The sequence below is a fragment of the Undibacterium sp. SXout20W genome (assembly GCF_049340285.1).
In the GTDB taxonomy this organism is placed as follows: Bacteria; Pseudomonadota; Gammaproteobacteria; order Burkholderiales; family Burkholderiaceae_D; genus Undibacterium.
Genome location: NZ_JBMPPH010000001.1, coordinates 38,844 through 269,529, shown reverse-complemented (window position 1 = coordinate 269,529; position 230,686 = coordinate 38,844). Strand labels below are relative to the sequence as shown.

Annotated in this window: 222 protein-coding genes, 7 tRNA genes, 3 pseudogenes and 3 riboswitches (1 of these 235 running past the window's edge); of the genes and pseudogenes, 146 read left to right on the top strand and 86 right to left on the bottom strand. The window is 46.9% G+C overall.

Annotation, left to right across the window (positions count from 1 at the left end; genetic code table 11):
- From ACO0K1_RS01320 to ACO0K1_RS01310, 3 genes are all read right to left on the bottom strand, one after another.
- Positions 1-287 carry the 5' end (the start) of a response regulator transcription factor gene (locus ACO0K1_RS01320; RefSeq protein ID WP_423022013.1) on the bottom strand. 355 nt of this gene lie to the left of the window's left edge, so the window shows 287 of its 642 coding nt (coding positions 1-287); its start codon is at positions 285-287; its stop codon lies off the left edge, out of view.
- A 2-nt stretch (positions 288-289) separates the two neighbouring features.
- Positions 290-1,651 carry a cache domain-containing protein gene (locus tag ACO0K1_RS01315; RefSeq protein WP_423022012.1) on the bottom strand — a complete coding sequence of 454 codons (1,362 nt, stop codon included), beginning with the start codon at positions 1,649-1,651 and terminating at the stop codon, positions 290-292.
- A gap of 164 nt (positions 1,652-1,815) precedes the next feature.
- Positions 1,816-2,019: a cold-shock protein gene (locus ACO0K1_RS01310; protein WP_110257373.1), complete on the bottom strand. Its 204-nt coding sequence runs from the start codon at positions 2,017-2,019 to the stop codon at positions 1,816-1,818.
- A gap of 398 nt (positions 2,020-2,417) precedes the next feature.
- On the opposite strand from ACO0K1_RS01310, the gene clpS reads away from it, so the two are divergent.
- The 3 genes from clpS to ACO0K1_RS01295 all read left to right on the top strand — a co-directional run bounded on the left by clpS (position 2,418) and on the right by ACO0K1_RS01295 (position 5,379).
- Complete coding sequence (gene clpS / locus ACO0K1_RS01305; RefSeq protein WP_423022011.1) at positions 2,418-2,726, top strand: ATP-dependent Clp protease adapter ClpS; 309 nt, start codon at positions 2,418-2,420, stop codon at positions 2,724-2,726.
- On the top strand, positions 2,723-5,023 hold the full coding sequence (gene clpA, locus ACO0K1_RS01300; RefSeq protein WP_423022010.1) for an ATP-dependent Clp protease ATP-binding subunit ClpA: 2,301 nt from the start codon (positions 2,723-2,725) through the stop codon (positions 5,021-5,023). Before clpS ends, clpA begins: the two co-directional genes overlap by 4 nt.
- Positions 5,024-5,100: 77 nt before the next feature.
- Positions 5,101-5,379 (top strand): hypothetical protein, encoded by a 279-nt coding sequence (locus tag ACO0K1_RS01295; RefSeq protein ID WP_423022009.1) that lies wholly within the window; start codon positions 5,101-5,103, stop codon positions 5,377-5,379.
- Between the two features lie 111 nt (positions 5,380-5,490).
- Here ACO0K1_RS01295 and ACO0K1_RS01290 read toward each other — a convergent pair whose 3' ends face one another.
- The 8 genes from ACO0K1_RS01290 to ACO0K1_RS01255 form a co-directional block, all read right to left on the bottom strand.
- On the bottom strand, positions 5,491-7,155 hold the full coding sequence (locus ACO0K1_RS01290) for a SulP family inorganic anion transporter (RefSeq protein WP_423022008.1): 1,665 nt from the start codon (positions 7,153-7,155) through the stop codon (positions 5,491-5,493).
- 342 nt (positions 7,156-7,497) lie between these two features.
- Positions 7,498-7,947: a dUTP diphosphatase gene (gene dut / locus ACO0K1_RS01285; protein ID WP_423022007.1), complete on the bottom strand. Its 450-nt coding sequence runs from the start codon at positions 7,945-7,947 to the stop codon at positions 7,498-7,500.
- Between the two features lie 60 nt (positions 7,948-8,007).
- Positions 8,008-9,210 carry a bifunctional phosphopantothenoylcysteine decarboxylase/phosphopantothenate--cysteine ligase CoaBC gene (gene coaBC / locus ACO0K1_RS01280; RefSeq protein ID WP_423022073.1) on the bottom strand — a complete coding sequence of 401 codons (1,203 nt, stop codon included), beginning with the start codon at positions 9,208-9,210 and terminating at the stop codon, positions 8,008-8,010.
- 18 nt (positions 9,211-9,228) lie between these two features.
- A complete protein-coding gene (gene lspA, locus ACO0K1_RS01275) occupies positions 9,229-9,747 on the bottom strand; it encodes a signal peptidase II (protein ID WP_423022006.1) in 519 nt (172 codons plus the stop codon).
- Between the two features lie 206 nt (positions 9,748-9,953).
- Positions 9,954-12,818 (bottom strand): isoleucine--tRNA ligase, encoded by a 2,865-nt coding sequence (ileS, locus tag ACO0K1_RS01270; protein ID WP_423022005.1) that lies wholly within the window; start codon positions 12,816-12,818, stop codon positions 9,954-9,956.
- Positions 12,819-12,867: 49 nt separating this feature from the next.
- Positions 12,868-13,848: a bifunctional riboflavin kinase/FAD synthetase gene (locus ACO0K1_RS01265; protein ID WP_423022004.1), complete on the bottom strand. Its 981-nt coding sequence runs from the start codon at positions 13,846-13,848 to the stop codon at positions 12,868-12,870.
- A gap of 290 nt (positions 13,849-14,138) precedes the next feature.
- Positions 14,139-14,351 carry a hypothetical protein gene (locus ACO0K1_RS01260; RefSeq protein WP_422993493.1) on the bottom strand — a complete coding sequence of 71 codons (213 nt, stop codon included), beginning with the start codon at positions 14,349-14,351 and terminating at the stop codon, positions 14,139-14,141.
- A gap of 178 nt (positions 14,352-14,529) precedes the next feature.
- Positions 14,530-15,666 carry a methyltransferase gene (locus ACO0K1_RS01255; protein ID WP_423022003.1) on the bottom strand — a complete coding sequence of 379 codons (1,137 nt, stop codon included), beginning with the start codon at positions 15,664-15,666 and terminating at the stop codon, positions 14,530-14,532.
- Positions 15,667-15,928: 262 nt separating this feature from the next.
- Between ACO0K1_RS01255 and ACO0K1_RS01250 the strand changes: the two genes are divergently transcribed.
- Complete coding sequence (locus ACO0K1_RS01250; RefSeq protein WP_423022002.1) at positions 15,929-17,743, top strand: DUF885 domain-containing protein; 1,815 nt, start codon at positions 15,929-15,931, stop codon at positions 17,741-17,743.
- A 521-nt stretch (positions 17,744-18,264) separates the two neighbouring features.
- On the opposite strand, the gene ACO0K1_RS01245 is transcribed toward ACO0K1_RS01250, so the two are convergent.
- The 5 genes from ACO0K1_RS01245 to ACO0K1_RS01225 form a co-directional block, all read right to left on the bottom strand.
- Complete coding sequence (locus tag ACO0K1_RS01245) at positions 18,265-19,653, bottom strand: FAD-dependent oxidoreductase (RefSeq protein WP_423022001.1); 1,389 nt, start codon at positions 19,651-19,653, stop codon at positions 18,265-18,267.
- Positions 19,654-19,699: 46 nt separating this feature from the next.
- Positions 19,700-20,293: a phosphonate degradation HD-domain oxygenase gene (locus ACO0K1_RS01240; protein ID WP_423022000.1), complete on the bottom strand. Its 594-nt coding sequence runs from the start codon at positions 20,291-20,293 to the stop codon at positions 19,700-19,702.
- Positions 20,290-21,702 (bottom strand): phosphonoacetaldehyde dehydrogenase, encoded by a 1,413-nt coding sequence (gene phnY / locus ACO0K1_RS01235; protein ID WP_423022072.1) that lies wholly within the window; start codon positions 21,700-21,702, stop codon positions 20,290-20,292. Before phnY ends, ACO0K1_RS01240 begins: the two co-directional genes overlap by 4 nt.
- A gap of 134 nt (positions 21,703-21,836) precedes the next feature.
- On the bottom strand, positions 21,837-23,069 hold the full coding sequence (phnA, locus tag ACO0K1_RS01230) for a phosphonoacetate hydrolase (RefSeq protein ID WP_423021999.1): 1,233 nt from the start codon (positions 23,067-23,069) through the stop codon (positions 21,837-21,839).
- A gap of 84 nt (positions 23,070-23,153) precedes the next feature.
- Positions 23,154-23,840 (bottom strand): phosphonate utilization associated transcriptional regulator, encoded by a 687-nt coding sequence (locus tag ACO0K1_RS01225; protein ID WP_423021998.1) that lies wholly within the window; start codon positions 23,838-23,840, stop codon positions 23,154-23,156.
- 237 nt (positions 23,841-24,077) lie between these two features.
- Between ACO0K1_RS01225 and ACO0K1_RS01220 the strand changes: the two genes are divergently transcribed.
- From ACO0K1_RS01220 to ACO0K1_RS01205, 4 genes are all read left to right on the top strand, one after another.
- Positions 24,078-25,124: a putative 2-aminoethylphosphonate ABC transporter substrate-binding protein gene (locus ACO0K1_RS01220; protein WP_423021997.1), complete on the top strand. Its 1,047-nt coding sequence runs from the start codon at positions 24,078-24,080 to the stop codon at positions 25,122-25,124.
- A gap of 201 nt (positions 25,125-25,325) precedes the next feature.
- A complete protein-coding gene (locus tag ACO0K1_RS01215) occupies positions 25,326-26,453 on the top strand; it encodes a putative 2-aminoethylphosphonate ABC transporter ATP-binding protein (protein ID WP_423021996.1) in 1,128 nt (375 codons plus the stop codon).
- Positions 26,450-28,180, top strand: a complete 1,731-nt coding sequence (locus tag ACO0K1_RS01210; protein WP_423021995.1) for a putative 2-aminoethylphosphonate ABC transporter permease subunit — start codon at positions 26,450-26,452, stop codon at positions 28,178-28,180. Before ACO0K1_RS01215 ends, ACO0K1_RS01210 begins: the two co-directional genes overlap by 4 nt.
- 57 nt (positions 28,181-28,237) lie before the next feature.
- Positions 28,238-29,341 carry a 2-aminoethylphosphonate--pyruvate transaminase gene (locus tag ACO0K1_RS01205; protein ID WP_423021994.1) on the top strand — a complete coding sequence of 368 codons (1,104 nt, stop codon included), beginning with the start codon at positions 28,238-28,240 and terminating at the stop codon, positions 29,339-29,341.
- A 196-nt stretch (positions 29,342-29,537) separates the two neighbouring features.
- Here the strand turns inward: ACO0K1_RS01205 and ACO0K1_RS01200 are convergent, their stop codons facing one another.
- The gene (locus ACO0K1_RS01200; protein WP_423021993.1) at positions 29,538-29,741 is read right to left on the bottom strand and encodes a hypothetical protein; all 204 of its coding nucleotides are present in this window, start codon (positions 29,739-29,741) and stop codon (positions 29,538-29,540) included.
- Positions 29,742-30,497: 756 nt separating this feature from the next.
- On the bottom strand, positions 30,498-31,223 hold the full coding sequence (locus tag ACO0K1_RS01195; RefSeq protein ID WP_423021992.1) for a 16S rRNA (uracil(1498)-N(3))-methyltransferase: 726 nt from the start codon (positions 31,221-31,223) through the stop codon (positions 30,498-30,500).
- A gap of 282 nt (positions 31,224-31,505) precedes the next feature.
- Here ACO0K1_RS01195 and tkt point away from each other — a divergent pair, with 282 nt between their 5' ends.
- The 5 genes from tkt to ACO0K1_RS01170 all read left to right on the top strand — a co-directional run bounded on the left by tkt (position 31,506) and on the right by ACO0K1_RS01170 (position 36,311).
- Positions 31,506-33,545, top strand: coding sequence for a transketolase (gene tkt, locus ACO0K1_RS01190; protein ID WP_423021991.1), 2,040 nt, complete (start codon positions 31,506-31,508; stop codon positions 33,543-33,545).
- A gap of 14 nt (positions 33,546-33,559) precedes the next feature.
- Positions 33,560-34,147, top strand: coding sequence for a GNAT family N-acetyltransferase (locus ACO0K1_RS01185; RefSeq protein ID WP_423021990.1), 588 nt, complete (start codon positions 33,560-33,562; stop codon positions 34,145-34,147).
- A 132-nt stretch (positions 34,148-34,279) separates the two neighbouring features.
- Positions 34,280-35,293 carry a type I glyceraldehyde-3-phosphate dehydrogenase gene (gap, locus tag ACO0K1_RS01180; RefSeq protein ID WP_423021989.1) on the top strand — a complete coding sequence of 338 codons (1,014 nt, stop codon included), beginning with the start codon at positions 34,280-34,282 and terminating at the stop codon, positions 35,291-35,293.
- Positions 35,294-35,455: 162 nt separating this feature from the next.
- Positions 35,456-36,136, top strand: coding sequence for a signal peptidase I (gene lepB / locus ACO0K1_RS01175; protein ID WP_423021988.1), 681 nt, complete (start codon positions 35,456-35,458; stop codon positions 36,134-36,136).
- Between the two features lie 40 nt (positions 36,137-36,176).
- Positions 36,177-36,311, top strand: a complete 135-nt coding sequence (locus ACO0K1_RS01170; protein WP_423021987.1) for a DUF2845 domain-containing protein — start codon at positions 36,177-36,179, stop codon at positions 36,309-36,311.
- 139 nt (positions 36,312-36,450) lie between these two features.
- On the opposite strand, the gene ACO0K1_RS01165 is transcribed toward ACO0K1_RS01170, so the two are convergent.
- Positions 36,451-37,224 (bottom strand): IclR family transcriptional regulator, encoded by a 774-nt coding sequence (locus tag ACO0K1_RS01165; RefSeq protein ID WP_423021986.1) that lies wholly within the window; start codon positions 37,222-37,224, stop codon positions 36,451-36,453.
- A 440-nt stretch (positions 37,225-37,664) separates the two neighbouring features.
- On the opposite strand from ACO0K1_RS01165, the gene ACO0K1_RS01160 reads away from it, so the two are divergent.
- The 21 genes and pseudogenes from ACO0K1_RS01160 (at position 37,665) to budA (ending at position 61,070) form a co-directional block, all read left to right on the top strand.
- Complete coding sequence (locus ACO0K1_RS01160; protein WP_423021985.1) at positions 37,665-38,063, top strand: diacylglycerol kinase; 399 nt, start codon at positions 37,665-37,667, stop codon at positions 38,061-38,063.
- Between the two features lie 30 nt (positions 38,064-38,093).
- Positions 38,094-39,128 (top strand): nicotinate-nucleotide--dimethylbenzimidazole phosphoribosyltransferase, encoded by a 1,035-nt coding sequence (gene cobT / locus ACO0K1_RS01155; RefSeq protein WP_423021984.1) that lies wholly within the window; start codon positions 38,094-38,096, stop codon positions 39,126-39,128.
- Positions 39,109-39,945 (top strand): adenosylcobinamide-GDP ribazoletransferase, encoded by an 837-nt coding sequence (locus ACO0K1_RS01150; protein ID WP_423021983.1) that lies wholly within the window; start codon positions 39,109-39,111, stop codon positions 39,943-39,945. Before cobT ends, ACO0K1_RS01150 begins: the two co-directional genes overlap by 20 nt.
- Before the next feature lie 2 nt (positions 39,946-39,947).
- Entirely contained in the window at positions 39,948-40,493 is a 546-nt protein-coding gene (locus ACO0K1_RS01145) for a histidine phosphatase family protein (protein WP_423021982.1), read from the top strand.
- 132 nt (positions 40,494-40,625) lie between these two features.
- Positions 40,626-40,979, top strand: a complete 354-nt coding sequence (locus tag ACO0K1_RS01140; RefSeq protein WP_423021981.1) for a PilZ domain-containing protein — start codon at positions 40,626-40,628, stop codon at positions 40,977-40,979.
- Positions 40,980-41,179: 200 nt separating this feature from the next.
- A riboswitch (cobalamin riboswitch) is annotated at positions 41,180-41,460 on the top strand.
- 166 nt (positions 41,461-41,626) lie between these two features.
- On the top strand, positions 41,627-43,480 hold the full coding sequence (locus ACO0K1_RS01135; RefSeq protein ID WP_423021980.1) for a TonB-dependent receptor domain-containing protein: 1,854 nt from the start codon (positions 41,627-41,629) through the stop codon (positions 43,478-43,480).
- Between the two features lie 221 nt (positions 43,481-43,701).
- Complete coding sequence (locus ACO0K1_RS01130) at positions 43,702-44,754, top strand: FecCD family ABC transporter permease (RefSeq protein ID WP_423021979.1); 1,053 nt, start codon at positions 43,702-43,704, stop codon at positions 44,752-44,754.
- Positions 44,754-45,515: an ABC transporter ATP-binding protein gene (locus ACO0K1_RS01125; protein ID WP_423021978.1), complete on the top strand. Its 762-nt coding sequence runs from the start codon at positions 44,754-44,756 to the stop codon at positions 45,513-45,515. The genes ACO0K1_RS01130 and ACO0K1_RS01125 overlap by 1 nt, the downstream gene beginning before the upstream one ends.
- 44 nt (positions 45,516-45,559) lie before the next feature.
- On the top strand, positions 45,560-46,207 hold the full coding sequence (cobO, locus tag ACO0K1_RS01120) for a cob(I)yrinic acid a,c-diamide adenosyltransferase (protein WP_423022071.1): 648 nt from the start codon (positions 45,560-45,562) through the stop codon (positions 46,205-46,207).
- A pseudogene (locus ACO0K1_RS01115) lies at positions 46,201-47,526 on the top strand (cobyrinate a,c-diamide synthase). The gene cobO and the pseudogene ACO0K1_RS01115 overlap by 7 nt, the downstream one beginning before the upstream one ends.
- A 2-nt stretch (positions 47,527-47,528) precedes the next feature.
- Positions 47,529-48,107 (top strand): bifunctional adenosylcobinamide kinase/adenosylcobinamide-phosphate guanylyltransferase, encoded by a 579-nt coding sequence (gene cobU / locus ACO0K1_RS01110; protein ID WP_423021977.1) that lies wholly within the window; start codon positions 47,529-47,531, stop codon positions 48,105-48,107.
- Positions 48,101-49,057: an adenosylcobinamide-phosphate synthase CbiB gene (gene cbiB, locus ACO0K1_RS01105; RefSeq protein WP_423021976.1), complete on the top strand. Its 957-nt coding sequence runs from the start codon at positions 48,101-48,103 to the stop codon at positions 49,055-49,057. Before cobU ends, cbiB begins: the two co-directional genes overlap by 7 nt.
- Position 49,058: 1 nt before the next feature.
- The gene (gene cobD, locus ACO0K1_RS01100; protein WP_423022070.1) at positions 49,059-50,084 is read left to right on the top strand and encodes a threonine-phosphate decarboxylase CobD; all 1,026 of its coding nucleotides are present in this window, start codon (positions 49,059-49,061) and stop codon (positions 50,082-50,084) included.
- A complete protein-coding gene (locus ACO0K1_RS01095) occupies positions 50,077-50,985 on the top strand; it encodes a cobalamin-binding protein (RefSeq protein WP_423021975.1) in 909 nt (302 codons plus the stop codon). Before cobD ends, ACO0K1_RS01095 begins: the two co-directional genes overlap by 8 nt.
- Positions 50,985-51,794 (top strand): ABC transporter substrate-binding protein, encoded by an 810-nt coding sequence (locus ACO0K1_RS01090; RefSeq protein WP_423021974.1) that lies wholly within the window; start codon positions 50,985-50,987, stop codon positions 51,792-51,794. The genes ACO0K1_RS01095 and ACO0K1_RS01090 overlap by 1 nt, the downstream gene beginning before the upstream one ends.
- The gene (locus ACO0K1_RS01085) at positions 51,778-51,921 is read left to right on the top strand and encodes a hypothetical protein (protein WP_423021973.1); all 144 of its coding nucleotides are present in this window, start codon (positions 51,778-51,780) and stop codon (positions 51,919-51,921) included. Before ACO0K1_RS01090 ends, ACO0K1_RS01085 begins: the two co-directional genes overlap by 17 nt.
- 320 nt (positions 51,922-52,241) lie before the next feature.
- The gene (locus ACO0K1_RS01080; protein ID WP_423021972.1) at positions 52,242-55,478 is read left to right on the top strand and encodes an efflux RND transporter permease subunit; all 3,237 of its coding nucleotides are present in this window, start codon (positions 52,242-52,244) and stop codon (positions 55,476-55,478) included.
- Between the two features lies 1 nt (position 55,479).
- Positions 55,480-56,736: an efflux RND transporter periplasmic adaptor subunit gene (locus ACO0K1_RS01075; RefSeq protein ID WP_423021971.1), complete on the top strand. Its 1,257-nt coding sequence runs from the start codon at positions 55,480-55,482 to the stop codon at positions 56,734-56,736.
- Positions 56,733-58,184, top strand: coding sequence for an efflux transporter outer membrane subunit (locus ACO0K1_RS01070; protein WP_423021970.1), 1,452 nt, complete (start codon positions 56,733-56,735; stop codon positions 58,182-58,184). The genes ACO0K1_RS01075 and ACO0K1_RS01070 overlap by 4 nt, the downstream gene beginning before the upstream one ends.
- A gap of 314 nt (positions 58,185-58,498) precedes the next feature.
- Complete coding sequence (locus tag ACO0K1_RS01065; RefSeq protein WP_423022069.1) at positions 58,499-59,929, top strand: cobyric acid synthase; 1,431 nt, start codon at positions 58,499-58,501, stop codon at positions 59,927-59,929.
- Between the two features lie 355 nt (positions 59,930-60,284).
- Complete coding sequence (gene budA, locus ACO0K1_RS01060; protein ID WP_423021969.1) at positions 60,285-61,070, top strand: acetolactate decarboxylase; 786 nt, start codon at positions 60,285-60,287, stop codon at positions 61,068-61,070.
- A 106-nt stretch (positions 61,071-61,176) separates the two neighbouring features.
- On the opposite strand, the gene ACO0K1_RS01055 is transcribed toward budA, so the two are convergent.
- From ACO0K1_RS01055 to ACO0K1_RS01040, 4 genes are read right to left on the bottom strand one after another with little or no spacing between them, the layout of a single operon-like run.
- The gene (locus ACO0K1_RS01055; RefSeq protein ID WP_423021968.1) at positions 61,177-62,358 is read right to left on the bottom strand and encodes an ABC transporter permease; all 1,182 of its coding nucleotides are present in this window, start codon (positions 62,356-62,358) and stop codon (positions 61,177-61,179) included.
- Positions 62,355-63,512 carry an ABC transporter permease gene (locus ACO0K1_RS01050; RefSeq protein WP_423021967.1) on the bottom strand — a complete coding sequence of 386 codons (1,158 nt, stop codon included), beginning with the start codon at positions 63,510-63,512 and terminating at the stop codon, positions 62,355-62,357. The genes ACO0K1_RS01055 and ACO0K1_RS01050 overlap by 4 nt, the downstream gene beginning before the upstream one ends.
- A 4-nt stretch (positions 63,513-63,516) precedes the next feature.
- Positions 63,517-64,245, bottom strand: coding sequence for an ABC transporter ATP-binding protein (locus ACO0K1_RS01045; RefSeq protein ID WP_423021966.1), 729 nt, complete (start codon positions 64,243-64,245; stop codon positions 63,517-63,519).
- Positions 64,242-65,456: an efflux RND transporter periplasmic adaptor subunit gene (locus tag ACO0K1_RS01040; RefSeq protein WP_423021965.1), complete on the bottom strand. Its 1,215-nt coding sequence runs from the start codon at positions 65,454-65,456 to the stop codon at positions 64,242-64,244. Before ACO0K1_RS01040 ends, ACO0K1_RS01045 begins: the two co-directional genes overlap by 4 nt.
- A gap of 469 nt (positions 65,457-65,925) precedes the next feature.
- On the opposite strand from ACO0K1_RS01040, the gene tolA reads away from it, so the two are divergent.
- From tolA to ACO0K1_RS00990, 10 genes are all read left to right on the top strand, one after another.
- Positions 65,926-66,870 (top strand): cell envelope integrity protein TolA, encoded by a 945-nt coding sequence (gene tolA, locus ACO0K1_RS01035; protein ID WP_423021964.1) that lies wholly within the window; start codon positions 65,926-65,928, stop codon positions 66,868-66,870.
- 9 nt (positions 66,871-66,879) lie between these two features.
- The gene (gene tolB, locus ACO0K1_RS01030) at positions 66,880-68,163 is read left to right on the top strand and encodes a Tol-Pal system beta propeller repeat protein TolB (protein ID WP_423022068.1); all 1,284 of its coding nucleotides are present in this window, start codon (positions 66,880-66,882) and stop codon (positions 68,161-68,163) included.
- A 28-nt stretch (positions 68,164-68,191) separates the two neighbouring features.
- Complete coding sequence (gene pal, locus ACO0K1_RS01025; protein ID WP_423021963.1) at positions 68,192-68,734, top strand: peptidoglycan-associated lipoprotein Pal; 543 nt, start codon at positions 68,192-68,194, stop codon at positions 68,732-68,734.
- Positions 68,735-68,944: 210 nt separating this feature from the next.
- Positions 68,945-69,706 (top strand): tol-pal system protein YbgF, encoded by a 762-nt coding sequence (gene ybgF / locus ACO0K1_RS01020; protein ID WP_423021962.1) that lies wholly within the window; start codon positions 68,945-68,947, stop codon positions 69,704-69,706.
- Between the two features lie 71 nt (positions 69,707-69,777).
- Positions 69,778-69,853, top strand: a tRNA-Lys gene (locus ACO0K1_RS01015).
- 55 nt (positions 69,854-69,908) lie between these two features.
- Positions 69,909-69,984: transfer RNA gene (locus tag ACO0K1_RS01010), tRNA-Lys, on the top strand.
- A gap of 457 nt (positions 69,985-70,441) precedes the next feature.
- Complete coding sequence (locus tag ACO0K1_RS01005; protein WP_423021961.1) at positions 70,442-71,437, top strand: ABC transporter substrate-binding protein; 996 nt, start codon at positions 70,442-70,444, stop codon at positions 71,435-71,437.
- A gap of 3 nt (positions 71,438-71,440) precedes the next feature.
- Positions 71,441-73,339: an ATP-binding protein gene (locus ACO0K1_RS01000; protein WP_423021960.1), complete on the top strand. Its 1,899-nt coding sequence runs from the start codon at positions 71,441-71,443 to the stop codon at positions 73,337-73,339.
- Between the two features lie 243 nt (positions 73,340-73,582).
- The gene (locus tag ACO0K1_RS00995) at positions 73,583-74,464 is read left to right on the top strand and encodes a class I SAM-dependent methyltransferase (protein ID WP_423021959.1); all 882 of its coding nucleotides are present in this window, start codon (positions 73,583-73,585) and stop codon (positions 74,462-74,464) included.
- Between the two features lie 135 nt (positions 74,465-74,599).
- Entirely contained in the window at positions 74,600-76,057 is a 1,458-nt protein-coding gene (locus ACO0K1_RS00990) for a Ppx/GppA family phosphatase (RefSeq protein ID WP_423021958.1), read from the top strand.
- 307 nt (positions 76,058-76,364) lie between these two features.
- Here ACO0K1_RS00990 and ACO0K1_RS00985 read toward each other — a convergent pair whose 3' ends face one another.
- The 12 genes from ACO0K1_RS00985 to ACO0K1_RS00930 form a co-directional block, all read right to left on the bottom strand.
- Positions 76,365-78,533 (bottom strand): TonB-dependent siderophore receptor, encoded by a 2,169-nt coding sequence (locus ACO0K1_RS00985; protein WP_423021957.1) that lies wholly within the window; start codon positions 78,531-78,533, stop codon positions 76,365-76,367.
- A 65-nt stretch (positions 78,534-78,598) separates the two neighbouring features.
- A riboswitch (TPP riboswitch) is annotated at positions 78,599-78,696 on the bottom strand.
- Between the two features lie 157 nt (positions 78,697-78,853).
- Positions 78,854-79,738 carry an EamA family transporter RarD gene (gene rarD, locus ACO0K1_RS00980; protein ID WP_423021956.1) on the bottom strand — a complete coding sequence of 295 codons (885 nt, stop codon included), beginning with the start codon at positions 79,736-79,738 and terminating at the stop codon, positions 78,854-78,856.
- A 123-nt stretch (positions 79,739-79,861) separates the two neighbouring features.
- Positions 79,862-80,740, bottom strand: a complete 879-nt coding sequence (locus ACO0K1_RS00975) for a cobalamin-binding protein (RefSeq protein WP_423021955.1) — start codon at positions 80,738-80,740, stop codon at positions 79,862-79,864.
- A 3-nt stretch (positions 80,741-80,743) separates the two neighbouring features.
- Positions 80,744-81,583, bottom strand: a complete 840-nt coding sequence (gene panC, locus ACO0K1_RS00970; RefSeq protein ID WP_423021954.1) for a pantoate--beta-alanine ligase — start codon at positions 81,581-81,583, stop codon at positions 80,744-80,746.
- 91 nt (positions 81,584-81,674) lie between these two features.
- Entirely contained in the window at positions 81,675-82,529 is an 855-nt protein-coding gene (locus ACO0K1_RS00965) for a segregation and condensation protein A (protein WP_423021953.1), read from the bottom strand.
- A gap of 21 nt (positions 82,530-82,550) precedes the next feature.
- Positions 82,551-82,760 (bottom strand): DUF3460 family protein, encoded by a 210-nt coding sequence (locus ACO0K1_RS00960; protein ID WP_423021952.1) that lies wholly within the window; start codon positions 82,758-82,760, stop codon positions 82,551-82,553.
- Positions 82,761-82,906: 146 nt separating this feature from the next.
- On the bottom strand, positions 82,907-83,488 hold the full coding sequence (locus tag ACO0K1_RS00955; protein ID WP_423021951.1) for a TIGR00730 family Rossman fold protein: 582 nt from the start codon (positions 83,486-83,488) through the stop codon (positions 82,907-82,909).
- Complete coding sequence (locus tag ACO0K1_RS00950; protein ID WP_423021950.1) at positions 83,485-84,156, bottom strand: TetR/AcrR family transcriptional regulator; 672 nt, start codon at positions 84,154-84,156, stop codon at positions 83,485-83,487. Before ACO0K1_RS00950 ends, ACO0K1_RS00955 begins: the two co-directional genes overlap by 4 nt.
- A gap of 168 nt (positions 84,157-84,324) precedes the next feature.
- Positions 84,325-84,837: an RDD family protein gene (locus ACO0K1_RS00945; protein ID WP_423021949.1), complete on the bottom strand. Its 513-nt coding sequence runs from the start codon at positions 84,835-84,837 to the stop codon at positions 84,325-84,327.
- A 4-nt stretch (positions 84,838-84,841) separates the two neighbouring features.
- Complete coding sequence (locus ACO0K1_RS00940) at positions 84,842-85,507, bottom strand: DUF3106 domain-containing protein (protein ID WP_423021948.1); 666 nt, start codon at positions 85,505-85,507, stop codon at positions 84,842-84,844.
- 2 nt (positions 85,508-85,509) lie between these two features.
- Positions 85,510-85,926: a DUF3619 family protein gene (locus tag ACO0K1_RS00935; RefSeq protein WP_423021947.1), complete on the bottom strand. Its 417-nt coding sequence runs from the start codon at positions 85,924-85,926 to the stop codon at positions 85,510-85,512.
- A complete protein-coding gene (locus tag ACO0K1_RS00930) occupies positions 85,923-86,495 on the bottom strand; it encodes an RNA polymerase sigma factor (protein WP_423021946.1) in 573 nt (190 codons plus the stop codon). Before ACO0K1_RS00930 ends, ACO0K1_RS00935 begins: the two co-directional genes overlap by 4 nt.
- A gap of 516 nt (positions 86,496-87,011) precedes the next feature.
- Between ACO0K1_RS00930 and ACO0K1_RS00925 the strand changes: the two genes are divergently transcribed.
- The 28 genes from ACO0K1_RS00925 (at position 87,012) to ACO0K1_RS00790 (ending at position 115,184) form a co-directional block, all read left to right on the top strand.
- A complete protein-coding gene (locus ACO0K1_RS00925; protein WP_423021945.1) occupies positions 87,012-88,727 on the top strand; it encodes an acetolactate synthase 3 catalytic subunit in 1,716 nt (571 codons plus the stop codon).
- Entirely contained in the window at positions 88,727-89,218 is a 492-nt protein-coding gene (gene ilvN, locus ACO0K1_RS00920; RefSeq protein WP_423021944.1) for an acetolactate synthase small subunit, read from the top strand. The genes ACO0K1_RS00925 and ilvN overlap by 1 nt, the downstream gene beginning before the upstream one ends.
- Positions 89,219-89,311: 93 nt before the next feature.
- Positions 89,312-90,328, top strand: a complete 1,017-nt coding sequence (gene ilvC / locus ACO0K1_RS00915) for a ketol-acid reductoisomerase (RefSeq protein ID WP_423021943.1) — start codon at positions 89,312-89,314, stop codon at positions 90,326-90,328.
- A gap of 219 nt (positions 90,329-90,547) precedes the next feature.
- The gene (locus tag ACO0K1_RS00910; RefSeq protein ID WP_423021942.1) at positions 90,548-91,273 is read left to right on the top strand and encodes an SIMPL domain-containing protein; all 726 of its coding nucleotides are present in this window, start codon (positions 90,548-90,550) and stop codon (positions 91,271-91,273) included.
- A gap of 124 nt (positions 91,274-91,397) precedes the next feature.
- On the top strand, positions 91,398-92,264 hold the full coding sequence (pssA, locus tag ACO0K1_RS00905; RefSeq protein ID WP_423021941.1) for a CDP-diacylglycerol--serine O-phosphatidyltransferase: 867 nt from the start codon (positions 91,398-91,400) through the stop codon (positions 92,262-92,264).
- 353 nt (positions 92,265-92,617) lie between these two features.
- Positions 92,618-94,156 carry a 2-isopropylmalate synthase gene (locus ACO0K1_RS00900; protein WP_423021940.1) on the top strand — a complete coding sequence of 513 codons (1,539 nt, stop codon included), beginning with the start codon at positions 92,618-92,620 and terminating at the stop codon, positions 94,154-94,156.
- 129 nt (positions 94,157-94,285) lie between these two features.
- On the top strand, positions 94,286-94,555 hold the full coding sequence (rpsO, locus tag ACO0K1_RS00895; protein WP_186911848.1) for a 30S ribosomal protein S15: 270 nt from the start codon (positions 94,286-94,288) through the stop codon (positions 94,553-94,555).
- 250 nt (positions 94,556-94,805) lie between these two features.
- Positions 94,806-96,947, top strand: coding sequence for a polyribonucleotide nucleotidyltransferase (pnp, locus tag ACO0K1_RS00890; RefSeq protein WP_423021939.1), 2,142 nt, complete (start codon positions 94,806-94,808; stop codon positions 96,945-96,947).
- Positions 96,948-97,111: 164 nt separating this feature from the next.
- Positions 97,112-98,092 carry an NAD(P)H-quinone oxidoreductase gene (locus ACO0K1_RS00885; RefSeq protein ID WP_423021938.1) on the top strand — a complete coding sequence of 327 codons (981 nt, stop codon included), beginning with the start codon at positions 97,112-97,114 and terminating at the stop codon, positions 98,090-98,092.
- Positions 98,093-98,215: 123 nt separating this feature from the next.
- Positions 98,216-98,965 carry a triose-phosphate isomerase gene (gene tpiA, locus ACO0K1_RS00880; RefSeq protein WP_423021937.1) on the top strand — a complete coding sequence of 250 codons (750 nt, stop codon included), beginning with the start codon at positions 98,216-98,218 and terminating at the stop codon, positions 98,963-98,965.
- 45 nt (positions 98,966-99,010) lie between these two features.
- The gene (gene secG / locus ACO0K1_RS00875) at positions 99,011-99,376 is read left to right on the top strand and encodes a preprotein translocase subunit SecG (RefSeq protein WP_423021936.1); all 366 of its coding nucleotides are present in this window, start codon (positions 99,011-99,013) and stop codon (positions 99,374-99,376) included.
- 86 nt (positions 99,377-99,462) lie between these two features.
- Positions 99,463-99,547, top strand: a tRNA-Leu gene (locus ACO0K1_RS00870).
- A gap of 114 nt (positions 99,548-99,661) precedes the next feature.
- Positions 99,662-100,021, top strand: coding sequence for an NADH-quinone oxidoreductase subunit A (locus ACO0K1_RS00865; RefSeq protein ID WP_423021935.1), 360 nt, complete (start codon positions 99,662-99,664; stop codon positions 100,019-100,021).
- Positions 100,022-100,027: 6 nt separating this feature from the next.
- Positions 100,028-100,504, top strand: coding sequence for a NuoB/complex I 20 kDa subunit family protein (locus tag ACO0K1_RS00860; RefSeq protein WP_186911854.1), 477 nt, complete (start codon positions 100,028-100,030; stop codon positions 100,502-100,504).
- A gap of 29 nt (positions 100,505-100,533) precedes the next feature.
- Entirely contained in the window at positions 100,534-101,130 is a 597-nt protein-coding gene (locus tag ACO0K1_RS00855) for an NADH-quinone oxidoreductase subunit C (RefSeq protein ID WP_423021934.1), read from the top strand.
- Positions 101,130-102,383 (top strand): NADH-quinone oxidoreductase subunit D, encoded by a 1,254-nt coding sequence (locus ACO0K1_RS00850; RefSeq protein WP_423021933.1) that lies wholly within the window; start codon positions 101,130-101,132, stop codon positions 102,381-102,383. Before ACO0K1_RS00855 ends, ACO0K1_RS00850 begins: the two co-directional genes overlap by 1 nt.
- Before the next feature lie 34 nt (positions 102,384-102,417).
- On the top strand, positions 102,418-102,906 hold the full coding sequence (gene nuoE, locus ACO0K1_RS00845) for an NADH-quinone oxidoreductase subunit NuoE (protein WP_423021932.1): 489 nt from the start codon (positions 102,418-102,420) through the stop codon (positions 102,904-102,906).
- Complete coding sequence (gene nuoF / locus ACO0K1_RS00840; protein ID WP_423021931.1) at positions 102,906-104,201, top strand: NADH-quinone oxidoreductase subunit NuoF; 1,296 nt, start codon at positions 102,906-102,908, stop codon at positions 104,199-104,201. Before nuoE ends, nuoF begins: the two co-directional genes overlap by 1 nt.
- A 32-nt stretch (positions 104,202-104,233) precedes the next feature.
- A complete protein-coding gene (nuoG, locus tag ACO0K1_RS00835) occupies positions 104,234-106,537 on the top strand; it encodes an NADH-quinone oxidoreductase subunit NuoG (protein WP_423021930.1) in 2,304 nt (767 codons plus the stop codon).
- Positions 106,537-107,601, top strand: a complete 1,065-nt coding sequence (gene nuoH / locus ACO0K1_RS00830; protein WP_423021929.1) for an NADH-quinone oxidoreductase subunit NuoH — start codon at positions 106,537-106,539, stop codon at positions 107,599-107,601. Before nuoG ends, nuoH begins: the two co-directional genes overlap by 1 nt.
- Positions 107,602-107,614: 13 nt before the next feature.
- Positions 107,615-108,103 carry an NADH-quinone oxidoreductase subunit NuoI gene (gene nuoI / locus ACO0K1_RS00825; RefSeq protein WP_423021928.1) on the top strand — a complete coding sequence of 163 codons (489 nt, stop codon included), beginning with the start codon at positions 107,615-107,617 and terminating at the stop codon, positions 108,101-108,103.
- A gap of 16 nt (positions 108,104-108,119) precedes the next feature.
- Positions 108,120-108,752 carry an NADH-quinone oxidoreductase subunit J gene (locus tag ACO0K1_RS00820; RefSeq protein WP_423021927.1) on the top strand — a complete coding sequence of 211 codons (633 nt, stop codon included), beginning with the start codon at positions 108,120-108,122 and terminating at the stop codon, positions 108,750-108,752.
- Position 108,753: 1 nt separating this feature from the next.
- On the top strand, positions 108,754-109,062 hold the full coding sequence (nuoK, locus tag ACO0K1_RS00815; RefSeq protein WP_423021926.1) for an NADH-quinone oxidoreductase subunit NuoK: 309 nt from the start codon (positions 108,754-108,756) through the stop codon (positions 109,060-109,062).
- Positions 109,063-109,143: 81 nt separating this feature from the next.
- A complete protein-coding gene (nuoL, locus tag ACO0K1_RS00810; protein WP_423021925.1) occupies positions 109,144-111,219 on the top strand; it encodes an NADH-quinone oxidoreductase subunit L in 2,076 nt (691 codons plus the stop codon).
- Positions 111,220-111,245: 26 nt separating this feature from the next.
- Positions 111,246-112,739, top strand: coding sequence for an NADH-quinone oxidoreductase subunit M (locus ACO0K1_RS00805; protein ID WP_423021924.1), 1,494 nt, complete (start codon positions 111,246-111,248; stop codon positions 112,737-112,739).
- A 78-nt stretch (positions 112,740-112,817) separates the two neighbouring features.
- Complete coding sequence (gene nuoN, locus ACO0K1_RS00800) at positions 112,818-114,302, top strand: NADH-quinone oxidoreductase subunit NuoN (RefSeq protein WP_423022067.1); 1,485 nt, start codon at positions 112,818-112,820, stop codon at positions 114,300-114,302.
- 11 nt (positions 114,303-114,313) lie between these two features.
- On the top strand, positions 114,314-114,625 hold the full coding sequence (locus ACO0K1_RS00795; protein WP_423021923.1) for a DUF2818 family protein: 312 nt from the start codon (positions 114,314-114,316) through the stop codon (positions 114,623-114,625).
- Positions 114,618-115,184, top strand: coding sequence for an NUDIX domain-containing protein (locus ACO0K1_RS00790; protein ID WP_423021922.1), 567 nt, complete (start codon positions 114,618-114,620; stop codon positions 115,182-115,184). Before ACO0K1_RS00795 ends, ACO0K1_RS00790 begins: the two co-directional genes overlap by 8 nt.
- Positions 115,185-115,261: 77 nt before the next feature.
- On the opposite strand, the gene ACO0K1_RS00785 is transcribed toward ACO0K1_RS00790, so the two are convergent.
- A complete protein-coding gene (locus ACO0K1_RS00785; protein ID WP_423022066.1) occupies positions 115,262-116,890 on the bottom strand; it encodes an electron transfer flavoprotein-ubiquinone oxidoreductase in 1,629 nt (542 codons plus the stop codon).
- 343 nt (positions 116,891-117,233) lie between these two features.
- Here ACO0K1_RS00785 and ACO0K1_RS00780 point away from each other — a divergent pair, with 343 nt between their 5' ends.
- Together ACO0K1_RS00780 and ACO0K1_RS00775 are read left to right on the top strand one after the other, a co-directional pair.
- Positions 117,234-118,010 (top strand): SDR family oxidoreductase, encoded by a 777-nt coding sequence (locus tag ACO0K1_RS00780; protein ID WP_423021921.1) that lies wholly within the window; start codon positions 117,234-117,236, stop codon positions 118,008-118,010.
- Positions 118,010-118,450: an acyl-CoA thioesterase gene (locus ACO0K1_RS00775; RefSeq protein WP_423021920.1), complete on the top strand. Its 441-nt coding sequence runs from the start codon at positions 118,010-118,012 to the stop codon at positions 118,448-118,450. Before ACO0K1_RS00780 ends, ACO0K1_RS00775 begins: the two co-directional genes overlap by 1 nt.
- 75 nt (positions 118,451-118,525) lie before the next feature.
- On the opposite strand, the gene ACO0K1_RS00770 is transcribed toward ACO0K1_RS00775, so the two are convergent.
- On the bottom strand, positions 118,526-119,086 hold the full coding sequence (locus tag ACO0K1_RS00770) for a LuxR C-terminal-related transcriptional regulator (protein WP_423021919.1): 561 nt from the start codon (positions 119,084-119,086) through the stop codon (positions 118,526-118,528).
- 210 nt (positions 119,087-119,296) lie between these two features.
- Here ACO0K1_RS00770 and ACO0K1_RS00765 point away from each other — a divergent pair, with 210 nt between their 5' ends.
- The 14 genes from ACO0K1_RS00765 (at position 119,297) to ACO0K1_RS00700 (ending at position 132,615) form a co-directional block, all read left to right on the top strand.
- Positions 119,297-119,998, top strand: a complete 702-nt coding sequence (locus tag ACO0K1_RS00765; protein ID WP_423021918.1) for a CoA transferase subunit A — start codon at positions 119,297-119,299, stop codon at positions 119,996-119,998.
- A 15-nt stretch (positions 119,999-120,013) separates the two neighbouring features.
- Entirely contained in the window at positions 120,014-120,655 is a 642-nt protein-coding gene (locus ACO0K1_RS00760) for a CoA transferase subunit B (RefSeq protein ID WP_423021917.1), read from the top strand.
- Between the two features lie 237 nt (positions 120,656-120,892).
- Positions 120,893-121,762, top strand: coding sequence for an alpha/beta fold hydrolase (locus tag ACO0K1_RS00755; RefSeq protein ID WP_423021916.1), 870 nt, complete (start codon positions 120,893-120,895; stop codon positions 121,760-121,762).
- 30 nt (positions 121,763-121,792) lie between these two features.
- Positions 121,793-122,143, top strand: coding sequence for a RidA family protein (locus ACO0K1_RS00750; protein ID WP_423021915.1), 351 nt, complete (start codon positions 121,793-121,795; stop codon positions 122,141-122,143).
- Between the two features lie 8 nt (positions 122,144-122,151).
- Positions 122,152-124,389: a RelA/SpoT family protein gene (locus ACO0K1_RS00745; protein WP_423021914.1), complete on the top strand. Its 2,238-nt coding sequence runs from the start codon at positions 122,152-122,154 to the stop codon at positions 124,387-124,389.
- Between the two features lie 114 nt (positions 124,390-124,503).
- Positions 124,504-124,580 (top strand) — tRNA-Val (locus tag ACO0K1_RS00740).
- 209 nt (positions 124,581-124,789) lie between these two features.
- Positions 124,790-126,700, top strand: a complete 1,911-nt coding sequence (gene thrS, locus ACO0K1_RS00735) for a threonine--tRNA ligase (RefSeq protein WP_423021913.1) — start codon at positions 124,790-124,792, stop codon at positions 126,698-126,700.
- A 72-nt stretch (positions 126,701-126,772) separates the two neighbouring features.
- Complete coding sequence (gene infC / locus ACO0K1_RS00730) at positions 126,773-127,294, top strand: translation initiation factor IF-3 (protein ID WP_186911918.1); 522 nt, start codon at positions 126,773-126,775, stop codon at positions 127,292-127,294.
- Between the two features lie 175 nt (positions 127,295-127,469).
- Positions 127,470-127,667 (top strand): 50S ribosomal protein L35, encoded by a 198-nt coding sequence (rpmI, locus tag ACO0K1_RS00725; RefSeq protein WP_110253942.1) that lies wholly within the window; start codon positions 127,470-127,472, stop codon positions 127,665-127,667.
- A 27-nt stretch (positions 127,668-127,694) separates the two neighbouring features.
- On the top strand, positions 127,695-128,054 hold the full coding sequence (gene rplT / locus ACO0K1_RS00720; protein ID WP_186911883.1) for a 50S ribosomal protein L20: 360 nt from the start codon (positions 127,695-127,697) through the stop codon (positions 128,052-128,054).
- 227 nt (positions 128,055-128,281) lie between these two features.
- Positions 128,282-129,298 (top strand): phenylalanine--tRNA ligase subunit alpha, encoded by a 1,017-nt coding sequence (gene pheS, locus ACO0K1_RS00715; RefSeq protein WP_423021912.1) that lies wholly within the window; start codon positions 128,282-128,284, stop codon positions 129,296-129,298.
- A gap of 49 nt (positions 129,299-129,347) precedes the next feature.
- Positions 129,348-131,774 carry a phenylalanine--tRNA ligase subunit beta gene (gene pheT, locus ACO0K1_RS00710; protein ID WP_423021911.1) on the top strand — a complete coding sequence of 809 codons (2,427 nt, stop codon included), beginning with the start codon at positions 129,348-129,350 and terminating at the stop codon, positions 131,772-131,774.
- A 44-nt stretch (positions 131,775-131,818) separates the two neighbouring features.
- Positions 131,819-132,232 carry an integration host factor subunit alpha gene (locus ACO0K1_RS00705; RefSeq protein WP_423021910.1) on the top strand — a complete coding sequence of 138 codons (414 nt, stop codon included), beginning with the start codon at positions 131,819-131,821 and terminating at the stop codon, positions 132,230-132,232.
- A gap of 8 nt (positions 132,233-132,240) precedes the next feature.
- On the top strand, positions 132,241-132,615 hold the full coding sequence (locus ACO0K1_RS00700) for a MerR family transcriptional regulator (RefSeq protein WP_423021909.1): 375 nt from the start codon (positions 132,241-132,243) through the stop codon (positions 132,613-132,615).
- Positions 132,616-132,682: 67 nt separating this feature from the next.
- Here the strand turns inward: ACO0K1_RS00700 and ACO0K1_RS00695 are convergent, their stop codons facing one another.
- The 4 genes from ACO0K1_RS00695 to ACO0K1_RS00680 form a co-directional block, all read right to left on the bottom strand.
- On the bottom strand, positions 132,683-134,683 hold the full coding sequence (locus ACO0K1_RS00695; RefSeq protein ID WP_423021908.1) for a methyl-accepting chemotaxis protein: 2,001 nt from the start codon (positions 134,681-134,683) through the stop codon (positions 132,683-132,685).
- A 496-nt stretch (positions 134,684-135,179) separates the two neighbouring features.
- Positions 135,180-135,255 (bottom strand) — tRNA-Asn (locus ACO0K1_RS00690).
- A 74-nt stretch (positions 135,256-135,329) separates the two neighbouring features.
- Positions 135,330-135,405, bottom strand: a tRNA-Asn gene (locus tag ACO0K1_RS00685).
- Between the two features lie 60 nt (positions 135,406-135,465).
- Positions 135,466-136,680 (bottom strand): aromatic amino acid transaminase, encoded by a 1,215-nt coding sequence (locus ACO0K1_RS00680; protein WP_423021907.1) that lies wholly within the window; start codon positions 136,678-136,680, stop codon positions 135,466-135,468.
- A 236-nt stretch (positions 136,681-136,916) separates the two neighbouring features.
- Between ACO0K1_RS00680 and uvrB the strand changes: the two genes are divergently transcribed.
- Entirely contained in the window at positions 136,917-139,022 is a 2,106-nt protein-coding gene (gene uvrB, locus ACO0K1_RS00675) for an excinuclease ABC subunit UvrB (protein ID WP_423021906.1), read from the top strand.
- Between the two features lie 208 nt (positions 139,023-139,230).
- Positions 139,231-142,614, top strand: a complete 3,384-nt coding sequence (locus ACO0K1_RS00670) for a S41 family peptidase (protein WP_423021905.1) — start codon at positions 139,231-139,233, stop codon at positions 142,612-142,614.
- 159 nt (positions 142,615-142,773) lie between these two features.
- Here the strand turns inward: ACO0K1_RS00670 and ACO0K1_RS00665 are convergent, their stop codons facing one another.
- Positions 142,774-144,099, bottom strand: coding sequence for a diguanylate cyclase (locus tag ACO0K1_RS00665; protein ID WP_423021904.1), 1,326 nt, complete (start codon positions 144,097-144,099; stop codon positions 142,774-142,776).
- Positions 144,100-144,535: 436 nt separating this feature from the next.
- On the opposite strand from ACO0K1_RS00665, the gene ACO0K1_RS00660 reads away from it, so the two are divergent.
- From ACO0K1_RS00660 to ACO0K1_RS00645, 4 genes are all read left to right on the top strand, one after another.
- On the top strand, positions 144,536-145,117 hold the full coding sequence (locus tag ACO0K1_RS00660; RefSeq protein WP_423021903.1) for a DJ-1/PfpI family protein: 582 nt from the start codon (positions 144,536-144,538) through the stop codon (positions 145,115-145,117).
- Positions 145,118-145,279: 162 nt separating this feature from the next.
- Positions 145,280-145,624, top strand: coding sequence for a ribbon-helix-helix domain-containing protein (locus ACO0K1_RS00655; RefSeq protein WP_423021902.1), 345 nt, complete (start codon positions 145,280-145,282; stop codon positions 145,622-145,624).
- Positions 145,625-145,880: 256 nt separating this feature from the next.
- Complete coding sequence (locus tag ACO0K1_RS00650) at positions 145,881-146,426, top strand: cysteine hydrolase family protein (RefSeq protein WP_423021901.1); 546 nt, start codon at positions 145,881-145,883, stop codon at positions 146,424-146,426.
- Between the two features lie 73 nt (positions 146,427-146,499).
- On the top strand, positions 146,500-146,946 hold the full coding sequence (locus ACO0K1_RS00645; protein WP_423021900.1) for a hypothetical protein: 447 nt from the start codon (positions 146,500-146,502) through the stop codon (positions 146,944-146,946).
- 105 nt (positions 146,947-147,051) lie between these two features.
- Here the strand turns inward: ACO0K1_RS00645 and cphA (ACO0K1_RS00640) are convergent, their stop codons facing one another.
- Positions 147,052-149,622: a cyanophycin synthetase gene (gene cphA, locus ACO0K1_RS00640; protein WP_423021899.1), complete on the bottom strand. Its 2,571-nt coding sequence runs from the start codon at positions 149,620-149,622 to the stop codon at positions 147,052-147,054.
- Positions 149,623-149,892: 270 nt separating this feature from the next.
- Entirely contained in the window at positions 149,893-152,076 is a 2,184-nt protein-coding gene (gene cphA, locus ACO0K1_RS00635; RefSeq protein WP_423021898.1) for a cyanophycin synthetase, read from the bottom strand.
- 376 nt (positions 152,077-152,452) lie between these two features.
- Here cphA (ACO0K1_RS00635) and ACO0K1_RS00630 point away from each other — a divergent pair, with 376 nt between their 5' ends.
- Both ACO0K1_RS00630 and ACO0K1_RS00625 read left to right on the top strand, forming a co-directional pair.
- Positions 152,453-154,714 carry an ABC transporter ATP-binding protein gene (locus ACO0K1_RS00630; protein ID WP_423021897.1) on the top strand — a complete coding sequence of 754 codons (2,262 nt, stop codon included), beginning with the start codon at positions 152,453-152,455 and terminating at the stop codon, positions 154,712-154,714.
- Complete coding sequence (locus ACO0K1_RS00625) at positions 154,711-155,181, top strand: DUF1854 domain-containing protein (RefSeq protein ID WP_423021896.1); 471 nt, start codon at positions 154,711-154,713, stop codon at positions 155,179-155,181. Before ACO0K1_RS00630 ends, ACO0K1_RS00625 begins: the two co-directional genes overlap by 4 nt.
- Before the next feature lie 432 nt (positions 155,182-155,613).
- On the opposite strand, the gene ACO0K1_RS00620 is transcribed toward ACO0K1_RS00625, so the two are convergent.
- Positions 155,614-156,144: a GNAT family N-acetyltransferase gene (locus ACO0K1_RS00620; RefSeq protein ID WP_423021895.1), complete on the bottom strand. Its 531-nt coding sequence runs from the start codon at positions 156,142-156,144 to the stop codon at positions 155,614-155,616.
- 255 nt (positions 156,145-156,399) lie between these two features.
- Here ACO0K1_RS00620 and ACO0K1_RS00615 point away from each other — a divergent pair, with 255 nt between their 5' ends.
- Positions 156,400-158,277 (top strand): methyl-accepting chemotaxis protein, encoded by a 1,878-nt coding sequence (locus ACO0K1_RS00615; protein WP_423021894.1) that lies wholly within the window; start codon positions 156,400-156,402, stop codon positions 158,275-158,277.
- Between the two features lie 21 nt (positions 158,278-158,298).
- Here ACO0K1_RS00615 and xth read toward each other — a convergent pair whose 3' ends face one another.
- The 13 genes from xth to ACO0K1_RS00550 form a co-directional block, all read right to left on the bottom strand.
- Positions 158,299-159,063, bottom strand: coding sequence for an exodeoxyribonuclease III (gene xth, locus ACO0K1_RS00610; RefSeq protein WP_423021893.1), 765 nt, complete (start codon positions 159,061-159,063; stop codon positions 158,299-158,301).
- A gap of 192 nt (positions 159,064-159,255) precedes the next feature.
- On the bottom strand, positions 159,256-160,260 hold the full coding sequence (locus ACO0K1_RS00605; RefSeq protein WP_423021892.1) for an RNA-directed DNA polymerase: 1,005 nt from the start codon (positions 160,258-160,260) through the stop codon (positions 159,256-159,258).
- Between the two features lie 380 nt (positions 160,261-160,640).
- On the bottom strand, positions 160,641-161,036 hold the full coding sequence (locus tag ACO0K1_RS00600) for a four helix bundle protein (protein WP_423021891.1): 396 nt from the start codon (positions 161,034-161,036) through the stop codon (positions 160,641-160,643).
- A 52-nt stretch (positions 161,037-161,088) separates the two neighbouring features.
- Positions 161,089-161,466 (bottom strand): DUF1566 domain-containing protein, encoded by a 378-nt coding sequence (locus ACO0K1_RS00595; RefSeq protein ID WP_423021890.1) that lies wholly within the window; start codon positions 161,464-161,466, stop codon positions 161,089-161,091.
- 57 nt (positions 161,467-161,523) lie between these two features.
- On the bottom strand, positions 161,524-161,952 hold the full coding sequence (locus ACO0K1_RS00590) for a DUF1566 domain-containing protein (protein ID WP_423021889.1): 429 nt from the start codon (positions 161,950-161,952) through the stop codon (positions 161,524-161,526).
- A 35-nt stretch (positions 161,953-161,987) separates the two neighbouring features.
- Positions 161,988-162,167 carry a helix-turn-helix transcriptional regulator gene (locus ACO0K1_RS00585; protein ID WP_423021888.1) on the bottom strand — a complete coding sequence of 60 codons (180 nt, stop codon included), beginning with the start codon at positions 162,165-162,167 and terminating at the stop codon, positions 161,988-161,990.
- Positions 162,164-162,769 (bottom strand): 3'-5' exonuclease, encoded by a 606-nt coding sequence (locus ACO0K1_RS00580; RefSeq protein WP_423021887.1) that lies wholly within the window; start codon positions 162,767-162,769, stop codon positions 162,164-162,166. The genes ACO0K1_RS00585 and ACO0K1_RS00580 overlap by 4 nt, the downstream gene beginning before the upstream one ends.
- On the bottom strand, positions 162,766-163,293 hold the full coding sequence (locus ACO0K1_RS00575) for a hypothetical protein (protein WP_423021886.1): 528 nt from the start codon (positions 163,291-163,293) through the stop codon (positions 162,766-162,768). The genes ACO0K1_RS00580 and ACO0K1_RS00575 overlap by 4 nt, the downstream gene beginning before the upstream one ends.
- Positions 163,290-163,838, bottom strand: a complete 549-nt coding sequence (locus ACO0K1_RS00570) for a YfbR-like 5'-deoxynucleotidase (protein WP_423021885.1) — start codon at positions 163,836-163,838, stop codon at positions 163,290-163,292. The genes ACO0K1_RS00575 and ACO0K1_RS00570 overlap by 4 nt, the downstream gene beginning before the upstream one ends.
- 239 nt (positions 163,839-164,077) lie before the next feature.
- On the bottom strand, positions 164,078-164,527 hold the full coding sequence (locus ACO0K1_RS00565) for a DUF1566 domain-containing protein (protein WP_423021884.1): 450 nt from the start codon (positions 164,525-164,527) through the stop codon (positions 164,078-164,080).
- A gap of 13 nt (positions 164,528-164,540) precedes the next feature.
- Positions 164,541-164,729 carry a hypothetical protein gene (locus ACO0K1_RS00560; RefSeq protein WP_423021883.1) on the bottom strand — a complete coding sequence of 63 codons (189 nt, stop codon included), beginning with the start codon at positions 164,727-164,729 and terminating at the stop codon, positions 164,541-164,543.
- A gap of 9 nt (positions 164,730-164,738) precedes the next feature.
- The gene (locus ACO0K1_RS00555) at positions 164,739-165,014 is read right to left on the bottom strand and encodes a hypothetical protein (RefSeq protein ID WP_423021882.1); all 276 of its coding nucleotides are present in this window, start codon (positions 165,012-165,014) and stop codon (positions 164,739-164,741) included.
- The gene (locus ACO0K1_RS00550) at positions 165,011-165,190 is read right to left on the bottom strand and encodes a hypothetical protein (RefSeq protein ID WP_423021881.1); all 180 of its coding nucleotides are present in this window, start codon (positions 165,188-165,190) and stop codon (positions 165,011-165,013) included. The genes ACO0K1_RS00555 and ACO0K1_RS00550 overlap by 4 nt, the downstream gene beginning before the upstream one ends.
- Before the next feature lie 620 nt (positions 165,191-165,810).
- Here ACO0K1_RS00550 and ACO0K1_RS00545 point away from each other — a divergent pair.
- Positions 165,811-166,023 carry a hypothetical protein gene (locus tag ACO0K1_RS00545; protein ID WP_423021880.1) on the top strand — a complete coding sequence of 71 codons (213 nt, stop codon included), beginning with the start codon at positions 165,811-165,813 and terminating at the stop codon, positions 166,021-166,023.
- Entirely contained in the window at positions 165,983-166,435 is a 453-nt protein-coding gene (locus ACO0K1_RS00540; RefSeq protein ID WP_423021879.1) for a hypothetical protein, read from the top strand. Before ACO0K1_RS00545 ends, ACO0K1_RS00540 begins: the two co-directional genes overlap by 41 nt.
- 134 nt (positions 166,436-166,569) lie before the next feature.
- Here ACO0K1_RS00540 and ACO0K1_RS00535 read toward each other — a convergent pair whose 3' ends face one another.
- Complete coding sequence (locus tag ACO0K1_RS00535) at positions 166,570-167,253, bottom strand: hypothetical protein (RefSeq protein WP_423021878.1); 684 nt, start codon at positions 167,251-167,253, stop codon at positions 166,570-166,572.
- Positions 167,254-167,778 carry a hypothetical protein gene (locus ACO0K1_RS00530; RefSeq protein ID WP_423021877.1) on the bottom strand — a complete coding sequence of 175 codons (525 nt, stop codon included), beginning with the start codon at positions 167,776-167,778 and terminating at the stop codon, positions 167,254-167,256.
- A gap of 92 nt (positions 167,779-167,870) precedes the next feature.
- On the opposite strand from ACO0K1_RS00530, the gene ACO0K1_RS00525 reads away from it, so the two are divergent.
- On the top strand, positions 167,871-168,089 hold the full coding sequence (locus ACO0K1_RS00525) for a transcriptional regulator (protein WP_423021876.1): 219 nt from the start codon (positions 167,871-167,873) through the stop codon (positions 168,087-168,089).
- A gap of 96 nt (positions 168,090-168,185) precedes the next feature.
- Here ACO0K1_RS00525 and ACO0K1_RS00520 read toward each other — a convergent pair whose 3' ends face one another.
- Positions 168,186-168,383 carry an ECs_2282 family putative zinc-binding protein gene (locus ACO0K1_RS00520; RefSeq protein WP_423021875.1) on the bottom strand — a complete coding sequence of 66 codons (198 nt, stop codon included), beginning with the start codon at positions 168,381-168,383 and terminating at the stop codon, positions 168,186-168,188.
- Positions 168,384-168,605: 222 nt separating this feature from the next.
- Here ACO0K1_RS00520 and ACO0K1_RS00515 point away from each other — a divergent pair, with 222 nt between their 5' ends.
- Entirely contained in the window at positions 168,606-169,088 is a 483-nt protein-coding gene (locus tag ACO0K1_RS00515) for a YmfL family putative regulatory protein (RefSeq protein ID WP_423021874.1), read from the top strand.
- A gap of 14 nt (positions 169,089-169,102) precedes the next feature.
- On the opposite strand, the gene ACO0K1_RS00510 is transcribed toward ACO0K1_RS00515, so the two are convergent.
- Entirely contained in the window at positions 169,103-169,591 is a 489-nt protein-coding gene (locus ACO0K1_RS00510) for a hypothetical protein (protein WP_423021873.1), read from the bottom strand.
- Positions 169,592-169,790: 199 nt separating this feature from the next.
- Here ACO0K1_RS00510 and ACO0K1_RS00505 point away from each other — a divergent pair, with 199 nt between their 5' ends.
- The 22 genes from ACO0K1_RS00505 to ACO0K1_RS00400 all read left to right on the top strand — a co-directional run bounded on the left by ACO0K1_RS00505 (position 169,791) and on the right by ACO0K1_RS00400 (position 188,010).
- Positions 169,791-170,024: a hypothetical protein gene (locus ACO0K1_RS00505; protein WP_423021872.1), complete on the top strand. Its 234-nt coding sequence runs from the start codon at positions 169,791-169,793 to the stop codon at positions 170,022-170,024.
- Positions 170,021-170,764: a helix-turn-helix domain-containing protein gene (locus ACO0K1_RS00500; RefSeq protein WP_423021871.1), complete on the top strand. Its 744-nt coding sequence runs from the start codon at positions 170,021-170,023 to the stop codon at positions 170,762-170,764. The genes ACO0K1_RS00505 and ACO0K1_RS00500 overlap by 4 nt, the downstream gene beginning before the upstream one ends.
- On the top strand, positions 170,742-171,446 hold the full coding sequence (locus tag ACO0K1_RS00495; protein ID WP_423021870.1) for a hypothetical protein: 705 nt from the start codon (positions 170,742-170,744) through the stop codon (positions 171,444-171,446). Before ACO0K1_RS00500 ends, ACO0K1_RS00495 begins: the two co-directional genes overlap by 23 nt.
- Before the next feature lie 14 nt (positions 171,447-171,460).
- Positions 171,461-171,841: a hypothetical protein gene (locus ACO0K1_RS00490; protein WP_423021869.1), complete on the top strand. Its 381-nt coding sequence runs from the start codon at positions 171,461-171,463 to the stop codon at positions 171,839-171,841.
- A gap of 171 nt (positions 171,842-172,012) precedes the next feature.
- Entirely contained in the window at positions 172,013-172,678 is a 666-nt protein-coding gene (locus tag ACO0K1_RS00485; RefSeq protein ID WP_423021868.1) for a hypothetical protein, read from the top strand.
- A gap of 116 nt (positions 172,679-172,794) precedes the next feature.
- On the top strand, positions 172,795-173,313 hold the full coding sequence (locus tag ACO0K1_RS00480) for a terminase small subunit (RefSeq protein ID WP_423021867.1): 519 nt from the start codon (positions 172,795-172,797) through the stop codon (positions 173,311-173,313).
- Positions 173,261-175,258 carry a phage terminase large subunit family protein gene (locus ACO0K1_RS00475; protein WP_423021866.1) on the top strand — a complete coding sequence of 666 codons (1,998 nt, stop codon included), beginning with the start codon at positions 173,261-173,263 and terminating at the stop codon, positions 175,256-175,258. Before ACO0K1_RS00480 ends, ACO0K1_RS00475 begins: the two co-directional genes overlap by 53 nt.
- 8 nt (positions 175,259-175,266) lie before the next feature.
- Positions 175,267-175,527 (top strand): gpW family head-tail joining protein, encoded by a 261-nt coding sequence (gene gpW / locus ACO0K1_RS00470; RefSeq protein WP_423021865.1) that lies wholly within the window; start codon positions 175,267-175,269, stop codon positions 175,525-175,527.
- The gene (locus ACO0K1_RS00465; protein WP_423021864.1) at positions 175,527-177,155 is read left to right on the top strand and encodes a phage portal protein; all 1,629 of its coding nucleotides are present in this window, start codon (positions 175,527-175,529) and stop codon (positions 177,153-177,155) included. The genes gpW and ACO0K1_RS00465 overlap by 1 nt, the downstream gene beginning before the upstream one ends.
- Positions 177,155-178,015, top strand: coding sequence for a S49 family peptidase (locus ACO0K1_RS00460; protein ID WP_423021863.1), 861 nt, complete (start codon positions 177,155-177,157; stop codon positions 178,013-178,015). The genes ACO0K1_RS00465 and ACO0K1_RS00460 overlap by 1 nt, the downstream gene beginning before the upstream one ends.
- Before the next feature lie 15 nt (positions 178,016-178,030).
- The gene (locus ACO0K1_RS00455; RefSeq protein WP_423021862.1) at positions 178,031-178,654 is read left to right on the top strand and encodes a hypothetical protein; all 624 of its coding nucleotides are present in this window, start codon (positions 178,031-178,033) and stop codon (positions 178,652-178,654) included.
- Positions 178,655-178,687: 33 nt separating this feature from the next.
- Positions 178,688-179,377: a head decoration protein gene (locus tag ACO0K1_RS00450; protein WP_423021861.1), complete on the top strand. Its 690-nt coding sequence runs from the start codon at positions 178,688-178,690 to the stop codon at positions 179,375-179,377.
- Between the two features lie 75 nt (positions 179,378-179,452).
- Entirely contained in the window at positions 179,453-180,532 is a 1,080-nt protein-coding gene (locus ACO0K1_RS00445; RefSeq protein WP_423021860.1) for a major capsid protein, read from the top strand.
- 2 nt (positions 180,533-180,534) lie between these two features.
- The gene (locus ACO0K1_RS00440) at positions 180,535-180,882 is read left to right on the top strand and encodes a hypothetical protein (protein ID WP_423021859.1); all 348 of its coding nucleotides are present in this window, start codon (positions 180,535-180,537) and stop codon (positions 180,880-180,882) included.
- Positions 180,883-180,884: 2 nt separating this feature from the next.
- A complete protein-coding gene (locus tag ACO0K1_RS00435; protein ID WP_423021858.1) occupies positions 180,885-181,211 on the top strand; it encodes a head-tail joining protein in 327 nt (108 codons plus the stop codon).
- A complete protein-coding gene (locus tag ACO0K1_RS00430; RefSeq protein ID WP_423021857.1) occupies positions 181,208-181,705 on the top strand; it encodes a hypothetical protein in 498 nt (165 codons plus the stop codon). Before ACO0K1_RS00435 ends, ACO0K1_RS00430 begins: the two co-directional genes overlap by 4 nt.
- Positions 181,706-181,727: 22 nt before the next feature.
- Complete coding sequence (locus tag ACO0K1_RS00425) at positions 181,728-181,907, top strand: DUF2635 domain-containing protein (protein ID WP_423021856.1); 180 nt, start codon at positions 181,728-181,730, stop codon at positions 181,905-181,907.
- Positions 181,907-183,388, top strand: coding sequence for a phage tail sheath subtilisin-like domain-containing protein (locus tag ACO0K1_RS00420; RefSeq protein WP_423021855.1), 1,482 nt, complete (start codon positions 181,907-181,909; stop codon positions 183,386-183,388). Before ACO0K1_RS00425 ends, ACO0K1_RS00420 begins: the two co-directional genes overlap by 1 nt.
- Before the next feature lie 73 nt (positions 183,389-183,461).
- The gene (locus ACO0K1_RS00415) at positions 183,462-183,830 is read left to right on the top strand and encodes a phage tail tube protein (protein WP_423021854.1); all 369 of its coding nucleotides are present in this window, start codon (positions 183,462-183,464) and stop codon (positions 183,828-183,830) included.
- A 2-nt stretch (positions 183,831-183,832) separates the two neighbouring features.
- Complete coding sequence (locus tag ACO0K1_RS00410) at positions 183,833-184,165, top strand: phage tail assembly protein (RefSeq protein WP_423021853.1); 333 nt, start codon at positions 183,833-183,835, stop codon at positions 184,163-184,165.
- 108 nt (positions 184,166-184,273) lie between these two features.
- Entirely contained in the window at positions 184,274-186,508 is a 2,235-nt protein-coding gene (locus tag ACO0K1_RS00405; protein WP_423021852.1) for a hypothetical protein, read from the top strand.
- On the top strand, positions 186,505-188,010 hold the full coding sequence (locus tag ACO0K1_RS00400) for a DNA circularization protein (RefSeq protein ID WP_423021851.1): 1,506 nt from the start codon (positions 186,505-186,507) through the stop codon (positions 188,008-188,010). Before ACO0K1_RS00405 ends, ACO0K1_RS00400 begins: the two co-directional genes overlap by 4 nt.
- Here the strand turns inward: ACO0K1_RS00400 and ACO0K1_RS00395 are convergent.
- Positions 188,007-188,255 carry a hypothetical protein gene (locus tag ACO0K1_RS00395; protein WP_423021850.1) on the bottom strand — a complete coding sequence of 83 codons (249 nt, stop codon included), beginning with the start codon at positions 188,253-188,255 and terminating at the stop codon, positions 188,007-188,009. The two genes, ACO0K1_RS00400 and ACO0K1_RS00395, sit on opposite strands and share 4 nt — an antisense overlap.
- Before the next feature lie 21 nt (positions 188,256-188,276).
- On the opposite strand from ACO0K1_RS00395, the gene ACO0K1_RS00390 reads away from it, so the two are divergent.
- Genes ACO0K1_RS00390 through ACO0K1_RS00340 form a run of 11 tightly spaced genes read left to right on the top strand, consistent with a single transcriptional unit; the run spans position 188,277 to position 196,808 of the window.
- Entirely contained in the window at positions 188,277-189,347 is a 1,071-nt protein-coding gene (locus tag ACO0K1_RS00390; protein WP_423021849.1) for a phage baseplate assembly protein, read from the top strand.
- Positions 189,344-189,979: a phage baseplate assembly protein V gene (locus ACO0K1_RS00385; RefSeq protein ID WP_423021848.1), complete on the top strand. Its 636-nt coding sequence runs from the start codon at positions 189,344-189,346 to the stop codon at positions 189,977-189,979. The genes ACO0K1_RS00390 and ACO0K1_RS00385 overlap by 4 nt, the downstream gene beginning before the upstream one ends.
- Positions 189,976-190,419 carry a phage GP46 family protein gene (locus ACO0K1_RS00380; protein WP_423021847.1) on the top strand — a complete coding sequence of 148 codons (444 nt, stop codon included), beginning with the start codon at positions 189,976-189,978 and terminating at the stop codon, positions 190,417-190,419. The genes ACO0K1_RS00385 and ACO0K1_RS00380 overlap by 4 nt, the downstream gene beginning before the upstream one ends.
- A 1-nt stretch (position 190,420) precedes the next feature.
- Positions 190,421-191,536 (top strand): baseplate J/gp47 family protein, encoded by a 1,116-nt coding sequence (locus ACO0K1_RS00375; RefSeq protein ID WP_423021846.1) that lies wholly within the window; start codon positions 190,421-190,423, stop codon positions 191,534-191,536.
- A gap of 4 nt (positions 191,537-191,540) precedes the next feature.
- Positions 191,541-192,134: a YmfQ family protein gene (locus tag ACO0K1_RS00370; protein ID WP_423021845.1), complete on the top strand. Its 594-nt coding sequence runs from the start codon at positions 191,541-191,543 to the stop codon at positions 192,132-192,134.
- Positions 192,135-192,152: 18 nt separating this feature from the next.
- Positions 192,153-194,624, top strand: coding sequence for a GDSL-type esterase/lipase family protein (locus ACO0K1_RS00365; RefSeq protein WP_423021844.1), 2,472 nt, complete (start codon positions 192,153-192,155; stop codon positions 194,622-194,624).
- 59 nt (positions 194,625-194,683) lie between these two features.
- Positions 194,684-195,229 (top strand): hypothetical protein, encoded by a 546-nt coding sequence (locus ACO0K1_RS00360; RefSeq protein ID WP_423021843.1) that lies wholly within the window; start codon positions 194,684-194,686, stop codon positions 195,227-195,229.
- Positions 195,229-195,561: a hypothetical protein gene (locus tag ACO0K1_RS00355; RefSeq protein ID WP_423021842.1), complete on the top strand. Its 333-nt coding sequence runs from the start codon at positions 195,229-195,231 to the stop codon at positions 195,559-195,561. The genes ACO0K1_RS00360 and ACO0K1_RS00355 overlap by 1 nt, the downstream gene beginning before the upstream one ends.
- A 56-nt stretch (positions 195,562-195,617) precedes the next feature.
- Positions 195,618-196,025, top strand: coding sequence for a lysozyme (locus ACO0K1_RS00350; RefSeq protein ID WP_423021841.1), 408 nt, complete (start codon positions 195,618-195,620; stop codon positions 196,023-196,025).
- A complete protein-coding gene (locus tag ACO0K1_RS00345) occupies positions 196,010-196,528 on the top strand; it encodes a hypothetical protein (protein ID WP_423021840.1) in 519 nt (172 codons plus the stop codon). Before ACO0K1_RS00350 ends, ACO0K1_RS00345 begins: the two co-directional genes overlap by 16 nt.
- A complete protein-coding gene (locus ACO0K1_RS00340) occupies positions 196,515-196,808 on the top strand; it encodes a hypothetical protein (protein WP_423021839.1) in 294 nt (97 codons plus the stop codon). The genes ACO0K1_RS00345 and ACO0K1_RS00340 overlap by 14 nt, the downstream gene beginning before the upstream one ends.
- Positions 196,809-196,937: 129 nt before the next feature.
- On the opposite strand, the gene ACO0K1_RS00335 is transcribed toward ACO0K1_RS00340, so the two are convergent.
- A complete protein-coding gene (locus ACO0K1_RS00335; protein WP_423021838.1) occupies positions 196,938-197,624 on the bottom strand; it encodes an SGNH/GDSL hydrolase family protein in 687 nt (228 codons plus the stop codon).
- A 151-nt stretch (positions 197,625-197,775) separates the two neighbouring features.
- Entirely contained in the window at positions 197,776-199,038 is a 1,263-nt protein-coding gene (locus ACO0K1_RS00330) for a tyrosine-type recombinase/integrase (protein WP_423021837.1), read from the bottom strand.
- 379 nt (positions 199,039-199,417) lie between these two features.
- Here ACO0K1_RS00330 and ACO0K1_RS00325 point away from each other — a divergent pair.
- A pseudogene (locus ACO0K1_RS00325) lies at positions 199,418-199,753 on the top strand (MFS transporter); the annotation flags it as partial.
- Positions 199,754-199,916: 163 nt separating this feature from the next.
- Here the strand turns inward: ACO0K1_RS00325 and ACO0K1_RS00320 are convergent.
- Positions 199,917-201,425 (bottom strand): leucyl aminopeptidase, encoded by a 1,509-nt coding sequence (locus tag ACO0K1_RS00320; protein WP_423021836.1) that lies wholly within the window; start codon positions 201,423-201,425, stop codon positions 199,917-199,919.
- Between the two features lie 50 nt (positions 201,426-201,475).
- Here ACO0K1_RS00320 and lptF point away from each other — a divergent pair, with 50 nt between their 5' ends.
- The 4 genes from lptF (at position 201,476) to ACO0K1_RS00300 (ending at position 204,985) form a co-directional block, all read left to right on the top strand.
- Complete coding sequence (gene lptF, locus ACO0K1_RS00315) at positions 201,476-202,606, top strand: LPS export ABC transporter permease LptF (protein ID WP_423021835.1); 1,131 nt, start codon at positions 201,476-201,478, stop codon at positions 202,604-202,606.
- Entirely contained in the window at positions 202,603-203,733 is a 1,131-nt protein-coding gene (gene lptG / locus ACO0K1_RS00310) for an LPS export ABC transporter permease LptG (RefSeq protein ID WP_423021834.1), read from the top strand. The genes lptF and lptG overlap by 4 nt, the downstream gene beginning before the upstream one ends.
- Positions 203,733-204,104, top strand: coding sequence for a sirohydrochlorin chelatase (locus tag ACO0K1_RS00305; RefSeq protein ID WP_423021833.1), 372 nt, complete (start codon positions 203,733-203,735; stop codon positions 204,102-204,104). The genes lptG and ACO0K1_RS00305 overlap by 1 nt, the downstream gene beginning before the upstream one ends.
- Positions 204,105-204,217: 113 nt before the next feature.
- The gene (locus tag ACO0K1_RS00300; protein ID WP_423021832.1) at positions 204,218-204,985 is read left to right on the top strand and encodes a substrate-binding periplasmic protein; all 768 of its coding nucleotides are present in this window, start codon (positions 204,218-204,220) and stop codon (positions 204,983-204,985) included.
- Here ACO0K1_RS00300 and cobA read toward each other — a convergent pair.
- The 7 genes from cobA to ACO0K1_RS00265 form a co-directional block, all read right to left on the bottom strand.
- Entirely contained in the window at positions 204,982-205,740 is a 759-nt protein-coding gene (gene cobA / locus ACO0K1_RS00295) for a uroporphyrinogen-III C-methyltransferase (RefSeq protein WP_423021831.1), read from the bottom strand. The two genes, ACO0K1_RS00300 and cobA, sit on opposite strands and share 4 nt — an antisense overlap.
- A gap of 5 nt (positions 205,741-205,745) precedes the next feature.
- Entirely contained in the window at positions 205,746-207,068 is a 1,323-nt protein-coding gene (locus tag ACO0K1_RS00290) for a sulfate adenylyltransferase subunit 1 (protein ID WP_423021830.1), read from the bottom strand.
- A complete protein-coding gene (cysD, locus tag ACO0K1_RS00285; RefSeq protein WP_423021829.1) occupies positions 207,068-208,003 on the bottom strand; it encodes a sulfate adenylyltransferase subunit CysD in 936 nt (311 codons plus the stop codon). Before cysD ends, ACO0K1_RS00290 begins: the two co-directional genes overlap by 1 nt.
- A 169-nt stretch (positions 208,004-208,172) precedes the next feature.
- Entirely contained in the window at positions 208,173-208,898 is a 726-nt protein-coding gene (locus tag ACO0K1_RS00280) for a phosphoadenylyl-sulfate reductase (RefSeq protein ID WP_423021828.1), read from the bottom strand.
- On the bottom strand, positions 208,895-209,416 hold the full coding sequence (locus tag ACO0K1_RS00275) for a DUF934 domain-containing protein (RefSeq protein WP_423021827.1): 522 nt from the start codon (positions 209,414-209,416) through the stop codon (positions 208,895-208,897). The genes ACO0K1_RS00280 and ACO0K1_RS00275 overlap by 4 nt, the downstream gene beginning before the upstream one ends.
- Before the next feature lie 27 nt (positions 209,417-209,443).
- On the bottom strand, positions 209,444-211,150 hold the full coding sequence (locus ACO0K1_RS00270) for a nitrite/sulfite reductase (RefSeq protein ID WP_423021826.1): 1,707 nt from the start codon (positions 211,148-211,150) through the stop codon (positions 209,444-209,446).
- Between the two features lie 153 nt (positions 211,151-211,303).
- A complete protein-coding gene (locus ACO0K1_RS00265) occupies positions 211,304-212,077 on the bottom strand; it encodes a sulfite exporter TauE/SafE family protein (RefSeq protein ID WP_423021825.1) in 774 nt (257 codons plus the stop codon).
- Positions 212,078-212,198: 121 nt separating this feature from the next.
- Here ACO0K1_RS00265 and ACO0K1_RS00260 point away from each other — a divergent pair, with 121 nt between their 5' ends.
- From ACO0K1_RS00260 to leuE, 6 genes are all read left to right on the top strand, one after another.
- Positions 212,199-212,405, top strand: a complete 207-nt coding sequence (locus tag ACO0K1_RS00260; protein WP_423021824.1) for a hypothetical protein — start codon at positions 212,199-212,201, stop codon at positions 212,403-212,405.
- A riboswitch (FMN riboswitch) is annotated at positions 212,365-212,527 on the top strand. Its footprint overlaps the gene before it by 41 nt.
- A 109-nt stretch (positions 212,528-212,636) precedes the next feature.
- A complete protein-coding gene (gene ribB / locus ACO0K1_RS00255) occupies positions 212,637-213,356 on the top strand; it encodes a 3,4-dihydroxy-2-butanone-4-phosphate synthase (protein ID WP_423021823.1) in 720 nt (239 codons plus the stop codon).
- Positions 213,357-213,485: 129 nt separating this feature from the next.
- On the top strand, positions 213,486-213,779 hold the full coding sequence (locus ACO0K1_RS00250) for a hypothetical protein (RefSeq protein ID WP_423021822.1): 294 nt from the start codon (positions 213,486-213,488) through the stop codon (positions 213,777-213,779).
- A gap of 208 nt (positions 213,780-213,987) precedes the next feature.
- Positions 213,988-214,911 (top strand): methyltransferase domain-containing protein, encoded by a 924-nt coding sequence (locus ACO0K1_RS00245; protein ID WP_423021821.1) that lies wholly within the window; start codon positions 213,988-213,990, stop codon positions 214,909-214,911.
- Between the two features lie 128 nt (positions 214,912-215,039).
- Complete coding sequence (locus ACO0K1_RS00240) at positions 215,040-216,032, top strand: peptidylprolyl isomerase (protein WP_423021820.1); 993 nt, start codon at positions 215,040-215,042, stop codon at positions 216,030-216,032.
- A 193-nt stretch (positions 216,033-216,225) separates the two neighbouring features.
- Positions 216,226-216,903: a leucine efflux protein LeuE gene (gene leuE, locus ACO0K1_RS00235; protein ID WP_423021819.1), complete on the top strand. Its 678-nt coding sequence runs from the start codon at positions 216,226-216,228 to the stop codon at positions 216,901-216,903.
- An 86-nt stretch (positions 216,904-216,989) separates the two neighbouring features.
- Here the strand turns inward: leuE and ACO0K1_RS00230 are convergent, their stop codons facing one another.
- The 5 genes from ACO0K1_RS00230 to ACO0K1_RS00210 form a co-directional block, all read right to left on the bottom strand.
- Complete coding sequence (locus ACO0K1_RS00230) at positions 216,990-218,036, bottom strand: aldo/keto reductase (protein WP_423021818.1); 1,047 nt, start codon at positions 218,034-218,036, stop codon at positions 216,990-216,992.
- Positions 218,037-218,063: 27 nt separating this feature from the next.
- Complete coding sequence (locus ACO0K1_RS00225; protein ID WP_423021817.1) at positions 218,064-219,110, bottom strand: quinone-dependent dihydroorotate dehydrogenase; 1,047 nt, start codon at positions 219,108-219,110, stop codon at positions 218,064-218,066.
- Between the two features lie 117 nt (positions 219,111-219,227).
- Positions 219,228-219,950 (bottom strand): arginyltransferase, encoded by a 723-nt coding sequence (locus tag ACO0K1_RS00220; RefSeq protein WP_423021816.1) that lies wholly within the window; start codon positions 219,948-219,950, stop codon positions 219,228-219,230.
- 120 nt (positions 219,951-220,070) lie between these two features.
- The gene (aat, locus tag ACO0K1_RS00215) at positions 220,071-220,799 is read right to left on the bottom strand and encodes a leucyl/phenylalanyl-tRNA--protein transferase (protein WP_423021815.1); all 729 of its coding nucleotides are present in this window, start codon (positions 220,797-220,799) and stop codon (positions 220,071-220,073) included.
- Positions 220,796-221,368 carry an NUDIX hydrolase gene (locus tag ACO0K1_RS00210; protein WP_423021814.1) on the bottom strand — a complete coding sequence of 191 codons (573 nt, stop codon included), beginning with the start codon at positions 221,366-221,368 and terminating at the stop codon, positions 220,796-220,798. Before ACO0K1_RS00210 ends, aat begins: the two co-directional genes overlap by 4 nt.
- Before the next feature lie 128 nt (positions 221,369-221,496).
- On the opposite strand from ACO0K1_RS00210, the gene ACO0K1_RS00205 reads away from it, so the two are divergent.
- Positions 221,497-221,573, top strand: a tRNA-Met gene (locus ACO0K1_RS00205).
- Positions 221,574-221,766: 193 nt separating this feature from the next.
- On the opposite strand, the gene ACO0K1_RS00200 is transcribed toward ACO0K1_RS00205, so the two are convergent.
- From ACO0K1_RS00200 to ACO0K1_RS00165, 8 genes and pseudogenes are all read right to left on the bottom strand, one after another.
- Positions 221,767-222,270: a TlpA family protein disulfide reductase gene (locus tag ACO0K1_RS00200; RefSeq protein WP_423021813.1), complete on the bottom strand. Its 504-nt coding sequence runs from the start codon at positions 222,268-222,270 to the stop codon at positions 221,767-221,769.
- Positions 222,271-222,605: 335 nt separating this feature from the next.
- The gene (gene tauC / locus ACO0K1_RS00195; protein ID WP_423021812.1) at positions 222,606-223,520 is read right to left on the bottom strand and encodes a taurine ABC transporter permease TauC; all 915 of its coding nucleotides are present in this window, start codon (positions 223,518-223,520) and stop codon (positions 222,606-222,608) included.
- The gene (locus tag ACO0K1_RS00190) at positions 223,517-224,308 is read right to left on the bottom strand and encodes a taurine ABC transporter ATP-binding protein (protein WP_423021811.1); all 792 of its coding nucleotides are present in this window, start codon (positions 224,306-224,308) and stop codon (positions 223,517-223,519) included. The genes tauC and ACO0K1_RS00190 overlap by 4 nt, the downstream gene beginning before the upstream one ends.
- 216 nt (positions 224,309-224,524) lie before the next feature.
- Positions 224,525-225,526, bottom strand: a pseudogene (gene tauA, locus ACO0K1_RS00185) (taurine ABC transporter substrate-binding protein).
- A gap of 352 nt (positions 225,527-225,878) precedes the next feature.
- Positions 225,879-227,708, bottom strand: a complete 1,830-nt coding sequence (locus ACO0K1_RS00180; protein ID WP_423021810.1) for a family 2A encapsulin nanocompartment cargo protein cysteine desulfurase — start codon at positions 227,706-227,708, stop codon at positions 225,879-225,881.
- A 4-nt stretch (positions 227,709-227,712) separates the two neighbouring features.
- A complete protein-coding gene (locus ACO0K1_RS00175; protein WP_423021809.1) occupies positions 227,713-228,642 on the bottom strand; it encodes a family 2A encapsulin nanocompartment shell protein in 930 nt (309 codons plus the stop codon).
- Between the two features lie 301 nt (positions 228,643-228,943).
- Positions 228,944-229,900: a serine O-acetyltransferase EpsC gene (epsC, locus tag ACO0K1_RS00170; protein ID WP_423021808.1), complete on the bottom strand. Its 957-nt coding sequence runs from the start codon at positions 229,898-229,900 to the stop codon at positions 228,944-228,946.
- 42 nt (positions 229,901-229,942) lie between these two features.
- The gene (locus ACO0K1_RS00165) at positions 229,943-230,407 is read right to left on the bottom strand and encodes a rhodanese-like domain-containing protein (protein WP_423021807.1); all 465 of its coding nucleotides are present in this window, start codon (positions 230,405-230,407) and stop codon (positions 229,943-229,945) included.
- Between the last annotated feature and the right edge of the window lie 279 nt (positions 230,408-230,686).

Sequence of the window (230,686 nt, the reverse complement as noted above, 5' to 3'; positions counted from 1 at the left end):
GTTACATATTCGGCTTTTTCATGCATCGATAACATGATGATCGCAATCTGCGGATATTCTTGCGAAAAACGTGCGGTCAGGTTGATACCATTGGTGTTGCCGAGATTAATATCCATTAAAACCAGGTCGGTTTGCTGCTCAGAGGCGATCTTGAGTGCGTCATGGGCGTTCCCGGCTTCCCCTGAAATATGAAAGTGCGCCACTGTTTCCAGTCTTGCTCGCAAACCGTCTCTGACAAGCGGATGATCATCAACCAGCAGTATATTAATCGTTTGCCCGGGATTCATCTTTATTCTCCATTTGGTATTTTTGCCGTAATCCGCGTACCATTATTACTTGATTGAATGTCAAGTTGCCCCTGAATACTAGCGAGGCGCTCACGCATATTACTGATCCCAATACCACGTTTTGGGTGGTTGACAATGTTTTGTAAATTGAAGCCACTGCCATCATCGCTGATAACTAAAACAATATGTTGCCCAATTGCTAGTAATTCTAACTCCACATGGCTCACATTTTGCGCATGTTTATGGATATTGGTGAGTGCTTCTTGAGCAACACGGTAGAGCACGGTATTGCTGATAGCGTTCAAGCTAAGTGGAGTGGTATGTGGTGTAAATAATACGGAAAGTCCAGTTGCATTGTGAAATTCCTCACATAGATTTTCGAATGCAGCCACCAGGCCGAGGTCATCGAGCATGGCGGGTCGCAAATTATGCGAGATTCTGCGTACTTCTGTTAATGCTTCGTTTAGTTGCTTGGTCGCTCTCTGAAATGCAATCAGCGCCTTATCTGGAGGCTCAATGAGCGAACTCAGTTTCGCTAGCCCAGATTCAACTTGTAATTTCGTTGACACCAGCAATTGGCTTAAACCGTCGTGTAAATCGCGCGATAACCGTGCTCTTTCATCCTCTTGGGAACTGACGACACTGCGTGCAAGGGCTTTGAGCTTGGCATCTGCCAATCGCGATTCGCTGATGTTTAATGCGAGTCCGGACAGGGCGATAAGAAGCGCGCAAATAATAGTAATCCCGGCGATCCAGAACATCGTGCTATGGATATTCTTAACAAACTGCGCATCAAGCTTGGTGAGCGCTGCGTCGACATCGTCCAGATAAATGCCGGTTCCTAATACCCAGCCCCATTCGGGAAGTAGAACGACATAGCCTAATTTGGGGACTATTTGATGGCTGGACGGTTTTTCCCAGAGGTAGCGCACCGAGCCGCCGCCGTTCATCGCCGTTTTGACTAATTTTTGAATGGTGAAGTTACCTTCCGGATCGCTGAGGGTCCACAAATTCTTTCCGACTAGTTCAGGCTGACGCGGATGCATAAGATTTTTGCCTTCCAGGTCGTAAATGTAAAAATACCCATCATCACCAAAGTCGAGCGACGCCAATATTTTTTTTGCTTCTTCCTGGTTCTTTGGATTGATGGCACCTTTTTGGTACACGTGCGCAATGGCAGAATTCGCTAGCGTGACGTAATGCTTTAATTCGGTTTCTTTGCTACTGATATAGGCGTCTTCGATGCTTTTATGTTGTTGCTGTGCAAGATTGGTTGCTTGAAAAAATACTGCAATAGCAATCCCAGCAAATGAAAGTAGCAAAGGGATGATGGTCAAAAGAATAAACTTATAGCGAAGTTTCATTCGGTGTGATCATAAAATGTGAATGGATGTATCACGTGAGCTTCATCAATGTCAGAAAGTACACCTTTGAATCAGGCTTCAACCACGGTGTGAGCCTATTGCGGCCAGCTAATAAAAAAAACCCCGCAAGGGCGGGGCTTTTTAAAAGAAACAGAACCCGAATATTAAGGGTTTTGAATGTTAGAAGCTTGCTTGCCTTTAGGGCCTTGCGTGACTTCGAACGACACTTTTTGACCTTCTTTCAGAGTCTTGAAGCCGTTCATTTGGATTGCGGAAAAGTGGGCGAACAAATCCTCACCACCGTCGTCCGGAGTGATAAAGCCAAAGCCTTTGGAATCATTGAACCACTTGACGGTACCTGTTGCCATAATGCATCTTTCAATTAGAAACTAATCACACGAGCCGTAAAAGCAAGAAAACTAACGACATGCCAGCTTTCCCTTAACTTGCCCCCTTCTTATTGACTAAAAACCACTAATGCTGTCAATAAATATCATTCTTGGCGGAAAAAAAACTAAAGTCAAGAAACTTTTTCTGGGGTCCGTTATATTGTTGTATTTTTAATTAAATTTCGTAAAATTGGGTCAATTTTGGTTCGAATTGCGCAACACAAAATAGACTTTGAGTTTAAAGCTTGATCTATCGTAAATGATCACCATCTGTGAAAAGTCATGAAAGAGGGTAACATCTGATGAATGACGAAATAAGGCTATTTTATTCGTTTATTATTTGCCTCTGGATTGAATCAACGTACTAGAATAGACGTATGGGAAACAAGCATGAAAACGGTACGATATTGGAGCGTCAGGCACAAAAGCTGAAGCCACCATCAATGTACCAGGTAATTTTATTAAACGATGACTATAGTCCCATGGAGTTTGTCGTTGCGATTGTCCAGGAATACTTTAACAAAGACCGTGAAACTGCAATGCAGATCATGCTTAAAGTTCACCGGGACGGCAAAGGCATTTGTGGCGTATATTCTAAAGATATTGCACTGACTAAAGTTGAACTCGTTTTGACACACGCTCGTAAGGCAGGACATCCCCTGCAATGTGTGATGGAGGAAGTATGATTGCGCAAGAATTAGAAGTCAGTTTGCACATGGCCTTTGTTGAGGCACGACAAGCTCGTTATGAATTTATTACGGTAGAGCATTTATTGCTCGCGCTGCTCGATAATCCCTCTGCAGCTGAGGTGATGCGGGCCTGCGCCGTGAATATTGATGATTTGCGCAAAACATTGGGTAATTTTATTACCGATAACACGCCTACTGTGTCGGGTACCAGCGAAGTTGATACCCAGCCCACACTAGGATTCCAACGTGTTATTCAACGCGCGATTATGCATGTACAGTCCTCTTCTAATGGTAAAAAAGAAGTGACTGGCGCCAATGTGTTGGTGGCGATCTTTGGCGAAAAAGATTCTCATGCGGTCTATTATCTCCATCAGCAAGGTGTCACGCGTCTCGATGTGGTGAATTTTATTTCGCATGGTGTGCGTAAAGATAACCTGAATGAACCGCAAAAATCACCAGAGGGTAGTGATGAGGCGCATGCGGATGCACAATCCAAAGAAAGTCCGCTCGACCAATTTACCCAAAATCTGAATAAACAAGCCGCTGAAGGCAAGATCGATCCCTTGATTGGTCGTGATAGCGAAGTGGAACGCGTGATTCAGATTTTATGTCGTCGTCGTAAAAATAATCCTTTGCTCGTCGGTGAAGCTGGCGTTGGTAAGACTGCCATCGCAGAAGGCTTGGCTTTGCGCATTACCGAAGGCGATGTTCCTGAAATTCTACAAACGGCGGTTGTTTACTCGCTGGATATGGGCGCTTTGTTGGCGGGCACGAAATATCGCGGCGATTTTGAGTTGCGCTTAAAAGGTGTGCTCAAGCAGCTCAAAGATACGCCGAATGGCATTTTGTTTATCGATGAAATCCACACCATCATCGGTGCCGGTTCTGCTTCTGGCGGCACGTTGGATGCGTCCAATTTGTTGAAGCCTGCTTTGTCCAGCGGCCAATTGAAATGCATTGGTGCGACGACTTATACTGAATACCGTGGCGTGTTCGAAAAAGATCATGCTTTGTCACGTCGCTTCCAAAAAATTGATGTGAACGAACCTACCGTCGAGCAGACTGTGCAAATTTTGCGTGGCCTAAAGGCAAAGTTTGAAGAACATCATAACGTTAAATACTCCGCTTCTGCATTGACCACTGCAGCAGAGCTGTCGGCGCGCTTTATCAATGACCGACATTTGCCAGATAAAGCCATCGATGTGATTGATGAGGCCGGTGCTGCTCAACGTATTTTGCCGAAGTCTAAGCAAAAGAAAACCATTGGCAAGGCAGATATCGAAGATATCATTTCCAAAATCGCCCGTATTCCGCCACAAACGGTTAATCAGGATGATCGCAGCAAATTACAGACCATTGATCGTGATTTGAAAAATGTCGTATTTGGTCAGGAACCTGCGATTGACGCATTGGCATCGGCTATCAAAATGGCACGTGCTGGTTTAGGTAAAACGGATAAGCCGATTGGTTCCTTCTTGTTCTCTGGTCCGACTGGCGTTGGTAAAACGGAAGTCGCTAAACAGCTCGCGTTCACTTTGGGTATCGAGTTAATTCGTTTTGACATGTCTGAATACATGGAACGCCATGCGGTGAGTCGTCTGATCGGTGCGCCACCAGGCTATGTTGGGTTTGATCAAGGTGGTTTGCTGACTGAGGCAATTACCAAGAAACCACATGCAGTCCTACTTCTGGACGAAATTGAAAAAGCCCATCCGGATGTATTCAACATCCTGTTGCAGGTGATGGATCACGGTACGTTGACTGATAACAATGGGCGTAAATCCGATTTCCGCAATGTGATCATCATTATGACGACGAATGCTGGCGCAGAAAGCCTGCAAAAACGTTCGATTGGCTTCAATGATAGTAAAGAAGCCGGTGATGAAATGGCGGATATTAAGCGTATGTTTACGCCAGAGTTCCGAAATCGCCTTGACGCCATCATCAGCTTCCGCGCCTTGGATGAAGAGATTATCTTGCGGGTTGTCGATAAATTTCTCATGCAACTCGAAGAACAATTGCATGAGAAAAAAGTCGAGGCGACATTTACCGATCATTTGCGTAAGTTCCTTGCGAAAAAAGGTTTTGATCCGTTGATGGGTGCTCGCCCTATGGCACGCCTGATTCAAGACATGATTCGCAAAGCACTGGCAGATGAGTTGCTGTTCGGTCGATTGGTGTCCGGTGGTCGTGTCATCGTTGATCTGGACCATAAAGATTTGATTAAGTTAGAGTTTTCAGAAGGTGATGCTGCGCCTCCGGAAGCGTCACAGGAAATCGTCGAAGTCGAATAATTTTGTCGCTATCAGATACGTTGCAAGACATAAAAAGACGTTACTGACCGGATGTTTTTGGAAGTAAGGGAGGAAGCATGACTGGTCTGACGATGCCGTTATATGTCCTTGAATATACCGTGAAGACGGTCAATTCATTGCTTTCTCCTGCTGCGTTAGAGGGAAAAGAAGTCGAAGTCGATGTGTACGATCGCAGAGATGTTGAAAAAAAACATACTGGGATCGGACGCAGAATTCCGGGTGATGATGACTTTTTTCGTGTTCGTGTCGCCTTAGATTCTGGCGAACATGAAGACGAATGGAATTACACCATCTTAAGAGAGTCGGCTGGACGTAGTCGTAAGACGAAGAAGTAGTGCGGAAATATACGCAACAAAAAAAACGCAGTAAAAAAAACACAGAAAAAAACGCAAAAAAAACGTAAAAAAATCCCCATTAGTTCAAATGGGGATTTTTTTCGTTAATTTTTAGCCTGCTGTGTGGGTCTTTGTGATCGCCATGGCGACAGTATCATCGACGCTGAGGCCCGACGCATACGGTGGCATTAAACCCAATGCGACACCTTTATCTAAATTATCCTGAACTTGATCTTTGAGTCGTGCAAACAAAAGCTGCCGCTGCTGGCTGGCGACCAGATTGGCTAAATCGGCAAGGGCTTGCAGACTTGAACTATCAAGGTCGTAGGATTCTTCCAGACTAATAACGAAGCTGTGGACGCTTGTATCAGCTGCATTGATGCCATTTCGAATTTCAGTTGTAATACGCTCCGCATTCGCAAAAAACATCGGTGATTCTGGCCTGAAAATAATCACACCGGTAATAGATTTAGCCTCCGGATGTTTCTGCATGCTGATGAAATCGTGACTGTTACCGAGTCGACCGAGTACTGAGACCGTGGCGCTCGCTATACGCCGTAACATCAGTGCAATACTAATGGCAATTGCAGACAGTAATCCATCGAGTACGCCAAATATAACGACGCCAGTAATGGCTACGAGCACGACAATCACGTCACTGCGCCAAACAACGTAAGGTTTAAAGGCATACAAACTTAATGAATGTGATACTGCATGAATCACGATGGCGGCAAGTACGGGCTCAGGAATAAGCTCAATTAATGGCAGTAAGTACCAGACCATGACTAATACGGTTAGCGCAGCACACCAACCAGCGAGTTTTGATTGAGCACCGGCCGCCTCATTAGCGGATGTTGCCGAGTAACCGGCTCCGACCGGCATGCCATGGAATAAGCCAGAGACAATATTGCTGACGCCGAACGCAAACAAATCCCGATTGGCAGCCGTCTGGTCCCCGTGTTTCAGTGCGTAGGTGCGAATTGAACTATACGATTCTGCATACAGGATCATTACCATCGCTAATGCTAATTCCCCAAGCCTCATCCATTCATTGTGCGCGAGGATAGGTAGGCCAGGTGTTGGTAATTGTAATTGCATGTTGCCAACCAAATGCACACCATATTGCTCCAGATGTAGATATTTACCCGCGAGAATACCTATTGCAATCGTGATCAAGCCGCCAGGGATTTTAGGAAAACGTGCCAGCGAAAATAGCAAAATCAATGCAACAATAGCAACAAAGATGCCGCTGATGTTCCAGTGAGAGTTTTGCGAAAGAATATCTGCAACGTAGTAAATAAAATTTGTTTCGACAGAATGCACTTCAACAATTTTAGCGAATTGCTTAATGGTAATCGTCAGTGCCAACGCAAACGCAAATCCGCGTAATACTGGTTTAGCGATGAATTCTGAGACGCTACCAATTTTGGCGATACTGGCAATGATGAAAAAAGTTCCGCTGAGTATGATCAGGCCGAAAGCTAATGCCATTCGGTGTTGCGGGTCGCCATTTGCCATTGAGGCCGTTGCAGCAGCCATCACCGCTGCGGAGGAAGAGGTTGCTGAGACGATGGCGAAGCGGCTACTGCCCAGCAATCCATAACACAACAAACCTGCAAACAGGGCGAGCACACCCGCTTGTGGCGGCAGGTTACCGATGCTCGAATAGGCAACGGCTTCCGGCAGCAATAAGCCAGCAATAGATAAGCCTGCAACTAAGTCTTGTGCGCTCAATTTCGGCATCTGAAACCGAAAGCCCGACCATCTGAGTTCCATAAATGTTGTCACCTTTCTGGTGTCGATGCGAGCAGATTAAAGATCTGGTGTGTCAGTAGGATGCAGCTTACGCATACTCCCCCTATGTATTTTTTAATACCTATACTTATCAATGCTTTTAAAGCTAAAGATTAAAAAAAGAAGGGGAGTATATTAAATCTGATTATTTAGGGTGGTTATTAATAAATATTGATCAATATCAACCCATATCAACCCATATCAACCCATATCAACCCATATCAACCAACTTCAACCTAATTCAACCAATTTCAACGAACAGAAATAAATTCAAATTTATTTTTATTCATGAAATCTGTAGCAACGTAATGAATTTTTGAAGGTTCAATGTTTGCCAGTGCTGCCAAAGCCACCTTCACCGCGTTCGCTATCACCAAATTCTTCGACAATATTAAAGCCAACTTGAAGTACTGGAACGATGATCAACTGAGCCAGCCGTTCCATCGGATTTAAAACGAAATCGTTTTGGCCACGATTCCAGGTCGATACCATTAATTGACCTTGATAATCAGAATCAATCAATCCAACCAAATTACCTAAAACGATACCGTGTTTATGACCCATGCCGCTGCGTGGCAAAATCATCGCCGCATACGCAGGGTCGCCAATGTGGATCGCTAATCCAGTTGGAATAAGCACGGTTTCACCAGGTTTTATTGTGATTGGCGCATCGATGCAGGCGCGCAGATCCAATCCGGCGCTGCCAGGTGTGCCGTAGGCTGGCAATTGGTCTTGCATGCGTGGATCGAGAACTTTAAGGTCAATTTTTTTCATAATAAATTCAAACAGGAGTTTGGAGAAAGAGTTGATATCGCGCTCAACAATACCGCGCTATTATTTTTTTATTCTGGATGCAATTTCTGATACTAACTTGCCAGCCAGGGTTTTCTTGTCAGCGCGTCCCAATGCCTGATGCCCATGAACATCAAATAAGATCAGCTCGTTGTCGTCTTTGCCGAAAGTTTGGTGGCCGATATTACCGACCAGGAGCGGAATGTTTTTCTTCGCGCGTTTGGCCGCGCCATATTGCAGCAAATTTTCTGACTCAGCCGCAAAACCAACGCAATACGGTGCATCAGGTAATGCCGCAACCAACGCCAGAATGTCGGGATTTTGTGCGAACTCTAACTGCGGTGTATCGCTGTCGCAGGTCTTTTTGATTTTTTGATTGCTGGCATTCGCCACGCGCCAATCAGCCACTGCTGCTACCGCAACGAAGGCGTCCTGGCTTTTCGTATTGAGTGAAGTCATCACGGCATCATACATTTGTTGTGCAGTTTGCACCTCAATACGTTGCACGCCATAGGGCTGTGCAAGTGCGGTTGGCCCAGAGATTAACGTCACCTGTGCGCCAGCTTCCCATGCTGCTTCTGCGATGGCGTAGCCCATTTTTCCAGACGATAAATTGGTGATGCCGCGAACCGGATCAATCGGTTCAAAGGTCGGGCCGGCCGTGATCAATAAACGTTTTCCGGCAAGTGATTTTGCTTGAAATGATGCAATAATTTCAGTCAGCAATTGCGCCGGCTCTAACATTCTACCCATGCCGGTTTCGCCACACGCTTGATCGCCCGCAGCGGGTCCCATGACGCGAATATTGTCTGCTTTGAGTTGTGCGACGTTACGTTGGGTCGCTGGGTTTTGCCACATTTCCACATTCATTGCGGGAGCGATCAGCAAAGGAATATGGGCTGGTCTCGCAATACATAAAGTAGAAAGCAAGTCGTCGCAAGCACCGTGCGCGAGCTTGAACATAAAATTGGTACTGCAAGGCGCAATAACGATCGCATCTGCATCGCGCGTCAGATCAATATGCGGCATGTTATTGTGTATCCGCGCATCCCATTGGTCAGTGAACACAGTATTACCAGAAATGGCTTGCATGGTCACAGGCGTAATGAATTGCGTTGCCGCTTGTGTCATTACCACTTGTACGGTCGCTCCAGCTTTGCCAAGAGACCGCGTGAGCTCAGCAATCTTATAACAGGCGACACCGCCAGTTAATCCGAGCACGATTTTTTTACCAGCCAGACGCAGACTCATGATTAACGCTCCTTATTTTTTGACGCGGCGCAATTCATCCAGGATAAACAATGCAGCACCAAGACAGATTGCGCTATCAGCCAGGTTAAAGGCGGGAAAGTGATAAACGTCCTGATAATGGAAATCCAGAAAATCAATCACGTGACCATACATCAGACGGTCAATCACATTACCCAAAGCACCGCCCATAATCAATGATAATGCCCAGCAAAACAACTTCTGGCTGCTATGGCGGCTCAAGAGATAAGTGATGTATGCCGCTGCAATCAAACCAAGTGCTGTGAATACATAACGCTGCCATCCTGACTCCGTCGCCAGAAAGCTAAACGCAGCCCCTTTGTTATAAACCAAAACCAGATTAAAGAACGACGTCACGCTCATGGATTCTGCATAGGCGAATAACTTTGTGATCGTGATTTTACTGATTTGGTCGAGCAAAATCACAATCGCTGCCAAGCCTAACCACGGTATTAATGTGGAGCGTGAAGAGCCGGAGCCTGCAGAAAAATTAGAACGTTTTTTGGTTGCCATGAGTTTTAAGTAAAAATAGATAAATCGCTAAATCTTATATGTCTAGTATGTCTAGTATGTCTAGTATGTTTCGTTTGCACCAGAAGCACTATTTGCCCTGCTAGCACTAATATCCCTAATAGCCATATTTCTGCTTCTAATAGAAAAGACCGGCTAGTATTCCGGTCTTTTCTAAGTGCAACGACAGTGTAGGTCTGCTGACCGAATTATGCAAAGCGACGTGTTTCGCCAGCACCAAACAAATTGCTGACGCAGCGACCGCACAAACCGCTATGGTCTGCGTGGCTGCCGACATCCGCACGATAATGCCAGCAACGCTCGCATTTTTCATATTTGGACGGTGTTACTACCACGGCTTCGGTTGTCTCATCAGTTACTTGTTCAACACTTGCAGCCGAGGTAATCAATGCGAACTTCAAATCATCGGCAAAGCTGTTCAATACGTCAAACTTAGCGCCACTTGCTTTGATCACTACTTCGGCTTGCAGGGATGAACCAATGCCACCAGCAACGCGTACTTCTTCCAATTGCTTGGTCACGTCGTTACGGACGGCGCGCAAGGCCGCGAATTTTTCCAGCAGTGCTGTACTTGCTTCAATCTCAGGCAACGCATAGTAAGTTTGCGTGAAAATAGTTTCATCGCTGGCGCTATATGCTTCAGCAGTGGCAAAGAATTGCCATGCTTCTTCAGCAGTGAACGACAACATTGGTGCCATCAAGCGCAACAATGCCTGAGTGATATGCCAGATCGCGGTTTGTGCGGAGCGTCGCGCAGTTGATGTGGTACCGCTGGTATACAAACGATCTTTCAGAATATCGAGGTAAAAGCCACCCAGATCTTCGGAGCAATACGATTGCAGCTTGCTGACCACGGGATGGAATTCAAACTGTTGGTAGTGAGCAAGTACTTCGCTTTGCAATACAGCCATGTTCGCAATCGCATAGCGATCAATTTCCAGCATGTCAGCGATCGCCACCGCATCTTTGTTGATATCGAAATCAGAGGTGTTCGCTAACAAGAAACGCAAAGTGTTACGGATACGACGATACGATTCCGTCACTCGTTTCAGAATTTCATCCGAGATCGACAATTCGCCGGAGTAATCCGTAGAGGCAACCCACAAGCGCAGGATGTCAGCGCCCAATGTGTCAGAAATCTTCTGTGGCGCGACGACATTGCCCTTGGATTTGGACATTTTCTTGCCTTCGCCATCGACCACAAAACCGTGCGTCAGCAACGCTTTGTAAGGCGCATGACCGTCCAACATCGATGCGGTCAGCAATGATGAATGGAACCAGCCGCGATGTTGGTCAGAACCTTCCAGATACAGATCTGCCGGGTAAGCAGATTGCGCTTTATGTGAGCCGCGCAGAACGGTTTTGTGCGTCACACCAGAATCAAACCAGACGTCCAGCGTATCGCGGTTTTTGACATACATCGGCGCTTCATCGCCTAATAAATCGGCGGCTTCGATTTTATGCCAGGCTTCGATGCCTTCGACTTCGATACGTTTGGCGATGATTTCCAGCAATTCTGGTGTGCGTGGATGTAATTGGCCGGTTTCTTTATGTAAGAAGAAGGCCATCGGTACGCCCCATTGACGCTGACGTGACAAAGTCCAGTCAGGACGATTCGCAATCATGCCGTGCAAGCGTGCTTTACCCCAGCTTGGGAAGAAGGCTGTTTCATCAATCGCTTTGAGCGCGGTTTCACGCAAGCTGGTGGCACCATCGTTAGGGATGTTGTCCATACTCGCGAACCATTGTGATGTCGCGCGATAGATAATCGGTGTTTTATGACGCCAGCAGTGCATGTAGCTGTGGTCAAACATTTTCAATGAGAACAAAGCACCCGCTTCGCGCAATTTATCGCAAATTGGCTTGGATGCTTCCCAGATCGTCATGCCGGCGAAGAATGGTAGTGTAGACGCAAACTTACCATCCCCCATCACTGGCGCGATGATGTCATCGTCTTTCATGCCATGCGCTTTGCATGATTGAAAATCTTCGATACCGTAGGCTGGTGCCGAATGAACGACGCCGGTACCGCTGTCGAGCGTCACGTAGTCGCCCATGTAGACCGGAGAAAAACGATCGTAGCCAGCATCCAATGCTGCAAAAGGATGTTTGAATTTGATTTCAGACAGAGCCGCGCCGAGGCAGGTCGCAATGACTTTGCCTTCGAGTTCATATTTCGCCAGGCTACTTTCAACCAGATCGTGCGCCATGATCAACAACAAAGGCGCACCATCACGCGTGGTTTCTACCAGCGCATAGGTGATTTCGGGATGCATGTTCAACGCCTGGTTTGACGGGATGGTCCACGGTGTCGTGGTCCAGATCACGCAGAAACCCTTGTCATGCGGCAGTTTGTCTAATTTGAACGCCGCTGCCAGCTTGTCGTGTTCAGCAAATGGAAAACCCACGTCGATCGATGGATCACGTTTGTTTTCGTATTCAACTTCCGCTTCCGCCAAGGCGGAGCCGCAGTCAAAACACCAGTTGACTGGTTTTAAACCGCGATACACATAACCTTTTTCCAGCAATTGACCGAGTGCGCGTAATTCATCCGCTTCATTGCTGAAGTTCATGGTTTTGTATGGATTGTCCCATTCACCCAATACACCCAGACGGATGAAGTCAGCTTTTTGACGGAGGATCTGTTCTTCGGCATACGCACGTGCTTTGGACTGCACTTCATTGACTGGCAGATTTTTACCGAACAGTTTTTCGATCTGGATCTCGATCGGCATACCGTGGCAATCCCAGCCTGGTACGTACGGTGCATCAAAGCCTGCCATGCTGCGGGCTTTGATGATCATGTCTTTCAGAATTTTGTTAACTGCATGGCCGATATGAATATCGCCATTGGCATACGGTGGGCCATCATGCAGAATAAATTTTGGACGGCCAGCACTGGCTTTGCGAATACGTTGGTAGATATTTTTTTCTTGCCATTCTTTGACCCATTTTGGCTCGCGTTTTGCCAGATCGCCACGCATGGGGAAAGGTGTTTCGGTCATATTGACCGGGTATTTGTTCGCAGCTTTGGCTGTTTTATTTTCAGACATGATGAATTTTCTTTAAAAATAGAGGGAGAAGAAACTGCAATGTGTCTCTTCAAATTCGGTCGGTGGCGTTGCTGGCTGGTATGCGGGCTGTTGCCGCGAAATAAGCACGCGCTTGTGCAGCATCGTTATCGATTGCTGCTGTTAAGGTCGCCAGATCGCTGTATTTTTCTTCATCGCGCAATTTCTTTAAGAACTCGATTTGCACGACTTTTCCATACGCATTGCCTTGATAGTCGAAGACATGGGTTTCCAATAACACACGTCCGCTATCATCGACCGTAGGGCGAACGCCCAGACTGGCGACCGCTGGCATTGCTTGTTCTGAAAGCCCGTGAACCTGCACGATAAAAATACCTGTCAACGCCGGGCGATGATGCGCGATACGCAGATTCAGGGTCGGGAATCCGATAGTGCGTCCTAACTTTTGACCATGGATAACGTGGCCCGAAATTTTATAGGGATGTCCGAGCAAGTCATTGGCTTCTGCAAAATCACCCGCAGCAAGCGCGGTTCGTACTGCGGAGGATGAAATTCTGACGCCTTTGTTTTGCACTGCTGGCAAAGTAACGACTTCAAAACCAAGCTGTTTGCCCGCTTCTTCCAGGGTCGCAATGCTGCCAGCGCGTTTTGCCCCGAAGCAAAAATCTTCGCCGACCATCAGCCATTTCACATGGAGGCCATCGACCAATACTTGCTGGATAAACTCTTGCGGCGTCAAAGAAGCGAAATGGGCATTGAAGTGCTCAACGATTACGCGGTCAACGCCAGCACGTTTTAGTGATGACAAATTGTCCCGTAAATTCGCGATGCGGCTAGGCGCCAGCGCCAGGTTGCCAGCCAGTTTTGCAAAAAAAGCACGTGGATGCGGCTCAAAGGTCATGACAGCTGATTCGAGCCCCAGGCGGTCTGCTGCAGCGCGTAAATGGGCGAGCAACGTCTGGTGCCCCAGATGTACACCGTCAAAATTGCCTATCGCCAGCGCACAGGGTGCACGGGAGGCTGCATTGGGGAGTCCGCGAAATACCTTCATTGTTTCCAGAAAACTGCTGCAAAGCAGTAGATTATAAATGCTTTCGCTCTGAATAGCCCCAGTCTGGCTTCAATTCTGCTTTAAAAAACGCATTCTCATCCTTGGTTTGCGCATATCTGTATTGATATCGCAGCAAATAAGGGGCAGATTTGCGATTTTATTAAGCCTGTTATCAGGGTGTTATGAACTTGTGATGCGCTTGTGACGAGCTAGTGACGACTCGATTCCAATTTTTAGTAATAAAAAGCAATGATTTATTGACGTCCTGATGATTGATTAAATTGCAATAATTAATGATGGTGCGACCACGTCACGCTGTCAGAACTCAGAAACGACTCTACTGCATCTTTATTGCCAGTAGCATGTTTCATTACTTCGCCACAGGTGCAAATGCCCTGGTACGGTTGAATATGGGAGCAGGCGGACACTTTTTGCAAAAACACTTGCACGGATTTGCTGCATTTTTTGCATTTAAAGGTCAGGATACGGGCTGGTTTGTTCATGGTAAATCAATTCAAAATAAAAATAGCTGGCGCAAAAATGATCGACTGCGCCAGTAAGTAAAGCTCAATAAGGTTCAATAAGGTTCAATAAGGTTCAATAAGGTTCAATAAGGTTCAATAAGGTTCAATAAGGTTCAATAAGGTTCAATAAGGTTCAATAAGGTTCAATTTTAAAGCATTACTTCAGCTTTAGACGCCATAGCGAAGTCAGTTCTTTGACCCGCGCTGCATGCAATGGGTCTGTGGCGTCGGTTGACTTTGGATGCTGCGGTTTAATGTCCAGTTTGCCAATCACCGTCAGTCCACCAGCATCAATCCAGCTGAAAAACTCTTCTGCAGTACGTAAGCCTAAATGTTGTGCAAAGTCCGACATGATCAGCCAGGCTTCGCCATGTGGTTCCATATGGTCAGCAACGCCAGCTAAAAAGCTTTTCAACATTTGACTATCGGGGTCATACACCGCATATTCTATCGGTGAGTTGGGACGTGCAGGCACCCATGGCGGGTTACATACGACCAATGGAGCTCGACCTGCTGGAAACAAGTCAGCTTCCTGCAAAGTAACTTGTTCGCTATAGCCGAGATTGTCTAAATTCTCTTTGGCGCAGGAAAGCGCGCGCAGGTCTTGATCTGTGGCGATAATTTTTTTGACACCACGCTTCGCCAGTACGGCTGACAAAACACCAGTACCAACGCCGATATCAAAAGCAAGCTCAGTCGAAGGCAAGGGTGCTTTTGCGAGCAAATCAATGTATTCACCACGTACCGGCGAAAACACGCCGTAATAAGGATGAATTTTTGCATCCAGTGCTTTAATCGTCACGCCATTTTTACGCCACTCATGCGCACCAATCAAACCCAACAACTCACGCAAAGACGCTACAAACGCATCTTTTGGCTCGCCATAGACTTCAGTGCAGGCGAGTTTGACGTCCGGTGCACGGCGTAAAGAAATACTGTAATCGGCTTCAAATGGAATCAATACCATCGCCAGTACGCGAGCGCGTTGTGATTGTGCTTGTCGGTGCAAGTGAAACGCCTCGCTAGCACTGGTTGGCACTTTTGCTTTCTTGTTGGAGGGTTTTTTGTCAATGCGCCGTGCCAGCGATTGCAATAATTGCTTGCCGTTATGAAAATCGCCACGCCATAGCAAGGCAGTTCCTTCACACGCCAGTTTGTAGGCGGTTTCCGTATTCATCCTGTCATCCGCGATCTGTACCCGCTTTGGAGGTGGCGCGCCGTTTTCTGCATGCCAGCGGCATGAGCGGGCTTCGTCGTTTTCTATCCAGTGCAATTGCGGGGAGGGGGAATTCATGATTTTCTTATAGTGGTCGCCGTATCTGTGTGGCGAGTTGGGTGATGTTCTTATTAAGCACGGAGTGTAACAAAGAAATCGCCGGATTTTTGCTGATATGGCAGGTCTTTGACAAAAATCTGTCCTTATTACCGAATAATAAATTGTTTATATCTAAAGGGATTTTGGGTTTTTCGCGCTTATGTTAGGCTCACTGTCCAAATATATTAGTTCCTTATTTCTACTCGTTTATTATCAGACGCCTGACAATTTCTGGAAAACTATGCAAAAACATCTCCTTCGTGCAGCCATTGCTGCTTTGATATCTTCTTCTTTCGTTGCGCCATTGAGTTTTGCTGAAAACTCCGCAAAAGCAGATACAGCAGTTTTATCTTCTGCGGCCAGCACAAAAGCGACTAAAGGCTCAAAAGCATTTGCAGACGTGAAGCAAGAATTTGTAAATGCACTGTGGAAGCAAGATCCGGATATGGCGATGGCAGCCGGCAAATACGATGACGCAGCGCAACTTACTATTCCCGATCAGGCGGGGCGCGATCAATATCTGGCGTTTGCTGATCGTTGGTTGGCTCGTCTGGAAAAAGTGGATGTGAAAGCGCTGCCCGTGAACGAACAGACTGATCTCGTTTTGATGCGCAACTATCTCGAGGGTACACGCTGGTACCTGACTCAGTTCCGCGAGTTCGAGTGGAATCCTACTCAGCACAATATTGCCGGTGGTTTTGATGCCATTCTGAATACCGATTTTGCGCCTAAATCTAAGCGCGTCAAAATTGCCATACAGCGTCTACAAGCTGTTCCTGCCTATTATGCAGCAGCGAAAGCGAGTATCCATGCGCCAACGATGGAACATACGCAATTGGCGATACGTCAAAGTGCTGGCGCGATTTCTCTGTTATCGGAATTAGAGAAGGCTGCCGCGAAAGAGAAATTGACGGCACATGAGAAACAAGCTTTGGGTTCTGGTTTAAAAAAAGCACGTGATGCAGTCAATGATTACGTCGCATTTTTAACCGATACTGCAAAAAATCTGACACCAGAAACCGCGCGTTCTTTCCGTATCGGCAAAGATTTATATGAAGGTAAATTCAAAGCCGATATCCGCTCTTCATTGACCGCAGAACAAACTTATCAACGCGCACTGGCCGCAAAAGATGAAGCCCACCGCAATATGGAGAAATTGGCCGATCAACTGTGGACTAAAACTATGGGCGATCAGCCTAAGCCAGAGGATCGTGCTAAAAAAATTGCGATGGTGATTGCGAAATTATCGGAACAACATATCAAAGGGGAAGACTTATTTCCGGCGATCCGTCAGCAATTACCAGTATTGGAAAAATGGATTAAAGATCATGATCTGTTATCGCTAGATACGAAGAAGCCGTTGATCGTTCGTGAGACTCCAGAATACGAACGCGGCGTCACCATTGCCTCGATCGAAGCACCGGGCATTTTCCGTCCGCACGACAATACCTATTTTAATGTCAGTCCATTCGATGGGCAGTCAGCGGAAAAAATAGAAAGTACGTTGCGTGAATATAACCACTGGGTATTACAGATCTTGTGTATCCATGAAGCGATTCCTGGCCACTACACACAATTGCAACACGCCAATCAATCGCCTTCTGTGATTAAAACTTTGTTTGGTAATGGCGCCATGATCGAAGGCTGGGCGGTCTATAGTGAACGCATGATGCTGGAATCTGGTTATGGTGAAAATTCACCAGAAATGTGGTTGATGTATTACAAATGGAACTTGCGTACCGTCTGCAATACCATCCTCGATTACAGCGTGCATGTGTTGGGGATGAGCGAAGCCGAAGCCAAAGATATGTTGATCAATCAGGCGTTCCAGACCCAGGCCGAAGCTGATGGTAAGTGGCAGCGCGTGCAATATTCATCGGTGCAATTGGCGAGCTATTTCAGCGGATTCAGTGAAATCCTTGATTTGCGTGAGCAGCTCAAGAAACAGCAGGGTGCTAAGTTCAAGCTGAAGCAATTCCATGAGCAGTTCTTGAGCTATGGTAGTGCTCCGGTGGGGATGATTAAAAGTATGATGTTGAGTGGGGAAGCGAAGTAATTATTTAAGTAAGCAAAGCGGCATATTGCTAGCTGTTGAATCTTTCTCCCGCTTGCGGTAGATGGGAGTATTCGGATCTTGTTTGGTAGATACTGCTATCCAAGTCAGTGCTGATGTCCTTTTTGTTTTCTCATTTTTGCGTCGTTTTTAATGTGTAATGCGATCACTCTTCGTGGCGCCAAGCCGGGGGTGGCCCGGCAGCCACTTACTTTTCTTTGCTTCGCCAAAGCAAAGTAAGCAAAAGAAAGGCGACGCTGAGACTTTGCCCTGCGGGTGCCGTCACTGCGTGTCGGCACAATTTGTGCATCACAAAAAATGGGAAAGCGTCGAAACTCGCTACGCTCAGACAGCGACGCTTTCTTTTCCATTTTCTGTGAAGCACAAATTGCTTTGTCTAAAGCGGTGACGGGCAAAAGCGATATTGCAACGATCACGAGCTATCCGTAGGACGCGCGCAACCCGACGAATCAATATGCCGTGCGAGCCGCACGGTTTCCCCCCCCTCCATAACTTCAAAAACCTCACCCCTTATCCGCTTTCCCTGCTGCATTGGCAAAGCGACTTAGTAATTTATCTATCATCCAAGGCTGGCGATTGTCGTCTTCTGCTTGCTCCTTACGTCGAATCGCATTACGTACGACGTGGGCTCCGATGTAGCGTATAGGTTCAGGTGGGAAGTGGCCCAGCGGCCCTTTGACCAATGGGCTGCGGGTCCAGAAATTGTCTTGCTCCAGCAGGAGTGAAGACAAAATCTGCCCGCCCATATAGCTGGGGCCTACACCATTACCTGAATAGCCAAAACCGTAAAAAATATTCCCGGCACCATGGAGTTTTCCAAAAAATGGAAAGCCAGTCGCGGAGCGGTCAGAGGGGCCATTCCAGCTTGCCGTCACGGGAACATCTTGTAAGACCGGAAAGAAGCGATGCAGGCTTTGTGTCAGTTGATCTTGATACACAGAAGGGCGATCAAATGCAGGAGCAATCTGATTGCGCCATGCAAAGGTATTGCCACCTTTGCCGAGCATCAAACGTCCATCGCTCGTATTGCGGTAGTAGTAGACAAAGGTTCTCGAGTCCAACACTGAAATACCATTCGTCAGGCCTATTTGTTTTAACAGCTCAGGACATTTCTCGGTAATGATCATGTCGCTCGACACCACCGCGATACTGCGCTCAAATTGCGGGAAAAAACTCGCCATCCAGGCGTTCATTGCCAGCACCATTTTTCCGGCCTGCATGACGCCGGTAGGTGTCTTGATAGTCACCGTAGAACCCGGTGTGAAGGATATCATCGGTGTGCGCTCAAAAATGGCGATACCCATATTAAGCGCCACTTTGCGCAATCCACGAACCAGTTTGCCAGGGTCCACTGTGGCGGCGTAAGGCGAAAAAACACCTTGTATATTCAATGTCGAACCGCTGCGTTTGGCGACTTCTTCTGGCGGTAAATGGCGATATGAATCTAGTCCAACGCTATTTAATGCCTGCATCACCGCATCCATGCTACCTGCTTGCGCAGCATTTGTTGCCGTGTAGAGCGTACCGTCCATGCGTAAATCTGCATTGATGCCTTGGTCACGGCAGAAATCGGCAATGTGTTGGACTGCATCTTCCGATGCTTTCACCAGGCGTACAGCTTCTGCTTCACCAAATAAGCGAAGCAATGTAAAAAATTTCGCTGACCATGTGAGCACGCAGCCGCCATTGCGGCCGCTGGCGCCTGCGCCACATAAGTCTTGCTCCAGGACGCTAATGCCGAGAGCGGGATTTTGTTGCTTGGTTTGAATGGCTGTCCACAAACCAGTAAAGCCGCCGCCGATGATGCAAATGTCGCTAGTATGCTTTCCTTGTAAGGCGGGAGCGAGTTCTCCGTCCTGCATTAAGGCTTGTTCTATCCAGAATGGTCGCATGAGATTTATTCTTCTCTTTATGTCTTTAGTTCTTTAGTTCTTTAATTTAGGCCGTTTGTCGATGTGCGTCAGATTGACGATGAATCAGTTCAGCATTTTCCATGTGCGTGGCGAAGTAGATAAAATCCGGAGTCTGCTTTGTCGCAGATTTTGCAGCATCGTCCCAGCGGCGAAGTGCGATTGCATCTGCTGCAAATGCTCGGTTGATAAACTCATCCGCTTGTTCTCGATTGAAAACGCCGCCTTGCAAAGCCAAGCTGCGCTTAGAGTCTGCAGATAAACTGTTGTAATAGGCAGGTTCGACCGCGCATAAATAACGCTTGGCGTCGACGTGCAATTTAATTGGTTCCAGAACCGCGTCACCAAACAAAAAGCGCATGTAGGGCAAGCAACGGTATTGGTGTACATCGTCCTTGCCAAAGCTGGTGGGCGTAGGGCCGATATCGTGCAATAAATGCCCAATGTCGTGTAATAAGGCAGCAACGATTAATTCATCGCTGGCGCCAGCTTCTTCTGCTAATGCCGCAGATTGCAATGCGTGCTGTAATTGCGTGACAGGTTCGCCGTCATATTGTTCGTCGCCGCGACGTTCAAATAACGCGATGATGTCGGCAATGTTGACGTTGGATGCCTGCGTCATTTTCCATCCCACGGCAAAGAGTAAGTTTTGGTATTACAGAAGCTTTTCATCGCTTCTAAAACACCTTCTTTGTAACCAAGGCCGGAATCTTTGATGCCACCAAACGGCGTCAATTCAAGGCGGTAACCTGGCACCTCACGCACATTCACGGTACCGACTTCCAACTCAGCAACAAAGCGGGTGATGTAGTCGAGCCGGTTGGTGCAAACAGCGGATGACAAACCGTATGGCGTCGAGTTAGAAATGCGGATTGCATCGTCAATATCTCTGCAACGGATCACAGGTGACACCGGGCCAAACGTTTCTTCTGCCACTAAGGTGCAATTGTAAGGTACGTGATCTAAGACCGTCGGTAAGTACAATGCGCCTTCGCGGATGTTGCCAACAATGAGTTGCGCGCCGCACTTGATCGCATCATTTACCTTTTGTTCAAAACTGATCGCTGCCGCTTCGTCAATCACCGTACCCATGTCTGTGTTGCCATCCATCGGGTTGCCGTATTTGATCGCCTTCGTTTTTTCAGTAAGCAAGCGGACAAACTCATCAGCAACCGCTTCATGCACGATCATGCGCTTGACTGCCGCGCAGCGTTGGCCGGAATTTTTATAAGAGCCCGATACCGCCAGTGTTGCCGCTTCTTCCAGATCGGCATCTTCCATCACGATTAAGGGGTCATTGCCACCTAGTTCCAGTACCTGACGTTTGTAGACGGCTTTGCCAGCGATGTATTTGCCGATTTGTACGCCACCGGTAAAGGTCACCAGATCCATATCGGCATTGGTCAACATCTCATCAGCGATTTCACGCGGGTCGCCAGTGATGACAGAAAACATCTCTGGCGGCAAACCCGCTTCATATAAGATATCTGCGAGTAAAAGCGCAGAAAATGGTGTCTTTTCAGACGGTTTTAATACCATGCGATTATTGGTTGCAATCGATGGTGCGACTTTATGCGCCACTTGATTTAATGGATGGTTGAATGGCGTAATTGCAGATATCGCGCCTAGTAAGGGCTCACGCAAAGTAAATACTTTACGTTGCTTACCATGTGGCGTCAGATCACAGGAAAACACCTGACCATCATCGACCAGCGTTTGGTTCGCCGCAAACAAGAACACATCACAGGCGCGTCCTACCTCATACATCGTATCTTTTTTGCAGAGACCGGATTCAGCAGTGATTAAATCGGAAATGACATCAGCGTTTTCACGCAGTAACTGACTGACGCGCAGCAAAATTTGATTGCGTTGATAGCGTGTCAGTGTGGATTTGTACGCTTTGGCTTGTTGAAATGCGCCTTTTACATCTTCCACTGTCGCTTTGGCGATGGACCCCAGTAAGGTATTGGTGTAGGGATTAAAAACCTCAATGCGCCGATCATTATTGACCAGTTTGCCAGCAATGCGCATAGGTTGATGTAAGGCCGATGCTGGCTGTCCATGTTGGGCTGCTACTAAGATTGCCTTAAAATCTTGAATTAACTTCACACTACTCTCCGGGAAAATGAAAACACCAGGCATGTCAGGCCTGGTGCTTTAATGTGTTATGTGTTTTCAACCAAATTCAACGCCAGATGCAATACGTCAAAATTACGTAGCCGATGACCGGCAGGCAGCGATTGCGTTTTACGGTTGAGCATCACTGGTACGGCTTGTTCTGAAATGCCGCCATGTGAGCGCAATGGTAGTTTGAGTTCCGATAAATCATGGCGGTGACTGCTGGTACCGACCACGACCAGACGTTGACTGACGACGACGACATCACCAATACGATCTGCTGGAAGTTCAAAACGCGCGCTCGCTTCTGCGCGCGTTAACACTTCCTCTAAGTCATGCATATTACGTAAGTGTTGTTGAATGCCGTCAGCTTGGTTGTGGTCGTTAATGTAGATCGTGGCATACGAACCAAGCGCGCCATGGTGAATAATGTAGGGATCAGTAATAGGCAAAATCACGCGGGTACTGCCGACGCCAAAGTGCTGATCGAGTTCATCTTGTAAATAAATGACGTTCGCATTACCGCAGGCATCTGTCTTGGCATTCATGCCATGATCGGCGGTCACTGCGATAACTGCCCCCAAATCATCGAGTTGACTTAAATAGCGGTCCATCATGGCGTAAAAAGAATTTGCTCCGGCTGTTCCAGGGGCAAATTTATGTTGAATGTAATCGGTGGTCGATAAATACATCAGATCTGGACGTTCTTTTTCTAGCAATTTGACGCCTGCGGCGAAGACGAATTCGGACAACTCGGCGCTATAGACAGACGGCAATTCCATGCCAACAAGTTCAAGCACGTTTTCTATACCATTGTCAGCAAGATTAGCTTGATTCGCTTTTTCGGCCGAGAAGCAAATGCCTTGCATTTGATGACCGAGCAAACTACGTAATTTATCTTTGGCTGTGACAACGGCCAGTTTAGCGCCTGCTTTTGAGAAGGCAGCAAGGATCGTTTCTGCGCGCAAATACTTGGCATCATTCATCATGACTTCAGTATTCGTTTCAGTATCCAGGAAATAGTTGCCGCAGATGCCGTGCACTGAAGGAGGAACCCCGGTCACGATTGACAGGTTATTCGGATTGGTAAAGCTTGGTACTACGCAATCGCCCGTCAATACGGTGCCTTGTTCACCCATTTTTTTAAAAAAAGGCGCAACCCCCGCTTGTATTGCTTGATTGATGTACTCCTGCTCGCAACCGTCTATGCACACGATCACTACAGGTTGTTGCATCCATTGGTAGCTACGACCATTGACGCTGATTTCTTTTACTGACATAAAATTCCTACAGGTTGATGCAACTGTTTTTTAATAGGCTGCTGGGCGAGGTTGCGTGATACCGACCTCATCGTCACTTCGGCGTTAGTTCACTATTTCTGAGGGCTTGTGCGCTTTATGCATACGTTGGCGACTATCGATAACGTGCTGACGCATCATGTTTCCGGCGGCATCTACATTGCCAGCGGCAATCAATTCAACGATTTCTCTGTGTTCATGGATCGATATGGGCAGGGTGCCTTGTTGCTCGAGCGCATTGCGGCGGTACAAATTAAGTTCCTTGACCAGGCGGCGATACGTGTTCAGTAATTTTTCGTTCCCTGTCATTTTTACCAGAACATCGTGGAATTCCAGATTCAGTAAAGAGTAGGAGGAAACATTTTTCTTTTCCGCCAATTTTTCCATTTTATCGACCATGCTACGCAATTCTTTGAGTTGTGTTTGCGTAATTGTCTTGGCTAATTTTCGACCGACCAACTCATCCAGCGCTTCGCGAATTTCGTAAATCTCATCCGCTTCTTCAATAGAAATTTGTCGTACATAAACGCCACAATTCTTTTCTTGTCTGACGAGACCGTTTTCCTCCAGTGAACGAAACGCTTCGCGCACAGGGCCACGTGAAACGCCCAGCATTTCTGCCAGTGAGGCCTCATTGAGTTTGGTGCCAGAGCTGATTTCTCCTGCCAGGATCATGCGTTCAATTTCAATTTGCGCAAGTGTGGAAAGAGAGGCTTGTTGAATGAGTCCGGAAGACTTTGTCGTTTTTTGCATGGCCATAGCTCGTTGTTCTGATCGATGGTTGTAATGTAAATCAAGCAGCTACGGATTGTCAACAAAATACAAAATACAATCTACAATGTAATGATCTTGTCATAAATCAAACCTACTATTCGTCCGGTGTTGTTGTAGTAACGGTGTGTTGATGGTGCAGGAAAAAGTGGTCTCTCAAGGGACATAAGTTGCCTGGAAGAGAGAATCAAAATTTTTATGACAGGAAAGAGAATCGCGATGAACCCTTCACGTAAGCTTTTTTTGAAAATGTGTTCTGCTACGCTGGTTGCAGGATCTATGTTGATGTCTGGTGCAGTGCATGCAGACAACAAAACAACTTTGTTGGTCTATACCGCTATCGAAACCGATGCGATGAAGTTGTATAAAGATGGGTTTGAAAAAGCTAATCCAAATATCGAAATTCGCTGGGTGCGTGATTCCACTGGCGTAGTGACTTCCAAGTTGCTGGCTGAAAAAAGCAATCCGCAAGCGGACGTGGTACTGGGTTTGGCTGCAACGAGCCTGGTGCTGTTGAAGCAAGAGGGCATGTTGACACCTTATCAACCAAAGGGTTTCAAAGAATTGACAGCAGCTTATTCTGATAGCGCACAACCACCATCATGGGTTGGTATGGACGTATGGGGTGCCGCAATTTGCTTCAACACAGTGGAAGCTAAAAAGCAAAACCTGCCAAAGCCAGAAAGCTGGAAAGACCTGCTTAATCCTATCTACAAAGGCAAAATCAGTATGCCGCATCCAGCATCCAGTGGCACTGGCTATCTGGACGTGAGTGCATGGTTGCAAAATATGGGTGAGGCAGCAGGTTGGAAATACATGGATGGTTTGCATGAAAACATCGCGCAGTACACGCATTCTGGTTCCAAGCCATGCAAGCAAGCTGGTTCTGGCGAATTCCCGATTGGTATTTCTTTTGAATTCCGTGCGCACCAAGTCATGCGTAGTGGCGCTCCAATTGAAATGATTTTCCCTAAAGAAGGTCTGGGTTGGGATATTGAAGCAACGGGCATCATGAAGGGTACTAAAAACCTGGAGGCAGCACAAAAATTAGCCGACTGGATGGCAAGTAAAGAATCAAACCAAATCAGTACGAACTGGTGGGCAATCGTTGCGTACCCAGGCTTGGCGAAGAAGCTTGAAGGTATTCCAGACGGCTACGAAAAAATGCTGGTCAAGAATGATTTTAGCTGGGCCGCAAAAAATCGTGAACGTATTTTGACTGAGTGGAACAATCGTTACAACAGCAAGGCAGAACCTAAGCCATAAGCCATAACTCGCTAGCGGTAGTTTTATGTGGTTAAGCATCAATAGTGGCAGGCAATATTTGCCGCTATTGATTGCCACTATTGATTGCCGCCATTGATCTCAGCATTCATTGCTTGTTTTACACCGGGTCTGGCATAGCGTTCAGAACCCGACGCATCCTAACGTAGCTGATGCATTGCATCGAACACAAAGAAAATTTTCATGGAACCACGCGCTGATTATCTCGTACTCAAAGATATTGCCAAATCTTTTGGTTACTTTAATGCTCTGAATAACATTAATTTGAATATAAAAGAAGGTGAATTTGTTTGCTTTCTAGGACCATCCGGATGCGGAAAAACCACCTTGCTACGGATCATCGCAGGGCTGGAAACCCAAAATCAGGGACAGATTATTCAGCATGGAAAAGATATTTCTTATGTTAAACCTGTTAAGCGCGACTACGGTATCGTGTTTCAATCGTACGCACTTTTTCCTAATTTAAGTATTGCCGAAAATATTGCTTATGGATTGGTGAATCGTCGCCAGTCGTCTTCGGTGATCAAGGCGCGCGTTGCAGAATTGTTGCAATTGGCAGGTTTGCCAGGGAGCGGTGATAAATATCCCGGTCAATTATCGGGTGGTCAGCAGCAACGTATCGCCTTGGCACGTGCATTAGCAATGTCTCCTGGATTGTTGCTTTTGGATGAGCCGTTGTCTGCACTGGATGCGCTAGAGCGGGTGCGCCTGAGAACAGAAATTCGTCAGTTACAGCAACGATTGGGCGTGACAACGATTATGGTGACGCATGATCAAGAAGAAGCCTTGACTATGGCGGATCGCATCGTGGTAATGAACCATGGCGTGATAGAGCAAATTGGCACACCGGAACAAATTTATCTGCAACCGCATTCGCCATTTGTCGCTTCTTTTGTCGGTAAAGTCAATGTTTTAAGTGGGTCTGCTTTGGGTGCCGGGCGCTTCCGTATCGGTGCCATGGAATTTGATTGCCCTATATGGTCGGACAAATTTACTGACGGTGAAAGTGTCAAAGTCTATTTGCGCCCGGAAGATATCATCCTTCATCGCGATCAGGCTGATTTAACTTCTGGCACTGCTAAGCCACGTGGAACGATTACAAAAATGGAGTTTTTGGGTGCATATTGCCATGTACTTATCCAGGTTGATGGCGCAGATATGCCTTTGGTGACCGCTGCCATTCCTTTTAATATTGTGCATGAGCACGAATTAAAAGTAGGTGCTAAGGTCGTCCTTGAAGTGCTGCCTGCAAAAGCCAGAATTTTTTCTACGAAGAGTAGTTCTGATGTTGTAGAAAAGGAGGCGGCATGAGTAATTCTGGAGGCCTCGCGTTACCGACAAATAGCGTGGACGGCCATCAAACGGCAGATTCTAGCCGCCGATACGCGCAAGCAACTGATCGTTGGGTACAATTTTTATTGCTGTTGATTTGTGGCGGCTTGGTGATTTTTCTATTGTTTCCTGTTGCCGTTATTTTGCTTAAAAGTTTTCAAGATAAAGACGGTGCTTTTGTCGGCTTACAACAATTTACGACCTATTTTGCAAGTAAGTCCTTGCGCTCTTCGATTTTACATACCTTGTTTGTTGCGACCGCAGTCACACTATTGGTCATTCCTACGGCATTCATGTTTGCCTACGGATTAATGCGCAGTTGTATGCCGGGTAAGGCAGTATTCCGGACAATTGCATTGATTCCAATTCTTGCTCCATCGCTGCTGGCGGGGATTTCGCTGGTACAGTGGTTTGGCAACCAAGGTATATTAAAAGAGTGGTTAGGTGGTATTTCTATCTACGGGCCGCTTGGTATTATTTTGAGCGAATTTTACGGCGTATTTCCGCATGCCTTAATGATTCTGCTAACAGCATTGAGTCTGGTTGATGGTCGTTTATATGAAGTTGCTTCGTCGTTGGGTACCAGCCGTTGGCGCCGTTTTATCACGATTACATTGCCTGGTGCAAAATATGGACTGATCAGTGCTGCATTAGTTGTTTTTACTTATACGTTTAATGATTTTGGTGTGCCTAAAGTGATCGGTGGTAATTTTAATGTCTTAGCGATTGACGTTTATCAATTAGCGATTGGGCAGCAAGATTTTAATAAAAGTGCGGTCGTCAGCTTGTTGCTCTTAACGCCAGCGTTATTTGCATTTGCGATTGATTTAAGAATTCGCAGTAAATTAAAAGCGCATATGTCCGTGCGGGCACAAACTTTTGTGCCAAAGAAGCGGTTGTTGTTTGACACAGTGATGTTTATGTATTGCAGCGTGATCGCGATCTATCTGGTAGCGGTACTTGGGATGGCAATCTATAGCTCGTTCATTAAATTATGGCCATACAACCTGACAATGAGTTTTGATCATTACAAATATGGTCTGGTGGAAGGCGGCATATTGGAAGCCTATTTCAATAGCCTGAAAATGGCGACGATGGTGGCTATTGGTGGTGTTGCGACCGTGTTCATTTCCGCTTACATTACAGAGAAAACCAAAGGATCTGAGAGCTTACGATCATTGATACGTCTGCTGGCTGTTTTGCCTATGGGGGTACCAGGTCTGGTGTTGGGTTTAGGTTATATTTTCTTTTTCAACCATCCGCAGAATCCCCTGAATATGTTGTATCACACGATGAGTATTTTGGTGATCTCAACCATTATTCATTACTACACGTCTAGCCATTTGACGGCGGTCACAGCACTAAAATCGATTGATAACGAATTTGAAGCTGTATCTGCATCCCTAAAGGTGCCACTTTATAAAACTTTCTTTCGCGTCACGGTGCCTGTGTGTTTGCCAGCAATTCTTGATATAGCACGCTATTTCTTTGTGAATGCGATGACGACCGTTTCTGCCGTTGTGTTCTTATACTCACCGGATACTAATTTGGCCGCCGTCGCCATTCTTGATCTCGAAGAGGCCGGCGATGTAGGGCCCGCCGCAGCGATGGCAAGTTTGATTGTGCTGACTTCTGTATTGGTATGTTTGCTGTATGCCTTGTTGACAAGGGTCTTGTTGAAGAGAACGCAAGCATGGCGTCATTGAATTACGGCGCCAAATCAAAAATCAAAAAGTTATAACCAGAAAATGAAGGGAACGAATATGAGCTTAGTCAGTCGCGATCCAGTGTTGTTGACGCCCGGTCCTTTGACCACCTCTTTGCAAACCAAAAGCGCGATGCTCCGTGATTGGGGATCATGGGATGCGGCATTTAATGCCGTCACCGCGAAGGTCAGACGACAATTGCTGGACGTCATACATGGTGAAGAAACCCATGTTTGCGTTCCGATGCAAGGCAGTGGCACATTTTCTGTTGAAGCTGCTATCAATACTTTAGTGCCACGTGACGGGCATGTGCTGGTCTTGATCAATGGTGCGTATGGTAAGCGTATGGCGCGTCTGACGGCAATGATGGGGCGTCGCGTCAGTGTTTTTGAAACTCCGGAAGACGTGCCGACGACCGCAGAGGATGTCGAACGCTTGCTTGCGGCTGATAGCTCTATCACACACGTGGGTTTGATCCATTGCGAAACAAGTACCGGTATTCTGAATCCCCTGGAAGAAATCGCTGCTGTTGTTGCACGCCACGGTAAGGGTTTGATTCTTGATGCAATGAGCTCTTTTGGGGCATTGGAAATAGACGCGAAAAAAATCCAATTTGATGCGGTCATTGCTGCAAGTGGAAAGTGTATTGAAGGCCCGCCGGGCATGGGTTTTGTGCTAGTCAGAAAATCCGTTTTAGAAAAATGTGCTGGCCATTCCACATCATTGTCACTCGATCTGTACGATCAATGGGTGTATATGGAAAAAACGACGCAATGGCGCTTTACTCCACCGACGCACATTTTGGTGGCATTACATACGGCATTGAATCAGTTCGAAGCCGAAGGTGGTCAAGCTGCGCGTTTGCAGCGTTATACCAATAACTATCACACCTTGATGGCAGGTCTGGAAGAATTGGGATTGGAATCTTTTTTAAAACCAGAAATTCAGGCGCCGATCATTGTGACTGTGCATGCGCCGGCGGTTGCGAAGTACGATTTCAAAACTTTCTACGAGAGTGTGCGTAGCAAAGGTTTTGTGTTGTATCCGGGTAAATTAACGCAGGCTGAGACGTTCCGGGTTGGCTGCATCGGTGCGATCGGAACGCAAGAAATGCGTTCGGCGATTCATGCGATGAAGGATGCGTTAGCGGAAATGGTATAAAAGTTTTGGGAAATTTATAGATACTGCTATCCAGGGCTCTACTAATATCGTCCCTAATGTGTCACTTTTAATATGTAAAAATATCTAAAGCGATCGCTCTTTGTAGGGGCAAGCCGGGAGTGGCCCGGCGGCCACTTACTTTTCTTTGCTACGCCAAAGTAAAGTAAGCAAAAGAAAGGCGACGCTGAAGGGGGCGCTAAGACTGTGCCCTGCGGGTGCCGTCACTGCGTGTCGGCACAATTTGAGCGTCACGTAAAACGGGAAAGTGTCGAAACTCGCTGCGCTCAGACAACGACACTTTCTGATCCGTTTTCCGTGAAGCACAAATTGCTTTGTCTAAAGCGGGTAAGGTCTGCATCAACGTCCACTTCAACGTCAACGTCAACATCAACATCGACATCTATCTCCACCTTTAGCGTTTAGGGTAGAGGTTATCCCTCAAGTCTTCGATTCTTGTTAATTTATAACGTTGTACTTCGGGCGATCATGCCGGGAGTGGCCCGGCGGCCACTTACTTTTCTTTGCTACGCCAAAGTAAAGTAAGCAAAAGAAAGGCGACGCTGAGACGTTGCCCTGCGGGTGCCGTCACTGCGTGTCGGCACAATTTGTGCGTCACGTAAAACGGGAAAGTGTCGAAACTCGCTGCGCTCAGACAACGACACTTTCTGATCCGTTTTCCGTGAAGCGCAAATTGCTTTGTCTAAAGCGGGTAAGATCTACATCAACATCAAAGTCTACTTCTGCGTCCACCGTTAGTGCTTAGCGTGGAGGCTACCTCTCAAGTCTTCGTTTCTTGTTGATTTATAGTGTTGTACTTCGGGCGACCAAGCCGGGAGTGGCCCGGCGGCCACTTACTTTTCTTTGCTACGCCAAAGTAAAGTAAGCAAAAGAAAGGCGACGCTGAGACTTTGCCCAGCGGGTGCCGTCACTGCGTGTCGGCACAATTTGTGCGTCACGTAAAACGGGAAAGTGTCGAAACTCGCTGCGCTCAGACAACGACACTTTCTGATCCGTTTTCCGTGAAGCACAAATTGCTTTGTCTAAAGCGGTGAAATGCAAAAGCGATATTGCAACGACTCCAGCACGGGCAGGTGCGATCCGTCAAATGCGCGCGAACCTAAGTCCAGCGCGGGTTGCGCCCGCCCTATAAAAATTTTTACATGCCGCCCCATGCGGCATTAATCATGGCGACTGCTGCCAATCCCGCTGTTTCTGTTCGCAAAATCCTTGGTCCCATGGAAAGTGACAATACGCCGTGGCGGCTAGCGAGTAATTCTTCATTATCGCTGAGGCCGCCTTCAGGGCCAATGAGCAGGGCTACGGCTTGCGGTGGGTGGTGTTTAGCCCAATCTGCCAACGATTGATCAGCGCGTGGTGAGAGCATAATCCGCTGATGCATGTCTTGTTGTGCGAGCCATTTGCTCAAATCTAATGGTGCTGCCAAATGAGTGAGGCGGTTGCGGCCGCATTGTTCGGCGGCGGCGCTGATGATGCCGCGCCAGTGGTCTAATTTCTTTTCTGCACGTTCTGCGGATAAACGAACGACGCAGCGTTGTGATGCCAGGGGTTGAATGGCTGTAACGCCAAGTTCTACCGCTTTTTCGACAATCCACTCCATTTTACTGCCTTCCGGCAAGGCTTGTGCCAGGCTTAAGGAGTAGGGTAATTCCAGTTCATCGGGTAAAAACAGCTTCAATTCGGCGCTTGCCCGTTTTTTTTCAATTTCGGTCAGGCTGGCAATAAAGCTGCCGCCTTCACCATTGAACACTTGTACCGTGTCGCCAATTTGCAAGCGCAAGACAAAAACGTGATGGGCCACCTCAGGCGGTAAGCTGATTGTGGTACCGAGGGTGAGTGCTTGATTGCAATAGAAGCGAGGCATGATTATTTTTGAAAAAAGTAAGAGTTACGGAGTGAATTATATAGGTCGCCTTGCTGATACGGCGGTTTTCAACGTATAACTATGCTTGATTCCAGCCAAATTCCCAGCCAAATTAGGTGTATTTATTTAACCTATTTTTCTCGACCAGCGAGGTCAGTGATGCCAATCCGCTGCTTAGAATTTGGATATCTGTATTAAGTGACCTTGTGCTCTGGTAAAATATCCGACTTTGCAGGGTCTGAACTTGATTTTTCCTCAAGGCAATATTAACGGGTTCAGACCATGACTGACCAGCTTCTCAAACTTTCTTCTAACGCCATGATTTCAACTATACAGCCAGCAACTCTTTCTAAAATGGCAAATGCGATTCGCGCTTTGTCTATGGACGCAGTACAAAAAGCCAATTCCGGTCATCCGGGAGCGCCTATGGGCATGGCTGATATTGCTGTTGCATTGTGGAAAGGCCACTATCGCCACAATCCATCCAATCCAAAATGGATTAATCGCGATCGTTTTGTGTTGTCGAATGGTCATGGTTCGATGTTGCATTACTCTTTATTGCATTTGACAGGCTACGATCTGTCGATGGATGAAATTCGCAATTTCCGCCAATTGCACTCCAAAACGGCGGGTCACCCAGAAGTTCACGTGACACCAGGCGTGGAAACAACCACTGGTCCACTGGGACAAGGTATCACTAATGCGGTGGGTATGGCTTTGGCAGAAAAACTGCTGGCGGCTGAATTCAACCAGGATGGATTGAATATCGTTGATCACAACACCTATGTGTTCATGGGTGATGGTTGCCTGATGGAAGGTATTTCCCATGAAGCCTGCTCTTTGGCAGGTACTTTGCAACTGAATAAACTGATTGCTTTCTGGGATGACAATGGTATCTCTATCGACGGTCACGTAGAAGGCTGGTTCACTGACGATACACCAAAACGTTTTGAGGCCTACGGCTGGAACGTGATCCGTGCAGTAGATGGTCATAATGCCGTTGCCGTTGATGCCGCCATTGCCGCCGCTAAAACATCGGATAAACCAACCCTGATTTGCTGCAAAACAGTGATTGGTAAAGGTTCACCGAACATGGAAGGCACTCATAACGTCCACGGCGCCGCCTTGGGTGACAAAGAAGTTGCCGCTGTACGTGCTCATATCGGTTGGGACTACGCGCCATTTGAAATGCCAGCAGACGTCTACGCAGCATGGGATGCCAAAGCCTCAGGCGCACAAGCTGAAGGTGACTGGAATGCACAATTTGCAGCCTACACCGCACAATTTCCACAAAAAGCGGCTGAACTGAGCCGTCGTATGAACGGCGACTTGCCTGCTAATTTTGATGACGTGGTGGCAAGCGCCATCGCATCCTGCGTAGAGAAAAAAGAAAACATCGCAACACGTAAAGCCAGCCAAAACGCGATTCAGGCATTTGCACCATCGTTGCCAGAATTCCTCGGCGGCTCTGCTGATTTGACTGGTTCTAATCTGACCAACTGGAAAGAATGCGTTGCCGTACGCGGAAACCAGGCTGGTAACCACATCAACTACGGTGTGCGTGAATTTGGTATGAGCGCGATGATGAATGGTATCGCTTTGCACGGCGGCTACATCCCTTTCGGCGCAACGTTCCTGACCTTCTCTGATTACAGCCGCAATGCGATCCGCATGGCTGCGTTGATGAAAATTCGCACGCTGTTCGTGTTCACGCATGACTCTATTGGTCTGGGTGAAGATGGTCCTACGCATCAATCTGTTGAGCATATCTCCAGCATGCGTCTGATCCCTAACTTGGATAACTGGCGTCCATGTGACACTGTTGAATCAGCGGCGGCATGGGCGCATGCAGTGAAACGCAATGACGGTCCATCCACATTGATTTTCTCGCGTCAGAATTTGCCTTATCAAGAGCGTAACGCGCAGCAAATCGCTGACATCCAACGTGGTGGCTATGTGTTGCAAGACGCCGCTGATGCAAAAGCAGTGTTGATCGCCACTGGTTCCGAAATCGAATTGGCAGTGAAATCCGCAGCAGCGCTGGCTGAGCAAGGTATCGCAGTACGCGTTGTTTCTATGCCATCGACAGACGTATTCGACCGTCAGGATGCCGCATACAAAGCGGCGGTGTTGGGCAAAGGCTTGCCGCGTATTGCAATCGAAGCTGGTGTGACTGACTTCTGGTACAAATATGTTGGTCTGGAAGGCGCGGTGGTTGGTATCGATACTTTCGGTGAATCCGCACCTGCTGGCGTTTTGTTTAAGCTTTTCGGCTTCACAGTAGACAACGTTGTCGCTAAAGTTAAAGCAACACTGGCTTAAGCAAGATGACGGAAATGATGAGCAGTATCAAAGAAGTCAGTCTGCGTCGTGCTACTGTAGCGGACGCAGAAGCCATCGCAGCGGTACGTGTTGAAGCCTGGCAAACCACGTATCGCGACATGATTCCGGATACTTATCTGGATCAAATGCGCGTCGAAGACAGCTTCTTGCATTGGAAACAAATTCTGCAAGCTTTGCCTGTCGCGGGTGACCGCGTTTGTGTCTACGTTGCGGAAAGCGAAGGGCACATCATCGGCTTCGCTTCCGGTATGTTGTTGCCAGAAGCGAAGTTCGGTATGCAAGCAGAGTTGACGGCAATTTATTTACGCCCCGCCTGGCAACGTTCCGGCATAGGTCGTCGTATGGTGCAAAAGGTGGCGCGCACTTTGCAGGCGCAAGGTGCTGAGAGCTTATTGGTATGGGTAATTTCTGGTAATGCAATTGCCAGAAATTTCTATGAAGAGTTGGGCGGCGTTTTGTTGCATGAACAAGCGTTCAGTTGGGATGGCATGGATCTGAAAGAAGTTGGCTACGGCTGGCGAGATTTATCTATTTTGATGGCTGCTGTGAATGCAATGCCAACTTCGTCTGCCGTGCATTAAACATTGATTGATTACTAAAACGCTGAAATAGCTGTTTTATGGCAACGTTTCTAGTGAGTACTAACAGTCTAACAGTCTAACAGTTTATTTTGTTGTTTATTTATTGTTGTATAGTCCTTTGGAGATAAAACTATGACGATTCGCGTCGCAATTAACGGCTATGGCCGTATCGGTCGCAACATCCTTCGCGCGCACTACGAAGGTGGCAAATTCAAAAACGAAATTCAAATTGTTGCTATCAACGATCTCGGCAATGCTGAATCCAACGCGCACCTGACACGCTACGACACAGCGCACGGCAAGTTCCCTGGCACAGTTAGTGTTGAAGGCGACACAATGATCGTCAATGGCGACAAAATCAAAGTGTTTGCAGAGCGTAACCCAGCGAATATTCCTTGGGGCGAATTGAACGTTGACGTTGTTCTGGAATGCACAGGCTTCTTCACAACCAAAGAAAAAGCATCTGCTCATTTGGCTGGCGGCGCTAAGAAAGTCATCATCTCCGCTCCAGGCGGTAAAGATGTCGACGCAACAGTCGTGTACGGTGTGAACCACGGTGTTCTGAAATCCACAGATACAGTGATTTCTAACGCTTCTTGCACAACAAACTGCTTAGCACCATTGGCAAAACCATTGAACGACGCGATCGGTATCGAAAGCGGTTTGATGACAACGATCCACGCATATACAAACGATCAGGTTTTGACTGATGTGATGCATGAAGACTTGCGTCGTGCACGTTCTGCGACAATGAGCATGATCCCAACTAAAACAGGTGCCGCGGCAGCAGTTGGCCTGGTATTGCCAGAATTGAACGGCAAACTGGATGGTTACGCAATGCGCGTTCCAACCATCAACGTTTCTGTGGTTGATCTGACGTTCATCGCTAAACGCGACACAACCGTTGAAGAGATCAACAAAGTCCTGAAAGAAGCATCCGAAGGCGCGTTGAAAGGTATTCTGGATTACAACACAGCACCGTTGGTGTCCGTTGACTTCAACCACAACCCAGCTTCTTCTACTTACGACGAAACATTGACTAAAGTAAATGGTCGTCTGGTGAAAGTTTCCAGCTGGTACGACAACGAATGGGGCTTCTCCAACCGTATGTTGGACACAACTGTTGCATTGATGAACGCAAAATAATTCTGTTTCTTTCAGAGTTTGAAAAATACCCCGAACTTTCGGGGTATTTTTTTGTCCAAAAAGAGATTAAACGGTCAAAAATTTAATTTTGGCTTCAATTTTGGCTTTAATTCTGCATTTACAGGTGCATTTACAGTTGCATGAGACAGAGGAGTAGCGACAATGAATATTAAAAAAATGATTGCTGAAAATAAAGGTTTTTTGGTTTTCATGATGGGGATGGTATTGGTCAGGAGCGCTGTTGCTGATTATTATTCAGTTCCATCCAGTTCAATGTACCCAACCTTGCTAGAAGGCGATCGTGTCATATGTGATCGCATTGCTTACGACCTCAAAGTCCCGTTTACTGATGTTGTCGTTAAACACTTGAATGATCCACAGCGCGGTGACGTTGTGACCTTTACCTCGCCAGAAGATGGAGTGCGACTGGTGAAGCGGCTGGTGGCTGTGCCGGGGGATGTTGTTGAAATGCGAAATGAGCATCTGTATATCAATGGACAGTCGGCAAATTACGAACCAATCTCTGCGCCAAGCACCGATCACCTGACGCCACAACGTGAATTTTCAGGTGAACAATTGGTATTTAAAGAGCGTTTAGGCAGCCTCGATCACAATATTATCGTGATGCCAGAGCGCTCCGCGATGCGGACATTTGCGCCAGTGACGGTGCCAGAAGGTCACTATATGATGCTGGGCGACAATCGCGATAACAGTAAGGATTCGCGCTACATCGGCTTGGTAAAACGTGAGTTAATCACGGGTCAGGTCAAGCACTTGATGTTTTCACTCAATGGCGATCATTATTATTTGCCAAGGATGGAACGTTTTGGCGCGAAAGTGTGACGCAAACTTTTCTCTGGTGCGTGTAAGAACTTGAAATTAAATGGCCTGGCTTGATACCCTGGTCGATGGCGCCGATTGTATGGCAGCGTCCAGCGATACCTTTCGGTGTAAAAAGGATGTGGTACGGATAGGCGAAGACAAAGCCTCTGTATCGCAGAAGTGTTGGGAACCATGAAGCTGAGATCGTTTTTGCAAACCCGTAGAACAGGCTTTAAAGGCTGCTAACTCAGCACCAGCGCAGTGTGAAAGCAGTGCACGACCGCTCGTGCGCTGCTTAACTATAATTTCAGTTCATCAGTTCTTTATACGCGTTCTTATGGCGTGTAGCCAAGGGCAATAGAAATTTGTAATGCAGTCTCGGTCAAATTGGCGCGCCAATCTTCTTGCAAGCGATCTGCGGGCGCAGAAATCGATAAGCCCGCAATCATTTTCCCGCTATCGTCTCGTATTCCTGCTGCCATGCAGCGTACGCCGAGTTCCAGCTCTTCATTATCTCGGGCAAAGCCACTAGCACGGACTTCTGCCAGTTCTTTTTCTAGCTTAGCCAAGTCGGTGATTGAATTTTTATTATGACCAGCCAGCCCGGTGCGGGTTGCATAGGCACGAATTGCTTTCGGCTCATCCAGCGACAAAAACAATTTTCCGGTTGAGGTCAGGTGCAGTGGCGCGCGTCCGCCAATCGCTCGTACCACTTGCATTCCGGAACGTTCTGAGTAAGCGCGATCAATATAGACGATCTCATCACCCTGGCGCACCGATAAATTGATGGTCTGGCTGGTTTGACGATGTAATGCGCGCATAAAGTCGAGTGCAGCTTCTCGCACATTTAAGCGGCTTTTGACGATATTTCCCAACTCCAGCAAACGCATTCCCAATTGGTAATAGCCGGTTTCAGCACGGTCAACAAAGCGGGTGGTTACGAGGTCGTTTAATATCCTGTGGGCAGTAGATGGGTGCAGTCCCGTCACGATTGCGAGTTCCTTCAGGCTCACTGGATCTTGATAGCGCGAGAGCGCATCAAGCAGAGAAACCATGCGTTCTATCACCTGAATAGAAGTTTTATCTGTAGCTGGAGCGTCGATTTTCATATTACCTGTGGTGCAATGCAATACAAATGTTATACCACAATGTGAAAAGTTAGTCATTGATTCGTGTTATAAATTGCAAATCAATTAGACAATCACACAACAATTATGTCAAAAATAATGCAATTTTGAAAATTTTTAAGAAATATTCTGCTTATTTTTATCGTAATTAGATGCGGTGCAATATGTCATGGGTAGCACATTTAACTGATTTCATTGCGTTTTCTGCAAATTTTATCTTAATCCACCTGTTGGCAAACAAATTAGCACAATAAACCCGACTAGCTAGCCAGCTTTGTCATGTAAAATTCCGCGGCAACATAAGCTCGCTGTATCCTCAGGAAGTAGGTTTATTGACCTGTATTGAAGCGAATGCCGACACGTTAAACGTGGTGAATGATTCTGTCGCGCCAGATAGAAGCCTCAAGTTTTAAGGATGAACCATGCCAGCCAAAGAGCAAGCAATTAGTGAATTTAAAAGTAAGAGCGGTCTGAAACGTATTTTTTCCGCATTTTTTTATTCTATTGATGGGTTTAAGTCTGCCTGGAAAAATGAACATGCATTCAGGCAGGAATTGGTACTCGTTATCATCGGTATATTGACGGCATTGGTTTTGCCCGTGTCGGCTTTTGAAAAATTAATGATGATCGCCGTTCTGCTGCTGATCCTTGTTGTGGAGCTGCTGAATTCTGCCATCGAGGCAGTCGTAGACAGGGTTTCCTTAGAACGTCACATCTTATCCAAAAATGCGAAAGATTTTGGCAGTGCAGCAGTCTTGCTGACATTAATAATCGCGGTTGCCACGTGGTCGGTCATTTTATTAAACCGCTTTTATTATTGAATCTTAATTACTGATATTTTACTGATATTTATGACGGCAAGAATTAGTGCAACAAAGAATGCGGCGTTAGAATCCGCGCTGGCAAATGCCATCAACAACAAGACCAAGCCTTTAGGTAGTCTCGGAAGACTGGAACAATTGGCGATGCAGATCGGTTTGATACAACAAACCGTAACACCGGTTTTGCAAACGCCGGCAATAATGGTATTTGCAGGTGACCATGGCGTGGTTGCTGAGGGTATTTCTGCTTTTCCGCAAGATGTTACGTGGCAGATGGTCGAGAATTTTTTGGCTGGTGGTGCGGCAATCAACGTATTTGCACGGCAAAATGGGATCGCGCTGCAGATCGTTGATGCAGGCGTTAATCATGCATTTGGACCGCGCGAAGGGCTTCATGATTGCAAAATCGCCTCTGGCACCCGTAATTTTGCCAAAGAGCCTGCGATGACGTTGGCGCAGTGTCAGTCTGCGCTACAACGTGGACGCGATTTGGTGGCTGCGTTGTCTGGCAATGTCCTCGGTTTTGGTGAAATGGGAATTGGAAATACGACGGCAGCAGCGGCGTTGATGCACAAGTTAGCTGACGTACCTGTGGCGGCTTGTGTTGGTGCTGGGACGGGCTTAAATACCGCAGGAATTCTGCATAAACAAGCAGTCATCGAAGCGGCGGTCGCCTTCCATTCACAGATGCACCAACCATACGATGTCTTGGCTTGTTTTGGTGGCTTTGAAATCGCCATGATGGTTGGCGCAATGCTGGCGGCAGCCGAGCGTAGAATGGTGTTGCTGATCGATGGTTTTATTGTGACGAGTGCATTGCTGGTGGCGGCCAGAATTGAGCCGGCAGTATTGGACTATTGCGTGTTTTCACACCAATCTGATGAAAGTGGCCACGCACGTATGCTCAGTGCTCTTGGGGTGAAACCCGTGTTGCAGATGGATTTGCGTTTAGGTGAGGGCACTGGTGCAGCGTTAGTCTATCCGCTCGTGCAAGCCGCTGTGAACTTTCTGAACCAGATGGCAACGTTTGGCTCCGCGCAAGTTAGTGAAAAAACTGGAGACTAAGTCAAATGGCTATGTCAAATTCATGATCGTTCAGCTACGCCAATACTGTCTGCATCAGCTGCGATTGTTTTTTATCGCGCTGCAGTTCTTTACCCGCATACCAATTCCGCAATGGGTAGGATTTGATGCCAACTGGTTGCATCAGGCGTCCCGCTATTTTCCGGTGGTGGGGTGGGTTGTTGGCGGGGTGGTGAGTGGTGTCTATGTGGCGGCGTCGCAATGGTGGCCAAACGCAGTTGCTTTGGTGATGTCGATGGCCGCAGGTATCTGGGTGACTGGCGCATTTCATGAGGATGGTTTTGCTGACGTGTGTGATGGTTTCGGAGGTGGTGTGACGCCAGAACGTGTGCTGACCATCATGAAAGATTCGCGCATTGGAGCTTATGGCGCTATTGGTATTTGCCTCATGTTATTGTTTAAATTTGTGCTGCTTGTGAGCTTGCCGATGGTCTTGGTTGTTCCGGCAATGCTGCTGGCACATGCATTGTCGCGGCTCTTATCTTGCAGCTTGATTTGGTTGCTTACTTACGTCAAAGAAGATGGTAAAGCGAAACCGCTTGCGCAGCATATGAGTTCCAATGATTTCGGCGTTGCTTGTCTGAGCGTCGTTGTACCATTAGGCGCCATTTTATTGTGGCAACCAGTGATTTTGGAGCGTCTGTTGCCCGCATTGATTCTCATGTCGTTGGCAGCATTTTGGTTTGCGCGTTTATTTGTGAAGCGCATCGGCGGCTATACCGGTGATTGTTTGGGCGCTGTACAGCAATTAACTGAAGTGGTCTTTTATCTCGGCCTGCTGGCACATGTGCCTTCCTGAGGATGAAGCTGTATTTGATTCGCCACACAGCACCTGTGATTGGCACCAGCATTTGCTACGGTCAGAGTGAAATCGCGGTGAGGGATCAGGACGTAGGCCTCTTAGCGGCGCATCTCCAAGGTCGATGGCCTGATTCTGTTCCCGTCTATAGCAGTCCCTTATCCCGTTGTTTGAAACTCGCACAGAAGCTGCATCCTCACCCCATCGTTGATGATCGTCTGATGGAATTAAATTTTGGTGATTGGGAAATGCAGGCCTGGGACCATATCCCGCGTTCGGAAATCGATTCTTGGGCGGCGGATGTCGTCAATTACGCTCCTGGTGGCAACGAGACTTTATTACAAATGGCGGCGCGTGTATTAGCCTTTGTTTCAGATTTGCAAAAAAATGCGCATGAACAATCGGTGCTCGTCTGCCATGCTGGCGTCATTAAAATCTTATTGGCCTTGCAGCCAGGAAATACTTCTGTCGACTTAGCGCAACGAGTTGCACAATTGGCGCAAAAAATTGAATTTGCTTCTTGCACTGAAATAAAAATCCTGTTGTAGTACTAATATTGTTTTTTTGTATATATTCGTCAACATCTGCGCTTCTTTGATCGGTGTTGTAAAATTCCCGCCAGATGAGTTTAACGCGTATTTTTATCGTAAATGTCGTACCTGACGACAGGTGTAAGGTCAATGATAGAGTTAAGAAGAGCACCACGAATCAACGTGACATGGCGCGCTGGCGTCAAGCTCAAGGATGGGCGTCTATTATTGTGTAAGGCCATTAATATCTCTAAAACCGGCTTGTTACTTGAATGTTCGCAAGCCTTATCCCCGGGTAAGATCTACCCCTTGCTTATAGAAGTTCCGTCACTGGTAGCGCGTTCAGAATTGGTACGTGTGAGTTGTCAATGTGAGGTTAAACACGTCGTGTTGAGTGGTGATAATTATCGGGTTGGCGTGGCATTAGCCGGCCTGCCGGGTTCGGATGCCGAGTTGATCAGTGCCTGGGTATCGATGGCAAATCAAAGAGCCACTGTTGTGTAAATAATGGTTTAAGCCCGGTAAATAAATTGATTTAGCCGCATTCAACGCTACTGGAAAAAACGCTTTCCTGTTTATTTTTGCGTATTTCTGCTTATTTCTGCTTACTAAGCGCACTACTATTCAAGCCACGAGGCGCGACGACGTCCTGCTGAACGGCGCTTCAATGCCATAACTCTTCTTGCCGCTTGCGCCTTCGACCTATAGAATGACGGGGTTTTGGTGCTCGCAGACATGTCCATGTCTGCGGTTAAACGGGAAACATGATGTACTTTATGCATGAGTTCGAGGGGTGGCTAAGTTGTTTTGGCGCCCGCGAATAGCTGTAGTAAGTTGCAAAAATGTGCTGCCCCCGCAACGGTGTACAAATTGCTAAATCTAGTGTTTAGCCAGCTATCTTGCAATACCACTGTGCTTGTTTGCATGGGAAGGTCAGATGGTGATATTTGTCAGCCCGGATACCGGCCAGAATACGTGAAGTAATACGAACGGGGATTTTCGTTGTTGGCTTATGTCTGAAGCTTGATATCTTGCGACTTTTTGATCGCTATCAGTTTCAGTTATCGGGTTCGACGTTCTCTGCCTTGTAATTGCTTTGTTCTGAGTGACCTACGGGGACGTTGGTTGCTTGACCATTTTAATTTCTTATCATGAATTTTGTATTAAAACCTCTCGCCATTACGATGGCTTTGGCTGCTGCTTTTCCGTCCGCAGTATTCGCTCAATCGATAACAGACAGTAGTGCACAAAACGTTGTTGTTACAGCTGGACGCCAAGTTCAGCTGGCAAAAGACGTCTTGGCCGACAATGTCATTATTACTTCAGAACAAATTGCAAAAGCTGGTTCCGAATCCTTAGTTGATTTATTGCAACAACAACGTGGGATTGAAATCTCCCGTAACGGTGGTGCGGGTACCACGTCTTCTGTGTTAATGCGTGGTGGCAGTAATGCGCAAAATGTGGTCTTGATTGACGGTGTACGCTACAGTTCTTCAACAGTTGGCGGTGCCAGCTGGGAAACTATCCCACTGAGCCAGATCGATCACATCGAAATTGTTTATGGCCCTCTATCGAGTTTATATGGCGCCGATGCAATGGGTGGTGTGATTCAGATTTTCACCAAAAAAGGCAATGGCCCTGCAGCAATGACCGCATCCTTTGGCGCTGGTAGTTATGGCTTGCGGAAAATGCAGGCGGGTGTTGCGGGTTCGTCTGGCAATGAATTTAATTATGCTTTGAACGTCGGTCATGAAAACAATATCGGTTTTTCTGCGACTAATCCGAATGCTGGAATATATAGCTATAACCCGGACCATGACGGCTATAAGCTCGATAGTGCTAGCGGTAGTTTTAACTGGCAACTCGCACCAGGCTATGAAGCCGGTGTGAAATTCATGCAAAGCCGCCTGAATGCCCAGTTCGATGCAGGTTCAGCCTATGATGATCACACAATCGAACAGTTACAAACGATCGCCGCGTATGGCAAAGTAAAAATCAGCGATATCTGGACAACTAACCTGCAAGTTGCTCAATCGAATACGCTTGGTTATACCGATGCGTCGTATGGGCAAAGTCAGATTGATACCCATCAGAATCTGTTCAGCTTACAAAATGATATTCGCCTCGGCAAAGACGTACTGCAGGTGATTGCTGAAAGCCGTCAGGAAAAAGTCAGGGGTTCAACTGCCGCCTTGAATCAGAATCGGACGACCAATTCAGTCGCCGCATCCTACCTATGGAAGCAAGATGCTCATCTCGCGAGTGTCAGCGTTCGTAATGATAATAGCTCCGTGTACGGCTCAACTACGACGGGTAGCCTGGCGTATGGCTATCGTCTGACTGCAGATTGGCGTGTGAATGCCAGTTACGGTTCGAGTTTCCGCGCGCCGACATTTAATGAACTTTACTATCCAGGTTATGGCATCACTGCCAACCAGCCTGAAAAGGCAAAAAATGCGGAAGTCGGTATTTACTATGAGCAAGGTAGTAGCCAATTGAGCGCGGTTTATTATCAGAATAAAGCGACAAATTTGTTAGTGAGCACGAATGTATGCCCGGTCCAGCAGGCCACCCATCCATATGGTTGCGCCTACAACGTTGATAAAGCCACTATGTCAGGCGTGACCTTGGGTGCGAATACCCATTTGGGTGATCTGGCATTACGAGGTTCTTTGGATTTTCAAAATCCGGTTGATGATACGACTGGCAAACGTTTGGCACGTCGCGCTAAGCAACACGCCAGTTTTGCTGCGGAATATACTTTGGCGCAAGCAAAGTTCGGCCTGGAAACGCAGTTCTCGGGCAATCGTTTTGATAATGTCGCCAACACTCGCACATTGAGTGGTTATGGTTTGATGAATTTGTATAGCACATATTCTTTGAGCAAAGACTTGTCTGCGGTAGCCCGTTGGAATAACGTGTTAAACAAAGACTATGCATTGGCGTATGGTTACAATACGCCGGCGTCGAATGTGTATGTAGGCTTTAATTACGGTTTCAAATAATAAAGGACATGCGAAAAATCGCTCTAGCTGCGTTGTGGCGCCTGGTCATACTGAGCTTGGCGCCATTGATCCATCTTTGAAACCGATTTTTGATGCAGTGCTTGAACGCTGGTGAGATTGTCAGCGTTTAAGCAAATTTTAAAAGTCAGAGTGATGAAGTCATCTGTCAAGATAGTTCGTTTCTTTAGCTTCCCCATTTTTATGGTTCAGGCATGACAATAATGTCTCTTTTTACTTCTCGTCAGACCTTTCAGCCGCCCGTGCCCTTGGCAGCGAAGAGCGCTACTTTGACCTTATCTGTTTTAGTTCTTATCTCACTTGCGAGTATTGTTGTTGCCTGTCTGACTGGCTCGGTAAGTCTGAGTTTGAATGAGTTGGGACGTGCCTTTATCGAACTTATGCATGGTGAACCTTCGTCACTTGCGGCCAGCTTGTTGGAGCTGCGTTTGGGGCGTGCTTTGACTGGTTTTATTACTGGTGCAAGTCTGGCACTTTCTGGTGTAATGATGCAGGCTTTATTGCGCAATCCGTTAGCCGATCCGTATGTGCTTGGCATATCCGGTGGTGCATCGGTAGGCGCATTGGCGATGATTTTATTTTATGGGGCATTCTGGATGGTCGATATGGCCGCTTTTGCTGGTGCCATTGCGGTCGCATTGTTGTTGTTTGCGTTGGCTTATCGCGATTTACGCGGTAGCGGAAGCAGTGAAGGAAGTGCGCCTATATTGTTATTGACGGGCGTGATTGTTGCCGCCGGTTGTGGTGCGCTGATTACGTTGATGTTGTCGGTTGCATCGGATAGTCGCTTGCGTGGCATGGTGTTTTGGATGATCGGAGATCTTTCAAATACGCAAACTCGTTTTTTACCGTGGGTTATTGGCGTTCTGGTACTGACGTTTGCAATGCAAAATGCGCGTGGAATTAACATTGCAGCAATGCATGCAGATAATGCAAGCACCTTGGGTGTCAATGTGGGACGCTTAAGGCAATTATTATTTCTCTGTTCGGCGCTTTTGACGGCAAGTGCAGTCAGCACGGCTGGCAGTATCGGCTTTGTTGGGTTAATTATGCCGCATGCATGCCGTTTCGCTTTGGGGCCAGATCATCGTTTATTAATTCCTTCTGCGACGTTGGCAGGGGGGAGTTTTTTGGTACTGGCTGATACGATTGCTCGCACTGCCGTTGCACCTCAACAGTTACCAGTTGGCGTGATTACTGCCATGATCGGCGTACCGATGTTCTTGCTTCAATTGCATCAACTTCGGAGGCGCTAATGGAAACCCGCGACCTGAGTTTATCCGCCGGCCCACGGCAGCTAATACAAAATCTCAATTGGAAAATTAATCTAGGTGAATGCTGGTGCATTATCGGACGCAACGGTGCTGGTAAAAGTACTTTGTTAAAGACCTTGGCCGGTGTCCGTGATGCGCAGGCTGGACAAATTTTTTTACAGGATAAATTGTTGCAAGACTGGCCCTTACTTGCGCTCGCGCGTGAACGGGCGTTTTTGCCGCAAGGAAGAGTCGATGCATTTGCCTACACGGCAATTGACACAGTTTTAAGCTCGCGCCATCCGTATCAAGGGTCACAGTTTTGGGAATCCAAGTCGGACTTGATGATTGCGATGCAGGCGTTGCGTGAACTCGATGTAGAAGATCTGGCGCAACGTGATGTGCGCAGCTTGTCTGGTGGCGAACGTCAACGGGTCGCAATCGCTGCGCTGTTGGCGCAGGACGCACAATTGATGTTGTTGGATGAACCGGCAAATGCGCTTGATCTGGCGCATCAGGTCAGCGTGATGCAATTATTTTCAACATTATGTCGCGAACAAAATAAAGCAGTCGTTATGGTCAGCCATGATTTGAATCTGGCTTACCGGATAGCAACCCACGCTTTGCTTTTAATGGGGGATGGTCGTTACTTGGCCGGCTCGGCGGATCAAATTTTAGATGCAGAACAATTGAGTTCGTGTCTCGGACATCCTATTGAACGTTTTGTTCATAACGGACAGACGCTATTTTTACCACGCGATTAACAAGGCTTACGATGAGTATCTTGAATACAGCAACCAATAATTTGATGGCAGATGTCAACGTACACACTGATGCAAACGCAGAAAAGAATACTGACAACATCAATACGCGTCATCAACGTCGTATGCAACGCAAAAAAGCGTTAATGGATGAAAAAATAGAGCAGGCTCAACGCGCCACCGGCGTGTTGTTGATACATACTGGAAATGGTAAAGGGAAAAGTTCTAGTGCTTTTGGTATGGTCATGCGGGCATTGGGGCACGGCATGAAAGTCGGTGTGGTGCAATTCATTAAAGGGGCGATGTCGACAGGTGAAGAAATTTTCTTGCGACGTTTTCCCGATGAAGTGCAATTTCATGCGATGGGTGAAGGCTATACATGGGAAACCCAAAACCGTGAACGTGACATAGAAAAAGCGACACTCGCCTGGGAGCAAGGTAAGAAATTTTTAAATGATCCTGACATTGGTCTCGTCGTGTTCGATGAACTCAATATTGCCCTCAAATATCACTATCTGGACATTCATACCGTGATTGCCGATTTGGATGCCCGTCCGGAAATGCAACATGTGGTTATAACAGGGCGGGGCGCATTACCAGAATTAATCGCAATCGCCGATACGGTGACCGAGATGCAAGTCATAAAACATGCCTTTAAAGATGGCATTGTTGCTCAGGCAGGTGTTGAATGGTAGCAGCGACGGCCAAAGTTGTTTTGATTTCCGCCATCGCTTCGGGGCAGGGTAAAACTACGACGACAGCAGCGCTGGCACGGAAATTAGTTCAGCAAGGTAAAACTGTCCGCATTTTCAAAACCGGCCCCGATTTTATCGATCCAATGATGTTGGAACACGCTTATGGTTATCCGGTGTATTCATTGGATCTTTGGATGGTTGGGCAGACAGCATCACAACATATGCTGGCGCAGGCCGCGCAGCAAGCGGATGTCATTTTAATTGAAGGGGTGATGGGTTTGTACGATGGTAATCCGTCATCCGCCGATCTGGCACGTGCATTTGGCGTGCCGGTATTAGCCGTGTTGGATGCATCAGCGATGGCGCAAACCGTCGGCGCATTGGCGCTGGGATTACGTGATTTTGGACCAGTTCACCTCGCAGGTGTGATCGCGAACCGTGTTGCGTCTGCCGTGCATGCGCAGATGGTGGCAGAGGCAATGCGCGATATCCCATTGCTGGGTAGCCTCACGCGTCAGGAATCAGCGTTACCAGAGCGGCATTTGGGACTCGTGCTGCCTGAAGAGATTCAGCACCTCGACGTCATTCTGGATCAGATGGCAGAAAATCTGACGCTTGACATGCAGGTCTGGGACGCTCTGCCTGAGACACAATTTGAAATTGATGCGACCGTCGGTGCTAAAACAACCGCATTGTTTATGCCGCTAAAAGGCAAGACCATTGCGATTGCACGCGACGCTGCATTTGCTTTTTTGTATCCTGCGAATCTGCAATGTCTGCGTGACCTGGGGGCAGACCTGATGTTTTTTTCGCCCATTGCGAACCAAGCCGTTCCCGACTGCGCAGATGCAATTTATTTACCCGGTGGTTATCCTGAATTACATGCACAAGAACTGGCACAAGCAGATCAATGGATATCATCGATCCGTACTGCCTGTGTTAAAGGCGTGCCTATCTAGGCTGAGTGTGGCGGCATGATGGCGATCACCGACGCAGTGACGGATCAGGTTGGAATTACTTGGCCGATGGCAGGTTTGTTGCCTGGCAAAGTGGTCATGCAAAAACGGCTGGCGGCACTTGGTGGGCAGGTTTTAAATGACAAACCATTGCGTAAAAATCACGTAATGAATTTGCGTGGACATACATTTCACTATTCCCGATTTGACACAGATTTACAGCCAGTCACGCATACCAGTAAGCAACGTGACGGCACTGTTGGTGAAGCAATTTATCAAATCGGGAATGTTTGCGCTTCCTATTTTCACGCTTATTTCCCGTCTGATCCCACGGCGACCGCCGGTTTATTTTTGTCGGAGTAATCATGAAACGTATGCTGGTTTTTGGTGGTGCCCGTTCAGGTAAAAGTGGATTTTCCGAGCGCATCGCGCAGCAATGGAGCGTCGAGGGAACGCAATACAAAGAGGTGATTTATATTGCGACTGCCAGTGTCAGTACTGATCCGGAAATGCAAGAGAGAATTGCACATCATCAAAGCCAGCGCCCAAAGCATTGGTTGACGATAGAAGAAAAATTTGCACTTGGTGATGCGATAGTGAAATATAGCCGTCCAGAGACTGTCTTGCTGATTGATTGCCTGACCGTATGGCTGTCAAATTGTATATTCGCTGATGCCACTGTATTTCCGGAGGTGGGGCCGATTACGCCACCCGCCATGTTTACGCAACAAAGACTAGCGTTGCTCGATGCGTTGACGCACGCTCAAGGAAAAGTGATTCTGGTCTCAAATGAAGTCGGTATGGGAATTGTGCCGATGGGCGCGATTTCACGCTGGTTTGTTGATGAAGCTGGGCGCCTCAATCAGGCGACCGCTGCTATCTGTGAGCACGTCGTTTGGGTTGCTGCAGGCTTGCCGCTGTATCTGAAGGGACAGTCATGCTGATGTTGGACAGTCAGGCGTTAGCTTGCTGCGTCTTGATGGGATTGGCGCTGGATATGTTGATCGGGGAAGTGCGTCATTGGCATCCATTGGTTGGCTTTGGGCGAATGGCTAGTTTCATTGAGCATCATCTGAATCATCCAGAGTCAAGCCGATGGATGGGAGCGTTGGCCTGGTGTGTGACCGTATTGCCTCTGGTTTTTGCGACGCAAGCCTTGTTAATGCTCGCCGCAAGAGTGAGCCTTTGGATTGCGCCCGTTTTACACGTGGTGCTCTTGTATTTTTGTGTTGGCTTACGTAGTCTACGTGACCATAATTTGCCGATACAGGATGCCCTAGAAAAAGGCGATATCGACACCGCACGTCGTTTAACGTCATATATTGTCAGTCGCGATACAGCGCATGCTGACGAAGAATATCTGGCCAAAGCCAGTGTGGAGTCCGTGTTAGAAAATGGCTGTGACGCGGTGTTTGGCACCCTTTTTTGGTTCGTTTTGCTCGGCGGTGCTGGCGCCGTCTTGTACCGCGCTTCTAATACGCTGGATGCGATGTGGGGTTATCGCAACCAACGCTTCTTACGGTTTGGTTGTGTAGCGGCGCGAGTGGACGATGTGCTCAATTGGATTCCGGCGCGATTGACGGCGTTGAGCTACGCCTTACTAGGACAAACGAGACTCGCTTTCCAATGTTGGCGTGTTCAGGCGCCCGTGTGGCCGAGTCCGAATGCTGGTCCCGTCATGTCAGCAGGCGCAGGCGCATTAGGTCTGGCATTGGGGGGAAGTGCCCGTTACGATGGGAAAGATGAAATGCGACCTCCACTGGGACTGGGCCAACCTGCAAAAGCTGCTGATATACAAGCCGCATGGCGATTAGTGCTACATGTCGCCATTTTATGGGCCGGTATCATTTTCTTATGGGCTATTTTGTTCAATGGGGCGTGGTATGCACACTAGTTTGCTGGAGCACGGTGGCAATTTGCGCGATGCAGTCAAAAATTTTAATCGCCCATTGGAACAATGGCTGGATTTATCGACAGGCATTAATCCACATTTTTATCCTGCACCAATATTGAATGCGAATGCCTGGCATCGTTTGCCAGAATATTCTGACGAATTAATCGTTGCTGCCCAAGCCTACTACGGAGCCCCTCAATTGTTAGCCGTTGCTGGTACGCAAGCGGCGATTCAGACCCTGCCAATCTTGCATCAAACGATAGCAGGTCGGTCTCGTGTCGTCGTATCTGCCCCTTCTTATGCTGAACATGCGCATCAGTGGCGGCGAGGAGGGCATGATGTGGTCGAATGTTTTTATCACGCATTAGATGCCGCGGTTGATGAAGCGGATGTCGTTATTTTGTGTAATCCGAATAATCCTACGGGTGAAGTCGTTACCCCTGAACGCTTATTAAACTGGCGTGAACGCCTCGCGCATCGTGGTGGATGGTTAATTGTCGATGAAGCCTTTGGCGATACATTGCCGATGTTAAGTGTCGGTGCGCAGACACAACAGCCGGGGTTGATCGTTTTACGTTCTGTTGGTAAATTTTTTGGCTTGGCAGGTATACGCTTGGGCTTTGTCGCTGCGCAGACAGAGTTATTGCGGCCGTTGGCGGCATTAGTGGGGCCATGGAGTGTGAGCGGTCCTGCGCAGCAAATCGCCATTGCCGCTTTAACTGATCAAACGTGGCAATCCGATACCCGGCATCATTTACAAAGCCATGGCCAGCGTCTACGAGATTTATTGAAAAATCATGGAGTGAATTCTTCTGGTACTGATCTTTTTCAATGGTGTAGTCACCGGGATTTATTCGGGAAGACCGAGATTTTTTGGGCTTTTATGGCGGAACGCGGCGTTTGGTCGCGCTGGTTTGCAGAGGCAAAATATCGACCTCATGGCGTACGTTTTGGTTTGCCAGGAACTGAAGCGGGGTGGCAATTATTAGAAAATAGTTTGACCGAGTGGGTACAGCACCATGGCTAAAATTTTGCAGATTCTTTTGTCGTCAATCTTGATGACATCAAGTGCTTATTGTGCTGCGGCCATCACAGTGACGGATGATATGGGAAGTACGGTGACCTTAAATCATCCTGCCCAACGAGTGATCAGCCTGGCACCACACGTCACTGAGTTGATTTTTGCTGCAGGTGGCGGCAGTAAAGTGATCGGCACGGTGACGTATAGTGATTATCCTGAGGCAGCAAAAAACATTCCCAGAATTGGCGATTTGCGTCAGATTGATCTCGAACGTGTGATCGCGCTCAAACCTGACTTATTGGTGGTTTGGATGCACGGGGCTTTCAATCAACAATTAGAAGTTTTACGGAAATCGGGTATCCCGCTTTACTTTAGTGACCCGCAAAAGCTTCAGCAAATTCCGGAAACACTGATCAAACTTGGTCAGATGATGGGCACGGAAGGAATTGCACAAGCCGCAGCAAATAATTTCAATCAGCAATTCAAGCAATTGAATCTGCAATATCAGAATAAATCGAAAGTCAGAACCTTTTATCAGGTATGGGGCCGACCGTTATACACCCTCAATGACAAACATATTGTGACTGATGCAATTCGTCTCTGCGGCGGTGAAAATATCTTCGCGCAACTTACCCCATCGGCACCAGTTGTGACCGTGGAGGCAGTTTTAAACGAAAATCCCGAGTTAATTATCGGTACGACCGCAATGGGCGATAGTAAGAACGATATTGATCAGTGGCGACGATTTTCCAGCTTGCTGGCAAATAAAAATCATAATTTGGTGGCAATCGATGGTGATTTGCTGAACCGCCCTGGCCCACGTATTTTGGATGGAGCCAAAGCAATTTGTGCCGTCTTAGAACAGGCACGTCAACATCGTACAACGGATAATAACAAGGGCTTGTAATGAGTCATTATCAGCGAATTGCTTGTTTGTCGACCGAGGCGGTCGAAGTAATGTATGCGCTGGGCGCTGAAGATTTGGTGGTTGGTATATCAGGTTACACTGTGCGACCTGCCAGAGCCCGTGAAGAGAAACCAAAAATCAGCGCGTTTTCATCGGGTAAAGTCGAACGTGTTTTAGCAGTAAAGCCGGATCTGGTATTGGCGTACTCGAATATGCAGGCTGATCTATGTCGGGAACTAATCAGTGCCGGTGTTGAAGTCCATGCGTTTAATCAACGTGATGTTGGCGGAATCTTCCGTATGATTCAAACGCTAGGGCTGTTGATTGAGAGGCAATCCGAAGCAAATGATTTGCTTGCACGTTTGCAGACGCTCATTGCAAGCATCCAAGGGCAATCCAAAGCAGGGCAAGTACGTCCCAGAGTTTATTTTGAAGAATGGAATGAGCCTTTGATGTCCGGTATTGGCTGGGTATCTGAACTGATTGCCATCGCTGGTGGGGACGATATTTTTGCCGATCTGGCGCAATTCCATAGCGCAAAGCAAAGAATAATTGCGGATCCTATGGAAGTGGTCAGGCGCGCACCAGACATCATTATTGGTTCCTGGTGTGGTAAAAAGTTTCGTCCAAAAAGTGTTGCCGTACGCGACGGCTGGGCACAAATACCCGCTGTGTCCAATGGGTTTGTGGTTGAAATCAAATCGGCAGATATTTTGTCACCCGGACCCGCAGCAATTGAGCATGGATTGCAACAAATGCGACATATTATTTCGTCATGGCAGCAGCAGAATCTTGTTTCCGCGAGGTGATGTCAAACTTGTTCACGTTGATACTGTCGTTGCAGCCACCGTCGATGTTGCCGTCTCTGCATTCACTGCTGTTGAAAACAATATGTTGTGGACATCGTTGTTGATTATTAACGATACAATTAAATGACAATTTTTCCGTTACAATCCCGAAGCACTGGCATCGTTACCTTCAGGATATTTTGTTTATGTACGCTAGATAAGGGTACATAAGGGTACATAAGGGTACATAAGGGTACATAAGGGTACATAAGGGTACATAAGGGTATATGAGGTCAGTCAAGTCTACAGCTGTAACGGTTTTGTTGTTATTGTGTTTACTTTATTGATATCGATATTGATATTTATATTTATATTTATATTTTGCAATATTCGTTTGGATGTTGTCGACGATATGAACAGATAACCCAGAACCGACACGCTGTCCAAATTCCGTTTCCAGGTTAAAACATGTGGATTGTTCAGATTGCACTTCGGCGCCCGTACACGTTTATCGTGATGGCACTGCTCATTTTATTGTCTACGCCGTTGGTTTTGACCAAAATGGCGACCGACATCCTGCCAGACATTAATATTCCCGTCGTTAGTATTATCTGGAACTATGGCGGTCTTTCGGCGCAGGAAATGGGGCAAAGAATTGCCGCCACCAATGAACGCAGTCTGACCACCACAGTCAATGATATTGAGCATGTTGAGTCGCAATCATTGGCTGGCATTTCGATTATTAAGATTTTCTTTCAGCCTAACGTCAATATTCAAATGGCGATTGCGCAAGTCGTGGCGGTCGAACAGGCGCAGTTGCGTCAGTTGCCGCCCGGGATTACGCCACCGTTGATTATTAAATATTCTGCTTCCAGTATTCCGGTCATTCAACTAGGTTTGTCGAGTCCGACGATGACAGAGCAAGCCTTGGGTGACACAGCGATTAACTTCTTACGACCACAATTGATTACCGTTCCGGGTGCAGCGATTCCTTACCCATACGGCGGCAAAATGCGGGTGGTATCGGTGGATTTAGATAATCAGGCTTTATTGGCCAAAGGATTAACACCGACCGACGTTGTCAATGCGGTCAATGCACAGAATCTTGCCTTACCTTCTGGTACCGCAAAAATCGGTTCAACCGAGTACAACGTCGCGATGAATGGCTCACCGAATTCGATCGAGGGTCTCAATAATATTCCCGTATTGGCAAAAAATGGTAGCACCACGTATTTGTCCGAAGTCGCCAGAGTCCGTGATGGTTTTAGCCCGCAGATCAATATTGTCAGGCAAAACGGTCAACGCGGTGCGTTGTTATCGGTGTTGAAAAACGGTGGTTCCTCAACGCTCGACATCGTCAATACACTCAAAGGCATTTTGCCCGTTGCGGCGCAAAGTTTGCCTAAAGATTTAAAGATCACCACATTATTTGATCAGTCAGTTTTTGTTAAGGCTGCTATTAGCGGCGTTATTCATGAAGCATTGATCGCCGCTTGTTTAACTGCCGCTATGATCCTGTTGTTTTTGGGGAATTGGCGTAGTACCTTGATTATTGCTGTATCGATTCCTTTATCGATTTTGTCATCGATTCTCGCACTATATGCAATGGGCGAGACCATCAATATCATGACGCTCGGCGGGTTGGCACTGGCGGTCGGTATTCTGGTGGATGATGCAACGGTGACTATTGAGAATATTGAACGTCATTTACATCAAGGTGTGGACTTACATAAAGCAATTCTTGACGGTGCGGGTGAAATTGCGATTCCGGCGTTGGTGTCGACCTTATGTATCTGCATCGTGTTCGTGCCGATGTTCTTCCTCGCAGGTGTCGCCAAGTTTTTGTTCGTTCCATTGGCGGAGGCCGTTGTATTTGCGATGCTGGCGTCTTACGTCTTGTCGCGGACACTGGTGCCAACCATGGTGATGCTGATGATGGATCACGCGCATATCGATCCGAACGCAAAACCAACACTGCTGCAGCGCGTGTATCGGCGCTTTGATGCTGGTTTTGAAAAATTTCGCGGCGGATATATCATTATTTTATCGACCTTGCTAACCCACCGCAAAACGTTTGGCGGTGCGTTTCTGGCATTTTGCATCTTGTCGTGCGGGCTCGTCTTTACGTTGGGAAGAGACTTTTTTCCTAGCGTTGATTCCGGTCAGATTCGCTTACACATGCGTGCGCCAACGGGTACTCGTCTGGAAGAAACAGCCAGAATTGCGGATGAAGTTGAAAAAGTGATTCGCACCATCGTGCCAGCCAAAGAATTGGAGACGGTGCTTGATAATATTGGTTTGCCATATAGCGGTATCAACCTCTCGTATAGCAATGCCGGAACGATAGGCACGATGGATGCCGAGATATTGATGTCCCTTTCTGCAGATCACCATCCAACCGCTAAATATATTGAGCAATTACGTAACGAGTTGCCTAAACATTTTCCGGGCGTCGAATTTTTCTTTCAGCCTGCCGATATCGTTACGCAAATTTTGAATTTTGGTTTGCCCGCTGCGTTGGATATACAAATTGCTGGTGCAGATTTGCGAGGCAATTATCAAATTGCGAGCAAATTGATGAAACAGGTCAAAACGATACCGGGTTCGGTGGATGTGCATATCCACCAAAAAAACAACTTGCCGACCTTGGCCTTGAATATGGATCGTAGCCAAATGAAACAATTGGGCTTGAATCCAGTTGATGTTGCGCAGAATCTATTGGTGTCGTTGTCGGGTAGTTTTCAGACGGCCCCGGCATTTTGGCTCAACCCTGCCAACGGCGTGGTCTACAGCGTAGCAGTGCAAACACCGCAATATCAAATCAGTGATCTTGATACTTTATTGCGTACACCAGTAAAAGCAGCAAATGCAGTTCCAAATGCAAACGGTAGTATGCCGATACAAATGCTGAGCAATCTGGTCGATGTGAAACCAGCCGAACAATTTGCCGTCGTTTCTCACTACAACATCAAACCAGTCATCGATTTGTATGTCAGTGTCGAAGGTCGTGATCTGGCCGGTGTTGCAGGGGAAACTGAAAAACTGGTCAATCAATTACGTGCAGAATTACCGCGCGGCACCACGATTACTATCCGTGGTCAGGTCGAAACGATGAAATCCTCATTCATTGGTCTGGGTATCGGTCTGGCGATGGCAATTGTCTTGGTGTACTTGCTCATTGTCGTGAATTTTCAGTCCTGGGTTGACCCATTCATTATTATTACCGCGTTACCTGCTGCATTAGCGGGCATCGTCTGGATGCTATTTTTAACGGGTACCACCTTAACCGTTCCGGCATTGACTGGCGCAATTATGACCATGGGTGTGGCTACGGCCAATAGTATTTTGATGGTGTCCTTTGCCCGCCAATGTATGAATGAGGGCTTGCCACCATTGTCCGCTGCACTCGAGGCAGGGGCGACGCGGATCCGTCCGGTATTGATGACGGCATTAGCAATGATTATCGGTATGATTCCGATGGCTATTGGTTTTGGTGAGGGGGCGGAACAAAATGCACCGCTGGGGCGCGCCGTGATTGGTGGTTTGCTCTTTGCGACGGTATCGACGTTGTTCTTTGTTCCTATCGTTTTCGCTGCGATCCATCGTCATTTGTTACATCGTCAGGAAAAAAATAATCAGCGCGGCGTCAAGGTCAATAACGCCGGCGATGCTACCGCAACAGTTGCAGAAGAAGGGAAGTCTTAACATGTCTGAACAATCTGAAAAACGTCATGCCGATTTGGGGATTCACGGTAAGCATGAAGATGATGCTTTGCATCCCCATAAGACACACCCTCACCGCGGCCCGATTTTGCAACGTGCCCGCTTAATTAGTCTCGGGGTCTTGATTTGCCTGGGATTGGGCGGGGTTGCGACGTTTGCATTACGCGCAAGTCATGCCCATGCGTTGACGCAAGCAGTTGAGGAACATGGCAAATTATATGTGACAGTCGTCACTGCTAAGCCAGCCACGGGAACGGGATCACTGACGCTGCCTGGCACCTTGCAAGGCATGATAGAGGCGCCGATTTATGCGCGTAGTAGTGGCTATGTCGTACGCTGGCATAAAGACATCGGTGCTCGCGTGGCAAAAGGCGATGTGCTGGCAGAAATCGACACGCCCGACATAGATCAGCAACTTGCGCAGGCGATTGCTGCGAGGGAACAGGCCGCATCAAGTCTGGATTTAGCAAAAACATCCGCAGAACGTTGGGAAGCTTTACGCAAAAAAGACGCTGTCACTCAACAAGAATTAAATGAGCGTAACAGTGCTTTTTCCCAGGCCAAAGCTAATCTGGCAGCAGCGGACGCTAACGTGGTTCGTTTGCAAAAGCAAACCGAGTTTAAACGCATTGTCGCGCCGTTTTCTGGTGTCGTTACGCATCGTAACGTTGAGGTGGGTGATTTGATCGATGCTGGCAATGGCGGCGCTGCCAAAGCCTTATTTAGCTTGGCACAGGTTGATACTTTGCGGGTCTATGTGTATGTGCCGCAAGCCTATGCGCAACGCATGAAAGCCGGCGATACGGTGAGCATTTCCCAAAAAGAATTACCGGGGCAAATCTTTCATGGTACCGTCGCACGCACAGCAGGCGCAATCGATGTAGCAACCCGCACTATGCAGCTAGAAATCAATTTGCAGAACAAAGACAATACCTTATTAGCGGGTGCTTATGTCGAAGTTGCCTTGCCGGTTAGCGGTAGCACTGAGCTATTGACCGTGCCATCGAATGTGATTTTATTCCGCCCGGAAGGAACCCGCGTGGCTGTTGTAAATGCGAATGGTCAAGTGCAATTACGTACCGTCACGATAGGCCATGACCTTGGCAATAAACTGGAAATTCTTGATGGTATTACCGTCAGCGATAAACTGGTGCTGAATCCAGCCGATTCCTTGGCCGATAAGGATGTTGTGATCGTGGTGCCGTCTCAACCTGAAGAACAGAAGAAGGCGGCCGCATGACACTAACAAAACGCAGTTTCGCCCTTAGCGCACTGGTTTTGTTGGGTGGCTGTGCGACTGGACCCGATTATAAGAAGCCGGATATTGCGCTGCCCGCGCATTGGAAAACTGAGGCGCCGTTCCTTGTTGCACAACCAGGTGACAATGAATTGAAGGGCAATTGGTGGGAGATGTTTCAGGATGCAGAACTCAATCTGTTAGCCACAAGTCTTCTGGCTAATAACCCAAGTTTACAGGTAGCAACCGCCCATTTCGAACAAGCCAAAGCGCAAGCTGGTGTTGCTAATGCAGGATTGTTTCCGCAATTAAGTGCTCAACTCGGTAGTTCTCGTTTGAAAATTTCTGCTGACCGACCATTAGCAGCGTACAACGCTATTAATCAATCGACAGTCCAAAATAGCGAGCAGCTGGGCTTTGCGGTGAGTTACGAAGCAGATTTGTTTGGACGTGTGCGCAAAACCGTTGAAAGTGCCCGCGCCGCTGAGGAAGCGGCAAGCGCTGATGTTGAAAATGTCCGCTTGGTGCTTATGGCTGAATTAGTCGCAGATTATTTTAATTTGCGTGAACTTGATGCAGAAATTGAGGTTGTGCGCGAAGCGATTACTTTACAGGGGAAGGCGCTACAGTTCATCACTGATCGCCATGATCTCGGTGCAGCTTCTGGTCTCGACGTCGCGCAGCAACAAGCCTTGTTGGATGCGAATCAAACGCAACTAGAATTGCTACAAAAGCAGCGCATGCAGTTTGAGCATGCGCTCGCTACCTTGACAGGAAAACCCGCCCCTGAATTTGCATTGGCACGTAAAGTGGTGAGCTTCACTCCACCAAATATCCCGGTCGCTTTGCCATCGGCGATGTTACAACGCCGTCCCGATGTTGCTTCTGCCGAGCGCGCAGTTGCCGTCGCAAATGCAAATGTTGGCGTGGCAAGGGCAGCGTATTACCCGTCCTTGATGTTACAAGCGAATGGCGGTTGGAATAGCAATGAATGGCGTAATTTGATCAGTGCACCGAGTATTTTATGGTCGCTCGGCGCATCGGCAGCACAGACCTTGTTTGATGGCGGAAAGATCGACGCAAACGTCAATTATGCGAAAGCCGCGTATACCGCCACGGTCGCAAATTATCGCCACAGCGTGTTGGTCGCGATGCAAGAAATGGAAGACGGCATGCAAGGTGCAGTTCTGTTGGCACGTGCCCGGCATCAGGCGCAAGCGAGCGTGAACAGTGCACAACGCGTCCTCGACTTAGCCAATGCGCGATACACAGGTGGTTTAGCGACCTACCTCGATGTCATTACGGCACAACAAACTTTGTTGGCTGATCAGCGTCAATTGGTGCAAATTCAAGGGCAGGAGATGTTGACCGCCGTTTATCTGGTGAAGGCGAGTGGTGGTGGCTGGCAGCAAGCACATGACATTGACGGTGTCGCAAAGAAGACTGAGTAAAGATACCGTCGCCGTTTTTTTAACGAGTTCTGTAATACGTTGAAATCATATACTCCCCCTATTTTTTAGAATTTTGTGCTAATTATCATGGAATATGATGAGGTAAAAAATAATACTGTAGAGGAGTATTATTTTTATCATTTGCTTCATCTACGTTGCGTCCCTACAATGACCCTCAATTATTTCGCAATTTAAGAATTATCGAAAAAATTACAGGCACGATCGCAAGCACGATCACAAGCACGATCGCAAGCACTATTACGAGGAATCGCTCCCTCGACGCAAAAAATAAAATCATGAAAATTTCAACCTTGATGGTGCAAGGCACCACCTCTGATGCGGGTAAAAGCACCGTCGTCGCGGCATTGTGTCGCTTGTTGTACAGGCAAGGTGTGCGCGTCGTGCCGCTGAAACCACAAAATATGGCGCTCAACAGCGCAGTGACGATTGATGGTGGTGAGATTGGCCGCGCACAAGCTTTACAAGCGCTGGCTGCTGGCTTGCCTGCGCATACGGATATGAATCCGGTGCTACTGAAACCATCGTCTGATACCGGGGCACAAGTCATTATTCATGGTCATGTACGCGCTGACATGAACGCGCGCGACTACCATCAATATAAATCCATTGCGATGAGCGCCGTGTTGGAATCGTATGCGCGTCTTCAATCTAACTATGACGCGATTATTGTGGAAGGCGCAGGTAGCCCCGCAGAAGTCAATTTGCGTGAGCGTGATATGGCCAATATGGGCTTTGCCGAAGCGGTTGATTGCCCGGTGATACTGGTGGCCGATATTGATCGTGGCGGTGTGTTCGCGCACTTTTTGGGTACCTTGGCTTGCCTCTCTGAATCCGAGCAAAAGCGTATTGTTGGCTTTGTGATTAATCGCTTTCGCGGTGATATCAGCCTGCTAGAACCGGGTTTGACATGGTTGGAAGAGAAAACCGGGAAACCTGTATTGGCGGTGTTACCGTATCTGCACGGCTTGCAACTCGATGCCGAAGATGCAATTCAGTCCAGTCAATCCAGCCAATCGGCAAATAGCAAATTCAAGATCATCGTTCCCGTCATTCCGCGTATTTCTAATCATACTGATTTTGATGCTTTACGCGCTCACCCGGACGTCGATCTGCAATTCATCAGCATCGGTACACCGATTCCTGCTGCCGATCTGATTATTCTTCCCGGAAGTAAAAATACGCGAGCTGATCTAACATTTTTGCAGGAACAAGGTTGGCAAGCTGCGATCGAAAAACACCTACGTTACGGCGGTAAGGTGATTGGTATCTGTGGGGGGTATCAAATGTTGGGGCAGATCGTCAGTGATCCGCACGGCGTGGAAGGTGCGCCAGGTGAGTCAGCAGGTCTGGGCTTACTGGATATCACGACCGAACTTACAGCCGAGAAACGTCTGGAAGAGGTTAGTGGCACCTGCGCCTTTACCGATGTGCCGGTTGCTGTCATGGGTTATGAAATCCATATGGGTATCACTTACGCCAGCAATGACACTTTACCCGCTTTTAAAATCAACGGCGACGATGAGGGCGCACGTTCCCCGGACGACTTGATCCTTGGCACTTATTTGCATGGGCTTTTCGATCATCCTGATGCCTGTCATGCTTTGCTTCAATGGGCGGGTTTGCAAAGTGAATTAAAACCCGACCTGGCGGCCTTGCGTGAAAAAAGCATCGATCGCATTGCGGATGCTTGCATCCCATTGCTGCAGGCGTTACAGGCGCTTTAAACCGCCAAATAGTCATCGTGATGGGGAGAGAGAAGGTTTGCAAGGAGGTATTAATTGATTCTCTCCTCTCACAATCACAATCACATTCACAGTCTCAATCACAGTCTCAATCACAGGCACAAACATTGCCACCAACGTCGCTGTAAGCATCGCAGTAAGCATCGCCACAAGCACAGTCCCAACAGTCATAACGATTGAAGATTGTCTAAAAGTTAAATATTAATCATAATGAAACAAATTCTCAGACGGCGCTTAGCGTATTTCTTGGTTTTTGCTTCGTATTTTGCATCGTATTTTGTCTTGCATTTTTGTCTGCTTCTGCAATTTCCTTCTACTTTTTCGATTATTTCTCTCTATGAAAACTGCCGTCAAACACATTTCTCTCGTCGCTTTATTTGCCATGACCATGGTGCCAATGGCCAAGGCAGATGAGTCGCGTTTATACCAATATTCAACTATCGATGCTTTGCTCGCTGGTGCTTACGAGGGTGACATCACCGTCTCTGAATTAGCAAAACACGGCAATTTTGGCATAGGTACTTACAATCGTGTCGACGGCGAAATGATCTTGTTAGATGGCGTTTTCTTCAAAGTGAAAGGCAGCGGCAAAGTCGAACTTGCAAATCCACAAGAGCATTCACCGCTGGCGATCGTGACCGATTTTAAAACTGACACCAGGGTAGACTTGTCCGACGCCAAAACGCTGGCAGAACTCGAGGCAAAGTTGGATGCCAGCCTGGTCAATAAAAACCTGTTTTATGCGATCCGCATCGAGGGTGAATTTGATGGCATGACAACCCGCGCCATTTATCCGCAAGATAAGCCTTACAAGCCTCTGGCAGAAGTCTCTAAAACGCAGTCAGTGTTTAAAATTGGCGCCACGAAAGGGCAATTGATCGGCTTTCGTAGTCCTGCATTTGTAAAGGGTTTTAACGTACCTGGTTACCACTGGCATTTTTTATCAGCTGACCATAACAGCGGCGGCCATGTACTTGCCTTGCAATTACTGACAGGCCACGCTCAAATAGCGACTATTTCCGCTGTCGAGCTCAAAGTGCCAACCTCAGATAGTTTTATGAATGCAGACCAGTCGAAAGATCGTTCGCAAGAATTGCACGCGGTCGAAAAAAGTAGAAATTAATTGCAAAGCTTGCCTTGAATATCACGGCTAGGTAATTTTTGTCCGTACAAGTCTATTGAATGACATCATGTCAAATAGACCTGTACGGCAATCACTTCAATCGTGCTTAAGCAGCACGCAAGCAGTCGACGATATTCATCCGCGCTGCGCGCCATGCCGGTATAAAACCACCGATAAAACCCATGAACAATGAAAATATCAAGGTTTTGATAATGATCTCGACATTCAATTTAAATTGAAATGCCAGCTCGCTAAACGTCTGAAAATTCGTCGTCGAAATATCCACTGCCTGCATCCAGGACGCGGCAAACAAACCGATACAGCCGCCCACAAATGACAGTAATAAAGATTCCAGCAAAAACGCAATGAGTACCGCACCACGTCTGAAGCCCAGCGCACGTAATGTGCCAATTTCACCCACCCGTTGTGCGACCGCGGCAAACATCGTGATCATTGCTCCGACTACCGCGCCAATGGAAAAAATAATCGATAAACTTAAGCCCAAAATACGAATGAAAGTCGCCAGGGACTCGCTTTGTTCCGCATAAAATTGAATTTCCGGTTTGACATCTAATTGCAGTCGCTGATCATCGCCAATAATGGCTTTGATTTTTTCAAATTCACTTTGATCGCCTAAGCGGAAGACGATCGTTGAATACACATTGCGTCTGAAGGCTGCCATCATCTGATCCACATCTCCCCAAATTTCGCTATCAAAGCCAGTTTTACCAGAATCAAAAATTCCGACAACAATCCAGTCACGCTGCGCGAAGTGCAAGGTTTCACCTAATTGCGTCCCTCGAAAACCTTTGGCAATGGCAGTGCCGACAATGATCTCTGATGTTCCCGGGCGGAACATACGTCCTTGCACGATCTTCATTTCAGGCCGCAACATCAGGCCAGCCAAAGAGCTGCCACGCATAGTGACGTTACTTGGCTTGCCATTACTGCGTTTGGCCAGATTATTTAAGACGACGGGCTCTTTGGTGAAGAGCACCTGGCCTTTTTCGTCCGTCGCAATGCCAGGTAAGCTCTCGATAATGGCTGCCTGGTCCCGTGTGATGGCGCTATTGATTTCGGCACCTGCGCCTTTACGCAATACCAGTGCATTATCGGCTTGTCCTGTGGCGACTAACGTGGCACGTATGCCTTCGCTCATCATCAATACGACCGCAAATACAAATACCACTAAAGCCATACCGCCCGCTGTCAGCAAGGTGGTGAAGCGGCGCACCCATAAATTTCTGGCGATGTAAGAAATAGGAATTGAAAAATGCGTCGATTTCATGCTACGTGCCTCAAACCATTCACAATATCAATACGACTCATTTTCCACGCTGGCCACGCTGCGGCGACCACACCAACGATGACGCTTGCGAGAAATTGGAACAGCATCGTAGTCTCAGAAACACGGAAAACCGGAAACAGTGTGCCTACCGATTTGGCAAATGCATTTGCAATCGGAATCGTTGCGAGCAAACCTAAGCCGCCACCCAACAGCGCGATGACCAGACTCTCGCCAAACAATAATTTGATCACAAATTCCGGTGAAAATCCCAATGCTTTCAAGGTCGCGTATTCTGCAATGCGTTCTCTCGCAGTCATCATCATGGTGTTGGCCATAACGGCCATGATAATGACGACAATCACAATGCTGACGGCATTAATCGCCACTAAAATCGCCTCACTCATTGAGACAAAGCCTAACTGAAACGCTTTTTCAGTTTCGGTTAAGGTTTCTGCTAACGAGTTTTTAAATAAAGTATCGATACGTTCAGAAATCATCGGTGCATTATTTGGTTCGTTAATCCTCACGACATAGACGCCGACATAATCCGCCGTCGATGCCTGACGTTTGCGTACTGTTTCCGCCAGATATTGCCAATGAAAAAGCAATTGTGATTCGTCTGTTTTGGCGTCAATGCCATCCCAGATGCCGCGCAGATTAAAATTCCAGGTGCCAGGAAAAATTGTGCCTCTGATGGGGATTTGATCGCCGATTTTCCATCCATATTGATTCGCCAGTTTGCGACCGACAATCGCGCCTTGGCGATCGAGTAAGAAGGCTTTCTTTTCGTCATCTTTTAAAACATATTCAGGATAGAGTGCAAGATAACTGGCAGCGTCGACCGCAAATTGCGGAAAGAAATTTCGCTCAGTGATATACACACCGCCAAACCAATTTGACCAACTAACACCCGTGACACCTTCTACTGTTTTGATGCGTTCTGCATAATTGAGTGGAAGCGGAAAGGTGAGTGATGTAGCGTTGCGAGTGATTAGACGGACGCTGGAAGTCCCTTCGACGCCAGCGTACCAGGCATCAACAATGGTGCGCAATAAGCCAAACGCACAAATCGCGACCACTAAACCTACCATGGTCAAAATGGTACGCAAGCGGTGACGAAACGCATTTTTTAACAGCAATCGTAAAATGAACATAAGCCTAGTGTGCCCCAGACGTCATGACACTATCAGGTACCAGTACACCTTTTTCCAGGTGTACTAAACGTTTGGCGCGTCCGGCTGCTTTGGGGTCATGCGTTACCATCACAATGGTTTTTCCCAAATCCGTATGTAGTTCATCCAATAAATCTAAAACTTCACCGGCGGTCACGCGATCCAGATCACCCGTCGGTTCGTCGGCGACGATCAGGGTCGGGTCGGTTACTAATGCACGTGCAATGGCGACACGTTGCTGCTGACCACCTGATAATTCGTTTGGGTAATGATCCATCCGGTCTGTTAAGCTCACCATTGCCAATGCCGCTTCAACATGCTGCTTACGTTGTCCGCGTGACAGGTGCGTGAGAAGTAAGGGCAACTCAACATTCTCAAACGCCGTCAACACTGGCATTAAATTATAAAATTGAAAAATAAACCCGACGTTTGCAGCACGCCAATCTGCCAATTCACCTTCACTTAATCGGGCGATATTCACGCCAGCAATTTCTATACTGCCTGAAGTTGGCTTATCGATTCCGGCGATTAAATTTAGCAGGGTACTTTTCCCTGAGCCGCTAGGACCCATCAGTGCAATAAATTCGCCACTTTGAACGTCCAAATTTACACCTTCCAAGACGGGAATATGTTGACCTCCCCGTTGGTAAGACTTATTCAGGTCTTTAATGCGGATCAGTATATTGTCCGTGTCCGCCCGGCTAAATTCACTCATTTTCCAACCACCACTTGAGCGCCCGCTTTCAATTTATCGGACGGGGATAGAACTAACTTGTCTCCTGATTTTAAGTTGCCAGTGACTTCAATGTTATCGCCAATTTTCCGACCAGTATTGATGACAATATCCTCTAATTTATCGTCCTTGATGAGGAAAACTTGTTTTTTTCCGTCGCGTTCAATGATCGCTTTGGGATTGATTGCCAGCAAAGGTTTTTGATCCGCTGCCGTAATCGTTTGCGACAATATCGTCACCTTGGCACTCATTTCAGGCAAAATTCTTGGGTCGAGTTTGGCAAAACGAATTTTTGTCATGACCGTTGCCTTGGCGCGATCCACAGTCGGGACGATGCTGACGATGCTGCCGAGAAAACGGGTGTCTGGCAACGCATCGAGAGTAATTTCGACTGGCTGGCCAATTTGCGCCTTGGCCAGATTACTCTCAGACACGTCCGCTTCCACTTCCAAAGTGCTCATGTCGGCCATCGTAACTACGGCTCCTTGACTACCAGCTGCGTTTGAAAATGGCGTAATGATGTCGCCAACGTTGGCATTTTTTACCAGTACCACGCCATCAAATGGGGCGCGAATTTCTGTGTAGTCCTGGTTCACCTGCTGAACTTTTAAAACAGCCTGTGCGACGCCGACACCCATTTGGGCGGATTGATAAGCGGCTTTAGCCATAGCAACACGATTTTTTGCGGTATCGATCGCTTGCGCAGAAATAAAACCCTGGCCTTGAAGGCCCAGGCTGCGTTTGAGTTCTATTTCCGCATTCATGAGTTCAACATTCGCTTGAGCGACACCGGCTTCTGCTTGCCGGATGCTTGCCTGCGCCTGGGTTTTCGCTGCCATGATATCGCTGGCATCAAGTTGGGCTAATAGATCACCTTTTTTTACCTGGCTTCCTTCGCGAACATTTAATTGCACCAAACGCCCCGTGGCTTTGCTGGCGACTGCTGCGCGAGTTTGAGCAACGACGTAACCGGAAGCGGTCAGTTGGGCATATTGCTGAGAAGCATAGGTGGTGATCACAGACGTCACTTGTACTTCGTTTTTTCCTGGCTTCAATATAAATCCAATGCCGACGATGATCACGCCGGCAAGAATGAGCCAGCGGCCTATTTTTTTCTTTTTGCCAGGGCTACCTGGGCCACGGTCAATTTTGAGTTGTTTTAAGCTTGTTGATGTCGCAGTCGTGGTGTTCATAGAATTCTTTTTTAAGTAAATGACCTAAACAAATCTTCTCCAGCGTCGCATTAGAGGCAAATTGTACAATTCGGTACTATTTTTACGAGTAGCCTTCATATAACTTGCTGGGATAATTGCGTTTTACCTTGCCATAACACAAGTAAAAAGCGCCGTATTTAAATTCTACACGGATAGTGTTTTTCTTATTTATCGAACAGACATCGAACAGACAGATTCGCGATAAATGTTGCAAGCTTGTTGCTGTTGTTTCTGGAAAGTGAGCATGAAATGATGAAAATGTGTTGTTTTTTACAATAAATGCTTGTGTTTAAAGGCGGGGATTTATTTGAATATCGGCAGTGTAGTTTGAAGAGTGGCCATTAAGCGGCCTATAATTTGACGCATCGCGAGCTTATAATGACAGCGCCATCATTAAAATTTTTCATTTTTTCGGAACCAAGTCATCGTTGGCGAATCTAATACACTTATGAATCAAGTTTCTATTCCAGGACGTCTCTATTCTCAGCAGTATCAATCAGGTCAGGGACGAGCGATTACGCTTGCGGTGCTGGTGCATTTACTGCTGCTGGCGTTTTTCTTTGTCGGTATCAGGTGGCAGAACTCGACCCCAACAGCTGTCGAGGCCGAAGTATGGGATTTGACAATGCGCGAAGCTGCCCCTCTGCCTGTCGCGGCCGAGCAGGTACCAATCGCGGCGCCCGTCGAAGCGACACCAGTGCCAACTGCAAAAGAAGAAGCGCCTAAAATAGATCCTGAAATCGCTCTTGAGCAAGATAAGCAGCGCAAACGCCTTGAGAAACAAAAAGAAGCACAGCGTCAGGAAGAATTGGCTGAACAACAGCGTAAAGAACAGCGCGAGTTGCAAGCCAAGAAGGAAAAAGAGAAAGAGTTAGAAAAAAAGCGTCTTGCTGAACAAGAGCTGCAAGCGAAAAAAGATAAAGAATTAGACAAACTCAAGCAAGAAAAGCTAGAGAAGCAGAAATTAGCAGACCAAAAAGCGCAACAGGCCAAAGACAAAGCGGCGAGCGATAAGTTGTTTAAAGAAAATATGCAACGCATGGCTGCACAGGCAGGCGCGACAGGAAGTGGCGGCAACGGCACTGCAGCGCGGTCAACGGGCAATAACCGTGGCGACCCAAGTTATGGCGCGAAAATTGCTGCGAAAATTCGGTCTAATACGAATTACAATGTTTCGGATACGATCGCTGGAAACCCTGAAGTTGTTTATCAAATTGAATTGCTGCCTGATGGGTATTTGCGTGGGCCGGTTCGCAAGTTGAAGTCTTCTGGAATACAAGGCTTTGACGATGCCGTAGCAAAAGGTATCGAGAAAGCGCAGCCTTTCCCGCGTGATAGTTCCGGCGCCGCTGCGACTAGCTTGGATTTGCACTACAAAATGAAAGAAGAGTAATTAGCAATGATGTCTACGTTAAAAAAAATTTCGATGGGTGTCGCTGTGGTTGCCGGGTTCAGTTTCCTCAGTGCAGCACCGGTGTATGCGCAGTTGCGGGTTGAGGTTTCAGGTGTTGGCTCTACACAGATTCCTGTCGCCATTGCGACATTTGCTAATGAAGCGTTGACCCCGCAGCAGATCACGCACATCATCAAAGATGATTTGTCGCGCAGCGGCTATTTTAAAATCATCGATACCGGTGCAGTAATCACCGAAACGACGCCCGTCAATTATGATGAATGGAAACAACGTGGCGCTGAGGCTTTGGTGGTTGGCAGTGTTCAAAGTCTCGCAGACGGTCGTTTTGATGTGCGCTACAAATTGCTCGACACCATCAAGTCTTCCACTTTGTCCGGATTTGCAGTTGCTACCCCGCCAGTCAATACTCGTTTGACGGCGCATAAGATTGCAGACGATATTTATGAAAAACTAACTGGCGTTCGAGGTGCATTTTCTACGCGCATTGCCTACGTCACCAAATCTGGTTCAGAGTACCGGCTCGAAGTTGCTGATGCAGACGGTGAGGGGGTGCGGGTTGCGTTACGATCCAATGAGCCGATTATTTCGCCGGCTTGGTCGGTCGACGGGACGAAAGTCGCCTACGTTTCTTTTGAGGCCAAGAAGCCTGTCATTTGGGTACAAAACCTCATCACGGGCGAGCGCCGCGTTGTCGCTAATTACAAAGGAAGCAATTCGGCACCTGCGTGGTCTCCTGACGGTACTCGTCTGGCGATTGCGTTGTCACGTGATGGTTTGACGCAAATTTACACCGTGGGTGCGGACGGTACGGGTCTGAAAAAGTTGACTAGTAGTAGCAGTATTGATACTGAGCCACAATTCTCTGCCGATGGACAATCCATTTACTTCCTAAGTGACCGCAGCGGTGGACCGCAAATTTATCGTATGAGCGTGAACGGTGGCGAACCAAAACGGGTTACATTTAACGGAAGTTATAACATCACGCCGCGGATCTCACCAGATGGCCATACTTTGGCGTATATTTCACGACGCGAAGGTAAATTCCAGTTATATGCATTGGATCTGGCGAGCGGACAAGAACAACGCCTATCAGATACAACGAAAGACGAGTCACCTAGTTTTTCGCCAAACGGACGCTACATTATGTATGCAACGGAATCTGGCCGCCGGGCTGCATTGGCGGTGGTTTCAATTGATGGCAAAGTAAAACAAAGATTGACGGTGCAAGCCGGAGATATTCGGGAGCCCACATGGGGCCCCTTCATGAAATAATTTTTACTCACTTTTACCAGGAGAGAATATGCGCTTCACATCCCAAACCAAAACTATTGCTTTAATGATTTCCAGCGTCGTGTTGATGACCGCTTGTGCATCCAAGGTGCCACTGGAAGAAAAAAAAGCGCCGGTTGAAGAAAAGTTAGTCAAAACAGAGCCAGCGAAGCAAGCTGAAACAAATACCGTTGCTACGGTGGTGACAGGTTCTGTTGATCCATTAAACGATCCACAAGGTGTACTGGCAAAACGCAGCGTCTACTTTGATTTTGATAGCTATATCGTGAAAGACGATTATAAATCTGTGGTTGAAAATCATTCCAAATATTTGGTGAACAATAAAACTCGTAAGATTCTGATCCAAGGCAACACGGATGAACGCGGTGGCAGTGAGTACAATCTGGCGTTGGGACAAAAACGCGCTGAAGCAGTCCGTAAATCGATGAGTTTGTTAGGTGTGCCTGAGTCACAAATCGAAGCCGTTTCTCTTGGTAAAGAAAAGCCAAAAGCGACTGGACATGATGAAGCTTCTTGGGCTGAAAACCGTCGTGCAGATGTCGTTTATCAATAATTGTTGTGTTTGACTGAGTTATAGAACAGATAGTCTGTATTGAGATTGTCACGCGCCGGTTTCCATCAATGGGCCGGCGTCTTTCTATCGCAGACTTCAAAATTTACACTGCTATCCTGACCGTTTGACGAAAACTAAATTTGTCCGGAATTGTCGCTATGTAGTCCTGCCGGGGGGGCATTCCCTTCGGCCTTATTAAAATTGATCGCCATGAAACTTATCTCTTTCCGTACCACCATTCTCGTTGCTGCAATGATGGCAGCGTTAGCACCAGGTTTGGCTTCAGCCGGCATTTTTGATGATGATGAAGCACGTAAAGCCATCTTGGATTTACGCGCCAAATTGGATGCGGTCAATGTTCGTGTGGATAAAACTAACGACGCTAAAGCAGATAAAAGTACCGCATTAGATTTAGCCAATGAAAATGAGCAGTTACGTGGGGAAATTGCGAAATTGCGTGGACAAATTGAAGTTTTAGCAAACGACATTGCTAATACCCAGCGGCGTCAGCAAGATTTTTATGTCGATCTGGATAGTCGTATTCGGAAAATTGAACCGAAGCGGATGACGATCGATGGAAAAGAGGCAGTAGTTGAGGTGAGTGAGCAACGTGCGTTTGATAATGCGATGGCCCTGTTTAAGGATGGCGACTACAAAAATGCAGCGCCGGCATTCTCTAGTTTTATCGCCGCATATCCGCAATCCGCTTATCAAGGATCGGCGCAGTATTGGCTTGGTAATTCATTTTATGCTCAGCGTGACTGTAAGAGTTCGATAGCGGCGATGCAGCAGCTCGTCAAAACCTATCCCGATCACCCAAAAGCGCCGGATGCAATGCTCAATATCGCTGGTTGCTACACCGAGCTTAAAGATAAGTCTGCCAGCAAGAAAACGCTTGAAGCCTTGGTCAATCAATATCCTGGTACGGAAGCCGCACAGGCAGCCAAGAGTCGCTTAAGCTCGCTGAAGTAACAGGCATAAGGATTTAATCCTGAAGCAGGGATTGACAGAGGGTCTGAAACGCCATATAATTTCGGTCTTTCGGGTCGTTAGCTCAGCTGGTAGAGCAGCGGACTTTTAATCCGTTGGTCGCAGGTTCGAATCCCGCACGGCCTACCACGAATACAAAATAAGCTTAAGTTGCGACTAAGTTTTTAGATTTTTAGCAGGTTTTGGGTCGTTAGCTCAGCTGGTAGAGCAGCGGACTTTTAATCCGTTGGTCGCAGGTTCGAATCCCGCACGGCCTACCAAAACAAAAGCAAAAAGCCAATCCGTACGGGTTGGCTTTTTGCTTTTGTTTTCAATTTTTTTTCCAATTTTTTCTGAAGCTACCCTCTAAATCATCTAAATAATCTAAATGAGTCATTGCTGCACGACAGCCTTGTGAGTTGCAAACTTGTGCTTGAAATTATTTGTTTATTTGGTATTGTTATAACTCAGGCTGTCACTCAGGCTGTAATTCAGGCTGTAATTCAGGCTATAACTCAGCTGATAACTTAGTACATACCCAAAAAACTTCCAGAATCGAGACTGGTGAATAATATATGCCGAATGGTGCTACTCGCTTTTTGCTCAGGGCATTTGTTCATTATTTACGCCATTTTGTGATTTTTAAATGAACTGTATGCTGTTCTTGATTTGAAACACTCTGCTCACTTTGCTACCGTATTTTCTTCGTTTTATGTTGTTTGATGATGGAGTTAATGTATGCGGGTTGTCGCTGCTCTCACTTTTTGTTTCTTCTATTGTTTCTTTGTTTTAAGTGCTTGCGATCAGCCACAGCCGGCTGCGCAGGCGGTTGAAACCGTTAAATTAGCCTACACCAATCAGCCGCAGAGTGCCTTAATACAGATTGCCCTTGATCAGGGATTTTTTCAAAAAGAGGGCTTGCGCATCGATGCCACGCCTTATGATTTAGGCAAACTTGCCATGGAATCGATGTTAAAAGGTAATAATGACATCGCAACGGTGGCTGAGACGCCAATCATGTACCACGTTATGAATGGTGGCGACATTTCCATCTTCGCTAACGTGGTTACTGCGAATACAAATAATGGCGTGGTAGCGAGAAGAGATGCGGGTATCGATCGTCCAGAGGATTTGAAAGGAAAACGCATCGGCTACCCCAAAGGAACGTCAGCAGAGTTTTTTTTGAGTACCATTTTGACGGCCCATGGATTGCAGATGCGTGACATTGAAGCAGTAAATTTGCAGCCCAATGAAATGCAACAAGCGATTGTCGAAGCGCGTGTAGATGCGCTCTCGATCTGGAACTACAGATTGAGTTTAATTGCAGATACGTTGGGCTATAACGGCGTCGTATTTTCGGATAAGGAGTTATACACCGAATCTTATAATCTCGTGTCACAACCTGATTACGTCAAAGCGCATCCTTTGGTCATTAAATTGCTTTTGCGCGCCTTATTGAGAGCGGAAGAGTTCAATCTAAATCATCCGGGTGAGGCGCAAGAAATTATGTCACGCAGAACAGGCGTGCCATTGGCATTAGTAAAGAAAGTATGGCCAGAATTTAAGTTTAAGCTGTCTTTGGCACCCTCACTGCTTATCACATTGGACGATGAGGCGCGTTGGGCAGAGCAGAATCAATTGGTGAAACCAAACAAGGAGCCAGATTTTCTAGCGCATATCTATTTTGATGCGCTCAAAGAAGTTAAACCCGACGCAGTCAAAATCAGGTCGTAGTCTATGCGAATCTTGTCTCGTTTGCGCTTTGCTTCTATTTTTTTGCTAATCGGCCTCGCGCTTGCGTTGGCATTGCTTGGCTTTTCAGTATCACGTTACAACACCGTCAAGCAATACAATTTGATGCTTTGGAATTTGCATGCAATTGTTTCCGACAGAGCTTTTCAGCGAGATCAATATTTCTTATTCAAACAAACCGCAACAAAAAAACTGTGGTCACAACGTCAGGAGAAATTTATTTCTCTGGTGATGAAAATTCGCTCTGAAAGTTTGCGTGAAAGTGACCAGGAAAAGCTTCAGGACTTAATTGAAAAGCTGAATGACAGCGAGATCATTTTTCAACGTATTTTTGTATTGAATGGAAGTCGAAGTAGTGCCGCCAGCTCATGGTTGGAAGCGGATCATCAATTTGAGATTCGCTTAGTGAGTCAGATGTTATTAAAAGATGTTGCTGTTTCAGATCTCATTGATGAATTGCAAGTCGCTAGCGAAAAACATGTTGATTCGGCGTATCAGCAATTGATGTTCAGTCTTTCTATTGGCATTTTGATCTTAGTGGCGTTGGCTATTTTTACGCTTAGATTTACCGCTATTTTGTTGCGTGACCGCCTTCAAACCTTGCATCAAGGTGCAACCGTAATCGCTGGTGGTCGTCTTGATTTTCGACTTGATGTCGAGGGCGGTGATGAATTAAGTGAATTGGCGCAAGCGATTAACGCGATGACCGCAGATTTGCAGGCGGTTAAGGCATCCTGGGAGGCTGAACTCGATTTAAGAAAGAATATCGAGCTCGAGTTGCGACGGAATGATGCCTTATTGAAATCGTCCGCCCGTATCGCCGGTGTCGGCGCCTGGGAGTTGAATTTTAAAACGCAAGAAGTGCAGTGGTCGGAACAAAGTTGCGTCATCTACCAGATGCCAGAGGGATCGCAACCGACCTTTGACGAAATTATGCGTTTCTTTACACCAGAAGCTCGTCCTGTTATTGAAAACAAGATTGGCCATATGATTGCGACCGGCGAATCATTTGATCTCGAACTTGAAGTAAATACGCTAACCAGGAAATTAATTTTTGTACGCTTTTTAGGGCAGATAGAGTACGGTTCGGAGGGTGAGGCGAGGATGATTGCGACACTGCAAGATGTTACAGAGCAACGCGTAATGGATCGCATTAAATCTGAATTTATATCGATGGTAAGTCACGAATTACGCACCCCTTTGACGTCGGTCCGTGGTTCATTGAGCTTATTAGAAAGTGAAGTGCTAGGACGCCTCGAAGAAAAGCCCAAAAAATTGGTTGTGGTAGCGCATAGGAATGCCGTTCGATTGATTGGTCTCGTCAATGATATTTTGGATATCAATAAACTGGCGTCTGGTGCGATGATCATGGATATGCAAAAACATGATTTGATTCCTCTCATTTTGCAGGTAATAGAAAACAATGCAGGATATGCCCGTGAGTACCTCATCGAACTAGAATTTATTTCGACGTTGCGTAGCGCAATTGTTGACGTAGATGCAGGGCGCCTAATGCAGATCCTGACCAATTTGATTTCGAATGCGGTTAAATTTTCTGGCGAGCCACCATTGGTAAGAATACTGCTTGATCAATTTGGCGAGTACTATCAGATTAGCGTCGTCGACACAGGACCAGGGATTTCAGAACAATTCAAGAAAAAAATCTTTGGACAGTTTGCCCAGGAAAATAGCTCGAACACCAGAATCAATGGTGGCAGCGGCTTAGGCTTACATATCAGTAAAAATTTAATCGAAAAAATGCACGGTAGTATCGGCTTTGATAGCCAAATCGATATTGGTACGACCTTCTGGATCAGGCTTGTAATGGTAAAGTCGCAACAGGCCACAAATACACCACAAACGAACGGGGCTATTGAAGCTTAATTCCTTGATAGGTAAAGGCACTCATACGCTAGCGGACTTAAGTTGACTCAGGCATCTAAATTACGGATAATTGGCATTCGAATTGGCGCAGCAGAGAGACGTGACGGAGGCCGATTGTTCACTCTTTTTGAAATGGCTCGATATGTCAGCCATGGCCTATGAAATGAAGGACGCAGGTGTCAGCCTGTGTCCTTTTTTGTTTCCGCACTGATTCACCATTCAAATATGACTGAGCACCGTAACATGAAAAAAAACTCTTCAAAGAAGCTGCCGCCAGCGGCGCAACCCACGCCGGAAAAACACGAAATACGGCCTGGACAATCTGTTGAGTTGCTCAAGGAATTGCATATCCTGACACGTGACGGTAAATTGAATCAGGATAGCCGCCGCAAACTGAAGCAGGTCTACCATCTATATCAGTTCATTGAACCATTGTTACTTAAATTGCAAGAATCGCATGCGGATATTAGCCTGGTCGATCATGGCGCTGGTAAATCTTATCTTGGTTTTATTTTGTACGATTTGTTTTTTAAATCAGCGCAAGCACAGAGCAAAGCACATATATACGGTATAGAAACGCGCGATGAATTGGTCAAAAAATCAACTGAACTTGCTCAGCGCCTCGATTTTCCAGGAATGTCGTTTCTCAATTTATCGGTGGCTGAGTCGACTGATTCTAAACAATTGCCATCGCACATCGACATCGTGACGGCATTGCATGCCTGTGATACAGCAACGGATGATGCCATTCAATTTGCATTGAAGAAGAAAGCCAGGTTCATGGTACTGGTGCCATGCTGCCAAGCGGAGGTGGCATCGGCGTTACGTAAAAATAAAGGCGATGCGGTTCGTAATAATCCCTTATCTGAAATGTGGCGACATCCGATTCATACGCGCGAATTTGGCAGTCAAATTACGAATGTCTTACGCTGCCTGCAGTTAGAAGCCCATGGTTATCAGGTGACGGTAACTGAGTTAGTTGGTTGGGAGCATTCGATGAAAAATGAACTCATCATTGCGGAATATAAAGGCACACCTGCTAAGCGTCCGGCAGAGCGGTTGACTGAAATATTAGGTACCACTGGTCTGGATGGTATGCGTGAGCGGTTTTTTGTGCCACATTGAGACATAATTGACTGGTACGGTAAAGAAGAACGACCTGATAGAAAGTGATCGTCATTGCAATGTCATAAAAAATGATTAGTATCATTTTTCTGTCTTAAAAATATTGACTGGTATCACCTTAAAAGGATAGCAAACATGCTGGCCGCAGTTGACTTGGGATCGAATAGTTTTCGGATGCATATTGCTCGCCATGAAGGCGATGCGATTCGCGTTGTTAAAAGCGCGCGCGAACCGATCAGATTGGCCGCTGGACTTGATGCGAACGGCAACCTCACACCAGAGGCGATGCAGAGTGCAATTGATTGCCTGAGTCGTTTTCGCGAGGTTCTGAATGCTTACCCTGTGGATAATTTACGCGTAGTTGCTACAAATACAATTCGTATTGCAAAGAATGCAGCCATTCTATTGCCGCTAGCGGAAGCAGCAATCGGGCATCCGATTGACGTAATTTCAGGTGAGGAAGAAGGTCGTCTGATCTACATGGGCGTGTCGAATGCGGTGGCTGTTCCAGGTGAGCGACGTTTGGTCATGGATATCGGCGGCGGTTCGACTGAAGTTATTTTGGGACGCGGCCACGAAATTGTCAAAGTCGAATCATTTAGCATTGGCACGGTAAGAACCAGTGCGAACTTTTTCCCTGATGGGCGCCTGACTGATGCTGCTTTTGAGGCGGCAATTTTGTCGGCACGTTCGATGTTTGAAGACTCTTCGCCACCTTATCAGCCGCAACACTGGCGCAAAGCGTACGGGTCGTCAGGGACGATGAGGGCGATCGCTGATGCCATTATCAAAGGTGGCTTGGGTGATGGGAAAATCACCATGGTCAGTTTGAATGCACTCAAACAATATTGCGTTCAGTGCGGCAAGATCAGTGATCTTGAACTCAGTGGTATTAAGCCTGAGCGTGTGGCGATGGTCGTAGGGGGGTTAGCAATTCTCATTGGTCTGATGACCGAATTTAATATTGAAGTGTTGATTCCGATTGAGGCAGGTTTGCGCATGGGCGTGATGTGGGATCTGTATTTGCGTGCTACGAAACGTGACCGTCGTGAAGTCTCAGTGCAAAAAGTCGCCAGCGTCTTTAACGTCGATGCATCACGCGCTAATCGTGTAGTGGATATGGTGAAATCCTTATACCAACAGCTGAAGCCAGCGTCCGATACCTACATGCGCTTATTGTTATGGAGCGCACGGCTGCACGAAGTTGGGATGGCAATTTCTCACACTGGTTACCATAAACACGGTTCCTATATGATAGAAAACGCTGATATGGCGGGTTTTACGACCAGTGAGCAGCGCATCATGAGCAAGCTGATTCTGAGCCAAAAAGGCAATTTGCGTAAATTGGGCGAGGCCTTGGTAGACCCCGATTTCGCCAAAGCCGTATTAGCGTTGCGACTTTCTGTCATGCTGATGCACTCTCGTGCCGAAATCGACTATGAAGATATACGGTTAAAAATGAAGCGTAGTGTTGAATTAGAAATGCGACGTGACTGGGTGACGGTGCATCCGACGGTCGCTTACTGGTTGCAAAAAGAAATTGAATCCTGGCGCGAAATTGGCGTTGATTTTTTAGTCAGGGCGAACGTTTAGCAGACTGCTTCGATAAGAAAAAAAAGGAATTCAGCCCTCTGAATTCCTTTTTTTTAGCATTGAGAATGTACGTTGAGAATGTACGTTGAGATTGTACGTTGAGAATGTAAGGCTTGTTAAAAATCCGTGTTGAAACTCGCTGCGTTCAGACAAAAAAAGCTTCTTTTTTCATTTTCCACGGTGAATAAATTGCTGTGTTTAAAGTGTTGAATAAGGTGTTGAATAAAGTGGTGAAAGTCAAAAGTGATATTGCCGTAGAGTCGGCGTTTGAATCTGGCGGGTGCTACCCGCCAACATAGAAACCAAATCAAAAATCAAATTGCGCCGACAGTTTATATAGCCGTGCCGCTCCCGGGAATAAATAACCGCCCAGCTTTTGCGTCGCATCGCGCCAGTAGAATTTATTCAGGACATTGTCGACATTAAAACGAATGGTCGTTGTCGTATTGCCGACGCGGGTAAGGTAACGTGCACCGACGTTATAGACTTGGTATCCGGGCACAATGACGGCGTTATCCGGCGTGTATGCTTTGTTACCTGAATACTGCCAACTGGCGTTCAGATTTAAGCCTTTAAGATCAGCAACGGCATAGTCAGCATAGATCGTGGTTTTTAGTTTTGGAACGTCCAGTACCCGTTTGCCATCCTGCGTGATGTCGCCCGTATCTTGTTGAATAGCGTCTAGCGCAGTCATGCTCGCACCCAGACTCAGTTGACTTGTGATTTTTCCCAGTGCTGTTAGTTCCAAGCCAGTATGTTGTGCCGTACCGTTCTTTACATAGTTATTATCAACGTCAATATAAACCAGTGGCTTTTGAATTCGGAATAACGCTGCGCTTACGCTCAGATCACGATTGAGATCCGATTTAACGCCAAATTCAATCTGCTTAGATCTGGCTGGATCGAGCATTTGATTTTGATTATTCGTCCCAAAAGGCGCAACCGTACCGTGTTCCAAGCCTTGGGCAAATGATGTGTAAAGTGAGGTGTTTTGCGCAGGCTTGTAGACCAGTGCAAGATTTGAAACCCAATAACTATGTTGATAGCCGTCCACGCCGAGTTGGGTACGATCGATATGAAGACGGCGAATGCCGGCGTGAAGTGTCCATGCTTCATTAAGACTCATCGCATCTTGCACGAATGCAGACCACTCTTTATCAGTTCTTTGTAGTGATACTGCACCAGTGGTATTACTAGATTGACCAACCGCAATTGGATGAAAGATATTGTTGGTGCCGACCAGATCGTAAACATAAGCACCAAAAAAGTCCTTACGCTGAGAATCGCTGAGACCTGTGGCGAATTGGTGCTCAAAACTGCCGGTACTGAATTTACCACTCAACAATGCCTGGCTACCCCACGATGACTTGGCCTCGCCGACACTTTGGTAATCATAGACATCATAATCGCCGTTCGCGCAGTAGCCGGATGGAATATTTCCCGAAGTACAGCCATACGGAAATGCCGTGTAGTCGTTGCGTTTAAATTCATGCTTGTTGATGGCAACGCTGGCAGTCCATGCGTTGTCGAGTTTGTACTCATAACGCACACCGATATTGCTATCAATAGTATCGACCGGTTTTGACCAAGGTTGATTGTTCAGCATCATGTCTGCAGTAATACCTTTCGGTAAATCTGTGCCATTGAATAACTGAAAACCAGGCGCTGAAATTTGTGCACGGTGTTGATAGTCAGCATCAAATTCCAACAATGATTGTGTCGATAAGTGCCAGTCAAATGCACCCGAAATGAATTGGCGATTGCCATTAGCGCCGATCACATAAGAACGAAGACGTTCTTCCGCTACATTAATCCGATAGCCAAATTGCTTATCATTCGACAAGCCGCCCAGATCCACTGCGCCATATAAGGTGCCGCGTTCAGAAATACTGGTTGTAATGCTGCGCAGGTCGTTGTTTGTTGGGCGTTTTGTCACATAGTTGATAATACCGCCGGGTGTTGCAAAGCCAGACTGAAAGCCCGATATTCCTTTCAGGACTTCGACGGTTTCCTTATTTTCAAGAGGGATCGGTGCATCACCTGGAATCGCAAAACCGTCTTTACGATAGCTATATTCGTTATCCAGTTGAAAGCCGCGGATTGAAAATTGCTCAGCGTAACCGACCGCATTGTAGGCATCATTGACACTGGCATCGTATTTCATGACGTCAGTGGTTAAACGGATTTGCAGGTCTTGTAGTTGTTGGGTTGTCCAGGCATTCACCGAAAACGGTGTGTCGACGAGTTTTTCTTCGATAAAACCAGCGGCTTTGGTAAAAGCGGCTTTTTCAGTGGTTTTATTGCCAGTGACGACAACTTCTTGTAAGGCTTGTGTTGGATTTTGCAAGCCATTGTCTGGATCTGCGGCGGCATGGGCGGCTGACATGCAAATTAGGTGCGTGATTGCAGCGGCGATGAGGAGCGGCTGAAATTTCAGAAAAAAACGATGGGATTGTTGTTGGCTTTGATGTGTCATGGTTTGCTCTTTGTGCGCATCGTGAAATGGCAGCGAGGGAGCAAACAAAGCATGAACGGAATAAAGGCGTGGACTTTGCGCTTCCCTTCGCTGGCATTATCCAGATCAGGTTCAAGGGACTCTCTCACCCGGAAACATCGTTCCAGGACCCCTAGCGAAGGCTCTACTTTACCATGAAACCCAAAATCAGGTTTTTGGAGTGTGCACGGATTGACACAATGTGTGGTTTTTATTAAAAAAATACCCCTGGGGAGTATATTTTAACCTCATTTATTAGTAAGGATGTAATGGCCTAAAAATGCCGATACTCCCTGTTTGTTTTAAGGTTGTTGCTTAAAAGAGCTGAAATTCATCCACAGACTTTCGCCCGAATAGATGATCAAAGCAACCCATATCGCAACAAAGCCGATCAATCGATGGGCGTCTAATGTTTCATTGAACATCCATACTCCCAACAAAAGTTGTACCAATGGTGCGATGTATTGCAATAAACCCAGCGTCGTCATCGGAATGCGCCTTGCACCGGCGGCAAACATCAATAACGGAATAGCGGTGATCGGCCCGCTCAAGGCGAGCAATATTTTGACATCAACACCTGTCGTAATTAGCGCGTTTTGTCCATGGTAGGTGAGCCAGGACAAATAGCCGAACGCGAATGGAAAGAAAATGGCCGTCTCTAGCGACAATCCTTCCAGTGCGCCAAGTGCTGCTGTCTTTCTTAGTAGGCCATATGTGCCAAAGGTGCTAGCGAGAGCCAGGCCTATCCATGGCAAATGTCCGGTCTGGAACGTCATCCATGCGACGCCGAAGGCGGCGCATGCAATTGCTGCCCACTGTCCATTTCGCAGTCTTTCTTTCAGTAAAACTGCACCGATTAGAATGTTGACCAAGGGGGTCATGAAGTAACCCAAGCTGGCATCGATCACTTTGCCATCATTGACTGCCCAGATGTAGATAAACCAGTTAGCCGATAATAACAACGCGCTGATCGTAAAACTGGCGATGAGCTTCGGTTGGCGTCGTACGCTTGCAAGCCATCCCCATTGCTTACGCCAGCTCAGAACGATAACCAGAAATAATAGCGACCACAACATTCGGTTCAATAAAATTTCTAAGGAAGGAACCGTGTGCAATGCTTTGAAATAGAGTGGGAATAAACCCCAGATAGTGTAGGCCGAAGCGGCGAGAAAAATGCCTTTACGCATTACTGCATCCCAAAAAAAGGAGGCCGCGTTTGCGGCCACATACGCCATTATCACCGCAATCTAAAAAGCGTGCTGAGACCGCAGACAAATATATCGCTGTGTTTGTGTTTTTTGCGACTGACGTTACTTCCCCCTCGCAACTGCCAATTGCTTACAAAGCGCTTCTGTGCCATCGAGGATGCGAGGTCCTGCACGATTAAGCAAATCGGCGGGTATTGCAATCAAGCGGTTTTGCTTTACTGCAGTGAGAGCCTTAAATTGACGCCATTCATTAAGTGCATCCGTGTTTTCTCCGCCTGTCACGATTACGTCTGGATTGCTGGCGAGTAAAGCCTCTGTTGTAATGGTTGGACTCAGTTCCTTTAACTTGCCAAAAACGTTCGAACCACCGCATAAACGAATTGCTGCAGAGATCATGTGTTCGTCATTGAGCGTCATTAAAGGTTTATTCCAAACTTGATAAAACACTCTGATGGGATTTGATGCATCGGGTTGGCGATACGTTTTACGGAGATCCTCGAGCCTCGTGCGAAATCCGCTGGCTGTCGATTTGCCGATGGTTTCAGTGCCTGCTAATATCGATAGTCGTTCAATGGACGTCGCCACCATCTCGAAATTACGCGGCTCACTCTCGAACACGGTGATATGCTGACCTCGCAATTTATTCGCCAAGGCTCTTGCGTTGCCCGTGCCCCAAATGACAACCAGGTCGGGTTTGAAAGCCATTAATCGTTCAGTATCTAAGGCAAAGACATTACCAACTGAGGGTAATTTTTTTGCTGCCTCAGGGAAATTACTGTAATCGCTGACGGCGATGATGTCATCGCCAGCCCCTGCTGCAAATAATAATTCAGTCGCATGTGGCGCGAGGCTAATAATTCTTCTTGCTGGTTGCGTGAGCGTGATTGTGTGTTGCGCATCGTCCTTCACGCTGATTGCCGCGGCTGACGCGTGAATAACGGCAGCCGACAGCAAGAGTGCAATGGTGAAATTGCGCAACATCAATCAGATTTCCAGATTGTCGATCAGACGAGTGTTCCCCAATTTGGCTGCAGCTAACACAACCAGAGGTGCCCCTTGCGCTAAATCACCAGCTGACGGTGGCTGTAAATCGGCACGTTTGCGGATCGAGATGTAATCTGGCTTCCATTGGCGACCAGCCAGCTTTGCCATTGCATTGCGTTCCAATTCAAACATATCGAGATGGCCACTCCGTACTTCGTTGGCTACCTGATTTAATGCTGCGTAGAGAGCCGGCGCCTCAGCACGCTCAGCCTCTGATAGGTACATGTTGCGTGATGAGAGGGCCAACCCGTCATCAGCACGATAGGTGTCAGCAGCAATGATTTCTGTTGGCAGCGCGAACTGTTTGCTCATATTGCGGACGATCATTAACTGCTGATAATCTTTTTTACCGAACACCGCAACTCGTGGCTGCACGCAGGAGAACAATTTCAATACAACCGTTGTGACGCCGGTAAAGAAGCCGGGACGGAATTCACCTTCGAGGATATTTCCTAAATCGTCTGGTGGACGGACGCGGAATTCTTGCGGTTCTGGATACAGATCTTTTTCCGTCGGTGCGAATAAAATATAAACGCCTTCTTTTTCTAATTTCTCGACGTCAGCCTGGAAAGTCCGTGGATATTTATCAAAATCTTCGTTTGGACCAAACTGGAGGCGATTAACAAAAATCGAGGCGACGATAGGGTCGCCATGCTTTTTTGCCAAACGCATGAGCGATAAATGACCTTCGTGTAAATTGCCCATCGTAGGTACAAATGCCGTCCGCAATTGGCCGCTCAGGTGATCGCGCAATTCTTCGATGGATGAAATGATTTTCATAGTGAGAAATTAAATATATTCGTTAGTTGTTGGGGCTATTGGGGCTAATGGGACTATTAGGACTGATTGCTTACGCGATTGATAAGCGATCTTAGCTCGGCGAATAGGCGAGTCGGACATAAATTGGTGCAAAGGCTTCTGCTTGAGTGATTTCTATCAGTGTTTCTTTGGCGAGTTCTAACAACGCGACAAAATTAACGACCAGTACCGGAGCGCCACGCGAAGGATCAAATAAATCAGAAAATTCTACAAACTTTGCTGATTGCAATTTACGCAAAATGCCGGACATGTGTTCGCGCACTGAGAGTTCTTCGCGACTAATCTTGTGATGCGCCACCAGAGTTGCGCGTTTTAGAATATCTGCCCAGGCTGCTTGAATATCGGCTAATTCAACTTGTGGCCAATGCAAAATAGTATTTTGTTCGACAAATACTTGCGCATGTAAAAAGTCACGACCCAACTGCGGTACGGCATTCAAATCATAAGCCGCCAGCTTCATTTGCTCATATTCCAACAAACGGCGCACCAGTTCAGCACGCGGATCTTCCGCCTCTTCACCTTCAGAACTTTTGGTCGATGGTAGCAACATGCGAGATTTAATCTCAATGAGCATGGCAGCCATCAACAGATATTCGGCGGCAAGTTCTAGATTATGTTTGCGTATTTGGTCGACATATTTCAGATATTGCAAGGTGACTTGCGCCATCGGAATATCGAGAATATTGAAATTTTGTTTGCGTATTAGGTACAGCAACAAGTCCAACGGTCCCTCAAATGCCTCTAAAAAAACTTCCAGTGCATCTGGGGGAATGTAGAGGTCATTCGGTAGCTTAAATAGCGGTTCCCCATATAACTTGGCAAATGCCAAGCCGTCAACCACGTCCGGCGTACTGTCTGTCGCGCCGACTAATGGAAGATCAATTGGGGGGAGTGCGCTTGTGCTCACAGGCTATCTGCAGGAACAGGCTTATGCCTTGTTTTGATAAACGTAGGGTTGCTGTGGAACGCTTGATTCCTGATTGTCTTTTTGCACGTTGAGATCCAAAGGAGCTTTGTCCCAGAGGAGGGCGCGACCATCACGTTGCCCTTGTTCCAACTTAGGATTAGCGCTTTTTAAACTTTGGATAAAGTGCGTCGCTTCGGATTCGTACAAAGAGAATTGCTTGGAGAATTTCATAGTTTTGAAATAAACATATAAAAGAACAGGTGAAGCCGCATTTTACTCTTAATTTCGGTAATAACCTTATTTCCGAGCATGACTAGACAAAGTAGTTCAATGAAAACACGCCAATTTTCAGAATCTGCGTTCCAATTCACAACAAATCATAAATCGCTGTTTGCTATCCACTTACGTGTGGGAATCGCAACATAGGTTCTCAGCCTGTGTAATAGTGTGTCGGGTACTGCTTCAGATAAGAGAATATTGAGGTGATTGGTGCGCAAAAAACCTTGCTCAGACGTGTGTTGTAAAAATTGCAGTAGACCGTCGTAAAAGCTATTGATGTTGAGCAGACCAATCGGTTTTTGGTGAAATCCCAACTGAGCCCATGTCATGACTTCAAAGAGTTCTTCCAGAGTCCCTATGCCACCAGGCATAGCGATAAAAGCGTCTGATAAGTCTGCCATTAATGCTTTACGTTGATGCATATTGGCGACAATATGCAGTTTGCTTAGGCCATTGTGCCCGACTTCTTTGTCCATTAAGGCTTGCGGAATGACGCCAGTGACTTCTCCTCCAAGTCGTAGTACTTCATCGGCAAGAATGCCCATCAGGCCAACGTTGCCACCACCATAAATGAGGCTAAGTTGTTGCGATACTAAGCTGGCAGCTAATTGTTTTGCTGCCAGTGCATAATCAGTTGAATTGCCAGGTGAAGCGCCGCAATAAACACAGACAGATTTCATGCTGGATTTATTTTCTGTAAATAGTCTTGTGATAATTTTTCGAATACTTGTTTCGTCTCGCCGCGCAAATATGGGCTGATCAAAGAAATAACCTGATAGCAACCACGCGCTAATGATTCGGACATTGTTTGCAGCTCGGTATATTTGCGTGGATTGCGAACGTATTCGTATGACAGCCAATATGTTGCTACAACCACCATATTGGTAGATAAAGCGTCGATGTCCATATCTGTGCCTTCGAATTCGCCATCCGCACGAAGACCATTACACAATTCAGTGGCGACGTTGATTTTATGCGATAAGATTTGCTTGAAATTAAGCTCTAATTTCCGATTTCGCGACAATAAATCATTTAGATCGCGATAGAAGAATCGATAGCGCCACACCAATTCAAAAGTCAGATGAAGATAAGTCCAGATATCTTGGATATTTGCTTTTCGACCTTGGGGAAAGGCGAGCTTTTTGTTAATTTCCGCTTCAAATTGCGTAAAAATCGAGTTGACAATGTCGTCTTTGTTGCGGAAGTGGTAATATAAATTCCCGGGGGAAATATTCATTTCTTCAGCAATCACTGTCGTGGTGATGTTTGGTTCACCAAATTCATTAAAAAGCCGAAGCGACAATTCGAGGATACGTTCTCGGGTACGACGAGGAGCTTTGTGTTGCATGTCATTCAATCTCGATAGATGATAGGACTGACGAAAACTTGCCTCGATGCAGTGATGGCTTTTAAAAGTCTTTTGCGTGCTGCGTCGCCATGACCTGGAGGTAAATTTACAGTGAGCCCAAAATTATTCCATAAGAATAACATTGATCAAGCTAACATCAAAACCTGACTAGGCTTTCTGAGTTGATTGTTTTTTTTCCGGAACTTGAATCAGACAGGTTTTTGCTAATTTGTCATGTAAAAACTGACCATTCTTATCCATTCGCGATGTCATTCCCCATGCGATGGTTCCCAATGCTACAACAATCATCATTGGCCATTCTTTGAGGCCAAATTGATATCCTAGTGCCGTTGCGGGCAGAAACCACATCCATGCCAAGAAATACCGTACAACTGCTTTTATCAACGGAAGTCTGCTGCCGTCCTGGTCGGTAACGCGAATCCGCCACGTTTGCATTGCGAGTGTTTGACCACTACGGCTCCAGCAAAACACAAAATAGGCGCCGATAACAAAAAAGAGCCACGCCTGACGGCCATGCACATGCATCAAAGCGCTTTTGCTTTGGGTTGAAACGTCAAAAAGAAAACCAAAAACAAAAACAATGCCGAATAACAGCATGGCTTCATACACCATGCAAATCAATCGGCGGCCTAACGCAGGGGCTTGTAAGTCTAGATTCACAGAATTATTTCACTACGGCTTGTGTTGTGGAACTGGGATTGGTCGATGCAGATGATTCGGTAGATGAAGGCACCGCAGACGCCGCCGGAATCGAAGATGCAACCGGTGCTGACCCCGATGCAGGCGTCTTTTTTTCTGTCACTGGCTTTGGCCCAACTTTGATCGGCGTAACAACGTGGGGGTTTTTAATTGTCTCCGGGACTAAGTTAGTCAAATTTTTCTTGCTTTGATGTTGCTCGGCAAGTTGCTTTTTTTCTTCGTCGGTGAGTTGCTGATATTGCTCCCACTGAGCTGATTTGTTTTCAGGCTTCAGTTGTATCGAGTGAGCGTAATTTTCTCTTGCGGCCGTGCGTTGTTCAGGTGTTAACTTGACCCAGTCGCGCATTCTTTCTTGTAAACGTTGTTGTTCAGCAGGATTCATGCTGGCATAGCGATTGGCAATTCCCACCCATTTTTTTTTCCGGATTTCCGGCATTTGTTCCCATTCTGGCGCCAACGGCGCCAGTGCCTGCTTTTGAATGGGGCTTAATTCTGTCCAGAGCGGTTTTGCGGGCGCTGCCACTGTTGTTGGTTTGACTGCGGCGGGATTGTTACCGTTGGCATATGCTAACGGTAACCAGAGCGCGAAAAAAGTAACGGTAATGATTCGACGGAAGATACTAAACAACACGCCTATTCCTCCGCTTTATTCAAATAAGCAGTAAACCCTGTGTCAACATAGGCCGCAGGCGGTAGTTCGTCAACAAGCACTGCCGAGTCGATATCTGCTAATTCACTAATGCGTTGCTCTTTTTCGTGTTGATAGATTCCTGCAAGTCCAGCAACCAGAGCAAGTAAAGGAATAATCATACCCAGGCGACCAAACCAAGTTGATGGGCCAGAAAATGAAAATCCATTATTTCCTGCTAAAACACCACTAAATATGTGTACTTTTGCTCCTGCATCTGGCTTTTTACGTGCAAGCGCAGCTTTGCGCGCCATCGCCAGACGATCTAAAGTAGGCGCGGGGAGGCTTTCGGCTGATTCATTCAGCGCGCGTCGGACTTTGTAGGCAAAGTCGAGATCTTGCGATTCTTGTGAGTAGTTCATAGCTGTATTCCTTTAGCCTTTAGCGATGCAGCCAATGCGTGAGTTGCCCTCGAGCAATGAGTTTTTACACTGCCTTCGGAACAACCCATCGCCTCAGCGGTTTCCGCCACATCCATGTCTTCCCAATAACGCATGAGGAACGCTTCCCGTTGACGTGCAGGGAGCTTTTTTATTTCATCATCAATAATATTAAGAACTTGCTCGCGTTCAAGCTTGTCAGCAGTTGATTCGGCAGCTTCAGTTCCTTCTTCTGCTGCGTAACTTTCCAGCAAGTCAAAATTATCATCCCCTTGGTTATTGTTGGGGGTAATACTTGAAAATAAGCTAACCCAAGTATTACGAACTTTTTCCCTGCGGAAAAAGTCGAGGATAGTATTTTGTAAAATACGCTGAAACAACATGGGCAGTTCGTTGGCAGGCTTGTCACCATATTTTTCAGAAATCTTAATCATTGCTTCCTGGACAATGTCCAGTGCCGATTCTTCGTTCCTTACCGTGTAGAGCGCATGTTTAAATGCTCGCCGTTCTACACCTTCGAGGAAGCTTGATAATTCTTTATCAGTAGCCATTGTTGGCAATATTCATAGAGTTGCTTTGCGATTTTTTCAAAAAGTGCTTTTTGTATTAATCGTGCACATGTTTTTAAAATTGCGCACATGCTAGCAAAAATAGCACATTGTGTCTTAATTTTCGTGTTCATGAAAATATTTCAAGAGCTCAAAGGTGATTTTATTAATAAATGCACTTGACCAAAATGCTGCAACGCATTACCGTGTGAGTCCACTCCAAAATCTCGGAGTACCAAATACTTGTTCGGAATAACCCACAATGTTATCGCCAGCAGGTGCGCTTTAAATGAAGCTGTTTGTTCTAACCCATGCCACAAGCGTGAGAAGTTTGTCGTTGCAAAGCCTTACCACTGATTGAACGAGTGCCTTAAGCACCGCCTGGAACCATCTCCAACGGAAATGTGAAGGGATGTGTGAACGTACAAAAAGGGATTTCAGCTTACCGGACTTGCATGGCGATTTCGCCAGGAAAGAACATCCGATCAATTTCCTATGGACCTTGAAAGGACAACTATAATGAGTTCAGAATTTACAGGCGCAGAGATACTGGTTAAGTGTCTGGCCGAAGAGGGTGTTGAGCATGTGTTCGGATATCCGGGCGGTGCCGTACTCTATATCTACGATGCAATTTTCAATCAGGATAAGTTTCAGCACATTCTCGTGCGCCATGAACAGGCGGCGATTCATGCGGCGGATGCTTACTCCCGTTCTTCCAATAAAGTCGGTGTTGCTCTTGTTACCTCTGGTCCTGGTGTGACCAATGCAGTGACAGGGTTGGCGACGGCGTATATGGATTCTATTCCTATGGTCGTGATCTCTGGTCAGGTTCCTAGTGCCGTTATCGGTCAGGATGCCTTCCAGGAGTGCGACACTGTGGGCATTACCCGTCCTTGCGTCAAACACAACTTTCTAGTTAAAGATGTGCGTGACTTAGCTGAGACGGTTAAAAAAGCGTTTTTTATTGCGACAACAGGTCGTCCTGGTCCTGTCTTGGTTGATATTCCCAAAGATATCAGCATGCATAAGACGACATACCACTACCCCAAAGAAGTGGAAATGCGTTCGTACAAGCCAGTAGACAAAGGTCACGCAGGCCAGATCCGCAAAGCGGTTCAATTGTTGTTGCAAGCTGAGCGTCCAATGATTTATACCGGTGGTGGCGTGATCCTTGCGCATGCTGCACCAGAGCTCAATAAGCTGGTTGACGAGCTGGGTTTCCCATGCACGAATACTTTAATGGGCTTAGGCGCTTATCGTTCTAGTGATAAGAAGTTCGTCGGCATGCCAGGTATGCATGGTACTTATGAAGCCAACATGGCAATGCAACATTGCGACGTTTTGATCGCTATTGGCGCACGCTTTGATGATCGCGTAATCGGTAATCCAAAACATTTTGCTTCCAGTCCGCGCAAAATTATCCATATCGATATCGATCCGTCATCAATTTCAAAACGCGTTAAAGTTGATATTCCTATCGTCGGCAACGTTAAGGACGTGCTGATTGAGATGCTGTCGCAACTGAGTGCCGTTGAAACGCGTCCGGATCCTAAGGCGCTTGCGACTTGGTGGAAGCAGATCGAAGAATGGCGTAGCCGTGACTGCCTCAAATACCCAACTTCAAATGAAGTGATCAAGCCGCAGTCTGTTGTACAAAAGGTCTGGGAAGTGACGAAAGGTGATGCCTTCATTACTTCTGACGTTGGTCAGCATCAGATGTGGGCTGCGCAATACTATGGTTTTGACAAACCGCGTCGCTGGATTAATTCAGGTGGACTGGGAACAATGGGTGTTGGCTTGCCTTATGCTATGGGTGTTCAGATGGCGAATCCAGATGCGACAGTGGCGTGTATTACAGGTGAAGCATCGATTCAGATGTGTATTCAAGAGCTTGCAACTTGTAAGCAGTATCACCTGACACCAAAAATTATTTTGCTCAACAATCGCTTCCTGGGGATGGTAAGGCAATGGCAGCAAATTGATTATGGTTCCCGTTATTCCGAATCGTACATGGATTCATTGCCGGATTTTACAAAGTTGGTTGAAGCCTATGGCCACGTTGGCATGAAGATTGAAAATCCGGCTGATGTTGATGGTGCGGTACGTGAAGCATTTGCGATGAAAGACCGCCTGGTATTTATGAATTTCATTACCGATCAGACTGAAAACGTCTGGCCAATGGTGAAAGCGGGCAAAGGTCTGACTGAAATGCTGCTTGGCTCGGAGGATCTGTGATGAGACATATTATTTCCATACTCCTTGAGAATGAAGCCGGCGCATTGTCGCGCGTTGTTGGTTTGTTTTCAGCTCGTGGTTACAACATTGAAACCTTGACGGTCGCGCCGACCGAAGATGCGACTCTATCTCGTATGACGATTGTTACGAGTGGATCTGATGACATTATTGAGCAGATTACGAAGCATCTGAATCGTCTGATTGAAGTAGTGAAAGTGGTTGATCTGACTGAAGGCGCGCATATCGAACGCGAGTTGATGCTAATCAAAGTGCGTGCGGTGGGTAAAGAACGTGAAGAGATGAAGCGGACAGCTGATATTTTCCGTGGCCGGATCATTGACGTGACAGAAAAGACTTACACGATAGAACTGACCGGCAATAAAGGAAAGTTGGACGCCTTTATCGATTCGATTGACCGTACTTCGATTTTGGAAACGGTTCGTACTGGTGGTTCAGGCATTGGACGCGGTGAGCGCATTCTCAAAGTCTAAATGTTTGCTGTGACATCACAGCAGACATCGTCATAAATTGAATTAAACTAAATTAAACTAAATTAAACGAAATTAAATTAAACAGGATAAAAAATGAAAGTTTTCTACGATAAAGATTGTGATCTCTCCTTAATCAAAGGTAAAAACGTTGCCATCATCGGTTATGGTTCCCAAGGTCACGCACATGCGCAAAATCTGAATGATTCTGGTTGCAATGTAACTGTCGCATTGCGTAAAGGTGGTGCCTCCTGGAGCAAAGCTGAAGGCGCAGGCCTGAAAGTAGCAGAAGTAAATGAAGCTGTTAAAGCAGCTGACGTCATCATGATTTTGCTGCCAGATGAAAACATTGCTCAGGTCTATGCTGAAAACGTTGCTCCACACGCTAAACAAGGTGCAGTGCTGGCGTTTGCGCATGGCTTTAATGTGCATTATGGCCAAGTGGTTCCGCGTGCAGATCTGGACGTAATCATGATCGCACCAAAGGCACCAGGTCATACAGTACGCGGTACTTACTCTCAAGGTGGCGGCGTTCCTCACCTGATCGCTGTGTATCAAGATAAATCCGGTTCAGCACGTGATATCGCTTTGTCTTATGCCATGGCGAATGGTGGTGGCCGCGCTGGTATCATCGAAACAAACTTCCGTGAAGAAACTGAAACAGATTTGTTCGGTGAGCAAGCTGTTCTGTGTGGTGGTGCTGTTGAGCTGATCAAAGCTGGTTTCGAAACATTGGTTGAGGCAGGTTACGCTCCAGAGATGGCCTATTTCGAATGTCTGCATGAATTGAAATTGATCGTTGATCTGATTTATGAAGGCGGTATCGCTAACATGAACTATTCGATCTCAAATAATGCTGAGTACGGTGAATATGTAACCGGTCCTAAAGTCGTGACCTCAGCAACAAAAGATGCAATGCGTCAATGCTTAAAAGATATTCAGACTGGTGAATATGCGAAGAGCTTCATCCTTGAAAACAAAGCTGGTGCGCCAACGTTGATCTCTCGACGTCGTTTGACTTCTGAGCATCAAATCGAAGAAGTAGGTGCTAAATTGCGCGCTATGATGCCTTGGATTGCAAAAAATAAATTAGTGGATCAATCCAAGAATTAATTTTTGACCATGTTTAGTTGTAAATAATATTAAAAAGCCGTTCATGTGAAAATATGAGCGGCTTTTTTTGTGTCAGATGCACAGATAAATGCCAAGAGGAAATTGTAAGAAATGGTGGCATATTCCAGTTGTATGAACTTTATATGATAACTTTGGTCTCATTTTTAAGGTCAATGCATTAACAGGGTATTGATCAAATTAATCGAGAAGGAAAATGTCATGAAAAAAATCCTGGGATTCACCGTAGCAATGTTAGTTTCTGTACCATTATTTGCTCAAAGTATTTCTGGTGCAGTCATTTCGTTAGCTGGAAATGCGGAAATTAAGGCTGATAACGATCAGGCGGTCGTAACTTTTTTTATTGAAGAGCAAGATAAAGATAAAGCAGCTGCAGCGTCCAGAGTAAATCAAAAGATGAAAACTGGAACTGATCTGATTAAAAAGGAAGATCCACAGGCAGAATTAAGTACCCGCGGCTATTACACCTATCCAATTTATAACGATGATGTGAAAGCCGCTGGTCAGGTTGCAAAACATCAATTGGTAGGCTGGCGATCTGGGCAGTACCTTGAAGCAAAAACTCAAAATTTAAAACATTTGCCTGTCACTGCTGCGGCAGCACAAACGGTTTTGGCACTTAATGGTATCAATTTTGGCTTATCAGATGCCGCCGTTGCAAAATTTGAGTCAGCGCGTATAGCGGCCGGCTATAAAGATTTTTCTGACAAAGTAAGCATGATTACGCATGCGATAGGGAAAAAGGCAGATGACGTCATTATTGAGTCGTTAGATTTTGATAATGCAGGAACGAATATTCGTCCTATGATGGTAGCTGCACCGATGATGCAAAGAATGAAGGGTGCTGCACCTGTCGAAGAACCAAGTTTTGAACCTGGATATACCACCTTGTCAATTCACTTAATTGGCAAGCTCAGACTTAAATAATTACTTCCTGCCAGATGCCGGTTTTCCAGACCGGCTTTCGGGGTTATACTTAGAAGATAAATTGCAAACTTCCGCCCGACATGTTCGGGCTATTTTTATCGAATTTGAATCGAATTAGAATCGCATGCCATCTTTAAAATCTCGTAAACCCAAAGGTAGTTTCAAGCTTTTTCCAAAAGGCGTACGCAAATCTCAGCTTAGAATTGATGCTGATGGAAATGGCGCGCCAGTGATGGCAAAGCGGAGGGCGCGGGGCGTCTATTTGCTCCCAAATGCCTTTACGACAGCTGCATTATTTTGCGGTTTTTATGCCATTGTGATGGCGATGGATCAAAATTTTTTGAAGGCGGCAGTGGCTATTTTTGCAGCGATGGTGCTTGATAGTCTGGATGGCCGGGTCGCTCGAATGACAAATACACAAAGTGAATTTGGTGCCCAGTATGACAGCTTGTCTGACATGATTTCATTTGGTGCTGCGCCGGCCTTGGTCGCTTACGAATGGTCGTTGCGTGGCATGGGTAAGTTGGGTTGGATAGGCGCGTTTGTCTATTGTGCTGGAGCAGCGCTGCGTCTTGCTCGATTCAACACCAATATTGCGGTTGTAGATAAGCGCTATTTTCAGGGATTGCCTAGTCCTGCAGCGGCAGCATTGATAGCAAGTTTTGTTTTGCTCATGGATGATCTGGAGATTTTGCCCGTTAACTTGCACTGGTATGCGTGGTGTATCACTTTGTTTGCGGGTTTGACGATGGTGACGAATGTGCCATTTTATAGTTTTAAAGATTTGAACTTGAAGCGTAGTTTCCCATTCATCGCGCCATTGCTTATTTTGCTGGTCTACGTGATAGTTGTCAGTGATCCGCCGAAGGTATTGTTTGGCCTCTTCGTTTTATATGGTCTATCTGGCTATGCAGTGCTGTTATGGCGCTGGAGAAATGGTCGCCCGATCAGCATCATTCAAACGAGCCACGAGTCCCACGAAGAGAAATAAAATTTTGTTATTTCGGGTGTAAGCCACAGCGATCAAAATGCGCTGTGGCTTTTTTACTTTCAGACCTAATTAAATTGGGAATCGTCTGCTATAAATTCTTGCACTTTTTCGGGATCGCGCTTATAGTCTATGGCATGAACTCTCAAGTTAAATCACTTTCGGCAATCAAAACTAACGGTCTCGTTGGTTTGCTATTGCTATCTGCAATTCTACTAGTGCGGTAACGCGCTAAATCTCCCATACCCCCAATTCGAGTAGTCTCTTTACCCATGTGTGTTTTGCAAGGGTGGGATGGAGAATATTCAAAAACTAACTTTCAATTCTAATGCACTAAAAATTTTCAGGAGAACATCATGGCAGACAAACTCATCATATTTGACACAACCTTGCGTGACGGCGAGCAGTCACCTGGGGCCTCAATGACGAAAGATGAAAAAATCCGCATCGCCAAGCAATTAGAGCGATTGAAAGTCGATGTGATCGAAGCTGGGTTTGCTGCGGCTTCGCCAGGCGATTTTGAATCGATAAAAGCGATTTCGTCGACCATCAAAGACTCAATTATCTGTTCTTTGTCGCGCGCTAATGATAGGGATATTTCGCGTGCTGCCGAGGCTTTAGCTACTGCTCGGCGTAAGCGGATCCACACGTTTATCGCAACGTCACCATTGCATATGGAAAAGAAACTCCGTATGTCCCCAGATCAAGTTTTGGAGCAAGCCATTCAGGCTGTTCGATTCGCCCGAAATTTCACCGATGACGTTGAATTTAGTCCGGAAGACGGTAGTCGTTCTGAGATGGACTTTTTGTGTCGTGTGATCGAGGCAGTGATCAAAGAGGGCGCAACCACAATTAACTTTGCTGACACTGTTGGTTACGGTGTGCCAGAGTTGTACGGCACAATGTTGAAAAACTTGCGTGAGCGCATTCCAAATTCCGACAAAGCAATTTGGTCAGTACATTGCCATAACGACCTTGGAATGGCTGTGGCGAATTCCTTGGCTGGGGTTATGATCGGTGGTGCGCGACAAGTTGAATGTACGATAAATGGCCTGGGTGAGCGCGCCGGCAACACGGCGCTGGAAGAAATTGTCATGGCAGTGCGCACTCGTAAAGACTACTTTAACCTTGAGCTCGGAATTGATACGACGCAGATCGTTCCTGCGTCCAAATTGGTTTCTCAAATCACTGGTTTTGCGGTTCAGCCGAATAAAGCAGTGGTTGGTGCCAATGCATTTGCGCACGCGTCCGGCATTCATCAGGACGGCATTTTGAAAGCCCGTGACACCTACGAAATAATGCGCGCTGAAGATGTTGGCTGGAGCGCCAATAAAATCGTACTGGGCAAGCTTTCTGGTCGCAACGCTTTCAAGCAACGCCTTGATGAATTGGGGATTACGCTCGAATCTGAGGCTGATGTGAATGCAGCTTTTGCGCGCTTCAAAGAGTTGGCGGATCGCAAGTCTGAGATTTTTGATGAGGATATTTTGGCGCTGGTGTCTGACGAAGAGCAGGCAAATGACAATGAAGCGTTTCACTTTGTGTCGCTTGCGCAGCATTCGGAAACAGGGGAATTGCCTGCAGCAAAAGTCGTTTTCTCTAATCATGGAAAAGAAATTTCCTGTGAAGCAAATGGTAATGGGCCTGTCGACGCCATTGTTAATGCGATTGAATCGAAAGTTGCCAGTGGTGCTGAATTGTTATTGTTCTCCGTTAATGCGATCACCACTGGCACTCAATCCCAAGGTGAAGTGACAATGCGGCTGTCGAAATCCGGGCGGATTGTCAATGGGGTTGGGGCGGATCCAGATATTGTTGTTGCGTCAGCGAAAGCTTATCTGGCAGCGCTCAATAAGCTCGAGTCTAAATCTGAAAAGCTGAATCCTCAGGTTTGATTCTTTCAGGGGTTTTATGTTATAGTTGCGGGTCCCGTCATGTTGGCGGGAGTTTATTTCACGATAACGACGGTTTTAAACGAATTAATTCGTTCATGAGACTCTTGTTATCGCATGTAAAGGAAAATTATGTCTATCGAAAAAAGTGCAAAAGCCGCTATCGTAGCGGATAACGCCCGTGGTCAAAACGACACCGGATCTCCAGAAGTGCAAGTTGCTTTGTTGACGGCGCGTATCAATGACTTGAACGGTCACTTCAAAGCCCATGGTAAAGACCACCATTCTCGTCGCGGTTTGATCATGATGGTTAACCGTCGTAAAAGCCTGTTGTCTTACCTGAAAGGTAAAGACTTGAATCGCTATCGCTCACTGATCGAAAAACTCGGCTTGCGTAAGTAATTCTTGCTGTATCCGGCAAACAATTTATAGTAAAAAGCCTGCGTCAGTTGACTGGCGCAGGCTTTTTGCTTATTTGGCGCGCATAAATAGCCTTATTTAACCCTCAAATAAGCATTAAATAAGCAAAAAGTTTTGGCGAATTTTCAGAGCATGTCTTGAAAATAAGCAAAAAAGCAATCTTTCGGGATTGCTCGCGGTGAGGTGAACGACAGCCCCTGAAAATCTGTCGGCATAATAGAAAGGACACATTGTGTTTAATAAAGTAACTAAAACCTTCCAATACGGTCAGCATCAAGTCACTCTGGAAACAGGCGAAATCGCACGTCAGGCTTCTGGTGCCGTTATGGTATCTATTGAAGATACCGTTGTGTTGGCAACTGTTGTTGCAAAAAAAGATGCAAAACCAGGTCAGGATTTCTTTCCTTTGACCGTGGATTACATGGAAAAAACTTACGCGGCTGGCCGTATTCCTGGCGGTTTCTTTAAGCGTGAAGGTCGTCCATCTGAAAAAGAAACACTGACTTCCCGTCTGATCGATCGCCCAATTCGTCCATTGTTTCCAGAAGGCTACCTGAACGAAGTGCAAGTGATCGTACATGTTTTATCTGTGAACCCAGAAATCGATCCTGATATCGCTGCGATGATCGGCGCATCTGCTGCTATCTCTGTTGCTGGCATCCCATTTAGTGGTCCAGTTGGTGCGGCGCGCGTTGGTTATATCGACGGTCAATATGTATTGAACCCAACCGCAACACAATTGAAATCCTCCCAATTGGATTTGGTTGTTGCGGGTACTGAAACCGCCGTGTTGATGGTGGAATCCGAAGCGCAACAATTGTCTGAAGAAGTGATGTTGGGCGCGGTTGTGTATGGTCACGAGCAAATGAAGGCTGTGATCGATGCAATTCATGAATTGGTCCGTGATGGTGGTAAGCCTGAAGTTCGATGGGCGCCAGCGCCTAAGAATGAGCCTTTGATTGCTGCTGTTACAGCAGTTGCAGAGCCATTGCTGCGTGCGGCTTACCAGACTAAAGAAAAACAAGCTCGTACAGAACAATTAAAAGCTGCAACTACCAGTGTTTCTGCTGCATTGGCTGAGCAAGCGGCGGCGGCTGGTGTTGCTGCACCGGACTCCTCCGAAGTTGGTAATATCCTGTTTGATCTGGAAGCGAAAATTGTTCGCTCACAAATCCTTGAAGGTGAGCCACGTATCGATGGCCGTGACACACGCACTGTGCGCCCTATCACTATCCGTACTGGCGTTTTGCCACGTACGCACGGTACTGCATTGTTCACACGCGGCGAAACACAAGCTTTGGTGATTGCAACTCTGGGTACTGCTCGTGATGAGCAAAAAATTGATGCGTTGATGGGTGAGTACTCTGATCGCTTCATGTTGCATTACAACATGCCTCCGTTCGCAACCGGCGAAACAGGTCGCGTTGGTACGCCTAAGCGTCGTGAAATTGGTCACGGTCGTTTGGCTAAACGTGCCTTGCAAGCTGCATTGCCGGATCCGGAAAATTTCAGCTACTCAGTACGTCTGGTATCTGAAATTACTGAATCCAATGGTTCTTCTTCAATGGCGTCGGTTTGCGGTGGTTGCCTGGCATTGATGGATGCTGGTGTGCCAATGAAAGCACACGTTGCTGGTATCGCGATGGGCTTGATTAAAGACGGCAATAAATTTGCTGTTTTGACTGATATTCTGGGTGATGAGGATCACCTTGGTGATATGGACTTTAAAGTTGCTGGCACTGCAGAAGGTATTACTGCATTGCAAATGGACATCAAAATCCAAGGTATTACTAAAGAAATCATGCAAGTGGCTTTAGCGCAGGCTAAAGAGGGTCGCGTGCATATTTTGGGCAAAATGCAAGAAGCGGTGCCAGTGGGTAAAACTGAGTTGTCTGACTTTGCGCCACGTCTGATCACAATCAAGATCAATCCTGAAAAAATCCGTGATGTCATCGGTAAGGGCGGTGCGGTGATTCGCGCCTTAACTGAAGAGACTGGCACTCAGATCGATATTAGCGATGAAGGTGTTGTTACTATCGCTTCAGTTGATGCTGCAGCTGGTCAGGAAGCAAAGCGTCGCATCGAAGAATTGACCGCAGAAGTTGAAGTTGGTAAAGTCTACGAAGGTACTGTTCTGAAGTTATTGGACTTCGGTGCGATCGTTCAGATCATGCCAGGTAAAGACGGTTTATTGCATATCAGTCAAATCGCCAACGAGCGCGTAAATGCAGTTGCTGACTACCTAAAAGAAGGTCAACAAGTACGTGTGAAAGTGCTTGAAACTGATGACCGTGGCCGCTTTAAATTGTCCATGAAAGCAGCAGTTGCAGAGCCTGAAGCGCAGCCTCAGCAGCAACAGCAACAGCAACAGTAACAGTAGCTGTAATAAAGGTTCACTTACTTAGGATAACGGCAACTAGTTGAACGAATTCCGACGTAAAAGTAAGTTTGACGATAAACGCCCGTGTTAGCCACGGGCGTTTTTTTATTGGCTTACAATGGGGATTTAATACACCTTTTATTTTTTGCGGAGCAAATATGCGTGCGATTGAAATTACTAAATACGGTGGTCCAGAGGTGTTGCAGCTTGCTGATAGACCGGTGCCGGTTGCTGGCGTAGGTGAGGTGCTGATACGAGTGCACGCCGCCGGGATTAATCGTCCTGACGTATTGCAAAGGATGGGGTTTTATCCTGTGCCGCCGGGTGCCTCTGATCTACCTGGTCTGGAAGTTGCTGGCGAGATCGTTTCTGGTGACGTCTCGGGTACGCATTTCAAGATTGGCGACAAAGTTTGTGCGTTAGTGCAGGGTGGCGGTTATGCTGAGTATTGTGTTGCTCCCGCCGTGCAATGTTTGCCTGTGCCGCATGGTTTGTCGATGGTCGAGGCTGCATCCTTGCCCGAAACTTATTTTACGGTATGGAGTAATGTGTTTGATCGTGCTCGATTGAGTGCGGGAGAGTCGCTGCTAGTGCAGGGTGGTACCTCGGGCATCGGCGTCACAGCAATTCAAATGGCGAATGCTTTGGGGCATAGGGTATTCGCGACTGCCGGTTCGGAAGATAAGTGTCGGGCCACGGAGCGTCTTGGTGCGGAGCGGGGTATCAATTATAAAAATGAAAATTTTTCCGAAATCGTTAAAGAGGTGACTGATGGTAAGGGCGTTAATGTTATTTTGGATATGGTTGCTGGCAGCTATATTCCAAAGGAAATTGATTGTCTTGCAGATGATGGTCGAATTGCTATTATTGCCTTGCTGGGTGGAGCAAAATCGGAGGTCGATTTGGCACAAGTATTGCGGCGTCGTTTAACGATCACTGGTTCAACATTGCGTCCTCGGAATGTTGCTTTTAAGGCGGCAATAGCTCAGAAATTGCGCGATAAGGTGTGGCCTTTGTTGGAGTCTAAACGCATCTCCCCAGTAATTTATAAGGTATTTCCCTTGGATCAGGCGGCTGATGCGCATACCTTGATGGAGCAAGGTCATCACATCGGGAAAATCGTGCTTCAATTGATGTAATATCCCGAACTGTTAAAACACCAACATTTTATTGTGGTTTTACTTGTGATTCGGTATGTTGTTGGTTTGACCGTGCACATCCCAGCACGATACAATAGACGGTTATTTACCCTAAGACTTACTATGCGACGTACTCTTATAGCTGGCAACTGGAAAATGAATGGTAGTTTTTCTGCCAATCGTGCTCTGCTTACCGATATCATTGCTGGATTGCCTGATGGTAATTCGATTGAAACTTTGGTCTGTGCACCGGCGCCTTATTTGGCGCAATGCGCGGAAGTGCTCGGAAAAACGCCGGTAAAATGGGGTGCGCAGGATGTATCTGCGCATATCAAGGGTGCTTTTACGGGAGAAGTCTCGGCTACAATGTTGGCTGATTGCCAATGTAAGTACGTGATTGTCGGTCACTCTGAGCGCCGTGCTTATCATGCGGAGAGTAATGAGCTGGTTGCGCAAAAAGTCGTGCAGGCGTTATCAGAAAAGTTGACTCCCGTCGTCTGTGTTGGTGAAACTTTGGAGCAGCGCGAAGGTGGTGCGACAAATGCGATCGTTGGCGCGCAATTGCAGGTCGTTTTGGATGTGCTGAGTGCTGAACAAGTTTCTGAGATTGTTCTGGCTTATGAGCCAGTTTGGGCAATTGGAACTGGTAAAACCGCCACGCCACAAATGGCACAGGATGTACATGCATTTTTGCGTGGTCAGTTATCGGTTAAAAGTGCAGAAGCGGCAAATACCGTACGGATACTTTACGGTGGGAGTATGAAGCCAGAAAATGCCAAAGAATTGCTGGCAATGGCGGATATTGATGGTGGCTTGATTGGTGGGGCGGCATTAAAAGCAGCTGATTTTTTGGCGATCATTTCTGCTTGTTGATGAATTGATGTAGTAACGTGGGTTAATCTTTTTTAGGTGTTTTGAATGCAAACTTTTTTTACTTATACGCTGATAGTGATTGTTCAGGTTTTATCAGCATTGGCGATCATTGGCTTGGTATTGTTGCAGCACGGTAAAGGTGCTGATATGGGGGCGTCATTTGGCTCCGGTGCATCAGGTAGTTTGTTTGGTGCAACGGGATCTTCAAATTTTTTGTCTCGTTCGACTGGTGTGGCTGCGGCACTGTTTTTTTTCGCGACCCTCATGTTGGGTGTGAATGCTGGTAGTCATAAGGCGGCGACTGGCGTGATGGATGGTGTTTCGGTGGTTAAGCCAGCTCCGGCAGTAAATGCGGCGGCGGCAGCAGCTTCGGCGGCTTCGGTTTTGCCGGCGAATCAGATTCCAAAATAATTTAGCAATTCCCAGCAAAAAAACATTGAATTTCCGCAATTGTGCGTTGAACAATGAGGTCAATCATAGTAGAATGCTGGGCTTAGGCCGACGTGGTGAAATTGGTAGACACGCTATCTTGAGGGGGTAGTGGCGAAAGCTGTACGAGTTCGAGTCTCGTCGTCGGCACCAAAGCAATAAGTCAGTTTTTCTTTTCTGATTTTGTCGAGGAAGCGATCATTAATTGAGGTTTGTTGTCAATCGATGGTTTGCTTCAATGTGGCGTTCAATTACAGGTAGCCTAACGTGAGCCTCGAAAATTATTTCCCAGTTCTTCTCTTTATTCTGGTTGGCATTGGTGTTGGTGTTGTGCCGCAAATCTTAGGGCGTATTCTCGCTCCCTATAAGCCAGATTCTCAAAAAACATCTGCATATGAGTGTGGTTTCGAAGCATTTGAAGATGCTCGTATGAAATTTGATGTACGCTATTACCTTGTTGCAATTCTTTTTATTCTCTTTGATCTTGAGACTGCGTTCTTCTTCCCTTGGGCGGTGTCCTTGCGTGAATTGGGGTGGACCGGCTTTTTGATTATGTTGGGATTTATTTTGGAATTTGGTGTGGGTTTTTGGTACATCTGGAAAAAAGGCGCTCTGGATTGGGAGTGATGGATTATGGCTATTGAAGGTGTGTTAAACGAAGGTTTTGTCACGACGACGGCTGATAAGCTGATCAACTGGACGCGTACCGGATCGATGTGGCCAATGACGTTTGGTCTGGCTTGCTGTGCAGTTGAGATGATGCATGCAGGTGCCTCCCGTTATGATCTGGATCGTTTTGGTGTCGTGTTTCGCCCATCCCCACGTCAATCTGACGTTATGATCGTGGCAGGAACCTTGTGCAATAAAATGGCGCCAGCGTTGCGTAAGGTTTATGATCAAATGGCTGAGCCTCGTTGGGTTATTTCCATGGGTTCGTGTGCTAATGGTGGTGGTTATTACCATTACTCGTATTCCGTTGTTCGTGGTTGTGATCGTATTGTTCCAGTTGATATTTATGTGCCAGGATGTCCGCCAACCGCAGAGGCGCTGATTTATGGTGTTATTCAGCTGCAGAATAAGATTAAACGTACTAATACCATCGCTCGCTAATCGCGCGATTGCTAAGGCAGCCGTTAAATATGACAACTAAATTAGAAAATCTCGAGGCAGCAGTCAAAGTCGTCTTGGGTGATCGTATTCTCGATTTTAAAAATGCATTCGGTGAGTTGACGATCATTGTGTCGCCTGTTGAGTATTTGCAGGTAATGCGTGATTTGCGTGATCACGCCGATACGCATTTTGAAGAGTTGATTGACCTTTGTGGTGTTGATTACTCAGCATACGCAGATGGCGCTTGGGAAGGTGCTCGATTTGCAGTGGTATCCCATTTGCTCTCTGTGAAGAATAACTGCCGTCTGCGCGTGCGCGTGTTCGCTGCAGATGATGAGATGCCAATTGTGCCATCGCTGGTTGATGTGTGGAATGCCGCCAACTGGTATGAGCGCGAAGCCTTCGATTTGTTTGGTATTCTGTTCGATGGTCACAATGACTTACGTAGAATTTTGACTGACTATGGATTTATTGGTCATCCGTTCCGTAAAGATTTCCCCGTCTCTGGATACGTAGAGATGCGCTATGACGCGGAGCAAAAACGTGTGGTCTATCAGCCAGTAACGATAGAGCCGCGTGAAAATACACCACGTATTATTCGTGAAGAAAATTACGGGATCAAATAATGGCCGAAATTAAGAATTACACCCTCAACTTTGGTCCTCAACATCCGGCTGCGCATGGTGTTTTACGCTTGGTTCTGGAGTTGGATGGTGAGGTTATTCAGCGTGCGGATCCGCATATCGGCTTGTTGCATCGTGCGACAGAAAAGCTGGCTGAACAAAAAACATTTCTGCAGTCTGTGCCATACATGGATCGTCTTGACTATGTCTCGATGATGTCCAATGAGCACGCTTACGTGATGGCGATTGAGAAAATGTTGGGCCTCGAAGTCCCAATGCGCGCTCAGTACATTCGTGTCATGTTTGATGAAATCACTCGCGTATTGAATCACTTGATGTGGATTGGTGCTCATGCGCTTGACGTTGGTGCGATGGCAGTGTTTTTGTATGCCTTCCGTGAACGTGAAGATTTGATGGATTGCTATGAGGCCGTTTCCGGAGCGCGTTTGCATGCTGCCTACTATCGTCCTGGCGGCGTGTACCGTGATTTGCCTGAAAAAATGCCTCAATTCACGACGTCTGCATTGAAAAATGCAAAAGCAATGCGCGAATTGAATGAAAATCGTCAAGGTTCATTGCTCGATTTTATTGAGGACTTCACTAACCGTTTCCCAGGTTATGTCGATGAATATGAAACTCTGTTGACTGATAATCGTATCTGGAAGCAACGTTTGGTGGGTATCGGTGTGGTCAGCCCGGAACGCGCATTGGCAAAAGGCTTCACAGGTCCAATGTTGCGTGGTTCCGGCATTGAATGGGATTTGCGTAAAAAGCAGCCTTACGAAGTTTACGATTTGCTCGATTTTGATATTCCTGTTGGTGTTAATGGCGATTGTTATGATCGCTATTTGGTGCGCGTTGAAGAGATGCGTCAATCAAATCGCATTATTAAACAGTGTGTTGAGTGGTTGCGAAATAACCAAGGGCCAGTTATTTCAGATAATCACAAGGTTGCGCCGCCACATCGTGTGAATATGAAGTCGAACATGGAAGAGTTAATCCATCACTTCAAATTGTTCACTGAAGGTTTCCACGTTCCTGCTGGTGAAGCGTATGCCGCAGTAGAGCATCCAAAAGGTGAATTTGGTATTTATTTGATGTCTGATGGTGCGAATAAGCCATATCGTCTGAAGATTCGTGCGCCAGGTTATGCGCATTTGCAGGGTCTGGATGAAATGGCAAAAGGTCACATGATTGCTGATGCTGTAACGATCATCGGTACTCAAGATATTGTGTTTGGTGAGATTGATAGATAAAAAACGCTTTTGGCGTTGATTCGAGGCATTGGCTATGGTGTTATCAGAGCAGGCATTTAAAAAAATTGATCGCGAACTTGCAAAGTTCCCGGCTGACCAGCGGCAATCTGCCGTCATGGCGGCGTTGGCTATTGCTCAGGATGAGACCGGCTGGGTTTCTCCTGAAGTAATGCAAACTTTGGCTGACTATATCGGTATGCCTGCGGTCGCGGTTCAGGAGGTGGCAACCTTCTACAATATGTACAACACGAAACCTGTAGGTAAATTCAAGATTTCGGTTTGTACGAATTTGCCGTGTGCGTTGTCCGGTGGTGAACGTGCAGCGTTACACTTAAAGCAAAAACTAGGTATTGATTACAAAGAAACGACAGCAGACGGTCAATTCACCTTGGTTGAAGGTGAATGTATGGGCGCGTGCGGTGATGCGCCTGTTATGCTGGTCAACAACAAACGTATGTGTAGCCTGATGTCGAATGAAAAAATCGACGGCCTGGTAAGCGAACTGAAAGAGGCGGGTAAATAATGACGAGTCTGCATAATCGCCATATTAAGCCTTTGATTCTGGCTGGCCTGGATGGTAAAAACTGGCATCTCCAAGACTATGTTGCCCGTGGTGGTTACGAATCTCTTAAACGAATTTTGTCGGAAAAAATTCCACCAGAGCAGGTCATTGCAGAGTTGAAAGCATCGTCACTGCGCGGTCGCGGTGGCGCTGGGTTTCCGACTGGATTGAAGTGGAGCTTCATGCCACGTCAGTTTCCGGGTCAAAAATATCTGGTCTGTAATACCGATGAAGGCGAACCAGGTACGTTCAAAGACCGTGACATCATTCGCTACAATCCCCATGCGTTGATTGAAGGCATGGCGATCGGTGCCTACGCAATGGGTATCACAGTAGGTTACAACTATATTCACGGCGAAATTTTTGCTGACTACGATCGCTTTGAAGAAGCAATTGAGGAAGCTCGTGCTGCTGGCATGTTGGGCGATAACATCGCTGGCTCTGATTTCTCTTTCCAGTTGCATGCGTTCCATGGCTATGGCGCGTACATCTGCGGAGAAGAAACAGCATTGCTGGAATCACTTGAAGGTAAAAAAGGTCAGCCGCGTTTTAAACCGCCTTTCCCAGCGAGTTTTGGTCTGTATGGAAAACCGACGACCATCAATAACACTGAAACTTTTGCAGCAGTGCCTTTTGTATTGGCGATGGGTGGCGAGAAATACGCTGCTTTGGGTAAGCCAAACAACGGTGGCACCAAGATTTTTTCTATGTCAGGTGACGTAGCTAAACCAGGTAATTACGAAGTTCCAATGGGAACACCGTTTGCGACATTACTGGAATTAGCAGGCGGAATGCGCGACGGTAAAAAAATTAAAGCGGTCATTCCTGGTGGATCTTCGATGCCAGTATTAACTGGTGACGTAATGATGGCTACCGACATGGATTACGACTCCATAGCCAAAGCAGGTTCTATGCTGGGTTCTGGCGCTGTTATCGTGATGGATGAAACACGTTGCATGGTCAAATCGTTGCTGCGCTTGTCTTACTTCTATTTTGAAGAGTCTTGCGGTCAATGTACACCGTGCCGTGAAGGGACTGGCTGGTTGTATCGTATGGTGCATCGTATTGAGCACGGTCAGGGGCGTCCTGAAGATCTGGATATGCTCAACTCCATTGCAGACAACATCCAGGGCAAAACGATTTGCGCATTGGGTGATGCAGCTGCGATGCCAGTTCGCGCATTTATCAAGAATTTCCGCGAAGAATTTGAATATCACATCGAGCATAAGCATTGCTTGGTTCCTACTTACCTGTAAGCCAGATTCGGTTAGCACACTTAGAGTAAACCATGGTTGAAATCGAAATAGACGGCAAAAAAGTCGAAGTCCTAGAGGGCAGTATGGTAATGGACGCAGCCAATAAACTTGGCACGTACATCCCCCATTTTTGCTATCACAAAAAATTATCTATTGCGGCAAACTGCCGCATGTGTCTGGTTGAGGTTGAAAAAGCACCTAAGCCATTGCCAGCATGTGCGACTCCTGTCACGCCAGGCATGATTGTGCGTTCCTCCAGCGATAAGGCAGTGAAGGCACAAAAAGCAGTGATGGAATTTCTGCTGATCAACCACCCACTAGATTGCCCTATTTGCGATCAGGGCGGTGAATGTCAGTTGCAGGATCTTGCTGTCGGTTATGGTGGTACAACTTCGCGCTATGAAGAAGAAAAGCGCGTCGTTTTTCACAAAGACGTAGGTCCTTTGGTTTCAATGGAAGAAATGAGTCGTTGCATTCATTGCACACGATGTGTACGTTTCGGTCAGGAAATCGCCGGCGTCATGGAACTTGGTATGCTTAATCGCGGTGAACATTCTGAAATCACTTCGTTTGTTGGCCAGACAGTTGATTCTGAGTTGTCAGGTAATATGATTGATCTGTGCCCGGTTGGCGCACTGACATCAAAACCTTTCCGCTACTCCGCGCGTACATGGGAATTGTCTCGCCGCAAATCTGTCAGCGCACATGATGCACTGGGTTCTAACCTGATCGTTCAGGTGAAGAATGGCAAGGTCATGCGTGTTGTGCCGATGGAAAATGAAGACATCAACGAATGCTGGATTTCTGATAAAGATCGTTTCTCATACGAAGCATTGAACAGTGCTGAGCGTTTGACAAAACCAATGATCAAGCAGGGTGGTCAATGGCAGGAAGCTGATTGGCAAACAGCACTTGAATATGTGGCACACGGTCTGCGCAATGTAAAACACGAGCACGGTGCTGATGCCATTGCTGCGGTTGCTGCGCCGCATTCTACGTTAGAAGAATTGTCCTTGTTGCAGCGCGTTGTGCGTGGCTTGGGTTCCGATAACGTCGATTTCCGTTTGCGTCAGTCTGATTTCAGCCTGAATGGTCAAATCAAGCCATGGCTTGGTACTTCCATCAGTGAGTTCGGTAAGTTGAAGAACGTCTTTATCGTTGGTTCTTTCTTGCGTAAAGATCATCCGGTTCTGGCTGCGCGCTTGCGTCAGTCCGTGAAGCTTGGTACGAAGGTAAGCGTCCTTAATGCGAGTGACGATGAGCAATTGATTAAGTTAGCAAACAAAGCGATTCTGGCTCCTTCCGCATGGGGTTCTTTCCTGGCTGAAGTGGCAGTGGCAGTTGCTGGTAAAAAACAAGTTGCTGTGCTAACTGGTCTGGAGTCCGTAACAGCGACCGAAGCGGCGTCAAAAATTGCTGACAGTCTGATCGCTGGTAGCTCTGGCGTGTTCCTTGGTAATACAGCGTCCTACCATCCAGAGGCGGCGAAATTGCACGCATTGGTGCAGTGGATTGCAAAGAATACGGATGCGGCGTTCGGTTACCTCACTGAGGCAGCGAACACTGTTGGTGGATATATCGCTAACGCAGTGCCGGCCAAGTCTGCAAAACCAGTTTTTGCAGAAGCGAAAAAAGCTTACATCGTGTTGCACGCAGAGCCAATCTTGGATTCGGCGCATCCGATTCAAGCAAAAGCTGCATTAGCACAAGCCGAGATGGTCGTTGTGATGTCACCATTCAAGCACGGTGCTGAATACGCCGACGTGTTGTTGCCAGTGTCTCCATTCACAGAAACATCTGGTACTTTCGTGAGTTGCGAAGGTCGTGCACAAAGCTTCCACGGTGTTGTAAAGCCGTTAGGCGAGACACGTCCAGCATGGAAAGTTTTGCGGGTTCTGGGTAACTTGTTAGGTCTCGAAAACTTTGATTTCGATACGGCAGAAGCAATTCGCGATGACGTTTTAGCGCAAGCACATATTGCATCGGTATTGAACAATGTCGCTGATGTCGCTCCCGCCGTGACTGCTTTGGAGGCTGGATTGGAGCGCGTGACAAACGTTTCTATTTATAGCACTGACGGTATCGTTCGTCGTGCGGAATCTTTACAAAAGACGGCAGATGCACAGGCAACGCTGGCATGGATTAGTGCAGCACTGGCTCAAAAATTAAGCATCAACAGCGGTGATATGGTTAAGTTCACCAAAGGTGGTTCGATATTGTTGAGCGTTGGTATTGATCCATCTCTTCCAGAAAATGTAGTAAAAGTCGCTGCAGGTCACGAAACGACCAGCAATCTTGATGGCATGTTTGGTGCAATTACTGTGGAGCGTGCGTAATGAATTTGCTGCTCACTATTGAAAGCTTTGGGCAAGGTGTATTTGGCTATTTATGGCCATTGATCTGGACTCTGGTTAAAATCATCTGCATTACTTTGCCAGTGATGGGCTGCGTAGCTTACCTGACATTATGGGAACGTAAGATGATTGGCTGGATGCATATTCGTCTTGGCCCTAATCGCGTTGGTCCGGCTGGTTTATTGCAACCAATTGCCGATGCTGTAAAACTGTTATTAAAAGAAATTATCGTTCCAGCGAAGGCGAACAAAGTTTTGTTTGTTCTGGCACCTGTAATGACAATTATGCCAGCGCTGGCCGCTTGGTCGGTAATACCGTTTGGCCCTGAGACTGTGTTGGCAAATGTTAATGCGGGCTTATTGCTGGTGATGGCCATCACATCGATGGAAGTCTACGGGATTATTATTGCTGGTTGGGCATCTAACTCTAAATATGCGTTTCTCGGTGCTATGCGTGCTTCGGCGCAGATGGTGTCTTACGAAATTGCGATGGGCTTCGCCCTGGTGATCGTTTTGATGGTGTCCGGAAGTTTGAATCTGACAGACATCGTGAACGGCCAATCGAAGGGTTATTTTGCACAGATGGGTTTGAATTTCCTGTCATGGAATTGGTTGCCTTTGCTGCCTATTTTTGTTGTGTATGTCATTTCTGGTATCGCCGAGACAAACCGTCATCCGTTTGACGTCGTTGAGGGTGAATCTGAGATTGTTGCTGGTCACATGGTTGAATATTCGGGTATGTCCTTCGCGATGTTCTTCTTGGCTGAGTACGCCAACATGATCTTGATTTCCGCAATGGCATCCTTAATGTTCTTGGGCGGTTGGGCTTCACCATTCAGTTTCTTGGGGTTCATCCCAGGTTGGATCTGGCTTGGCATCAAAACCTTTGTTGTGGTCTCCATGTTTATCTGGGCTCGCGCATCATTCCCACGTTATCGTTATGATCAGATCATGCGCTTGGGTTGGAAAGTATTTATCCCCCTGACTTTAGTGTATCTGGTGTTTGTTGCTGCTTGGATGCAAACCCCTTGGAATATTTGGAAGTAAGAGGCTGAAGAAAATGGAAGCAATTAAAGATTTTTTTGGCAGCCTGATGCTGCGCGAACTAATTAAGGGATTGGCATTGACCGGTCGCTATATGTTCGCTCGCAAGATTACTGTCCAATTTCCAGAGGAAAAAACACCGCAATCACCACGTTTTCGTGGTTTGCATGCCCTGCGCCGCTACCCAAATGGAGAAGAGCGTTGTATCGCATGTAAATTGTGTGAGGCTGTCTGTCCTGCGATGGCAATTACAATTGAATCTGATCAGCGTGCCGATGGTTCACGTCGCACTACTCGTTACGACATCGATTTAACGAAATGTATTTTCTGTGGCTTCTGTGAAGAATCATGCCCAGTTGATTCTATCGTTGAGACGCATGTTCTGGAATACCACGGCGAGAAACGCGGCGATCTGTATTTTACAAAAAAGATGTTGTTGGCCGTAGGTGATCGCTACGAAACACAAATTGCGGCAGCGCGTGCAGCTGACGCAGCTTACCGATAATTGGAACGGTTTCGATATGGAATTTACAACCGCATTATTTTATGTATTTGCAGCGATATTGATACTTGCCGCAACGCAGGTTATCACTGCACGTAATCCTGTGCATTCAGCACTGTTTCTCGTATTAGCTTTCTTTACCGCTGCCGGAATTTGGATGTTGTTGAAAGCCGAATTTCTTGCCATTGTCCTGGTGCTAGTCTATGTCGGTGCCGTCATGGTTCTATTCCTCTTTGTCGTGATGATGCTCGATATTGATCTGGATAAATTACGTGCTGGTTTCTGGGGACATTTCCCTTTAGCTGTGACAATTGGTGTGGTGGTTGTGTTAGAAATGTCGGCGGTGTTGTGGCGTGGATTTTTACGCATAGAAACTCACGTACATACTGCTGCCGAAAATATCGGTGATACCAAGAATTTAGGTATCGAGATTTTTAGTCACTACCAACTGGCGTTCGAAGTTGCTGCAGCAATTTTGTTATTGGCAATCGTTGCAGCTGTCGCGTTGACGTTACGTCGCCGCAAAGACAGTAAGTATTTTGATCCAGCTCAGGCCGTTAAAGTTCAAAGCAAGGATCGCATACGTGTCGTGAAAATGAAAGCTGAGTCTGAGCGTGCGACGCTCGCCGCAACCGAAAAGCAGGGGAATTAAGATGGCTTTGACATTGACGCACTACTTGATTTTGGGCGCAATTTTGTTTGCTATATCAATCGTCGGTATATTTTTGAATCGCAAAAATATTATCGTTTTGTTGATGGCAATCGAATTGATGTTGTTGGCGGTAAATATTAATTTCATCGCGTTTTCTCATTATCTTGGAGACGCAGCAGGGCAGATTTTTGTTTTCTTCATACTGACGGTTGCTGCTGCTGAATCCGCAATCGGATTGGCGATTCTCGTTGTTATGTTCCGCAGTTTGGATACGATTAACGTTGAAGATTTAGACGCACTCAAAGGATAATGTGGATGGGTTGTTGCAATCTGCGGCAACCCCTCATTCGCTAGCGATTTAAAAAAGTAACAAGCTAACAAAAGGGTCATCATGGCGGGGCAACTTAACCCACAATTATTATTGGCTGTACCTCTGGCACCATTGGCAGGATCTGCCATTGCTGGTTTGCTGGGCACCAAGTTCTTCGGTAACGTCGTCGGACGTAAAGTCTCACATACTGCAACAATACTTGGCGTATTGGTGGCTTTCATCATTTCATGCATGACACTAAATGCATTGATGGATGGTGCGCCGATTTACAACGCTACTTTGTATCAATGGATGCAAGTAGCAGGTTTGAAGCTAGAAGTAGGTTTTCTGGTCGATAATCTCACGGCAATGATGATGTGTGTGGTGACCTTCGTTTCACTGATGGTTCATATCTACACTATCGGCTACATGGCTGAAGACGAAGGCTATAACCGCTTCTTCTCTTACATCTCTTTATTCACATTTTCAATGCTAATGCTCGTTATGAGCAATAACTTCTTGCAACTGTTCTTCGGTTGGGAAGCAGTGGGTCTGGTGTCGTATTTGTTGATTGGGTTCTGGTACACCAAACCAACAGCGATTTACGCGAACATGAAAGCTTTCTTGGTCAACCGTGTTGGTGACTTTGGCTTCATCCTCGGTATTGGTTTGATTCTGGCTTACGCTGGCTCCATGAATTACGCCGAAGTGTTTGCCAAGAAGGAAGAATTAGCAAAGCTGCTGTTACCAGGTACTAACTGGATGTTGATTACGGTTGCTTGTATTTGCTTGTTCATCGGTGCGATGGGTAAATCAGCACAGTTTCCTCTGCACGTGTGGTTGCCTGATTCGATGGAAGGCCCAACGCCAATTTCCGCTCTGATTCACGCGGCGACGATGGTCACTGCTGGTATCTTCATGGTGTCCCGTATGTCGCCGTTGTTTGAATTGTCTGATACCGCCTTGTCATTCATTCTGGTGATTGGTTCTATCACGGCATTGTTTATGGGTTTCCTTGGGATTATTCAAAACGATATCAAACGTGTAGTTGCGTATTCGACATTGTCTCAGTTGGGTTACATGACTGTGGCACTCGGTGCTTCTGCCTACTCAGTTGCTGTGTTTCATTTGATGACGCACGCATTCTTTAAAGCGCTGCTGTTCTTAGCTGCTGGCTCTGTGATTATTGGTATGCACCATGATCAAGACATTCGCAACATGGGTGGCTTACGTAAATACATGCCGATTACGTGGATCACTTCTTTGATCGGTTCTTTGGCATTGATCGGTACGCCATTCTTCTCCGGTTTCTACTCGAAAGATAGCATTATTGACGCGGTACAAGCGTCGCATCTGACAGGTGCTGGTTTTGCTCAGTTCGCAACGTTGGCAGGTGTATTCGTTACTGCGTTTTACTCGTTCCGGATGTATTTCCTGGTATTTCACGGCAAAGAAAACTTTGGACACGCTCACGGTCATGATAATCATGCGCATGATCACAAAGCGCATGACGCACATGCGCACGATGATCACGCTGACCATGATGAACATCACGGTCTGGCTCCAGGACAAAAACCACACGAGTCTCCATTTGTTGTCTGGTTCCCATTGGTTATGTTGGCGATCCCTTCAGTGATCATCGGTTTTATCGCGATCGAGCCAATGTTGTTTGGTGCGTTCTTTGAAAAAGTGATTGCCGTTAATGAAGCGCATAAAGCAATGGAAGAGTTGAAAGACGAATTCCACGGCCCTGTGGCCATGGCAGTTCATGCATTCACGTCGTTGCCATTCTGGCTGGCGTTGGCAGGCGTAGTCACATCGTACTTCTTCTATATGGTTAAACCTGCGATTCCTACGGCTATCAAGAAGCATTCGAGCGCGATCTATAACGTGCTCGATAACAAGTACTACATGGATAAATTCAATGAAATCGTATTTGCAGGCGGTGCACGGGTGTTAGGTGGCGGCTTGTGGAATATCGGTGACAAAGGTTTGATCGATGGCTTGGTGGTAAATGGCAGCGCGAAATTAGTCGGTTGGCTCTCGCGTGGTATTCGTTTGTTCCAAAGTGGTTATATCTATCACTATGCTTTTGTAATGATTTTGGGTGTTCTGGGGTTCCTTGTGTACTTCATGCCATTCCCTTTTGCTAAATAAGTGACCTCGGCTATAAAAATATAATCATGATGCAGTCAACTTCCTCCTTACTCAGCCTGGCGATTTGGTGTCCAATCGCGTTTGGCCTCTTTGTTTTAGCTTTCGGACGGGATAACAATCCCGGGCTGGTGCGCGGTGTTTCCCTGATCGGTTCTCTGGCGAGCTTTTTGGTAACTTTGCCGTTGATTACCCATTTTGATAACAATGCGCACGGTATGCAATTTGTTGAGAAATTTACATGGATAGAAAAATTTAATGTTTTCTACTCACTGGGCATCGACGGCATCTCTTTGTGGCTGATTCCTCTGACAGCGTTCATTACTGTGATTGTGGTAATCGCTGCATGGCAAGTGATTGAGAAACAAGTTGCACAGTACATGGGCGCGTTCCTGATCCTGTCGGGACTCATGATTGGCGTATTTTCTGCGTTAGATGGCATGCTGTTCTACGTGTTCTTCGAAGCCACATTGATCCCTATGTACATTATTGTAGGTATCTGGGGCGGCCCGAATCGGGTGTACGCGGCGTTTAAATTTTTCTTGTACACGTTGCTAGGTTCTTTGTTGACCTTGATTGCGATCATCTATTTGTACAACAAAGCCGGTCATTCTTTCGATATTCTTAACTGGCATAAACTGCCGTTGACAATGTCAGAACAGATCTTGATTTTCTGTGCGTTCCTCATGGCGTTCGCAGTAAAGGTTCCAATGTGGCCGGTGCATACTTGGTTGCCAGACGCTCACGTAGAGGCGCCGACGGGTGGCTCGGTTGTATTGGCTGCGATCATGTTAAAACTTGGTGCGTACGGTTTCTTACGATTCTCACTGCCGATTGCGCCTGACGCAAGTCATTACATGGCCGGCTTCATGATTACATTGTCTTTGATCGCGGTAATTTATATCGGTTTGGTTGCCTTGGTACAGGCTGATATGAAAAAACTTGTCGCGTATTCTTCGATTGCACATATGGGTTTCGTTACTCTTGGTTTTTTCATGTTTAACGCCATGTCCATGCAAGGCGCGATTGTGCAAATGATTTCCCACGGCTTTATTTCCGGCGCAATGTTCTTGTGTATTGGTGTGCTGTATGACCGCGTACACTCACGTCAGATCGTCGATTACGGTGGCGTGGTCAATAAAATGCCGAAGTTTGCTGCATTGTTTGTATTGTTTTCCATGGCGAACTGTGGCTTGCCAGCGACTTCAGGTTTCGTTGGTGAATTTATGGTAATTTTGGGCGCAGTTCAATTTAATTTCTGGATTGGTATGCTGGCTGCAACAGCTCTGATTTTCGGTGCGGCTTACTCTTTGTGGATGGTTAAACGTGTTGTGTTCGGTAAAATCACGAACGACCACGTTGCCCATTTAAGCGATATCAATAAGCGCGAGTTTTTTATGCTGGGTGTTTTAGCGATTGCAGTTATTGCGATGGGGCTGTATCCAGCGCCATTCACTGATGCGATGCAAGTCTCAGTAAGTGATCTTTTGAAGCATGTGGCTGTTTCTAAGTTGCCACTCTAACTAAGGATATAGACAAGCAAGCCCGTCCCACGGTTTTCAATTCGTCAATCGTGTGATAGCAGATCAATGCTAGTAGAACTGAATAATATGAACTTCACACCACTTTATCCTGAAATATTTTTGCTGCTGGCGACCTGTACAATTTTGCTGGTCGATATGTTTTTGGCAGACAGCAAGCGTAATGTGACTTATGTCATGAGTATAGTCACGTTGTTTGTGTGCGGGGCGTTGACCTTAGCAACCGCGAATAACGAAGGATCAACTTATGTTAGCAATAACATGTTTGTGTCTGATCCTATGTCAATGCTGCTGAAGATGTTCTCCTACATCGCAGTGGGGATGACGCTGATTTACTCTCGTCAATATGTTACGGACAGAGGTATGAGCAACGATAAATTAGGCGGTGAATTTTATGTTCTCGCTTTGTTTGCCTTGCTTGGTCAGATGATCATGATTTCAGGAAATAATTTCTTGATTATTTATCTGGGTCTTGAATTGATGTCCCTGTCTTTGTATGCATTGGTTGCTTTGCGTCGCGACCACTCGGTATCTACTGAGGCGGCGATGAAGTACTTCATTTTAGGTGCCTTAGCATCTGGATTCATGTTGTACGGTATCTCTATGCTCTACGGCGCAACGGGTTCTTTGGGATTGTCGGAACTGGCAAAAGTAGCAGCGACGCCAGCTGCGAACAAAACTATTCTGGTTTTTGGTATTGTGTTCTTGGTGGCTGGCCTTGCCTTCAAATTAGGCGTCGTACCTTTCCATATGTGGGTACCGGACGTTTATCAAGGGTCCCCTACGGCTGTTACTTTATTACTGGGTGGCGCTCCAAAGCTGGCGGCATTTGCAATTACTTTCCGTTTGCTGGTTGAAGGTTTATTTTCCCAGGCAGTCGATTGGCAACAGATGCTTGTGGTTCTAGCGGTCTTGTCGATGGCGGTTGGCAATTTAACGGCGATTGCGCAGACTAACCTAAAACGTATGCTTGCCTATTCAACCATTTCGCAAATGGGTTTCATGTTGCTAGGGTTATTGTCTGGCGTCGTTAATGGTGATTCTAGTCTTGCTGCGGATGCCTACAGTGCTTCCATGTTCTATAGCATCACTTATGTGTTAACGACACTGGGTACGTTTGGTGTGATTATGTTGCTGTCGCGCTCTGGTTTTGAAGCGGACAACTTGGACGATCTGAAAGGTTTGAATAAGCGCTCACCATGGTTTGCGTTAGTGATGCTGCTATTGATGTTCTCGTTGGCTGGTATTCCTCCGTTAATGGGTTTCTATGCCAAACTATCTGTATTGCAATCAGTCGTAGCGAGTGGACAGCTTTGGTTGGCATTAGTTGCAGTATTATTCTCGTTGATCGGTACGTTCTACTATTTGCGAGTCGTTAAATTAATGTACTTCGATGAGCCATCAGATAATGCCATTATCAATCCTAGCGCCGATGTGCGCGTGGTTTTGAGTTTGAACGGAGCGGCAGTGCTGGTTTTAGGTTTTTTCCCAGGTGGTTTAATGACAGCATGTTTAAATGCTATTGTTAAGACACTCGCTTCTTAAGGCGGAATCTTTTGGGTAGTTCTTCTTTTGTATGGTTAGTGGTAGTGTTGGCGGTAGTTGCCGCTAACCTTCCATATATGAACGAGCGCTGTTTCGCACTCTTTGCGATACAGCGCTTTTCTTTTTCGAAGCCTTTTTGGGTGCGAATGATCGAAATTATTGCACTATATTTGCTTGTCGGTGAGCTTGGGCTTTCGTTTGAACGTAGCTTAGGAAATGCTTTCCCACAAGGATGGGAGTTCTTTGCCATCAGCTTTTGTCTCTTTGTTGTATTGGGCTTCCCAGGCTTTGTGTATCGTTATTTGAGGCGAACTCATGGCTGATAAATTGGATGTTGACCTACATTTAGCAGAACGCAAGCTTGACGGTCACTTGGCGTACGATGGTGATTTTCTTCGGGTTCAGAAAGATCGAGTCGTACTTCCTGATGGAAAAATAACTACACGTGAATATATTCGCCACCCAGGTGCCGTTGTAATTATCCCTCTGTTTGATGATGGTACTGTGTTAATGGAAAGGCAGTTTCGTTATCCATTAGATCGGGTGTTTATTGAATTTCCTGCTGGGAAAATTGATCCTGGAGAAAGCACTTTGCTTTGCGCTCAACGTGAGCTAAGAGAGGAGACAGGATATACGGCGACGAGTTGGCGTCACGTTTGTACCATCCATAATGCGATTGCATATGCAGACGAGCATTTAGAAATTTATCTCGCCCAAGGGCTATCAGCAGGAGAGTCGAAACTGGATGACGGGGAATTTTTAGAAACCTTTGTGGCAACTCAAGCTGAACTTTTAGCGTGGGTACGCGAAGGTAAAATTACGGATGTTAAAACGGTCATAGGTACGTTTTGGCTGGAGAAAATTCTTCAGGAATCTTGGTAGTTAGACAAATTGCCGATAATTCGTCTTTGATTAAAGATATAAAAAAGCCGCTGGAATTAATTCCAGCGGCTTTTTCACTACATATTCGGATAATTTGGACCGCCACCACCCTCTGGCGTAACCCACACAATGTTCTGGGTCGGGTCTTTAATATCGCACGTCTTACAGTGAACGCAGTTTTGTGAATTAATTTGCAATCTATCTTTACCATCGTCTGTTTTCATGAATTCATAGACTCCGGCTGGGCAATATCGAGCTTCTGGGCCAGCGTACTTTGCCAGATTAATATCTACCGGCACATTTGCATTTTTCAAAGTCAGGTGGATAGGCTGATCTTCTGCATGATTGGTGTTTGATATGAACACAGACGACAAGCGATCAAACGTTAGTTTGCCATCTGGTTTCGGATATGCAATAGGCTGAAACTCTGAAGCAGGACGCAAGCACTCATGATCTGCGTGGGTGTGATGCAAAGTCCAAGGTGCCTTACCACCGAAGACCACCTGATCGATACCGACCATCAACGTGCCAAGGTACAAACCTTTGCTCATCCATGGTTTGAAATTGCGTGCTTTGTGCAATTCTTCGTGCAACCAGGATGCTTCAAACGCCGCACTGTAAGCGGTGACTTCATCATACTGGCGACTTTCTCCCAAGGCCGCAAATACAGCATCTGCGGCCAGCATGCCGGTCTTGATAGCCGCATGGCTACCTTTGATGCGGCTAGCATTCAAAAAGCCTGCATCGCAGCCAATTAATGCCCCACCTGGGAACGTCAGTTTAGGTAATGACTGTAGCCCACCTGCCGTAATTGCACGTGCACCATAAGCGATTCGTTTGCCACCTTCAAAAAACTGGCGGATTTCAGGATGCGTTTTGTAGTGTTGGAATTCCTCGTACGGTGATAAGTACGGATTTTCGTACCCAAGTCCTACAACATAACCTACAGCGACCTGGTTGTTTTCTAAATGATATAAAAATGAACCACCATAGGTATCACTATCTAATGGCCAACCTGCTGAATGAATTACTAATCCAGGCTGATGTTTCGATGGATCTATTTCCCACAATTCTTTGATACCAATGCCGTACGTTTGTGGATCTTTACCTTTATTAAGGTCATATTTTGCGATCAACTGCTTGCCTAAATGGCCGCGTGCGCCTTCTGCAAATAAAGTGTATTTTGCATGTAATTCCATTCCCAACTGAAATGCTGGGCCAGGTTCGCCTTCACGGTTAACGCCCATGTTGCCGGTCGCTACACCCTTAACGGAGCCGTCGTCGTTATACAAAATTTCTGCAGCAGGAAATCCTGGGAAAATTTCTACGCCAAGCGCTTCTGCCTGTTGCCCTAACCAACGTACAACGTTTGCCAATGAAATCACGTAATTGCCATGATTTTGAAAACATTTTGGCAGCATCCAGTTAGGTGTTTTGTGTGCCTTGGTTTCAGTTAAAAATAGAAAACGGTCTTCAGTAACAGCGGTAGTGAGCGGTGCGCCAAGTTCCTTCCAATTTGGAATAAGTTCGGTGAGGGCTTGAGGATCCATGACTGCTCCGGAGAGAATGTGTGCACCGAGTTCGCCGCCTTTTTCTAACACACAGACGGAAACATCATTGCCTTTCTCTGCAGCTAATTGCTTTAGTTTGATTGCCGCAGACAGCCCGGCTGGTCCACCACCCACAATAACGACATCATATTCCATGGTGTCGCGTGGACCGTATTGTTCAAGAATGTTTTGGGTCATGGAGTCATCACTTTCTGGAAATATTTTCGAACGAGCGTGCTAAATTATTTTCAGCATGTTATATGCTAGAAAGTTAATGCGCAAGTTGCGGATTAGAATAAGGTCACCAACCAGGTGCCTGACAATAAGCGGAATTATCGCAGAGGGCAGTTCGCTACGCATCATTTTAGCGAGATTTAGGTGTAAAAATGCACATAAACTGGTTAAGGCGCTAAAATCCTTACAACACAAACATGATCTCTATGTCATCATAGCGATTCAAATAGACGGCAGAAGATTGAAATTTTTCTCGGAGATATCGATGGGTATAGAAGTTAACTTTGAAGGAAAAATTGCGCTGATTACTGGTGCTTCCAGTGGCTTAGGTGCAAGGTTCGCTAAAATTTTGGCACAAGCCGGAGCTCAGGTCGTACTGGCCTCGCGTCGGATCGACAGACTCAAGGAACTGCGGGCTGAAATCGAAGCTGATGGCGGTGCGGCGCACGTTGTCGCGCTCGATGTTACTGATTATTCTAGTATTAAATCAGCGATCGCTCACGCTGAAACTGAGGCTGGTCCAATCGATATTTTGATCAATAATTCTGGTGTATCAACGACACAACGCTTGGTCGATGTTACCCCTGATGATTATGCTTATGTCATGGATACCAATCAGCGCGGTGCTTTTTTCGTCGCCCAAGAAGCGGCAAAGCGTATGATTGCGCGCCACAAGGGCGATCCAAGAAAGCAGCACCGCATCATTAATATTGCGTCGGTTGCTGGTCTGCGTGTTTTGCCTCAAATTGGCATTTACTGTATGAGTAAAGCGGCTGTGGTGCATATGACCAAGGCGATGGCAGTTGAATGGGGTAAGTACGGTATTAATGTAAATGCAATTTGTCCGGGTTATATTTCTACTGAGATCAACGAAGAATATTTCGATACCGAACAAGGTCAAAAATTAATCGACATGTTGCCACGTAAACGAGTAGGGACGCCTGAAGATCTTGATGGTTTGCTGTTGCTATTGGCGGCGGAAGAGTCACGCTTTTTGAATGGCGCCATCGTCACGGCTGATGATGGGATGAGTGTTCAATAATGGCGACGGGTGACAAAAAGTTAGTTTATACCGTCACCATCCCCATTCGCTGGGGTGACATGGATGCGATGGGTCACGTCAATAACACCATATATTTTCAATATATGGAACAGGCACGTATCGAATGGCTATCAATGATGGGCTGTTTGCCTGATGAAAATGGCAATGGTCCTGTTATTGTCAATGCCCATTGCACCTTCAAGAAGCCACTCAAATACCCCGGACAAGTCGAAGTATGTACGTATATCTCGACTTTAGGTCGAAGTAGTTTTGAAACCATTCAGGAAATGCGATCCGTTGGTGATGGCTATTCACTGTATGCAGAAGGCGGTGCAAAGTTAGTTTGGGTTGATGCTACCACTGAAAAATCTATTCCCTTGCCAGAATCGATCAAGCAAAAATTCGTTGAATTTAAGAGCGAGCAACGACGTCGTCGTTAAATTCTCGATCATGTAAATTGCGTATGGTTTCTTTGTGTGGCGAATGCAGGAATGCTCTGCATCGAGCACTTTAATTTAGTGGACGATGCCAAGTAATTTATGCACCAGTTCACTCGACGTGGACGCGGAAAATTTTTTCATTAACTTGGCGCGATGCATTTCTACAGTTCTTGGACTTAAATCAATTTGTCTCGCAATAAGTTTGCTGGTTTTTCCCTCGACTAATAGGGCCGCAATTTCGCGCTCACGCGGCGTCAGCTCTGCGCTCACTGTGCGTTTGGCGCTTAAGTCTTCAAATGTCCAGATGCCTGCAGCGTGCGGGTGTTTTTTATCCAACCCACGACCGGAAACATGGCACCAGAATAATTCCTGATCTGCGCGTTTCATGATGCGTTCATCGGAATAACTTCCCTTCGCATTCATTATCGGTGCGATTCTGGCACCAGTCCTTTCAAATTCGTCTGTGCTTGGATAAAGTATCTGAAATGACGCACCAATCAATGTGTCTTGATGATATCCAAACATGGTTGCCAGAGCAGCATTGCAAGCAAGTATGATACGGTTCTCAGAGACACACATCCCTATTGGTGCAAATTGAAAAATGCTGGCAAAATCGATGTTAGTCTTGGTATTCATAGTGCGGCAAAGATGGGTGTGGTTACCAGAAGTATTGGTAGTTTTACGGTATTGCGGAGTATAGCGTAGCATCATATGCTTGAGGACTGTTAAGCGATTAGCATGGTTGGTTGGCGGGAGACTCACGTAAAATGGGCTTCGCCTGTAACGCCGGGTTGGTGCACAATAGAATAGATAACTAATAAATCCTGAATATGGAAGGGGACAGCAATGAATAAAGTTTATGCTGACGCAAATTCCGCCTTGGCGGACATTGTAAAAGATGGGCAAACCATTGCCGTTGGCGGCTTTGGTTTATGTGGCATTCCTGAGGCATTGATTGCCGCCTTGCGGGATACTGGTGCCAAGGAGCTTACGGCAATTTCAAATAATGCAGGTGTTGATGGCTTCGGTTTGGGGCAGCTATTAACAACGCGCCAGATTAAAAAAATGATTTCGTCTTATGTCGGGGAAAATAAAGAGTTTGAACGTCAATATCTTGCCGGAGAGTTAGAGTTGGAATTTACGCCGCAAGGTACATTGGCTGAAAAGCTGCGTGCTGGCGGTGCTGGAATTCCTGCTTTCTTCACTAAAACCGGCGTTGGAACGATTGTTGCGGACGGTAAAGAAATCCGTGAATTTGATGGTCACCAATACGTCATGGAGCGTTCTTTAGTTTCCGATGTTTCCTTGGTGAAAGCGTGGAAGGCAGATAAAGCCGGTAATTTGGTTTATCGTAAAACTGCCCGTAATTTCAATCCGAATGTGGCGATGGCCGGCAAGATTACCGTTGCTGAAGTGGAAGAATTGGTTGAAATTGGTGAGATTGATCCTGATGAAGTGCATACGCCGGGTATCTATGTGCAACGTATCGTTGTGAATGCGCATCCAGAAAAACGGATCGAGCAACGTACTGTACGTCCATCAAATTAAGACCGGGAGAAAAAAATGGCATGGAATCGTGATGAAATGGCTGCGCGTGCAGCATTAGAATTGCAGGATGGCTTTTACGTTAATCTTGGTATCGGCTTACCGACCTTGGTTGCAAATCATGTTCCGCAGGGCGTGGAAGTTTGGTTGCAATCAGAAAATGGATTATTAGGAATTGGTCCTTTCCCGACGGAGGATGAAGTTGATCCCGACTTGATCAATGCTGGTAAGCAAACGGTAACGACCTTACCTGGATCCTCTATTTTTAGTTCTGCAGACTCGTTCGCTATGATACGTGGCGGGAAAATTAATTTGGCTATCCTGGGTGCGATGCAGGTAAGCCAAAGTGGTGACCTTGCTAACTGGATGATCCCAGGTAAGATGGTGAAAGGGATGGGCGGCGCAATGGACTTAGTCGCTGGTGTTGGACGGGTGGTTGTGTTGATGGAACACGTTGCCAAAGGCGACGCGCATAAAATCCTGAAGCAGTGCAATCTGCCACTGACAGGCGTTGGCGTCGTAAATCGTATTATCACCGATCTTGGGGTCATCGATGTCACACCTCAAGGCTTAAAATTAGTTGAGCTGGCGACTGGCGTGACTGTCGATGAAATTATTGCTAAAACTGAACCGACGCTGGATGTTTCAACTTTGGTATAAATCGATTTTGCGCACTTTTGGTGCGGTCAAGTAACAAAAACCGACGGCTATTCCCGTCGGTTTTTTTTCGTTTTGATGATTGGTTTAATGTTGCCTGTGTTGTTTGAGTGAATTGTTCGCTTGTCCGCGCGACTAAAAGCAATCAATATGCACGTAAATCAATGATATAAGTACCCGTGTTCGCTAAAATAGTAAATTGCGAAGTTTGTCATATTCACACAAGATCAAGGAATCTCTATGCCAGCTCAAAGAAAATCCGTGCAGTGCTTGTCTCCGACTGGTTTGCATACGATGTCCTACCAAGAGTGGGGAGATGCTAACAATCCTGATGTTTTGGTTTGTGTGCATGGGCTGGCACGTGTGTCTGACGATTTTGATGTGTTGGCAGCTAATTTGTGTAGCCAGTATCGGGTAATTTGCCCGGATGTTGTTGGCCGCGGGGCGTCTGGGCATTTACGCAATCCGATGCATTATCAAATCCCTCAATATGTGAGCGATATGGTGACATTGTTAGCCAGACTCGATGTCGAAGAAGTCGACTGGTTTGGAACATCCATGGGTGGTTTAATTGGTATGGGTATTGCTTCTCTTGAGGGTAATCCTATCCGGAAATTGTTGCTTAATGATGTTGGGCCTGCGCTCAATCCTGTGGCCTTATCGAGGATTGGTGAATATGTCGGGCAGGCGGTATCGTTTGAGCGTTTCGATGAGGCATTGGCGTATATTAAGTCGATTTCGCAACCGTTTGGTGCACACTCGGAAGCGCAATGGGAGAAATTGGCGCGTGATGTGTTGCGCCAGAATGAAGCGGGACAATGGATAAAACACTACGATTTGGGTTTGGGCTTGCCATTTAAAGCAACAACGCCAGAGCAGGTGGCAGCGGGCGAAGCGATTTTATGGGCGACCTATGATGCGATCCGTAGTAAGACTTTGGTGGTCCGCGGCGAAAATTCTGATTTGTTATCGATCGAAACTGCAACTGCAATGACAAAGCGTGGACCGCATGCGAGTCTGGTGCAAATTCCGGACGTTGGTCATGCGCCTACCTTTGTCAGTGCTGAGCAAATTGCGATCGCGCGTGATTTTTTTCTAAGTAATAACTAGTCGTACAGGCGTTTTAAAAAAGAGTAAAAAATGGAAATTAAGAGATTACATGTTGGCGGCCGTTTGTCAGAGGTCGCGATTCATAATGGTGTTGTCTATCTGGCCGGGCAGATTCCAGAAAACACACGCAATGATATCGCTGGCCAGACGGCAGAAGTGTTGGGTCACGTAGACCGCTTGCTGCAAGAAGCCGGAAGTGATAAATCACGTATTTTGTCTTGTCAGATTTTTTTATCTGATATTTCACTGATTGCTGAAATGAACCAAGTCTGGGATCAGTGGGTTGCACCTGGCAACTCACCTCCAAGAGCAACCGTTGAGGCAAAATTAGCAAGTCCAGAATGGTTGATTGAAATCATTGTAACAGCCGCACAAACGTAAAGATTCGTATGGTATCGACCTCCATTTTCGCTTCCGCATCACACTTGTCTGACGGCTTGTCAGATGCAGATAAAGAGCGACTCATTTCTGCGATTGAGTTCGTTACGCCTTTTTACGCTGAACGTTCGGTTGTCACAGAACAGAACGCTTTGCAATTTGTGCTGGGTGTCGTCTCGACCTTGGCAATGCTGCGAACGGACGTAGATTCTAGAATTGCTGCTGTGCTCTTTGAGTTACCAGAATTATGTCCGGACGTAGTCCCGCAAATCGAAACCCGATTTGGAAAGGAAATCGCAGATTTAGTCATCGGGGTTCGACGTTTGATGAAGTTGCGTGAAGCTGCATTGACGCAACGCGATGCTGGTCGCGGCAAAGATGCGGCTGAAAAAGCCGCTGTGCAAATGGAAACCTTGCGCAAGATGGTGCTCGCAATGGCAACCGATATGCGGGTGGTGCTAGTGCGTTTGGCGTCCCGTGTCACCACTTTACGTTATTTTGCTGAGTCCAAACGTGAGGATGCGTCGACAAAGCAATATGCAAGTGAGACCATGGATTTGTATGCGCCCTTGGCGAACCGGCTCGGTGTGTGGCAATTAAAGTGGGAGCTTGAAGATTTGTCGTTCCGGTTTCTTGAGCCGGAGCAGTATAAACGTATTGCCAAAATGCTTGAAGAGAAGCGAGTTGAGCGAGAAAGTTTTGTCGTAAATGCGATCGCACGCTTGACCACTGAACTGAAAGCGGCCGGAGTAAAAGCGGAGGTGAGTGGTCGACCTAAACACATCTACAGCATCTGGAAAAAAATGAAAGGAAAGTCGGTTCATTTTGATGAGCTTTATGATGTGCGTGCCTTCCGTGTGATAGTCGACGATATCAAAGATTGTTATACCGTTTTGGGCATTGTGCACAACGCTTGGGCGCCTATTCCTAAAGAGTTTGATGATTATATTTCGCGCCCCAAATCCAATGGCTATAAGTCGTTGCATACGGTCGTTGTGGTGGAGGATGGACGGCCCTTGGAAGTGCAGATTCGTACCCGCGAAATGCACCAGTTTGCAGAATACGGCGTCGCTGCACATTGGCGTTACAAAGAAAGTGGCGGTTCTAATTTTACCGCCCAGGAGTACGATGAAAAAATCGCCTGGCTACGCCAATTGCTCGCTTGGAAAACGGATATTGCCGACGCCGTCGTTGAACATGAAGAAGTACAACGTGAATGGGTTGAGAAACTCAAGGCAGCGAGTCTTGATGACCGAATTTATGTGTTGACGCCGCAAGCCCGCGTCATTGAGTTGCCATGTGGCGCAACCCCTGTGGATTTTGCGTATCAGCTACATACGGATGTGGGGCATCGGTGCCGTGGTGCGCGGGTTGACAGCATCATGGTGCCATTGAATACGCGGCTACAAAACGGTCAAACCGTTGAAATCATCACCTTGAAAACCGGATCATCGCAAACGGGGCCATCACGCGACTGGCTTAGTCCGGAGTATTCTGTCAGTACCCGAACTCGCACTAAGATCCGCGCCTGGTTTAATGCCATCGATCAGCAAGAGACTTTATCGTATGGGCGCACTTTAGTTGAGAAGACGCTGCAGCGAGAAGGTAAAACAGCAGTGAATCTCGAAGAGCTTGCACGTAAGCTAGGATTTGCGGCGCTTGACGAGTTATTTTTATCAGTAGGTAAAGAGGAATTTAGCTTACGTCAGATTGAAACGGTTTTACGTGACAATGCACCCATAGAATTACCCGATGAACTGCATATTACTAATAAAAGCAGGCCGTCGAGCGTTACTCAGGGCGCTAAGTCAGGTGTGCTTGTCGTCGGCACTGATGGTTTGATGACAGCATTGGCGCGATGCTGCAAGCCTGCTCCGCCAGATAGTATTGTTGGCTTTGTAACTCGCGGTAAAGGCGTTTCTATTCACCGATTGACGTGTAAAAATTTTGCAGAAATGCGAAATAAAGCGCCTGAACGCGTTATTCAGACAACTTGGGGCGAGCAAGTTAAAGACACTGTTTATCCGGTGGATATATTTGTTCTTGCTCAAGATCGTCAGGGCTTATTAAGGGATATTTCGGAAGTCTTTTCACGCGAAAAAATTAATGTTATCGGCGTGAATACACAGAGCGCAAAAGGGCAGGCGAGGATGTCATTCACGGCGGAAATCGGTGGCACAACACAGTTACAGAAGGCATTAACGGTCATCCGGGAAGTCAATGGAGTGCAAGAAGTGCGACGCCAGTAACATGGATGTCGTTTCAGGATTGGCCAATTTAGCCTGAAAATCAGGCGTTATGGAAAAAAGTGCCCTTGGGGGCTAGTAATTATTTCCCTGTTTCTGCTATACTCTCGTTTCTTTAGACGCGTAGCTCAGCTGGTTAGAGCACTACCTTGACATGGTAGGGGTCGTTGGTTCGAGTCCAATCGTGTCTACCATAGAATTTAGTAGTACCTTTAGATAAGAGCGAGAAAGGCATCCTGGTTATGACACCGCGAACTACCACGCAAATGGTTTGGGAGCGACTCTAGTCGAGGATCTTTTTCGTCGGTATCAAATGTGAAAAAGCACGGCTAGCCGTGCTTTTTTTTCGTCTGCATTTTTTAATTCCCTTTTTTAGCAAACTTCTTTCTCTTTGGAGAGTGATATGGTCTCAGTAAAACTTCCTGATGGTTCGCAACGACAATTCGATGCGCAGGTAACGGTTGCGCAAGTTGCAGCCAGCATTGGTGCGGGTCTGGCCAAGGCTGCATTGGCTGGTCGTGTTGATGGTAAGTTGGTTGATACGTCTTATTTAATTGAGAATGATGTCGAGCTGGCGATTGTCACTGATAAAGATGTAGATGGTCTTGACGTGATTCGTCACTCGACAGCGCATTTGTTGGCTTACGCTGTGAAGGAGTTGTTTCCCGAGGCGCAGGTCACGATCGGCCCGGTGATTGAAAACGGCTTTTACTATGACTTCTCGTACAAGCGGCCATTCACACCCGATGACCTGGTGTTGATTGAAAAGAAAATGGCTGAATTGGCTAAGAAGGATGAGCAAGTTACTCGCAAGGTCTTGCCGCGCGATGAGGCGGTTGCTTACTTTAAGTCGATTGGTGAGGCGTATAAGGCGGAAATCATTGAATCGATTCCGGCGGATCAGGATGTTTCTTTGTACACAGAAGGCAGCTTCACTGATTTGTGTCGCGGCCCTCATGTGCCGTCGACTGGTAAATTGAAAGTGTTCAAGTTGATGAAGTTGGCTGGCGCGTACTGGCGCGGCGATTCCAAAAACGAAATGTTGCAACGTATTTACGGCACTGCATTTGCTAAAAAGGAAGATCAAGAACAATACTTGCATATGCTGGAAGAGGCGGAAAAGCGTGATCACCGCAAACTTGGTAAAGCATTGGACTTGTTCCATTTCCAGGATGAAGCACCTGGTCTTGTATTTTGGCATGCAAAAGGCTGGACTATCTGGCAACAAATTGAGCAGTATATGCGGAAAGTCTATCAAGACTGTGGTTATCAGGAAGTGAAGGGGCCACAGATTCTTGATAGTAGTCTGTGGAATAAGACCGGTCACTGGGCTAATTACAAAGACAACATGTTCATCACTGAATCGGAAAACCGTGCGTATGCGCTCAAGCCGATGAATTGTCCTGGTCACGTGCAGATTTTTAATTCGGGTATGAAGAGCTACCGTGATCTGCCCTTGCGCTTTGGTGAATTCGGCCAATGTCATCGCAATGAGCCATCTGGTGCTTTGCATGGCATCATGCGTGTACGCGGTTTTACTCAGGATGATGGACATATTTTCTGTACTGAAGAGCAAATTCAGGATGACGTAATCGCATTCCATCCACAGGCCATGAAGGTCTATCATGATTTTGGTTTCAAAAATATCGCTATCAAGCTTGCTCTGCGTCCAGATAATCGCATTGGTACTGATGAAATCTGGGATAAAGCAGAAGAGACTCTACGTGCGGGCTTGCGTAGCTGCGGCGTAACTGAGTGGGAAGAATTGCCAGGTGAGGGGGCGTTTTATGGTCCTAAGATTGAATATCACCTGAAAGATAGCTTGGGTCGTCCATGGCAAGTTGGGACGATGCAGGTTGACTTCTTCATGCCAGGACGTCTGGGGGCGGAATATGTCGCTGACGACAATAGCCGCAAAGTGCCTGTTATGTTGCACCGGGCAATTGTTGGTTCTATGGAACGTTTTATTGGTATTTTGATAGAAAATCACGCTGGAGCCTTGCCTTTATGGTTGGCGCCAGTGCAAGTTTCTGTGTTGAATATCTCTGAGTCGCAAGCAGAATATACTAAGGAAGTTGCAGAAAACCTGAAAAAACAAGGGTTTAGAGTAAATACTGATTTGCGTAATGAGAAGATTACATATAAAATACGCGAGCATTCTATTCAAAAATTACCTTACATCTTAGTAATTGGCGATAAAGAACGGGATGCCAACACAGTGGCTGTGCGTACGCGTGGCAATCTGGATCTGGGGGTAATGCCTCTGGATGCCTTCATTTCTCGCCTTCAAGACGAGATAGCAAACAAGGTTTAACAGATCAGTCAGCAATCTCCCTTTTTGAGGGAGATGGCACGGTGAAGATTTTATTTTTTAAAGGAAACTGCAATAGCTACCGAAAGAACACATCGTATCAACGGTGAAGTTACCGCGCCTGAAGTGCGCTTGTCTGGCGTTGATAACGAACCTCTGGGGATCGTTAAACTGGGTGAAGCCTTCCGCTTGGCCGAAGAGGCTAATGTGGATTTGGTGGAGATTGCACCAACCGCGCAACCTCCAGTTTGTCGTTTGATGGATTACGGCAAGTTTAAGTACCAAGAGCAGAAGAAAGCTCATGAAGCCAAATTGAAACAAAAAGTCATTTTGGTGAAAGAAGTGAAATTCCGCCCTGGTACTGATGATGGTGATTACAACATCAAACTGCGTAATTTGATCAAGTTCCTTGATGATGGCGATAAAACCAAGATCACTCTGCGTTTCCGTGGTCGTGAAATGGCGCACCAGGAAATCGGTATGCGCGTTCTCGAACGTCTGAAGCTGGATCTGGAACCGTATGGTCAGGTAGAGCAATTTCCAAAAATGGAAGGTCGTCAGATGGTCATGATTCTGGCGCCGAAGAAAAAGAAGTAATTTGTTTTAAAGTAGTAAAAAAAGAATTTTGCGATGTGCGTTTGATGCGTATTGCGAAAGACCTGCTATGAAAGTAGCAGGTCACATAAGTGAGAAGTAGGCATCCAAGAGTAGCGATCGTTGCTGCCACCTACCATCATATAAAATGAGGCTGTCGTAATAGACAGATAGTGCTATGCCAAAAATGAAGACGAAAAGCAGCGCAAAAAAGCGCTTCCGCGTACGTCCAGGTGGTACCGTTAAACGCGGTCAAGCTTTCAAACGTCATATCTTGACTAAGAAAACTACCAAAAACAAACGTCAATTGCGCGGTTCCGTAGGTGTTCATGACACCAACATGGTATCCGTAATGCGCATGATGCCTACAGCTTAACCTCATACTCATTATTAAGGAGTTATTATGCCTAGAGTAAAACGTGGGGTTACAGCTCGTGCCCGTCATAAGAAAGTTTTAAACCTTGCAAAAGGTTACCGTGGTCGTCGTAGTAAGGTTTACCGTATTGCTAAGCAAGCTGTTATGCGCGCTGGCCAATACGCATACCGCGATCGCCGCAACAAGAAACGCGTATTCCGCGCACTGTGGATTACTCGTATCAACGCAGCAACACGTCAACACGGTATGACTTACAGCGTGTTCATGAATGGCTTGAAAAAAGCTTCTATTGAACTCGACCGTAAAGTACTGGCAGACATGGCTGTGATGGACAAACCAGCATTTGCTGCGATTGTTAATCAAGTTAAAGCCAACCTGGCTGCGTAATTAGTAATTTGTAGTCGCTTGCGATATGTTCTGCATATCGCATCTATCAAGCGGGGCAGAGGTTGATTCCTATGCCCCGTTTTGTTTTCAGCGCATTGAGAACTTTTTATTAATCTGCTCTGGCCTGGTGAATGTGCTAAAGATATTTTTCTTAGTGTCGCAGAACCTCTGCTTGGATCAATTTTGTAAAAGTTCTATCATTATCAGTTTGTAAGCGGGAACAACGCATGAACCCTTTAGACCAAATCGTCAGCCAAGCCTGTGCTGATTTTCTTGCGGCAGCAGATGCCGCTGCGCTGGAAAATGCGAAAGCCTTATATCTGGGCAAAAGTGGCCAGATTACCGAACAAATGAAAAGTCTGGGCAAACTCTCACCAGATGAACGTAAGACACAAGGCGCGGTCATTAACGCCGCCAAAGTGCAAATTGAAACAGCATTGACAGAGCGCCGTGATGCGCTCGCCAATGCCCAATTGCAAGCACGTCTGAACGCAGAAGCGATCGACGTGACCTTACCTGGTCGCGGCCGTGGCGTGGGGGGGATTCACCCTGTGATGCGTACCTGGCAACGGGTAGAAGAAATTTTCCGTTCGATTGGTTTTGACGTGGCCGATGGTCCGGAAATCGAAACCGACTGGACCAACTTCACTGCATTAAACAGCCCGGAAAATCACCCGGCGCGTTCTATGCAAGATACGTTTTATATTGATGGCAAAGATAGTCAAGGTAAGCAGTTATTGCTGCGTACTCATACTAGCCCTATGCAAGTGCGTTATGCGCGCATGAACAAACCGCCGATCAAAGTCATCGCACCAGGCCGCACTTATCGCGTCGATAGCGATGCAACGCACTCACCGATGTTCCATCAGGTTGAGGGTTTATGGATTGCAGAAAATATCAGCTTTGCCGATCTGAAAGGTGTGTATCTGAACTTCGTCAAAGCTTTTTTTGAAACCGATGATTTGCAGGTTCGTTTCCGTCCATCGTACTTCCCATTTACAGAACCATCGGCCGAAATCGATATCGCTTTCGGTAGCGGTCCGTTGAAAGGTCGTTGGCTTGAAGTTTCCGGCTCTGGTCAAGTGCACCCTAGCGTGATTCGCAACATGGGTCTTGATCCGGAAACTTATATCGGCTTTGCTTTTGGTTCAGGCCTCGAACGTTTGACGATGTTACGTTATGGCGTCAACGATCTGCGCCTGTTCTATGAAGGCGACTTGCGCTTCCTGAAGCAATTCAACTAAATTTTTCGAGCGCACTGCGCTCAGGCATCTCACATTAGACGGCTGAATTATGCAATTTTCTGAAAACTGGCTTCGTACCATGGTTGATCCGAAAATGTCCTCGGATGAACTCTCTCATCTGTTGACCATGTCGGGCTTAGAGGTCGAAGAAGTTGAGCCTGTGGCTCCTCCTTTTAATAATGTTGTTGTCGCGGAAATTCGCGAAATCGCTAAGCATCCTGATGCGGATCGCTTGAATGTCTGTCAGGTAGATGTTGGTACTGGCACCTTGTTAAACATCGTTTGCGGTGCGCCTAACGTGCGCGTCGGCATGCGTGTGCCATGTGCGATGGCTGGCGCGATTTTGCCACCAGGCGCGGACGGTAAGCCATTCGAAATTAAAGTTGGTAAGCTGCGCGGCGTTGAATCGCAAGGTATGTTGTGCTCCGCCCGCGAATTGAAATTATCGGATGATGCCGGTGGTTTGATGGATCTGCCGGCGGATGCGCCAGTTGGTCAGAATTTCCGTGATTACTATCAGCTCAATGATTTGAAATTCACCATCAAGCTGACCCCAAATAAAGCGGATTGCTTGTCCGTATTAGGTGTGGCACGTGAGGTGTCTGCTTTGACGGGCACACCTATGCATCTGCCTACGACCAAGGCAATTCCGGTAACACTGGATGAAATTTTGCCAGTCAAAGTTTCCGCGCCAGATTTATGCGGTCGCTTCTGTGGTCGCGTAATACGCGGCGTGAACGCGAAAGCGGCAACGCCAGAATGGATGAAGCAGCGTCTGGAGCGCAGTGGTCAGCGTCCTATCTCTGCATTGGTCGATATCTCTAACTATGTGATGTTAGAACTAGGTCGTCCTTCACACGTATTTGATCTCGATAAGATTCACGGTGGAATGGATGTGCGCTGGGGTAAAACTGGCGAGTCAGTCAAGCTGCTGAACGGCAATACCGTTGAGGTTGATGAATGGATCGGTGTCATTGCTGACGATAAAGAGATTGAATCTCTGGCTGGTATCATGGGTGGTGATTCAACTTCCGTGACACTGGATACGCAAAATATTTATCTGGAAGCCGCATTCTGGTGGCCGAACGCAATTCAAGGTCGGTCTCGTCGTTTCAATTTCTCTACCGATGCCGCACATCGTTTTGAGCGTGGCGTTGACTTCGAAAACATCGTTGAGCACATCGAACGTATTACTGCTTTGATCGTTGAAATCTGCGGTGGCACTGAGCAAGTCAAGGTTGGGCCAGTGGATGATCAGATCGTCAATCTGCCACAGCGTTTGCCAGTTAAATTGCGTACTGCTCGTGCACAAAAAGTCATCGGTGTACCTCTGACTGATGCTGCGATTGCGGATATTTTTACGCGTTTGAATTTGCAATTCACGCATCAGGATGGGGAGTTCCTGGTGACGCCGCCATCATATCGATTCGATATCGAAATCGAAGAAGATCTGATCGAAGAAGTAGCGCGTGTTTATGGTTTTGAAAATATCCCTGCTTTGCCACCTGTGGCTGCCAGCGCGATGTTGATCGCACCTGAAAATGAGCGTTCATTGTTTGCAATTCGTCGTTTAATCGCAGATCAGGATTATCAAGAAGTCGTCAACTATAGCTTTGTCGAAGAAGCATGGGAAAAAGACTTTGCAGGTAACGATGCGCCGATCAAATTATTGAATCCCATTGCAAGCCAGATGGGTGTGATGCGCACGAATCTGATCGGTAGCCTGATCGCGAATGCACGTTACAACCTGAACCGTAAAGTTAACCGCGTCCGTATTTTCGAAATCGGTGCAGTCTATTTGCGTGATCAGGCGGTCGCTGATGGTGCTTTGTCGGTCGCTGGTTATCATCAACCTAAGCATCTGTCTGCGCTGGCCTATGGGCCGGTTGTAGAAGAGCAGTGGGGCGCAGCACAGCGCAACGTCGACTTTTTTGATGTGAAAGCCGACTTAGAGGCTTTGTTTGCACCTAAAGCTTTACGTTTTGTCAAAACTGAACACGTTGCATTGCATCCTGGACGTAGCGCAAGCATAGAATGTGATGGTAAACACATCGGCTTCATTGGTGAATTACATCCGCGCCTGCAACAAAAATATGACCTGCCATTGGCACCGGTGGTATTTGAAGTGGAAACTTTAGCATTGCAGACAGTGAGTGTCCCGGTTTACCATGAGATTTCTAAGTTCCAGGCGGTCACACGTGATCTGGCATTGGTCGTAAAACAAGGCGTTGCGGTGCAAGATTTGCTCGATGTATTTAAGGCGGAAGCGCACAATAATGAAGTCTGTAAAATTGTGCAAGCCATTGTTTTGTTTGATGAATATCGCGGTAAAGGTTTGGAAGCAGATGAAAAAAGTCTTGCATTCCGCTTTAGCTTGCAAGATACTCAAACTACCTTACAAGATGACAGAGTTGAAACGGCAATGGCTGCTCTGACCTCCGCGGCTGGCCAGAAGTTTTCGGCTAAGTTACGTTAATTGCATAACTGGCATTGCCTGATAAAGATTAGATGAGTTTGATAATGAATGACGTAAATTCCGCTGAATTTCAATCGGTTTTGGATGCTGATTTAAACCGTGCGATGCTACAAGCGAGGGCGCGTTCTCAGGCGGAAAAAGAATTGCCAACCCTGACCAAAGCTGAGTTAGCTGAATTGCTTTTTGAGCAAGTTGGCTTGAATAAGCGCGAAGCCAAAGATATGGTTGAAACTTTTTTCGATGAAATTCGCGATGCCTTGGAGAGGGGTGAAGCCGTAAAATTGTCAGGCTTTGGCAATTTTCAGTTACGTGATAAACCTCAGCGTCCGGGGCGAAATCCAAAGACCGGCGAAGAAATTCCTATCACCGCCCGTCGTGTTGTAACTTTCCATGCTAGTCAGAAGTTGAAAGGCATGGTTGATGATGCTAGTGTTCAACCTCTTGCTCATGCCGCTTAAACATACCCATGACTGAAATTAAGATTGAAACTGTCGTTTTGCCACCGATTCCAGCTAAGCGCTATTTTACAATAGGCGAGGTGAGTGAATTATGTGGTGTAAAACCACATGTATTGCGCTATTGGGAGCAAGAGTTTTCTCAACTAAAGCCGGTTAAGCGCCGAGGTAATCGGCGTTACTATCAACATCATGAAGTCTTGTTAATACGCCGCATTCGTGAGCTATTGTATGAGCAGGGCTTCACAATTAATGGCGCACGTAATAAGCTACTCGCGAGTTCTGGGCGATTACAGGTGAACGTTGATGAGCCGGATGAAATTCCAGTTAATTTGCATCAAATCAGAGATGAGTTGCGGGATATACTGACACTCTTAGTACCCTAATCCAGGCTTGAAAAAAAATCCCCGATCATTGGTCGGGGATTTTTTTTGCCAACAGCTTTCACTTAATTTAAGCGATTCTCTTCAGATGATTTTTCTTAGGTTTAATCTCAGTGCCACGCATCTTTTTTACGAGCTTTACAGTAGCGCTTTGCTCATAGCTTGAATGCTGGGTTTTGAACACGCTGACAGCAGCATTTAATTCGCTCGCCTGGCCTTCCAGATTGTTCGTCGACTTGCTTGCTTGTTCGACCAAGGCGGCGTTATGCTGAGTGATCTCATCGATGCTGTTGATTGCCTCATTAACGTTAGAGATGCCAGCACTTTGTTCTTGGCTTGCGCTGCTGACATGTTTGATTAAATCAGTGACCTGATCGACGTTCTCTGCAATCTCGCGCATGGTCTTGCCAGCAGTATTGATCATGTTGCTGCCGTTTTGAATCGCCTCGCCGGAAGATACAATTAAACCTTTGATTTCTTTGGCGGCATTGGCGCTTCGCTGTGCAAGATTTCGAACTTCACTCGCAACTACTGCGAAGCCACGACCTTCCTGTCCAGCACGTGCTGCTTCGACTGCGGCATTTAGGGCCAGAATATTTGTTTGGAATGCAATTCCATCCATAACACCAATGATCTCGGAAATTTTACGTGATGTCGCCGTGACGTCTTGCATCGTCGTTATTGCTTTTTCCATGACTTGTAAGCCATGCTGTACTGATTCTGCCGATGAATCTATCAGGGAGCTTGCTTGCGACAGGTTGCCTGCGTTCTCCTTAATGGTGCTGGTGAGTTCTTCAACTGAACTCGCCGTTTGTTGTAGTGCGCCAGCCTGATGCTCCGTGCGGCTTGCTAAGTCAATGTTTTCTTCGTAGATCTCTTTGGCTATGTTATTGATATTTTCTGCGCCTGTGCGGATGTTGTCGACCAGGTTGCTTAGGCCAAGATTCATTTTTCCGATCGCATTGATTAGTTGGGCAAGCTCATCCTTTCCGTCACTCGTCGCTGTATGTTGTAAGTCGCCGTCAGCGGTTTTCGCAATAGCAGTCGCGAGTATCGCAATATCTCGAGCGAATGAAAAATAAATACCTAATAAGAAGTAGCCCGCCAATAAAACGAGGACAATAATTGCCCCAAACATTCTAAAAATCTTATGATTTAATTCTGTGATGTGGGATTCTAATCGTGCATTGACGAGTTGTGATAATGCACTTTCTGATTCGAATAATTTATCAATGCCTTCCTGACCTGCTGCCAGGAAGGCATTGCCAGAACTTTGATTCACCGATGCCAGTACTTCGTCCTGCGCACGATCAAGGAACTTCAGACTTAGTCCCAAGTTTGCGCGCAAATTATCCAGATTCGCTTTATAGGACGGATTTTCTTTTTCAAGTGATTGCGTTTGTTCTGTTAATTGTTTGATTTCTTGACGCGCTAACATCTGTAATGAATTCAACGTAACGTCCTCGCCAGCTTCAAACAGACCGCTATCAATATAAGCGGCACCGCGACCAGCCATTACTGATAATTTGTCGGTAATCGATGGCACATTGGTCAGGTAAATTCCTGCTAACTCATGCGTCGTGAAATCGCTGTCCAGCGCTAATTTGCTACTGTAGGCGGTGCTTGTTATTTTTTGATGTAGAGCATCGAGCAATTTGCTGTATTGGGCAAAACTTTCAGCAGATTTCATTGATGCTTGTTTGGAAGTGATGCTTTGCCACTGTTTTTTGAATTCCTCCGAGGCGCCTTTATCACTAAGTTTATTTGCTACTTTTTCGGTGCTTAATTTATTTGCGCTGATTGCATCAGCAATTTGCTTGTTTCCTGTTGTCTGCATGTGTACCAGAGCACGGTATTTTCTGATTTCACTTTGCAGAGATTGATACTCTTGAATCTGTTGAATCGCCGTTTGTTTTTTCTTGGCAGCGGCCACTTCTGTCTGCATTTCGCTAAATAACAACGCGACGACCACGAACAGAGGGATAGCAAATGCGGTGGCAACAAAAGCAACTTTGTGTCCGATGCGAAAACCTTGCATCAGACGAATCGCAGGGGAGATGAGTTTGGGCACGATATGATTGTAACTAAAAATGCGATCGGAAAAACTTGATTTACGGCAAGATTAATCTACAAATGTGACGCGGTTATGACGGTTAGGACTAATTGTACGTTAGGCGTAAGGGTAGCAAATTTTGCTCAATAGACAGGATAGTCGACGAAAGGATAAAAAAGAAGGGGAAGGCTGAAATCTCGCACTCGTCAATCGTCATCGCCATGCATGGAACATAGTGCCGCGGGCCCTGTCGGAACTATGGATAAGTTATCGTATGGATTAACAAAGCGAGATTCAGCAATAGAATATCGATGTAGAACTTAAGAACTGCTGGGGAGCTGACCACACTGAAACAGACTGGCAGCGGTGTCTGGAAGTGACATTTCAATTGCTTGGAATGCACGAACCTGAAAAAATCGAGGTCTATCCAAAGTAGTTTCCAATCACTTCAAATAGCTTCAAAAAATTCTGGCGAAGAAAAAGGGCTTAACAAAAATGTTAAGCCCTAAAAATTTGGCTCCCCGACCTGGACTCGAACCAGGGACCTGCGGATTAACAGTCCGTCGCTCTACCGACTGAGCTATCAGGGAATAGAAGATAAAATCTTCGTAAAACTTTTTTTGCAGTGATTTTTTATTAAGTTCACTACGTACTTCGAATTCTGTGGCTCCCCGACCTGGACTCGAACCAGGGACCTGCGGATTAACAGTCCGTCGCTCTACCGACTGAGCTATCAGGGAACAGAGACAAAGATTATATGCGCCGAAGCCTTAGTTGTCAACGGTTCGGCACTTTTTCAATTACAAAACCTTTGCAATCGATGCAATAACTTGATCGATGTTCTTGTTGTTTAATGCAGCGACGCAAATACGACCGGTGTCGACCGCATAAATAGAATTGTTGTCACGGAGCAGGCCGACTTGTTCCTTCGTCAGGCCAGAGTACGAGAACATGCCGCGTTGTTGCATGACGAAATCAAAGTTTTGCTGAGGCGCATGGGTCTTTAATTTTTCGACAAACGCCTTACGCATCTCGCGAATTCGAACGCGCATGGCGGCTAATTCTTCTTCCCACAATTGGCGCAATTCGGGCGTGGCTAAAACGGTTGCCACAACTTGACCGCCATGGGATGGGGGATTCGAGTAGTTGGTGCGGATTACCCGTTTTAATTGCGAAAGAATACGCGCTGCCTCTTCGGCGCTGCTGGCAGCAATGCTCAAAGCGCCTACCCGCTCGCCGTACAACGAGAAGGATTTTGAAAATGAGTTAGACACAAATAAAGCACCGCCGGCTTCGGCAAAACGGCGTACTACTTGGCCATCCGCTTCAATACCGTCACCAAAACCTTGGTAAGCCATGTCGAGGAATGGAATCAATCCGCGTTGTGTAACGACGCTGATGACTTGTGTCCATTGCTCATCTGTTAAGTCTGCACCGGTAGGATTATGGCAGCATGCGTGCAGCAGCACGATAGAGCCGGTTGGCATGGTATTGAGTGCATCAAGCATCCCGGCAAAATTCACACCACGGGTGCTGGCGTCATAGTAAGGGTAAGCATTGACCTTAAATCCTGCGGATTCAAATAATGCGCGGTGGTTTTCCCAGCTTGGATCACTGATCCAGACTTCGGAATTCGGAGAGAAGCGTTGCAGGAAGTCTGCACCTAATTTGAGGGCACCTGTACCACCAATTGCTTGAGCGGTGATCGCACGTTTTTCTGTGACAACGGCACTGTCTGCGCCAAAGACCAATTCCTGAACCGCTTTATCGTAAGCAGCCAGCCCTTCGATTGGTAAGTAGGTGCGTGGTGCATACTTTTCAATCAATATGGCTTCGGCTTTTTTAACGCATTCTAATAATGGAACTTTACCGTTATCGTCGTAGTACACACCGACACCAAGATTGACCTTGGCTGGGTTTTTGTCGGCATTAAAGGCTTCCGTGATCCCAAGGATAGGATCACGCGGTGCCATTTCGATGGCAGAAAACAGAGGGGAGGAGGCAAGAGCGGTCATCGTGATAATATGGATAATTGTCTGTCGTTGTCGACAGCGAAGGTTGGTATGAATTAATAATAGTAGTCAGTATTGCAACACATAAAACTTACGCAAAAACTTTCTGGCTAGATAAGCCAAAGACGATGGTACGGATCAATACCAATGGCGCACGAGTTGCGTGAGGGTATGACGCAAAGCAGCCTGTTTGAGTAAGTTCTATGACAGCCTCATATTTTAACAAAGGTAGGAGCATCATGGCGGTAGCACCAGTGAATTCAGTCGCTTTATCTGAAACTTTGGATGAATCAAAGTTTATTTCCTTTCCCAATTCAGCTTTTCAGTTGTACCAGATGTTTCAACCCGCAGGTGACCAACCAGCAGCGATCGCCAAATTGGTAGAAGGGATTGAAGATGGCCTTTTTTTTCAAACATTATTGGGTGTCACCGGCTCGGGTAAAACCTACACGATGGCCAATGTAATCGCGCGGACAGGTCGGCCAGCTATTATTTTTGCCCCAAATAAGACGCTGGCGGCGCAGTTGTATAGTGAATTTCGTGAATTTTTTCCACGTAACGCGGTTGAATACTTTGTTTCCTACTACGATTATTACCAGCCAGAGGCCTATGTCCCACAACGTGATTTGTTCATTGAGAAAGATTCGGCAATCAATGAACATATTGAGCAAATGCGTTTGTCATGCACGAAATCTTTGATGGAGCGGCGCGACGTTATTATTGTTGCCACAGTCTCGGCAATTTACGGTATTGGTAATCCCAGCGAATACCATAAGATGATTTTGACGTTGCGAACCAAGGATAAAGTCAGTCAGCGAGATGTGATTGCGCGCTTGATCCAAATGCAATATTCCCGTAATGAAGTTGATTTTGGCCGTGGCACTTTCCGCGTCCGTGGCGACACGATTGATATTTTTCCTGCTGAACATGCTGAATTGGCCGTGCGCGTGGAAATGTTCGATGACGAAATTGAGAATCTGCAATTATTTGATCCATTGACCGGACGGATTAAACAAAAAATCGCCCGCTTTACCGTCTATCCGGGATCGCATTATGTGACGCCACGCGAAACCGTTCTTCGCGCCATTGAAACGATTAAAGAAGAATTGCGTGAACGATTGGACTTCTTCCGTCGTGAGAATAAATTGATTGAAGAGCAGCGGATCGAACAGCGCACTCGCTTCGATTTAGAAATGATGGCCGAAATTGGTTTTACCAAGGGGATTGAAAACTATTCCCGGCATTTGAGTGGTGCCAAAGCGGGTGAGCCACCGCCGACATTGGTGGATTATTTGCCCGCAGATGCACTCATGTTTCTGGATGAGTCGCATGTGCTGACCGGACAGCTTAACGGCATGTATAACGGCGACCGCGCGCGTAAAACAAATTTGGTAGATTATGGTTTTCGTCTGCCGTCGGCGCTTGATAATCGCCCGCTGAAGTTCGCCGAGTTTGAGAGCAAATTGCGTCAAACGGTTTTCGTTTCCGCGACACCTGGTGAATACGAACATCAACACGCCGACCAAGTGGTCGAGCAAGTGGTGCGCCCCACGGGACTGGTTGATCCGGAAATCGAAGTTCGTCCTGCATTGACGCAAGTGGATGATTTGATGGGAGAGATCACCGATAGGGTGAAGAAAAACGAACGTGTTTTAGTCACCACGTTGACAAAGCGGATGTCTGAGCAATTAACCGAATTTTTAGGCGAAAATGGTATTAAAGTACGCTATTTGCACAGCGACATAGATACGGTTGAGCGGGTTGAAATTATTCGTGATTTGCGCCTCGGAACCTTTGATGTATTAGTCGGCATTAACTTGCTGCGTGAGGGCTTGGATATTCCCGAAGTATCTTTGGTGGCAATTTTGGATGCGGACAAGGAAGGTTTCTTGCGTTCTGAGCGTAGCTTAATTCAGACTATTGGCCGCGCAGCCCGAAATTTGCACGGCAAAGCAATTCTGTACGCCGATAAAATTACGGATTCGATGCGCAGAGCGATGGGAGAGACGGAACGCCGCCGCAACAAACAGCTTGCATTTAATCTGGAAAACAATATCACGCCAACGGGTATTCGCAAGCAGATTAAAGACATCATTGATGGTGTCTACAATCCACAAGAAGCGAAAGAAGATTTGGCAGTGGCGCAAGAACAGGCCAAGTACGAGATGATGAGCGAGAAGCAGATTAGTCGCGAAATTAAACGTCTTGAAAAATTAATGCTGGATCATGCAAAAAATCTGGAGTTTGAAAAAGCTGCACAGGTACGTGATCAACTAGGACATCTCAAAGAGTTATTGTTTGGTGCCGGAGGGCATGATGTCATCGGTGTTATTACCGGTAAATAATAGGAGCAGTATCGGAAAAAATCCTGAGGTGAGGCTCAGGATTTTTTTTGTTTGACATACTGAAAACGCCACTCTGGTGAAAGCAAAATAGTGATAAATTATTGTTTTTATTGAACTAATTTGAGATTTTGACTCTCAATACGCATGTAATTTAACGCAAAATCGACTTGGTTCTAGGCCTGTCCAAACTACAACGGAGACAAATATAATGCAAAAGCGATTAAAAATGACCTTGATAAGCCTCGTCGTAAGCACGAGCTTTTCTGGCGGCTTAGCATTCGCTGATACTGGTTTATTAAGCCAACCAAGCTTATCACGTGACCATCTGGCTTTTGTGTATGCCGGCGATATTTGGCTTGCCGATCGCGACGGTCAACATCCAGTTCGCTTGACGAGCCATCCGGCTGCAGAGTTTTCTCCGGTATTTTCGCCCGATGGTAAATGGCTCGCATTTTCAGCTTCATATGACAACAATACTGACGTCTATGTGATGCCCGCTACGGGTGGTACACCTAAGCGCTTGACCTGGCATCCGGGTATCGACTTGGCAGTAGGTTGGAGTCCCGATAGTAAACGTGTCTTATTCTCTTCGGCGCGTGAAATTAGTAACAGTCGGAGTACACAATTATATGAAGTCTCCATTGAGGGTGGCTTCGAGCATAAAGTCATGCAGGCAATCGCCTATGAAGGCAATTGGTCAGCGGACGGTAAATATCTTGCTTATCGACCGATGTCGCAGGCCTATAACGGTAACAGCGGTTGGCGCCAACATCGTGGAGGATCAACGCCGCCAATCTGGATTATGGATGTCAAAGCCAATCAATTAGAAAAAATTCCGCATGAAAATGCGACTGATAAAGCACCCGTCTGGATCGGCGACGATGTCTATTTTATTTCTGATCGTAACGATGGCGCAGCTAATTTATTTTCCTATAATCGTCGTTCAAAAGCAGTGACACAACTGACCAAAGAAACTGAATGGGATGTTCGTAGCCTTAGTACATTTGGAAAGACCATTGTGTATGAGGCCGGTGGTGTTTTAAAAGAATTTAATACTGAAAACCGCACTACGCGCAATCTATCGATTGATTTGAGTTCACAAATTGGTCAGACGGATCAGGCGCGTCCGCAATGGAAGGATGCCAGTGCCAATCTTACCTCCGCTAGTTTGTCACCGACTGGCAAACGTGTTGTGATCACTGCGCGAGGTGATGTATTTACTGTCCCTGTGAAAGATGGTTCAGTACGCAATTTGACGGCCAGCGACGGTATCAGGGAAAAGGACGCAATTTGGAGCCCTGACGGTCAACATATTGCCTATTTGTCTGATGCTGGTATCCATCACAGCATTATTTTGCGTGAACAAACTGGTGTTGATACAGCTAAGTCCTATTCCTTAGGAAAGAGTGGCTATTTTCATTTATTGGGCTGGTCTCCCGATAGTCAAAAGATCCTGTTTGAAGACAATCATTTGCATATTTTTGTATTGAACATCGCAGATGGAAAGATGTCAACGATTGACGAAAGCGCCCGTCGCACGCACGTAGCGTTTTCATTTTCCAATGATAGCCGTTGGTTAGCCTATACCGTGGTTGGTGCGAATCATTTCTCGCAAATTAAACTACATGACTTTACAACTGGTAAGAATACGCCGCTGACGGATGGCTTGAGTCACGCGGATAACCCTGCGTTTGCGCAAGGTGATTATTTATATTTCACATCATCTAATAATTCTGGCCCGACTCAGGTTGGACTGGATATGTCAACGCAAGAACGTCCTTTGCGTAACGGTATTTACGCTGTAGTGCTGGCTGCAAATGGAAAGTCACCGCTATTGCCAAAATCGGATGACGAGAATTCAAAGGATGAACACGAAGATAAGAACGATGCAAAAAAAGATGCAAAAAAAGATGCAAAAAACGATGCAAAAAACGAAGCAAAAAAAGATGATGTAAAGGCGGCTGCCAGTTCTGGCGAAAAGTCGAGCAATAAAGCTGACGACGCAACAAAAAAAAATGTGAAGCCAGTCCACATTGATTTGGCAAACATACAGCAACGAATCGTTGCCTTGCCGGTGGCGGAAAAGAATATTGATTCTTTGCTGGTTGCTGCAGATGGTGGCTTGTTTTATCTGGATCATCCACAACCCGGTATCAGCAATGATCCTCCGAAAGAACGCAATGCGAACTCCGCTAGTTTAATGCGCTTCAATTTCGACGATAAAAAAACTAAATTAATCAAGATTGGTATTGCAAACTATAGCCTGAGTGCTGACGGTAAAAAAATCTTGTTGCGATCCGAGGGTGCAAAGCTGGAAATTGCTGACGCTGCTGAAAAAATTGAACCTAAAGCGGTCAGCTTATCTGGATTGAAAATGCGGATTGATCCACGAGCAGAGTGGCAGCAAATTTTTAATGAGACCTGGTGGATGGAAAAAGAATTTTTCTACGATCCAAATTTGCATGGCATCGATTGGGACAAGATCTATAGCCGCTATCATGCATTGTTAAAAGATGTTCAACGGCGTGAAGATTTGAACACCATATTGGTGCAAATGATCGCCGAATTGCAGGTTGGTCACAATCGGGTCGGTGGCGGTGATGTGCATCACGAGAACAGTACCGAGCTCGGTTTGTTAGGTGCAGATTTCAGTCTGGAACAAGGGCATGTGCGGATTGCTAAAATATTCCGTGGTGACCGCTGGAATCCGTTTTTGAAAGCGCCGCTGGCAGTGCCAGGACTCGATGTGAAAGAAGGTGATTTTCTTCTTGCAGTCAATGGTAAATCCTTAGATCCGCAAACAAATGTGTATTCCCTATTTGAAAATACCGTGGATAAGCAAGTCAGATTGACCATCTGTCGAGACCTCGCATCCAAAAAGACACATGACATCATCGTCGAGCCTATTGCAAATGAAGCTAGTTTGCGTCAGTGGCAATGGATAGAGAAAAATCGTGAATACGTTCAACGTAAATCGAACGGTAGGGTCGCTTATGTGTATTTGCCTGATACAGGGTCTGATGGCTATCAATACTTCAACCGTATGTTTTATGCGCAAGCAGATAAGACAGCCTTGATTATTGATGATCGCCGTAATAGTGGCGGCCAGGCTGCCAATTATGTAACCGACATCTTGAATCGCCAATATCTGGCCGGTTGGAAAGATCGAGATGGCTTGGTCTATGAGTCTCCGGGCACCGCAATTTATGGCCCTAAGGCCATGTTGATTGATCAGGATGCTGGCTCTGGAGGTGACTTTTTACCGTATGCATTTAAGCGACTTGGTTTAGGAAGTCTGATTGGAAAGCGTACCTGGGGCGGCTTGATTGGTATTTCTGCGAATCCTGAATTGATTGATGGCGGTAGCTTGGTCGTACCATTTTTCCGGGTTTTTTCACCTGAAGGAAAATGGGTCGTTGAAAATGAGGGGGTGAGTCCTGATATCGATGTTGATCTTGATCCGACGGAAGTAAATCGCGGCAATGACCCACAACTGGATGCGGCAATTAATAACGTGATGGAAAAACTAAAAACTTACCAAGACATCAAGTTGAAGAACGCGCCCGCGATGCCGACGCAACTCGGTAAGTAATCAATGTGTTGGATACGGATAGAGCTGAGACCTTCTATTGGAATAGCTCTGTCCGTATTTGAAACGAAGTAAAACTAAGAAGCATTAAGACCAATTAACTGAGGTCGAGGACTGTGCTTCAAACTTAGTTGAATGTCTGGTGAGCTGATGGCAAGGTGCTTAATGTCTGGAAGCAGGCGCACCAATGCAGATCTGATTGCGACCCCCTTGTTTTGCCTGGTAGAGCATCGCGTCTGCATGCAGGAACAGATCGTTTTCAGTCTTAAAACTTGGAAAATCAGCAACACCGCCACTGAAGCTGAAATGTTTGATTTCATCCGCGGTGACCTCAAAGGCGATTTTGCCAAAAGATTCACGCATCGCGTCTAGTTTTTGTTTTCCTTGCTCCAAATCGCAATCCCAAAAAACGGCGACAAATTCTTCGCCACCGAAACGACTGAGTAAGTCGAACTCACCTAATTGTGCCGATAAAATCAGAGATAAACGCTTAATGACGATGTCACCGAAATAATGACCCCACGTATCGTTAATAGTTTTGAACTTATCGATGTCAATGATGCCATAAGCCAACGGTTTATCGAGGCGTGCGGCGCGGCGTATCATGTCTAGTGCTTTATTTTGCAGACCTACTTTATTCAGTAGCCCAGTCGCGCGATCGCGGCTGATCAGGTCTTTGCTCGCACGGATTTTATTAATTCGATTAAGCACCTGGCGTGTCAGGACGTCACTATCAGTTGCATTCAAAATTTCATCAAAGCCACTATCAAGCGCTTTGCGTGCCAATGTTGGTTCAGGCTGATTTTGCAGCATGATAATTTCACGTCCCGGATCGAATTCAATATTCTTTTTCAGGACGCGAACCAGAGCTTCTGTATTTAGGTATTGCGCTTCATTGATTAAAACGATGTCTGGCTGCGTCTCTTTAACGCGCAGATGCAATGAACGAGCGTCATAGCATTGAATTAGTTCAACACTGTGATGCGTCAACATGTCGTTATCGAGCGGTGCATTTTCGCCAAGGTAGACAATGGTGTTTGTTTCGCCGCGTTTATGAAGACCAAACAAATTAAAAAGCTTATCAACCAGCACATCATTGGTAATTGGCTTTTCAGCATAGGCGAGGCAATTGCTTTCGACTAATTTTTGCTGTAACAGAAAACGCTCACCTTGCCGGACAGTTTGAAGGTAGACGTAGTTTTGATGCGCTGGAATGCGCTGCAATAAATCGCTCAAAAACATCGTTTGGCGACGTTGTTGTGACATGTCATTTTGCATGTTATACAACACATCAAGATCGATAACAAAAAGATCATTACCTTCAGAGCCTTCAACCGCGGTGACAAAGTCGCTCATCTGATCAAAAAACAAGATGTCAAAATCATACTTGTGTGCACAAAGTAATAATTCGTCTTTATTGTCTTTGATGAAAAAAGTCTGTGATAGCAGCAGTACTTTATTCTTAAATATTGAGGCAACTTCTGGCATTTTGTCTCCGTGTACTCTTTGCCGTGGAACATCAGCACCATAGCTAATGTTGCACAAATGAATTTTATACGAAATCCATGATGAAACGTTCTTCTTACGATGATTTTTGGCGCGTCATGCAAGTTTGTTGTTGGTTTTAATACGACTAACAGTTTAGCGCTGAAGCTGCTCTCCAAAACGTTGATATTTATTGCTACATATGGCAAAAAAATTTAAAAAATATGTAGTAGCCCGTCATTACCACCGCCAAGACAATTCGAATAACAATGATTTTCTATTTGGTGATGAAGTAATTCGCTAAGCCATGTCCCTCGTTTGGTGTCATCAGCTTGACGGTGGCAAAGCTTATACGCTCGTTTTGATCGTATTGCTTGTTTTTTTGCACCAATAGATAAGCTTAATTATTAAATAATAAACTCAATTTAATGGAGATATCATGGCAAGTAAAAAAATTCTGATGTTGGTCGGTGACTTTGCAGAAGATTACGAAGTAATGGTGCCATTCCAGACGTTACTAACGGTGGGGCATCAAGTGCATGCAGTAAGTCCAGATAAGATTGCGGGGGATTTTATCATTACTGCAATTCATGACTTTGAGGGGCAGCAAACATATACTGAAAAGCCTGGACATCGCTTCACTATTACCCATGATTTTGCCCAAATCAACGAACAAGATTACGATGCCTTGCTGATTCCCGGCGGCCGGGCACCGGAATTTTTACGGCTTAATCCACGCGTGATTGCTATTGTTCAACACTTTGCACAGCATAAAAAGCCAATTGCGGCGGTTTGCCACGGCGCACAGATTTTAGCTGCCGCTAAAGTTTTGGAAGGAATACGTTGTTCAGCGTACCCGGCATGCCAACCAGAAGTCGAAGCTGCTGGTGGACACTATGCACAGATTGCAGTGACAGAGGCGGTAACTGACAAGAATTTTGTGACAGCGCCTGCATGGCCCGCAAATCCCGCCTGGATGGCGCAATTTTTGACTTTGTTAGGTACAAATATACATTTGTAAAACTGGCACTGACCGTATAATTCAGAAACACCATGGCATGATTCCAGCAGGCATTGGCTCCGGGGAGCGAGAAATCTGCCCGGGGTCTCAATGCAACGCGGGAAGTGCAGGGTGAGCGTGGTAGGCATTGAGATGTTTTCTGGATGATATGCGGGAGAATCTATGTGTGAGATTTTTGTTAAAGCGGATCCTGGTCTGTACGAATCAAAAGCGCGCTCATTGCGCTTACACGGCGTCGTGACGTCGATTCGCCTCGAAAACATGTTCTGGGCCACCTTACATGAAATCGCTGAGCGCGATGGCATGACAACGAATCAATTAATTACCAAGCTTTACGATGAGCTGACCCAATTTCGCGGTCACATCGATAATTTCTCATCTTTTTTGCGGGTGTGCTGTTTGCGCTATACGTCGTTAATGGCAGATGGTGATATCTCTACGAATAAGCATTTACCGTTGGCAGGGGTTCTTGCTGCCGAAGCCGGCGGTCGATCGATGCTGATTTGAGAGACTCTCATTTCGCGCCATATTCATATTTTCGTCTGAGACTTGATAAACTTTTTTGGCCGTCTCTTTAGTTCTTTTTGGACTGTGATTGTGATGTGTCGTTTCATATACTCCCCTTGTATTTTGGTAAAAGCCTTTGATTAGCTTTATATTATGCTGACTCTTATAAATACTCCTCCCTGGTATATTTTTTTGCGGCGTCTGAATGGATGTAAGTCTGGAGTATTTTTTTCGTCTTTTCTAAGGATAGTGCTTGATGAAATCTGCTTTGCTGGTGATTGATGTTCAACGGGGATTATTCGATCCAGAACCCAGACCCTTCGAGGCTGATACGGTGATCTCGCGCATCAATGCCTTGGCAGAACGTGCCAGGTATGCGGCAACGCCGGTCATTTTTGTGCAGCATGAGGCAAGTGACTCAGCATTAGAATTTGGTAGCGAAAGCTGGCAATTAGAACAAAATCTGATTGTTGAAGAAGGGGATGTGATTCTCAGAAAAACAACTCCTGACTCTTTTTTAGCAACGTCTTTAGCGGGTTTGCTCGCACAATGGGGAACGGAGCAATTATTGATTTGTGGCTACGCCAGTGAATTTTGTGTTGATACCACCACACGCCGCGCTGCAGCATTGGGTTTTCCGGTTATTCTTGTGGCAGACGCGCATACAACGCATGATAAAGATCATGCGCCGGCATCAATGATACGGGCACATCACAATGCAACTTTATCGAACATCCGTAGTTTTGGGCCCGCGATTAAGGCAATCGCCAGTGAACAAATCGTATTTGGTTTAGCAATGTAGGGTAGTACCAGGCAGTAATGTTTTGAGGTTAAAAAATGAAGTAAATTCTAAAAAAAATCAGATGGAGACAAGGATGGATAGACTTAAAGGACATGCTGCGAGTGTACGCAATACTGTCAGTATCAGTGGTGGCAATGAAAGCGAAGTGAGTACGACGCATATCGCGATATTTCAGATCGGTGATAAGCAGGTGACGCTAAAATCCAAAGAGCCAGTGTTAATCAACGAAGGCAATGAGGTCGTGCTGGCAGGAAAAAATAAGAGTGGCATGTTTAATGCGCTTGCTTATAAAAATTGCGTGACCGGCGCCGAAGGGAATGCCGGCTGGTTTGGTCGCATGTTATTTGGTCTGTTTTTTCCTATCGTCAGTGTGATTGTTTGGCGAACTTTTCCAGGTGCTTCTTTTAGTATTTTCCCCAAACTAATCGCGAGCATCTTTTTTTGTAGTGGCTTGTATATGCTAGCGAGCGGTGCCAACGTTTTTCGCGCAGTTGGCGCAGTGAAAGAGGCGACTGCCTGATCACTATCGTTTGATACAGATTGATGAAACGAATAAATAAAAAGCCGGACATGAATTTCAAATCATGTCCGGCTTTCTTGTACTGATTGGATAAGTTAGATCGTCTTAACTTTGGGCGACACGCTTTGCGATATGTGCGAGCGCCTCTTCAACTTGATCAATCAAGATCAAGCACAAATCACCTTGGTTCAGGCGATCCATCGCCAAATCAATAGCGACAAATTCGCCATTTATTTCATCGATACGACTCGTTTTACTTGCACTTTTAAGACCTTCTCTCAAAAGGGCAACGACTTCACCGTCGGCACGTCCACGTTGACATTGATCCTGATACAGGATGACATCATCGAACGCTTCACCAAGAATCTCAGTTTGTTGGCGGATATCTTGATCACGTCGGTCGCCTGCACCGCTAATAACGACAGAACGGCGTTGTGCTGGCATGGTTTCGACCGCTTTGACCAGTGCCAAAATAGCATCTGGATTATGACCATAATCCGCAATCAGAGTAGCGCCTCGATAGCTGAAAACATTAAAGCGTCCGGGGGCGTTATCTGCCTCGTTAGCGAACGTTTTCAGGCCTGCACGGATATGCTCCCAGTCGATACCAACTGCCCATGCTGCAGCAACGGAAGCCATGACGTTTTCTACCTGGAATCCGATGCTGCCATTGCGGGTGATTGGAATGTCCGTCAATGGAATATATTCGCGTGATTTTCCTTCGGCAGCGAAGAGATTGCCATTATCGACGTAAATGGCGCGTTTACCTTGAGCACGATGAGCAGCAATCACTGGATGTTGTTTGTCAGCGGCAAAGAAGATCACCGCTGATGGGCAATTGGCTGCCATGTTAGCGACGATAGGATCTGCTGCATTCAATACAGCATATCCATTGTCGGCAACGTTTTGAACGATCACACGTTTCAATACAGCCAAGTCTTCGACGGTTGTAATGTAATTCAATCCAAGGTGATCGCCTGACCCAATATTGGTGATGACGGCGACTTGACAACGATCGTAAGCCAGACCTTCACGCAAGACGCCACCGCGTGCGGTTTCAAATACGGCAGCATCAACGTCAGGGTGCGAAAGAACATTGCGCGCACTGCGTGGACCACTGCAATCGCCGCTATCGATTTGGCGGCCTTCCACATAGACGCCATCAGTATTGGTCATGCCTGTGCGCAAGCCGCTAGCGGTCATTAAATGCGCAATCAAACGAACCGTCGTTGTTTTACCGTTAGTGCCCGTGACTGCCACGATGGGGATGCGGCCATCTTCTCCCTCTTCAAACATCGCGCTAATAATGGCTTCGCCAACTGCACGACCTTTGCCAAACGACGGTGATAGATGCATACGCAAGCCTGGTGCGGCATTGACTTCGACGATGCCGCCGCGTTGTGTCTCGATGGGTTTTAAGACGCTATCGCACACCAGATCGACGCCGCATATATCTAGCCCCACCATTTGGGCTGCGGCCACAGCACGTGCGGCAACTTCCGGATGCACATCGTCCGTAACGTCAGTCGCCGCGCCGCCAGTCGATAAGTTGGCATTGTTGCGTAATACAACACGTTGACCTTTTGGAGGAATCGATTCTGCTTCAAATCCTTGCTTTGCCAAACTTGCCAGTGCGATATCATCAAACCGAATTTTGGTCAGCGAGGTGGAGTGACCACTACCGCGACGTGGATCTTTATTGACTTGCTCCACCAGTTGACGAACCGATTGTTTGCCATCGCCAACAACTTGCGGTGGGTCACGTCGTGCTGCTGCAACTAATTTGTCGCCAATGACTAAAAGACGGAAATCATTACCCGGCAAAAAGCGCTCGACCAGAATATCATCTCGGAATTCTGATGCAGCATGGTAGCCAGCTTCAAGTTGTTCGCGCGTGGTAACGTTGACGGTCACGCCCTTACCTTGGTTGCCATCTTTGGGTTTGATAACGACTGGCAGACCAATTTCCAAAGCGGCCGCCCAGGCGTCGTCAGGGCTATCAACTGAGCGTCCCATTGGTACCGGAACACCAGCTGCATGCAATAATTTTTTGGTTAATTCTTTATCTTGCGCGATGGCTTCAGCGATGGCGCTGGTGCCATCCATTTCTGCTGCCTGAATTTTACGCTGGCGAGAACCCCATCCAAACGCAACCAGACTGCCATTCGTTAAACGGCGGTATGGAATATTGCGAGCGACAGCAGCATTGACGATGGCACCAGTTGATGGCCCCAAGCGCACGTCTTCATCAAGTTCACGCAATTGTTCAAGGGCTGCGTTTAAGTCAAAACTACTGTTATTGAGGGCTGCAGCGATCAGTTTTTCAGCTAATTCTAACGCGAGCCTACCGACTGATTCTTCAGTATATTCAACGACTACCTGAAAAATTCCTGGTTCCAGGGTCTGGGTCGTGCGACTAAATGTGACAGGACATCCCGCTTGCGCTTGAAGTCCGAGTGTCGTTAATTCAAACACATGTGCCATAGGGATAGCATCATTATGTCCAGTAGGTTGCAAAATGCTTAACTCGGGGAATAAAGCACGCAAGCGGTCTTCAAAGCCGACTAATTTGGCAATTGAATATTCCGCTTCATCGCAGGTGACGATGGCTTCTACCGCCGTATGGTGGCTCCAGAGATTGGGGCCGCGTAGGGCACGTATGCGTGATACTTCCATAAAACTTAGTCCTGTTGAAAGGGGCATAAATCAGGTGGCAATAAACATCTTGCTGTTTCTAGCCACCTGGAAAATGTAAATTAAATAGTTTTTATTAAATAGGTTTTTCTAAAGTCGACCATATTTTTCAATTGGTTCATCGAGTCGCTTCATTGTGTTAAACGTGTCAAATGACATTTTCAATCAAGACACCTTTGTGAGCCACATCAAACATTAAACCGTATAGGCGACCCAGATTACCTACCAGACTATAGAAAAACCGTTAAAGTGTTATCCGTCGATATTCTTCTTAGGACTAGAATCAAACGTTCTGAGTCCTGCTTCTATCAGCTCCGGATCGATCTTCAACGCCCATGCAGCGGCAACTGCCGCAAGTATCGTCTCTGGTTGTGCTGCTTTTGCTGGTTTTAATGATGATAATGGCAGCAAGGCAGTTTCCGATGCACCCTCTGCGAGGACTATGTGTTGATCCCGCAAGAATACGACACGTTCACCTTTTTCGCGATGACTGACCAGAACGTCAAGATCAGAATCCAATGCATAGAAAATGACCTTTCCATCACATAATTCTGCCAATTCTACGACTGCTGGCACCGCGCCATTCAGAACAGCAACACCATCTGGCAGAATCACATCGACTTGCGTGCGCATCACTTTATGCATCTGTTCGGCATCTTGAATGTAAAAGTCAGCCAAATCAGCATGCCCATCCATATCGGTAACAACACCAACAAGACATTTATCGTAGGCCAGCCCGTCGTTCAGGATTGCGCGCGCATTCGTTTCAAAAACGGCGGCTTGCACATTGCGATTGATTAATAAGCGTTGTCCGCTATCCCATGTTGCACAATTGCCCTCGTTGACCAAGCGCTTGTTTAAATACAGACCTTGGCTGCTGGCGACACCAGTTTGCTTGTTGTCAATGTGAAGTAAGCCACCGATCAGACGCGCGATCAGACTGGTATTGCGAGTGCCTGCGACACCGACAATCTGAATACGTCCAGACTCTTCCGGAGCGAACAGATGCTCAACGATTGCTTTGCCGACTTCGCGACCTTCACCATTCGCTGGTTTGATGTGTGCAAGCAGGCCAGGGCTGGCATTCACTTCAATAATTGCGCCACGCTGTTGCGACAATGGCTTTGAAATATCTTCCGCCACCAGATCAACACCAGCGATATCCAAACCTACTATACGTGCTGCCAATGTTGCCGCCGCGGCGACTTCAGGATGTATGGTGTCGGTGACATCAAATGCGACGTTCCCATTCGGCTGAATCAGCACTCTCTGGCCGTCGGCGGGGATCGAGAATGCATCCATGCCCTGACGTTTAAGCTCCAATAAAATTTCGGCGCCGTATTCGGGGTCAAGGGCATTCAGAGGTGAATCTTCACCCGTGCCGCGACGCGGATCGATATTAATCTGATCGTCGACCAATTGCTTAACATTAGAGGTGCCGTTGCCTGTAACCCATAAGGATTCACCTTTGGCGGCTGCAACCACTTTTTTGCCGACCACTAAAATCCGGTGTTCGTCGCCAGCGATAAATCGCTCAACGATCACGCTGGCACTATCGCCCTTGCGTGCAGCCAAATGATAGGCAGCTTCAACATCAGCTTGTGTCATCAAATTCAGAGACACACCACGACCATGATTGCCGTCGTACGGTTTCACAACAACCGGGAGACCGATGTCTTGTGCTTCTTCCCAGGCTTCCTCTGCACTACGAACGATAAAGCCTTCAGGGACGGGGACGCCGCATCCTTTGAGTAAGGTCTTGGTTAAATCTTTATCCGAGGCGATCCCTTCCGCGATCGCGCTGGTGCGGTCAGTTTCAGCGGTCCAAATCCGACGCTGTGCTGCGCCGTAACCGAGCTGTACTAAGTTGCCTTCGGTTAAACGAATAGACGGAATTCTGCGCGCCGTTGCGGCGTCAACAATATTGGCTGTGCTTGGTCCAAGGCAGCGATCATCAACCAGTTCACGTAATTCGCTGATTTTGCTGTCCAGGTCGAATGTGGTATCTTCAATCGCCGCCATCAACAAATCGCGGCCCGCATTTAAAGCAGCACGACCGACTTGTTCTTCACGGGTGCGAAATGCCATTTTGTACACACCAACTAAATGGGTTGAGCGGGTCTGCCCAAAGCCCGTTCGCATACCGGCGAGGTTTTGGAGCTCCAGAACCACATGTTCCAGAATGTGGCCGGCCCAGGTGCCTTCTTTGAGTCGCTCTAGAAAGCCACCACGCTCGCCAACGCCACAGCGATGTTCAATTAAGCCAGGTAACCAAGTCGTCAGTCTTTCATAAAGGCCAGGTATCTGATCGGAGGGCGTGTCTTCCAGCGCACCAATGTCCAGCCATGTTTCGATTACCGGGCGGTAGGTCCAGATATTCGGTCCGCGCAAATGATTTACGCGGAGGATGCTGATGTCTTTCTTCTTTGTCGTCATGTAAGTAATTTCTTTTAGGCCAGGTTGTTGTGACCGGGTCTTATCATTTTTAGAGTTTTTCTTCTCTTATTCAGGATATCTTTTGTCATTTTGAAAATAAAAATGACGAATTTAATTTATTTCCATCTGGCACCATACACATAATCAGAACAAAGCGGTTCCATGAGACTATCGAGCTGATATACTTGCGCCTTAGCGCAACAGCAGTTAAGCCTCTCGATCAGTTTCGTCTGATTATTTTCTTTCGATAGAATACCGTAAATTGCTGTCTCCGTGATATGCCTAATGCCTATAACGGAAGGCAAGTTATCTCTTTTTTCAAAAATATGTCCCAATTTCATGCGGGACACGCTCTACCGCCGGAGTCTGCAGCACGATGACCACAACACAAATCAGTCTAGAATCACCCACTATGTCGCTTCCAGTAAGGTGGCAAAACGAATTGTCTCAGCATATCGCCAAAGGCGAAAACGTTTTAAGTGCGTTTGAGGTTGACCTGGATCATAAACTTCGTTTTGTTAAAGGCTTGATTGTCGTAACAGACCAAGGGATCGTATCTCGTACAGCGGGAGAAACTGAATGGAAAAAATGGACATATCGACAAGATTTGCAATTGACGCACCATGATCACGCGGGTGTCGGTTATTTACAATTAACAGATGAACATGGTTTATTGGCGATCTGGCGATTTACCTTAGGCCAAAATTTGCTGGCCATTCGTTTACTGGACCAATTCAATAAGCAATTGCAAAGTCACATTAGTGGTTCGCCAGTTGTTGAGACAGAACAAAACATTTGCCCGAGTTGCAAAGCGGTGTTGGAGCCCGATCAGGAAGAGTGCCCCGTTTGTACCAAAGTGATTCATACGCCACCGTCCACCTGGACTTTGTTCCGTCTATGGCGATTCGCCCATCCGTACCGGATTCAGTTGTTCATCGGCTTCACGCTGATGTTATTGGGCACGGCGGCACATATGATTCCCCGTTACCTGACCAAACCTCTGACGGATGAAGTATTAATTCCTTACCAAGATCATAAATATGTCGATCCACATCTTGTCGTGATGTACATCGGCGGTTTACTTGGTTCTGCAATCATTGCCTGGTTACTAAGTTGGGGAAAAACCTATGTGCTGGCGCTGGTCTCAGAACGTATCGGTGCCGATTTGCGTACAGCAACCTATGAGCACTTACTAAAATTGTCGTTGGAATATTTTGGTGGGAAGCGAACCGGCGACTTGATGTCGCGTATCGGTAGTGAGAGTGACCGTATCTGCGTCTATTTGTCTCTGCATTTGCTTGACTTTGCTACCGACGTTCTGATGTTTATTATGACGGCAGCCTTTTTGCTGCAGATTAATACCAAACTGGCGCTGGCCACGTTGTTGCCATTGCCCTTCATTGCCTGGATGATTCATTTGGTGCGCGATAAGTTACGTACCGGATTTGAAAAAATTGACCGCGTTTGGGGCGAAGTCACCAATGTTTTGTCGGATACGATTCCGGGTATTCGCGTTGTCAAAGCATTTGCCCAAGAAGCACGCGAAGCAACCCGCTTCCGTGATGCCAATAAACACAATCTGGCGGTCAACGATAAACTCAATAAAATCTGGTCGTTGTTTTCCCCGACCGTATCATTTCTGACAGATATCGGAATTTTAGTGGTGTGGGCGTTTGGTATCTGGCAGGTATCCCACTCTGAAATTACTGTCGGTGCGCTGGTTTCAGCAGTGTCGTTCATCGGCAGTTTTTATGGACGTATTGATTCCATGAGTCGGATTGTCTCAGTGACACAAAAATCCGCCTCGGCGGCAAAACGTATTTTTGATATTCTTGATCACGTTTCTAGCGTTCCGGACCCGCAACATCCGGTGAAAGTCAACGAAGTCAAAGGTAATATAGAACTGCGTGAGGTTGGTTTTCGTTACGGTAATCGGGCAGTCAATCGCGGCATTTCACTCAATATCCAACCGGGCGAAATGATAGGATTAGTCGGTCATAGTGGTTCCGGGAAAAGTACGCTAGTTAATCTGATTTGCCGTTTTTACGATGTATCAGAAGGCGCCATTTTGCTCGATGGCGTAGACATTCGTTCTTTTGCAGTGTCAGATTATCGCCGTAATATTGGCCTGGTTTTGCAAGAACCATTTTTGTTCTTTGGCACCATCGCAGAAAACATCGCCTATGGCAAACCAGACGCCAGCCGCGACGACATTATCGCCGCTGCACGCGCAGCCCATGCGCATGAATTTATTTTACGTCTGCCACAAGGCTACGATTCTATGGTCGGAGAACGTGGTCAAGGCTTGTCAGGCGGCGAGCGCCAACGTATCTCGATCGCACGCGCATTGTTAATTGATCCACGTATTCTGATTATGGATGAGGCAACTTCCTCAGTTGATTCACAAACAGAAAAAGAAATTCAAAAAGCATTAGATAATCTGGTCAAAGGTCGCACCACGATTGCGATTGCACATCGCTTATCCACTTTGCACAAAGCGGATCGCCTGGTTGTCTTGGATCGCGGTCAGATTGTCGAAGTTGGTGGACATGATGAGTTAATGGCGAAAGAGGGCGCCTATTACAACCTGTATCAGGCCCAAGCGCGAAACGCGGCTTTAGTTGAGGATCAAGAATGAGTACCACCAAGTTTGAATTGCAGCGTAATTCTTTCGGCAAGCTGGTCTTAACGAATGAATCGAATGAAGTATTTGAAGGAGTAATGCCAGTAAGGGCATTCCCAATTCAATCTCCTTTAGTGGGTATTTCTTTAGTAACGACCGATGGTCGGGAAGTCGCATGGATAAATGAATTATCCGATCTTTCAGATAATGCTAAAAATTTGGTTTTAGAAGAATTAGAAGGGCGTGAGTTCATGCCTGAAATCGAACATATAAAAGGCGTTAGCAGCTTCGCCGTTCCCTGCACCTGGAGTGTCAGTACCGATCGCGGCGAAACCGAATTTGTTCTCAAAGGTGATGAAGATATTCGTCGTATCGGAGCGGCCTCGTTGCTCATAACCGATAATCATGGGATACAGTTTTTGGTGAGGGATATGTTTGCGATTGATAAGCATAGTCGCAAAATTCTCGATCGCTTCTTGTAGGACTTCCGAAACATCGCCCCAGCTGCGTTGCGGCTCCTTGCCGTACTAAAGTACTGTCTGCGTCGCCACGCCTTGCTGGGACGACGTTGCGGAAGTCCTACTGTTACTGACAAAATCACCCTAGCCGCGTTGCAGCTCCTTGCCGTATAAAGTACTGTCTGCGTCGCCACGCCTTGCTGGGACGACGTTGCGGAAGTCCTACTGTTACGGACAAAATCACCCCAGCTGCGTTGCGGCTCCTTGCCGTACTAAAGTACTGTCTGCGTCGCCACGCCTTGCTGGGACGACGTTGCGGAAGTCCTACTGTTACGGACAAAATCACCCTAGCCGCGTTGCGGCTTCTTGCCGTATAACGTACTGTCTGCGTCGCCACGCCTTGCTGGGACGACGTTGCGGAAGTCCTACTCATGCGTACAAAATAGACTGTCGCTTTTATTCTTTGCTGCGAGGAAAAGCATAGCCATACAGATTATTACGTTTGTCTTCACCTGATAGATTTAACACGACAACGTCTTCGAAGGTGAATCCCAATTTCAGAAGTAGTTTGTTTGATTTGATGTTTTCTGGTGCGGTAATTGCCGCTAGCTTAGGTAAGTTAAGAACGTTGTGGGCATAGTCCATGGTTGCTCGGGCAGCTTCAAAAGCATATCCCTGGCCGCCATAGCGCGGTAAAAATGCGTACCCGATATCGACATGGTCAAGTACGTCGCGCTTAATCAAGCCACAGGTGCCAATCGTTATGCCGCTGTCTTTAACCGTAACAGCATAGAAACTAAACCCTTTTTGAGATTGCGATAAAAGTGGGCCATTTGTAATCCACTCTTTGGCTTTTTCCAGACTTGTGATACCGCGGTCGCCAATATTTTTTATCCAGCTAGGATCATTGAGGAGTTCATAGACGAATTCAGCATCGTCAATGTTGAATAAACGCAACGTTAGCCGTTCGCTCGATATTATTTGCATAAGGCCATGCCTCCGTAGTTTTTCCTGAGCGCAAGCTTACTGCGCAACACTCTTGAGTGCAATCCCCACGTTTTTCGAGACTGTGTTCTGTCGATGTTGAATGAAAATTGATTGAAAATTTTTTAAAAAAAGTTGCTTTTCAGGCGTATTATCAAAAATCAACATTGATTGTCAGGTTGCTTCAGTTGTCTGCGTTCCATTCCAAATTGACAGAGTGCTCGCTGCTGTTGGTGCTAAAAGAACTAGGGGGATATCATGAAGTCGCTTAAAGGACGTTTAATTTTTGTTATTGCTTTATTGGTAACGGTATGCACGGTGTTTTTGACCGTCGGTAGTTATCTAAGAATGCGTTCGCAAATCGAAAATGATTTAAATGCAGAAATACGCAGTGTTGCGACAAGCTACAATTCAATTCTCAGTAACTGGATACAGATCAATACGTCGCTGGTAGATAGTCTGTCGCAAGCCTTGGGTAATGGTAATGATCTGCAAGCCAGTCTGGTGATGATCCGAAGCGGCGGCAATTTTCTGAGCGTCTATCTCGGTGAACCCAATAAAACCTTTACCAACAATCCACCCAGCCCACCGCCGGCCGGCTACGATCCTACGGTCAGACCTTGGTACAAAGCGGCGATGGAGGCTAAAAAGCCCATCGTCACTTCCGCCTATATGGGCGTTAATCCACCAGGTTTGATGATTTCATTTGCGGCGCCAGTCAAAGGTGGCGAGGCAGGTGTTGTCGCTGCAGACGTGTTTTTGACCAAGATCGTCGATCAGATTTTGAATGTGAAATTGTCTGGTGACGGGTATGCGTTTTTGTTGGATAAGTCCGGACAGGTTTTAGCCCATGCGGACCAAAGCAAAGTTCTTAAACCGGCGAAAGAAATTGCGCCCGAATTGGCCTTAGAAAATCTCAGCAACCTGGCAAAAAATACTGACCCTATTGAAACGGTCATTAACGGTAAATCGAGTTTCTTGTTTTTACAGCAAGTGACTGGATCAGATATGTATCTGGCCTTAGTGGTTGATAAGAGCAAAGCATTGGCGTCATTGGATCAATTGTTGTTGATTTCGGCGGTTGTCATGATCGTGTTATTGGTGGTGATTGTTCCGACATCAACCTGGTTAGTAGGACACATGCTCTCCGGCCTGCAACGGGTACGTGACGCAATGACAGAAATTGCCGCGGGTGGCGGTGATTTGAGTCGCCAGATTGATGTCGTCGGCGAAGACGAAGTCGCGCAAACGGCGCAGGCTTTCAATCATTTTCTGGAGCAATTGCGTGTGATGGTCGTTGATGTACGAAAAGCGACTGATTCCATTACCGTCGGCGCCAGTGAAATCGCGACCGGAAACATGGATCTCTCAGGTCGTACCGAACAGCAGGCATCTTCCCTGGAGCAAACCGCAGCAAGTATGGAGGAGCTTACGGACGCGGTGAAAAACAATGCAGAAAATGCCCGGGAAGCCAATAAGATGGCGGTGAATGCTTCTGCGGTCGCTACCCAAGGTGGTGAAGTTGTGCATAAAGTTGTCACCACTATGCAAGGTATTTCTGAAAGCTCGCGCAAAATCGTCGACATTATCAGTGTCATTGAAGGTATTGCATTCCAGACCAATATCCTTGCGTTGAATGCGGCCGTAGAAGCGGCCAGGGCAGGGGAACAAGGTCGAGGTTTTGCCGTGGTGGCGAGTGAGGTGCGAACCCTGGCGCAGCGCAGCGCAGCTGCAGCGCAAGAGATTAAGACGCTGATTGAAGACTCGGTCAGTAAAGTCAACGAAGGTTCTGAATTAGTCGATAAGGCAGGTGCTGCAATGACGCGTATCGTCGCTGCCGTTGATCAGGTGGCGGCGATCATCAATGAAATTACTTCCGCGTCAGTTGAGCAAAGTGATGGTATTCAGCAGGTCAACGTTGCCCTGGCGCACATGGATGAAGCGACGCAACAAAATGCAGCCCTGGTAGAGCAAGCTGCTGCCGCAGCTGGCTCACTAGAAGAACAGGCCAATTTCCTTAAAACGGCTATGTCAGCGTTCCGTATGGAGCAAAATCATTCTGCACCGCGCCTGGCTGCTGCCAGCCGATCAAACATCAAGCGCTCAACGCCGCCAGGCTTGCCTTATGATGAATAAGCGCTGGAACGGTTGAATTGATTAGTCGATGGTCGCGGTCACCGGCGCATGATCCGATGGCTGCTCCCATTTACGTGGGGCTTTGTCGATCGCGCAAGCGCTGCAACGTTGACTAAGTGGCGCAGATAAAAGAATGTGATCAATCCGCACCCCTTTATTCAAACGGAATCCTAACGCCCTGTAATCCCACCAACTAAATGATTTTTCAGCTTGTTCAAACTGTCTGAAACTATCTGTCAAACCCAAATCCAGCAAGGCTTGTAAAGCGGCGCGCTCTTCTGGCGATACTAGATTCATGCCAACCCACGCCGCAGGATCATGAACGTCACGATCTTCTGGCGCAATGTTGTAATCACCCAGAATCGCTAATTGCGGGTAGCGTTGCATTTCTTCTTGCACCCAATTTTTCAACGATGCCAACCATTTTAATTTGTACTGGAATTTATCAGAATCTGGCGCCTGACCATTCGGCACATACGCGCAAATAATTCTGACACCATTGATTGTCGCAGCAATAATTCTTTGCTGTTCATCGTCAAATTGAGGATTGTTTTTCTGCACCTCAGTCAGAGGATGCTTAGATAAAATCGCTACGCCGTTGTAGGTCTTTTGCCCCGTAAAGGCAACCTGATAACCCGCCGCCTCAATCTCCGCTTGCGGGAATTTTTCATCTGTCAGTTTGGTTTCCTGAATGCACAACACGTCAACAGGATTCGTTTCCAGCCATTTCAACACGTGCGGCAAGCGTACTTTTAAAGAGTTGACGTTCCAGGTGGTAATTTTCATAAAAAATATAAGTATTTGATTTAATTGAGTATTTGTTTGAAATTTGTGTTATTTATTATTCTAGCTACAAATCTGGCTACAAATATTGTAATGGCGGTTCATTTTGAGTGTTGTTGCATCTTTGTATTATACGGCCTAAGAGTATTTAACTTATTTTTGATCGGAAATGAAAAAAGACGCCGAAGCGTCTTTTTATTCCTGGTCATCTTTCTTGAGTTTTTTGTATGCCTTCTTTAAATCTTTGTTCACGGGGTAGCCAAGTTTAAGAACTCTTCTTGCTAATAGTGCTCGATGATGGTGACTGCTGTTTGATTGGCCTAGTAATCCAAAGTAGCTATTTGCGGTCGCGAGTAGATCCTTATCCGGAGTTTTTTCAATGCGCGACAAGGCCTCAGAGACTGTTCTTTTTCGCGTGACTGTGTGCCATGGCTTAATGACGTGACCGACGAAGTCAACGCCGCGGGAAACCGGCTGGAGTATCGTCTTGCTTGTGTTCAGGTTTGCGCCTAGGGTCATTGGCAGCCAGGCGCTGATTTCTGTTAATGCTGCGTTTAGCCAGTCAGCGGAATCATGCAGCAAGATGAAGTCATCGACATAGCGAATGTAATGCTTTGCGCCGACTTTATGTTTAATGTGCTGATCTAGCGCATTTAAGTAAACGTTCGCAAAGAACTGGCTGGATAGGTTGCCGATGGGCAGGCCAAGGTGTGAGGGTTGTTCGGTCAGGCGTTTGTGCTGAGGGACTTTCGCAAGTAACTCTTTTTCTCCTCGTATTTCGACATTGAGGCGGGGGTCATGCCAGAGGATTGTATGCATCAACTCTGACCAGAATGGTTCAGTAACTCGCTTTTCTAGTTGTTTTTGTAGAACATTTTTATCGATGCTAACGAAGAAGTTAGCCAGATCGCACTTTAGATAGTAGGTTGGCTTTGACCAGTTTTGGGAAGTGCTGCGTATCTTTGCAGTGAGCCGGTTAGCTGCGTAAAGCGTTCTTCGTCCTGGTATGCATGCGCAACTATCCGCAATAAAACCAGCGTAAAAGCGAGGCGCGATTTTGTTGTAAAGAAGATGAAGTACGATGCGGTCTCGAAAATCTGCGGCCCAGACTTCCCTGGCTTTTGGGCGCGTTACGACGAAGCAGATTGATTTACCTGGTGCATAACTGCCATTAACCAGCTCTTCATAAAGTTTGATCAAATTTCGTTCAAGATTTTGTTCAAAAGCAAGGGCGCTTGGGGTATTTCGCTTGTTTTTGCGACAGTCAAAATAGGCTTTCGTTAATTCAAAAAAAGAAGGTTCAACATGGCTCATTGGAGTTTCCATTTGATCTGCGGACTGCGCGAGCACGGTACTCGTTCGACTTGTGGTTGTTGTTCTGGTTGCCGTTGTTGAAATTCTGCATCCAGGCATAGTCGGTGTTGTGGGCGTTCTGCGGTTATTCATGCTATCTACGTCGTTTGATTGAAGGCGTTAGCCGATCAATAAAATAACTGCGTCAGACTTGCCTGCATTTGCGGGTAGTTACTGTTTTACGCGTGGCGGTGGGGTGTTAATGAAGCCCCAGCGGCATGACCAGATTAAATTAAAGTGCGCTGACCTTGCTGCCTTGGCATCGAGGTAACTGGCACTGGAGCTACTGCGGACTTACGCCATCCATTGGCTTGTTTTCCGATTGCATCAGTGAGAGAGATTGCCGTCGCATATTGCCCTGTTGAGATAAATCGCATGTCCTTAGACAGGCGAAATAAAATTTCGACAGCGTGAATTTGTTCAAGCAATTCCGTCAGATGTGAAGTTTTGTTGTCTGCTGCATTTGCGCGAGCAATCAAAAGAACGCTCTGCACATACAATTTGCGAATCTCCCCACCAATTGATACTTTGAAATCCTTGGGCATATTTTTGGTGATATTAGTCGCTAACTTCAAAAGCTCGTAAGTTTCTTTGTAGATCGGTAATTGATTATGGATAGCCATGTTGAAAAAAATTGTGAACGGGCTTGCGCCCGTCATTAGTCAAATTATTAAATTACTCAATGATTAATAATCTGCGGACTGCGCGAGCACGGCACTCGTCCGACTTGTGGTTGCTGCCCTGGTCGCCGTAGTCGAAACCCTGCATCCAGGCAAAGTCGGTGTAGTGGGCGCCCTGCGTGTTTGACCAATACCATGCGCCCTCAAAATGCTCTTTGTTGTTCGCTAACAAGAGTGCTTGTTCGCTACGCGTTGGCAGATCGCCGCCTACTGATTTAGCCCAGGCGACAGCGTCTGACCAATTTAGTGCTTTCTCTGGTTTCGCTGGTAGCAATACCAGGTGATGATCGGGTTCGCCATCTTTGCCGAGAATTAGTCCAGAGTAAATTTCACCATCTTTCAAGTTTTCTGCTAAAAATTGTGCTTTGCTCATTGTTGCTCTCCAAAAAATCGAAACGGGCTGACGCCCGTCGTTTGTCAAATGATTGAATTATTTAATGATTAATAATCTGCGGACTGCGCGAGCACGGTACTCGTACGACTTGTGGACGTAGCCCTGGCTGCCGCCGTCGAAACCCTGCACCCAGGCATAGTCGGTGTTGTGGGCGTCCTGCTCAGATGTCCAATACCATTCATCAGTATCGAAACTACCTTGCGAGTTAATGAACAGCAATCGAGCCTCGCGGCGGTCGGGCAAAGACCAACCGTTAAATCCGTTGATTTCTTTTTTTGCTGCCTCGATCGCGTTAGTCCAATTTATATCGGTCAATTCGAAATCGGATGTCGAGTGAATTAAGTAGTAATCTGGTTCGCTGTTTTTTCCGGCGACGACGCCAGCATAAATGCCGCCTTGTTCAGGCCAGAATGCGCCGATAGAAGGTGGTGTGACGATGATTGGTTCGATAGTTGCTTCAGCCATGATGTTTGCCTTTCGTTTGGTTTTGTGGTGCCTGATTAATTGCTGCTCTTTAAATGACGATTGATGCTCTCTGAGGTAATGCCGCTTGCTCGGATACTGATCTTTACGAGGTCAAGTTTTTCGGCTTTGACGAGTCTGTAAATAGTTGCGCGTGAAATACCCATTTGGCGCATGGCATCGTTGATTCTGTAGATGATTGGTTGGGACTGGCTCATGCTTCAACTCCGGATAATTTTTTAAGAAGAATATTTGCGTGTTGTGCTTGAGTTTCGGCATCATCAAGCGAGTTGTGATATGTGCCAATGCGATTCATTTTCACGCTCGGAAACATGTTTTTCAGGGTACGAAAACACCGGTTGTTCCAGAATTTCCAGTTGGGAACGAGATCACACTTAGTCATTGCGTAAGCGAGAATTGTATTGTCAAAATCTGCGCCGTTACCCCAAACCTCTGGGTCGCGATGTTGAGAAATGAATTTATTAAATTCATTCAGGGCAAATTTGATTGATACGCTAGTTTTATAGTCGTTAGCTTGGCGTAATACCTCTTGTGCTTCATGGTTTTGCTGTTCCCACCAATGGAGCGTTTCAGGGTTCACGGCAAGTCCATATGCTAAGCAAGATTCGGTATTAATCACCATGTAGAAGTGCCTGCCTGTGCTGTTAGTCTCGGGGTCAAATGAGATTGCACCGATTGATAAAATTATGCACCCTGGGCCGGTGCCAAGCGTTTCAAGATCGACCATGATGCGGTCTTTCTTTGTCTCTTTTTGCTTCTTACGGTTAATTCTTAATAGGCCTTTTAAAAATGCGATCATGCTGCCTCCGCAAGCTGAAATTCAAAGACATTGCCAGTCAAAATGCGATCGCGGATTGTCGTAAGTGCGTTTTGAATATCGCCGTTGGTGGCGTGCTCGCATTGAAGGTCGTGAAGCTCAAGTGTGTCGCGCATGTCTTGTAAGCCCTGTCCATCAAAGCGCCAGATATTTTTCTGCGTTCCGCGCAAATACATTCTGGTCAGCGCTTCTTGAGCGCGAATAAAGACTGATTCGTGCTCTGGACCGTAGCCTTGTTCTGCCAGCATCAGCGCGAGATTCGCAGCGGTTGCTAAGTCTGCCCAGTGATCTGCATTTGCAATTGAGTCCGAAACCACGACAGTGAGCGATGCCCAGCCTGCTTTTGATATCTCAAAGCGTTGGTCTCCGTCTAATTTCTGTGGTGCGATGTTTTTCTCAAAGTGGCATTTTTGCAGGATGCCAAGGCCACCTGTTGGATTGACTTGCCACTTGTTCGTATGCTTATGCTGACGCGCAGCGCGTTTTGACCGGGAACGGATACTCATGCTGCCTCTCCTTGTGCGATCTCATTCATTACTATTAGGTGGTGAAAGCGATCAAGAAATAGACGCTTTGCCATGGTTGGTGCAACTGGTACAAGTTTGGTCGGCATAGGCTGGATATCTGTTCCGGCAAACCAGTCTTCAGATTCCGGCATCAGGTCACGTTTTTCAGTTGCAAGCATGATCTGGTCTGCGCGATGAACGTGTTCTGACATTGGCAGTGTTAAATTGAAGTGCGCAGCAATTGCTTGTTCAACTTTAGACTCAATGCCTGCATAGTCCGGCAATTGACGTTTAAGAGGCGTTGCCACGTCACCGATATATGCTTCGGCTGCATCATGCAAGAGCGCTTCTAGTGCGTATTCTTCTGGTACCAAAAATGATGCGTGATAGCTGTGCTGGGCAACTGAATAGAATTCGCGGGTATGTCCTGTAAAGCGGCAGATATTCGACAGTGCATGTGCAATCGTGTCGATATCGATGCGGCTTAGCATCGGCGCGCGAAGATCAAAGTATGATCCGCTTGCTGTTAAGATAATTGGTTTCATGCTGCCTCCAGATTGATGGTTGGCTCAGTTACAAGTGGGTTGCACGCGTGCGGCGGTAACAGCTCGATTTCGGCATATGACTGGCCGTTGCTGATGTCGGTCACGAATCGCTTTATACTTCCGCGCACCCAACCGAGGATGTGGCAGCGAAAAGTGACAACGTCGCCGATACGGTGTTTGGTTTTCATTATGAAAATTTCTAGAACGGGCTACGCCCGTGGTGTAAAAAAATGACTAAATTACTGAATGATTAATAATCTGCGGACTGCGCGAGCACGGTACTCGTTCGACTCGTGGTTGCCGTACTGGTTGCCGTAGTCGAAACCCTGCACCCAGGCATAGTCGGTGAGGTGGGCGAACTGCGAAGCCGTCCAGTACCAGCCGTCCAGATCAAAGCTGTCGCGGCAGTTGATCGCCAGCAGGCGCGCTTCACGGCGATCCGGTAGCGACCAGTCGCTATGACCGTTAATCGGTGCTTGCGCTGCTTCGATAGAGGCCTGCCAATTGGCATCGAAAATTTCGTGTTCCGATGTGGCATGAATCAGGTGGTAATCCGGTGCGCCTTTTTCTCCTGCGACGATGCCGGCGTAGACGCCGCCTTGCTCTGCCCAGAATGTGCCAATGCGCGGGATTGCGGTTGTGATGAGTAATGTTGCGATTGTTGCTGGTAAGGTTTCTGCGATGGTCATGATCGTCCTTTCGTTAGTCGTTATCGTTGGCTTGCAACTTCTTTAAATCAAAGCGATCGCGCTGACGCATGTGCGCTCTGGCGCGCGCTTCAATTAATTTCTTGTAAGTCGGATTGGACATTGCGTCGCTGTAGGACAAGGTAATCCCGAGGCGCTTGTAAGCGATTTCAAGGGCAGCTTTGTCGGGTGTGATGCAAGCCATGGTCGCAACTTATTTTCGCTCTGGCATTTCATTGCCGACCGCAGCGAGGACCATCATTTCTTTCTCGTGTTCGGCGGCATCGAGCAGTGCCGCGTATTTGGCGTTTGAGATTGCTTCTGCACTTTTTTGCTCATCTTCCATCTGGTCATAGCCAGCAAATGCGAGAAGCAAAATGATGATAAGTGCGGCAACAATTAATTCGAGCAGTCCTGGAAAGTCACAGAGAGCCTGCCGTGCTGGAGTCCATGGCTCTGCATCGAATTTGCGAAAGTTGAATTTTTTCATTTCGCTGTACTCCAGATGCTGCGAACGATGCTGGCCAACTTTTGATCGCGCAGAATGGCAACGCCAACTAACAAACGAGCAAGCATAATAAATGCGCGTTTTTTGATTGACTTGTGCTGTTCAGTGGTTGTTTCGTGGACTTTTACAAACAGGTGCTTCAGGTGATTGAAGTTCATTTCGGGCTCCTATTATTCGTTAAGAAACAAATTAATTGCAGCTACTCCTCGTTTCCGTGTTTTACTGCGATGAGTTTAGTTTAGTGAATGGTAATTATTAAGTCAAGTAAAAACTAAACTGGTTAAGTAAATTTGTGGGCTGCGTGAAAACTTAACTGGAAATTGCGGTGCGGAATAGAAAGTCCGACTTGAACGGGTGCTCTGTAAGAAGGTTTGTGTAGGGGATGTGGCGTCGAAAGATGCTCGACATAATATGGCTATAGACTGGATCAGAGCATGGAATAGGTATGTGAATCGCAGCAGTATGAGGTCAGCAATGTCGACTATCTTTTACTGGAAAGGATGTTTTTTCGATTTTTTTAAAATTGTTGTTAGTAATTGCTATCATAAAAAGTGTTGCTATTTATGGAGTTGTAGAATGTCAATAATGTATTTGCAATATTCTTGTATTGATCTATAATCTTGGTGATGTTTCCAAGTTTATTTACTGTTTTTGTTATGTTGGTGGACGTACACCAATGTCTAAAAATTGTGCGAATTGGCTTGACCTTAGAGTAATTTGCAATTCAGTACACTGAAGTGTTTTGCGATGATTACTGTACTCTTGCAGTGGAGCAAATATGAAATTCTTAAAATTTATTTTTAATGGCGTTATGGAAATTGCTGACGCTAGCGTTGACACTCGTTCTTATCAATATCCGAGGAGCGGCGGTTTTGCACGTGACCGTGCTCGACTGGCGGGCGATGTTTCCCGGGTTGGTAAAGATCTGCGAAAGGTAATTAATTCAAAATATGGCAGCCAGCAATCACACAAATGTTCAAGCTCAAAGTAAAGAGGGCCACCAGCTTAATTTGCAGCATACATCGACAGATAGTCCAATTTTACCTGCTGAGAACTTACGGCAGCTTCAAGAAATTGACCCAGTGCTTGTTGGGTGGGTAATACATCAAACCGAATTAGAGGCAAGTCACCGTCGAAAGCAAGAATCAAGAATAAATATTTTCATTCTCGTGGAGAAATTGTCCGGAGTTGCGGCAGGACTAATTGCTGCTGTTTTTGGTTTGGCTATGTCTGGCTATTTGGTTATGCAAAACCATGATTTTGCTGGTATATCGTTAGGTGGAGTGGGACTCGCAACAATTGTTTCAATTTTAGTAGCAAGACATAAAAATACAAATCGCGGCAACAATGGCAACGGTACGAGCGACAGTTCAGAAAAGAAAAAAGTACCTTCGAAAAAATGACCCGCTTCGGCGGGTTTTTTTTGCCGATTTGGTACTTATGGCCGTCTGTCTGCGAGGCCGTATCGGGTGAATCTGTTGGCTAATTCAATTGATATTTTGAATGTATTCAATCATTTTGTCTTGCTTAGGCTCGGTTACTTGGGGCGTTTTATCAGTGTTACGGCGGTAGTTTTTGCTCTGAGAAACTCTTTTTTTTGAGGGCTTGGAACTGGTTTCCAGATAGGAGAATTTCCATTATCGGAAGATGTGCAAACTTTTTCGGTCTTATTTTTATCCGTTATTGAACTTCCGATAGAGTAATTATTTCCATCGAATGCGCAAACCTTTAGACGGGAATTCGCGTTATCTGCAATTTTAGTTATCGCAAGGACTTTAAAAGCCAAAACTGCTGTTGAGATTGTGAATAGAATTAACGCGCTTATGTGCCAAATATTTTGTTTTTTTACATAAATCGTTCGTATCGAATCTTGCGATTGATTGGATGTGCTGCTTCGACTATTTATTTCGGCTTTTAACTTTGAATTTTCAATCATCAAGTCGACGATCGCGTTTGCTGGATCCAGATGTTCAATGTGCATAAACTTTACACTATTGACACCTAGAGTACGATGAAGAAACTTCCAAGTGTTACCCGCTGAAACTGAGAAATTTACTTGCTGAGATTGAATTTTAGCGTTTAGAGTAATGCGTTCATCATTAGTCAGGTGGCGGCCTTTATTGATAACTGTTTGATTAACAACATCACGTCCAGCAACATTTTCTATGGAATTATTGAATGATTGCTTCGCACTAAATCTTGGTTCTTCTTGTTCGTCCATCTATTTTTTTCGTTCGTTACTAGTTTCTACAATATCTCGTCCAGCTACCTTGCCCAATGTGGCGCCACTAAAATCTTGCAGGGAACCCTCAAAATGCATTGGCTTTTGAGGTGGTTGTTTTTTCGGTAAAGATTTTGCGGTGGCAGGGCGGGGCGTGGGTCTTATCTCAACACCTAATTGGCTTTGTTGGAGCCGATATTTATCTAAGGCATCTTCAGCAGCATCTCTGATTTTACGCATTCCGCGTTCATCGACTGAAAACATTAAGTCAATAACTGCCTGAATATGCTCGGGCAATGCTACCGATGTTGCGCTTGATATGTCGTCAACATCGCTAGTTAAATATGCATTTGAATCGAGATACCCATCCCCCATTCCATAATCGATCTCTAGCCTACGAGCTGCCTTTTCTCCAAACGAGGCCTTCCCGCTTAGTAATTGGGAGATATAGCTTTTTTCCGTTGGAGGTACCGATCTCTTAGAAAAAAACTTTTGTAAATTTTTACGGCGTATTTCAGTTTTCATATCTCAATTCTGATTAGTATTTTCTAAATTAGCAAACACTTGACTTTAGGTTTAGCGTGAAATAAACTCGGTTAAGTAAATAAGGAATGACCATGAACTTAAAACAATACATCTCCGGCGAAAAGGGAAGAGCGACGTTTTTGGCAAAAAAGTTGGGCGTAACTCTCTCTTATATTTCTCAAATGGCGTCCGGCGATGCCGCAATGTCTGCGAAAACCGCGGTGAAAATTGAAGAAATTACTGAACGTGAATTTTTACGAATTCATCAATTCCACGATTGGAAAAAAATCTGGCCGGAATTAAAGGAGTGACCCATGACAATTCCGCTATTAATAAAAATGGATCTGCAACTTGAAATCGAAGACGAAATAAAGTCGCAGATTTCTGACTTTGTGAAATCTCTGAAATTACTTCCTGAAGATGTTGCTAAGTTGCTTTTCGATAAATTCCTTGGCTTGCTTGATAGCAGCAGCTTGGAGATCGTCAAACCGACTGGTATTTCCACATCCGGCACAGGCAATTATGTCGCTCGGTTGCGGATTTTCGGGTTGAGAGAATTGATCGCTGCCGCAATTGCTGCAAATTAACTTTATAGAGTCTGGCATGTTGATTCCTTACATTAAATCGTAGTTGAGGGACTTTGATTGTACTTGTTTGGAGTCAATTTATTAACTAAAAGTGAATTTGTAAAAATGTTTAATAGCTATTGGGTGTGCGATTAATAAAAGCGCTTGTCTTGTTAGTGCTGCGTATCAATAGGGAAATTGTATAGCGTTGTAGTTGGAATTTAAACCATACAGACGTCACTAAAAATTTTGGGGAATTATATGGATGTTAGGTCAGCAAATTTAAGCGTTATCAGAGCAATTACCGGGTCGTGGGATGTAGCGGCAGCCTATTTGGGTATGTCTCGAAACTCATTACATAACCGTGTCTATGAAGTTAAAGGGCAGCGTTTATCGGTTGATGACTCCCTGGCGCTGCAATCGCTGTCGAAGACGACGTATTTTGCAGAGGCGGTCGCCATTGCATCAGGCGGCGGTTTCTTTCAGTTGCCCGATGTTTGCGGTATTGAATCCAATTCTATCCAGACGAAATTCAATGAGATTTATGCTGATGTCGGCGAATTATTCAACGAGTATCGCGCGGACATTGGAAATGACGGCGTCATCGATGATGAAGAAATGGAGCGTCTAGATAAGATCGCTGCTGACCTTCACAAGAAAGCAGAAGAGTTGATGGCGTTAATGGCGGCAATGCGGCAGCCACGCAACCGGGTATTTCGTCGTGACGATTGCAAGGCAGCGTAGCAATGACCTTAGCGTTATGCGATGCGTTCCATGATGTTTTCCCACATGCTTTGTGGCAAAACGTATTTGATTTGGCTATTTGCTTTGACAAGCGCGTTGTATGCCGGAACTTTGAGGGCGTGAAAGCCGCTAGGTGCTTCGGTTTGGAGAGTGATCAGCTCTTGGTCAATTTGTTCCAATGTGAGTTGACTGCAACGAGCTACAAGTGCGCCAAAGCGTCGCTTGTAGTCGTCATGTTTCAACGCTTTTTCAGTGGAAGAAACGAGTCGCTCAATAACGGCGCAAGCAGCGATTGCGGCGCCAGAGGCAATGCCCAGGGCTTGATAGCTTCCAATTGCAGCAACCAATGCGCTGCTGCCGCCAAAGAGTCCAATGAACCCAAAGAGAAAATCAAGGCGGCGATACAGCCTTGCATTCATGTCGTTGTAATGGATGCCAAATTTAGCATCCATTGTGGCTTCGTAGATGCTGCGAGGTTCGCTTCGATTATGTATGTCGTTCATGGTTATCTCTCAAAGATGATTTGTTTCTTCCCGGTACGGGTTCCGGTGGCGTGCGCCGTGGAGGAACTTGTGTTCGTACTGAGTCTTGGTCCATGGAGATTCCTTTTTTGTGTAGCGAGTAATGAGGTTTGGGGAAATCGCATTATAGCCATTCAAGAAGGAGTCTCCACCTTTTTTAGCTTGCAAACGTGGAGTGCGTATGAGTGCCTTGGATAGTGTTCGTCAATCAGTGTTGGATAGATTGAGTAAGTGTCGTGGCAAGCGTGCTTATGGTGTTGTGTTGCTGTCGTGTCTCACCGATGAGCCACGCACAGAGCGTCGTTTGCACAATGTTTGTGTCCCTTTGTTTCGTGATCATTTGATTGAGAAGGTGCGTGGCATGTATAGCTTAACTAGTGCTGGAGTTGAGTTGTTAGGGCAGGGCATTAAATGAGTATTTTATTGATGACAGCGGCATTTCGTTCGCCAATACAAACCACGCACAAATTTGTATTGGTTGCGCTGTGTGATAACGCGAATGACCAGGGAGAGTGCTATCCCTCTGTTTCAATGTTATGTGAAAAGACGAGCCTTAGTGATCGTGCAGTGCAAAAATCATTGGCATATTTGGAAGAAAAGCAGTTTATTCAACGACAAGAAAGATATGGTCGTAGTAACTACTATTTTATCGCTGACCCCCGAACGTGGTTCACCCCCGAACGTGGTTCACCCCCGAACGACGTTCACCCCACCCCCGAACGTGGTTCACCCCCACCCCCGAACGACGTTCACCCCACCCCCGAACGTGGTTCACCCAGAACCATCAAGGAACCATCATTTGAACCATCAGTTAACCATGGTGGGCAAACTTCGAAGCGTGGCGCTGCATTGGCCAAGGATTGGGTGTTGCCTCGAAGTTACGGAATTTGGGCATTGGAGCAATTCCCGCATTGGTCGGAAGACGATGTCAGGCGAGTAGCTGAAAAATTTCATGATCACTGGCTTGCCAACGGAAAACCGATGAAGGATTGGGAGGCGACTTGGCGCAATTGGTGTCGAAACGAGCAGCGTATGTGGACGGGCTACAAGAAAACGCCAGCAGCGATGTCAGCGAAAGATCAGGCAAGGCAGAAAGTTTCAGCAGCATTGACGGGTAATCGTAGAGGGCAAAATGGAACAATTATCGACATTTGATCATGGTGTGCCAGAGGCATGGTTGGTATGGACACAGAAGCTTTTCAAGTACATGGAAGCATGCTACGGAAACCGATTTCTGGATATGTGGATAAATTCTGATCTTGATGCTGTGATGCACGTGTGGGCTGTAAAGCTGATGCAGATGACGGCAGATGAGCTTCGTAGAGGTAGAGCGTCTTTGGATTCGCGTGATTGGCCTCCGACGTTGCCAGAGTTCATAAAAATGTGTAGGCCTGGTCTTGATCCTCAAGTTGCGTATTACGAAGCGCTAGAGCAAGGTCGTGCAAGGGAGGAGGGGCGGGAGAATATTTGGTCAAGTCCGGCGATTTATTGGGCGTGGCGTTCGGTTGGTGCGTTTGAGTTTCGTAATCAGTCCTATCAAACACTACGCGTTCGCTGGGAAAAAGCACTTGCAGATGAGCTTGGTAAGGGAAATTGGGAGCCGATTCCTCTAACCGCATTGCAGGTGGGTTTTGATAAGAAGTCGACTGTCATGTCAAAAAGAGGAGCGGTAGAGCTGAATAAAATGGTTTCAAAGCTAACCACGACGAAGGGTAGCGACTTTGATCACTTGGGATGGGCGAGAAAAATTGTAGCGAGGGCGCAAGCTGGCGATAAGTCGATTCCAATGATTGCCGTGAAAAATGCGTGTGAGTCGTTGAGAGTTCAAAGTATTTAATTTTGGAGCTGATTATGGGGGAAGCAGTGCGAAAAATAGAAGTGCGTTACGTCCAAGAGACTCCTTTAGACTTTTGCCTTGATTTGTGGGTTCGCTTTTGTCGGCGTGATGATTCGTCCCTTGGGTGGCGTGGTCGATCAGCGCTGCTGGAAAGTGATGCATATGCGGATCCAGATCAGTTGTATGAGCGGCGTGAAATGCAGGCGGCAGAAGCGATGGATGCAATGATTGGTTCCTTGAAAACACATCACGGGTGGGCGATTAGAAAGCGTTGCGGACAGGCGATGTTATGGCGTTTTCCTCAGTTAATCTTTGCCGATGTCTTGGCCGAGGCTGAAAATATTTTAACTGAGCAAATGAAAAAAAATCTTGCAACTCGAAATTACTTCAATTAATATTCACCCCAGACGGACTTCGCACGTCCATACAAAACAAAGCCTCAGCTAACCAGCTGGGGCTTTTTCGTTTTCAGCGATAGCTTTCCGGTCAGCAGAAAATATTTCACATTGAGTTGACTTTACGTGCTGCACCCGGCTATCGCTGAATCAATTTTATAGAGATTAATCATGATGGACTTTGCTGATATTTCTATTCGATCGAACATCAAAGAAATTCAAAAAAAGCTAAGTGCGTTTGCGCAGCAGCAAGTTCCATTCGCTACTTCCGTTGCTTTGACTGCCATCGCCAAGAATGTGCAGGTTGCAGAGAAGTTAGCGTTGCCTCATGTATTTGATAGACCAACGCCATTCACTATGAATTCGATTGGTGTTCGTGCTGCTCGTAAAGACAACCTGCAGGCTATCGTGTACGTGAAAGATATTGCTGCGTCGTACCTGGCACCATATGAGTTCGGTGGCATGCAAAAGCTAAACGGTAAGGCGTTGCTCAATCCTAAGAATGTCCAAGAGAATCAATACGGGAATATTCCGCGGCGATTGCTGGCTCAGCTTAAAGCACGCAGTGATGTGTTCATAGGGTCCGTCAAGACACGTAAGGGTGAGATCATTAACGGAGTATGGCAACGGCCAATAGCAACGGCACCTCTTGCTGGTCGCCGTGGATTGCGTAAGACCAATTCAACTGATCATTTAAAACTATTGATTCGATTCGGTGACGCGCAGCCAGTTAAGAAACATCTTGGTTATCGTGCGCGTGCACAGCAGGTTGTCAACGCTACGTTTGACGGAGAGTTTAGTGCCGCGCTGTCGAAAGCGATGGCAACTGCACGCTGATGGTGTGGCAAGAATGCCCGTTGGAAACTCAATGGGTCCTTCCCTGACCCCTCCATCCCGAGGGCATTGCACGCCCCGATCTTTCTCTACTCAGAAATATTTTGTAAGGGGGTTGTATGGTTAATCTATCTGACTCACTAACTCAGTCAGAATTTGGTGCGCTCGTTGGAATTAGCCAACAAGCTGTCAGTGATTTGGTTCAGCGAAAAATTTTAGTGAATGGCCATCCCGGCAATATCTGGTTAATTGATTACTGTGCCCATATTCGTGAACAAGCTGCTGGCCGGGCTGCTGCCGGCGATCTCGATCTGGCATCTGAGCGTGCTGCTCTCGCGAAAGTACAGCGGGAGCGGATTGAAATGCAAAACGCGATTACACGGCGAGAACTGGCGCCAGTTTCAATTTTGGAACTTGCCCTGGCAACGGTGGGACGCAAAGTTGCTGCTGTACTTGAATCTATTCCGATTGAAATTAAACGTCGCACAAAAAATCTTTCGCGGGAGGATTTCGACATTCTGGTCGCTGAAATAACTAAGGCGCGCAACATCGCTGCGACCGCAAACTTTGAGGCGGATGAGACCGATGGATCTATTCTCGATTCAGAAAGCGATCCGGCGTGGGCTCAAGAGTCTTGAAGCGCCGGTCCCACAGCGCTTGAGCGAGTGGGCGGCAGAAAATTTTTATCTTAGTGCAGAATCATCCTATGTAGAGGGTGCGTGGAAAGCGTACCCATTTCAAAACGCAATCATGGATGCCTTCGGCAATGACGACGTTGAAGTCGTTGTCATGAAGAAGTCCGCACGTGTTGGTTATACAAAGATGCTAGTCGCGGCGATTGGTTACTTTGCGCATCATAAGAGGCGCAACCAGGCGGTGTGGCAGCCCACGGATGATGACGCTGACGAATTCGTCAAAGTGGAGCTCGATACGATGCTCCGTGACGTTCCAGTAATGCAAGACGTGTTCCCGACAGGTAAGGGAAACGATAAACGTAACACGCTGAGTGCTAAGGTCTTTCTCGGCTCTCGTTTGTACATAAAGGGCGGCAAGGCCGCACGTAGTTATCGCCGAATTTCTGTTGATGTGGCCATTCTCGATGAGTTGGATGGTTTCGACATCGATATTGAAAAAGAAGGTAGCCCGGACAAGCTGGCGGGCAAGCGTACCGAAGGTGCAATTTTTCCGAAGCACATCATGGGATCGACCCCAAAACTGAAGGGTTTTAGCCGAATTGAAGCGCGTGAGCAGCAGTGCGATTTGCGCTTTCTATTTCATATTCCGTGTCCGCTCTGCGATGAACGCCATCCGCTTCAATGGGGAGGCAAAGACAAGCGCTACGGGATGAAATGGATTAACCGGGATCCTGAGACAGTCGGTCATGCTTGCCCGCACTGCGGCGCCTTGTACACGCAAGCTGAATATTTAAGCGTATGGGAGCAAGGAAAGTGGATTGCTGAAGATGGTACATGGATTGATGCCGAAGGTAAGTTCCATGATGTTCATGACGAAATCATCATTCCTCCGCGCGCTGTCGCTTTCCATGTTTGGACGGCCTACAGCCCACAAGCAACCTGGGTGCAGATTGTTCGAGACTATCTTGGTGCCGTGGAAAAAGCACGCGCCGGTGATACAAGCGAATTAAAGACTTTCACGAATACGACGCTCGGTGAGACCTGGCAAGAAGAGGTCGAAAAAACCGAAGTCGATGAGCTCGAAAAACGCGCCGAAAAATATCGTCTTCGAACTGTCCCGATGGGTGGCTTGATTTTGACTGCTGGCGTCGACGTCCAGTCGAATCGCTTTGAGGTCGTTGTTTGGGCGACTGGACGCGGGGAAGAGGGGTGGGTTGTTGATTACCAGGTAATCGATGCCAATCCTGCAGATGAGAGGGAATGGGAAGAAAAGCTCGATCCTTACTTGCTACAACGATTTTCTCACGCTGGAGGTCAATCGCTTGCGATCGAGGCGACTGGCATCGATACCGGCGGTCACTTTACGCACCAGGCATATAACTTTTGCCGAACTCGTGCACGTCGCCGGATCTATGCAGTGAAGGGCGAAAGCCGACAAGGGCAACCTGTTAAAGGTCGAAGCAGTCTTCAGGACGTGAACGTAAAAGGTTCGGTATTAAAACGTGGCGTCCGACTTTGGATGGTTGGTACCGATACTGCAAAAGATTTGATTTTCGGTCGGTTAAAAGTTGAAATGCCTGGCCCCGGTTATATGCATTTCTCGGCTGGGTTGCCAAAGGAATTTTACGAACAATTGACTGCTGAGGTGCGCGTATTACAAAAAACGGCGCATGGTGAGCAATATCGCTGGGTCAAGCGGCAGCAACGGAACGAAGCGCTCGATTGTACGGTGTACGCACTTTTCGCGGCGCATACGCTGGATCTTCACAAATATACCGATCGCATGTGGGCAAAACTTGAAAGCGTTGTTTGTCCTCCCATTACGGATATGTTTGCGCCGCCTCCCGAAGTGATCGAAGAGCAACCGCTCGAAATAAAAGCTGAGTTTGTCAAAGTAATCGAAGTGGAAAAACCCGCTCGTAAAAACTTGGGCAGGCGACTTGCATAGGAAAAATTATGTATAACCGATCGACCAGCATTTTTGCCGGAATGCAGACGTCTGCACTTCAAACAGCACTGACCAATGCACAACAGGCCTATCTCGATTTATCTACCGGTGCGAAGGGTGAGTCCTTTTCGTACACACAAGGTGATGGTGCACGCGCGGTTACATACACACGCGCAAATATCGCTGACCTGGTGGTGCTGATCAAGCAATTGCAGGCGCAGCTTGGCATCGTTAATCAACCGCGCAGGCCTTTGAGGTTTAGATTCTGATGAATAATACCGTTTCTATTTTGGGGGCAGATGGCCGGCCATTGCCGCCCCGTCGACACTCGATGCTCAATGGCGTCGGCAACGTACCGTACGATGCCGCGGATCGTCAGACCGACCATATGGCGTCCTGGAATCCGTATTTATCCTCTCCAGACGGGGAGTTAAATACGTACCGGGACACGATCGTTTCGCGTGTTCGTGACCTTGTCCGTAACGATGGCTGGGCTTCCGGAGCGGTGACGCGGATCCTGGACAATGCGATTGGCGCGAATTTTCGTCCTATCTTTAAACCTGATTGGCAGGCACTGCAAGCACATACAGGGAATAAAGGTTTCGACCATGTTTGGGCGGATGAGTTTGGACGTGCTTTGGAAGCGAGCTATCGCACCTGGTCAACTGACGTTGGTCGCTATTGCGATGCGCAGCGTAATTTGACGGTACCGCAAATGATGCGTTTGGGATTTCGTCATAAATTGATCGAAGGTGATGCGTTGGCAACAATTCTTTGGTTACCTGAGCGTGTTGATGTAGGGCGTGCGCGGTATGCGACTACGATACAACTTGTGGATCCTGACAGACTTTCCAATCCTCAGCTGATGTTTGATTCTGCTACGCTGCGCGGTGGTGTTGAAATCGACGGTTATGGTGCTGCGATTGCTTACCACTTCCGTAAAGCGCACCAGGGCGACTACTTCAATGCAGCGAAAGCCGTGACATGGGAGCGCATCGAACGTGAAACACCATGGGGTCGTCCGATCGTCGTCCACGACTTTGATGCAGAACGCGCCGGACAAAATCGCGGCGGTACCGGAATTTTTGCGCCCGTTCTACAGCGTTTAAAAATGCTGGTCAGATACGATGGGGCGGAACTGGATGCAGCGATTATCAATGCAATTTTTGCTGCATATATCGAATCGCCGTTTGATCCATCGATGGTTGAAGCAGCGATGGGACAGGGTGACGAATTAGGGGCGTATCAAGCAGAACGCGCGTCATTCCATGATGACCGTCGCATTAAACTTGGTGGTTCACGGATGCCGATTCTATTCCCTGGCGAAAAAATCAATGCTGTGGCTCCAGCGCGTCCTAATAGTAACTTTAAAGACTTTGAAGGTGCAGTGCTGCGAAATTTTGCAGCCGGAACAGGATTGTCCACGCAACAAGTAAGTAACGACTGGTCAGATGTTAATTACAGCTCTGCGCGCGGTGCGATGCTCGAAGCATGGAAAACACTGTCACGCCGCCGTAATGATTTTGCGACGGGCTTTGGCCAGCCGATCGTAGCTGCATTTGCAGAGGAAGCGATGGAAGTGGATAACTTGCCACTTCCTGCAAACGCACCGCCATTCCATGAGTTCCGTGCTGCGTATTCCCGCACAAAATGGATGGGACCAGGTCGCGGCATTATTGACCCAGTAAAAGAGCGTCAAGGTTCGATTCTTGGCATGGATGCAGCGTTATCGACGTTGGAAGACGAAGCAGCAGAGCTGGGTGGCGTTGATTGGCGCGAAACGGTCGCGCAGCGTGCCATCGAGGTTGCTCGATTTAAAGAGTTGGGATTGCCGTTGCCTGAATGGGCGGTCGGTGTTCCCGCGACGCTCGCGATGGATGAACCGGAGGCAGATTAATGAAATTTGAATTTTTAGCACAACGATTGTTTAACACGCCGCTTGCGATTCATCCTGGCAAAGCTGAAGTGGTCATAGCAGCTTTGTCTGATCGCTTAGGTCTGTCCCAGATTTCACGTGCCAACGTACGGATGATGGATGACGATGAATACGGTTTTGCGGAACCTGGCAACACTAATCGTCTTGGTTATGACATCGTTGGTGGTGTTGCAATCATTCCGATTAGTGGAACTTTGGTTCAAAAGCTCGGTTCGCTAAGACCTTATTCTGGCATGTCAGGTTACGACGGCATTCGCCAAAACTTCATGACAGCTATTGCTGACCCGAACGTCAAGGCAATCATGCTCGATATAGATAGTCCAGGCGGTGAGGTAAGTGGCTGTTTTGATCTGGTAGATGCGATTTATAAGTCACGCGGTAAAAAGCCGATCTGGTCGATTCTGAACGAGTATGCTTTTAGTGCTGCATACGCGATCGCCAGTGCAGCCGATCGGATTTATCTTCCGAGAACTGGTGGCGTTGGAAGTATTGGTGTGATCTGGATGCATATGGATTGGTCGAAGGCGCTCACATCGGCGGGTTTTAAAGTGACTTTCGTTACATTTGGTGAATGTAAGGCCGATGGGCATCCTGAAATTCCATTATCTGGTGAGGCGCTTGAACGCTTCCAGCGCGACATCAATGAAATGGGTGAGTTGTTCGTGTCAACAGTTGCCCGCAACAGAAAAATTTCGGCTAAAGCAGTCCGAAATACGCAAGCCGCCACATATATGGGAGCCGCAGGTGTCAATCTGGGCTTGGCGGATGGTGTTATGGCTCCCGATGCAGCGTTTCGCGCCTTGCTGGCCGAAATTAATTAATTCATTGAGGGAAACATGAAAAACAAAGCAAACCTGACAAGACGTTTGTCTGCTGTCTTACCCTTTGCACACTTGCTCGGTATCAGTGCTGCGAAAGCTGAAGAGCAAGATGACGAAGACGAGCGCAAGCAACGTGCGGACGAATCCGACGAAGACTATGCAAAGCGCATGGAAGAGCTGGATGAAGAAGACGATGATGACGATGGCCAGGATGGTCAAAAAAAGCCTGCCAAGGACTCAAAAAAAGGTAAGAAAGCCGCTGCAGATGATGAGCAGGAGGATGAAGATGATCCTGACGAAAGCGAAAAAGACGAAACGGCTAAAGCAGTGAAGGCTGCTCGTAGTTCAGAGCGTGCTCGCTGTGCAGCTATTTTTAAATGCGATGCAGCTGGCGTTCGCCCAGACATGGCAGCGCACCTGGCATTTGAGACCAATATGTCGAGTGCTAAGGCGATTTCGATGTTAAATGTTGCTGCAGCTGGTGGCGCGACCCGTTCAAGTGGTTTAGCAAGTCGTATGAGCACGGTGAAGAACCCGAATGTCGGTTCTGGCGCCAGTGCTGATCCGGGGCCTGGTGGTGCTCAAGGTGCTGCCAACTTTATTGTGGCAGCAGCAAAAAAAGCCCGCGGTCAATCCTAATCAATTGTTCTACTCAAACTGGAGTAACTTAACATGACTCTCATGGTCAATAATTTAGGCGATAACCCGCAGCAACCAGGTACGTACGCAGAAGCATACATCCCTGATCAACTGATCGCTGGCAATTTAAAACTGGTCACAGCAACCGTCATTTTGGGCGCAGGTACTTTACAACGTGGTACCGTACTTGGTCAACAGACGGGTGCGATTACATCGGTAGCCGGCGCAACGAATGTCGGTAACGGCACTATCAGTGGCTTAACTAAGGGTGTTTCTGCCGAAATTGGCTTTTACACGCTTCGCGCTACAAGCCCGACGGTATTTTCAGTGACGGCTCCAACCGCCGATGCGCTGCCGGATCTCACGGTCGGCACGCCTTACGTGACCGCCGGTATCAACTTGACGATTACCGCCGGGGGTACCGCGTTTGTAGCGGGTGATACTTTTACGGTTACCTGCGCTGCATCTAATTACATTCAATCGGTACAAACTGCAACAGATGGTAGTCAATTCCCCGTAGCGATTTTGGTTGACTATGCTGACGCGAGTGGTGGCCCAGTAAATGCAGCTGCGTATTTGATGGGTGAATTTAATCAAAATGCGCTGATCGCAGATCCGTCTTGGGGAGCCAGCCCAGCAGCGGCAGCAGTGAATTTGTGGCCACTGTTACGGCCGTATGGCATTTTCATTAAGAATGCTGTTACAGCTGCAGATCCAAGTTAAACGGATCAAACTCATTATTCAGCCCGCGGTCATGCGGGCTTTTTTATTGCCTCATCGATTACTTGGAGTTAAACGATGCCAGCTACAAATAACACTTTTATTTATGACACCAATGCGCTGATTGCAGTGGTACCGAATCTGAAGCGCCCGCAAAAATTCTTGCTCGATCGCTTCTTCCCTAATGAAGTCGTGAGTGATACAGAATATGTATCGATCGACGTGGACGTTGGTAAGCGCCGTATGTCTCCGTTTGTTTCCCCAATGGTGGAAGGTAAATTAGTTGAACAGCGCCGTATTCAGACGAACGTCTTTAAACCGGCCTACATCAAAGACAAACGCGCTCCTGACTTACGTCGTCCCGTGCGTCGTCAAATCGGCGAACGTATTGGTGGTGACTTGACCGGCGCTGAGCGTATGGCGGCCAACCTCGAAATGGAAATGACCGATCAAATCGATATGATTGATCGTCGTTTGGAATGGATGGGATCGCAAGCTTTGTTGAATGGCACTGTCACGATTTCTGGTGATGGCTTCGCTACTGTTGTCGTTGATTTTGGTCGCGACCCTACATTGACTGTTGCACTGTCCGGTGCGCAACGATGGGACACTGCATTTGCTGCTGTGGGCGCTAACGGTATCTTTACTCTGCCGTCTACACATATCGAACAGTGGTCGCATCAGATGCTTAAAAAATCTGGCGGCGTCGCGACTGATCTGGTATTCACAACCAGCTCGTGGTTGCTGTTTATCGCTGATACCAACGTACAAAAGTCGGTTTACTATCCACGTACAGGCGAAAGCAATAGCGTCAACTACGGATCTCAAACCCAGCGCGGTGCGCAGTATAAAGGTAAATGGGGTCAATACGATCTGTGGGTCTATAACGATTGGTATGTTGACGACAATAATGTCGAACAACCTATGTTGCCAGACGGTACAGTGCTTATGAGCGGCGCCGATTTGATGGGTACACGTGCATTTGGTCAAATTCTCGATCCTGCATTTAACTACCAATCACTGCCATATGCACCGAAAACGTGGGTAGAAGAAGATCCGGCGCAGCGCGTCATCATGATGCAATCGTCGCCGATCATTATTCCGTCACGCGTTAATGCGTCCCTGTCAGCAACTGTTTGCGCTCCGCAAGTATTCTGATTATGAATACGCGCACTGTGAAAGCGGTTGTTGCGCCGCGTAAAACATTGCAAATTGGTAGTGTTCGTCATCAACCAGGAGATGAGGTTGAAATCCCGGAAGACGAGGTCGAATATTTGCGCAATGCTGGCTTCATTGTCAATCCAGCGAAATCAGAGCCATCTTTAGCGGCCGGTCCCGATTTTGGACCGACGGTTCGTGAGTTGAAAGATGGCGAGTCCGCTAAATCAGGTAAAAAATCGTCTCAACCTAAATCAGGTAAGAAAACTGGTGATACAAAACCGGAGCAATTAGCATCAGACGATGACGTAAAGTCTGACAATGATTTAGAGTCGGATTCACAGGAGTAATCATGGCAATCGACTGGGACAAGATGTTACTTGCACCAGTCGTAGGCGTGTTTGGGGAGCCTGTTATTTATATTCCGATGACAGGTGCGCCGTACTCGATGAACATGGTCTACGACGAAGCAAATAAGGACATGACACTTGCGGATGGTATGGGCGTCAATACATCGAAGCCAATCGTAAGTGGCAGGCTTCTATTGTTTCAAGCTCCTCCACTCCAGCGTGATCAGGTCAAGATTGTGCGTACGGGTGAAACGTTTGTTGTCAAAGATGTAGATACTGACGGTCATGGTAGCGTTAAGCTGGAACTCAACTTTGTGAGCGCATCATGACACCGGCCCCGATTCTTGCACGGCAGCAGTTGCGTCAGGCAGTGTTGAATGCACTTCAATCGGCTAATCTCGGTGCAAAAATTGATAGCCCCGGTGATTGGGTTTCTCAGACCGAGACGATACCAGGTATCTTGCTCAGATCGCCGCGTAGCAGCAAAGAGCCAATTTCACGAGGCGCTCCGAACTATACGTCGACGATCACGCTTGAAATGGAGTCGCGTGTATTGGCGAATACCGCTGTGGATGCGCAAATGGAAATCGAAGCGCTTGATGCAGCTATTGAGCAGGCGGTCTTGACCAATGGTGCATTCATCCAGTTAGTACAGCAATTGAGTATCGATACAGAAACAGAAGTTACTGCGGATGGTCGGAATCATTTTGGCGGTACTAAGTGGACGCTACGGTGTGAAATCTGCGAAGTTTTCGACCCGTATATTAACCCTGCTGTGCTGTATTCCCCAATCGACTTTGAACCTCAGGTAACGCTTTCCTGAGTTTTTTCATTAAGGAGAATTTATGTTTGTTAAACCTAGCCCAGGACTCGTAATCCGTGACCCGGATCTATTAGACCTGTTACCGGACGAAGGCCGCGAAGTTCCAGAGTCTGATTATTGGCATCGTCGCGTGCGTGATGGTGATGTGGTCACTGGTGATGCTGCAAAAACCGCCAAAGCAAAGAAAGGTGGGGCTGAATAATGCCTATTCCATTTAAGCAGGTGCCTGCTAATATTCGTGTTCCACTGTTCTATGCAGAGACCGATAATTCGCAAGCGAATACTGGCCAGATCAATCAACGTGCATTGATCATTGGTCAAATGACCGCAGCTGGTACGGGTGTTCCGAATGTTCCGGTAATTTCGCAAGGGATCGCAGATGCTGCGATCGTTGGTGGACCAGGTTCTATGCTGCACTTAGAAACGGCGGCTTATCGCCTCGCAGATAATTTTGGTGAGGTTTGGTATTTGCCGCTGGCAGATGATCCAAGTGCGCTTGCAGCTTCTGGTACCGTCACTTTTACTGCTGCACCGACCGTCAACGGAACGTTTTATCTTTATATCGCTGGCGTTCGTATTGCTCAGCCTGTATTGACTACCCAAACGACGGCACAACTTGCGACAGCGTTAGCAGCTTTAATTAATGCAACGCCGAATCTCCCTGTCGCGGCAGCGGCAGCAGCGAGCGTGGTGACGATTACTGCGCTCAATAAAGGACCGTGCGGTAATGATATTGATCTCCGGGTCAATTATTTAGGGACAAAAGGTGGAGAAGCACTTCCAATCGGTTTGACCTATACCATCGTGCCAATGGCTGGCGGTGCGACAGCGCCAAATTTGACGATTGGTTTATCAAATCTGCTAAACCAGGCATTTGACTTTATCGTCTGCCCTTATACGGATACGACGAGTCTGAACGCGATTCAAGCGTTGTTGAATGATCAAACAGGACGTTGGTCTTGGAGCACTCAGGTGTATGGACATGCATTTGCAGCCTTGCGTGGAACCATTGGGGCTTTGACGACGTTCGGTGTGGGACGCAATGATCAGCATACCTCCGTCATGGGGTTTAACGATAGCCCAACACCAAACTGGATTTGGGCAGCAGCCTATGCTGGTGCATCGGCGGTGAGTCTGCGTGCTGATCCCGCAACCCCATTGCAGACGGTAAATATCCCTGGCGTTTTAGCGCCTCCTCTGCAATCGCGCTTTGGTTTAAGTGATCGTAATACGTTGCTGTATGATGGTATCTCAACGTTTGCAGTGGCGGATGATGGCACTGTATCGATTGAAAATCTGATCACGACGTATCAGAAAAATTCATTCGGCAGTCCAGATAACAGTTACCTGGAGGTGGAAACGCTGTTCACGTTGGCATATGTATTACGTGCACTGAAATCGGTCGTGACGACCAAATATGCTCGCGTTAAGCTTGCGGCGAATGGAACGCGCTTTGGTGCCGGTGCCAACGTAGTGACGCCAAACACGATCCGCGCTGATTTAATCGCCATGTACCGCACATTGGAGGCGCAAGGATTAGTACAGAACGGTGATGCGTTCAAGCAAAATCTCATCGTGCAGCAAAATGCGCAAAATCCAAATCGGATCGATGTTTTGTGGCCTGGCACATTGATCAATCAGCTGCGCATTTTTGCATTGTTGGCTCAGTTCCGACTGCAATAATTAAAAGCGTTTTTGTAATCAATAAAAGCCGCCTCATTCAAATGAAGGCGGCTTTTTCATTTTTGGAGCTGCAATGGCAGATACAACAAACAGACTGGCTGGTATTGCTTACCTGTCAGTTGATGGTCAGACATACATGCTGGCAGGTGACCTTACGTATAGTCCGTCAAAAGTCACTCGCGAAACAATTGTTGGACAAGATCGTGTTCACGGCTATTCCGAAAAACCACATCCGGGATCGATATCCGGAACGATTCGCGATGCGGGCGGTTTGTCGGTTGCTGCATTTAATGCAATGACAAACGTAACTGTCACCTGTGAGCTTGCCAATGGCAAAACAGTCGTCGGTCGCAACATGTGGACAGCGGACGCCCAGGAAGTGAAAACCGCCGAGGGTACATTTGAAGTGAAGTGGGAAGGTTTTAGCGTTGAAGAGGCTTAAAGATGGAAAACTTAAAAGATGAATTTGAAGAAGGTTTAAAAGAAGTCGAAGAATTTATCGATGAAAAAACGATATTTCTGCGTAAGCCGGTAACGATCGGCGGCGTCACCTACGACAAGTTAGACCTGAAAGAACCTGAGATGCACCAGGTTGAAAAAGCAGCTCTGGCGCAAACCGAGGTAGGTATGGCGATTTCTCTGATTTCTCAGGTTGCAAAAGTCCCACTTGCTGTTATTAAAAAGCTCTGCCAGCGTGATTTTAAAGAGGCTGCAAATTTTTTGGGAAGTATCAGCGACGATGGCCAGAAAACTGGCGAGACGTTGTCGCAGAGCTGACGCGATTTTACGGATGGGGACCACGTGACGCGTGGTCTTTGACGTATACCGAAATGACCTGGTGGAATAATCAGGCGATCCGTATATTGAAAGCAGAGAGAGAAAAAAATGGCTAATAATTTTCAAATAACAATCTCCGCGATTGATCGAGCGACTGCAGTAGTTCGTAAAATCAACGCTTCAATGGATCGCCTGACTAAACCCATTACACAAATGCGTCAATCGATGCGTGCCTTAGCCAAAGAAGCTGGGTTTGACAAGGTGGGGCGTTCTATCGGTAACGTGGGACGCTCTGCCGCGACAGTGGCAGGTAAACTCACTTCAATGCTCGGGCCATTGTCGATCATTGTCGGTGGTGGAACTATTGCCGGTATTGCTGCCGTGGCGACGGAATGGGCGCGATTTGGTTCTGAGGTGAGTAATTCTTCAGCCTTGATTGATATCAGCGTCGATAGTTTGCAGTCGTTATGTGGCGCTGCGTCAGTGGTCGGTGTTGGAGCACAAGAATTAACCGGAGGCTTAAAAAGCCTTGGTGATACGATGGAAGACGCGCTGTATGGACGCAATCAGCAAGCGCTCGTCGTACTCAATCGTTTGGGTATTGGTATTCATAAAACAAAAGATGGCTCGATTGACGCAGCTCGTGGCTTTCGTGATTTGTCCTTAGCAATCAGTGGCATTAAAAATACCCAGGTGCAGGGCGTTATCGCACGTACTTTCGGGCTTGAAGCTACTTTGCCTCTATTGCGAAAAGGCCCAAAGGCAATTGAAGAATATGAACGTAAAGTCGCTTCTCTCGGTGGGGTAATGAGTGGTTCGGCGCTCGAAGCTGCGCAGAACTTCGCTATGTCGCTTGATTATTTATCGATCGCGACTCAGGCAACCAGAAATTCTATCGGTGAAAAATTAGTCCCGATATTACAACCGCTCATCGAGCAATTTACTGCGTGGACTGCAGCTAACCGTGACTTGATTGCGACAAAAGTGGCACAGTTTGTTGAAGGCTTGGCACACTGGATTAATGAATTAGATTTCAAAAAAATCGGTGATGATCTCCGCGCATTCGCGAAAGACGTCGATAATCTGGTTGATTCGCTCGGTGGCTGGAAAAATGCAGCGATAGGACTCGTTTTTATAATGAATGGCAGCTTGATTGGAAGTTTAATCAATCTTGGTTTGGCGATAGGTAACTTAGGTGTTGTCGCCATCCCTGCATTGATTCGCGGTATTGGTCTCCTTGCTGCTGGGTTGGATGCGACGTTAGTACCAGCGATCTTAAAGGGGCTGCTTTCGATTGGATTGTACGTCGGTGGTTTGGCCGAAATGGCTGTTGGAATACCGATTGTCGGCGTGGTTTTAGAGGGGCTTTCTGCCGCATTTTTAGGTCTGGGAGCAGCGATCGCCGCGACGCCAATTGGATGGATCATTGCAGGTATCGCTGCCATTGGCTTCGGCGTCTACGCAATTTATAAAAACTGGGATGCGATCGGGGAATACTTTAGTAAAAAATTCGGCGCTGTCAAAGCGGCGTTTGATAAAAGTTGGTCAGGTGGAATTCTGGCGGTACTGGAAGAATTTAATCCGACAAAGATCGTTGCGGATGCTATGAACGGGCTCAGTAAATGGTTATTTGATTTTGATCTCTTCGATGCTGGTAAAAATGTTATTTCTGGCATGGTGCGAGGAATGAAGTCGATTCTTTCACTATTGCCAAATTCTGCGTTGCGAATGATTGGCATGGATTCATGGGTATCGGGAAGTAGTAGCGGTGTACAGACGTCTGCACAAAGTGGAAATGTACCGTTAGGTGTACGCAATAATAATCCGGGTAATTTGCGTTCCTGGGGAGCTACGCCACGCGATACCGGTGGTTATGCGGTGTTTCCAACAGCGGATGCAGGCTTAGCGGCAACGATTCAAAATTTACAGGCGCAGCAAAAATTGCATGGTCTCAATACGATCCGCGGAATTATTAGTCGTTGGGCACCGTCTAGCGAAAATAATACCGCAGCCTATATATCTGACATGGTCAAAAAGACCGGGTTCGGCGCCGATCAGCCATTGAATCTCAATGATGCTCGCACGGTTGCGCCGATGATATCAGGCATCGTGAAGCATGAAGGTAATTCATCTGGCTTTAGTGATGACATGATCAATAAAGCAGTCTCGGCGCAATTAGGAGGTGGTGCGATCGGTAGCCAGTCGTCTGGTCCGCAAAAAATGGAGGTCGCATTGACTTTGCATGGTCTACCCAGTGGCGTATCTGCGACGGCTAAAACGGATACGGGTACCGCGATGCCAGTGCGTGTCGCTTATACAATGCCAACGGGGATTACGCCATGAGTTTAGATAATATCTTAGGAAGTGTTCAATCAATCAGCGGAACGATTTCCAATGGCGTCAATCTCGCCAATCGGTTGATTGCTGATGTTGGTGGTGGTCTTGGTAGCAAGGCGGCGTATTGGAAAGATAAGTTGCGACCTGCATCTTTCAGAGGTGTCCAATTTGGTGTTTTTGAGGGACACCTAAAATTTGGACGGCGTGCTGTTATTCATGAGTACCCATTCAGGGATACGGTGTGGGTTGAGGATTTGGGACGTTCTGCTCGTCGGGTGGCATTTAATGGTTTTCTTGTCGGTGAAGACTGTATTAACCAGCGGGACAAGTTAATTTCCGCATGTGAAGACGTTGGTGCCATCGAGGGCGGTGAGTTAATGCACCCGACGCTGGGTCGCATGAAAGTCAGTTTAGCGGAGCCGGTTTCTTGTGTTGAGCATTGGGATAAAGGTCGCTATTTTGAGCTGAGCTTTTCTTTCATTGAGCAAGGTAAGCGAATTTTTCCGAACTCGACGATTTCAACTGGGGACGCGGTCAATAGCGCAGCATCTGCAGCAAAAGCTGCAACGTCGAAAGACTTTTTGTCTTCCGTAATCGGTGCGCTAAAAACGGGTGTTGGAGTGATCAAGCAGGCTGTGAATACTGTGCAGGGTTGGGCGAGAGCGGCGCAGGCAATCGTGAACGATGCGACTAATCTTTATCACTACGTTCAATCCTTACCTGGTGAGTTCGGGCGATTTTTTGGCGAGAATACGATTAGCTCTCCTCGTGGAGCGACAAATATTCCCGCACTCATCGCATTAGGGGCTGTCAATCGACAAAACGTAGCAGCTGCAACGCAGAGAATGTTTAACGGCGTATCGGGTATGTCAACGGTGTGCGGTCCGCGCCAAAATGCAAGCCTTGTAGCAGCGGCGGTCACGAACTATACGATTTCGGTTTCAGCATTCGCGCAGGCAGTTTCAGCTTCGACGCCCTCGACAAGAGATGCGTTGCGAGTACTGATCAATCTTGTTCAGGCAGTTCCTGCGTTGCCTGCGGGATTGCCGATGCCGACGTACCCAGCATCGACTGTAACTTCGATAAATACGTTGCAAGCTGCAGGGTATGTAGCAGGTGCTTCGTCTGATTTGTTGCGGCGATCTGCGCTGATAGCTCTGGCGCAGGCGGCGACGGTATATCAACCGACTTCCTACGATGATGCAGTGTCTGTTAAGACTTTGATTACGAACTTATTGGATGCTGAAATATGGATTGCAGGTAATCAGGGGCAGGATGCAACTTACGAGACGTTTCGAACGTTGCGTGCAGCAGTGGTTCAGGATTTGACGGAGCGTGGCGCAAATCTGGCCACATTGGTGAAGGTTAAAACGCCTCAGTCACTTCCGGCTCTTGCTTTGGCTCAGCGGCTCTATCGTGATTCAGCAAGAGCAGATCAGCTGGTGATAAAAGCGGATCCGATTCATCCCGCCTTTATGCCGGTGAGTTTCAGCGCTTTATCAAGTTAAGGCGTGATGCTGTCCGGCATTTTGTAATCCACTTTGGGCGAAGCATAAGGATTTGGTTTTCCCTTCTGCGTTTCTGGTGCTTTTGCGCAAAGAAATGTCGCGGGGTGTCCATAGCTAATGTACTGCATGGCTATTTTTTCGCCTGCTTTTTGGCACTGTTCTCGGGTAGTAAAGTAAGCGGCTGTCACATGACCTCCCATATAGCCATCTTGAAACAATAAAGTCAAAACGATGCTTTTGATCATGTAATTTTCCCGAAAGTTGAAATGGTTGACGATCTTACACTAATTGTAGGCGGTTTGCGCCTGTCCGGGTGGAATAGTGTTCGCGTGACGCTTGGCATCGAGCGGTGCCCGAATGATTTTGAATTAACGATGTCAGAGTATTTTTCGGGTGAGTTATCGGAAGTCATGGCCAGTGTAAATCCCGGAGATAGCTGTGATGTTTTTTTAGGTAGCGACCAGGTTATCAGTGGTTATGTTGATCGTTTCAATCCGTCGATCAGCGCATCGCAGCATTCGATTCAGGTCGCAGGTCGAGGGCGCTGTTCAGACCTGGTCGACTGTGCTGCGGAATGGCCGGGGGGGCAAATCAGCGCCTCGTCTGCATTAGGTGTTGCCCAGAAATTATGCGAGCCGTATCAGCTGAGCGCGAGCTGTCTGAGCGATCCAGGACCGCCGATCCCCCGCTTGATTTTAAATAATGGCGAAACGGCATTTGAGATTATTGAGCGCGTGTGTCGCTATGCAGCTCTTCTGGCTTACGAAGGATCGGATGGTAATTTAATACTCAATCGGGTCGGTACTGAGAAGGCTGCGAGTGGTTTTAAAGAGGGTGTTAACGTGGAGTCAGCTTCCATCGCTTACACCTGTGATCAGCAGTTTTCAGAATATTTAGTCGTGCGTATGTCCATGGACGTTTTGCACGACCTTGGGGAAAGTGGCAATTTAGTCGAGACAGTTACTAATCCAAATATCAAGCGTCATCGGCGGCGCATTATTGTCGCAGAGGGCGGCGATCCGGGATCGGAGATCGCCAAGCAACGTGCCCAGTGGGAGTGCAGTCGGCGCTTCGGGAGGTCTGCACAGTTGCGAATTACAACAGATGGATGGCGTGACTCTGCAAATGTGTTGTACACCCCGAATACGTTGGTCGATTTGGAGCTGCCAACGTTAAAGGCACCTCTGCGCACGTGGTTGATAAGCGAAGTGACTTATAGAAAAGATGAGCGCGGTACCGCTTGTGATCTCGTGATTATGGCTCCCGAGGCGTTTACGCCGGAGCCGGTGCTACTTCAGCAGGGGCCAGCCGAATTAGCAAATGTGGGAGGCGTATGAGTGGATCAGCAGCGGCGATCGAGCGGATCTATCGTCGAATAATGTTGATGGTGGGACGCGGTCGAATAAAAATCGGCACTGACGATCAGAGCGTTCAAAAGCAACAAGTAAAAATGGGACAGTTTGAAACATTTGATGATATTCCGCGATTATCAGAATACGGTTTTAATTCAATGCCTCCTGCTGAATCTGATGCGGTGCTGGTGTTTGTCGGTGGTAATCGTCTCGATGGCGTCATCATCGCAACTGGTAATCAAACTTTTCGAATGCGGAGCTTAAAGCCTGGCGAAGTGTCGATCTCTGATAATTTAGGTCAGTCAGTTTATTTGTCACAGACCGGCATCGTCGTCAATGGTGCAGGCTTACCGATGATGCTCACAAATACGCCTGAAGTGACTTTGGATACGCCACTCGTGCATATGACCGGCGATGCAAATGTCGATGGAAACTTGACCGTTGGCGGCAATGCAAATGTCACTGGAAACGTCGTTGCAAAGGGTGATGTATCTGATCACAGTAACAAAAGCATGGCAGGAATGCGGCAGGTATTTAATTCTCATACTCACGTCATTCAGCAGGTGCAATCAGGTCAGAGCACGCTTACGTCAAATCAACCAAACCAATCAGAATGAGCGATACAACAATTATCTGGAATCCAGCGTTGGGATATGGCGACTGGGCGATCAAGGGTTCGCAATTGCGGACAGGTAATGATTTGCAAACTGCGATTTATATCAGCCTTTTTACTGATAGGGCAGCTAATCCTGATGACATCATCCCGGACGGGTCGAACGATCCTCGCGGCTGGTGGGGTGATGCTGGGCAGGACGTCATTATCGGCTCGCGCCTATGGTTGCTCAGTAGATCAAAACAAGCGACAGAGACCCTCAACCAAGCGAAAGACTATATCTCTGAAGCGCTTCAATGGCTAATTGATGATGGGGTCGTTGGGCGTTTCGATATCACAGTTGAGTGGACAAAGGCGAGCATGTTAGGAGCAAATGTCGTCGCGTATAGCAATGGTTCGCAGTCGGCAATGCAGTTTTTTTGGACATGGAACGGAGGTAATTAATATGCCATTTAATCGTCCGACATTGTCGGCGCTTCAGGCTAGTGTAGCGAGCGATATAGCACAGTCAGTATCGGGGGTTGATCCGCTGCTTCGATTTTCTAACTTGAATATCACGGCAACGGCGCAGGCTGGTTTGGCGCATTTACATTATGGATATCTTGATTGGATTGCAAAGCAAGCGGTTCCCTTTACATGTACGGACGAGTATCTCGAAGGATGGGCTGCATTAAAAAGTGTCTATCGTCAGCCGGCGACGCAAGCGAGTGGAGTGATCACATTTACAGCAGGAGAAAATGCTCTTCTTCCTGCGGGATCCGTTGTTGTTCGAGGTGATGGACAAACTTGTGTGACGCTTTCAGATGCCAGGGCAAACAATGGAACGATCGTTGTTAATGCGCAGATGGCGCCAGATCCTAGTGGTGTGCAAGGGGCATTTGGTAATACGGCTGTAGGTGTATCGATGACACTCAGTCAAGCAGTATCAGGTATTCAGGCAACGGGGGTCGTTAGTCTGGCATTTACAGGTGGCGCAGACATCGAAAGTAATGACTCGTTAAAAAGCCGAATGTTATTTGCGTATCAAAACCCGCCAAAGGGGGGGGCGCTCAATGATTATATTCAATGGGCGAGCTCAGTTCCTGGAGTGACACGTGCCTGGTGTCTTCCAAACTCATACGGTCCGGGTACGGTTGTTATTTACGTGATGTTCGATGTGAGTAATGCCGCAAATAATGGCTTTCCGCAGGGTAAAAATGGTGTCGCAACAAATGAGAATCGTGGGGCGACTGCGACCGGAGATTTGTTGAGTATCGCTAATTACATCTTGCCATTGCAGCCTGTTACAGCATTGGTCTATTTAGTGGCTCCAGCTCCGGCACCGGTGAACCTGACAATTAAGGGCGTACCAGAATCGGCGCGATCGGCGGTTCAAGCGGCAATCTCGTCAGTCTTGTTTTCTCTTGGGGATCCAACCGGAAGCACGATTCCCCTTGCTCAAATATGGTCTGCGATCGCAAACAATGCGGGCGTGTCCGATTTTCTGCTGGTGTCGCCAGCCGCTGATATCGTCAACGCAGTAGGGACGCTATCTACGCTTGGCACAATCACTTTTACTTAACACTATGAACTCCACATTTTCCGCCGCTGATTACCTCAGCGCTTTGCAATCACTATTGCCTCGCGGACGTGTATGGCCTCGTGATCCTGCATCGATACAGACGCAGGTTTTATCAGGATTAACGCCTGTCTATGCCCGTCAAAACTTGCGTTCGAACCAGTTATTGGCTGATGTGCTTCCAAGTACAACCCTTGAATTATTGCCTGAATGGGAGATGACGTTAGGTCTGCCGGATCCGTGTGCAGGTGTGGCACCGACGATCCAAGCGAGGCAAGCGCAAGTGCTCGCAAGGTTTACTGGTGTCGGTGGTCAGTCAGTGGCTTACATGAAGGCGTTTGCAACAAATCTTGGTTACAACGTGACCATTACGCAGTTTGCACCCGCCAGAGCGGGTGGTTTAGCAGCGGGACTGCCTGTGTGTGGCGATGCATTCGCGCATGCATGGCAAGTCTCTGCCCACGTGTTTTCTTTGTTTTCATTTCTAGCCGGATCCTCATGTGCCGGCGATCCATTGGGGATGTTTGACAACAAAGTTTTGGAGTGTGAGTTGAGAGAAATTGCCCCAGCACATACGACTGTTTTTTTTACTTACTATTGAGATTAAAGGATTTTCTCTATGTTTCGTGTTGATGATATAACCGCAGCGCAGGCGCTTCCCGTTCCAGAAATGGCCGGACCGGAGGGATTTTTTACAGAGGGTGTTCCGGGAGTGACGCAAGCAACTCGGGTGCGTGCATCGTGGTTGAACATGGTGCAGGAAGAGCTATGTTCCATCCTTACTGCAGCGGGAATGACGCACAACAAAACTTCGTATAACCAGGTTGTTACGGCGATTCAAACGCTAATTTCTCAATCCAGCATAATTACGGATACTGGTGTAGCGAATGCGTATTCCGGAGTAAATGTAACGCCATTAACACTCGGGACGTTAAAACATGGAACGGTGCAGGAGGTTCAATGCTTGCATGCGAATACTGGTGCGTCTACGTATGCTCCTGACGGTCTAGCAGCGAAGCCAATTTATGGACTAGGTATGCAGCCACTACAAGGTGGCGAAATTGTCGTCAATGGTATTTGCGACTTACTTTATTTTATTAATCCTGCAGTTAATTCCGGCAATGGCGTTTGGATCTTATTGAGCTCGACTGGCGGCTCGCTTCAGGTGGCACCAGGCACCCATACTTCGCACGCGGTCAATATGGGGCAGCTAGCGGCGCTTAGTACATCTCTCGCAAATCGATTGCAATTTGATTCGATTGCAGCGCTGCGCCTCAATACCGCACCATCGAGCCAAGTTTATAGCTGTGGCGTAACGTCCTACTACGGATCTACTTCAACGAAGATTCAACCTGTGGCGCGTCAGTTTGACTATTACATTCAACCGACAGATACAACTAGTATTGATAATGGCTGGTCGATCATTGTTGATGCAGCAGGAAATCGCTGGTATGCGATTATTGATAAGCAGCCATCCGTCGTGCAGCTTGGTGCGATACCAGGTGATGCTGCATCCGGCACGATTGCATTCGCGATCACTGAAGCGAGTAATATTGATTCGTGGTACGTTCCGGCGGGCACATTTATTAGTGGCCAACCTTTGCTTACAAAGAATTATGTGGGTCCCGGTAGCGTAGTCGCTACAAATGGCGTTACGCATAACGGCACAACTCGAAACGGTATGTTGAAGAAAATTTCCGGATTAGCTTTCGGTAACGCACTGCAGTTTTCGAATTTTCCTCGCGCCGTCACGATCATCGGTGATTCGATCACCTCGGGAACGGGTGCATCGGTACAGGCAAATAGTTATCCGGCGGTACTTCAAAAGTTGCTCAATAACTCGCTTCCATTTGGGCAAGGAAGCTATCAGTCTGGGGGTATGTTTAATACTGTGACGCTGGGCGGTTCATATACTCGTGGCACAAATGGACCAGGGCGTAATTCAGTTATTCTTGCGCCGGGTGGTACGATTACTTTTACTGCTGACTATATAGATACGGTAGTGTTCTATTTTACCCGGGCTGCGACAGGTGTAGGAACTCTGACCCTGACATCTGGCGGGACGACGTTAGGTAGTCAGGTATGTACAGGGGCGCCCGGAACGGATGTGCTTGGAATTTTGACGCAGCTCGCGCGCGGCGGAAAGGGCGTCACTTATACGATTACGTGTTCTGTTGCTCCAGTCGAAGTAACAGGCATCAGTGCATTTCATGCGTTGTCTGGTGCAGCAGGAAGTGCGGGAACTAATCCCTATTTCATTTCAGTGCAAGGGTTTAGCGGCTACAACACGAATAATTTCACGCCTGCGCCAGTAATTGCATCGCTTGTTGCGCAAAATCCGTACCCACAGTTCAACTTTGAAATATTCATCTTGGCTATTGGCACGAATGATATTTTCAACGTATCGACTGCAAATACGTCTGCGCAGTACAAAGCAAATCTATCAAGCATCATTACTCAATTACGCGCTGCAACAGGTACAAGTTGCACAATTATTCTTCAGGTTCCACTGAATGCACGTTCAGATTTCCGTACACCAGTGCTTGAGCCGTTTGAAAACTATCGCGAAGCGATCTACCAATTGGCGCGGCAGTTTGATTTAGATGTGATGGATTTAAGTGAGCTCGATTTGCTGACGGTCGGAGCGACGTCCGACGGCTTACACCCGAATGACTTCGGTCATTCAATTATTGCATCGGCGTGGTACGAAAAACTATTTGGAACACTTGTTACAACACCAAGAGTTGATCCGATCGTACCCGTCGCACCGGTAACGGCAGTAGCAGGTACGTTGCTTCAATCGACCATGACAAAGGGGGGTGTTGTTAATCTATCCGGGCAGCTTTTAACTAGTAATGTCACCTCTGGGACACAGATTGCTTCAGTAGCGTTAAGCTCAGCGCCTCTCCAGCAAAAAGTGCTCATAGCGCCCTACTGGAATGGCACGGGAACCTATGCGCAGGGTGCCGCGATTCTATCGATATTGCCGTCAGGGTCAGTGGTACTTTATGGAACATCCATAGGACCAAGTTATTCCGCTACAGGAAATCCCTACATTTCACTTGATGGCTTGTCCTACGTTGTCAGCTAATTCATGCAAGCCAATCCTAACCCGCTACGGCGGGTTTTTTTATGTCTAAAGGAAAGACGATGACGTTAAACGAACACGAAAAAAAAGCCACACTGTCTGAAGATACGTTCTATCCAGATCACGAAAAGCGCACGGAATCGAGTCTATTTGTGCATACGAAGAGGAAAATGAAAGCCAATGGCTATAACGCTTGCTCGATCTGCGGTGACGAAGAAACGCTTGAGTTTCATCATCGCTTCTTCGAGTGGGCGTACCAGCTCGTGATCGACTGGAAATGGGTGCGCGATGTAGCGACTAATCAAACTGACGTGATGTGGTCGCATAAGTTGCAGCGTGTTGTGCCGATCCCGAAAAAGCATCCAATCTGGGATTTGATCAAACTGACGCAAGACTTTGATTGGGAAGCATTTGATCCAGCAAATCCAACGACGTTTGTTGATTCTGAATATAACCAGCTCCCGCTTTGTGAGCTGCATCACCGCGGTCAAAATCACGGCCGACATGAAGAGTCAGACCCGATTTGGAATGTTCAAGGTTTCCTGATCCGTGGCTTTATTTACTCACCCGATGAATTGAAGGCGCTGCACGTGAAGGAGGCTGCTTGATGGATTACAGCCTATTAATTGAGGTCGTTGGCGGAGGCATTCTCTCTGCTTTTTGCGGTGCAGTCGGCTTCTCACTGCGAAGAAATATTCATCAGGTTGATGAAGCGTTGAAAGAACACCAGGTAAAGCTTGAGGCAACTCAGAAAGAGATCACTGACTTCAAGCTTTATGTTTCACAAAACCATGTGACGCAGGATGAGCTCAGCAAAAGCCTTGACCGTCTCGATGAAACAATAAAAGACCTGGTCGACGCTATACGCGAAAGCGCTCGCGATACGCGTGAGTCAATCAACCGACTGCAAACGAAAATCGATGGGAAGGTGGACAAATGATCGTATCAAAAAAAAGTTTAGCCGCCATCGTTGGCTCAGTTGCCGCTGCCGTCCTCATGATCTTCACTCCTTCGAAAGAGGGGACGGTCTATAAGACATACAAGGACTTGGGCGGTGTTCTCACATATTGCACCGGCGCGACAGAAAACGCCATCTGGGGTAAGACGTACACGCCTGCCGAGTGTGCCGCGCAGTTAGATAAGGATCTTGCGTCACATGCCGAGGGTGTTATGGAATGTGTGCCCGCACCTCTGACTGATGGGCAAAAAATCGCTTTTGTCGATGCGGCTTACAACATTGGTGTCGGCGCTTTCTGTGGCTCATCGATGGCGAAGCTTGCCAATGCTGGCGATATTGTCGGCTCTTGCAACGCACTCATGCTCTGGAATAAAGCAGGGGGCAGGGTAGTGCCGGGTATCACAAAGCGACGAAGTGAAGAGAGGGAAATATGTCTGAAAAAATAATTGCGTGGCTCGTCGTTGCAATCATCGTTTGTGCTGGTGGTTACGTCACTTATGAGCACATCAAAGACTTGGGTCGCAAAGAAGTGCAGGCCGAATGGGATGCGGACAAAGACCGCCAGGACAAAGCGGCAAAAGCAGCCATTGCCAAACGCGAAGCCGAAAATTCGCAGGTCGCAGCAGCCCAATCGGAAACAATCAAACTCATTAAACAAGGGGAAGCAAATGATAAAACTCACAACGATGCTGTCCATGTTGCTGTTGTTGACAGCATGCGCAGCGACTCCAGAAGTAAAGGTAGTCGATCTGCCGAAAGCTCCAGTTCCAAAAATGCCAGCGAGCCTGATCAAGCCAATTCCGGTGCCTGGATACTTTCAGACTCAGGGCTGCAAGATTTATTCGCTCTCTTGCGCAACGCCGACGAATTAGCTTCTCAATGCCGGGCGCAGCAAAAGTTTATTACTGATAACAATTTGATAGAAGGTGAAAAAAATGACTTGGACTAATCCGTTGGACAAAGTTCCTCAAATTCCGCAAGACTATGCGAACCATTTCATCTACGGCCAGGCGTTGTTCTTGATAGTGCTGTTGATTTTATCCCGCTTGCACGTGCTTCATTCCGTGGCCATTGCGTTCGCGGTGCTGACCGTCGTTTCGGCGGGGAAAAAGATTGTCGACTATTTCAAAGAAGGTGAGACGTTATCGATGTGTGTGGGTAAAGCGCTGGTAACGATAGCCGGTGGCATTCTGCCGTATTTGTGTTTGATATTGGCTCATATCACGTAGATTGTAGGGTGAAGCGAGTGCGGAAGTTGTTGCTGAAACTGCCGCACTCATATTTGACGTTTTTTTTGATGCTCAAGAAATACAAATATGGGGCCGTGTCGCCTTTTTGGTTTAAAGCCTGTAGTTATTTCACAGCTTTAAAAGCACTGGCAGAATAGCGTTAGCAAATGGTTGATAATCGCATGGGTGTAAATCATAGGCATTACACGCTGAGGTATTTACGCCATTCACTACCGTCTCCAATGCCCGTGTGTCTATTAGCGTTGCGTTATATTGCACGGCTAACTGCTTCATTAAATTTGCGAAATGTGCCGCTTTTGCGTCTTGAGCGTAAGTCAGATACGGTATGCCAACCAAAGGGGTAAGCAAAACAATCTTTATTTTACGGCTTTGCAAGTCCTGCAAGATCACTTGATAGTTGCCAACATAATCCGAGTCCGAATAGTTATTTACCACATCATTGAGCCCGGTAGACATCACAATAATATCGGGATTGGCTGCTAAGGCTAATGGGTATTCAATTTCGCGCATGTGACTGGTATTACTTGGACCAGATCCAACAGCAAGATTGACTGATTTAATCCGTCCGTTTGACTGTGCCTGAATTAATGCCGCGTAGGACTTTTCTGGTAATAATTGATTAAAAGGTTCTGTTTTTGCATTGAGAATCCCCTGAACTCCCGCTACCGTAGAGTCCCCCATAAAGGCGACGGTAATTTGCTTCTGTTCTTGTGGCGCAACTGTTTGCATACCGCCGCCTCCACAAGCCGATAAAGAAAAAGCTGCAATCGCAGCGATAAGTTTTAACAAAGACATAAAATTCCTTTTGAAAAGATGTGCTATTTTAGTATTTAAATGGCATTTTTTGCAATGTTTTTGCGCGACGGAATCGGCCTTTTGGAGGTTTTTATTTGGGAGGTGACAGGAATGGCTATGCAGAGTTGATTTCTCATTTGAAAAAAAAGCGTCAATAGGGCTGACCTAACAACTCCTGTTGACGCTTATTTTTTACTGTATTCTCAATCTCATCAATAAATTTAGCCCAGAGCTCGAGGGCAGCCCTACGCTCTGGGATATCGGTCCTAACATCATAAATAGCATCCATTCCTTGAAGTTTATGATTGAGCGCAAGTTCGGATATTTCCTTACTTATGCCTAGATTTCTCATATGTCCCTTGGCAGTACTTCGGGTGTCGTGTGGAGTAAATTTCCGTGTTTCTATTTCTCCGCGTTCAAATGCTCGTGTTATTGCCGCCCAAAGCGTAGTAGGGCCGACGTGAGTGTCGCCATTTCTTGTTCTTCGGTCGTCTCGCGCCGGAAGTACGTATGCTGACGAACCGGCATATTCTTTCAGTTCTAAGAACCACTTTTCAACTGTTGGTGTCAGTGGTACCAGAAAACCTTGTCTAGTCTTGACTGCATCATCATGCACAATCCACGTTTTTGCGACAAAATCAATGTCCTCCCATTTGGCTTTTGTGAGTTCAATTGAGCGTACGCACGTTGCAAGAAGAATTCGGAATGCAAGGGCATTGCAGGTTCCGATAAATTCTATATTAGCAAGAAGGGATCGGATTTCCTCTGCTGTAAGCATGACGCGCTTTTTGACTTTTGGACGTGTTCCAAGAAGGGCTGTGAGTTTGACGCCGGTGCATGGATTTGCTGCGATTAATTTTTTTGCAATGGCATGATCAAACATTTTTCCCATCGTTATGAGTATGCGACGATTGATTGTCCAGGTTCGACCTGTATTTTCAATCACATAGACGATGTCGGATGGAGTGATTAGTTGAACTTCCAAGCTTCCTAATTTTGGTCTAACAATGTTTTCAATATCCCACTTTCGATAGTAGAGTGTGCTGTGCGAGTAGTTTTCTGGCGTCAGTTGCTTTTCAAGGTAGTCATCTGCGAGTCTGTTGATAGTCCATGTTTGAGAAGTTCGCATCTTGCTCAGCTGCTTATTTGCTGCTGGATCCCCACCTTGATCAATGGCTACTCGATGTTCCCTTGCTAGCTTTCTTGCTGCTGCAAGCGTCAAGTCTGGATAGTTGCCAAGAGTAAGTTCTTTTGGTCTCCCTGCGCGCAAATAACGCAAAACGAAAGTTGCGGTACCGGCTTTCGATAGAGTAAAAGTTAGTCCGCCACCGTCAGTTTTTGCAATAGGTGATCCAGCCGCAACCCACCTTTTTATTTGTAAATCATCGAGGAGATTGATTCCACGCTTGGCCATGATTGCTCTCTAAATTTGTAGCTAATAGTCGAAATTGCCTCTAGCTACAAATCTAGCTACAAATTTATGTAGAGATGCAGTGAGACAAATTGAGACATTAAACTACAACTTACCTAGAGGTGTATAGAGGATTGCTAAAAAAATGATCCTACTTGAAGCAAGTTGAGACAACTTTTGAACTTGCAGGTGGTAATTTTCATATTTTTCGTAGGATCTAAATTTATTGCGTCGTTTTTTGAAATTCATCGGCTGATTTAATTGTGCCACCAAACGGGCCAGACATAATTTAATGCTGTGTTTTTCGTCTACCAAATTACCCTTGCATTATACGACGCGCGCGAATTTGCTTCACGTTATACGCGTGATGAGGAATTCATTTAAGGCTTACCCCCTGTTATCGTGGCTGATCGCTAATCCTAGTTTTGAACATATGCTGGCTGTTGAGTTGTGGTTATCTTTTTTATATGCCAGCTACAACGGCGCAACGATTGTTGCTCTGACTGAAATTATTCCTGTGCGTATTCGCACCACCGGCTTTTCGCTCGCTTACAGTCTGGCGACCGCGTTGTTTGGTGGTTTGACTCCATTGGTATCTACCTGGCTGATCGAAACTACAGGTGACAAGGCTTCACCTGGATACTGGATGGCGATGTCTGGTGGCGTGGGGTTGTTGGCGACTTTTTTGATTTACCGGGGCGTCGTGAAAGAGCGTTGAGCGTTGATGTGTCTGGCGGTGGTTCGTGATGGGTATCAGGTTTAGGTCTGCCCGAAAAATGTTCTGAACATGTTTAATGCATGAGGCATTCCAGGCGGAATAAAAAAGCCGCGCCAATGACTGTGGCGCGGCTTTTGAATGATGATGCGTAGGTTTGAGTTACTTAACCAGCACGATTCATCAAGAAAGTCGTCAACAAAGGTACTGGGCGGCCAGTAGAGCCTTTGGATGCACCGGATTTCCATGCGGTACCAGCGATGTCCAGATGTGCCCAGGTGTATTTCTTGGTGAAGCGCTCCAGGAAGCAAGCTGCTGTGATGCTGCCGCCCGCCGGGCCGCCAATGTTGGCCATGTCAGCAAAGTTTGACTTCAACTGTTCGTTGTACGCTTCTTCAATCGGCATGCGCCATGCGGTATCGCCAGATTGCTTACCTGCTGCGAGTAATTCTGCGGCCAAGGCGTCATGTTTGTCATCGTGGCGTGTGAATAAGCCGCTATTGTGATGGCCCAATGATGTTACGCAGGCACCCGTCAATGTGGCAACGTCAACGACTACGGCTGGGTTGAAACGCTCTGCGTAGGTCAGAGCGTCACACAGAATCAAGCGGCCTTCGGCATCGGTATTCAATACTTCAATTGTCAGACCAGACATTGAGGTGACGATATCGCCTGGACGTGTTGCAGAACCGGACGGCATGTTTTCGCATGTCGGAACGACGGCAATCACATTGAGTTTGAGCTTCATTTCGCCGATCGCACGCATTGTGCCGATCACTGATGCTGCGCCGCCCATGTCGTATTTCATTTCATCCATGCCCGCGCCTGGTTTGAGCGAAATACCACCAGAATCAAATGTAATACCTTTGCCTACTAATACCACTGGTGCCTCTTTGACTTTACCGCCCATATGTTTGAGAACGATAAATTTTGGTGGTTCAACAGAGCCGTTGGTGACTGACAAGAAGCTGCCCATTTTGAGTGCTTGCAATTGCTTGCGATCCAAAATTTCGACGCCCATCTTGTAATCAGTGGCGATTTTTTTAGCAGTGTTGGCTAAATACGTCGGCGTGCAAACGTTTGGTGGTAAATTGCCCAATTCTTTGGTTAAATCCATGCCGTTGGCTAAGGCAACGCTTTGTGTCAGGGCAGATTTGGCCAAAGTGGCTTCAGTAGTGGCAACAGCGATAGCAACTTTTTTAACACCGACATTGCTTGTATCTTTTTTGCTTTTTAAGCTATCAGCACGGAAAATGCTTTCGCGGAATGCCAGTACAGTGGCGCGTACTGACCAGGAAATATCGCGATCTTTGATATTTGGTAATGCTAAAACAACATCATTGGAGCCGAGGTTGAGTAAGCTACGGGCGGCGGCGTTTGCTGCTTGCTGGAGGGCTTTTTCTGATATTGTGCTGCCTTCTTCGCCTAAACCGACCAATAATACCCGTTCAGCAGCGACCTCAGCGACGTTGCGCAGTAATAAGGAAGAACCAATTTTGCCAGAAATGTCACCTGATTTCAGTGCTGCGGCAATGGCGCCATGCTTATCTAAACCCGCCGCGGCTGCGGAAAGTTTTTTATTTTCGAATACGCCAACTACGATACAGCCTGTCTTGATGGCCTTGTGGGCAGTTAAGGCACTTTTTGCGTCGATTGTTTTTATGCTAAAGTCCACGTATTACTCCTCTTGGTAAGTCTCGTAAAACAGACATTATAATCCTTCTCATGATTTTTCAACGCGCGCTTCGACGTGAATTGCTCAGCGCAGCAGGCGCAGTCTTCACAACCTTGTTTACCATCACAATTACAGTGATGTTGATTAAAATCCTCGGCCAGGCTGCTGGAGGTAAAGTGGCGTCCAGCGATGTGGTCGCCCTGATTGGCTTTACGTCTATGATGTATATGCCAGTTCTGTTGATTTTAACTGGTTTTATTGCTGTTTTGTTGGTAGTTACACGATCTTATCAGGATTCGGAAATGGTGGTCTGGTTTGCTTCTGGTCTGAGTTTGACGGAATGGATCGCGCCAGTATTGCGATTTGGGGCGCCATTGATCGTATTAACCGCTTTATTAAGCTTTGTGGTGACGCCTTGGGCCAGCCAGCAAAGTTCCGAATTCAGAGAACGTTATGACAAACGTTCGGATATCGCTAAAGTATCTCCAGGTAAGTTTCAGGAATCGGCTTCATCAAATCGCATCTTTTTTGTTGAAGAAGTGACCGGCGATCTAAGTAAAGTACAAAACATTTTCATTAACACCATTCACGATGGGCGCTCCAGTATTGTGGTGGCGAAAGAAGGCGTTATTGAAATCGATAAGTTTGGTGACAAATTTTTAGTGATGAGCAAAGGTCGCCGTTACGATGGCTTACCGACAGCGCCTGATTTTCAGATGATGCAATTTGAGAAATATGGTGTGTTGGTATCGAGCCAGAATGGCGCTTTAGTTGGCGATAATTCCGCGAAGTCGATGCCGCTAAAGAAATTACTGGAAAATATGGACTCCGTCAAAAAAGCGGAATTGTTATGGCGTATTTCCTTACCTGTCATGTGCACGTTGCTCATGTTGGCTGCTATTCCACTGGGATTTGTGAATCCTCGCGTGGGGCGCTCTGCAAACCTCATCGTTGCTCTCTTATCGGTGATCATTTATCTGAACATCGTTAATATTTCTCAGGCGACCGTTGCGCAGGGGCGTAGCGAATTTGGAATGACATGGTGGCCAGTGCATTTGGCGGTGTTGGTGTCTATCGTCTCTTTGTTTGCCTGGCGCTTAAAAGTGAATAGTCATTGGCATCCTTTGGTGGTGTGGTCCAGATGCAAAGCGGGCTTACGTGGGAAAGAAAATCTGGCATGAAAATTTTGCAGAAGTATTTTGGCACGGAGATTATCCGTGCTGTCTTGTTTGTGATGTTGGCACTTTTGGCGCTGTTCTCTTTTTTTGATTTGATGGGTGAATTGCCGTCTGTGAATAAAGGCGGCTATCAATTGCAACATGCGATCTGGTACGTGTGCCTGGGTTTGCCAGGTTATGTGTACGAGTTTATGCCGATTGCCGTATTGATTGGCACCATCTACGTCCTGGCGCAATTCGCTGCTAATTCTGAATTCACCATCATGCGAGCGGCCAGTATGTCGACCTTTATGGCGGCTCAAATCCTGATCAAAATAGGTTTGGTTTTTGTACTGCTGACCTTTATCTTCGGCGAGGTAATTGCACCGAACACGAGCAAAATGGCTGAGTCTATGAAGCTCACCGCCCTCGGTGCAACGGAAGCGCAAGAATTCAGGACTGGATTGTGGACAAAAGATTTGATTCGTGAGAACGGTTTAAAAGGTGAGATTATCGGTTCGCGTTTTTTGAATGTACGAGAAATTCTTCCTAATCACCAGCTTAAAGAAGTTAAGTTATACGAATTCGATAAAAACTTCCATCTGGCACGTGAGGTCACTGCAAAAAATGCTGCCTACCAAGGCAGCAATGTATGGCGTTTGTTTGATGTCAACGAAACCTCCTTTCCTATGACTTTGTCTACCGAGGACATTGCAAACGTTAAGAGTCAGAAGTTAGCTAATCTGGACGTGATTTCCGAGGTGACACCGGATATTTTGTCAGTTTTATTTGCAGATCCAGATCGCATGTCTGCCATCGATTTGGCGTCGTTTACGCGTCATTTGGCAGAAAATAAACAAGACAATGAACGTTATCAAATCGCCTTTTGGAAAAAAATTACCTACCCATTTGCGACCCTGGTCATGATGGCATTGGCGCTGCCCTTTGCGTACTTGCATGTACGCAGCGGTGGCACGAGTCTTAAAATATTTAGTGGTATTATGATCGGGATGGTCTTTTATCTGATCAACTCACTATTCTCGCATCTTGGTATGCTTAACACCTGGCCACCAATTTTTACAGCGCTGGTCCCCAGTATCTTATTTTTAGGACTTGCATTGCTTGGCCTGCGTTACGTGGAAAGAAATTGATGAGTAAAACGTCGGCCTTAATTTTGTTTGCCCATGGTGCACGTGATCCGCGATGGGCGGCACCTTTTCAGCGTCTGCAGAAAATGACGCAACTGAGTTTGCCAGATTGCGCCGTCGAACTGGCCTTTCTCGAATTTATGACGCCAAGCCTGCCTGATTTGGTATCGACACTTGTTGCTCAGGGGTGTAAAGCGGTGACTGTTTCACCGATTTTCTTGGGGCAAGGTGGACATGTATTGCGTGATTTGCCTGTATTGCTTGAGCAATTGCGGACGACCTATCCAACATTGGAGATTAAACTGGCCACCGCAGTGGGCGAAGAAGAGAGTGTTTTAATGGCGATTCGGGACTATTGCATTACGTTGGTTTGATTTTATGTTTGCAGATTGGGTGTAACTTTTTCAGTTAACTTTATAGGTATTTTCAAGAAGCGGTAGTTTTGTTGCTGGCACACTTTGCCAGAAAACTCATTTGGGAAAAACACATGTTACTTTCTCGCTTCGCTATCTCCGCAGGTTTTTGTTTTCTGACTTTATTCTCTTTGCATTCTTTGCCAGCGAAGGCAGGTCAGGTTATTGCCGTCGGCGCTGAATTTGCCCATATTTTTGAACGTAATGTCGATGGGGACTATGTCGGTTTAGGTGTCGATTTAATTCGCAGCTTAGCCAAACAAAATGGCGACACGGTTAGTTTTGAAATTTACCCTTGGCGGCGGGCGCAATGGATGGTCGAGAACGGCCATGCCCACATTTTAATTGGCCCCTACAAAACGGCGGAGCGCGAGACTAAATTTGTGTTCGCTCAAAAACCGTTTTTTCAGGACATCATGGCTTTTTACGTGCGCCAGGGGTCGCCTCCTGTCATTTGGGATGGCAGCTACGCGTCACTGCACGGCAGTAAGGTCGCAGTGATTAACGGTTGGGTTTATGGGCCTCAGTTTGAGGCAGTGCGATCCAGTTTAAATGTTGAAGTCGCCAATTCTTTGGAAAATGGACTCAATATGCTGGTTGCTAAACGAGTCGATTATCTGGCCACTAATTTGCGTAATTCTGACGCCTTATTGAACAAAATGGGTTTGGCCTCGAAGGTAGTGACACTGCAACCATTTATTGATCGACAAGATGGCTATCTTGCCTACTGTAAGCAAGCTTGCGACATGCTCAGAAGCCGCTACGATGAGAGCTACGAGCAGCTACGTGTGAGTAATGCCTTGCAAGAATTGGCCCATAAATTCGAGGTGCGATTACCTTAAATTTCGTTTGATTTGGTATTGACCTGCGTTGCTGGGTATGGTGTGGACGTGCGTGCTCGCATTGCTTCACCCATCATGACCAGAACTGGCCCTGTGCTCGCGGCCAGACCTTGCGATAATTGGTGCAAACTAAGCTTCTCAATCCGTTCATCTTCACGGCTACAATTTTCAATCACAATCACCGGCCAATCAGGAGGGAATTGGGCTGCTAACATGCGTTGCGCTGTCAACATGGCTTCTTTACCTCCCATGTATTGCACTAAGGTGTCGCACTCTGGAATTCGGGTATCTGCGACTTCTCCAGGTGCGGTACTGGACGTAAATAATGCGACACTTCTGGCAATACCTCGTTTAGTCAACGGTTGACACACGCTGGCTGCTGCTGCCAGAGCAGTGGTGATGCCTGGCACGATTTCATAGGAGATATTGTAAGATTCGAGGGCGCTTAACTCTTCATCAGCGCGGCCGAATAACATGGGGTCGCCACCTTTCAGGCGGACGACCACTGCATATTGTTTTGCGCAAGCGATGAGTTGCTCGTTGATGTGCTCTTGTGCAGCAGAGCGTTGGCCACTTCTTTTGCCGACTGAGATCTTGACCGCCTGCGGACATAAATCCAGCATTGCCGGCGTCACCAATGCGTCATAGAGAACCGCATTGGCTTGCGACAGCAAACGTGCGCCGCGAACGGTAATTAAGTCCGCAGCACCCGGTCCAGCGCCTATCAGATAAACTTTGCCGAAAGGCGCTGTCATGCGTATTACTCCTCGATGCGTATCATTCCTGCTGCGACTGTCTGGTGAGTGACTTCATCGATCAAAATGAAGGCGCCTGTAGAGCGCAGTTTATCATAAGCGTCCGCAGCTAAGGCCTGTTGCACGCTAAGCGTTACGGTCGCGATATCGTTCAATTTTAAGCTGGTCGCGGGACGCCTTTCCTGCGTGTTAATGTCGAGTAGCGTATCGACCGCTGTCACTCGTGCCGCAACCTGCTTGGTAGTGTGTTTTAACCAGTATTTGCGTCGTACATCCAAAACATCCTCGGACAGCCAGCATAAGTCTGCTTTGACCGTTTTTAACTGGGTCGCCGGACGGTCTGCACCTGCCAACATGTCACCGCGAGAAATATCTAAATACTCGTTCAATAAGATCGTGACTGATTGACCAACGACGGCAGATTCTAATGAGCCATCCAGCGTCAGAATATCTTTGACTGTGGCTGATTGGCCACTTGGCTGAACGATCAGTTGATCACCCTTGCTGACTTTACCTGCTTCAATACGGCCCATGTAACCACGGAAATCATTGGCTTGGTGGCCGTTGTGGCGTGCAACTAATTGCACCGGAAAGCGGAACGGCTCATCATGGCAAGCGTCATAAACGCTCAGTGATTCAAGTAAGTCAATCAGCGTTGGTCCTTGATACCAAGGCATCTTGTCAGTGGCAGTTACCACGTTATCACCCGCCAGTGCTGATAATGGGACGGCATGGACAGTAGTTAAACCAAGTTGATCGGCAAATTTTTTGTATTCTGCAACGATGCGGTCGTACACACTTTGATCGTAATTGACCAGATCCATCTTGTTGACAGCGACGATAACGTGTTCAATCTTCAATAGATGGGCAATCGTCGAATGGCGCTTGGTTTGTACCAACAGGTCAACACTTCCATCGTCGTTCAATTTGACCTTGGAGACGTCGACCAAAATCACGACAGCATCAGCCGTCGAGGCGCCAGTCACCATATTGCGCGTGTATTGCTCATGGCCGGGTGTATCAGCGATGATGAATTTGCGTTTAGGCGTCGCAAAATAACGATAGGCAACGTCAATCGTAATACCTTGTTCACGTTCGGCTTCCAGGCCGTCCGTAAGTAGAGATAAATCGATGGTATCGCCGACGGTACGCTTATGTTTTGCGCGCGAGATCGCATCGAGCTGATCCGCAAAAATGCCTTTGCTATCAAACAGCAGACGACCAATTAGGGTACTTTTTCCATCATCGACAGAACCGGCAGTGATAAAGCGCAACAGCCCGCGTTCTTTGCCAAGGGCGGCGCTGACTTGTTCTTCAATGGCACTCATTAGAAATATCCTTCTTTTTTACGTTTTTCCATCGATGCTTCCGATGTCTGATCATCCATGCGGGTCGCGCCGCGTTCAGTGATTTGGGTAATTGCTGTCTCAGCAATAATAGCCTCGACTGTGGCTGCGTCCGAGGATACCGGGCAGGTGCATGAGATATCACCGACGGTGCGGAAACGAACAATTTGCGTTTCTACCGTTTCACCTTCACGAGGTGGCGTTAAATCGGTCAATGGCACTAACAAACCATTGCGTGGGATGACCTGACGTTCATGGGCAAAATAAATTTGTGGCAATTCCAGTTTTTCGCGCGCGATATACTGCCAGACGTCGAGTTCCGTCCAGTTGGAAATCGGAAATACACGCATGTTTTCGCCGGCATGGACGCGGGTGTTATACAAATCCCATAATTCTGGACGTTGTGCTTTTGGATTCCATTGTCCGAATTCATCACGGAACGAAAAAATACGTTCTTTTGCACGTGCCTTTTCTTCGTCACGACGAGCGCCACCGATACAAGCATCAAACTGATGTTCAGCAATGGTTTCGAGCAAAGTCACAGCCTGCGCCGCATTGCGTGAATCAGTGGCTGGATTGCGCAGACGCACAGTGCCACGTCGAATTGATTCTTCAACAGAACCAACGATGAGCCGCTCGCCCAATTCTGCCACGCGCTTATCACGAAAAGCGATCACTTCCGCGAAATTGTGGCCGGTATCAATGTGGACTAACGGGAACGGAAATTTACCTGGGCGAAATGCTTTTTCAGCCAAGCGCAGCAAGACGATAGAATCTTTACCGCCGGAGAAGAGTAGTGCGGGATTGCTACATTCTGCAGCAACTTCACGCATGATGTGGATGGCCTCGGATTCTAGCCAGTCTAGATGGCGATTGCTCGCGGCATCAATAAAATTTTTTTCTGCGACTGTATTCATAATCACTTCTCGATGTAATCAGCTTACTTACTTAGTATTGCGCTTATTGCTGCATTGATCCGGTTGTGCCGGCTTTAATTATTTACTTCTTACGACTATTTGTTGTTATAACTACATTTTGTTATAACTACATTTTGTTATAACTACATTTTGTTATATCTGCCTGTGGTTACGACGGTTTGTTGATACGAACTAATTTTCCGTCGATAACATGTAAACCACATTCTTTGGATTCTGGATTTTCCCACCACCAGCGTCCAGCGCGGACATCCTCGCCTGGCTGTATTGCACGCGTACAAGGTTCACAGCCAATAGAAGGGTAGCCTCTGTCGTGCAAGGGATTGTAAGGCACATTGTTACTGCGAATGTAGTGCCAGACATCTTCTTCAGACCAATCTGCCAATGGATTAAATTTTTGCATGCCGTGTGCGACGTCGTCTTCTTGCGCGGCTAGTTCTGTACGCGTTGCCGCTTGTGAGCGACGTTGCCCCGTAACCCACGCCTTTTTGCCTGCTAATGCGCGATTTAAAGGTTCAACTTTACGAATGCGGCAGCATTCTTTGCGCATTTCCACGCTGTCGTAAAACGCATTTAAACCATGCTGAGCAACGTAAGCGTCAACGGCGCTGGCCTCGGGTTTATAGAGCAAAATTTCGGTACCATAAGTGGTCTTGACTTTGTCTAACATCCCTAAAGTTTCTGCATGTAAGCGACCCGTTTCCAGCGAAAAAATGCTGATGTTGAGTTTCTCGCGCAAAATCAGATCGGTCAGCACCATATCTTCTGCTGCCAGGCTGGAGGCAAATACGGCCGGGCTAAATTCTTGCGCGATGTTTTTCAGAATGGAACGCGTGATCGCTAGCCGCGATGCAAAGCCATCTTGTTCGATACTCATACCTCTGCCCCGGCACGTTCAGCACGGCGGAATAAGGGATTTTTCTCATCCCAGGACGTTTGGTATTTTTCTGAAAAATCGGTTAATCCTTTGATGGCATCTTGAATATTTTTATCCGCACTGACGGCAAATGCATTGAAGCCAACACGCTGCATGTAAAACAATTGATCGCGCAATACATCGCCAATCGCCCGCAACTCGCCAGTGAAGCCAAAGCGAGAACGTAAGTTATAGGCAATAGAGTAGCCGCGCCCATCCGAAAATTTTGGAAAGTTCACTGCCAGCAGGCTAAAACGAGCGATATCGTCTTTTAAATCTTTGGCCTGTTCGTCGCTGTTAAACCAGACAGCAAGATCGTTACGGCTGATCAATGCGTCGCGTTGCAGTAGCCAGACCTGCAATGGCACGATGACTTTTCCCGCCGGTACTACAACCGCATCCGGTGTCTGATCTTCACTCAGTCGTAAGACGGTCCAATCATCGCTAACGATGGCTTTATCTTTGATAATGTCGGTCATGATTTTTCTTTACTATCGTATCCGGTATTAATATGAAACGACAGAACCAGCGTCTTCGCCATGGTGTTCTGTGGTTTTGATCGGCGTTCCGTAAACAAAATCTTTAAATGGTGCAATACCCAGACGTTGCGTGGTATCGATAAAGCGCTCATTCTCAAGCCGTTCACGAATATAAACCTGAATAATGCGATCAATCACTTCTGGCATTTGTCCCGCGGAAAATGACGGGCCAATGATTTTGCCAATGGCAGACTGATTGCCTTGCGCGCCACCAATGGAGACTTGATACCACTCGCTACCATCTTTATCGACACCCAGAATACCGATATTGCCAATGTGATGGTGGCCGCAGGCATTAATGCAACCAGACATATTCAGTTCGATCTCACCGATATCATGCAGGTAATCCAGATCGTTAAAGCGGTCCGTAATATCCAGCGCGATGGGGATAGATTTGGCATTTGCTAATGCGCAGAAATCGCCGCCAGGGCAGCAGATCATATCGGTCAATAAACCAATATTTGGTGTTGCCAGACCGTGCGCCTTCGCTTCTTGCCAGACGGTGAACAAATCACTTTGTTTGACGTCCGCCAACACCAGATTTTGCTCGTGCGTTACGCGCAATTCGCCAAAGCTAAACTGATCCGCCAGATTGGCGATAAAGTCCATTTGTTCAGCAGTTGCATCACCAGGAGGCACACCTGGCTTTTTCAGAGATAGAACGACAGCTGTATAGCCAGCTACTTTATGTGGCTTCACATTACGTTTGACCCAGTTTGCAAACGCTTTGTTTTGTTCTTTTTGCTGTTCAAATTCAGCATCCTGGGCAGGCAATTGCTGGTAGTCAGGTGAACTAAAGAAGCTCGCAACTCGTTTCAATTCGGCTTCGGTTAAAGTTGCTGGGCCATCTTTGATATCCGCCCATTCTTCTTCAACTTGTTTTGCGAAGACATCCGCGCCGATTGCTTTGACCAGAATTTTAATCCGCGCTTTGTATTTGTTATCGCGACGACCGTATTGATTGTAAATACGCAAGATCGCTTCCAGATACGTCATTACATGCTGCCATGGCAAGAACTCGCGAATTACGCTGCCGAGAATGGGAGTGCGTCCCATGCCGCCGCCAACCATAACTTTGAAGCCAACTTCACCAGCGTCGTTGTGAACGACAGTCAGGCCAATATCATGGACAGCAATCGCTGCACGGTCTTCTTTAGAGCCATTAATCGCAATCTTGAATTTACGAGGTAAATAGGCAAATTCTGGGTGGAAAGTCGTCCATTGACGCAGAATTTCAGCATATGCACGTGGATCAATAACTTCATCCGCCGCGACGCCAGCAAATTCGTCTGACGTAATATTGCGCATGCAGTTACCAGATGTTTGGATCGCATGCATTTCTACTGATGCCAGATGTTCCAAAATTTCTGGTGCATCTTCAAGGTTGATCCAGTTGTATTGGATATTTTGACGCGTTGTGAAATGGCCGTAACCGCGGTCATATTTGCGCGCAATCAGAGCAAATACACGCAACTGTTCTGACGACAACATGCCGTAAGGGACAGCAACGCGTAACATGTAAGCATGACGTTGGAAATACAAGCCATTTTGCAAACGTAAAGGCAAAAATTCTTCTTCGGTCAACTCATTGGCAAGGCGACGGCGAACCTGATCACGGAATTGCGCGATACGTTCTTTGATGATCTGATGATCGTGCTGGTCATAACGGTACATCTTATTTGTCCTCAGTCTGCGCGTTAGGTGCGCGTAATAACGATATGCTGAATAGAAATACGCAAGAAATCTGAATCAATGTTGATTAAGTTTGCTTTAGTTTGCTTTAGTTTGCTTTAGTTTGCATTACTCTGCTTTACTTTACATTTAGAACTAAAAAATCAGTTTAGTGGCGACCAATGTCAAGGTGGTCGCTAGTATGCCGCGCAATAATTTTTCAGGTACTGCCCGAGCCGCCATCGATCCTAAGGTAATACCGGGTAAGGATCCAATCAGCAATGAAATAAGTAATGACCAGTCTATTGAGCCCAGCCACCAGTGCCCAAAGGCGGCGATTGCCGTTAGTGGCACGGCGTAAGCGATGTCTGTTCCAGCAATATGTGCAGCCGACATTCTAGGGTACAACATGACCAATAACGTTGCGCCGATAGCACCAGCGCCAATCGACGAAATCGTGACCAGTGTTCCAAGAACGGCACCTGCAATGACGGTGGCAATTTGTAATTGACGACCTTGCAATTGCTTTTCTGGATGTTGGCTTAACCAGTTCAGCATTTTGCCTTTGAAAAGCAGGGCGATGACAGTCAATAATACTGAGGCGGCAATCGAATACCGGATAACTTGCCCGATTTCTTTATTCAAACTACCAAAATGCTTGAGACTTAATGTGGCTAATATGGCAGCAGGTAGGGCGCCGTAGCAAAGCAAACGAACCACTTGCCAGTCGACCGTGCCGCGTAAGCGGTGCGTAAAGGTGCCGGTAGCTTTGGTGATCGAAGCAAACGCCAAGTCAGTTCCTACTGCAACGGCGGGTGATACACCAAAGAGCAGTGTGAGTAATGGTGTCATCAAGGAGCCGCCGCCGACACCGGTCAATCCGACCAGTGTGCCAACTGCAAATCCCGAAAAAATATAAGTTAAAGTCATGTCACCCCATCTAAAGTAGGATGAATCGTAATGAAAACTGACTATATTCCAAACTACTTAGTATTTATTTGCTTATATGCAGTTTTGATATATGCATAGTTGCTGATGGCTTTTTGGGTCTATGAGAGCGCGTTTCCTCTTAAATCCCGATAGAAATATTGTGCTCCTGAATATGGATATTGAGATCGCGATGGCGATGGCGATGCAGATGCAGATGGCAAATCGTCGTACTGGCGACGCACTTTTCAAAAATCCGTATAATTGTCATGCCGATAATTCGGTAGGTTGTACGTCTTCAGGGCGGGGTGTAATTCCCCACCGGCGGTAAATCTGATTTTTCAGACAAGCCCGCGAGCGCTTGCTTTGACACGTAATGTGTTTTTGGTAAGGTCAGCAGATCTGGTGTGATTCCAGGGCCGACGGTCATAGTCCGGATGAGAGAAGATGCGCCTAACTCAGTTTGCCCAGTTTTTTGCTGCGCGTGCTGGCGTTTGGCTATGCGTTTTTGAAATATCCCTGAAACGTCTTTTGCACTTTTTATTTTGCGGAGCGTTTCAACATGTTAAATAATCATTCTTTTAATTCGATCAAAGCTAATACTTTTGATTCTTCCCCCGTTTCTGTGAATGCCGCATTGGCAGAAAATAAAGAAACTTTTGTCCTTCCTCCTTTTGAACAGCGCTTGCAACGTGCCTTAATGGATTTGCGTGATGGTCGTCCGGTTCTGTTAATGGATGATTTTGACCGTGAAAATGAGGCTGATCTTATTGTTGCCGCCGAAAAAATCAGCATCGAGTCGATGGCTCGCATGATTCGTGATGGTAGCGGTATCGTTTGCTTGTGCTTACCGGATGAAAAATTGCAGCAATTAGATTTACCGCCAATGGTCAGCAACAACGAAAGTCGTTACGGTACTGCGTTCACGGTGTCGATTGAAGCAAAACGGGGCGTGACGACGGGCGTCTCAGCGGCTGATCGTGTGACGACGATTCTGACGGCAATCTCGACAGAGGCGAAACCTGACGATTTGGCGCGACCTGGACATGTGTTTCCTTTGCGTGCGGTAGCGGGTGGCGTGCTACAGCGACGTGGTCACACCGACGGTTCAGTCGATCTGGCGATGATGGCCGGCCTGGCACCAGCGGCTGTTTTATGTGAATTGATGAACCCTGATGGCAGTATGACGCAAGGGGTGGACGTTCAAACGTATGCGCTGACTCATGACCTCGTGATTTTGACGATTGACGAACTTGCAAAATATCGTCATCAACATCCATAATCATCTAAGATGGTCTATGTTAAGCAGGGTGTGCGATTTTTTTGGCATTAACTCTGCTTAATTCTGCAAATTGTCCAAACCATATTTAGGCCAGCTACCCCTGTTGATGCACGAAAGTAAGAGGCAAGAATGTTGCAAACAAAAATACTGTGGTCGCCATGTCGCATTGGTCCGTTGGCGGTAGTATTTTTAACGCAGATGCTCCTTATGCCCGCTGTTGTTGATGCAGCACCTGCGGCTTACTACGTTTGGAAAAGTAAAACTTCCGATGCGCAACTTTGCGCTCAAACTTCGCCAGGCGAGTTCTGGGAAAAGGCGACCGGGCCGTATAAAGATCCCCATTGCGAAAAACTCATTTCGCCCAATTCGTCTTCGCCGCCACCCATCATTATTCTGGTTTCCCCAGCTAAACCACATCAATAGAAGTTTTGATCTTTTTTTGCTTTTAAAGCTTGAATTGACCATGAATCGCCTCGTAGTTCCGCACTTCGTTTCGTTCTTATCTCCGGATAATTGAGTCTGCGAAATATGAAAATTCGTTGCTTATCTGCTTTTGCGCCAGGACTGAATCCCTGTATTTAGTGTTTGTGCAGCAAGTCAGCCATTGAAAAATCGACTAAAAGGAACCGCTATGTTGAATGAGCGCGAAGCAGAGAGCTGCTATCTGGGGCAATTTATTCCACTGCAATACCATCACAATATGTTGATGGATACAAGTCGCATGGATAATTTCAAAGCCGCGATTGAGCGTCAGGTCTTTGAAGGAGCAAAGGTGTTGGAGTTGGGTGGTGGCACCGGTGTTTTATCATGGTTTGCAGCACAAAAAGCGGCCAAAGTGTATTGCGTTGAATTTAATCCTGACATGGTCATTGAGGCGCGCCGCTTGCTGGCAAAGAATGCACATGGGGACAAAGTGGAAGTGATTCATGCCGATGCGTTTGAATATTTGCCACCAGAGCCGGTCGATGTCGTGATTTGCGAAATGATCCATGTCGCCATGTTGCGCGAAAAACAGGTCGAAGTAATTGAGAATTTTAAACAGCGCTATACCGAAAAATTTGGCGGCCCTTTACCGATTTTTATTCCGGAAGCCGTCGTCATGGCGGTGCAACCTTTACAGCAAACGTATGACTTCTGGGGCTATCAAGCACCGATTATTCAGTTTGCAAGACCTGGCGTATTTTCCGCCGATACGCGCGAATTGGCGTCGCCTGCTTTGTATAGCGTGATTGACTTCAATCAGGCGAACGGCCTGCAAATTCAATGGGGAGGAAGTTTCACTATTGAGAAGGCGGGAACAGTCACCGCATTACGATTTGTGACTAAGAATGTTCTCGCCATTTTATTGGAAAATTCTTCCACGATAGAATGGTTGAATGATTATATGTCCTTGCCGGTAGCAGAGCCGATCAATGTGAAGTCAGGGGACATTCTGGAAGTTAGTTTTAATTACCGTGCTGGTGGCGCCATTGCATCACTGCAAAATTCGTTGAACGTCAAATTAAAATCCACGGCAGCAGCCCGGGCGGCGCACTTATCCTTGGTTCAAGCTTAAACTTAGAATGGGCTTTAGTCCGTTGTAAAAATGGCACCTTCGCGGTGCCGTTTTTTTGTCAAAAAAAGACGTGGTCTCGTTAAAAAACTTGTTATAGTTTTATCGTAAACAAATCACGGAGATGAATAATGTCGTTCAATACTAGTTCTCACACAGTGCAAATATTGGGTGTTAAAACAAAACTCAATCACTTATCTTCCCTCGCGGCGATTGGCCTGTTAGTTACTGCAACCGCAGGCAATGCAGCAACGTCGAGCACAGTGGCCAATGTCGTGAAAGAAAATCCACTGAAATCCAGGCCAGCGACGAGCGATATCGTAAAGGCGTCTGGCGCAAACGACTGGCGTGCTGTTGATCCTGACAATACCTTGTATCTTGAACTGAATAGCGGCAGAGTGGTCATTGAACTAGCGCCAGACTTTGCGCCAAATCATGTCGATAATATTCGCAAATTGGTACGTGAGGGCTATTTTGACGGACTGGCAATCGTTCGTTCGCAGGACAACTATGTTGTGCAATGGGCTGATCCAGATGAAAAGCGCGAAGTGAAAACGGCTAAAAAAAACCTGGCGCCTGAATTTACTGTGAAATATGCGCCGAAGTTGGCTTTCAATCGCTTGTTTGATGTCGATGGTTACGCGCCGCAGGTGGGCTTTACCAATGGCTTTGCGGCAGGACGTGATACCAAAAATGGTACGACCTGGCTGGCGCATTGCTATGGCGCGGTTGGTGTTGCACGCGGTAACGAAGTGAATAGCGGCGATGGTACGTCTTTGTATGTCGTCACTGGCAACGCGCCGCGCCAGCTTGATCGTAATATCACCGTCGTAGGACGGGTAGTACAAGGAATGCCATTGCTGAGTGCATTGCCGCGCGGAACTGCTGCGCTTGGCTTTTATGAAAAGCCTGAGCAGAATTCGCCGATCAAAGCGATCCGCATCGCCGCTGACGTACCAGTTGCTGAGCGAACACCATTGGAGATATTTCGCACTGATACACCAAGCTTCAAGGCTGTGTTAGAGGCGCAACGCAATCGTGGTGGCGACTGGTATAAAGTACCGGCAGGACATGTTGATTTGTGTAATGTGCAAGTTCCTGTCCGGGAAAAGAAGGCCGAATAACTTAATCTGCTTGCTGAGGCAATGCAATGGAAGCAACGTGAATTTTTTCTCGTTGCTTCCCTTTTGTTTGCCAGCTCGATGATGGCAAGGTTCTTTAAGTGGTGGCGATGGACATTGTCTCGGCGGATGACAATCAATACGTAAGGCTGTTATCATCAACGTCCGCTGTTATTTTTCGCCATTGGTATTTCACATGAATGCTCTGATTCACGCCACGTTTGGCGTTTCCGATTTTTGGACTTTTTTCTTTGGCACAATTTTTATTGTGTTATTGCCCGGCCCAAATTCTATGTACGTCCTGAGCGTTGCGGCGCAACGTGGTGTCAGGTTAGCTTATCAAGGTGCCTGTGGAATTTTTTTGGGTGATTTCATCTTGATGGTTTTGTCGGCAGGTGGCATGGCAGCCTTATTGAAAGCAAACCCGACACTGTTTTATGCAGTGAAATATAGCGGTGCAGCGTATCTGGGATGGATCGGTTTGCAGATGTTGCTGGGCAGTTGCCGTGGTTGGCTCAATGCAAAACAGCAAGTGGTCGTCGATGCTGCCCGTGTGGAGCCGCAGACGTCAATGAGTAAGCCATTTACGAAGGCGTTGATTATCAGTTTGATGAATCCCAAAGCAATTTTATTTTTTATTTCATTTTTTATTCAGTTCGTTGACCCAGAATTTAGCTCGCCTGTGCTTTCTTATGGTTTTTTAGGCTTGGTTTGTCAAATTTGTAGCTTTACGTACCTGACGGTCATTATTTTGGTTGGCGCAAAATTAGCGGATGCGTTTCGTCGTCGCCAACGATTGTCGGCCTCACTGTCGGGTGGTGTTGGTGCGATGTTTATTGGTTTTGGTGTGAAGTTGGCGACGGCTACTTTATAGATAATGAGAGTTCATTAAGTAACAAAACGCCCGATGAATTTGTCGGGCGTTTTGCTTTGGGTTGCACTTTTATTGAGATGATATTGTCACTGGCCAGGATTATTGAATTCTGCGTGAATTGATTCAATCGCACTCATGATTTCTGGATTGAGCGTCACGTTAAGGGCATCAATATTTTCTTTGAGTTGAAGCAGATTGGTGGCGCCAATGATGGTGCTGGCGATGTACCAGCGCGAGTAACACCAGGCCAAGGCAAGTTGGGTCGGCGTTAAGTCATTGGCGCGTGCTAACGCTGAATAACGCTTACTGGCTTCCAGCACACTAGCACGTGTGTAGCGCGGGCTCCAGGTCGGAGGGAATATCGTCAGGCGGCCATGTGCTTGTGCATCGTCAGCATATTTGCCCGTCAGTTGGCCGAAGGCCAGTGGGCTATACGCAAGCAGACTGACACGTTCGCGGAAGCAACTTTCATCGAGTCCTTGTTCAAAGGCGCGGTTGACCAGATTACAGGCGTTTTGTATTGATACCAATCGTGGTACTTGTTGTCTTTCTGCCTGACGCGCAAATTCGCCGATACCCCATGCACTTTCATTAGAAACACCGTAGGCGCGAATTTTACCTTCTTTGATCAGGCTCGCCAGTATGCTGACGGTTTCTTCGATTGAGGTGTGGGGACGTTCCAATGTGGGATCAAATTGTTTTTGTCCGAATATTGGTGCATTCCGACTTGGCCAATGCAACTGATACAGGTCGATGTAGTCGGTGTGCAGACGTTGCAAACTGGCGTCAACAGCGGCGCGAATATTGACGGCATTCAGGTCATTTTCACCGCCACGTATCCAATGCATGCCGCGCGACGGTCCTGCTACTTTGGTGGCGAGGATAATTTTATCGCGTGTGGCGGCATTTTTTTTCAACCAGCTACCGACATATTGCTCTGTTCTGCCTTGTGTTTCAGCACGTGGCATCACTGGATACATCTCGGCGGTATCAATAAAATTAATGCCACGTTCGATGGCGTAATCAAGTTGTCCGTGCGCTTCAGTTTCACTATTCTGCTCACCAAATGTCATGGTGCCGAGGCAGATTTTGCTCACTTGTAATTGACTATCACCGAGGGAGATCAGTTGCATTCGTGTCCTCTTTCTGTATTGACTTATTTAGGGGCGGCTATTGCGTAAGGCGGTTGCGCATTCTTTGACCAGTGCCGGGCCCTGATAAATTAGACCAGAGTAGAGCTGCACCAAAGACGCGCCTTCACGAATTTTCGTTGCTGCGTCAGCACCCGAGAAAATACCACCAACGCCGATAATGGGTAATTCATCGCCGAGTTCAGCCTTGAGTGCACGAATCACCCGATTCGATAATTCAAACACCGGTTTGCCTGATAAACCGCCAGCTTCTTCCGCAAATGGCAGACCTTTAACGGCGTCGCGTGTGATCGTGGTATTGGTGGCAATGACGCCATCAATTTTGTGGCGCAGCAAGGCTTCGGCAATGGTTTTGATCTGCTCGGCATCGATATCCGGTGCGATTTTAAGCGCAATCGGGACGTAGCGTTTGTGCTTATCAGCCAGGGCTTGCTGGGCTGATTTAAGTTGTGCCAGCAAGTTATCTAACTCATCTGCGCCTTGAAGTTGGCGCAAATTTTTAGTGTTCGGCGATGAAATGTTGACGGTGACATAGCTGGCGTACGGATACACTTTTTCCAGGCAGTGCAGATAGTCCTCTGCGGCACGTTCGATAGGTGTGTCAGCATTTTTACCGATATTCAGACCGAGTACGCCCTGTTTATCCTGATAAAAGCGGGATGATTGTACATTGCGCACAAACGCATCGACACCGCCGTTGTTAAAACCCATGCGATTGATGATTGCTTCTGCCTTGGGGAGTCGGAACATGCGCGGTAATGGATTGCCTGGTTGCGCGCGCGGTGTGACAGTGCCGATTTCAATGGAGCCAAAACCTAATGCTGCTAAACCATCGATATAGGCGCCGTCTTTATCCAGTCCTGCGGCCAATCCAACTGGGTTGGGGAAGTGGATCCCCATCACCGTGCGCGGGTCGTTTTCGGGTTTGCTGAATAATCCTCCGAGTCCAAATTTGCTAATACGTTGGATGGCAGGGAGGGTCAAATGGTGGGCTTTTTCCGGCTCCATCGAAAACAAGATGGAGCGGGCTAGCGTATATAAGAGTTTTTCGGGCATAGTAATGATGATTTATGGGAGTATGTATTGAAAATGGCTATTTATCATTACAAAATCAAGGGCATTTTTAAATACTGATAGGGAGTATATTTCAATCTAATGTTGCTGAATTTAAGACTATAAAGACTGCCACTGACCATGCATGAGCGCATCCAGAGGCTTAAAGTTGATTTTATAGGCCATTTTAGGGCTCGCTGCAATCCAGTATCCGAGATAGACATATGGCAGATTGAGCTCTTTAGCTTTACGAATTTGCCAAACGACATTGTAAGTCCCGTAGGAGGCATCGGTATCGTAAGGGTCAAAAAAGGTATACACCGATGACAAACCATCGGTGAGGATGTCGATCAGACTGACCATTTTTAAGGTGCCGTGTTCATCGCGAAACTCAACCAAGCGAGTATTAACACGACTTTGCAGTAAAAATTGTGCGTATTGATCGTGACTGTCATTGTCCATGCCACCACCAGCATGTCGATGGTGTTGATATTCCTGATAAAGCTCGTAGTGCTCTTGCGAATAGGCAAGAGGAGTCACAGTTGCGCGTAAATCGGCATGTTTTTTTTCTGCGCGGCGCTGGCTGCGGTTAGCAATGTACTCATCACTGCGAACGCGAACAGGCGTGCACGCTCGACAATTATCGCAGTGCGGCCGATAAATAAAAATACCACTGCGGCGAAAGCCATTTTTAACCAGCTCTGAATAGGCGTCGGCATTGATCAGATGAGCCGGCGTAGCAACCTGCGAACGCGCCTGCAGGCCATCGAGATAGCTGCATGGGTACGGGGCGGTCGCATAAAACTGTATGCTCGCAATAGGCAAATCGTTAAGTTGCGTCACGTTGTCTTTAGCCTTGCTTTACTTAATGTACTTGATTAACTCGTTACTTATTCGTTGCTGGTTGCTTGCTACTTGCTACTTGCATGCTGGTTCTTTTCTGGTCGCTTACTTGCCAATAGCTTAAAATGCTTTCGTCCAATCTGACATAGAAAGTGGTTGCCAATCTGAAATCGCTGGCATTGCTGTTGCAACATCAATCCATGTCAGAAATTCCGAACGCGGGATCGGTTTTGCGCCCAGCGATGCCAAATGTGCGGTCTCTTGCTGGCAGTCTATCATTTTCACACCATGTTCACGTAGGAAAAAAACCAAATGGCTTAATGCAACTTTTGATGCATTTGAAACCCTGGTAAACATAGATTCACCATAAAACATACGCCCAATACAGACGCCATAGGCACCGCCCACTAATGTGCCATCGAGCCATACTTCAGAGGAGTGGGCAAAGCCAGCTCGGTGCAGGGCACAATAGCCAGCAACAATATCCTCGGAAATCCAGGTTCCGGCGCCATCTTTACGTGGTGCTCCACAAGCACGCATGACTTCTTCAAACGCGCTGTCAAAACGGATTTCCCAGCGCTTGTCAGCCTGCATTTTCTTTAAGGTTTTCAGCAGGCTATCTGAGACTTTAAAATCGGCGAGCGCTAACACCATGCGTGGATCGGTAGACCACCATAAAATCGGTTGTCCTTCTGAAAACCACGGAAAGATACCGTGGCGATACGCATCGAGCAGACGTTCTGCTGACAAATCCGCACCCGCGGCCAATAGTCCGGCAGCACCTTGTTCTTCGGTGAGTGCGGTGTTGACGTCAGGAAATGGAGAGTTTTTTTCCAGCCAGGGGATCAAGTGCTACTCCGCATAGGCTTGAAAATATCCTCTTCGTGGACAGAAAATTGTCCGCCTGCCCGTACTTTTTTGATATCACTGAAGAAAAAACGTAAAGTGTGACTTACCGTAGGAAACGCGATGTCGTCCCAGGGAATGTCATTTTCCGCAAACATCTGGACATCAAGGCTTTCAGTGCCTGCAGCATAATTCAAGTCCAGCAGAGTTGCCCGGTAAAACAAATGTACCTGGTGTACGTGGGGAACGTTGATAACTGAAAATAATTCATGCAAAGCAATATTGGCACCCGCTTCTTCAACAGTTTCCCTTTGCGCTGCCTGAGCGCTGGTTTCATTATTTTCCATAAAACCAGCCGGCAGGGTCCAATAGCCAAGACGTGGCTCGATCGCACGCTTGCATAAAAGTACTTTTAATTCACCATCTTGCTGCCAAACCGGGATGGAGCCAACGACCATTTTTGGGTTTTCATAGTGAATGACACCACAGGCGCTACAGACAAAACGTTCTCGCGTGTCGTCCGCAGGTATTTTTAACTCAACTGGTGCAGCGCATTCAGAGCAGAATTTCATAGCAAAATAGAGGTAAATTTGAGTGATGATCGCAGTGTATCATCTGCGGGGCCTCGGGAGAAACTCAGAATAAACTCAGGTGGTAATTGCGCATTGCAGTAAATTCGTGTATAGTTTCATTCTTCAGACGCGGGGTGGAGCAGTCTGGCAGCTCGTCGGGCTCATAACCCGAAGGTCGTAGGTTCAAATCCTGCCCCCGCAACCAATTCAGCAAAAAAAGCTTACAGTGATCTGTAGGCATTTTTTGTATTTGTGTTCGTATTTATTTCGTATTTTTGGGCATTTTTCGCTGCGTTTTTATGCGATGCACAATCCACAGAATCAGATGCCTGACAACGAGGGTTGCACATCAACGTATTTCATTACCGCATCTCATCACCGCATCTCATTAGCCTGATTTAGAGTGATAACCACAAATTATCCCAATCATCCGACTGAAATTTGCCTTCACGTTTGAATTTCAGTTGGGCATTGTGATCAAGAACAAAGTGGGTAGGCTGCGTTTTAATGACGCCAAAATTGTCTTTGTGACCAGGTGCGTTGCGCCACACCGTCGGGAAACGCTGGTCTTTTGGATAAGCGTGGGTCGTCAATTCATTGTAATCATCGAGGTCTTTTTTGTTGGTGTCTAGGTTGACACCGAGCAACATGAATTTATTCTTGCTATTACGGACATAAAATTCGCGCATTAATTTCAAATCATCGGAACACAGCGCGCAGTCGAAGGTGAAAAAACTGACCAGCACGGTCATGCCAGAAAAATCACTTAAGTTGAGTTTTTTGCCATAGACATCTGTGCCTTCTAAGGTATATTTTGTTGATGTTTTTTGTGCTAATGATAAGCTTGACGTCAACAACAAACCAGAAGCCAAGGCAGATTGAATAAAGTCTCTACGTAACATGGGGCATTCCTTTACTCATGTGTAGACTTATTGAAGAGCAGGGCGGACAACCAAATGCGCCGAAGCGCATCTCGCTAGTCTACGACAAATATTTGATGCCGTGTGTCAATATTGCAATCTAAGCCGGCATGCAAGTCCGAAACAAAATTAAGTATCGTTGTTTTAACTTGATCGGGTGAATCAAAGAGGGATTGCCGCTGGAATAGCGATCCAGATTTCAGTGGGCTTAGACTTGCTCGGTTGGTCGTGACAAATACACCCATTGATGTATAACTATTAGCATGTCGTTAATTTAAAATTGGATGATGGTCGTGTCGATGAGGTCGAACGGCTATTTATATTTTGCCTTCCCAGGGCACTAAAGTTTTTTGCAAACGACGTAATCCCCATTCAAACAAAAATGCAATGAGGGCGATCACGATAATGCCCATGACGACGACATCGGTGACTAAGAACTGCGCGGCAGATTGAATCATAAAACCTAAGCCACGCGTAGCAGCGATAAGTTCAGCTGCGACCAGCGTTGACCAGCCGACACCCAAGCCTATCCTGACGCCGGTAAGAATGTCTGGTGTTGCCGATGGAATAATGACGTATCTAATCAATTGCCAGCGATTTGCCCCCAAAGATAATGTGGCGCGGATGCGGCTTTGGTCAACCCGAAGTACACCCTGCACGGTGGCAATAGAAATAGGTGCAAAAACCGCCAAAAATATGAGAATAATTTTGGACGTTTCGCCTATGCCAAACCAAATCACAATCAAAGGCAGATAGGCGAGAGGTGGAATGGGACGATAAAAGTCGATCAGCGGATCTATCGTCGCTCTTGCATAGCGATTCAGACCGATGAATATTCCCACTGGCACCGCAGTTGCGGTTGCCAATAGCAGTGCCACTAATACTCTGGCGACGCTTGTGCAGGCATGTGCCAACAAGGTCGCGTCAACAAATCCTTCATCTGCGACAACAATAAGTTTTCGTAGTACGGCTGCCGGTGACGGGAGGAAAAGTTCAGGAACTAATTTGAGTGCACTGATAACAGTCCAGATCAATAAAAGGAAGGCAAAGGTGATCAGACTATAAGTTCTATCGGATCGATGCTGACTCCAGGTCTTTAACCGATACAGCTGCTGAGTAAACACAGATTGGTTTGCACTTTTATCATTTTTTTGAGGCAACTCAATAAATTCTTTGCGCGGTGTTTTTTCAATTAATTCATTGAAAGCAAATTCTGTTGTTTGCTCGCTCATGTCAGCACCTCTTCTGATGTGAATAATTCTTGTAGTATTTGCTCTCGCAAATCAACAAATTCTCGACTTGATTTGATGCTGCGAGCGCTTTCTCCATCTGTAAAACGACGTCCAAACTCTAGTTTGCGTATGCTTTCGATGCGTCCTGGTCTGGCGCGTAAAAGTACCAGATCGGTCGCCAGAAATAAGGCTTCTTCGACGCTATGAGTAATCATCAGCATGCCTTTTCCAGAAACTTTCCAGACCTGCAGCAAATGTTCTTGCATGCGTGCACGAGTCAAAGCATCCAGTGCGCCCAATGGCTCGTCTAATAAAAGGAATCGTGGATCCACCGCCAAAGCGCGCGCTAACCCTACACGTTGTCGCATACCACCTGAAATTTTCCAGATCGGGTAGTCAGCAAAAGCTTCGAGGCCAGTGAGTCTCAGATACTCAAGTGATTTTACATCGCGTTCTGTTTTACTTTTACCAGCTAGTTGTAAACCAAAGGCGACATTTTCTTTTACGCTTTGCCACGGTAAGAGGGCGTCATCTTGAAATACCACACCACGATCAGCGCCAGGTCCAAGTATCGGTTTCCCATCGATGCTGAGCTGGCCGCTGGTTGGTTTTTCAAATCCAGCAATCAAATTGAGGAGCGTGGTTTTGCCACATCCAGATTCACCAATGATGGCGGTAAAGCTAGCGTCTTGAAGCACCAGATTAATTCCGCTCAAGACCTCAACAGACCGATTGCCTGATTGGATTTTTTCCGGGAAGCGGATCCCGATTGACTCTAGACGTATCATGAAGTGATGTTTACCTAAATTTAATTAAACCATTTATTCGCGACTAATTGAATGTTTGTTATGTATGTTTGTTATGTATGTTTGCTATGCATGTTTGATATGCATTTATATGGCGCGAAAAACTAAAAACCATGCGGAAAAGTGCACAAAAAAGTCGTAAAAAAACGACTAAACGGTGCACCTGACTACACGGTTCTCTCGTTGGATATTTTTTGATTACAAGTGGGCTGCTTGTTTAGCGTATTGCGCGTTCACATATCGGCGATAGTCACTCAATACTTGCTCCGCTTTCTTTTGATCTTTCAAAAAGAGAGAGGTGTCGCTGATAGCCTTGACGGTGCCGCCAGCTAATAAGCGTGGAGAAATTTGTTCATCCAACGTTGGGAAAATAGAGCTTTGTAATAGGCCAGGAATGTCAGCTTTATTTGCGCCAGTCAGACGAGCAATTTTGTTCGCTTGTGCTGAATCTACAGTCCATGTGCTGCCATGTTGACGGTAATCAGCATAGGCTTTTCCAGTGATTTTTACAAAGGCAGTCACAAAATCCGGATGGCTCTTTGCAAAGTCCTTACGTACGATCCATGCATCAAACGTGGGCGCACCCCATTTGGCAACTTGGGCTGAATCAGTCAGTACTGTGCCGGTTTCTTTTGCCTTACCTAACGCCGGATCCCATACATATGCTGCATCGATGTCGCCGCGTGACCATGCGGCTGCAATTTCGGTAGGGCGCAGGTTAAGAATTTCTACTTTTTTTGGATCAATTCCCCAGTGTTTTAACGCCGCTAACAGGCTGTAATGTGTCGTTGATGCAAATGGTACAGCGACTTTCTTACCGATCAGATCTTGCGGCGATTTGATGTTACTACCATTGCGTACGACGAGGGCTTCTGCAGCGCCGATTTCGGCAGCAATATAGATTGTCTCAATGGGGGATTCACGGCTTGCAGCAGCGGCGAGCGGGCTACTGCCAACATAACCAATTTGAATGTCACCAGAAGCGACGGCAGTAATTACCTCGCCACCGCTTTCAAACTTGCGCCAGTTGATTTTCCAACCGGTTTGTTTCTCATATTAGCCATCAGCCTGAGCAATTTTTGATGGTTCAACCACGGTTTGATACGCTATGCTGACTTCTTTGTCGGCAGCATAGGCAGCGCTTGCTAAGGCAGAAAAGACAGCGATTGCTGGCAATAGTTTTTTGAGTGAGTAACGCATAAAAATCCTTCAAAGAAATGAATAAAAAGAGCCGGTCAAACTGGGGTGTTAAAGAATATTTTTGCAAGCTGTGATGACGTCAGATAACGCACGCTTGAATTTGATTCTAGGTAGATTTTTCGTTGATGGAAACGAATCATTCCAATCATCGATATGCGGATTTTTTTGATGTAGATCAATGTCTGTATGATTTGATCTAATTTGATACGAATTTATTTTACGTAAAATTGACAGAGGTAATGCGAATTCTCTGAGTGCATTTTCTGATATAAGAAAATGCCCAAATTACCTGAATAATTTGGGCATTTTAAATACAAGAAGAAATCAGTGATTTAGTGGGATCACTGCGTAATTATCTTCTTTGTGCAGCCAGTCTTGCAACAACGGATACCAGACGATCGACTTCTTCGCAGGTGTTATAGAACGCCAGTGATGGACGTACCGTTGCCTCAAGTCCGAAGCGGCGTAAGATCGGTTGCGCGCAATGGTGACCTGAACGGACGGCAATGCCTTCTTCATTGAGTGCTTTGCCGACTTCTTCTGTCTGATAGCCATTGAGTACAAACGATAAGACGCTTGCTTTATCTTTTGCAGTACCGACTAAGCGTACACCACGAATCGATTGCATACCGTAGGTTGCATACGCTAATAAATCGTGTTCGTAACGGGCGATATTGTCGATTCCGAGTCGCTCGATATAATCAATCGCAGCACCTAAACCGACGGCGTCGGCAATGTTGCCTGTACCTGCTTCGAACTTATTTGGTGGTGGTTGATAAATCGTACGCTCAAACGTGACGTCCGCAATCATGTTTCCACCACCTTGCCACGGCGGCATTTTTTCGAGGAGATCGCGTTTGCCATAGACAACGCCGATGCCGGTTGGGCAGAACAATTTATGGCCAGAAAATACAAAAAAATCCGCGTCCAAGGCTTGTACGTTCACCCGCATATGCGAGACGGACTGCGCGCCATCAATCAGCACTTTTGCACCAGCACGATGAGCAAGATCAATGATCTCTTTGACTGGAACGACGGTGCCTAAGGCATTCGACACTTGCGTCACTGATACAATCTTGGTGCGGCTATTGAGTAATTTGGTGTACTCACTCAATATCACCTGACCAGTATCATCGACCGGAATCACCCGTATCTTCGCGCCAGTTTGTGCTGCCAACTGTTGCCAAGGGACTATATTGGCGTGATGCTCGAGGTTGGAGACGATGATTTCATCACCTTCGCCAATATTTTGCACGCCCCAGGTTTTGGCGACCAGATTGATGCCTTCTGTGGTGCCGCGTACAAAAATGATTTCATCAGGTGAGCTCGCGCCCAAAAAATTCGTCACTTTTTTACGCGTACTTTCGTAGGCATCCGTAGCGCGTGCAGCGAGTTCATGTGCCGCGCGGTGAATGTTGGAATTTTCGTGTTCGTAAAAATACGAAATACGATCAATCACCGATTGTGGCTTTTGTGTCGTCGCTGCATTATCAAACCAGACCAACTGCTTACCGTTGACACGCTCTTGCAGAATCGGAAAATCTCTGCGAACAGCATTGACGTCAAACGGTGGGCGAGCGCTGGAAGCCAGGTTGGGAGCAGCACCTGCATGGCTACCTTGTGGTCCCGGAAAACGTGCCGTATCAAGAAAATAAAATGATCCGACATGATCCGCCGCGCCCGCTGAACGCGCAGAAGGAATACCCCCAGAGCTGAGCGCTGGCTCTTCTGTGCTCAGCAAACCTCGTAAATCGTGGTCTGTTGGCGTGTTAAATGATTGTAGCCCCGGTAAAGTTGTGCCGACATTATTCCCTACTGGGTAGCCACTAACTTCGCCGAGGAAATAAAACGGATTTGCAGGGGCAGGTGAATGCTGTTTGACAGTGTCAATCACCGGCAATGCCGCCGCATAACCATTCGGTGCATTGTCTGCAAGGCCTGCCCGTGGCGTGGCAGGAGGCGTTGTTGGTACCGTCGATGGCGCCGGATGTAATCCTGCAAATTGACCGAACTCGTGTTGTGGACCACGAGATTGCAGCGCAGCAGGGGCAGTCGGCACCGGAACGGCTCGGTTCGGATCGCGTTCCCCATTGGGCAGCGTTGCGAAAAATTCACTCGCCAGCTGCGCCAGTTCTGCCGGGTCCGGCAATCCACCGCTCTTATGTAAGGGATGGGTACTCATTTAATTATTTGTAGGTGTCTGGATATTCATGGAACTTACCGACTTCAACATCGTCAAGCACCGCCAATGCGTCATCAGATTGAATCGCTAATGAGCAATACAAAGAAATCAGGTAGGACGAAATCGCGTTTCGGCTAATACCCATGAAACGCACAGACAAACCTGGACTTTGCTCACCCGCGAGACCTGGTTGGAACAAACCCACCACGCCTTGACGTTTATCGCCAACGCGCAGCAAGATAATTTTTGTTTTACCGTCAGCGACAGGTACCTTGTCAGATGGCACCAATGGAATACCGCGCCATGTCAAAAATTGGGAGCCAAACAAACTCACTGTCGGTGGTGGTACACCACGACGTGTGCATTCGCGGCCAAAAGCGGCGATGGCTAGCGGATGCGTCAGGAAGAATGCAGGTTCTTTCCAGACTTTCGTTAAGAGTTCATCCAGATCATCCGGTGTTGGTGCGCCAGTCAATGGGAAAATACGCTGTTCTTCCGCCACATTGGCTAATAAACCGTAATCCGGATTGTTGATCAGTTCGCTTTCCTGACGCTCTTTGATTGTCTCAACGGTCAGGCGTAATTGTTCTTTGATCTGATCATGTGGGCTGCTATACAGATCAGAAACGCGAGTATGTACATCCAATACGGTCGATACTGCATTAAGGAAGTATTCACGTGGTTTTTCGTCGTAGTCAACAAATGTCTGAGGCAATTCAGATTCATCACGTTGCGAGCAGGCGACGCGTACATCACGTGGGTTTTTTACTTTGTTTAAACGATAAATACCTGCCTCGACTGGCAGCCATTCCAGCAGGTGGGTCAGCCAACGTGGGCTGACGGTGGACAGTTTAGGTACCGTCTTGGTCGCATTCGCTAGTTGTCTTGCTGCGTCATCGCTCAATGCTAATTGTGGAATTGCTGATTCTGCCATGGTTGCTCCCTTAAATAGAACGAAAAAATAAAACTAAAAAATCAAAATCAAAATCAAAATCAAAATCAAAATCAAAATCAAAATCAAAATCAAAATCAAAATCAAAATCAAAATCAAAATAAAAATAAAAATAAAAATAAAAATAAAAAAAAGCCAATTCCCTGTGGGATACATAGCGAACAGTGGCGTTTGCGTGAGCAGAAGTAACAGCTCTGATACGATGTTGCCTTACTGCTGACTTTAGTTGTCGACGTGATTAGCGTTGACGAAATTTTTATGGATGCAGGTCTTTCAACGTGATTTATTTGTCTGATCGGTGGCTATCTCCGTGCTGTAATGACCCAGCCTGCGTGACATGACTTCCTGCCGCGACGTCCTGGGTTATCCAGACGTTGCCACCAATCACCGCACCGCGACCGATGGTGATGCGACCCAGCACTGTGGCGCCTGCATAAATGACGACTTCGTCCTCAACAACGGGATGACGTGGCAGACCTTTTTGCAGCTTGCCATCGGCATCAGCCGGGAATCTTTTTGCACCCAACGTCACCGCCTGATAGATTCGTACATTGGCACCAATAATGGCGGTTTCACCAATCACGACACCCGTTCCATGGTCAATGAAAAATCCAGTTCCTATAGTGGCGCCGGGGTGGATGTCGATACCGGTCTGCGCGTGCGCGAGTTCGGCAGCAATACGTGCAATCAGTGTTACCCCAAGAACATAAAGCGAGTGTGCGATGCGGTGGTGGATCAGTGCCAAAATACCGGGATAGCAAAGCAAAACTTCATCGACGCTACGAGCAGCTGGATCACCTTGATAGGCGGCAATGACGTCGCTGTCGAGAAGTACACGGATTTCTGGGAGCGCGCGTGAAAAACTGCGAACAATTTCTAGTGCTTGTTGATTGACATCGTTGTCTGTCAAGCCTTGATGACGTGCGATATATTGCAATTCAAGCCTGACTTGATTAAGCAAGGAATGCAACGCCAGATCGAGTGTGTGTCCGACGTAAAAGTCTTCGCTTTCCTGACGTAGCTCAACAGGACCTAAACGCATCGGGAAGAGAGCACCTCGCAAGCCCGCTAAGATTTCAGAAATTGCGTCGCGAGAAGGCAATTCGCGCCCACCTGGTTCATTCGAACGTTGGCGGCTTTCGCGCCAGTTAAATCTCACTGCTGCTAGTTCACTGACGACACGATCGATATCAAAAGAAGGTTTTCGTGATTCATGACTACTTAATGCTTTACTGCTCATACCCAGTGACTCCAAATACGTACACAAAATTTAACTCTGTATTTAACTCTGTATCCACGGCAGTTGATGGAAGCGCCAACCATCCTCAGTGCCCCGATGTTGGTTGCCGTTGATTTCGCCTTCAAACCCTTCTCTGATGTTGTAAATATCGATAAATCCCGCTTTTTTGGCGGCATCGAGCGCGAGCGCAGAGCGTTTTCCGCTGCGACACAGCAGTAAGATTTTTTTGTCTTTGCCTACTTTGGATTCCAATTCACGGACAAAGCGTGGATTGCGTGTGAGGCTGGTACCTGTTGCCCATGCAACGTGAATCGAGTCGGTGACATAGCCAACAAAGGTGCGTTCTTCGGTTGTTCTGACGTCGACTAATACCGCCTGACCAGTGGAGAACAGTTCCCAGGCAGTTTGTGGTGTGACGCTGTCGGTGTTGTCTTCATTGGCAAGCAGCGTCGTACGAACTGCATCTTGCGATTGAGCGGCGCTCGCATGTGAAAATGATGCACCCATCTTATCTTCTCCTTATAAATATTCAGGCAATTGATGGCACTACCCGAACTGACCTCTGTGTGATTTCTGTATGGTTAGAATACGAAATCCTCATAAGTTGGAAAACGAATAAAAAAGTACTTATATATTTTTAAATCGAATATAGAAATGAATGTAGTAATGAATGTAGTAATGAATGTAGTAATGAATGTAGTAATGAATGTAGTAATGAATGTAGTAATGAATGTAGTAATGAATGTAGTAATGAATGTAGTAATGAATGTAGTAATGAATGTAGTA

What these genes read in the sequence shown, in the direction of transcription:
- ACO0K1_RS01315 (WP_423022012.1), bottom strand. Translation starts at nt 1,651, where the DNA reads ATGAAACTTCGCTATAAGTTTATTCTTTTGACCATCATCCCTTTGCTA.
- ACO0K1_RS01310 (WP_110257373.1), bottom strand. Translation starts at nt 2,019, where the DNA reads ATGGCAACAGGTACCGTCAAGTGGTTCAATGATTCCAAAGGCTTTGGC.
- clpS (WP_423022011.1), top strand. Translation starts at nt 2,418, where the DNA reads ATGGGAAACAAGCATGAAAACGGTACGATATTGGAGCGTCAGGCACAA.
- clpA (WP_423022010.1), top strand. Translation starts at nt 2,723, where the DNA reads ATGATTGCGCAAGAATTAGAAGTCAGTTTGCACATGGCCTTTGTTGAG.
- ACO0K1_RS01295 (WP_423022009.1), top strand. Translation starts at nt 5,101, where the DNA reads ATGACTGGTCTGACGATGCCGTTATATGTCCTTGAATATACCGTGAAG.
- ACO0K1_RS01290 (WP_423022008.1), bottom strand. Translation starts at nt 7,155, where the DNA reads ATGGAACTCAGATGGTCGGGCTTTCGGTTTCAGATGCCGAAATTGAGC.
- dut (WP_423022007.1), bottom strand. Translation starts at nt 7,947, where the DNA reads ATGAAAAAAATTGACCTTAAAGTTCTCGATCCACGCATGCAAGACCAA.
- lspA (WP_423022006.1), bottom strand. Translation starts at nt 9,747, where the DNA reads ATGGCAACCAAAAAACGTTCTAATTTTTCTGCAGGCTCCGGCTCTTCA.
- ileS (WP_423022005.1), bottom strand. Translation starts at nt 12,818, where the DNA reads ATGTCTGAAAATAAAACAGCCAAAGCTGCGAACAAATACCCGGTCAAT.
- ACO0K1_RS01265 (WP_423022004.1), bottom strand. Translation starts at nt 13,848, where the DNA reads ATGAAGGTATTTCGCGGACTCCCCAATGCAGCCTCCCGTGCACCCTGT.
- ACO0K1_RS01260 (WP_422993493.1), bottom strand. Translation starts at nt 14,351, where the DNA reads ATGAACAAACCAGCCCGTATCCTGACCTTTAAATGCAAAAAATGCAGC.
- ACO0K1_RS01255 (WP_423022003.1), bottom strand. Translation starts at nt 15,666, where the DNA reads ATGAATTCCCCCTCCCCGCAATTGCACTGGATAGAAAACGACGAAGCC.
- ACO0K1_RS01250 (WP_423022002.1), top strand. Translation starts at nt 15,929, where the DNA reads ATGCAAAAACATCTCCTTCGTGCAGCCATTGCTGCTTTGATATCTTCT.
- ACO0K1_RS01245 (WP_423022001.1), bottom strand. Translation starts at nt 19,653, where the DNA reads ATGCGACCATTCTGGATAGAACAAGCCTTAATGCAGGACGGAGAACTC.
- ACO0K1_RS01240 (WP_423022000.1), bottom strand. Translation starts at nt 20,293, where the DNA reads ATGACGCAGGCATCCAACGTCAACATTGCCGACATCATCGCGTTATTT.
- phnY (WP_423022072.1), bottom strand. Translation starts at nt 21,702, where the DNA reads ATGCGCATTGCTGGCAAACTGGTCAATAATGATCGGCGCATTGAGGTT.
- phnA (WP_423021999.1), bottom strand. Translation starts at nt 23,069, where the DNA reads ATGTCAGTAAAAGAAATCAGCGTCAATGGTCGTAGCTACCAATGGATG.
- ACO0K1_RS01225 (WP_423021998.1), bottom strand. Translation starts at nt 23,840, where the DNA reads ATGCAAAAAACGACAAAGTCTTCCGGACTCATTCAACAAGCCTCTCTT.
- ACO0K1_RS01220 (WP_423021997.1), top strand. Translation starts at nt 24,078, where the DNA reads ATGAACCCTTCACGTAAGCTTTTTTTGAAAATGTGTTCTGCTACGCTG.
- ACO0K1_RS01215 (WP_423021996.1), top strand. Translation starts at nt 25,326, where the DNA reads ATGGAACCACGCGCTGATTATCTCGTACTCAAAGATATTGCCAAATCT.
- ACO0K1_RS01210 (WP_423021995.1), top strand. Translation starts at nt 26,450, where the DNA reads ATGAGTAATTCTGGAGGCCTCGCGTTACCGACAAATAGCGTGGACGGC.
- ACO0K1_RS01205 (WP_423021994.1), top strand. Translation starts at nt 28,238, where the DNA reads ATGAGCTTAGTCAGTCGCGATCCAGTGTTGTTGACGCCCGGTCCTTTG.
- ACO0K1_RS01200 (WP_423021993.1), bottom strand. Translation starts at nt 29,741, where the DNA reads ATGTCGATGTTGATGTTGACGTTGACGTTGAAGTGGACGTTGATGCAG.
- ACO0K1_RS01195 (WP_423021992.1), bottom strand. Translation starts at nt 31,223, where the DNA reads ATGCCTCGCTTCTATTGCAATCAAGCACTCACCCTCGGTACCACAATC.
- tkt (WP_423021991.1), top strand. Translation starts at nt 31,506, where the DNA reads ATGACTGACCAGCTTCTCAAACTTTCTTCTAACGCCATGATTTCAACT.
- ACO0K1_RS01185 (WP_423021990.1), top strand. Translation starts at nt 33,560, where the DNA reads ATGATGAGCAGTATCAAAGAAGTCAGTCTGCGTCGTGCTACTGTAGCG.
- gap (WP_423021989.1), top strand. Translation starts at nt 34,280, where the DNA reads ATGACGATTCGCGTCGCAATTAACGGCTATGGCCGTATCGGTCGCAAC.
- lepB (WP_423021988.1), top strand. Translation starts at nt 35,456, where the DNA reads ATGAATATTAAAAAAATGATTGCTGAAAATAAAGGTTTTTTGGTTTTC.
- ACO0K1_RS01170 (WP_423021987.1), top strand. Translation starts at nt 36,177, where the DNA reads ATGGCCTGGCTTGATACCCTGGTCGATGGCGCCGATTGTATGGCAGCG.
- ACO0K1_RS01165 (WP_423021986.1), bottom strand. Translation starts at nt 37,224, where the DNA reads ATGAAAATCGACGCTCCAGCTACAGATAAAACTTCTATTCAGGTGATA.
- ACO0K1_RS01160 (WP_423021985.1), top strand. Translation starts at nt 37,665, where the DNA reads ATGCCAGCCAAAGAGCAAGCAATTAGTGAATTTAAAAGTAAGAGCGGT.
- cobT (WP_423021984.1), top strand. Translation starts at nt 38,094, where the DNA reads ATGACGGCAAGAATTAGTGCAACAAAGAATGCGGCGTTAGAATCCGCG.
- ACO0K1_RS01145 (WP_423021982.1), top strand. Translation starts at nt 39,948, where the DNA reads ATGAAGCTGTATTTGATTCGCCACACAGCACCTGTGATTGGCACCAGC.
- ACO0K1_RS01140 (WP_423021981.1), top strand. Translation starts at nt 40,626, where the DNA reads ATGATAGAGTTAAGAAGAGCACCACGAATCAACGTGACATGGCGCGCT.
- ACO0K1_RS01135 (WP_423021980.1), top strand. Translation starts at nt 41,627, where the DNA reads ATGAATTTTGTATTAAAACCTCTCGCCATTACGATGGCTTTGGCTGCT.
- ACO0K1_RS01130 (WP_423021979.1), top strand. Translation starts at nt 43,702, where the DNA reads ATGTCTCTTTTTACTTCTCGTCAGACCTTTCAGCCGCCCGTGCCCTTG.
- ACO0K1_RS01125 (WP_423021978.1), top strand. Translation starts at nt 44,754, where the DNA reads ATGGAAACCCGCGACCTGAGTTTATCCGCCGGCCCACGGCAGCTAATA.
- cobO (WP_423022071.1), top strand. Translation starts at nt 45,560, where the DNA reads ATGGCAGATGTCAACGTACACACTGATGCAAACGCAGAAAAGAATACT.
- cobU (WP_423021977.1), top strand. Translation starts at nt 47,529, where the DNA reads ATGAAACGTATGCTGGTTTTTGGTGGTGCCCGTTCAGGTAAAAGTGGA.
- cbiB (WP_423021976.1), top strand. Translation starts at nt 48,101, where the DNA reads ATGCTGATGTTGGACAGTCAGGCGTTAGCTTGCTGCGTCTTGATGGGA.
- ACO0K1_RS01095 (WP_423021975.1), top strand. Translation starts at nt 50,077, where the DNA reads ATGGCTAAAATTTTGCAGATTCTTTTGTCGTCAATCTTGATGACATCA.
- ACO0K1_RS01090 (WP_423021974.1), top strand. Translation starts at nt 50,985, where the DNA reads ATGAGTCATTATCAGCGAATTGCTTGTTTGTCGACCGAGGCGGTCGAA.
- ACO0K1_RS01080 (WP_423021972.1), top strand. Translation starts at nt 52,242, where the DNA reads ATGTGGATTGTTCAGATTGCACTTCGGCGCCCGTACACGTTTATCGTG.
- ACO0K1_RS01075 (WP_423021971.1), top strand. Translation starts at nt 55,480, where the DNA reads ATGTCTGAACAATCTGAAAAACGTCATGCCGATTTGGGGATTCACGGT.
- ACO0K1_RS01070 (WP_423021970.1), top strand. Translation starts at nt 56,733, where the DNA reads ATGACACTAACAAAACGCAGTTTCGCCCTTAGCGCACTGGTTTTGTTG.
- ACO0K1_RS01065 (WP_423022069.1), top strand. Translation starts at nt 58,499, where the DNA reads ATGGTGCAAGGCACCACCTCTGATGCGGGTAAAAGCACCGTCGTCGCG.
- budA (WP_423021969.1), top strand. Translation starts at nt 60,285, where the DNA reads ATGAAAACTGCCGTCAAACACATTTCTCTCGTCGCTTTATTTGCCATG.
- ACO0K1_RS01055 (WP_423021968.1), bottom strand. Translation starts at nt 62,358, where the DNA reads ATGAAATCGACGCATTTTTCAATTCCTATTTCTTACATCGCCAGAAAT.
- ACO0K1_RS01050 (WP_423021967.1), bottom strand. Translation starts at nt 63,512, where the DNA reads ATGTTCATTTTACGATTGCTGTTAAAAAATGCGTTTCGTCACCGCTTG.
- ACO0K1_RS01045 (WP_423021966.1), bottom strand. Translation starts at nt 64,245, where the DNA reads ATGAGTGAATTTAGCCGGGCGGACACGGACAATATACTGATCCGCATT.
- ACO0K1_RS01040 (WP_423021965.1), bottom strand. Translation starts at nt 65,456, where the DNA reads ATGAACACCACGACTGCGACATCAACAAGCTTAAAACAACTCAAAATT.
- tolA (WP_423021964.1), top strand. Translation starts at nt 65,926, where the DNA reads ATGAATCAAGTTTCTATTCCAGGACGTCTCTATTCTCAGCAGTATCAA.
- tolB (WP_423022068.1), top strand. Translation starts at nt 66,880, where the DNA reads ATGTCTACGTTAAAAAAAATTTCGATGGGTGTCGCTGTGGTTGCCGGG.
- pal (WP_423021963.1), top strand. Translation starts at nt 68,192, where the DNA reads ATGCGCTTCACATCCCAAACCAAAACTATTGCTTTAATGATTTCCAGC.
- ybgF (WP_423021962.1), top strand. Translation starts at nt 68,945, where the DNA reads ATGAAACTTATCTCTTTCCGTACCACCATTCTCGTTGCTGCAATGATG.
- ACO0K1_RS01005 (WP_423021961.1), top strand. Translation starts at nt 70,442, where the DNA reads ATGCGGGTTGTCGCTGCTCTCACTTTTTGTTTCTTCTATTGTTTCTTT.
- ACO0K1_RS01000 (WP_423021960.1), top strand. Translation starts at nt 71,441, where the DNA reads ATGCGAATCTTGTCTCGTTTGCGCTTTGCTTCTATTTTTTTGCTAATC.
- ACO0K1_RS00995 (WP_423021959.1), top strand. Translation starts at nt 73,583, where the DNA reads ATGAAAAAAAACTCTTCAAAGAAGCTGCCGCCAGCGGCGCAACCCACG.
- ACO0K1_RS00990 (WP_423021958.1), top strand. Translation starts at nt 74,600, where the DNA reads ATGCTGGCCGCAGTTGACTTGGGATCGAATAGTTTTCGGATGCATATT.
- ACO0K1_RS00985 (WP_423021957.1), bottom strand. Translation starts at nt 78,533, where the DNA reads ATGACACATCAAAGCCAACAACAATCCCATCGTTTTTTTCTGAAATTT.
- rarD (WP_423021956.1), bottom strand. Translation starts at nt 79,738, where the DNA reads ATGCGTAAAGGCATTTTTCTCGCCGCTTCGGCCTACACTATCTGGGGT.
- ACO0K1_RS00975 (WP_423021955.1), bottom strand. Translation starts at nt 80,740, where the DNA reads ATGTTGCGCAATTTCACCATTGCACTCTTGCTGTCGGCTGCCGTTATT.
- panC (WP_423021954.1), bottom strand. Translation starts at nt 81,583, where the DNA reads ATGAAAATCATTTCATCCATCGAAGAATTGCGCGATCACCTGAGCGGC.
- ACO0K1_RS00960 (WP_423021952.1), bottom strand. Translation starts at nt 82,760, where the DNA reads ATGAAATTCTCCAAGCAATTCTCTTTGTACGAATCCGAAGCGACGCAC.
- ACO0K1_RS00955 (WP_423021951.1), bottom strand. Translation starts at nt 83,488, where the DNA reads ATGAAATCTGTCTGTGTTTATTGCGGCGCTTCACCTGGCAATTCAACT.
- ACO0K1_RS00950 (WP_423021950.1), bottom strand. Translation starts at nt 84,156, where the DNA reads ATGCAACACAAAGCTCCTCGTCGTACCCGAGAACGTATCCTCGAATTG.
- ACO0K1_RS00935 (WP_423021947.1), bottom strand. Translation starts at nt 85,926, where the DNA reads ATGAACTACTCACAAGAATCGCAAGATCTCGACTTTGCCTACAAAGTC.
- ACO0K1_RS00930 (WP_423021946.1), bottom strand. Translation starts at nt 86,495, where the DNA reads ATGGCTACTGATAAAGAATTATCAAGCTTCCTCGAAGGTGTAGAACGG.
- ACO0K1_RS00925 (WP_423021945.1), top strand. Translation starts at nt 87,012, where the DNA reads ATGAGTTCAGAATTTACAGGCGCAGAGATACTGGTTAAGTGTCTGGCC.
- ilvN (WP_423021944.1), top strand. Translation starts at nt 88,727, where the DNA reads ATGAGACATATTATTTCCATACTCCTTGAGAATGAAGCCGGCGCATTG.
- ilvC (WP_423021943.1), top strand. Translation starts at nt 89,312, where the DNA reads ATGAAAGTTTTCTACGATAAAGATTGTGATCTCTCCTTAATCAAAGGT.
- ACO0K1_RS00910 (WP_423021942.1), top strand. Translation starts at nt 90,548, where the DNA reads ATGAAAAAAATCCTGGGATTCACCGTAGCAATGTTAGTTTCTGTACCA.
- pssA (WP_423021941.1), top strand. Translation starts at nt 91,398, where the DNA reads ATGCCATCTTTAAAATCTCGTAAACCCAAAGGTAGTTTCAAGCTTTTT.
- ACO0K1_RS00900 (WP_423021940.1), top strand. Translation starts at nt 92,618, where the DNA reads ATGGCAGACAAACTCATCATATTTGACACAACCTTGCGTGACGGCGAG.
- rpsO (WP_186911848.1), top strand. Translation starts at nt 94,286, where the DNA reads ATGTCTATCGAAAAAAGTGCAAAAGCCGCTATCGTAGCGGATAACGCC.
- ACO0K1_RS00885 (WP_423021938.1), top strand. Translation starts at nt 97,112, where the DNA reads ATGCGTGCGATTGAAATTACTAAATACGGTGGTCCAGAGGTGTTGCAG.
- tpiA (WP_423021937.1), top strand. Translation starts at nt 98,216, where the DNA reads ATGCGACGTACTCTTATAGCTGGCAACTGGAAAATGAATGGTAGTTTT.
- secG (WP_423021936.1), top strand. Translation starts at nt 99,011, where the DNA reads ATGCAAACTTTTTTTACTTATACGCTGATAGTGATTGTTCAGGTTTTA.
- ACO0K1_RS00860 (WP_186911854.1), top strand. Translation starts at nt 100,028, where the DNA reads ATGGCTATTGAAGGTGTGTTAAACGAAGGTTTTGTCACGACGACGGCT.
- ACO0K1_RS00855 (WP_423021934.1), top strand. Translation starts at nt 100,534, where the DNA reads ATGACAACTAAATTAGAAAATCTCGAGGCAGCAGTCAAAGTCGTCTTG.
- ACO0K1_RS00850 (WP_423021933.1), top strand. Translation starts at nt 101,130, where the DNA reads ATGGCCGAAATTAAGAATTACACCCTCAACTTTGGTCCTCAACATCCG.
- nuoE (WP_423021932.1), top strand. Translation starts at nt 102,418, where the DNA reads ATGGTGTTATCAGAGCAGGCATTTAAAAAAATTGATCGCGAACTTGCA.
- nuoF (WP_423021931.1), top strand. Translation starts at nt 102,906, where the DNA reads ATGACGAGTCTGCATAATCGCCATATTAAGCCTTTGATTCTGGCTGGC.
- nuoG (WP_423021930.1), top strand. Translation starts at nt 104,234, where the DNA reads ATGGTTGAAATCGAAATAGACGGCAAAAAAGTCGAAGTCCTAGAGGGC.
- nuoH (WP_423021929.1), top strand. Translation starts at nt 106,537, where the DNA reads ATGAATTTGCTGCTCACTATTGAAAGCTTTGGGCAAGGTGTATTTGGC.
- nuoI (WP_423021928.1), top strand. Translation starts at nt 107,615, where the DNA reads ATGGAAGCAATTAAAGATTTTTTTGGCAGCCTGATGCTGCGCGAACTA.
- ACO0K1_RS00820 (WP_423021927.1), top strand. Translation starts at nt 108,120, where the DNA reads ATGGAATTTACAACCGCATTATTTTATGTATTTGCAGCGATATTGATA.
- nuoK (WP_423021926.1), top strand. Translation starts at nt 108,754, where the DNA reads ATGGCTTTGACATTGACGCACTACTTGATTTTGGGCGCAATTTTGTTT.
- nuoL (WP_423021925.1), top strand. Translation starts at nt 109,144, where the DNA reads ATGGCGGGGCAACTTAACCCACAATTATTATTGGCTGTACCTCTGGCA.
- ACO0K1_RS00805 (WP_423021924.1), top strand. Translation starts at nt 111,246, where the DNA reads ATGATGCAGTCAACTTCCTCCTTACTCAGCCTGGCGATTTGGTGTCCA.
- ACO0K1_RS00790 (WP_423021922.1), top strand. Translation starts at nt 114,618, where the DNA reads ATGGCTGATAAATTGGATGTTGACCTACATTTAGCAGAACGCAAGCTT.
- ACO0K1_RS00785 (WP_423022066.1), bottom strand. Translation starts at nt 116,890, where the DNA reads ATGGAATATGATGTCGTTATTGTGGGTGGTGGACCAGCCGGGCTGTCT.
- ACO0K1_RS00780 (WP_423021921.1), top strand. Translation starts at nt 117,234, where the DNA reads ATGGGTATAGAAGTTAACTTTGAAGGAAAAATTGCGCTGATTACTGGT.
- ACO0K1_RS00775 (WP_423021920.1), top strand. Translation starts at nt 118,010, where the DNA reads ATGGCGACGGGTGACAAAAAGTTAGTTTATACCGTCACCATCCCCATT.
- ACO0K1_RS00770 (WP_423021919.1), bottom strand. Translation starts at nt 119,086, where the DNA reads ATGAATACCAAGACTAACATCGATTTTGCCAGCATTTTTCAATTTGCA.
- ACO0K1_RS00765 (WP_423021918.1), top strand. Translation starts at nt 119,297, where the DNA reads ATGAATAAAGTTTATGCTGACGCAAATTCCGCCTTGGCGGACATTGTA.
- ACO0K1_RS00760 (WP_423021917.1), top strand. Translation starts at nt 120,014, where the DNA reads ATGGCATGGAATCGTGATGAAATGGCTGCGCGTGCAGCATTAGAATTG.
- ACO0K1_RS00755 (WP_423021916.1), top strand. Translation starts at nt 120,893, where the DNA reads ATGCCAGCTCAAAGAAAATCCGTGCAGTGCTTGTCTCCGACTGGTTTG.
- ACO0K1_RS00750 (WP_423021915.1), top strand. Translation starts at nt 121,793, where the DNA reads ATGGAAATTAAGAGATTACATGTTGGCGGCCGTTTGTCAGAGGTCGCG.
- ACO0K1_RS00745 (WP_423021914.1), top strand. Translation starts at nt 122,152, where the DNA reads ATGGTATCGACCTCCATTTTCGCTTCCGCATCACACTTGTCTGACGGC.
- thrS (WP_423021913.1), top strand. Translation starts at nt 124,790, where the DNA reads ATGGTCTCAGTAAAACTTCCTGATGGTTCGCAACGACAATTCGATGCG.
- rpmI (WP_110253942.1), top strand. Translation starts at nt 127,470, where the DNA reads ATGCCAAAAATGAAGACGAAAAGCAGCGCAAAAAAGCGCTTCCGCGTA.
- rplT (WP_186911883.1), top strand. Translation starts at nt 127,695, where the DNA reads ATGCCTAGAGTAAAACGTGGGGTTACAGCTCGTGCCCGTCATAAGAAA.
- pheS (WP_423021912.1), top strand. Translation starts at nt 128,282, where the DNA reads ATGAACCCTTTAGACCAAATCGTCAGCCAAGCCTGTGCTGATTTTCTT.
- pheT (WP_423021911.1), top strand. Translation starts at nt 129,348, where the DNA reads ATGCAATTTTCTGAAAACTGGCTTCGTACCATGGTTGATCCGAAAATG.
- ACO0K1_RS00705 (WP_423021910.1), top strand. Translation starts at nt 131,819, where the DNA reads ATGAATGACGTAAATTCCGCTGAATTTCAATCGGTTTTGGATGCTGAT.
- ACO0K1_RS00700 (WP_423021909.1), top strand. Translation starts at nt 132,241, where the DNA reads ATGACTGAAATTAAGATTGAAACTGTCGTTTTGCCACCGATTCCAGCT.
- ACO0K1_RS00680 (WP_423021907.1), bottom strand. Translation starts at nt 136,680, where the DNA reads ATGACCGCTCTTGCCTCCTCCCCTCTGTTTTCTGCCATCGAAATGGCA.
- uvrB (WP_423021906.1), top strand. Translation starts at nt 136,917, where the DNA reads ATGGCGGTAGCACCAGTGAATTCAGTCGCTTTATCTGAAACTTTGGAT.
- ACO0K1_RS00670 (WP_423021905.1), top strand. Translation starts at nt 139,231, where the DNA reads ATGCAAAAGCGATTAAAAATGACCTTGATAAGCCTCGTCGTAAGCACG.
- ACO0K1_RS00665 (WP_423021904.1), bottom strand. Translation starts at nt 144,099, where the DNA reads ATGCCAGAAGTTGCCTCAATATTTAAGAATAAAGTACTGCTGCTATCA.
- ACO0K1_RS00660 (WP_423021903.1), top strand. Translation starts at nt 144,536, where the DNA reads ATGGCAAGTAAAAAAATTCTGATGTTGGTCGGTGACTTTGCAGAAGAT.
- ACO0K1_RS00655 (WP_423021902.1), top strand. Translation starts at nt 145,280, where the DNA reads ATGTGTGAGATTTTTGTTAAAGCGGATCCTGGTCTGTACGAATCAAAA.
- ACO0K1_RS00650 (WP_423021901.1), top strand. Translation starts at nt 145,881, where the DNA reads ATGAAATCTGCTTTGCTGGTGATTGATGTTCAACGGGGATTATTCGAT.
- ACO0K1_RS00645 (WP_423021900.1), top strand. Translation starts at nt 146,500, where the DNA reads ATGGATAGACTTAAAGGACATGCTGCGAGTGTACGCAATACTGTCAGT.
- cphA (WP_423021899.1), bottom strand. Translation starts at nt 149,622, where the DNA reads ATGGAAGTATCACGCATACGTGCCCTACGCGGCCCCAATCTCTGGAGC.
- cphA (WP_423021898.1), bottom strand. Translation starts at nt 152,076, where the DNA reads ATGACGACAAAGAAGAAAGACATCAGCATCCTCCGCGTAAATCATTTG.
- ACO0K1_RS00630 (WP_423021897.1), top strand. Translation starts at nt 152,453, where the DNA reads ATGACCACAACACAAATCAGTCTAGAATCACCCACTATGTCGCTTCCA.
- ACO0K1_RS00625 (WP_423021896.1), top strand. Translation starts at nt 154,711, where the DNA reads ATGAGTACCACCAAGTTTGAATTGCAGCGTAATTCTTTCGGCAAGCTG.
- ACO0K1_RS00620 (WP_423021895.1), bottom strand. Translation starts at nt 156,144, where the DNA reads ATGCAAATAATATCGAGCGAACGGCTAACGTTGCGTTTATTCAACATT.
- ACO0K1_RS00615 (WP_423021894.1), top strand. Translation starts at nt 156,400, where the DNA reads ATGAAGTCGCTTAAAGGACGTTTAATTTTTGTTATTGCTTTATTGGTA.
- xth (WP_423021893.1), bottom strand. Translation starts at nt 159,063, where the DNA reads ATGAAAATTACCACCTGGAACGTCAACTCTTTAAAAGTACGCTTGCCG.
- ACO0K1_RS00600 (WP_423021891.1), bottom strand. Translation starts at nt 161,036, where the DNA reads ATGGCTATCCATAATCAATTACCGATCTACAAAGAAACTTACGAGCTT.
- ACO0K1_RS00595 (WP_423021890.1), bottom strand. Translation starts at nt 161,466, where the DNA reads ATGAGCAAAGCACAATTTTTAGCAGAAAACTTGAAAGATGGTGAAATT.
- ACO0K1_RS00590 (WP_423021889.1), bottom strand. Translation starts at nt 161,952, where the DNA reads ATGGCTGAAGCAACTATCGAACCAATCATCGTCACACCACCTTCTATC.
- ACO0K1_RS00585 (WP_423021888.1), bottom strand. Translation starts at nt 162,167, where the DNA reads ATGAGCCAGTCCCAACCAATCATCTACAGAATCAACGATGCCATGCGC.
- ACO0K1_RS00580 (WP_423021887.1), bottom strand. Translation starts at nt 162,769, where the DNA reads ATGATCGCATTTTTAAAAGGCCTATTAAGAATTAACCGTAAGAAGCAA.
- ACO0K1_RS00575 (WP_423021886.1), bottom strand. Translation starts at nt 163,293, where the DNA reads ATGAGTATCCGTTCCCGGTCAAAACGCGCTGCGCGTCAGCATAAGCAT.
- ACO0K1_RS00570 (WP_423021885.1), bottom strand. Translation starts at nt 163,838, where the DNA reads ATGAAACCAATTATCTTAACAGCAAGCGGATCATACTTTGATCTTCGC.
- ACO0K1_RS00565 (WP_423021884.1), bottom strand. Translation starts at nt 164,527, where the DNA reads ATGACCATCGCAGAAACCTTACCAGCAACAATCGCAACATTACTCATC.
- ACO0K1_RS00560 (WP_423021883.1), bottom strand. Translation starts at nt 164,729, where the DNA reads ATGGCTTGCATCACACCCGACAAAGCTGCCCTTGAAATCGCTTACAAG.
- ACO0K1_RS00555 (WP_423021882.1), bottom strand. Translation starts at nt 165,014, where the DNA reads ATGAAAAAATTCAACTTTCGCAAATTCGATGCAGAGCCATGGACTCCA.
- ACO0K1_RS00550 (WP_423021881.1), bottom strand. Translation starts at nt 165,190, where the DNA reads ATGAACTTCAATCACCTGAAGCACCTGTTTGTAAAAGTCCACGAAACA.
- ACO0K1_RS00545 (WP_423021880.1), top strand. Translation starts at nt 165,811, where the DNA reads ATGAAATTCTTAAAATTTATTTTTAATGGCGTTATGGAAATTGCTGAC.
- ACO0K1_RS00540 (WP_423021879.1), top strand. Translation starts at nt 165,983, where the DNA reads ATGGCAGCCAGCAATCACACAAATGTTCAAGCTCAAAGTAAAGAGGGC.
- ACO0K1_RS00535 (WP_423021878.1), bottom strand. Translation starts at nt 167,253, where the DNA reads ATGGACGAACAAGAAGAACCAAGATTTAGTGCGAAGCAATCATTCAAT.
- ACO0K1_RS00530 (WP_423021877.1), bottom strand. Translation starts at nt 167,778, where the DNA reads ATGAAAACTGAAATACGCCGTAAAAATTTACAAAAGTTTTTTTCTAAG.
- ACO0K1_RS00525 (WP_423021876.1), top strand. Translation starts at nt 167,871, where the DNA reads ATGAACTTAAAACAATACATCTCCGGCGAAAAGGGAAGAGCGACGTTT.
- ACO0K1_RS00520 (WP_423021875.1), bottom strand. Translation starts at nt 168,383, where the DNA reads ATGCCAGACTCTATAAAGTTAATTTGCAGCAATTGCGGCAGCGATCAA.
- ACO0K1_RS00515 (WP_423021874.1), top strand. Translation starts at nt 168,606, where the DNA reads ATGGATGTTAGGTCAGCAAATTTAAGCGTTATCAGAGCAATTACCGGG.
- ACO0K1_RS00510 (WP_423021873.1), bottom strand. Translation starts at nt 169,591, where the DNA reads ATGAACGACATACATAATCGAAGCGAACCTCGCAGCATCTACGAAGCC.
- ACO0K1_RS00505 (WP_423021872.1), top strand. Translation starts at nt 169,791, where the DNA reads ATGAGTGCCTTGGATAGTGTTCGTCAATCAGTGTTGGATAGATTGAGT.
- ACO0K1_RS00500 (WP_423021871.1), top strand. Translation starts at nt 170,021, where the DNA reads ATGAGTATTTTATTGATGACAGCGGCATTTCGTTCGCCAATACAAACC.
- ACO0K1_RS00495 (WP_423021870.1), top strand. Translation starts at nt 170,742, where the DNA reads ATGGAACAATTATCGACATTTGATCATGGTGTGCCAGAGGCATGGTTG.
- ACO0K1_RS00490 (WP_423021869.1), top strand. Translation starts at nt 171,461, where the DNA reads ATGGGGGAAGCAGTGCGAAAAATAGAAGTGCGTTACGTCCAAGAGACT.
- ACO0K1_RS00485 (WP_423021868.1), top strand. Translation starts at nt 172,013, where the DNA reads ATGATGGACTTTGCTGATATTTCTATTCGATCGAACATCAAAGAAATT.
- ACO0K1_RS00480 (WP_423021867.1), top strand. Translation starts at nt 172,795, where the DNA reads ATGGTTAATCTATCTGACTCACTAACTCAGTCAGAATTTGGTGCGCTC.
- ACO0K1_RS00475 (WP_423021866.1), top strand. Translation starts at nt 173,261, where the DNA reads ATGGATCTATTCTCGATTCAGAAAGCGATCCGGCGTGGGCTCAAGAGT.
- gpW (WP_423021865.1), top strand. Translation starts at nt 175,267, where the DNA reads ATGTATAACCGATCGACCAGCATTTTTGCCGGAATGCAGACGTCTGCA.
- ACO0K1_RS00465 (WP_423021864.1), top strand. Translation starts at nt 175,527, where the DNA reads ATGAATAATACCGTTTCTATTTTGGGGGCAGATGGCCGGCCATTGCCG.
- ACO0K1_RS00460 (WP_423021863.1), top strand. Translation starts at nt 177,155, where the DNA reads ATGAAATTTGAATTTTTAGCACAACGATTGTTTAACACGCCGCTTGCG.
- ACO0K1_RS00455 (WP_423021862.1), top strand. Translation starts at nt 178,031, where the DNA reads ATGAAAAACAAAGCAAACCTGACAAGACGTTTGTCTGCTGTCTTACCC.
- ACO0K1_RS00450 (WP_423021861.1), top strand. Translation starts at nt 178,688, where the DNA reads ATGACTCTCATGGTCAATAATTTAGGCGATAACCCGCAGCAACCAGGT.
- ACO0K1_RS00445 (WP_423021860.1), top strand. Translation starts at nt 179,453, where the DNA reads ATGCCAGCTACAAATAACACTTTTATTTATGACACCAATGCGCTGATT.
- ACO0K1_RS00440 (WP_423021859.1), top strand. Translation starts at nt 180,535, where the DNA reads ATGAATACGCGCACTGTGAAAGCGGTTGTTGCGCCGCGTAAAACATTG.
- ACO0K1_RS00435 (WP_423021858.1), top strand. Translation starts at nt 180,885, where the DNA reads ATGGCAATCGACTGGGACAAGATGTTACTTGCACCAGTCGTAGGCGTG.
- ACO0K1_RS00430 (WP_423021857.1), top strand. Translation starts at nt 181,208, where the DNA reads ATGACACCGGCCCCGATTCTTGCACGGCAGCAGTTGCGTCAGGCAGTG.
- ACO0K1_RS00425 (WP_423021856.1), top strand. Translation starts at nt 181,728, where the DNA reads ATGTTTGTTAAACCTAGCCCAGGACTCGTAATCCGTGACCCGGATCTA.
- ACO0K1_RS00420 (WP_423021855.1), top strand. Translation starts at nt 181,907, where the DNA reads ATGCCTATTCCATTTAAGCAGGTGCCTGCTAATATTCGTGTTCCACTG.
- ACO0K1_RS00415 (WP_423021854.1), top strand. Translation starts at nt 183,462, where the DNA reads ATGGCAGATACAACAAACAGACTGGCTGGTATTGCTTACCTGTCAGTT.
- ACO0K1_RS00410 (WP_423021853.1), top strand. Translation starts at nt 183,833, where the DNA reads ATGGAAAACTTAAAAGATGAATTTGAAGAAGGTTTAAAAGAAGTCGAA.
- ACO0K1_RS00405 (WP_423021852.1), top strand. Translation starts at nt 184,274, where the DNA reads ATGGCTAATAATTTTCAAATAACAATCTCCGCGATTGATCGAGCGACT.
- ACO0K1_RS00400 (WP_423021851.1), top strand. Translation starts at nt 186,505, where the DNA reads ATGAGTTTAGATAATATCTTAGGAAGTGTTCAATCAATCAGCGGAACG.
- ACO0K1_RS00395 (WP_423021850.1), bottom strand. Translation starts at nt 188,255, where the DNA reads ATGATCAAAAGCATCGTTTTGACTTTATTGTTTCAAGATGGCTATATG.
- ACO0K1_RS00390 (WP_423021849.1), top strand. Translation starts at nt 188,277, where the DNA reads ATGGTTGACGATCTTACACTAATTGTAGGCGGTTTGCGCCTGTCCGGG.
- ACO0K1_RS00385 (WP_423021848.1), top strand. Translation starts at nt 189,344, where the DNA reads ATGAGTGGATCAGCAGCGGCGATCGAGCGGATCTATCGTCGAATAATG.
- ACO0K1_RS00380 (WP_423021847.1), top strand. Translation starts at nt 189,976, where the DNA reads ATGAGCGATACAACAATTATCTGGAATCCAGCGTTGGGATATGGCGAC.
- ACO0K1_RS00375 (WP_423021846.1), top strand. Translation starts at nt 190,421, where the DNA reads ATGCCATTTAATCGTCCGACATTGTCGGCGCTTCAGGCTAGTGTAGCG.
- ACO0K1_RS00370 (WP_423021845.1), top strand. Translation starts at nt 191,541, where the DNA reads ATGAACTCCACATTTTCCGCCGCTGATTACCTCAGCGCTTTGCAATCA.
- ACO0K1_RS00365 (WP_423021844.1), top strand. Translation starts at nt 192,153, where the DNA reads ATGTTTCGTGTTGATGATATAACCGCAGCGCAGGCGCTTCCCGTTCCA.
- ACO0K1_RS00360 (WP_423021843.1), top strand. Translation starts at nt 194,684, where the DNA reads ATGACGTTAAACGAACACGAAAAAAAAGCCACACTGTCTGAAGATACG.
- ACO0K1_RS00355 (WP_423021842.1), top strand. Translation starts at nt 195,229, where the DNA reads ATGGATTACAGCCTATTAATTGAGGTCGTTGGCGGAGGCATTCTCTCT.
- ACO0K1_RS00350 (WP_423021841.1), top strand. Translation starts at nt 195,618, where the DNA reads ATGATCTTCACTCCTTCGAAAGAGGGGACGGTCTATAAGACATACAAG.
- ACO0K1_RS00345 (WP_423021840.1), top strand. Translation starts at nt 196,010, where the DNA reads ATGTCTGAAAAAATAATTGCGTGGCTCGTCGTTGCAATCATCGTTTGT.
- ACO0K1_RS00340 (WP_423021839.1), top strand. Translation starts at nt 196,515, where the DNA reads ATGACTTGGACTAATCCGTTGGACAAAGTTCCTCAAATTCCGCAAGAC.
- ACO0K1_RS00335 (WP_423021838.1), bottom strand. Translation starts at nt 197,624, where the DNA reads ATGTCTTTGTTAAAACTTATCGCTGCGATTGCAGCTTTTTCTTTATCG.
- ACO0K1_RS00330 (WP_423021837.1), bottom strand. Translation starts at nt 199,038, where the DNA reads ATGGCCAAGCGTGGAATCAATCTCCTCGATGATTTACAAATAAAAAGG.
- lptF (WP_423021835.1), top strand. Translation starts at nt 201,476, where the DNA reads ATGATTTTTCAACGCGCGCTTCGACGTGAATTGCTCAGCGCAGCAGGC.
- lptG (WP_423021834.1), top strand. Translation starts at nt 202,603, where the DNA reads ATGAAAATTTTGCAGAAGTATTTTGGCACGGAGATTATCCGTGCTGTC.
- ACO0K1_RS00305 (WP_423021833.1), top strand. Translation starts at nt 203,733, where the DNA reads ATGAGTAAAACGTCGGCCTTAATTTTGTTTGCCCATGGTGCACGTGAT.
- ACO0K1_RS00300 (WP_423021832.1), top strand. Translation starts at nt 204,218, where the DNA reads ATGTTACTTTCTCGCTTCGCTATCTCCGCAGGTTTTTGTTTTCTGACT.
- cobA (WP_423021831.1), bottom strand. Translation starts at nt 205,740, where the DNA reads ATGACAGCGCCTTTCGGCAAAGTTTATCTGATAGGCGCTGGACCGGGT.
- ACO0K1_RS00290 (WP_423021830.1), bottom strand. Translation starts at nt 207,068, where the DNA reads ATGAGTGCCATTGAAGAACAAGTCAGCGCCGCCCTTGGCAAAGAACGC.
- cysD (WP_423021829.1), bottom strand. Translation starts at nt 208,003, where the DNA reads ATGAATACAGTCGCAGAAAAAAATTTTATTGATGCCGCGAGCAATCGC.
- ACO0K1_RS00280 (WP_423021828.1), bottom strand. Translation starts at nt 208,898, where the DNA reads ATGAGTATCGAACAAGATGGCTTTGCATCGCGGCTAGCGATCACGCGT.
- ACO0K1_RS00275 (WP_423021827.1), bottom strand. Translation starts at nt 209,416, where the DNA reads ATGACCGACATTATCAAAGATAAAGCCATCGTTAGCGATGATTGGACC.
- ACO0K1_RS00270 (WP_423021826.1), bottom strand. Translation starts at nt 211,150, where the DNA reads ATGTACCGTTATGACCAGCACGATCATCAGATCATCAAAGAACGTATC.
- ACO0K1_RS00265 (WP_423021825.1), bottom strand. Translation starts at nt 212,077, where the DNA reads ATGACTTTAACTTATATTTTTTCGGGATTTGCAGTTGGCACACTGGTC.
- ACO0K1_RS00260 (WP_423021824.1), top strand. Translation starts at nt 212,199, where the DNA reads ATGAGAGCGCGTTTCCTCTTAAATCCCGATAGAAATATTGTGCTCCTG.
- ribB (WP_423021823.1), top strand. Translation starts at nt 212,637, where the DNA reads ATGTTAAATAATCATTCTTTTAATTCGATCAAAGCTAATACTTTTGAT.
- ACO0K1_RS00250 (WP_423021822.1), top strand. Translation starts at nt 213,486, where the DNA reads ATGTTGCAAACAAAAATACTGTGGTCGCCATGTCGCATTGGTCCGTTG.
- ACO0K1_RS00245 (WP_423021821.1), top strand. Translation starts at nt 213,988, where the DNA reads ATGTTGAATGAGCGCGAAGCAGAGAGCTGCTATCTGGGGCAATTTATT.
- ACO0K1_RS00240 (WP_423021820.1), top strand. Translation starts at nt 215,040, where the DNA reads ATGTCGTTCAATACTAGTTCTCACACAGTGCAAATATTGGGTGTTAAA.
- leuE (WP_423021819.1), top strand. Translation starts at nt 216,226, where the DNA reads ATGAATGCTCTGATTCACGCCACGTTTGGCGTTTCCGATTTTTGGACT.
- ACO0K1_RS00230 (WP_423021818.1), bottom strand. Translation starts at nt 218,036, where the DNA reads ATGCAACTGATCTCCCTCGGTGATAGTCAATTACAAGTGAGCAAAATC.
- ACO0K1_RS00225 (WP_423021817.1), bottom strand. Translation starts at nt 219,110, where the DNA reads ATGCCCGAAAAACTCTTATATACGCTAGCCCGCTCCATCTTGTTTTCG.
- ACO0K1_RS00210 (WP_423021814.1), bottom strand. Translation starts at nt 221,368, where the DNA reads ATGAAATTCTGCTCTGAATGCGCTGCACCAGTTGAGTTAAAAATACCT.
- ACO0K1_RS00200 (WP_423021813.1), bottom strand. Translation starts at nt 222,270, where the DNA reads ATGTTACGTAGAGACTTTATTCAATCTGCCTTGGCTTCTGGTTTGTTG.
- tauC (WP_423021812.1), bottom strand. Translation starts at nt 223,520, where the DNA reads ATGAGCGAGCAAACAACAGAATTTGCTTTCAATGAATTAATTGAAAAA.
- ACO0K1_RS00190 (WP_423021811.1), bottom strand. Translation starts at nt 224,308, where the DNA reads ATGATACGTCTAGAGTCAATCGGGATCCGCTTCCCGGAAAAAATCCAA.
- ACO0K1_RS00180 (WP_423021810.1), bottom strand. Translation starts at nt 227,708, where the DNA reads ATGAGTACCCATCCCTTACATAAGAGCGGTGGATTGCCGGACCCGGCA.
- ACO0K1_RS00175 (WP_423021809.1), bottom strand. Translation starts at nt 228,642, where the DNA reads ATGGCAGAATCAGCAATTCCACAATTAGCATTGAGCGATGACGCAGCA.
- epsC (WP_423021808.1), bottom strand. Translation starts at nt 229,900, where the DNA reads ATGAGCAGTAAAGCATTAAGTAGTCATGAATCACGAAAACCTTCTTTT.
- ACO0K1_RS00165 (WP_423021807.1), bottom strand. Translation starts at nt 230,407, where the DNA reads ATGGGTGCATCATTTTCACATGCGAGCGCCGCTCAATCGCAAGATGCA.